The organism is Kingella sp. SNUBH-2017, assembly GCF_028680565.1.
Taxonomy (GTDB): Bacteria; Pseudomonadota; Gammaproteobacteria; order Burkholderiales; family Neisseriaceae; genus Kingella_D; species Kingella_D pumchi.
In genome coordinates, this window is sequence record NZ_JAPHVK010000001.1 from 1 (window position 1) to 226,781 (window position 226,781).

Sequence of the window (226,781 nt, forward strand, 5' to 3'; positions counted from 1 at the left end):
GGCAGTCCGTTGCCGGTTTGCAGGATGACGGGCTGCTGGGATTTGGGGGCGGATTTGTCGGCTTGGATGTCGGCAGCGGCGGCGGGCACAATCAGGGCCGAACCGAAACCGAGCAGCAGGCTGAAAGTCAGCGTGCCCAAATGCAAACGGCAGCCTGAATGGGTTTTTAGACTGCCGTCACCGCCACCGGTTTCTCTGCCTGAGCGCTCGCCGGGACTTTTGCCCTGCCCGATGGCGGTTTCGGCTACGGCCATCAGAATGCCGCGGCGACGGTTGAAAACGATTTTATGGCAGTGTTTGTTCATGGTAGGGGGTATCCGTAGTGTGTGCGGGGAAAGGCAGCCTGAAAACGGGAGATGGAAGTTCCAGGCTGCACAAGCGCGGGTTTAGAAGGAATAGTTCAGATTAAAGCCGAAGACGGTAGAGGCCGTCTGAAAGCCTTTGGGCTTTTTAATCGGTTTGCCGACAAACAGGTCGTAATTCAGGCTGCCGCCTGCTTTGAACTGGCCGCGCAGACCGGCGGCGGCGCCAATCAGGGTTTGCCCCAGCAGGTATTGCGCCGAGTCGCCGGATACGTGGCCGCCGTCTAGTGCCAGATAAAACTGGTGGGCGGGTTTGAATGACCAGGCGGCTTCGTTGCGCCAGTACCAGCCGCGCTCGGCCGACAGTGAGCTTTCGCCGTCGAAGCCGCGAACGGTGTAGCGGCCGCCGATGGCGATTTTGTCCAAAGGCGTCAGCGGGGTTTTATTCCATTGGGCGTGCAGGGCGGTGTCGTATACGAAGTGCTGCCGGCCGATTTGGAAGGGGTGGTTATAGCTGATGTCGGCAGTGATCACCTTCATTCTCGAAGTGCCTTCATCAAACACCTCTTCAGGGGCGGCAATGGCATCGGCCATGCCGGTGCCGCGCTTGTAGGCAAGACCAATATCCAAAGTGCTGCGGCCGATGTATTCCTTGTGTTTCAGGCTCAACTGCCAACCGGCGGTTTTACGGCGCTGTACTTCGACTTCGGCATCATCGATAAAACTTTGGTTTTCTTTCTGCCACAGTTTGAAGCCGATATGGCTCTTGCGCCGCGCATCACGGTACAGCAGGCGGGTAAATCCGATGTCGCTGCCGCGGCTTTTGCCGTTGTAGTCATATACTTCATTGATACCCGCTACAGCCTGGTGGTAGCGGTAGTAGTTGTGGTTCCAGCTCCACAGCCAGTTGCCGGCAGGAACGGAATAGTGAAAAGCGTAGCTTTGGGTGCCGCCGGCGGTTTTTTTGCCCTCGGAGTCGGTATGGGCGTCGGTATGGCCGAGATGGCGGCCGTAGGACAGATAAAACAGATCGCTCAAGCCGAAAGGGTTGTCGGCAGAGAAAGTCAGGCTGCCTTGGTATTTGCCGGTGGTTTTGCTGCCGGAGTCGTCCACACCGAGCGACAGGCGGTAGGGCAGCAGCCGCTGCCGCCAGGCAACAACGATGTCGCTTTCATCAGGCGCGTCTGCAGGAACGATTTGGATATCGGCTTCGGCGGTAGGTACGCGTTTGAGATTTTCCAGCCCCTGCTCGATACGGCGCAGATTCAGAATATCGCCGCCTTTCAACGGAATTTCGTTTTGAAAGGCGGCAATGCGCGCGGCACGGGTTTGGTCGTTGTGCGAAGTATCAGTGCGAACCGAGCGCACTTTGCCGGGCAAAACGGTTAATTCCAAAGTTCCGCTGTTTAAATCTTGCGGTGCAGCCAAAATACGGGTAGTGGTATAGCCGCGGCCGATAACGGCGTTTTGTGCCGCAACCATAATGCGGTTAACCCCTTGCGCACCCAAACATTGCCCCGATTGGAAGCCGGTTTCCTTCAAGGCTTTTTTAAGCGCAAATTGGAAACGACCGGCAGCATCGCCGGTCAGGGTAACGGTATGAATGGGGAAACAGGGGGATTCGGCCGATTCGGCCGCAGACGGAGTAAGCGTGTTTTGCCGCGTATCGTCCAAACGCACATCGACTTCGCGCTGCAGCTGCTGCTCCTGCTGCCGGCGTCGCATTTCCTGACGTCTGGATTCGCTTTCTTCAATGGTATCGGCAAGTGCAGCCTGAAAAGAAAAGGCTGCCAAAATAGCTAAACTCAGATGGGTGTGTATGGCGGGCATAATGTTAAACCAAGTATATTTTCTACTTGAAAATAAATTCACTAAATTTTACAAAATCATTGATAAAATGTCAATTTCTTAACTTTTATCCATGGACGTCTGGTGCTGTTTGCAGCAGCTGAAGATTTTCAAGAACAATACTGTGAAGCCTTATGGCAGCCTGAAAGGGATGCGGCGTTTGAGATATTGCCGGCTTATTTTTCTTAAGCTGTTGTGTAAAACACTGTTAGTTTTTGCAGAAGGCAGCCTGAAAACTTTTCAGGCTGCCTTTTGGAGTATCTGGCTGCCGTTTTCAGGCTGCCGGTAAAAAGTTTCAGCGCAGCATAATCCGCAGCTTGGGCGGCAGGCCGCGGTCGCTGAGTATCAGAGTTTCATCGGTGGATAAAGCGGCGGCCCAGCGTGACAGCAGGGCGGGATAGGTTGCGTTTGCGGTGGCAGACAAATCGGGCGTGCAGGGGGCGGCATCGGTGGCGATGCGTATGGTGGCGGCAGAGGGCGTATCGGGTGCTGTGGCGGATAATAGCAGGCTGACGGCGTGTTCCGCTTCATTGGCGGCCGGGTTTGGGGTTTCGTACAGCCAGCTGACGCAGCATTGTTTGGCGCTGCCGGCCAGCAGGTCGTTGATGCCGAGCCACAGCGGCTGCCAGAAATTGTGTTCGTCGGTAGCGAGAAAAATCATGCCGGCGCAGCTGTCCAGGGCTTGTGCCAATTGGAAGGCCGGAGCGTTGTGGAGACTGGCGGCAAACCCGAGCGGGCTGGGGGTGCCGTCTTGGGCGTGCTGGAGAAAAGTCGGCAAAAAGCGGCGGGGCGAGGAAAACGGGGCGGTCAGGATGATGCTGCAGTCGGCGCCGATTTGTCCGGCCAGCGGCATGGCGGCCAGCAGCGACATCAGGCTGAAACGGCTGAGGCGCTTGCCGTCTATGCCGTAGTCTTTCAGGCTGCCGCGCAGGGTTTTGTCGTCGCAGCCTGAAAAATTGCGGTGATGGCAGGCTTGGAGATACAGCGGGGGATGGTCGGGTTTCACGGTCGGCTCCAGCGCATCAGCCAGGCGGCGGCGCTGCCGCCGAAGCCGAGAAAATAGTTGAGATACAGCCCGTCGGCCAGCGGCGCGCCGTGCGCCAGCGGCAGGCTGCGGTAGGCCGCTGCGTGGGGGATTTCGGGCAGGGCGCCCTGCTGCAGCTGCTGCCACAGCCAGGCGCTTTCCATGGCGCCGCTGGCGCCCAGCGTGTGGCCGAAATAGGGCTTGGCCAGTATCCAGCGGCTTTCAGGCAGCTTTTCGCGTAACACTGCCTGCTCGCCGTTGTCGCCGGCACCGCCGACGGCATGGACTTTAACGGCGCGGATGCTGTCGGCCGCGACGCCGGCCTGCTGCAGGCAGCGGTCAATTAGCTCGGACAAAACGGCGGGATCGGTATTGGTCAGATCGCGGCTGTCGGCGGCGGTGGCGGTGGCAATAATGTGGCAGCCTTGTTCGTTTGGACTGCCGCGCTCCAGCGCCAAACAGGCCAGCCCTTCGCCCAGCACCATGCCGGGGCAGCCTGAAAACGGCAGGTAGTCGCCGGCGGCCAGCAGGTTCATGGTGGCGAAATGGTCGAAGGTGTAGCGGTTGAAACTTTCAAAGCCGACCACCAGCGCGCGTTCGATCCAGCCGTTTTCCAGCATCCGCACCGCGTGCACCAGCGCTTGCGCCGAGGAAGTGCAGGACGTGGCAAAGGTGTAAATCTGGCGGTTGCCGGTGGCAGCGCGCAGCAGGTCGGCCATGCCGGTAAGCGTGTAGTCGGAATAGGAGAGTGCGCCGCGCTCGGCGATTTCGGCTTCGCAGTCGGGCAGGGCGTAGCTGGTGGAGCCGAGCATCAGCGGCGTGTCGGCCAAAGCAGCCTGATCCCAGCCGGCCGCGGCGGCGGTGTCGGCCAGTAGCGTGTGTACCAGTCGGGCGGTTTCAGGCAGCGTCAGCCGCGCTTGCGGGAATTTTTGGAAATAGGGCAGGACGGCATCGGCGCCGAGTCCCGACCACGGCGAGGCGGGCAGCATCACCCGTTGCGAAGCGCCGCCGCCGATCCGTGCGGCGCGGACGGTAACGCTCATGCGCCCTGCCGTTCGGCGCGCACGAAAGCGGCCAGCGCGGCAACGTCGGTCATGTGGCGGCGCACCATGCGGTCGCCGTTGAGACGCACGCCGAAGTGGCTTTGCAGCGCCACGCAGATTTGCAGCGCATCGAGCGAATCGAGGGCGATGCGGCTGTGTTCGCCGAACAGCGCTTCGGTGTCGGACAAATCTTCGGGCGTCCAGTCGTCGCGTTCGGCTTCGCGGATAATCAGTTTTTTCAGCTCGTACTCCAGCGCCGGATGTTCGAGCGTGAATCGGTAGGCCATCAGAATCTCACTTGTTTTTTCAGTTGCCCGCGGTAAACGGCGGCGGCGGCGGTAAGCGTCAGCAGGCCGAAGGCGGCGAGCCGGCCGAGCACCGGCAGAATCTGCTCCAGCCCGGCCTGCCGCAGCAGCAGGGTTTGGAAGCCGGAGAGCGCCCAGCCCATCGGCGAAAATTGGGCGACGGTCTGCATGATGTCCGGCATCACATAAGTCGGCACCATAATGCCGCCGAGCGCCGCCATGATGATGATGCCGCCGCCGCCGAGCACCACCGCGTGTTCGGTGCTGCGCGCCACCACGCTGACCAGCAGGCCGTAGCCCAGCGCGGCGAGGCTGACGGCGGCGGCGAGCACCGCATACACGCCAAGGCAGCCTGAAAGCTGCAGGGCGGGCATGCCGAGCTTGGGCAGCACCCAGCGGCCGAGCGCGAGCATGCCGGCAAACTGCAGCTGGTTGATCAGAAAATACGGAATCAGCTTGGCGGCAATCAGTTTGCCCGCCGGCACCCGCGCCATGCGCAGGCGGGTGATGGTGTTGGTCTGGCGCTCCATCGCCATCACGTTGGAGAGCGGAATCATGATGAAAAACATGCCGAAAATCAGCCAGGCCGGCACGCTGTGCTGCACCGAATTGGGGCGCACCACTTCTTTGCCGCCGTGGTTGAGATAGGTTTCCTGCCACGCTTCGCGCTCGAGATAGGCGTTGATGCCGGCGAATTTGTCGTCGAGCTGGCGGTTGGCTTCTTTTTCCACTTCGCGCACCAGCGGCGATTTGCCTTTGAGCTTCACTTCGCTGCCGTCCAGATACAGGTTCAGCCGCTCGGCGGTGTAGTGTTTTTCCACCATGCCTTTGATGGCGAGCAGGCGGGCGCGGTCGGTGTCGGGGCTCAGCCACAGGCGCAGCGGCCGCTCTTTGTCCAGCGGCGTTTCTTCGCTGTTCGGATTAAAGAGCAGCAGGTCGGTTTCGCCCCGCTGCAAGGCAGCCTGAAAAGCGGAAAGGCGGTGGGTTTCGACAAAACGCACGTTCAGCCCTTCGCCTTCGAGCGCGGCGAACAGGTTTTCATCAAGCCGGCTGTCGGCGCTGCCCGCCAGCACGATTTTGGCGTCGCGCAGCGGGTTTTCCTGGCTGTCGCTGAGCGCGGCCGACATAATCAGCACAAACAGAATCGGCATCACAAACAGCACCGCCAGCCCGTGCAAATCGCGCAGCAGCAGCTTGAATTCTTTGATTACGGACGAAAACAGCATCAGCCTTCCCCTTCCGTAGTGTTCGTGCCGCCGGTTTTGCCGTCGAGAAAGTCGAGATAAAAATCTTCCAGCGAGCTGAAACCGAAACGGCAGGCGCTGATGCGGTAGTTTTTCGCCGCCAGCGCCGCCAAAACGTTTTCAGGCTGCCTGCTGTCGATAGCGACGCCGCCGCCGGCAGCGGGGCGGGCGGCAAAGGCTTCGGCATCAGCGGCCGAGAGCGGCGGTTCGGTGTGCAGCAGCAGCCGGCCGCCGTTTTGGCGCAGGATGTCGGAGAGCGCGCCCTGATAGACGCAGCGGCCGTTGTCCAGCAGCACCAGATCGCGGCACAGCAGCTCGATTTCCTGCAGATAGTGCGAGGTATAGACGATGGTAACGCCGCTGCGGTTGAGTTCGGCGACGCTCTCAAGAATAAAGCGGCGCGACTGCGGGTCGATGCCGACGGTGATTTCGTCGAGAAACACCACCCGCGGCCGGTTGACCAGCCCGATGGCGAAATTGAGCCGCCGCTTCAGGCCGCCGGAAAGGTGGCGCGCCTGCTTGGCGGCGTGCGGGGACAGCCCGCAGCGTTCGATCAGGCTGCTGAGATAGGCGCGGTCTTTGCGGCCGTAAAGCGAGGCGAAAAAAGACAGGTTGTCGTGCACGCTCAGCAGCGGATAGAAGGCAAAGTCCTGCGGCACCAGCGAGATTTGGTGGCGCGCTTTGCGGCTGAGACGGGAAAAGGGGGTGCCGTCGAAAGTGATTTCGCCCTGCCGGCATTCCTGCAGGCCGGTGAGCAGCGACATCAGCGTGGTTTTGCCGGCGCCGTTGGGGCCGAGCAGGCCGAGTGCCGCGCCTTCGGCGATGTCCAGCGAGATATCGCGCAGGGCGTAGCCGTCGGCCTGCGGATAGCGGTGGCTGAGCGCGCGCACCCGTATCATGCCGCCGCCTTTGCCAGCTCGCGCCACAGGGCTTCTTCGGCGTCGGCGATGGCGCGCAGTTCGGCAGCCAGTTTGGCGTAGCCCTGCGGGTCGGGTTTGCGGCACTGTTTGACGCAGCGGGCGGCAAAGGCGCGCCATTGGTCGCCGATGGCGGTCATGCGCTCGGAAGCAGCCTGAAAGGCGGAATCGGCACACACCTGCGCGGCCTGTTCGAGAAAATAGGCGTAGAGATAGCGAAAGCCCGCGCCGCCGGTGCCGATTTCTTCCTGCATGCGCACCAAGTGGCCGAGATAGAGTTTGGCATCGTGTTCGGACTGGCCGCCGAGCGCGGCGATGCGTTTGGCAACGGTGCGGATGCCGCGCACGCCGACGAAAAATACCGGTGCCAGCATATGTTTGGCGTTTTTGCGGATGGCGCGGCGCAGTAATTGAGGCAGCCTGAAAGCCAGGGTTTCGGCGTTTTCAGGCTGCTTGTCGAGGGTGAACATCAGCCCTTTGGCCGCCAGCGCGCCTTTGGCGAAACGGGCGCGCTGCAAGTCGGCGGCGGCGCAGCGCTGCACGGTTTCGAATACCGGATCGCTGATCAGGTAGTCGTCGCCTTCTTTGCCGTACACCAGCAGGTTGTGGGCGTTGAAATGAAAGCGCATTTCTTTCGGAAAGTAGGGCAGCCAGAACACCGAAGTCTGCAGGCCGACCAGCTGGCCGGCGGAGAGCGCCGCATCCAGCGCCCGCATGCCGGCGGCGGGGGAACGGAATTTCTGCACATTCAGGCCGATGCCGAGCGCTTTGCACACGTTTTTGATGATGCCGCGCGGCGGCATGCGGTAGGAAACCAGCGGCAGGCCGTTGATTTTGACCACCGGCAGATAAACGAAAGTCAGGGCGCCGGCCAGACCGAAAACCATCGCTTCGTTCAGGTCGGTGCCCTGCGATTTGAGCAGGGTGCTCATCACCCCGCTTTCGCAGTGGGCGGTATGCTGATGGACGAATGCACTCATGGTTCGGCGGAAAATAAAGGGGTTTCAGGCAGCCTGAAAAGTTCTTCGGCGGGGATTTGGAAGGCTTCGGCGTAGCGCGCCAGCGTTTTGGCGCTCAGCCGCGCGAAGACTTCGGGGCGGAAATGGCGGCGCAGCTGCCAGCGCCACACGCCGGCGGCCTGCGCGAGCGAGCGCTCGTCGTGGCGGTAGAAATACATATAAAAATACAGCGGCGAGCGGCGGCCGGCGGCCACTTCGCTGCGGGCGTGTTCGATCAGGCCATCCAACTCGGCCACCGCCTGCTCGGTGGCATAGGCTTCGTCCTGCCAGCCGGTGCTGGTGGCCGCTTCGTAGTGGCCGTTGCGGGTGCCGTAGATGACTTTGCGCTGGCCGTTGTAGGTTTTGCTGTCGTCCTGTGGAATGTCTTCAACCCGCATCAACCACCTCCAGCAGCATGAAGCAGGAAGAAAAACGCCCGCTCTCGGGGATGTAGCACAGGATGTTCTGGCCGTGGCACAGCGGGAAGCGGCGCATGAATTCTTCGAGAATGATGTAGATGGAGGCCGAGCCGGTGTTGCCTTTTTCGGCGAGATTGGTAAACCATTTTTCCTGCGGGATGGCAAAGCCGGCGTTTTGCAGGCCGGCGGCGAGTTTGTCGCGGAAATAGCCCGAAGAGTAGTGCGGCAGGAAGTAATCGACATCGGCAGCCTGAAGGCCGTGTTTGGCCAGGGCGCGTGCCAGCGCTTTTTCTACGGTGTAGGCGACGATGTTTTCGTTCAGCAGTTTCACATCCTGCTTGACCGCCATCATGCTGCAGCGCTCGCGTTCTTGGGCATCGACTTCTTTCCAGCCGACAAAGCGGCCGTCGCGCACTTCACCACCGGCATACATGCACACCGGCATTTCGTTGGCGTAGGACACCAGCTCGATCCAGCGGATTTTCAGGCTGATGCCGCGCGGGTTGGGCGCATCGCAAAGATAGGCGGCGCCGGCACCGTCGGAGAGCATCCAGCGCAGGAAGTCTTTTTCAAAAGCGATTTCGGGGCGGGCGTTTTCCCAGTCGCGGCTTTCGATTTCGGCGCGGAAGTTGTCGCCGCGCATCACCGCCGAGGCGCATTCGGAAGCAACGGCAACCGCATGGCGGTGCTCGCCGCTGCGGATGCTCTGGTAGGCGTATTTCATCGCCGCCATGCCTGCCACGCACACGCCGGAAAGGCTGGCGACTTCGCAGGGTGGGGCGTTTGCCACCAGGCCGTGCACCATCACGCCGTGGCCGGGCAGGATTTGGTCGGGATAGGACGTGCCGCAGCTTAGGCACTGCATGTCGGCGGCGGCAAAGCTCTCGTCAAACAGCGCCGACACTGCGGCGGCGGCCAGCTCGGTATTGGTGTGGGTGGCGCGGCCGGTTTGCGGATCGACGGCGTAATGGCGGCTGGTGATGGCGTTGGAGCGCAGAATGGTTCTGCGCACGCGCGAAGGCAGGCCGCCGACCATGCCCAGCACCGCTTCCATCTGGTCGTTGCCGACCGGCGCGTTGGGCAGCACGGCCGACAGTTTGCGGATATAGACTTCAGGCTGCATGGTTTGCATTATTCTCCCGAAGGCTGCGCGTAATAGCGGCGCAGCCTGGATAATTTTTGTTGGGTCAGCGGTTTGAGCAGGATTCTGAGCAGTGCGCTCAGCGGGACGACGGTTACAATCATCAGCAGCAGAAACACGATATACAGCCAGAGCACCGCGCGGCGCAGCAGCGGCGAGATGCGGCCGCAGCCGATCAGCAGCGCGCCCCACAGGCGGAAGCTGCGGCGGCCGACGGCTTCGCTCATCATCAGTTTTTCGTCGATTTTCACCGCGCCCATGCCGCGGAACAGGGTTTCGTCGGGCGTGCCGCCGGCATCCAGCACCTGCTTGAGCCTGCCGCCGAAGCGCGCCATATCGAGAATTTCACGCTCGGCGATGCCGGCACTGGGCAGCCAGCGGTAGGGGCGTTTATTGCCGGTCATCATCCACAGCGGGGTGGTGGCGAAACTCGACCAGGCGTCGCTCTGGTCGGTTTTGACGATATTGCCCACCAGCTTCGCGCCGGCCTGTGAGAGCAGTTTTTTCACTTCTTCCTGCGCCATCAGCCACATATTGCGGCAGCCGATTAAGGTGATTACCGGCGTGCCGGCCAGAATGCGCTGCGCCGCGGGGTGCTGCAAAAAGGCGCAGACCGGCTGCGAGGGCGACAAAAACCATACGGTGTAGGCCAGCACCACCAAATCGTAGCGCTCGTGCCGGAACTCGGGCGTTTCAATGGGTTGCGGCTGCAGGCGCACGGTTTCGGGGAAGGTGTCGAAAAAACGGCCGAAGCGCCAAGGAAAGGGAAAGGGCTGCTGCGGTTTGAGCGCAAGCTGTTCGATTTCGATGTTGTCCGCGCCTTCGCAAGGGGCAATGAAATGGCCGGCCAGGCGTGAAAGCTGGCCGGTTTGCGAATAGGAAACCAGTAAAATCCGGAAAGGCGGGGCGGGCATGTGTGTTTTCGGTTCGGTGGCGGGCAAGCGCGGCATTTTATTTTTAAAATCATGGGTGGTCAAATTCAGGCTGCCTGCCGCCGCCGTTGGATGGTTTGTGTGCAAATATTTGAGAAAACGTGCTTTTTATTTTTTCAGGCTGCCTTTTGAGGCAGCCTGAAAAGGCTTAAAGCAGCCTGAAACGGGTTTTCAGGCTGCCTGCTGCCGGTTTACTGCGAGTCGCGGGCGAGCGCCATGGCGTGCAGTTTGGCCATTTCGCGTTCACGGCGCACGGTGTGGCGCATGGTGAGGTAGTTGATCAGCATTACCAGCGTGCCGACGATGCCGATCATAATCGTTGCCAGCGCGTTCATCTGCGGGTCGAGGCCGAGTTTGATTTTGCCGAAAATCACCTGCGGCAGGGTCATCGAGCCGGGGCCGGACAGGAAGGAGGCGATGACGTAGTCGTCGAGCGACAGGGTGATGCCGAGCAAAAAGCCGGAGGCGATGGCGGGGGCAATCAACGGCAGGGTGATGGTGAAAAAGATTTTCAGCGGCCGCGCGCCTAGGTCCATCGCCGCTTCTTCGAGCGACTGGTCAAGCTCCATCAGCCGCGAGCGGATGACGACGGTAACGTAGGCCATGCACAGGGTGGCGTGGCCGAGAAAAATGGTGAAAAAGCCGCGCTGCCATTCGCCGGCGCCGCTGTAAACGCCCTGCAGCATGCTCTGCACCTGGGTAATCAACAGCAGCATGGAGATGCCGGTGATGATGTCGGGCATCACCATCGGCGCGGAAACCATGCCGGCGAAAACGGTGCGGCCGCGGAAGCGTTTGAAGCGCGCCAGCGCGTAGCCGGCGAGTACGCCGAGCACGACGGCGGCCAGCGAGGAGACGACGGCGATTTTCAGCGACAACAGGGCGGCGTTCCAGATTTCGCTGTTTTTCATCAGCTTGAGATACCAGCGGGTGGAGAAGCCGCCCCACACGGTTACCAGCTTGGATTTGTTGAACGAATAGAAAATCAGCAGTCCCAGCGGCATGTAGAGAAAGGCCATTCCCAGCAGCAGCATGGTTTTCAGAAACAGCGAGGATTTTTGTTTTTGCCGGCTCATCATTCCGCTCCTTTTTCCAGTTCGCGCTCTTCAAAGCGCTGGAACAGCATCATCGGCACCACCAGAATCAGCACCATCACCACCGCCAGTGCGGAGGCGAGCGGCCAGTTGTTGAGGCCGGAGAACACCTGCCACAGGGTTTTGCCGATCATCGAGTTGTCGGGGCCGCCCACCAGGTCGGGAATCACGTATTCGCCCACCGAAGGGATGAATACCAGCATCGAGCCGGCGATGATGCCGCTTTTGGAGAGCGGCAGGGTGATGCTGAAAAAGGCTTTGACCGGATGGGCGCCTAAATCGGCGGCCGCTTCGAGCAGGCGGTGGTCCATTTTCACCAGATGGCTGTAGAGCGGCAGGATCATAAACGGCAGATAGGCGTAAACCATCACCAGATTCAGCGAAAAGGTGTTGTAAAACATATTGAGCGGCTCGCTGATCAGGCCGGCCTTGATCAGCAGGTTGTTGATGATGCCGTTGCTGCTGAGCAGCCCCATCCAGGCATAAACGCGCAGTAGCAGCGAAGTCCAGAAGGGCAGCATAATCATCATCAAAAGCGTGTTGCGCCGCTCGGGGCGGACACGGGCGATGGCATAGGCCATCGGGTAGCCCAGCAGCAGGCAGATCAGAGTGGTGGTGAGCGCGGTTTTGATCGACAGCCAGTAGGTGTGGACGTAGATATTGGGTACTTCGCCGCCCAGCGGGTTGGCCAGCGCAGCTACGGACGCGCCGAAGTCACTGAAGATTTCGGCGTAGTTTTGGCTAACCAGATGCAGCTTGGCGGCACCGCCTGCGGGGTCGGCCATAAACAGCGGCGTGAAGGGCGGAATGGTGTCGGCCTGCTCGGCAAAGCTGATTTTCAGCACCGTCAGAAACGGCAGCAGGAACATCAGCACCAGCCACAGCGCGGGGATGCCGATCAGCGTTTTGCGTCCGAATTTCAGGCCGCCGCGCGGTTTTTTCGGGTTGTGGGTCATTTTCAGGCTGCCTTATGTCAGCGGGTCAGCGGGGTGGGCTGGTTTTCCGGCCAGTCCAGATAGACTTCTTCGCCCCAGGTGGGCGGGGTGATGTTGCGCACGTACCAGTAGGGCGCGGGCACCTGGCTTTTGATGATGCGGCCGTTGGGCATCTGCACGTGGTAGATGGCGAAGCTGCCCAAATAGGCGATGTCTTTCACTTTGCCGTGCGCCCAGTTGTGGGTGTCGCGGTGGGCGGGTTTTTCCTTGTGCAGGTCGATGTCTTCGGGGCGGATGGAAATCCAGATGCTCTGGCCGACTTCGGCGTCGCAGGCCTGGTCGGTATAGACTTTGGCCGGCAGCTCGGGGCAGTCCACCAGCGCGTGCGCGTCGTCTTTGTGGACGATTTTGCCTTCGAAGATATTGGTTTCGCCGATAAATTCGGCGGTAAAGCGGCTGTTGGGGTAGTCGTAGATATTGCTGGGGGTATCGACCTGTTTGAGTTCGCCGTCGGACATAATCGCCACGCGGGTGGCCATGGTCATCGCTTCTTCCTGGTCGTGGGTCACCATAATGCAGGTTACGCCGACTTTCTCCAGCGTATTGACCAGCTCGAGCTGGGTTTGCTGGCGCAGTTTTTTGTCGAGCGCGCCCAAGGGTTCGTCCAACAGCAAGAGCTTCGGCCGCTTGGCCAGCGAGCGTGCCAGGGCGACGCGCTGCTGCTGGCCGCCGGAGAGCTGGTGCGGCTTGCGCTTGGCGTACTGCGGCATCTGCACCAGCCGCAGCATTTCTTCTACGCGGGCGGCGATTTCGTCCTTGGGCATTTTGTCCTGCTTCAGGCCGTAGGCGATGTTCTGCTCCACCGTCATGTGTGGAAACAGCGCGTAGCTTTGGAACATCATATTGATGGGGCGCTCGTAGGGCGCCAGGGCGGTGATGTCCTGGCCGTCGAGAATAATGTGGCCGGAAGAAGGCGTTTCCATGCCGGCGAGCATGCGCAGCAGCGTCGATTTGCCGCTACCCGAGCTGCCGAGCAGGGCGAAGATTTCGTGTTGTTGGATATCCAGGTCGATGTGGTTGACGGCGGTGTTGTCGCCGAATTTTTTCACCAGACCTTTGATTTGCAGATAGGGTGCTTTAGCGGACATGGACCATGCTCCATAAGGACAAAGTGCGGCCGGCATGCGCCGAACCGCAGGTGTGTGGAAACACTGGCTGTTAGATTGCTTTGGACAGCAGATGATTGCTAAACCTTTGAAGGGCAAACGAATCCGAAAGGCTGTTTAGCGGCTTTCGCCCAGCTGATTTTCAAAAGCGCGGGATTGTAGTGCAGTAGGGGGTATAGGGCAAGCAAAACGGTTAATGTTGGTTAAATTTGCCGCAAAACCGTGTTTGCAATGAAACGGATAGCGGTGGTTTTTCATCCTTTTGCCGCTGTTCTCCGGCACCGTATAATGCGCGCTTTTTTCAGGCAGCCTGAAAGCCGTTTTCGCTATGCAGACCATCCTGTTTACCGATTTGGACGACACCCTTTTTGTTTCCAAGCGCAAAGCGCCGCCCGCTCCCGACTATCAAGCCGCCGCCTTTTTGGCCGACGGCAGCCCGATTTCCTACGCATCGCCCGTGCAGCAGCAATGGCTGGCACACTGGCGGCAGCACGCGCTGGTGGTGCCGGTAACCGCCCGCAACCACGACAGTTTCCGCCGCGTGGCGCTGCCCTTTGACAGCCATGCGGTTATCGACTACGGCGCCGTGATTCTGAACCCCGACGGCACGCCCGACGAAGCTTGGTTGGACAACAGCCGCCGCGCCGCTTCAGGCTGCCTGCCGCGCTGGGACGAATTGCAGCAAATGCTGTCCAGGCAGCCTGAAAGCGCGGATTGGAACATCCGCCTGATAGCGGACTACGGCATCGCCTGTTATCTGCTGGTCAAATCTAAAAGCGGCGAGGGCAGCCTGAAAACCGCCGCCGATGTTTTGCGCGGCGCGCTGGCGGCGGGGGAAAAACTGCATTGGAACGGCAACAACCTTGCCCTGCTGCCGCCCTGGCTCGACAAAGCCCACGCCGTGCGCCGCCTGCAGGAGCAATACCGCCGCCGCTACGGCACCATTCTCAGCATCGGCATGGGCGACAGCCTGATCGACACCGCCTTTATGCGCTGCTGCGATTATCTGATTGCCCCCGCCACCAGCCAGATTGCCGCCGCTTTGGGCGAAATGCCTTAACCAGGCCTTTCAGGCTACTTTGGCGTTTTCAGGCAGCCTGAAAACGCCAAAGCAGCCTGAAAAAACAAGCGGTCGCCGCAGATACTTTCTGCGGCGCCCGCTTGTTTTTCGGCGCGCGTTTATTTGGGGTTTTTCTCAATCAGCGCCACCAGCTGGTCGATATAGCCCTGAACGAAAGTGCGGGCGGATTCGATGAGTTTGCCGTTGTCGTCAAACAGGGTGGGCGAGTTGCCGAGGAAAACTTCGGGCTGGCCGGTAAGCGGCATATCGAAGTAGGAAAGCGCCAGGCGCAGGTTTTTCTGCGAGCTGTAGCCGCCCATTTTGCCTACCGAGTGGCTGATGATGCCGGCGGGCGTTTTTTTCCAGGCAACGTCGGCATTCGGTTTGGAGCCGATGTCCACCGCGTTTTTCAGGCAGGCGGGCACGGTGCGGTTGTTTTCGGCGGTAACGAACAGCACGCCGGCGGATGCTTTGATGGTTTCGCGGAACTCGGTATAGCTCTCGGGGGTGGGGAAATCGGTTTCGTTGGGGTCGTCGTAGTCGAAGTTATACAGCGGCAGGTGGCCGATTTCGACGATTTGGGCTTCGTAGCCGGCGGGGAACATGGGGATGACGTTTTGTGCGACTTTGCGGGCGAAGGAGCCTTTACGCAGGCTGCCGACGAGGATGCTGACTTTCTTTGCCATTTTTCTCTCCGTATGGGCGTGTGGTTGTCGAAAGAACTGAGAATTAGTCCCAGCGAAACTGACTATATGCGAAGGGTGTTTGCCCGTCAAGCGGCGGTTTTACGCTTTTCAGGCTGCCTGAACGCTGTGCGCCCAGGCAGCCTGAAAAAGCGGTGCGGCCGGTTTATTCTTTGGGCAGGCGCAGTACCGAAACCAGCAGTCCGCCCCAGATTACTATCAGGGATACGGCCATCATAATTATGGCGGAGGTACTCATTGTTTGTTCTCCTTATCGTCGTCGGTCAGGGTGGTGTCGCGCTTCCAGGGCAGCAGCGACAGCAGGACGGCCAGCAGCGGCAGCGCGGCGGCCATGCCCCAGCCGAACAGATTGAGAAATTCGCTGGGATAGCCGCTGTAGTTGTTTTTCAGCAGCTCGCGGGTGTCGCTGAACAGCATGTAGCCGAGCACGGCGACGGTGGCGGTAACGCAGACCATCCACAGGGTGCCGACTTTAAACGACGATACGCTGTTGATGTGCCGGCGCAGCACCGGCAGCATTTTGGCCAGCAGCAGGGCGAGCACATACAGCGCGCCGCCGGCAACAATGCCGTAGGTATTGACGAATTTGTCCAAGGTGTCGAGCACCGGCAGGCCGGTGGTGGTGCCGAACAGCAGGGTGGAAACCACCGCCATTGGCACGCCGACGGCAAAGGTGGCGCTGACGCGGCCGAGTTCCATTTTGTCCTGCACGGCGGCAATGACCACTTCCAGAATCGAAATCAGCGAAGTCAGGCCGGCAAACACCAGCGAGCCGAAAAACAGTACGCCGATCAGGGCGCCGAAGGGGGCTTTGCTGATAATGGTGGGAAAGGCGATAAAGGCCAGGCCGATGCCGTTGGATGCGACTTCGCTCACTTCCTTGCCGGCGGCCGTAGCCATAAAGCCCAGCGCCGCGAATACGCCCAGGCCGGCCAGCAGTTCAAAACTGCTGTTGGCAAAGCCCACCACCATGCCGGTGCCGGTCAGGTCGGATTTTTTCTTCAGATAGGAAGAGTAGGTAACCATAATGCCGAAGCAGATGGAAAGCGAGAAGAAAATCTGACCGTAGGCCGCCACCCATACTTTGGGCTCGGTCAGCTTGCTCCAATCGGGGGTGAACAGCGCGTCCAAGCCTTTGGCAGCGCCCGGTAGCGTCAGCGACACGCCCACCAGCACCACAAACATTACCAGCAGCAGCGGCATAAAGAAGCTGGACGAGCGGGCAACGCCGTTTTGCACGCCCAAGGCCAGAATCAGCAGGGTCGCCACCCATACGCCGATCAGCGGGCCGACCACGCCGCCGACAAATTCCAGCCCGATATCGGTATGGTCGGCCATTTTCAGAAAATCGCTGAAAAAGAAAGCGCTGGGATCGGCGCCCCAGGCGGCGCCGAGCGAGAAATAGGTATAGCTCGCCGCCCAGCCGATAATCACCGCGTAGTAAATGCTGATGATGACGTTGATCAGCACCTGCCACCAGCCGAAGGTTTCAAAGTAACGGCTGATGCGGCGGAATGCCAGCGGCGCCGAGCCGCGGTAGCGGTGGCCGATGGCGTAGTCGAGAAACAAAAGCGGGATGCCGGCGGTAAGCAGCGCCACCAGATAGGGCAGGATAAATGCCCCGCCGCCGTTTTCGTAGGCCACATAAGGAAAGCGCCAGATATTGCCCAGGCCGACGGCCGAGCCGATGGCGGCAAACATAAACGCGCGGCGGTTGGAAAAGGTTTCGCGCGCCGGCGCGTCGGGTGTGTGCGTAGTGTTGTCAGACACGGTAAAGATTCTCCTAAAATGGTGTGCCGCTACTGCGCCACGGTGTGTAAAAAGCGCACACAAGGCAGCAGATTCAGGTAATTAAATGTAAATATTTGCGATATTGGCGGCTTGAATCGTAAAGCAAAAGGCAGCTTGCGGCAAGCAGGCGTGCAGCAAAAGCCGGTGCGGGCAGCCTGAAAAAAGCGCATCGGCAGCATTTTGCCGCTCAAAAACTGCGGTAAGTTTACAGTTAATAATAATTGCTGCCGTTTGTTTGTAAGAAGCGGCAAACTGGTTTACATTGCCGACACGCCTGCCGCCCGAAGCGGTGGCGGGCGGAATTTTGATAACCGTCACAGGAGTCTGATGATGAAAAAACTGTTGTTTATCCTTTTTGCCGCCTTGAGCTTTTCCTTTGCCGCCGCCGTGGTCGATATCAATACCGCCACCGCACAAGAACTGACCACGATTAAAGGCATCGGCGCGAAAACCGCCGAAAAAATCGTTGCCTACCGCGAAGCCAACGGCCCCTTTAAATCGGTGGACGATCTGACCAAAGTCAGCGGCATCAAAGAAAAACGGCTGGACAAAATCCGCGCCGAGCTGACAGTCGGCGGTGCCGGCGCAGCGAAAGCAGCGGCAGCCAAGCCCGCCACCGGCAAAGCAGCCGGTAAAGCAGCCGCAGCCAAAGAAGCCGTTAAAGAAAAAGCCGCGCCGGCCAAACCCGCCGCCAAATAATTCCGTGCCATCCCGCCGCCCCGCACACTTTGCCGTGCGGGGTTTTTTCAGGCTGCCACGGCAAAGCAGCCTGAAAGCCCGTTTCGCATCTTTCAGGCTGCTTTTTCAGACAAGCAGGCAGCCTGAAAGCGCCGCTCCGTATTTTTCAGGCTGCCTTCGGACAATCAGGCAGCCTGAGAACCATGTGTCTGAGGCATTCGCTATAATCCGCCGTTTTCCACCACACCCGCAAAGGCAGCCTGAACATGTCTTCCCGCCCCACCCTTCTTCTTGTCGACGGCTCTTCCTATCTCTACCGCGCCTATCACGCGATGGCGCAGCTTACCGCGCCCGACGGCGCGCCCACGGGGGCGATGTACGGCGTGTTGAACATGCTGCGGCGGCTGCGCGCGGATTATGCGCATGACTATTGCGCGGTGGTGTTTGACGCAAAAGGCAAAAATTTCCGCCACGAAATGTTTGCCGACTACAAGGCCACGCGCCCGCCGATGCCCGACGATTTGCGTCCGCAGGCCGAAGCCTTGCCCGATTTGGTGCGGCTGATGGGCTGGCCGGTGCTGGTGGTGCCGCAGGTGGAAGCGGATGACGTCATCGGCACGCTGGCGGCGCAGGGCGGCGCGGCGGGCTGGGACGTGGTGATTTCCACCGGCGACAAAGACATGGCGCAGCTGGTGAACGAGCGCGTTACGCTGGTGAACACGATGAGCGGCGAAACGCTGGACATTGACGGCGTAAAGGCCAAATTCGGCGTGCGCCCCGACCAAATCCGCGACTATCTCGCGCTGATGGGCGACAAAGTGGACAACGTGCCGGGCGTGGAAAAATGTGGGCCGAAAACGGCGGTGAAATGGCTCGAAGCCTATGAAACGCTCTCGGGCGTAATGGAACACGCGGGCGACATCAAGGGCAAAGTGGGCGAAAACCTGCAAGCCGCGCTCTCGCAACTGCCCTTGTCCTACGATTTGGTTACGATTAAAACCGATGTGGATTTGCACGCCGAGCTTTCAGACGGCCTCGAAAGCCTGCGCCGCACGCCGCCCAAATGGGCGCAGCTGGCGGCCGATTTCAAACGCTGGGGCTTCAAAACTTGGCTCAAAGAAGCCGAAAACCGGATGCACGAAGCGGCCGGCGGCGATTTGTTCGGCAGCGCCGATGTGGGCGAGATCGCCGCTTTGGCGGAAGAGATGCCGTCTGAAAAGCAGCCTGAAAAAGCCGCCGCGCCGGAAAAGCTGGATTATCAGGCGGTTACCACCGAAACCCAGTTCGCCGCCTTGTTGGACAAATTATCCAAAGCTGAGCAAATCGGCATCGACACCGAAACCACCTCGCTTGATGCGATGAACGCGCAGCTTGTGGGTATCAGCATCGCATTCCAAGCAGGCGAAGCGGTGTACATCCCGCTCGGCCACAGCATGACCGCCGCGCCACAGCAGCTTGATTTGCAAAACACATTAGGCCGTCTGAAACCCTATTTGGAAAACGGCAGCCTGAAAAAAATCGGCCAGAATTTGAAATACGACCAACACGTTTTCGCCAACTACGGCATTGCGTTGCGCGGCATTGCGGGCGATGCGATGCTGGCTTCGTATATTGTCGAGAGCCATTTGGGGCACGGTTTGGACGAATTGTCCGAACGCTGGCTCGGCCTGCCGACGATTACTTACGAATCCTTGTGCGGCAAGGGCGCCAAGCAGATTTCCTTTGCCGATGTCGCCGTCGAGCAGGCCACCGAATACGCCGCGCAAGACGCCGATTTCGCCCTGCGCCTTGAAGCGCATTTGCGCGCACAGATGGACGAAAAACAGCTTGAAATGTATCTGAATCTGGAATTGCCCGTAGCCCAAGTGCTGTTTGAAATGGAGCGCAACGGCGTGCACATCGACCGCGCCGAGCTCGCCGCGCAAAGCAGCGAATTGGGCGCGGCCTTGCTGAAACTCGAAGAGCAGGCGTTTCAGACGGCCGGACAGCCGTTTAATCTCAATTCGCCCAAGCAGTTGCAGGAAATCCTGTTCGACAAAATGGGCATTCCCACCAAAGGCCTGAAAAAAACCGCATCCGGCGGCATTTCCACCAATGAAGCCGTGCTCGAACAGCTCGCGCCCGATTATCCACTGCCGAAAATCATCTTGGAAAACCGCAGCCTGGCCAAACTCAAATCCACCTACACCGACAAGCTGCCCGAAATGATCAACCCGCGCACCGGTCGCGTGCACACCACCTATTCCCAAGCCGTCGCTATCACCGGCCGGCTTGCCAGCAGCAACCCCAACCTGCAAAACATCCCCATCCGCACAGCCGAAGGCCGCCGCGTGCGCCGCGCCTTTACCGCGCCCGCAGGCAGCCTGATTGTGTCGGCCGACTACTCGCAAATCGAGCTGCGCATCATGGCGCATTTGTCGGGCGACAAAACCCTGATGGCCGCCTTCCAAAACGGCGAAGACGTACACCGCCGCACCGCCGCCGAAGTGTTCGGCATCGCGCCCGAAAACGTCAGCCCCGAGCAGCGCCGCTACGCCAAAACCATCAACTTCGGCCTGATTTACGGCATGGGCCAATACGGTCTCGCCAAATCGCTGGGCATCGACAACCTTTCCGCCAAAAACTTCATCGACCGCTACTTCGCCCACTATCCCGGCGTGGCCGAATACATGCAGCGCACCAAAGAGCAGGCCGCCCAACAAGGCTACGTTGAAACCCTGTTCGGCCGCCGCCTCTACCTGCCCGACATCCACGCCAAAAACGCCAACGCCCGCGCCGGCGCCGAACGCGCCGCCATCAACGCCCCCATGCAGGGCACCGCCTCCGACCTCATCAAACGCGCCATGATCGCCGTATCCCACCGCCTGCATTCAGACGGCCTACAAAGCAAACTGATTATGCAGGTGCACGACGAATTGGTGTTGGAAGTGCCTGAAAACGAATTGGAAAAAGTGAAAGAGATGCTGCCCGAAGTGATGGCGGCAGTGGACGGCGGGTTGCTGGCTGTGCCGCTGGTGGCGGAAGTGGGGAGCGGGAAGGATTGGGATAATGCGCATTAAATATTCAGATTTTTAAGGAGTGAAATATGTGGATTTGTTCGACTAAGTTAAAGAAAATTCAAAATGAAATTGAAAGAAATTTGGAAATAAAATTACTAAATAAAATTAAGCATGAACAAGAGATAGATATTCATGTTAAATCTATGCCCGATAAAGGAACTCCTAGTATTTGGGAATTGATCGAAAGATGCCCAAAAATTCTTGCGATTATTTCACCTATAGGATTAATTGTTGGTGGGTTTGTTATTTATTCTTACCTATCAAAACTAGAAGCAGTTAGTTTATTTGCCGGTATAATTAGTAGTCCTATTATTTTATTAACTGTGGTTTTAGTAACGTCTGTTGTTCTAGGGATGATTTTATATGGTTCATTTTATGCGCCATATTTTATTACTGGAGTGCTTTTTCAATGTAATCGCTCGAATAGAAAAAACTATTTTATTTCTATTTTTTCAGCAGTATTGATACCAATATTTTTTCTCTCTGAGTCTTATTGGTTTGGGATGTCTACTATATTATTTTATTTTTTATTTATAGTGGTTCCTTTTATATGGTCGATTTGGGTATGTAATAAAAAATCATCTAATTTTGATAAAATAGATCAAATTATAAATGGTTTTTTGTTTTATTTTTATTTTATTTTTTCGAATTTAGTATTTTATTTATTTGAATTAATTATTTGGGAGAGTGCTGGTGGTTCACGATGGTGGTTGGTTGTTCCTGTAATGGCATATATGTTAAATATAATAATTGTATCGCTAAAATTAGAAGTGAAAAATGGTGAATTATCTTCCGAATCGGATGTTGTTTGGGGTTTTTCTATTGCATTAATCTTTATTACTATATTAACTCATCTAATTATTCCTGAACTTCAAGTGGCAAGCACTGTTTTGAATAAATTGGGTTATATTGAGAAGAATAATCGGGTATCATGGTATTTGATTGATAAAAGATTCTTTAACTGGTATGTGCAGAACGATGGAAATATTAATAGATTAAGGTTAGAATTTGTTCCAAAAAGTAAATGGGTTGATGTAGTTCCCAGTGCTATGATTAAACCATATTATGAATATGAAAATAGCGTATATGGGTATTTAGCATGGAATCTTGGAGATACAAAAATTATCTGTCCTGAAAATGTTGATATTACTAAACCTGTTGATGTTTCCAATGATATTCATAAATGTCTAATGATTAAAGCTGATTATCTTCAACCATTGCCAAAAATAAAGTAAATTGTAGTTTGGTTTATCTTCGATCCAAAAGCAGCCTGAAACCCTATTTTCAGGCTGCCCCAACCCTAAGCACAGAGAACCATCCATGCGTTTCCCCATTTTTCTCCTTTGCGCCCTGCTGTCCGCCCCTGTGGCAGCTGCCGAAACCGCATCCGGCTCCGCCGCGCCCTACCAATGGGCAACGCCGGTCAAGCAGGATGCCAATCTCTACCGCATCGATGCCAAACTCTACCGCAGCGAACAGCTTACCCGTGCCGATGCGGCGGCGGTGCGGGATTTGGGCGTCAAAAGCGTGGTCAATCTGCGCCATTTCCGCCGCGGCGGCAACCGTAGCGCGCTGGCGGGTTTGGATATCGAGCTGTTGAACAAGCCGCTGCGGGCGTGGAAGATTACGCCCAAAGAGATTGCCGAGACGCTGTTTCTGATTGAAAAACAGCAGCAAAAAGGCGCGGTGCTGATCCACTGCTACCACGGCGCCGACCGCACCGGCCTGATTTCGGGCATGTACCGCATCGTTTATCAGGGCTGGCCGCCGGAAGAAGCGCGGCGCGAGATGCAGCAGGGGCCTTACGGCTATCACAGCGTCTGGCGCAATATCGGCCGGCTGTTTTCCGATGAAAACGTGCGCCAGGTACGCGCGGAACTGGAAGCGCTGCGGCAGTTGGACGAGTTGAGACGGCAAGACATCGAGCGATAAACGTTTTTATTCAAGGCAGCCTGAAAGCCGTTTACACGCTTTCAGGCTGCCTGCTTTTGCCGCTTGGTATAAAATGGGCGCCTTTTTCCGTTTCAGGCTGCCTGAAACCGCAAAAGGCAGCCTGAAAGCTGTTTCAACAAACACTTAACTAATCAAAATTGCGACAACAGGACACACAACCATGCCCGACTACCGCTCCAAAACTTCCACCCACGGCCGCAATATGGCCGGCGCGCGCGCGCTGTGGCGCGCCACCGGCATGATGGAAACCGACTTCGGCAAACCCATCATCGCCATTGCCAACTCGTTTACCCAGTTCGTGCCCGGCCATGTGCATCTGCACAATATGGGCCAGCTCGTTGCCCGCGAGATTGAAAAAGCGGGCGCGGTGGCCAAGGAATTCAACACCATCGCCGTGGACGACGGCATCGCCATGGGGCACAGCGGCATGCTCTATTCGCTGCCCAGCCGCGATCTGATTGCCGACTCCATCGAATACATGGTTAACGCACACTGCGCCGATGCGCTGGTGTGCATTTCCAACTGCGACAAAATCACTCCGGGGATGCTGATTGCTTCGATGCGCCTGAACATCCCCACCATTTTCGTTTCCGGCGGGCCGATGGAAGCGGGCAAAGTGCTGGGCGTGGCCAATATCCAGCCCGAGCGCCGTTTGGACTTGGTCGATGCCATGATTGACGCCGCCGACGACAACGTCTCCGACGCCGCCATCGACGAAATCGAGCAAAACGCCTGCCCCACCTGCGGCTCGTGTTCCGGCATGTTTACCGCCAACTCGATGAACTGCCTGACCGAAGCGCTCGGCCTGTCGCTGCCCGGCAACGGCTCCTATCTGGCCACCCATGCCGGCCGCAAAGAGCTGTTTCTCGAGGCCGGCCGCATGATTGTGGACATCACCAAACGCTACTACGAGCAAAACGACGAATCCGTGCTGCCGCGCAGCATCGTCACCAAAAAAGCCTTTGAAAACGCCATGACCATGGATATTGCCATGGGCGGCTCCACCAACACCATCCTGCACTTGCTTGCCGTTGCCCACGAAGCGGGCGTCGATTTCAAAATGGCCGACATCGACCGCCTCAGCCGCCAAGTGCCGTGCATCTGCAAAACCGCGCCCAACAACCACGACTACTATATGGAAGACGTGCACCGCGCCGGCGGCATTTTCGCCATTCTCAAAGAGCTCGACAAAGCAGGCAAACTGCACACCGACGTCTATACCATCCACGCGCCCACGCTCAAAGACGCGATTGAAAAATGGGACGTAACCAATCCCGAAAACACCCACGCCATCGAGCGCTTCAAAGCCGCGCCCGGCGGCGTGCGCACCACACAGGCCTTCTCGCAAAACCGCATGTGGAAAACGCTCGATCTCGACCGCGCCAACGGCTGTATCCGCGATGTCGAACACGCCTACTCGCAAGACGGCGGCCTGGCCGTACTCTTCGGCAACATCGCCGAGCGCGGCTGCGTGGTGAAAACCGCCGGCGTGGACGACAGCATTCTCAAATTCACCGGCCGCGCCCGCGTGTTTGAAAGCCAAGACTCCGCCGTCGAAGGCATTTTGGCCAACCAAATCGTTGCCGGCGACATCGTCATCATCCGCTACGAAGGCCCCAAAGGCGGCCCCGGCATGCAGGAAATGCTGTATCCCACCAGCTATCTCAAATCCAAAGGCCTGGGCGCCCAATGCGCCTTGCTTACAGACGGCCGCTTCTCCGGCGGCACATCGGGCTTGAGTATCGGCCACGTTTCCCCCGAAGCGGCCGAAGGCGGCGCCATCGGCTTGGTGCGCGAGTTCGACACCATCGAAATCGACATCCCCAACCGCAGCATCAACCTGAAAATCTCCGACGAAGAACTCGCCCAACGCCGCGCCGAAATGGAAGCCAAAGGCAGCCAAGCATGGAAGCCGGAAAACCGCGAACGCTACGTCTCCGCCGCCCTGCGCGCCTACGGCGCCATGGCCACTTCCGCCGACAAAGGCGCGGTGCGCGACGTATCGCAGATTGAGCGTTAAGCCCATTTTCTCTGCCGCCAAAGGCAGCCTGAAAAATTTTCAGGCTGCCTTTTTCACTAAGCAGGGATAATCAACACAGAATGGTGGAGATTTGTCGGTAAAGAAACTTTTAGGCGGCAGATGATTAATGTTGAAAAAATTGGAGACATGAAATGAGCTATTTGAATTTAGATGATGGCATGTATTTGGTTTATGATTTTAAGCAAGATATGAAAAATAGAAAAAAGAAGGAGCATATTGAAGATACAAGATTACTATCATTGAATGACGAAAGTATCTTTGGCATCAAAAAAGACAAAGGATTGTTTGCGTCGGATGAGTGGTGGGCTAATATCGATTCCGGACAGATTATCACCAGAAGCGTTTCCGGAGTAATATCGTCAATATATGAGGCGGGAATGGAAAGAAGAAACATACCGAATAGTTTTAGTTTTATAGATGGTGAAGGCATCGTAAGGAATGAAAGTATGTATATGATGAATAAATCCGACAGACATTTATTTTGTGAAGGGAAAAAAATTGCTATTTTTTACGCGTATGACGAATTAAAAATATCAAAACAAAGAAAAGGAGACGTGATTGATTTGGAAAACAACTATGTTGAACAAGTCATTGAGATGGCAATCTCAGAATAATCGGCATAAGTAACAAAACGGTGGTTAAAAACCGCTGCAAGGCTTTAAGCGGAGTCAAAGGCGCAATTTGTCCAATTGCCGCCATTCCCGATTTGTCCAACCGACGTCATTCCCGCGCAGGCGGGAATCTTGGTTGGCCTTCGACCATGTTTGAAGAAACACCCGATGCCTAAGCCGAAATAAGATTCCCGCCTGCGCGGGAATGACGCTGTTTAAAGGGTTTTGGGCTTTGCAAAGCTTTCAGGCTGCTTTTTCGGTTTCACCCCAAGCAGCCTGAAAGTAGTTTTTTGTTTTCAGGCTGCTTGCCGGATACGGCGCGGATCCCGATAATTGCGCCCGTTCCAAGCGCCGTTATGTTGAATGATGGGGATGATAATCCTCAAATTCCCAAGAAAAAAATCTTAATAAATTTGATAATGACAACTCCCATGTTTCTTTTGAGCAATGTGTCAATATTTTATTAATTTCATTAATAATATCTTTATGACTAAACTGTTCCATTACTAGCGCATTTGACCAAAAAATACCTTCTTTGCTGCAATTATGTGCAATCCATTTGGGTGAGCAAACGCAAAAGGAAAAAATGGATGTCCCTTGCTCACCTTCTACCCCAATCTCTATATCTATCCATTGATGAAAGTTATCAGGTATCTCAGGATAAAATTCTTCAAAATTAACATCATATAATTCTATACTTTTTAAATTCAGTTTAATCATTTTATATTTAAATGTCCGTTAGTTAAAGTTTTTCCATCGGTATTTCTAATGACGAAATTAGCCTGTGATCCTGTAGGATTGAAAGCTTTTGAAGTATTAGATTTGATAGTTGGAGGGTGATATAATTGTGTACCATCTGCACTTATTTAAGGAAAACCATGCGCCGATTTCTACCCGCCCTGCTGCTTGTACTGCCGCTGGCTGCTGCTGCCGAGCCGGTTCGCCAAATCAACAGCCACCGCGATCTATGCCAGCACACCCTGCAGGGCGCCGCGTTCAACCGTTTTCTCGAAACCACCTGCGGTTTCGATGAAAACGTTTCCGACCGGGTTTACCGCGTGCTGCGCAAGATACAATGCAACGCCTTTACGCTGGAAGAAAGCACCCGCCTGAGCCGGGAAGCGGTGGCCGACGGCCAGATGCGGCTTGAGCGTTTCGGCAAAACCGAGTTCTGCCAGGGCAACCGCCAAGGCTATCTCGACGCGGGGGCGATGATGGAAAAAATACTGGAAGACAAGGGGCAGGCGCAATAAAGCGCCCGCCGCAGCAAAAGGCAGCCTGAAAACCTTTCAGGCTGCCTTTTTACACGGCCGATTAGTGAGGGTGGTGGTGATGGTGGCCGTGCCTCTGCGCGCGCGCTTTGCCGATAGGCATTACCAGCGTGGCGTAGGCGGCGGACTCTTGGCACACTTTGGCATCGGCAAACGGCGTTTTGTGCACCACTTTCACTTTCCACAAACCTTCAATCAGCGGCAGCACATTGACCTTGCCCTGTTTGTCGGTTTGGCCGGAAAAAGCCTGCGGCTCGCGGTGGTCGTGGGCGGCGGCCAAATCGCGCTCGGCGAAAGTGTCGGAAGTGGCGGTAACGGTGGCGCCGGCCAGCGGTTCGCCCTGGTAGAGAATCTGCACGGGCAAGGCCTGGCCGGGCTGCAGGCTGTTGGGATTGGCCAGCGGCACGATTTCCAGAGTCTGGCCGACCGGGCGGCTGATGGCGGCTTCATCCGCGCCGCCGTCCACCACCACTACCGCTTTGCCGAACATCTGGCTTTGCTGGCAGGACACCGCTTCGGGGCGCTCGGCCAGATTTTTCTGCGCCCATTTGCCGGCGGCATCTTTCGACCAGAAAGTCGGCTTATAGGTGGCGCTGACGATGTAGCTGCCTTTTTTCAGGCTGCCGGAAACGTATTGGTAGTTTTCGCCCTGCTGCTTGAGCGCAGCGGTTTTGCCGTCGGGCGAAGTGATGTGCAGCGGCGCGAAAATATGCAGACGGTCGGCGGGGATGGCTTCGGCATGCGGAAAGTCGTGGCTGTAGGCCAGCTCGGCTTTCAGGCTGCTTTTGGCCGGCAGCTCGGCGGGGGCGTTCACCCAAACTTCGTGGGCGTGGGCAAAGGCGGCGGTGCAAATCAGGGCAAGGGGGAGCAGTTTTTTCATGTCTCTTTCCATAAAAGGTGGGAAAACAATGCCGGCCGGCGGCCGTGCGGGCGTTATGGTATTACACTCGCCGGCCGCTTTCAACGGCAATTTGGTTTGTTGCTCTAGGGTAGTTTTCAGGCTGCTTTCGGGCAAAGGCAGCCTGAAAGCCTTTGCTGCCGCCATTTTTGCCGTCGCGGGCATAAGTTGCCCGTAGCGCGCTGCTTCAGAGCCAAAGCAGCCTGAAAAGCCAAACGGCGGCGGAACCCTTCGTTCCGCCGCCGCGTTTTGGCTTTTCAGGCTGCCTGTTTGTATCGGGCATCCTTATTCGACTTCGGTGCGTTTGAAATGGCGTGGCCGCATGCCGCCGAGAGCCAGCGTGCCGAAATAAAGCAGCAGCGCCAGCAGCAGCAGGCCGGCCAGCTGCAGCGCGCGGTAGGCGCCGGACACGCCCGTCCATTGCAGCGGCAGCCAGATTTGCGCGGCGGCCAGGCCGCTGGTCATCACCGCCACCGCCACGCCGATGCGCAGCAAAAACGGCTTCCAGCCCGGCTGCGGGCGGTAGAGATCGCGGATGCGCAGCAGCAAAAACAGCAGCGAAGCGTTGATGCAGGCGCCCAGCGCAATCGCCAGCGCCAGCCCCGCATGCTTGAGCGGCCACACCAGAATCAGGTTAAAGAGCTGGGTGCCGATTAGCGACACCACCGCCACTCGCATCGGCGTGCGCACGTTTTGGCGGGCGTAAAAACCGGGCGCCAGTACCCGCACCAGTATCATCGCCGGCAGGCCGACGGTATAGGCCACCAGCGCGTACTGCGTCATCTGCGCGGCGTGCAAATCGAATTCGCGGTACATAAACAGCGTGGCCACCAGCGGGAAAGACAGCACCGCCAGCCCCGCCGCCGCCGGCAGCACCAGCAGCATGCACAGCCGCAGCCCCCAGTCCAGAAGCGCCGAGAAGGCCGCCGGATTGTCTTTGGCGGCGTGTTTGGAGAGGCCCGGCAGCAAAATGGTGCCGAGCGCCGCGCCGACCACGCCCGAAGGCAGCTCCATCAGGCGGTCGGCGTAATACATCCACGACACGCTGCCCACCGCCAGAAACGAAGCAAACACGGTATTGATCACCAGCGACACCTGCGCCACCGACGAGCCGAACATCGAAGGCAGCATCTGTTTCACCACCCGCCGCACCGCCGCGTCGTGCCAGTCGATTTTGGGGATTTTCAGAAAGCCGAGCTTAAACAGCCAGGGCAGCTGGAAAACCAGCTGCAAAATGCCGCCGACAAACACCGCCCAGCCCAGCGCCATCACCGGCGGGTCGAAATAGGGCACGAAAAATACCGCAAACACGATAAACGACACATTCAGCAGCACCGGCGTAAATGCTGGCACCGAAAAGCGCCCGTAGGTGTTGAGTATGCTGCCGACAAAAGACGACAGCGAAATCAGCAGGATATACGGAAACACCACCCGCAGAAGCCGCACCGCCAGCTCAAAGCGCGTGCCGTCGCGGGCAAAGCCGCCGGCCGTCGTCCAAATCACCGCCGGCGCCGCCAGAATGCCGACAGCGGTAACCAGCACCAGCGCCAGCAGCAGCATCCCCGCCACATGGCGGGCAAAAGCCTGCGTCGCTTCCGGGCTTTTGTTGTGGCGGTATTCGGCCAGTATCGGCACAAAGGCCTGCGAAAACGCCCCTTCGGCAAAAATCCGCCGCAAAAGATTGGGCAGCCTGAAAGCCACCACAAAAGCGTCCATCGCCGCGCCGGCACCGAAAATCCGCGCCACCACCGCATCGCGCACGAAGCCCAATACGCGGGAAAACATCGTCATACTGCTTAAGCGGGCTAAAACGGCAAGAAGGTTCATGGCGGCAAAACGGGCGGCAAAAAAAGGCGGCAAGTTTACCATACCCGACTGCAGGCAGCCTGAAAGCCGGTTTCAAGCGCTTTTCAGGCTGCCTGCCAAAGCAAAAAACAAGCAGAGACCTTTGCAAAATCCCCCCAAATCCCCTAAATGTCTTGGTGGTGATTTAGGGGATTTGGGGGGATTTTGCAAAGGTCTCAGCCTACTTCCCGCTCCTGCCAGTTGAAACATGCCGCCAAATCGGTATTGAAATGTGCGCCGATGTTTTGCCGCCTTGCGTATGCGGCTTGGGCGACGGCGAGGCTGCATTCGAGCAGGTTGCGGTTTTCGTATTCGGACACGGTGTGCGGCTCGGCTTGGTTTTGCTTCCAAAGCCGCAGTTGGGCGATGGCGCGGCGCAGGCCGGTATCGTTGCGGAGGATGCCGAGATGGCGTTGGTTGAACGCTTGCAGGACGGGGCGGCTGAATGTGTTTTGGAGGTCGTCTGAAAAGATGCCTGCTTCGGCGGAGGGGTTTTCAGACGACCTTTGGGGCGGTGCGGTTTGGAACGCTTGTCCGTCTGCGATGGTTTGGGCGGCAAGCCTGGCGGTAACGACGCATTCGAGCAGGGAATTGCTGGCGAGGCGGTTGGCTCCGTGCAGCCCTGTGCAGGCGGTTTCACCTAAGGCGTAGAGCTGCGGCAGGGAAGTTCTGCCGCAGGGGTCGGTTTGGATGCCGCCGCAGGTGTAGTGTTGCACGGGGCGGACGGGGATGGCTTGGCGCGTGATGTCCAAACCGCATTGGGACAGGCAGTGCCGATGGATGGACGGGAAATGCTGACGGACGAACTCTGCGGGTTTGCGGCTGATGTCGAGCGAGACGAAATCTTGCGTTTGTTTGGCGATTTCGGCGGCGATGGCGCGGGCAACGATGTCGCGCGGCGCGAGTTCGGCGCGGCGGTCGTAATGCGGCATAAACCGTTCGCCCGCTTGGTTGGTCAGAATGCCGCCTTCGCCGCGCACGGCTTCGGAAATCAGGAAGGTACGTCCGTTTTCAGACGGCCTTGCCAAGCCTGTGGGGTGGAATTGGATAAATTCGAGGTTTTCGACTGCACAGCCTGCGCGTATCGCCATGGCGATGGCGTCGCCCGTGCATTCGGGCGGCGTGGTGGTGGCGGCGTAAATTTGCCCGAGGCCGCCGCCTGCGAGTACGGTATGGCGGGCGCGGATGCGGTAGGTTTCTTGCGTTTGGCGGTCGAGGACGGTCAGTCCGCACGCCGCGCCTGATTCGGTTTGGATATCCAACGCCATCTGCTGCTCGTAAACGCGGATGTTCGGGCGGCGGCGTATTTGGGCAATCAGGCTCTGCATGACGGCTTCGCCCGTGTAGTCGGCGACGTGGGCGATTCGGCGGCAGGTATGCCCGCCTTCGCGCGTCAGGTGCAGGTCGTTATGATTCCGGTCGAACGCCACGCCCTGCGCCAGCAGCCATTCGATTGCCGGTTTGCCCTGCGACAGGATGGCGCGGACGGCGGCTTCGTCGCACAAACCCGCGCCCGCTTCTAAGGTATCGGCAACGTGTTTTTCGATGTCGTCCTCTCCCGACCATGCCGCCGCAATCCCGCCTTGCGCATGACGGCTGGCGGTGTCGTCCAGCCGGTTCTTGCACAAAATGACGATGCGGAACGATTCAGGCAGCGACAGGGCGAGCGTCAGTGCCGCCAGCCCGTTTCCGGCAATCAATACGTCGCAATCGGTTTGCATGGTGTTGTCCTTGTTTGTGAGGTCGTCTGAAACGGCAATATTGACGGCAAATCAGGCGGGTCCCATACCGTTGAACACATCCCCGCGTTTGAGTCCTGCCGCGAAGTCGAGCATACGCTGCAAAGGCAGTTTGGCGGCTTCGCCCAGCTTTCTGTCCAACAGGATTTCGTTGTGTCCGCTTGTCAGGGCGTATTTGATGCCGCCCAGCGAATTCATCGCCATCCACGGGCAGAACGCGCAGCTTTTGCAGCTTCCGCCGTTGCCCGCCGTCGGTGCGGCGATAAATTCTTTGTCGGGCGCCTGCTTTTGCATTTCGTGCAGGATGCCTAAATCGGTTGCCACGATGAATTTCTTTTCAGGGCGCGATACGGCGGCTTTCAGCAGTTTGCTGGTCGAGCCGACCACGTCGCCCAGTTCGATGACGCTTTGCGGCGATTCGGGATGAACCAGCACCACCGCGTCGGGATGTTCCACCTTCAACGCCGCCAGTTCTTGCCCTTTGAATTCGTTATGGACGATGCACGAACCCTGCCACAACAGCATATCCGCGCCCGTTTCGCGGCGGATGTAGTCGCCGAGGTGGCGGTCGGGCCCCCAAATCAACTTCTCACTGCGCGATTTCAGATACGACACGATTTCCAACGCCACCGAAGACGTTACCACCCAATCGGCACGCGCTTTCACGGCGGCGGAAGTGTTGGCGTACACTACCACCGTACGGTCGGGGTGTTGGTCGCAAAACGCCGAAAACGCTTCTTCCGGACAACCCAAATCCAAAGAACATTCCGCTTCCAAATCAGGCATCAGCACCGTTTTTTCAGGGCAGAGGATTTTCGCGCTCTCGCCCATGAAGCGCACGCCCGCTACCACCAATGTACCGGCTTCATGTTCCGCACCGAAGCGCGCCATTTCCAGCGAATCGCCCACACATCCGCCCGTTTCCAAAGCCAAATCCTGAATCAGCGGATCAACATAATAATGCGCCACCAAAACCGCGTTTTTCTCCTTCAGCAAAGCCTTGATTTCGTCTTTCAGACGACCTGCCGTCTCGCGGTCGGGCGTATCGGCAACCTTCGCCCACGCCTGACGGATTTGGCAGGCGGAAGTCGGCGTTTGGATGAGGGGCATATCGTAGTCGAACGAGCGGCGGGTGGCGGTTTGCATGATGTTTCCTTGTAGCTGGTTTTCAGACGACATGAAGGTTTGCCGTCTGTTTTTCAAACTGTTTTATATTATGCTCAATTTGAGTATAATATGCAAGGTCGTCTGAAAACAGGTTTGCGATACCGCAAAACCGACCCGCTTCGTTCCGACAAACCGCTTTGGTTTACAATAAAACCTTTCCCACCCGCAGAAAGCCGAGCATGGACGCCTACTCCGAAGCCGAAGCCCCGCCGCAAAGCATCGTCGAGCTGGTTCCTGTATTGATTGCCGTTACCGATGGCGGCCTGCGGGTATTGACCGTCGCCCAAGGCACGCTCCTGCCCAACGGCCCGCTCTCCCCTCTGCGCAATTCCCTGCAGGCAGGCGTAAAGCTGTGGGTCGCCAAGCAGACTTCGCAGCCTATGGGCTATGTGGAACAGCTTTACACCTTTGTCGATACCCACCGTCGCAACGAACACGGCATGCCCGTCTTGTACGTCAGCTACTTGGGGCTGGTGCACGAGGCAGCCGACAGCATCCTGCATCCCGACGCGAAATGGCAGGACTGCTACGACTATTTCCCGTGGGAAGACTTGCGCACCGACGGCGGGCAGCGAGACGCCATCGTCAGCCGCCTGCGCATTTGGGCAAACTCGGCGGACACGGAGGAAGTCCGCCAAAAGCGGCTCAAGCGCATTCATTTGTGTTGGGGGGTCGAACTGGAAAACTGGTCGGAAGAATACGTTTTGCAACGCTATGAAATGCTGTATGAAAGCGGCCTGATAGTGGAAGCCGCCGAGCCGCAGGCAAACTTCGACTTCGCGCTCACGGGGCAGCCCATGCGCCACGACCACCGCCGCGTGTTAGCAACCGCCCTGTCCCGCCTGCGTGCCAAAATCAAATACCGCCCCGTGATTTTCGAACTGATGCCGCCCGAATTCACGCTGCTGCAACTGCAAAACAGCGTCGAAGCCATCAGCGGCAGATTACTACACAAGCAAAACTTCCGCCGCCAAATTCAGCAGCAAAACCTCATCGAGCCGTCGGATACCGGCGTATCGGGCAGCAAAGGCCGTCCCGCGCAGCTTTACCGCTTCCGCGACGACGTCCTGCCCGACAGGCTGATTTCGGACATCGGACTGCCGCTGGGCAGCCGTTAGCCCGTTTTCAGACGACCTATAGTGGATTAACAAAAATCAGGACAAGGCGACGAAGCCGCAGACAGTACAGATAGTACGGAACCGATTCACTTGGTGCTTCAGCACCTTAGGGAATCGTTCTCTTTGAGCTAAGGCGAAGCAACGCCGTACTGGTTTTTGTTAATCCACTATAAAATGAAGTTTTGCCCCATCGGTGCAACATCAATCTTTTTCAACAAAGGAAACCCCATGTCGTCTGAAAACACCCTCTTCCCCCTGCCTGACAACCTGTTGCGTCCCATAGTCGAACAAGCCCTAAGCGAAGATTTGGGCAGGCGCGGCGACATTACGTCCGCCGCCGTCATCGCGCCCGACAAAACCGCCAAACTCTTCCTCGTCAGCCGCGAAGACGGCGTCATCGCCGGCATGGACTTGGCGCGCCTCGCCTTTCAGACGATGGATCCGTCCGTCCGCTTTCAAGCCGAAATCCAAGACGGGCAAGCCGTCCGCGCAGGTCAGACGCTTGCCGCCGTCGAAGGCAACGCCCGCGCACTGCTTGCCGCCGAACGCACCGCGCTCAACTACCTCACGCACTTAAGCGGCATCGCCACAGCCACCGCGCTTGCCGTTGCCGAAGTCGCCGAATACGGTACAGACATCGTGTGCAGCCGCAAAACCATCCCCCTGCTGCGCGTCCTGCAAAAATACGCCGTCAGGGCGGGCGGCGGCGTGAACCACCGCATGGGTTTGGACGACGCCGCACTCATCAAAGACAACCACCTCGCCTATTGCGACAGCATCGCCCAAGCAGTTCGGCAGGCAAAACAGGCGGTAGGACCGTTGACCTACGTGGAAATCGAAGTGGACACGTTGGCACAACTGGACGAAGCCATCGCGGCGGGCGCGGAACGGATTTTGCTGGACAACATGGACGATGAAACCCTGAAAGAAGCGGCAAACCGCTGCCACACGCAAACCACCCACCCACACACCATCTATTGCGAAGCATCGGGCGGCATCGGCTTCGACCGCCTGAGGCGCGTAGCGCAAACCGGCGTGGACGGCATCGCCCTCGGCTATCTGACTCACAGCAGCCGATCGCTGGACATAGGTTTGGATTTCGTGGCGTAAGTTCAATTACACATCGAGACCTTTGCAAAATCCCCCCCAAAATCCCCTAAATTACCACCAAGACATTTAGGGGATTTTCCATGAGCACCTTCTTCCAGCAAACCGCACAAGCCATGATTGCCAAACACATCGACCGTTTCCCACTATTGAAGTTGGACTAGGTGATTGATTGGCAACCGATCGAACAGTACCTGAACCGTCAAAGAACCCGTTACCTTCGAGACCACCGCGGCCGTCCGCTGACGGAAGCGCAAACCAAACGTAACCGATATTTGTCGAAAACCCGTTATGTGGTCGAACAAAGCTTCGGTACGCTGCACCGTAAATTCCGCTACGCCCGGGCAGCCTATTTTGGTCTGCTCAAAGTGAGTGCGCAAAGCCATCTGAAGGCGATGTGTTTAAACCTGTTGAAAGCGGCTAACAGGCTAAGTGTGCCTGCTGCCGCCTAAAAGGCGGCCCGGATGCCTGATAATCAGGTATCCAAGGGGGATTAAGGGGGGGTATTTGAGTAGAATCAGTGGATATTTGAAACAAAAACAGCCGAAAACCTGTGTTTGGGTTTCGGCTGTCAGCGAAAAGGTGAAGAGAGGTATTTTGCAAAGGTCTCAGGCAGCCTGAAAACGGCTTTGGCGCTTTCAGGCTGCTTTGGCTTGGAACAAAATATCGAGGCGGGAAAACAGGCGGCGGGCAGACGGCTACTGCGGCCAGACCGCAAACAGATGGCGCAGCAGGCCGAAGGCCAGCGTCCACATCAGCGCGCACACCGCCACTTCGAGCAACTGCCACGCACGGCGGCTGGCAAACAGCGGCCGCAGCAGGCGCGCGCCGTAGCCCACGCCGTAAAACCACAGCAGCGACACCAGCAGCGATCCGGCGAGAAACCACCGTTTCTCATCCGCCGCCAGCGGCGCGGCAATGCCGCCGACCAGCACCACGGTATCCAGATAAACGTGCGGATTGAGCAGGGTAATCGCCAGCGTGGCCAGGATAGTTTGTTTCAGGCTGCCGGCGGGCGTTTTATCGTCGTCGGCACTCATCGCCGACTGCCCGCTGAGCGCCGCGCGCAGCGAGCGGGCGCCGTAGGCCAGCAGAAACAGCGCGCCCAGCAGCGTGAGCAGCGCCGAAAGATGCGGGCTGCCGCCGATCAGCGCGCCCATGCCGAGCACGCCGCAGGAAAGCAACACGACGTCGCAGAGAAAACAGATGGTGGCAATCGAGAAAACGTGCCGTTTGAGCAGCCCTTGTTTGAGTAAAAAGGCATTCTGTCCGCCGATGGCGACAATCAGGCTGCCGGAAACCATTATGCCTTTGAGCAGCATTGAAATCATGGGGTGGTTGGTGTTGTCGTTGTGTTGTTGGGTATTGTTGGCACGGTGGCCGTTTGTTTGGTTCGGACAAGCGCGCCGCGTTTTCAGGCTGCTTGGGGCAAACCTAAGCGGCGGTAGGGTGCGCACGGCGCACCGTTTGTTTGGTTTGGGTATGTTCTGGTGTGCGGTGCGCACCCTACGGCCGGATGAATTAGGGTGGATGTTTTGCCGCCGCCCGTTGAGCTTTATAACTGAATAACTGACCGAAAATTTTTCAGGCTGCTTTGGCAAACCAAGCGGCGGTAGAGTGCGCACTGCGCACCATTTGTTCGGTTTGGGTGTGTTTGGTGCGCGGTGCGTACCCTAGGACCGGGGCAGGTTTGCGCGGCCGCCGCCTGTGTTCGGTTTTATGTGCCGTTTGCGTTTTTCAGGCTGCCTTGCGCGGATGCAGGCAGCCTTAAAGTTTAGGGGCGGTACTCGGGCAGCATGCCGTTGGGCAGCAGCATCCACACATAACCCTTGTCTTTCATCTTGCCGGCGCTCTGGCCGGCGTTGTCGCCGTAGCCCCAGAAAAAGTCCACGCGCACCGCGCCTTTGATCGCCGAGCCGGTGTCCTGCGCCACAATCAGGCGGTTGAGACCGCGGCGGGTTTCGGGGTGGACGGTGGCGACAAACAAAGGCGCGCCCAGCGTGATGTAGCGTTTGTCCACCGCACCGGAAAAGCCGCCCGACAGCGGCACGCCCAGCGCGCCCAAGGGGCCCGAATCGTCGCCCGGCAGTTGGCGGAAAAACACATAGCTGGGGTTTTGCGCCAGCACTTCGGAGAGTTTGCCCGGATTGGCGGCCATCCAGCGCTTGATGCCCTGCATCGACGTCTGCCCCAGCGGCAGATAGCCTTTGTCGGCCATATAGCGGCCGATGGAGCCGTAGCGGTGTTCGTTTTTGTCGGCAAAGCCCAGACGCACAAAGCGGCCGTCGGGCGTGCGCAGGCGGCCGGAACCCTGGATGTGCATGAAAAACAGCTCGATCGGGTCGTCGGCGTAGGCCAGCACCGGCGCGCGGCCGTTGATGGCGCCGCTGTTGATTTGGGCGCGGGTGTAATAAGGAACGAAGCGGCCGCCTTCAAACCGGCCTTTCAGGCTGCTGCTGCGCTCGGTAATCGGAAAATCGGCCAGATTGGCGGTGTGGCTGCCGCTCGGGCTGATCTGGCCGCTGCCGCTGCCGGTGGCACGCACGCGCACCACGGCTTTGGAACCGCGCAGCGACGCGGGCAGCGGCACGCTGACCAAATCGGCGGGCAGGCCGTAAATCGGATAGCGGGCGCGGCCGTTCATGCGGGTGTCGCCGTTGAGCACCGGCTCGTAGTAGCCGGTAACCGTGCCGTCGAGCCGGCCGTTGCCGCTCACCTGCCAGGCGGTGAAATAGCGCTCGAAAAACTGCCGCGCTTCGGCGTCGCTGGCGCCGGTGCGCTGCGCCTGGGTGCAGACGGCCGACCATTGCGGCCGCGCGGCGAGCTTGGTGCAGCTTTGGCGGAACGATTTCAGGCTGCCTGAAAAGGGCTGGCTGCTCCATTGCGGCAATTCGGCAAAGGATACCGCGCGGTAAGAAGCGCCGCTACCGGACGGCGCGTGCACGGTACCCGCCGCCTGCGGCCGGCCGGAGGGCACCGCCGCCCCGCCCGGCTGCGCGGGCGTCTGCGGCTGCTGCGGCACGCTACCCGGACGGTGGCGGCCGCCACCGCCGCCGAAACAGCCTGCCAGCAGCAGCGCCGCGGCCGCCGGCAGAAGCAAACGAGTGAATTTCATCGGCATCGCTCCGAAACAAAAGGCAGCGATTATAGCTTAAGAAGCTGTTTGGCAAAAAACCGCCGCCGCCGCAGTCGCGCGGCAAAAAAGCAGCCTGAAAGGTGCGGTTGCGCTTTCAGGCTGCCTTCGCCGCAGCGGCTGCCGCCGCCGCTTGCTATAATCCGCCGTTTTCCCCACCGCGAGCTGAAGATGAGCGCCAAATCCGCCGTTTCCCCGATGATGCAGCAGTATTTCGACATCAAATCGCAGCATCAGGACAAATTGCTGTTTTACCGCATGGGCGACTTTTACGAATTGTTTTTCGACGATGCCGTCGAAGCGGCAAAACTGCTGGACATCACCCTGACCACCCGCGGCCAGGTAAACGGCGAGCCGGTGAAGATGGCGGGCGTGCCGCACCATTCGGTCGAGCAGTATCTGGCGCGGCTGGTGAAGATGGGGCGCAGCGTCGCCATCTGCGAGCAGGTGGGCGAAGTCGGCGCGAGCAAGGGGCCGATGGCGCGCGAAGTGGTGCGCATCGTTACCCCCGGCACGCTCACCGATTCGGCGCTGCTCGAAGACAAGGAAACCAACCGCACCGCCGCGGTGTTCCGCCACAAAAAATACAAAAACCGCATCGCGCTGGCCTGGGTATCGCTGCAAAGCGGCGAGTTTAAGGTTAAAACCACCACCCCCACGCGGCTGGCCGACGAGCTGGCGCGGCTGCAGGCGGCCGAAGTGCTGCTGCCGGACGATGATGCCGACGCTTTCAGGCTGCCTGAAAACACCCCCGTTACCCGCCTGCACGCCTGGCAGTTTGCCGCCGACAGCGGTTTTGCCCTGCTCACCGGCTATTTTGCCAGCCAGGACTTGCGCGGCTTCGGGCTGGAAATGGGGCTGCACGACGATGCCATCGGCGCCGCCGGCGCGCTCTTGAACTACATCTGCCACACCCAAACCCGCCTGCCCAAGCATCTAGACAGCCTGACGCTGGAAACCGAAGCGCAATACATCGGCATGGACGCCGCCACCCGCCGCAATCTCGAAATCACCGCCACGCTCGGTGGCAAAAAAGAGCCGACGCTGTTTTCGGTGCTCGACCGCTGCGCCGGCAATATGGGCAGCCGCCTGCTCGCCCAATGGCTGCACCATCCGCTGCGCGACCGCGGCCGCATCCGCACCCGCCAGGAAGCTGTTGCCGCGCTGCAAAACGACTACGCCGCGCTGCAGGGCAGCCTGAAAAATATTGCCGACATCGAACGCATCGCCGCGCGCATTGCCGTCGGCACTGCCCGCCCGCGCGATTTGTCCGGCCTGCGCGACAGTTTGCTGGCGCTGGCCGAGTTAAGGCTGCCTGAAAGCAGTCTTTTAGACACTCTGGCCGATATTTTCCCGCAGGGCAAAACCGTTGCCCAGCGCCTTCAGGCTGCCATATTGCCCGAGCCGGCGGTGTGGCTGCGCGAAGGCGGCGTCATCAACCACGGCTTTCACACCGAGCTCGACGAATTGCGCCGCATCCAAAACCACGGCGACGAATTTCTGCTGGCGCTGGAAGCGCGGGAGCGCGAGCGCACCGGCCTGTCCACCCTGAAAGTGGAATTCAACCGCGTGCACGGCTTTTATATCGAGCTGTCCAAAGTTCAGGCTGCCGACGCCCCCGCCGACTACCAGCGCCGCCAAACCCTGAAAAACGCCGAACGCTTCATCACCCCCGAGCTTAAAGAATTTGAAGACAAAGTCCTAAACGCGCAGGAAAAGGCGCTGGCGCTGGAAAAACGGCTCTACGAAGCGCTGGTGCAGGAATTGCAGGAACAGCTGCCGCTGCTGCAGCAAAGCGCCAAGGCCGCCGCCACGCTCGATGTGCTGTGCTGCTTTGCCCGTTTTGCCGTCGAGCACGACTACCGCGCGCCGCAGTTTGTCGATTACCCCTGCATCGAAATCGACAACGGCCGCCATCCGGTGGTCGAAATGCAGGTCGCCCGCTTCACGCCCAACCACACGCGGCTGGACGAGCGCCGCCGCCTGATGCTGATTACCGGCCCCAATATGGGCGGAAAATCCACCTATATGCGCCAAGTCGCCCACATCGTGCTGCTGGCGCACACCGGCAGCTTCATCCCCGCCGACGCCGCCCGCATCGGTCCCGTCGATCAGATTTTCACCCGCATCGGCGCGTCCGACGATCTGGCCGCCAACCGCTCGACCTTTATGGTCGAAATGAGCGAAACCGCCTACATCCTGCGCCACGCCACGGCGCAGTCGCTGGTGCTGATGGACGAAGTCGGCCGCGGCACGTCCACCTTCGACGGACTGGCGCTGGCGCAGGCCGTTGCCGAACACCTGCTGCAGAAAAACCAGTCCTTCAGCCTGTTTGCCACCCATTATTTCGAGCTGACCCGCCTGCCCGAGCAGCACGCCGCCGCCGTCAATATGCACCTGAGCGCGCTGGAAGAAGGGCAGGACATCGTGTTTTTGCACCACATCGAAGCCGGCCCCGCCGAGAAAAGCTACGGCATTGCCGTCGCCAAACTCGCCGGCCTGCCTGCCGCCGCGCTCAAAGCCGCGCAAAAACATCTCGAAGCGCTCGAAGCCCAGTCCGGCGCCCACCGCCCGCAGCTTGATATGTTCGCCCCGCCGCCTGCCGCCGAGCAAAGCAGCCTGAAAACCGCTGGCGCCGACGACAACACCGCACATCCCCTGCTGCAGGAAATCGCCGCGCTCAAACCCGACGAACTCACCCCGCGCCAGGCGCTCGATTTGCTCTACCGCCTGCAGCAAAGCGCCGCCGCCGACTTCTGCTAACAGCATTCACACAACAAAAAAGCAGCCTGAAAACCGCAAAACCGGCTTTCAGGCTGCTTTTGGCTTGAGCCTTTTCAGGCTGCCTTGCCGTGGCGGGCAGGCAGCCTGAAAAGTTTGGCAGGCTCAGTATTTGGGCGGCAGTTTGATCACCACCGTGCCGGCCAGCATGTCTTGGATGGTGCGGCGGTTGCCGACGCACAGCTGCACCAGGCAGACCAGCATGACCAGATTGTTTAGCAAGTAGTCGTGCCAGCCGGTGAGGGCGCTGATAATGCCGCCGGCAATGGCGATGCCGACCCAAAACACAATTTCGCGCAGCAGTACCGCGCCAACAAAGCCGGCATCGCTGCCGTCGGTTTTCACCACTTTCAGGCGGCAGATCATTTTGCCCAGCGACTGGCCGCGGGCGGTCAACAGCGCGGCCTGGACAATGCCCAGCGCAATCAGCAGCACTGCGCCCAGCAGCAGCCAGCCGCTGTTTTGCTGGATGACCAGCTCCCAGAAAGCGGGGCTTTCTATATCCAAAACCTGTGATTGTCTGACGACGCTGGCGATGGCAATAATCAGCGGGATCATCGCCAGTATCTGAAACAGGGCATTCAGCAGATAGGCACCGATACGCCGCAGCGGCGGGGCGATATCGACTTCGACAAACGCTTCGGTTTCGAAGCTCTGCGGGGCGGCATAGGGATCGGGTTTTTCGATATTCACGATTTTCTCCTGATACAAGGGACGGCCGGCCTTGGCGGCAGCCTGAAAGGGGAGCGATTATAAACGGCAGACGGAAAATTGTCGCGCTCCGTTTGCCTCGGCGGCGGAAAAAGGCAGCCTGAAAACGGTTTCAGGCTGCCTTTGGCTCTTTCGGACTTTGGGCAGCATTCGGTAAATCAACCGCCGCCCACGTTTGACCAAGATTCCCGCCTACGCGGGGGGCGGTAGGGGTTGTTGTTCCGCATTCTGTCGGAATCCCAAAAAGCAGCCTGAAAAGCGCAAAACCGGCTTTCAGGCTGCTTTGGGTTTAACGCGCGGACGGCTTTCAGGCCGCTTCCAGCAGCGGCGGGATAAAGCGCAGCAGGGTGTCGCGCAGGGGAATCAGTTTGCCGTGGAAAAAGTGGCTGGCTTCGGGCAGCACGATTACCGGCAGGTTTTGCGGCGCCGCCCAGTTAAGCACGTTTTGCAGGGCGACGACTTCGTCGGCGGCGCCGTGCACCAGCAGGGTGTGCTCGGGCTTGGGCGCGCTCGGGGCGGGGGTGCGATCTTTGTAGTGGCCGAGGGCGGCGCCGATAAGCAGCAGCAAATCGGGCTGCACGCGCTCGGCGGCGAGGGTGGCAACATAGCCGCCGAAGGAAAAGCCGGCCAGCACCAGCAGCGGCGCTTCGGGGTGGCGCTGTTTCGCCCATTGGGCCAGCGCGGCCATGTCGTCGCTCTCGCCGGCGCCGTAGTCGTGCTCGCCTTCGCTGTTGCCGGTGCCGCGCGAATTGGGCAGGTAGCAGTGAAAGCCGAGCTGGGCGAGCGCCTTGGCGGCGGTTTGCGCGACTTTGTTGGTAAAGGTGCCGCCCTGCAGCGGGTTGGGATGGTGGACGATGGCGACGCCGCGCGGCGTGTCTTGGGCGGGGATGTAGAGGTTTTCAATGGCGCCGGCGGGGCAGGCGGCGTGCAGCAGGGTGTAGGGTTGCAGCATGGGAAACTTTCGGATGGGTGGGTTTGACGGGATGGGCCGCAGGCAGCCTGAAAGGGCAAACGGCGGGTTGCGCTTGTGTTTGGTGCCCAAGCGGTAGTTTGGCTTTCAGGCTGCTTTGGCCGCCGCGTAGGTCGGATACTCGTATCCGACATTTCCGCCATTTTCCTGCGCGGATGCCGTCCTTGAGGTCGGTCGTCGGATTCGAGAATCCGACCTACGATTGAAAGCCATGTAGGCCGGATACTTGTATCCGACATTTCTGCTACGGGAGCTGATGAAAGGTGCGGCGGGCGGCAAAACGGTTTTCAGGCTGCCTGAAAGCAGCTTGGGAATCCTTATTGGCTGCCGTAGCCTTCGGGGTTGTTGCGCTGCCAGTTCCAGCTGTCGCGCATCATGTCGTCTAGGCCGTATTGCGCCTGCCAGCCCAGTTCGGCGGCGGCGCGGGCGGGGTCGGCGTAGCATTGGGCGATGTCGCCGGCGCGGCGCGGTTTGAGCGCGTAGGGAATGCTGCGGCCGCTGGCGCGCTCGAAGGCGCGTACCACTTCCAGCACCGAATAGCCGCGGCCGGTGCCGAGGTTGTAGGTGTGAACGCCGCTGCGGCCGGCTTTGGCTTCCAGCGCCCGCAGGTGGCCGCGGGCGAGATCGACAACGTGGATGTAGTCGCGCACGCCGGTGCCGTCGGGCGTGGGGTAGTCGCTGCCGAACACCGACAATTCGGGCAGCGTGCCGGCAGCCACGCGGCAGATATAGGGCAGCAGGTTGTTGGGAATGCCTTTGGGGTCTTCGCCGATGCGCCCGCTGGGGTGGGCACCGATGGGGTTGAAATAGCGCAGCAGCACGGCGCTCCAGCGCGTATCGGCGGCGGCCAGGTCGCGCAGCACGGTTTCGATGATGTGTTTGGACGTGCCGTAGGGGTTGGTGGTGGCGCCGGTGGGCATGGTTTCGTCGATCGGTACCCGCGCCGGATTGCCGTACACGGTGGCCGACGAGCTGAACACTATCGAAAACACGCTGGCGGCGGCCATTTCTTCAAACAAAACCAGGCTGCCGCAGACGTTGTTGTCGTAATACTCGAGCGGTTTTTGTACGCTCTCGCCCACCGCTTTGAGCGCGGCGAAGTGGATCACGCTGTCGATTTGCTGCTCGGCAAACACGCGGCGCAGCAGGGCGCGGTCGCGGATGTCGCCCTGATAAAACGGCGCGCGGCGGCCGCTGATTTCGGCGATGCGCTCCAAAACGGCCGGTGAGGAATTGCTGAAGTTGTCGAGCAGGACGGTGTGGTGGCCGGCGGCCAGCAGTTCGACGGCGGTATGCGAGCCGATAAAGCCGGCGGCGCCGGTAATCAGAATATTCATGGTGTGCTCGTTTGTTGGGACGGGTTGGGGTTTTAGGCAGCCTGAAAGGGTAGAAAACCGCAAAAACAGCTTTCAGGCTGCCTGCAGCAGCACTACGGCTTGCGCTTCGATGGCTTCGCAGCGGCCGAGGTAGCCAAGGGTTTCGTTGGTTTTGCCCTTGATGTTGACGCAGTCTGCCGGCAGCGCCAGGTCGGCGGCGATATTGGCGCGCATGGCGGCGATGTGCGGCGCGAGTTTGGGGCGCTGGGCGATGACGGTGCAGTCGGCATTGACCGCCTGCCAGCCGGCTTGGCGCACGGCAGCGTAGGCGCGGCGCAAAAGTTCGCGGCTGTCGGCGCCGGCAAATTCGGAGGCGGTGTCGGGGAAGTGGCTGCCGATGTCGCCCAGGCCGGCGGCGCCGAGCAGGGCGTCGGTGAGCGCGTGTAAGAGGGCGTCGGCGTCGGAATGGCCGAGCAGGCCGGTTTCGTGGGGGATACGCACGCCGCCGAGTATCAGCGGGCGGCCGGCAGTCAGGCGGTGGACATCGTAGCCTTGTCCGATGCGGATGTTCATAAGGGCTTTCAAAACGGGTTAAAACGGGGAGACGCTCTGGCCGCGGCCGATCCAGATTTTGTTGGCTTCGGCGATGGCCTGCGGGTCGCGCAATACGCCGGTGCCGAACCACACCAGCGCCTGATTGTCGCGGTTGCAGATGCGCTGCTCGCCTTTGCCATCCTGCCATTGCGCGCACCACAGGGTGGCGCCGGCGGCGGTTTGGCCGGCGCCGCGCTGCCATTGGCCGCGGTGGGTGGCAAGCCAGTTTTGCCAGCCGGCGCGGCGCTTCTCGCCGGCGTTGAGCGGTTTGGGAATCTGCGGCCGGCCGGTGCCGTCACGGTACACCACCAGCTGCAGCGACTGTACGGCGAAGTTTTGCGGCAGCGGGCTTTGGCAGGCGGCCAGCGCCAGCAGCAGGGGCAGCGGCGGGATTTTCACGGCATTCCTTTCGGCTTCGTTCGGCAAAGGCGGCATTATAGCCGCAAGCGGCGGCGGGGCGTGCTATCGGCGGGATTGGCGGCAGTTGGGGCGGCGGCAACAAAAAGCAGCCTGAAAACGGAATTTGGTTTTCAGGCTGCCTTGGTGCCGTTTAAAACCCTTTTGCCCGCAGGAGTGGCAGCGCGGGCAGCAGGCTGCAGTCGGCAGGGTTGGCGAGAAACGGCGCGAGCAGGCGGCGCAATTCGGGCGGCGCGCCCTTACCGTGGCGCTCGGCAAGAAAATAGTCGGCCACCATATCGGCCTGCTGTTCCATATTGAACTGGCAGAAACGGCGGTTTTCGTCCAGCAGGTGGCGGTAGCGGTAGGCAGCGCGGCCGCGGTAGCCGCCGGAAAGCGCCAGCAGCAGGCCGGCCAGGCGCACCGGATAGCCCAGACGGTGCTGCCAAACGTGCACGCATTCGTGGACAAACAGCGCCTGCATGGCGGGGCTCTGCTGCGAAAAATCGGCGCAATACAGCCCGCCGCCGCGCTTGGGCTGGGGGAAATACAGCGCGCCGTTGGGCGCCATCGCGGTGGCGGCAGCCTGAAAGGGCAGATAGCGGCGGCGGTAAATCCGCAGGCGGTCGCAGTCGATTACGCCGCCGAACAGCGGCTCGATCAGCGCGCGCTCGCCGGCGGTGGGCAGGCGCGGGGCGGGAAAGGGGAACAAGGGCATGGCGGGGAGTGTGGCGAAAAGTGTTTAGATTATATGGATTTCCCGGCATCTGGTGGCGTGTCGTGCAAAAAAGCAGCCTGAAAACCGCAAAAGGGTTTTCAGGCTGCTTGGGCGCGGCGCTTATTTGAGCAGCCGCAGGGTAAAGGGATAGCGGTAGGCGACACCTTCGCGCGCTTTCAAGCCGGCGAGAATGCACAGCACAAAATTAACAACCAAAACCATCGGAAAAAGGAGAATACCGATAAAAATCGCCATCAGCACAACGGTAATACCAATGGCGAGGATAACGGTAATCTGAAAATTCAGCGCTTCTTTGGCCTGGTCGGCAACAAAGCCTTTTTGCGGCTGGTCTTTGCTGATCATCCAGATAATCAGCGGCGCGATAAAGCCGAAAACAATGCTCAGCAGATGCGCGAGCATCGCCAGATTGGCATCGTCGGCGGATACGGCGGCGGTGGCGGCGTTTTGCGCGGCGGCGCGCGCGGCATCTTCGGCGATAACCCGCTCGGCGGCTTCGCCGGCCGCTTGGGCTTGGGCGGCCAGGCTTTGCGAATCGGGCTGTTCGGGTTCTTTATTGAGATTCAAATCGCTCATGGTGTTTTCCTCGGTGCGGGATCAATGAAAAATGAAAGTGTGGCGGACTATAACTGCGCTGCGCCGCCGTTTCAACTGTTTTACCAGCTGGCGGGCAAATGTTTTCAGGCTGCCGGATAGGGGATGCGGCAAGCGGGTGCTTAAAAGCAGCCTGAAACGGCAAAAACCGTTTCAGGCTGCTTGGGCAAAACGTTTCAGACTGCCTGCAAGCGTCGCCAAACGGCAAGGGTGCGGCGCTTAGGCAAAATCGGCGGATGCCCAGCCGCCGGCGGAGCGGGGGGCTTCGGCGGGCGTTTCGGCGGCGGGCGGCGTGGTTTCGCGGATATCGCTAAACACCATGCGTTGGTCGCTAGTCTCTTCGGTGCTCGGGGCGGCGGCGCTTTCAGGCTGCCAGTTTGACGGCTGCGGCGCATCGGGGATGGCGGCGGCAAAGTCTTCGTCGTTATACAGGCCGGCGGCTTGGACGCTGTCGATATAGCCGCGGTCGTTCAGGCGGATGTGGCGGAACAGCCAGCCGTCGAGGCTGTTGAGCAGTTCGTCTTTGATGTCTTCGCCGGCGAGCAGGCGGCCTTGGTATTCCATCAGTTTGTTGGCGAAATTCTGGTGCACGCGGCGGTGCGGCTCGGTTAGCGCGTAGCCCGAGCGCTCCATCATGGTTTCTTCGTAGTCGAAATGGTTCATCGAGCAGCTGATAAGGTCAAAAAGCACTTTGCCGATGTCTTCGCTTTTGGCGCCGCTTTTTTCAAATGCGTCGTTCAATTCGTTGATGTATAAAACCATTTGCTGGTGTTGTTTGTCGATTTCGCCAAAGCCGGTGTTCAGGTCGGCGGTCCAGAAAATGTGAGCCATGTTGTTCCTTCGTTGCTGTGTTGGTGCGGGCATGATTGCGGACGCAGCATCTGCAGCATTTTCAGTTCCAATTTTCAGGCTGCCGGGCGCCGCGCCGGCTTGGTTTGACTTTTCTCAAACAATTTTTCGGCGGCGGCGGGGCTTCTTCACTATAATCGCTCCCTTTTTGCCATCTGCCCGCGCCTGCGCCATGAATATTTTTTACGAAGAAGGCGGCAAATTCAAAGCCGCCGCCGTTATCCAGAAGTCCGACGCCACCTATCAGGCGCAAACCCAGCACGGCAAGCGCGCCAAAATCAAAGCCGCCAACGTCTTTGCCGAGTTTGACGGCGATATGGCTGATTTTCTCGAGCGCGCCCAGGAAGAAGCGACGCAAATCGACACCGATCTCTTGTGGGAAAGCTGCGGCGGCGACGAATTTACCGCCGAGCACGCCGCCGCCGAATATTTCGGCGCGGGCTACGGCAAGGTGCAGCTGGCGGCAACGCTGATGGCGCTGTATGCCGCGCCTGCCTATTTCTACAAAAAAAGCAAAGGCGTGTTTAAAGCCGCGCCGGCCGACGTTTTGCAGCAGGCGCTGGCCGCCATCGAGCGCAAAAAGCAGCAGGAAGCGCAGATTGCCGCCTGGTCGCAAGAGTTGCAGGAAGGCAGCCTGCCCGAGGGCGTGGCCGCCGAGCTGAAACAGATTCTGTATGCGCCCGACAAGCAGTCGCCCGCCTACAAAGCCTTTACCCAGGCGGCCGATGCGCTGAAAACCGATGCCTACGGGCTGGCGCGGCACACCGGCGGCATCGCGTCGCTGCCGCAGTATCTGTACGAAGGTTTTGCTTTCGCCCATTTTCCAAACGGCACTGCCGCACCGCAGATTCCGCTGCCGCCGCTGCCCGAATTGCCGCTGGCCGAGGGCATCAGCGCCTTTTCGATTGACGACGACGACACCACCGAAGTGGACGACGCCCTGTCGCTGCAGGATTTGGGCGACGGCCGCCGCCGCGTCGGCATCCACATCGCCGCGCCCACACTGGCGCTGGCTGCAGGCAGCGACATCGAAAAACTGGTTGCCGCGCGCCAAAGCACGGTTTACTACCCGGGCGGCAAAATCACCATGCTGCCGGACAACTGGATTGCCGCCTTTAGCCTAGATGAAGGCCATATCCGCCCCGCTTTCAGCATTTATTTCGACATCTCCCCCGATTTTCAGGCTGCCTATGTCGGCAGCCGCATCGAGCGCGTCGCCATCGGCTGCAATCTGCGCATCCAGAGCATCGAGCCGCTGTTCAACAGCGAAACCGGCACTGGCGCCGCCGAAGCCGCGGCCGGCGCCTTTCCCCACCATGCCGATCTGGCCTACCTTTTCACGCTGGCTCAGGAATTGCAGAAACAGCGCGACCGTTTTGAAGAAAACACCGTCAAACGCTACGACTACAGCGTGCGGCTGCAGGAAGACGGCCGCGTAGCCGTGGCCAAGCGCGAGCGCGGTTCGCCCATCGACACGCTGGTCAGCGAAATGATGATACTGGCCAACAGCACTTGGGCGAAAATGCTCGACGAGCACGATCTGCCCGCCATTTTCCGCGTTCAGGCTGCCGGCGGGCGGGTGCGGATGTCCACCCGCAGCGAAGCGCACACCGGCATGAATCTGAGCCACTACGGCTGGTTCACTTCGCCGCTGCGCCGCGCCGCCGACTGCATCAACCAGCAGCAGCTCGCTTCCCTGCTGCTGCCCGACACCGCCCCGCGCTACAGCGATAACCGCGACGGCCTGTTTGCCGCCGTCGGCGCCTTTGAGAGCGCCCACGCCGCCTACCGCGAGTTTCAGGACACCATGGAAGCCTATTGGTCGCTGGTTTATCTCGAACAGCAGCAAATCCGCGAAGTGCGCGCCCAAGTGCTCCGGGAAGACTTGGTGCGCGTGGACGGCCTGCCGCTGGTGGCACGCGCCACCGGCATTCCGCTGGAAATTGCCCCGCGCAGCCTGATTCAGGCTGCCGTGACCGCGCTGGATGCGGAAAAACAGCATTTGGCGCTGCGTTATCTGAACGTTGTTCCCGCCGTTGATCAGGCAGCCTGAAAACCGCTTTCAGGCTGCCGGCGCCCGTGCCATAATGGCCGCCCGACCTAACCCTTGCGAAAGGAAAAACCATGCTTACCGTACTTGCCCGCTTCCAAGTCAAAGCCGGTCAGGCTGAGCGCTTTCAAGAGTTGTGCGCCGAGCTGATCGCCGCCACCCGTCAGGAACAAGGCTGCGTGTCCTACGAGCTGTTTCAAGACAAAGCCGACGGCAACAAATTCAGCTTTATCGAATTCTGGCAAACCCAAGCCGATTTGGACGCCCATTCCGCATCTGCACACTTCACCCGCATCGTGCCGCAGCTGGTCGATATCAGCGACGAGGTAATGGTGCAAACCTTTGAGAAAGTCGCCTAAAGTCAAAGGCAAAAGCAGCCTGAAAACGCCAATCGTGTTTTCAGGCTGCTTTTTAAATAACGGCCATGCGTAGGGTGCGCCCCGCGCACCGAAAACCGCCGGCTATTTCTTTCAGGCTGCTTTTTCAGGCAGCCTGAAACCTGGCGAAACCATACCGGCGGGCGCTTTGGCGCTTATTTTGCCGCGCCGAGTTTTCAGGCAGCCTGAAAGCGCTATAATCATTGCGTTGTAACACAGTGTAGTTTTCCCCCAACCCATTACAGGAGAAACCCTATGAGCACCCGTACCGAACACGACACCATGGGCAATGTAGAAGTGCCGTCTGAAGCCTACTGGGGCGCGCAAACGCAGCGCAGCCGCCAGAATTTCAAAATCGGCGGCGAAACCCTGCCGCAGCCGATGATTCACGCGATGGCGCTGGTGAAAAAAGCCGCCGCGCACACCAATGCCGCGCTCGGCCGCATCAAACAGGAGCAGGCGGATTTGATTGTTCAGGCTGCCGATGATGTGCTTGCGGGCAAGCTCGACGGCCAATTCCCGCTGGTGGTATGGCAAACCGGTTCGGGCACGCAGTCCAATATGAACATGAACGAAGTCTTGGCCAACCGCGCCAACGAAATCGCAGGCACTGGCTTGGCCGCCTACCAACCCGTGCATCCCAACGACCATGTGAACCACGCGCAATCGACCAACGACAGCTTCCCCACCGCCATCCACGTCGCCGCCGCGATTGAAATCAACCGCCTGCTGATTCCCGCCGTCAAAGCCCTGCGCGACACGCTGGACAAAAAAGCCCAAGCCTTCGCCCCCATCGTCAAAATCGGCCGCACCCACCTGCAAGACGCCACGCCGCTGACTTTGGGCCAGGAATTTTCCGGCTACGTTTCCCAGCTTGACCACGGTCTCGACCGCCTGCAAGACGCGCTCAAAGGCCTGTACGAACTGCCCTTGGGCGGTACCGCCGTCGGCACAGGTTTGAACAGCCACCCCGAATACGCCGCCAAAGCCGCCGCACGTTTGGCCGAACTTTCCGGTTTGCCGTTTGTAACCGCGCCGAACAAATTTGAAGCCCTTGCCGGACGCGACGCCGCCGTGTACGCCTCGGGCGCACTCAAAACCCTTGCCGCCAGCCTGAACAAAATCGCCAACGACATCCGCTGGCTCGCCTCCGGCCCGCGCTGCGGCCTGGGCGAAATCAAAATCCCCGAAAACGAGCCTGGCTCGTCCATCATGCCCGGCAAAGTCAACCCCACCCAATGCGAAGCCATGACCATGGTGTGCTGCCAAGTGTTCGGCAACGACGTCGCCATCGGCATGGCGGGCGCCTCGGGCAATTTTGAGCTCAACGTTTACATGCCCATGATTGCGTATAACCTCTTGCAATCCGTGCGCCTCTTGGGCGACGCCTGCAACAGCTTCAACGAAAACTGCGCCGTCGGCATCGAGCCCGTGCCCGAAAAAATCGACTACTTCCTGCACCACTCGCTGATGCTCGTTACCGCGCTCAACCGCAAAATCGGCTACGAAAACGCCGCCAAAGTCGCCAAAACCGCCTACAAAAACGACAAATCCCTGCGCGAAACTGCCATCGAGCTGGGTTTGCTGACTGGAGAAGAGTTTGACCAACTGGTCGTGCCTGCGGATATGGTGGCGCCGCGTTAAGCTGTTTTCGCTTTGATGCAGTAAAAGGCAGCCTGAAAACCTTGCAAACGGGGTTTCAGGCTGCTTTTCGTTTTTCAGGCTGCCTTGACGGCGTGCCGTGCCGTCAGTACATTTCAAGCCGTCTGCCGCTGCGGTTGCGGCCGTGTGCGGGCAGCCTGAAAAGTCCCAGAAAACATCCAGGAGAAAAACCATGTTGAAAGCCGCTGTTGCTTTGGCGCTGGCTGCCGTTGTGAGCGCCGCCGCTGCCGATAATCCGCCTGAGCGCAAGTCTGCCGCCGATGTGCTGAAGGAGGCGCCGGCGGATGCGTGGCGCAGTATCGACCAGCGCAATCTGGTGTATATCACGCTGAAAAACGGCAATCGGGTGGTGATCGAGCTGGCGGAAGATTTTGCGCCGCGCCATGCCGAGCAGATCCGGCTGCTGGCGGCCGGCCGCTTTTTCGACGGCTTGAGCGTGTACCGCGTGCAGGATAATTTTGTTGCCCAGTTTGGCGATGCCGATGGCGACAACCCGGCCAAGCGGCGCAAACTGCCGCGCCATGCCGCCGCCAAGCTGGCGCCGGAGTTTGCCCGCCCGCTGGCGGGGTTGAATTTCGTACCGTTGGAAGACAAAGAGCCGGCGGCGTTATCTGACCAAATCGGTTATGCCGGCAGCTTTCCGGTGGCGGTGAAAGACGGCGAGGCGTGGATTCCGCATTGCTACGGCATGGTCGGCGCGGCGCGCAACAACGAGCCGGACAGTTCGACCGCCAGCGAGCTGTATGTGGTAATCGGCCAGCCGGCGCGCAATCTCGACCGCCAGATTACCGTGGTCGGCCGCGTGGTGGCGGGCATCGAGCATCTGGCGGCGCTGCCGCGCGGCAATCCGAATAATCTGGGCTTTTACGACAAAGCCGCACAGCGGGTGCCGATTCTGAGCCTGCGGCTGGGCAGCGAGTTACCCAAGTCGCAGCAGACTGACTACCAAACCCTGCGCACCGACAGCCCAAGTTTCAAAGACTTGGAAGCGTCGCGCAAACGCATGGACGGCGAATGGTATGCCCGCGAAACGCCGGATTATCAGGGCGTGTGCGATTTGCGTGCATCGGTTCGGGTGAATCCGGCATCGTTAAAAACCGCTGCCGCGGCCAAAGCCAAAGCGCCGGCTAAAGCGGGTAAGGCGAAGAAATAGCTTGCCGGTTATTGGTTTTCAGGCTGCCTGCGGGCGGCCTGTTGTGCGTTTGGGCAGCCTGAAAAGCGTTGAACTGGGCTTTCAGGCTCCCTTTTGCGGTTTATGGTAAAATCGCGCGTTTTCAGCTTTTTCGGAACGCCGCAATATGAGCGCCAACGACCACCAGTTTGCCAAAGAGACCATCGCCGTCAGCCTAGAAGACGAAATGCGCCAGTCCTATCTCGATTACGCGATGAGCGTGATTGTGGGGCGCGCGCTGCCCGATGTGCGCGACGGTCTCAAACCCGTGCACCGCCGCGTGCTCTACGCTATGCACGAGTTGAAAAACAACTGGAACAGCGCCTATAAAAAGTCCGCCCGCGTGGTCGGCGATGTGATCGGTAAATACCACCCGCACGGCGATTCTGCGGTGTATATGACCATCGTGCGCATGGCGCAGCCCTTTTCCCTGCGCTATATGTTTGTCGACGGGCAGGGCAACTTCGGCTCGGTGGACGGCGACAATCCGGCGGCGATGCGTTACACCGAAATCCGCATGGCGAAAATCGCCCACGAAATGCTGGCGGACATCGAAGAAGAAACGGTTAATTTCGGCCCCAACTACGACGGCAGTGAAAGCGAGCCGCTGATTCTGCCGGCGCGCATCCCCGCGCTGCTGGTAAACGGCTCCGAAGGCATCGCGGTGGGCATGGCCACCAATATTCCGCCGCACAATCTGAATGATACGGTTGATGCCTGCCTGAAACTGCTGGCCGAACCGGATACCGATATTGATGAGTTGATCGACATCGTCAAAGCCCCCGACTTCCCCACCGGCGCCACCATCTACGGCTTGTCCGGCGTGCGCGAAGGCTACCGCAGCGGCCGCGGCCGCGTAGTGATGCGGGCGAAAACCCATATCGAGCCCATCGGCAAAAACGGCGAGCGCGAAGCGATTATCGTCGATGAAATCCCCTATCAGGTAAACAAAGCCAAGCTGGTGGAAAAAATCGGCGAGCTGGTGCGCGATAAAGTATTGGAAGGCATCAGCGAATTGCGCGACGAATCGGACAAATCCGGTATGCGCGTGGTGATCGAGCTGAAACGCAACGAAAACGCCGAAGTGGTATTGAACCAGCTCTACAAACTCACCCAGCTGCAAGACAGCTTCGGCATCAATATGGTGGCGCTGGTGGACGGCCAGCCGCGCCTGCTTAATCTGAAACAAATCCTGAGCGAATTTCTGCGCCACCGCCGCGAAGTCGTTACCCGCCGCACGCTCTACCGCCTGAAAAAAGCCCGCCACGAAGGCCATATTGCCGAAGGCAAGGCGGTGGCGCTGTCGAATATCGATGAAATGATCCAGCTGATCAAAGAATCCGCGGACGCGCCCGAAGCCAAAGCCAGGCTACTGGCGCGGCCGTGGCAGTCCGGCCTGGTGGGCGAAATGCTCTCGCGCACCGATTTGGACATGCAGATGGCGCGCCCCGAAGGGCTGCCTGAAAATCTCGGCCTGCGCGGCGACGGCTACCATCTGAGCGAATTGCAGGCCGACGCCATCCTGCGCATGAGCCTGCGCAACCTGACCGGTCTCGACCAAGACACCATCGTTGCCGACTACAAAACCATCATGGCGCAAATCATCGACTTTATCGACATTCTCGCCAAACCCGAACGCATCACCCAAATCATCCGCGAAGAGCTGGAAGAAACCAAAAACAATTTCGGCGACGAACGCCGCAGCGAAATCAACCCCTTCGGCGGCGACATTGCCGACGAGGACCTGATTCCGCCGCGCGAAATGGTGGTTACGCTCACCCACGGCGGCTACATCAAAACCCAGCCGACCACCGACTACCAAGCCCAGCGGCGCGGCGGGCGCGGCAAACAGGCCGCCGCCACCAAAGACGAAGACTTTATCGAAAGCCTGTTTGTCGCCAACACCCACGATTACCTGATGTGCTTCACCAGCTTCGGCCGCTGCCATTGGATTAAGGTGTACAAGCTGCCCGAAGGCGGCCGCAACAGCCGCGGGCGCCCGATTAACAACGTTATCCAGCTCGAAGAAAACGAAAAAGTCAGCGCCATTCTTGCCGTGCGCGATTTCCCCGAAGACCAGTACGTCTTCTTCGCCACCGCGCAGGGCATGGTGAAAAAAGTCCAGCTTTCCGCCTTTAAAAACGTGCGCAGCCAGGGCATCAAAGCCATCGCCATGAAAGAAGGCGACAGTCTGGTGGGCGTAGCCAAAACCGGCGGCGCCGACGACATCATGCTGTTTTCCAATCTCGGCAAGGCCATCCGCTTCAACGAATACTGGGAGCGCAGCAGCGAGCACGACGATGCCGAAAGCGACGAAACCGAGCTTTCAGGCAGCCTGAACGACGGCGACGAAGAAAGCGGCGACAGCGACGGCGCCCCCGTCAGCGGCAAACACGGCGTGCGCCCGAGCGGACGCGGCAGCGGCGGCATGCGCGGCATGCGGCTGCCTGAAAACGGCCGCATCGTCAGCCTGATTACCTTCGCCCCCGAAGCCGAAGAGAGCGAATTGCAGGTGCTCACCGCCACCGCCAACGGCTACGGCAAACGCACCCCGATTGCCGGCTACCCGCGCAAAAACAAAGGCGGCCAAGGCAATATCGCCATCAATACCGGCGAGCGCAACGGCGATCTGGTTGCCGCCACGCTGGTGCGCGATTCCGACGATCTGATGCTGATTACCAGCGGCGGCGTGCTGATCCGCACCAAAGTCGAACAAATCCGCGAAACCGGCCGCACCGCCGCCGGCGTCAAGCTGATCAATCTCGACGACGGTGAACAGCTGGTCAGCCTGGAGCCGGTGGCCGAAGAAGAAAACGTCGAAGACGATGCCACCGAAACTGCGGGCGAAAGCACCGCCGGCGAAGTCCCCGCCGCAGCGGACGACACCGCAGCGGAATAAAACCGCCGCACAAGAAAGGCAGCCTGAAAATGCCAAAGCGAGTTTTCAGGCTGCCTTTGTATCGTGGTTTTCAGGCAGCCTGAAAGCCCGAATGGTTGCAGTCTGTCGCGCTTACAGTCAAAACGCTTGACGGCCTGCGCCAAACCGCGTATATTCCGCCTTCTTCAGACGCGGGGTGGAGCAGCATGGTAGCTCGTCGGGCTCATAACCCGAAGGTCGTAGGTTCGAATCCTGCCCCCGCAACCAAATACCAAACCGTCTCAAATTGAGACGGTTTTTTCGTGCGCGCCGTTGCGGCAATGGCGGTTTGGCGGCGCTTACACTATAATTCCGCTTTTTTTCCGTCCGGCAAAAATATGTCCGCCCCACATCCCGACGCCGTCATCATCCACGGCACCACCAGCAACGGCAAAGTGTTCCGCCCCAGCGACTGGGCGGAGCGTTTGTGCGGCATCCTGTCGTCGTTCAACAAAGACCACCGCCTGTCCTACCATGAATGGGTGCATCCCGTGCTGCTGGACAAAATCCGCTGCGTGGTCATCGACGCCAAGCTGCAGGAAATCAATCCCAGCATGTTCCGCTTTCTGATGGATTTTGCCGCCGACAACGACTTGCGCGTGCTCGACGGCAAAACCCTGCAGGCCGAGCAGCAGGGCGGTGCGGCGCCGCTGCAACAGGCAGTACCGGACAGCAAAACCGCCTATGCCAGCGGCCAGCTGCGCGAAATCGCCGCCGACAACACCGCCGCCGCCTATGCCGCCCTGAGCGTGCTGCGGCCGATGATCGGCAGCGTCGAGCAGTTTGTCGCGCAGGTAAACGGGGTGCAGCGCGGCGAAGGCTACCGCCTGATCGGCATTTTTGAAGCCGGCAAAAACAGCGCGGTGGCAGTATGCGGTTTTCGCGAACGCACCAATCTGGTCAGCGGCCGCCACATCCATATCGACGATCTGGTTACCCTGCCTGAAAGCCGCAAACGTGGCTACGCCGGCCGCCTGCTCGACGAAGTGCAGCGCATTGCCGCCGAGCAGGGCATCGGCCAGATGCAGGTGGACAGCAGCGTCGGCGGCGAGCGCGCCAACGCCCACCGCGTTTACTTCCAGCACGGCTTTGAAATCGACGCCTACCATTTTGTCTGCCCGATTGTGCCGCAGAAGAAAGAGTCCTAAAGTCTGAACCATCCCAGCAAAAAGCAGCCTGAAAACCGCCAATCCGGTTTTCAGGCTGCTTTGGCTTTCAGTGCTGTAGGTTGGGTCGAGACCCAACAATACGGTCAGATTCCTTGTCAATGTTGGGTTTGGCAACCCAAGCTACCTGCTTTCAGGCTGCCTGAAAGCCAAAGGCAGCCTGAAAGGGGTTTAGTCGAAGCGGTGGATGTATTTCACTTCGCCGCCGGAGCTTTCGGTGCCGCCGCGGATGACTGCCTGGAAAGAGCGGCTGAACTGGTACACCAGTTTCACCGACTGGCTGGCGGTGCCCAGCCCGACTTCGTAGCCGAGATAAAGGTTTTGGGTGAGCTGTTTGCCGAAGGTCAGGATTTGCTGGGCGGGGTTCATTTCGCCGGTTTGGGCGTTGCGGGTTTGGCGGCTGGTCAGCCCGAAGTCGTCCACCAGGCCGATTTTGTCGTTGACGCGGCCGGCGAGCCAGGCGCTGGCGGCGGTGGCAAGCGCGGCTTCGTCGGCGCTGCTGCCGCTGCTGCCGCGGTTGAGAATCAGCCAGGAGAGCTTGTCTTTTTCGCTCATCGCTTCGTTGGCAACCAGGCTTACGCGCGGTTTGTCGAGACTGCCGAGCACTTCCACGCCGGCGCCCACCGGCGAATTGCGGCGTTCGGCGCGGATGTTGAGCGTGGGTTTGTCGAGCGGGCCGACGAAGGAAACCACGCCTTTTTTAATCACCAAGTCCTGGCCGTAGGCTTTGTAGCGGCCTTTGATTACGTTGACGCTGCCGACCGCCTGCATTTTGCTGCCGGGGCGGGCGCTGATGTTGAGTTTGCCGCCGAGGGTAACGTTCAGGCCGCTGCCGCTGAAGCGGAAGGCATCGTTGAGGTCGAAAACGAGGTTGAGGTTCATCGGGAAGGCGGTGGCGGGCGGTTTTTCCGCTTCGCCGAGAATAACGACGTCGTCATCCAGCTCGGGCATGCTGCTTTCTTGGAAGCCGAAGCGGCCTTCGTCGGTTTTCAGGCTGCCGTCGAGGGTGAACAGGCTACCGTCGTAGCCGGCATCGGCGCTGCCGCTGACGGTCAGGCGGCGCGAGGGTTTGTCGAGCAGGCGGTAGCGGTCGAAAACGACTTTGGCTTTTACGTCGGTTTTGCCTTCGTTCAGGCCGGCGCTGCCGGTGAGGGTTACGGTGCCGCCGTTGCGGAAGGTGAGCGAGTCGATAATCCAGCGCATGCCCTGCAGGCGGGATTGCAGTTTGCCGTCGGCCAGCACTACGCCGACGTCGCGGTTGCGGTAGAACAGGTCTTCGCCGGTAATGGTGCCGTCGAATTTGGGGTCGTTGAGCCGGCCGCTGATACGGGCTTCACCTTTCAGGCTGCCGCGGATGGTCTGGCCGGCAGGCAGCAGGTTGCGCAGGGTTTGCAGCTCTTGGGCGTCGAGCCGCACGGCGCCCTGTATCGGCGCTTCGACAAAGCGGCCGCCGCCGAATACCTGCAGGATGTCGAATTCGCCGGCGGCTTTGCCGTAGCGGGTGTCGCCGCTGAAGCGGCTGCGGATGCCACTGGCGGTAAGGTTGGTGTTGAGCACGAAATTGCTGAGATTAAGCGCCTGTTTGCGTTTGGTGGGCAGGGTAATGTCGCCACCCTGCTGTTTGATGTTGAGATAGCCGTTGGGGCTTTGGCTGTAGCTCAAATCCCAGTTGCCGGCGAGCACCAGATTGTGCTCGACCGGCGGGGTGTAGAAATTGTGCAGTTCGGCAAAATGAAGGTTGTCGGCGCTGCCTTTGGCGGAAAGGCCGCTTTTTTTGTCCCACACGAAGCGTTCCAGATTCAGGCTGCCGCCGAGTGCGCGCCAGCGGGCGCTGCTGAGGGAAACACGCTCTTTGCCGGCTTCGAGCGTGAGCGGGTTTTGCAGGCTCAGATTAAGGGCGCCGGAAGTGTTGAGGGTGCCGACGCTGCCGTGCCACTGGTTTTGCTCGTTCAGCCCGCCGTCGGCCGCCAGCTGGGCTTTGAGCGGTTTGCCGTCGATTTTCAGGCTGCCTGTGCCGCGGATGTTGTGGCGGCGCAGCGTACCTTTTAAGGTCAGTTCGACTTGGTCGATGTCGGTGCTGCCGGCCAGGATGTTTTGGCCTTTGAGATCGATGTCGAGCGGGCGCTGCGGGTCGGGCGAGCCGTGCAGCCTGAAATCGACGCGACCGATTTGCACGGCGCCCGGCACTTTCAGGCTGCGTGCCTGGCCGTCGAGCGCAGCGTCGATTTTCGTCCAGCCGTTGTCGGTGCTGGTGAGCGTACCTTTGGCGTTGAGCAGCCCTTCGAGACCGAAACCGAATTGGGCGAGATTGGGCGCGTCGATGTTCAGGCGCAGCACGCTGCCGCGGCGGCCGAAGCTGCCTTTGGTGTCGATCAGGTTGCTGCCCAGCCGTACCGACAAATCGGCGCGGCTCAGATAGCCTTGTTCGTAGGAGACTTTGCCGCCGCCGCTGAGATTGGCGCCGGAGAGCTGCGACGGGGCGAACTGCAGGTCGCTGTGGAAAACCTGGTCGGCGATTCTGCCGTCGAGTTTGATGCTGCCGTTGATGTTGCCGGCCGGCCAGGAAGCGTCGATTTTGGCGGGGTTGAAATGCTCGCTGCGCAGCTGCGCCTGCAGGGCGTGTTCTTTAAACAGCGCAAGGCTGCCTGAAAGCTGGAGGCTGCCGCCGTCTTTGGGCGCAATGCGGCCGTTTTCGATGATAACGGTGCGCTGGCGGTTTTGGGTGTCGGTGGCGAGCTTCACATTACCGGTGCTGTCGGTATTCCACGCGTTGAGCTGCCATTTGGCTTGCGGTTCGGCAAAACTGCCGCTAAAGGCGATGCTGCCGTTGAGCGTGCCGGCCAGCGGGGTGGCAAGCAGGTCGGCGGCGGTGAGGGTGCTGAGACGGGTATTGAGTTTGAGCCGCTCTTTTTCGGTATCGACGGTGCCGGCCAGCGAGATTTTGCCGTTTTTAATCAGGGCAAGATCGGCGGCGGCAACGTCGATCAGACCGTTTTGGTCGATGGTAAAGTTGGCGGTCAGTTCCTGCACCGGAATGCCGTTGTTGTCGATGGCGGCGGGTTTGCTGTTGAGCAGGCTGATGTCGCCGTCGAGCGCAATATTGCCGCCGCCGGTGCGCGGCAGCACCGATGCCTTGAAGGTGAGATTGGCCGCGGGCAGGCCGGCCATAAAGGCTTTGGGATTGATGTTGCTGCCTTCGAGTTTGATGTGGCCGATCATGTCGCCCAAGTCGTCGGCAAACGGCTTGACGCGGGTATCGGCATGCAGCGAGACGTCTTTGCCGATGATGTGGGTGTTCAGAACGGTGTTTTCGAGGGTGCCGGAGAGCAGCAGGTGGTTGTCGATGGCGATACCTTCGAGTTCGCCTTTGGAATCGAGCGTGCCCTGCAGGGCGAAAGGCGAGTCGGCGGTGAGCGAGAAGCGCCCCTGGTTGTCGGCCCACGGCGTTTTCAGGCTGGGAATGTCGAGCAGGTGTTCGAGATGGTTGTAGTGATAACCGGCCTGCAGGCCGCCGAGGATTTCGCTGTGCTTTTTGCCGATGGTGATTTTGCCGGCGCGGATGCTGTCGATGTCGATGCTCAGCGGCAGATTGAGGTTTTCAGGCAGCCTGAAAGGTTCTTTTGATTCGGGTTTGGGCGGCGTGGGTTTGGTTTGGATGTCGATGTCGCCCGCTTCGATGCGGCTGATGTGCAGATGGCGCTGCCAGAGTTCGTTTGGCTTCCACGCGAATACGGCGCGGCTGACGGCAACGTCCGCCCCTTCGGTCTGCACGGTCAGACCGTCGGCCTGAAAGCCGCCCCATACCGTGCCCTGCAGTTTTTCGGCACGGATGCCGACGCCGAACCACGACGGAATCTTGAACGCGGCAAACCGCAGGCCGGAATGGCTGCCGAGCAGCCAGACCAGGGCGGCGGCCAGCACCGCCACCAACAGCAGCAAAGTGAGCGCCAAGCGCCGCAGCCAGCGGCGTTTGCGCGGCGGCGCAGCGGTTTTGGCGGGCGGCGGATTGTTCGGAGTTTCGTCGGTCATAACGGGCAGTGCGGCTGGCGAAAAGGGCGGATTATATAGGTAAACGCCGCCGGCCGCGCGTTTGCACGGCAGCCTGAAAAGCATGAGGCAGCCTGAAAAATGTTTTCAGGCTGCCTTGGGCGTCGCACCTGCCAATAAGGCCGGCTGCTGCGGCAAGAAGCGGTATTGACGTTTCAGGCAGCCTGAAAAGACGGGCATGGGGTGGGCGCTTTGACTATAATGCCGCCCCGACCGTTTGATAGCGATTGCCGAAAGCAGCCTGAAATGACCCGCCAGAAAACCGAAAAACACCACGCCAAACACCGTAACCGCGTCCGCATTATCGGCGGCAGCTGCCGCGGCAGGCAGCTTGTTTTCGCCGATGCCGCCGGCCTGCGCCCGACTGCCGACAGCGTGCGCGAGCGGCTGTTTAACTGGCTGGGACAGGATTTGAGTGGCCTTGCGGTGCTGGATTTGTTTGCCGGCAGCGGGGCGCTGGGTTTTGAGGCGGCATCGCGAAACGCACAATCGGTCTGTCTATGCGAAATCCATGCGCAGACGGCTGCCGCATTGCAGCGTCAGGCGCAGGAGTTCGGCCTGCAGGATCGCTTGCGGGTAGTCAGGCAGGATGCGCTGCCGTTTCTGCAGCAAAGCAGCCTGAAATTTGATGTCGTGTTTCTTGACCCGCCTTTCGGCTGGGAAAAATGGCCGGAACTCTTTAAGGCTTTGGAAAACCGCCTGGCTGATCAGGCTGCGGTCTATATTGAAGCCGAGGCGCTGCCACCGCTGCCGCCGTATTTGGAAGTCCGCCGCGAGGGCAGGGCGGGCAAAAGCGTGTTTGTGCTGGCAAGGCAGCCTGAAATCGGAAATTGAATACATTTAATAAACATTCTCAAGCACTTAAGTGTAAAAAAATCTGAAATTTTCAAATTAAAGCGTGCTATAATGCCGCGCTTTTTAATTTGTTTGCGTGAGATTGTTGAAATGTCTCTATTTATTACCGATGAATGCATCAACTGCGACGTGTGCGAGCCGGAATGCCCGAACGATGCTATTTCGCAGGGGGAGGAAATTTACGAAATCGATCCCAATCTGTGCACGCAGTGCGTCGGCCATTACGACGAGCCGCAATGCCAGCAGGTCTGCCCCGTGGACTGCATTCTGATTGACGAAGAAAACCCCGAAACACACGAAGAATTGATGGCGAAATACGAAAGAATCATTACATTCCATCGCTAAATGTGTTAAATCGGCATGGTTTAAATTTTTATTAAAAATATTGTGTTGTCATTAACGGTGCTCGGTGGGGTTAAAATGCCCTTGACGGGCGCTGCTTGAAGCGGATATATTCCGCTTTCTCTTTGGTGGGATTCCCGAGCGGTCAAAGGGGGCAGACTGTAAATCTGTTGCGTGAGCTTCGAAGGTTCGAATCCTTCTCCCACCACCACTGGTTTCATTTTGGAGTGGTTAAATAAGCGGGTGTAGCTCAATGGTAGAGCAGAAGCCTTCCAAGCTTACGGTGAGGGTTCGATTCCCTTCACCCGCTCCAAATAATTTAGGCCCATGTAGCTCAGGGGTAGAGCACTCCCTTGGTAAGGGAGAGGTCGGCAGTTCAATTCTGCCTATGGGCACCATCTAATTTTTTCCCTTATTTTTAATTTTAGTGATACAGGAAATTTGCCATGGCTAAGGAAAAATTCGAACGTAGCAAACCGCACGTAAACGTTGGCACCATCGGTCACGTTGACCATGGTAAAACCACACTGACTGCAGCGCTGACCACCATTCTGGCTGAAAAATTTGGCGGTCAGGCCAAAGGCTACGACCAAATCGACAACGCCCCGGAAGAAAAAGCCCGCGGCATTACCATTAACACCTCCCACGTAGAATACGAAACCGAAGGCCGCCACTACGCCCACGTAGACTGCCCCGGACACGCCGACTACGTGAAAAACATGATTACCGGTGCCGCCCAGATGGACGGCGCGATTTTGGTATGTTCCGCTGCCGACGGCCCCATGCCGCAAACCCGCGAACACATCCTGCTGGCTCGTCAGGTAGGCGTACCCTACATCATCGTCTTCATGAACAAATGCGACATGGTTGACGACGCTGAGCTGCTCGAGCTGGTTGAAATGGAAATCCGCGACCTGCTCTCCAGCTACGAATTCCCCGGCGACGACATCCCGATCATCCAAGGTTCCGCACTGAAAGCCCTGGAAGGCGATGCCGCCTACAAAGAGAAAATCTTTGAATTGGCTGCAGCTCTGGACAGCTACATCCCCACTCCTGAGCGTGCCGTAGACAAACCCTTCCTGCTGCCGATCGAAGACGTATTCTCCATCTCCGGCCGCGGTACCGTAGTAACCGGCCGCGTAGAGCGCGGTATCATCCACGTTGGCGATGAAATCGAAATCGTCGGTTTGAAAGAAACCCAAAAAACCACCTGTACCGGTGTTGAAATGTTCCGCAAACTGCTGGACGAAGGCCAGGCAGGCGACAACGTCGGCGTACTGCTGCGCGGTACCAAACGCGAAGAAGTCGAGCGCGGTCAAGTATTGGCCAAACCCGGCAGCATCACCCCCCACACCAAATTCAAAGCCGAAGTATACGTACTGAGCAAAGAAGAAGGCGGTCGCCATACCCCGTTCTTCGCCAACTACCGTCCCCAGTTCTACTTCCGTACTACCGACGTAACCGGTGCCGTTACTTTGGAAGAAGGCGTGGAAATGGTAATGCCCGGTGAAAACGTAACCATTACCGTAGAACTGATCGCCCCGATTGCCATGGAAGAAGGTCTGCGTTTCGCCATCCGCGAAGGCGGCCGTACCGTTGGTGCCGGCGTGGTTTCTACTGTAATCGCTTAAAGCCCTAGGTCAGTAGCTCAATTGGTAGAGTATCGGTCTCCAAAACCGAGGGTTGGGGGTTCGAGACCCTCCTGGCCTGCCAAATAATAAACTAACCGGTTCTCGTAATCGGTTAGTTTTTCTTTATTTAAAATATCATTGTCCTAATAGTTTAATGAATCGAGAACATTATGAGTGAAAAAAGCAAGGGTTCTCCTTTAGAGATGTTGAAGTCAATAGTGGTTATTGCATTATTGGTTGGTGGTGCTTGGATCTATATGGGAGTGCCGGGTATTTCTCAGCAGCTTGGTATTTCTATTGCTTTTGCTGTTTGGCTGTTTGCTTTGCTTTTTTTCTTCTTTGTTTCGGCTAGAGGGAAGTGGACTAGGCAATACTTATCTGATTCATTTAAAGAAGTTAAGAAGGTAGTCTGGCCGTCAAGGCAAGAAACTATGAAGACAACTGTTTTTGTAATTATATTTTCAGTTGTTTTTACCGCCTTCCTTTATGGCATTGATAATTTGATTGCTTTTTTATTTAATATGTTGCTGGTTAAGGGGTAGTCATGTCAAAAAAATGGTATGTGGTTCAGGCTTATTCTGGTTTTGAGAAGAATGTACAAAAAGCATTAATCGAAAGAATCTCTCGAGAAGGTATGGGGGAGTATTTTGGGGAGATTCTGGTTCCTGTTGAAGATGTTGTTGATATTAAGAACGGGCAGAAGACGATTAGTGAGCGAAAAATCTTCCCAGGATATGTTCTGATTGAAATGGAAATGACTGATAGCTCATGGCATCTGGTCAAGAGTACTCCTCGAATTAATGGCTTCGTCGGGGGGACAAGTCATAAACCTTTGCCTATTTCCCAAAAAGAGGTGGATGCTATTTTGTCTCAGGTCTCAGGTTCTGAAACAGGTCAGAAGCCTAAGCCTAGGATTGAGTTTGAGATTGGTCAGCAGGTTCGCATTAATGACGGGCCTTTTATGGATTTTAATGGTTCTGTTAATTTTGTAGATTATGAACGTAGTAAATTGAGAGTAACGGTTCAGATTTTTGGTAGGGAAACCCCGGTGGAGTTAGATTTCTCTCAAGTTGAAAAAAGTGATGCATCAAGTTAAGTTACTCTTGCTTTCTTTTTGTTAGGTCTGGTAGAATCGCCGCCTTTGTGTAATTGGGGAGCGCTTTGCGCGATTACCCACGTTTGGAGTAAATACTGTGGCAAAAAAAATTGTAGGTTACATTAAGTTGCAAATACCTGCGGGAAAGGCTAATCCCTCTCCTCCTGTTGGTCCCGCTCTTGGTCAGCGTGGCTTGAATATTATGGAGTTTTGCAAAGCATTTAATGCGGCAACCCAAGGTGTGGAGCCTGGCTTGCCGATTCCTGTTGTGATTACCGCATTTGCAGATAAGTCGTTTACATTTATTCTGAAGACTCCGCCTGCTTCTATTCTCTTGAAAAAAGCTGCTGGATTGCAAAAGGGTAGTTCAAATCCGCTGACTAATAAGGTTGGCAAGATCAGCCGCGCCCAGTTGGAAGAAATTGCAAAAACTAAAGAACCTGACTTAACTGCCGCTGATTTGGATGCTGCGGTGCGTACTATTGCTGGTTCGGCGCGCTCAATGGGCTTAGATGTGGAGGGTGTGTAAAATGGCTAAAGTATCTAAACGTTTGCAGGGCTTGAGAAGTTCTATTGATTTTTCGAAAGTGTATCCTGTATCCGAGGCAATTACCTTGGTTAAGGGTGCTGCTACAGCCAAATTTGATGAGTCCATTGATGTCTCTTTTAACTTGGGTGTAGATCCTCGTAAGTCTGATCAGGTGATTCGTGGATCTGTTGTTATGCCTAAGGGTACTGGCAAGGTAACTCGTGTCGCAGTATTTGCGCAAGGCGCTAATGCTGAGGCTGCAAAGGAAGCTGGTGCTGACATCGTTGGGTTTGATGACTTGGCGGATGAAATTAAAAAAGGCAATTTGAATTTTGATGTGGTTATTGCCTCTCCTGATGCGATGAGAGTTGTAGGTCAGTTGGGTACAATTCTTGGTCCGCGTGGTTTGATGCCTAATCCGAAAGTTGGCACAGTAACGCCTAATGTTGCAGAAGCAGTAAAAAATGCAAAAGCGGGTCAGGTTCAGTATCGGACTGATAAGGCTGGTATCGTGCACGCAACAATTGGACGTGCATCTTTTTCTGAGGCCGATCTGCAGGAGAATTTTGCTGCCATTTTGGATGCGGTTGTGAAAGCTAAGCCTGCAACTGCAAAAGGGCTGTATCTTAAAAAGATTGCAATTTCCAGCACTATGGGTGTTGGCGTGCGTGTAGATACCGCGAGTGTTGCTTAATTTGTAAATTTGACCCATTGTTGGTCGATGGGTCAATTTTGGACTGCTTAAGCTTTATTTAAGCAGATGTCCGAGACCGTAGGGAACAATAGTTTTAATTTGAAATGCTTATCTAGGCATTGAAGCCCTACGCAGACGGTAGTCCTAGGTTTAAAGTATTCGGTTTTGCCAAATGTTTTTTATCAGGTTACCGCGCTGGGAGCATGCCTTATATTTAGGCATCGTTTAATGTAAACAGTAGGAGGTAGACCTTGAGTCTCAATATTGAAGCCAAGAAAGCGACAGTAGAAGAGATTGGTGCTGGTATCGCCAATGCTCAAACTATGGTTGTTGCTGAATATCGCGGTATCAGTGTTGCCAGTATGACTGAACTTCGTGCTAATGCTCGTAAAGAAGGTGTTTATTTGCGAGTATTGAAAAATACCTTGGCACGTCGCGCAGTTGAAGGAACTTCTTTTGCTGCATTGGCTGACCACATGGTTGGTCCTTTGGTCTATGCAGCGTCTGAAGATGCTGTAGCTGCAGCAAAAGTACTGCATCAGTTTGCGAAAAAAGATGACAAAATCGTTATTAAGGCTGGATCTTACAACGGAGAGTTGTTGGATGTAGCTAAGGTTTCCGAGTTGGCATCTATTCCGAACCGCGAAGAGCTGTTGTCTAAATTGTTGTTTGTTATGCAAGCGCCTGTTTCGAGCTTTGCTCGTGGTTTGGCTGCATTGGCAGAAAAGCAATCATCTGGTGAAGCTGCTTAATTATTTAATTTTATAGATTTTAATTTCAATATTTAGGAGTTTATAGCATGGCTATTACTAAAGAAGACATTTTGGAAGCCGTTGGCAATCTGACCGTAATGGAACTGAACGATTTGGTTAAAGCGTTCGAAGAAAAATTTGGTGTTTCCGCAGCTGCTGTTGCAGTGGCTGCTGGTCCGGCTGCTGGTGGCGCTGCTGCTGAAGCCAAAACTGAATTTGATGTGATCTTGGCTTCTGCCGGTGATCAGAAAGTTGGCGTAATCAAAGTAGTTCGTGCAATTACCGGCCTGGGCTTGAAAGAAGCCAAAGACTTGGTTGATGGCGCTCCCAAAACTCTTAAAGAAGGCGTATCTCAAGCAGAAGCTGACGATATCAAGAAACAGCTTGAAGAAGCTGGTGCCAAAGTTGAAATTAAATAAACTTTGGAAACAGCAACAGGCTGGCAGTAATTTACTGCCAGCCTTGTTGCGCTAACATAATAAGAAAATAGAATATTTAAATAGTTTTACAAATCAACAAAATATTTGGCTAAAATTTACCAAATATTTCAATCTTGATTTATGTGCTAACTTCCTGATGGCCGGCACAGCTCAAAGAATTTTCCTGAACCACAGGCAGCCTGAAAATTCACTCCCGATTTAAGAATCAGCCTTACAAATCTATTTGGAGTACCTGTAATGTCATATAGCTTCGCTGAAAAAAAACGTATCCGTAAGAGTTTTGCTAAACGCGAAACCGTTTTAGAAGTTCCCTATCTGTTAACTACGCAGCTTGAGTCCTATGGGAAGTTCTTGCAGCAAACCGCGGCACCGGAGCAACGCTCAAATGAAGGATTGCAGGCTGCTTTTAACTCCATTTTCCCTATTCTAAGCAATAACGGCTACGCAGAGCTGCAATTTGAGCAATATATGCTGGGCGAGCCGGTATTCGATATTGCCGAGTGCCAGCTGCGCGGTATTACTTATGCAGCTCCGCTACGGGCAAAAATTAAACTGGCCATTTTCAATAAAGAAGGCTCTAATAAACCCGAAGAGCGCGAGATAAAAGAAATCCGCGTCAATGAAGTGTATATGGGCGAAATCCCATTGATGACGCCGAGTGGTTCATTTGTTATCAACGGAACCGAGCGTGTGATTGTGTCCCAACTTCACCGCTCGCCCGGTGTGTTTTTTGAACACGATCGCGGCAAAACCCATTCATCCGGAAAATTGCTGTTTTCTGCACGTATTATTCCCTATCGCGGTTCATGGTTGGATTTTGAATTCGATCATAAAGATTTGTTGTATTTCCGTATCGACCGTCGCCGCAAAATGCCGGTAACCATTCTGTTGCGTGCTTTGGGCTACAACAACGAACAGATGTTGGAGATGTTCTACGACAAAGAAAACTATTACTTCTCCAAAGACGGTGTACAAACTGATTTGGTGCCCGAGCGTCTGAAAGGCGAAACGGCCAAGTTTGACCTGCTGGACAAAAACGGCAAGGTTCTGGTTCAGGCTGGCAAACGGATTACGGCCAAGCATGTGCGTGATATCCAAGCTACAGGCCTGACCCGCTTGAATGTCGAAGCAGACAGCCTGATCGGTAAAGTGCTGGCACGCGATGTGATCGTGCCTGATACCGGTGAAATTCTGGCGTCCGCCAACGACGAGCTGACTGAAGAATTACTGGCCCAATTCGATATTCACGGTGTGGCGCAGATTGAAACGCTGTTTATCAACGATATGGAAGCCGGCGGTTACATTTCCGCCACCATGCGCACCGATGAAACTACCGACAAAACCAGTGCCCGCATCGCCATTTACCGCATGATGCGCCCTGGCGAGCCGCCTACTGAAGAAGCGGTTGAAGCACTGTTTAACCGCATGTTCTTCCAAGAAGAGAGCTACGATCTCTCCCGTGTCGGCCGCATGAAGTTCAACACCCGCACTTACGAGCAGAAGCTGCTGCCGGTGCAAGAGGGCAGCTGGTACGGCCGTCTGCTGAACGAAACCTTTGTCGGTGCGGCCGAAAAAGGCGGTTTCGTGCTCAGCCAGGAAGACATCGTGGTAACCATCGCCACCTTGGTGGAGCTGCGTAACAGTCATGGCGAAGTGGACGATATCGACCACTTGGGCAACCGCCGCGTGCGTTCGGTGGGCGAGTTGGTGGAAAACCAGTTCCGTTCCGGTCTGGCGCGTGTCGAGCGGGCGGTAAAAGAGCGCCTGAACCAGGCCGAAGCCGACAATCTGATGCCGACCGATCTGATCAACGCCAAGCCCGTTTCCGCCGCGATTAAAGAATTCTTCGGTTCCAGCCAGCTGAGCCAGTTTATGGATCAGACCAACCCCTTGTCTGAAATCACCCATAAACGCCGTGTATCCGCGCTTGGCCCGGGCGGTTTGACCCGCGAGCGCGCTGGTTTTGAAGTGCGCGACGTGCATCCGACCCACTACGGCCGCGTCTGCCCGATTGAAACGCCCGAGGGCCCGAACATTGGTTTGATTAACTCGCTGTCGGTATTTGCCCGCACCAACGACTACGGTTTCTTGGAAACGCCCTACCGCCGCGTGGTCGATGGCAAAGTAACCAACGACATCGACTATCTGTCCGCCATCGAAGAAGGTCGCTATGTGATTGCCCAGGCCAATACCGATTTGGACAAAAACGGCAAGCTGCTCGGCGATTTGATTACCTGCCGCGAAAAAGGCGAAACCATTTTGGCGACTGCCGACCGCGTGCAGTATATGGACGTGGCCACCGGCCAGATTGTTTCCGTGGCTGCATCGCTGATTCCCTTCTTGGAGCATGACGACGCCAACCGCGCCCTGATGGGTGCCAACATGCAGCGTCAGGCCGTACCCTGTCTGCGTGCCGAAAAACCGCTGGTCGGTACCGGCATCGAGCGTTCCGTAGCGGTGGACAGCGCTACCGCCATCGTTGCCCGTCGCGGCGGCGTGGTCGAGTATGTCGATGCCAACCGTATCGTGGTGCGCGTGCACGACGACGAAACCAGCGCCGGCGAAGTGGGCGTGGACATCTACAATCTGGTGAAATTCACCCGTTCCAACCAGTCCACCAACATCAACCAGCGCCCCGCCGTCAAAGCCGGTGACGTGCTGCAACGCGGCGACCTGATTGCCGACGGCGCTTCCACCGACTTGGGCGAGCTGGCGCTCGGTCAGAACATGACCATCGCTTTTATGCCGTGGAACGGTTACAACTACGAAGACTCGATTCTGATTTCCGAAAAAGTGGCCGCCGACGACCGCTACACTTCCATCCACATCGAAGAGCTGAACGTTGTCGCCCGCGACACCAAACTCGGTGCCGAAGAAATCACCCGCGACATTCCCAACCTGTCCGAGCGCATGCAAAACCGCCTGGACGAGAGCGGCATCGTCTTTATCGGTTCCGAAGTCGAAGCCGGCGACGTACTGGTGGGCAAAGTCACCCCCAAAGGCGAAACCCAGCTTACGCCCGAAGAAAAACTGCTGCGCGCCATCTTCGGCGAAAAAGCCTCCGATGTGAAAGACACCTCGCTGCGCATGCCCACCGGCATGAGCGGCACCGTTATCGACGTACAGGTCTTCACCCGCGAAGGCATCCAGCGCGACAAACGCGCCCAGTCGATTATCGATGCCGAGCTCAAACGCTACCGCCAAGACCTCAGCGACCAGCTGCGCATTTTCGACAACGACGCCTTCGACCGTATTGAGCGCATGATTGTCGGCCAAAAAGCCAACGGCGGCCCGATGAAACTCGGCAAAGGCAAAGAAATCACCGCCGAATACCTGGCCGGCCTGCCCAGCAAACACGACTGGTTCGACATCCGCCTGGCCGACGAAGAACTGGCCAAGCAGCTCGAACTGATTAAAGGCAGCCTGCAAGACAAACGCGAAGAAGCCGACGCCCTTTACGAAGTCAAAAAGAAAAAAATGACCCAGGGCGACGAGCTGCCCCCCGGCGTGCAGAAAATGGTCAAAGTATTCATCGCCATCAAACGCCGCCTGCAGGCCGGCGACAAAATGGCCGGCCGCCACGGTAACAAAGGCGTGGTATCGCGTATTCTGCCGGTGGAAGACATGCCCTATATGGCCGACGGCCGCACCGTCGATATCGTCCTCAACCCGCTGGGCGTACCGAGCCGTATGAACATCGGCCAGATTCTCGAAGTGCACTTGGGCTGGGCCGCCAAAGGCATCGGCCGCCGTATCGAAAAAATGCTGGATGAGCAGAAGAAGGTAAAAGAAATCCGCGCCTTCCTCGAAAAACTCTACAACGGCAGCGGCAAAAAAGAAAACCTCAAATCGCTCAGCGACGACGAGATTCTCACGCTGGCCGAAAACCTCAAAGGCGGCGCCACCTTTGCCTCTCCGGTGTTTGACGGCGCCAAAGAGAAAGAGATCTACGAGATGCTCGAACTCGCCTACCCCAGCGACGATCCCGAAGTGCAGAAACTCGGCTTTAACGACACCAAAACCCAGATTACGCTCTACGACGGCCGCTCGGGCGAGCCTTTCGACCGCAAAGTAACCGTCGGCGTGATGCACTATCTGAAACTGCACCACCTGGTGGACGAGAAAATGCACGCCCGCTCCACCGGCCCCTACTCACTGGTTACCCAACAGCCCCTGGGCGGTAAAGCCCAGTTCGGCGGCCAACGTTTCGGTGAGATGGAAGTGTGGGCGCTCGAAGCCTACGGCGCCGCCTACACCCTGCAAGAGATGCTGACCGTGAAGTCCGACGACGTAACCGGCCGTACCAAAATGTACGAAAACATCGTCAAGGGCGAACACAAAATCGATGCCGGCATGCCCGAATCGTTTAATGTGATCGTCAAAGAGATCCGCTCGCTCGGTCTCGATATCGACCTGGAAAACAACTAGGCATCCGGGCAGCCTGAAAGGCGGAAAAACTTTTCAGGCTGCCTTCAAGGCCGTTTTCAGGCAGCCTGAAACGGCATGCCCAGATTTTCCGCTTCAAGTTTAAAGGCAGCCTGAAAACCGTTTCGAGAATCCCGCAATGACCGCAAACCGCCGCTTCATCTCCATCCTGACTTCCCTGCTGGCCACTGTCGCGCTGGCTGCTTGCACCGAGCAGGCACCGCAGCAGAACGATGCGCCCGCCGCGTCGGTTGCCGTTCAGGCTGCTTCGGCCGCCGACGGTTTTCAGGCTGCTTCCGCCGCGTCCGATAGCGCCGCATCTGATGCCGCGATGTTCGACGACGGCCACAATGCCGAAAACTCGCTCGACTGGGCGGGCATCTATCAGGGCGAACTGCCCTGCGCCGACTGCGCGAAAAACGTCGTTACCCTGCGCCTGAACGATGACAAAAGCTATGTGCTGACCACCGATTCGCAAGGCGGCAAACAACCGCTGAAAACCGAAGAAAAAGGCCGCTTCGAGTGGGAAAACGGCAGCATCGTCAAACTCGACGAAAAAGCCGCCCACGCCCGCTTTTTCGTTGCCGAAGGCCGCGTGCAGATGCTCGAAGCCGGTCAGAACGCCTTTCGCGAAGACAGCCGCTACAATCTGGAAAAGCAGCCCTAAGCCGCTGCCCGTCTTGCTTTCAGGCAGCCTGAAAGCCTGAAAAACCGTTTTCAGGCTGCCTCCTTAAAAATTTTTAGTTGAATCCAAACCGTCCCCCGGGCAAATCCCAAGGAGCAAAAATGAACCTAACCGATTTATTCGCCCCCCTGCAGCAGGCAGGTTCCGAAGAATTCGACGCCATCAAAATCGGCATCGCCTCGCCCGACACCATCCGTTCGTGGTCCTACGGCGAAGTGAAAAAACCGGAAACCATCAACTACCGCACCTTCAAGCCCGAGCGCGACGGTTTGTTCTGCGCCAAGATTTTCGGCCCGGTCAAAGACTACGAATGCTTGTGCGGCAAATACAAGCGCCTGAAATTCAAAGGCGTAACCTGCGAAAAATGCGGTGTGGAAGTAACGCTGACCAAAGTGCGCCGCGAGCGCATGGGCCATATCGAATTGGCCGCGCCGGTTGCCCACATCTGGTTTTTGAAATCGCTGCCCTCCCGTCTGGGTATGGTGCTGGACATGACCCTGCGCGACATCGAGCGCGTGCTGTACTTTGAAGCCTTTGTGGTTACCGACCCCGGCATGACCACGCTGCAACGCCGCCAGTTGCTGTCGGAAGAAGACTATTACGCCAAACTCGACGAATTCGGCGACGACTTTGAAGCCTATATGGGCGCCGAAGGCATCCGCGAGCTGCTGCGCGGCCTGGATGTGGAAAACGAAATCGGCATCCTGCGCCAAGAGCTGCAAAGCACCAATTCCGAAACCAAAATCAAAAAGCTGGCCAAACGCCTGAAAGTGCTGGAAGCCTTCCACCGCAGCGGCATGAAGCTCGAGTGGATGATTATGGACGTGCTGCCGGTGCTGCCGCCCGATCTGCGTCCGCTGGTACCGCTGGACGGCGGCCGTTTCGCCACTTCGGATCTGAACGATCTCTACCGCCGCGTGATCAACCGCAACAACCGCCTGAAACGCCTGCTCGAACTGAACGCGCCCGACATCATCGTGCGCAACGAAAAACGCATGCTGCAAGAAGCGGTGGACAGCCTGCTGGACAACGGCCGCCGCGGCAAAGCGATGACCGGCGCCAACAAACGCCCCCTGAAATCGCTGGCCGATATGATTAAAGGCAAGAGCGGCCGCTTCCGCCAAAACCTGCTGGGTAAACGTGTGGACTACTCCGGCCGTTCCGTGATTACCGTCGGCCCCTACCTGCGCCTGCACCAGTGCGGCCTGCCGAAAAAAATGGCTTTGGAATTGTTCAAACCGTTTATTTTCCACAAACTCGAACAGCGCGAGCTGGCCACCACCGTTAAAGCGGCAAAAAAACTGGTTGAGCAGGAAGTGCCGGAAGTTTGGGACATCTTGGAAGAAGTCATCCGCGAACACCCGATTCTGCTCAACCGTGCGCCGACCCTGCACCGCTTGGGTATCCAAGCCTTCGAGCCGATTCTGATTGAAGGCAAGGCGATCCAGCTGCATCCCTTGGTGTGCGCCGCGTTCAACGCCGACTTCGACGGCGACCAAATGGCCGTCCACGTGCCCCTGAGCCTGGAAGCGCAGATGGAAGCCCGCACCCTGATGCTGGCCTCCAACAACGTGCTGGCGCCGGCCAACGGCGAGCCGATTATTGTGCCCTCGCAAGACATCGTGTTGGGTCTGTATTACATGACCCGCGACAAAATCAACGGCAAAGGCGAAGGCAGCCTGTTTAGCGACGTGAAAGAAGTGCACCGTGCCTACCACACCAAACAGGTGGAACTGGGCACCAAAATCACCGTGCGCCTGCGCGAGTGGGAGAAAAACGAAGCGGGCGAATTCGAGCCGGTGGTTAAGCGTTACGAAACCACCGTCGGCCGTGCGCTGCTGTCTGAAATCCTGCCCAAAGGCCTGCCGTTTGAATACATCAACAAAGCGCTGAAGAAAAAAGAAATCTCCAAGCTGATTAACGCCTCCTTCCGCCTGTGCGGCCTGCGCGACACCGTGATTTTCGCCGACCACCTGATGTACACCGGCTTTGCCCTAGCGGCCAAAGGCGGCATCTCCATCTGCGTGGACGATATGGAAGTGCCCAAGCAAAAAGCCAAACTCTTGGCCGAAGCCAATGCCGAAGTGAAAGAAATCGAAAGCCAGTACCACGCCGGCTTGGTAACCAACGGCGAGCGTTACAACAAAGTGATCGATATTTGGGGCAAAGCGGGCGACAAAATCGCCAAAGCGATGATGGACAATCTGTCCACCCAGAAAGTAATCGACCGCGAAGGCAAGGAAGTCGATCAGGAATCGTTCAACTCCATCTACATGATGGCCGACTCTGGCGCCCGTGGTTCCGCTGCCCAGATCAAGCAGCTCTCCGGCATGCGCGGCCTGATGGCCAAACCGGACGGCTCGATTATCGAAACGCCGATTACCGCCAACTTCCGCGAAGGCCTGACCGTATTGCAGTACTTTATCTCCACCCACGGCGCGCGTAAGGGTCTGGCCGACACCGCGCTGAAAACCGCCAACTCCGGTTACCTGACCCGCCGTCTGGTGGACGTAACCCAAGATTTGGTGGTAGTGGAAGAAGACTGCGGCACCAGCGACGGCTTCGCCATGAAAGCCGTGGTGCAGGGCGGCGACGTAATCGAACCGCTGCGCGACCGCATTCTCGGCCGCGTTACCGCCGCCGACGTGGTTGATCCTTCCAGCCACGCCACCCTGATCGAAGCCGGCACCCTGCTTGACGAAAAACTGGTGGACATGATCGACAACTCTGGCGTGGACGAAGTCAAAGTCCGCACTCCGATTACCTGCCAAACCCGCTACGGCCTGTGCTCCAAATGCTACGGCCGCGACCTTGCCCGCGGCAAACTGGTGAACACCGGCGAAGCCGTCGGCGTGATTGCCGCCCAGTCCATCGGCGAACCCGGCACCCAGCTCACCATGCGTACCTTCCACATCGGCGGTGCCGCGTCCCGAGCCGCCGCCGCCAGCCAGGTGGAAGCCAAATCCAACGGCACCGCCCGCTTCAGCAGCCAGATGCGCTACATTGCCAACAACAAAGGCGAGCTGATCGTGATCGGCCGCTCCTGCGAAGTAGTGATTCACGATGCCGTCGGCCGCGAGCGCGAGCGCCACAAAGTGCCCTACGGCGCCACCCTGCTGATTAAAGACGGCGAAGAGCTCAAAGCCGGCCAAACCCTGGCCACCTGGGATCCGCACACCCACCCGATGATTACCGAATACGCCGGTACCGTGCGTTTCGAAAACGTCGAAGAAGGCGTAACCGTCAGCAAGCAGACCGACGACGTAACCGGCCTGTCCACTCTCGTCGTGATCGACGGCAAGCGCCGCACCAGCTCCAGCAAACTGCTGCGCCCCACCGTCCACCTGATCGGCGAAGACGGCGAACCGGTTACCATCCCCGGCACCGAAACCCCGGTTACCATGACCTTCCCCGTCGGTGCCGTGATTACCGTGCGCGAAGGCCAGGAAGTCGGCAAGGGCGACGTGATGGCGCGTACTCCCCAGGCCACTTCCAAAACCCGCGACATTACCGGCGGTCTGCCCCGCGTGGCCGAGCTGTTTGAAGCCCGCATCCCCAAAGACGCCGGCATGCTCGCCGAAGTTACCGGTACCGTCGGCTTCGGCAAAGAGACCAAAGGCAAACAGCGCCTGGTGATTACCGATTTGGACGGCGTCAGCCACGAAACCCTGATTTCCAAAGAGAAACAGCTGCTGGTGCACGACGGCCAAGTGGTCAATCGCGGCGAAACCATCGTCGACGGCGCCGTCGATCCGCACGACATCCTGCGCCTGCAGGGCATCGAAGCGCTCACCCGCTACATCGTGCAGGAAGTTCAGGAAGTGTATCGTCTGCAGGGCGTGAAGATTTCCGACAAACACATCGAAGTCATCATCCGCCAGATGCTGCGCCGCGTGAACATCACCGACCCCGGCGACACCGGCTTCATCACCGGCGAGCAGGTCGAACGCGCCGACGTGATGATCGCCAACGAAAAAGCCGAAGCCGAAGGCAAAGAGCCCGCCCGCTTCGACAACATCCTGCTCGGCATCACCAAAGCCTCGCTCTCGACCGACAGCTTTATTTCCGCCGCATCGTTCCAAGAAACCACCCGCGTGCTTACCGAAGCCGCGATTATGGGCAAGAAAGACGATTTGCGCGGTCTGAAAGAAAACGTCATCGTCGGCCGCCTGATCCCCGCCGGCACCGGCCTGAGCTACCACAAAACCCGCCGCGCCCAATGGGCGGCGCAGCACGGCCAGGCCGCTGCTGCGGCAGCGGAAGAAGCGGCAGAGTAAGTTTGAGCCGCAGCGGCAGCCCGAACAGGGCTTGCCGCAGAAAAAGCAGCCTGAAAACCGCGAATGCGGTTTTCAGGCTGCTTCGTCTTTCAGGCTGCTTCGTCTTTCAGGCTGCTTCGTCTTTCAGGCTGCTTCGTCTTTCAGGCTGCTTCGTCTTTCAGGCTGCTTCGTCTTTCAGGCTGCTTCGTCTTTCAGGCTGCTTCGGTGCGCGGTGCGCACCCTACGGCTGCTGCAGGTGTAACCCAACAAATAAAGTGAAATGTTGGGTTTGCCAACCCAACCTACACTCTGCAACGCACTCCCTACACGCCCCCAGGCAGCCGATAAATCGGATGAAGAAAGGCTACCTGAATTTCAGGCAGCCTTTGCGTTGCAGACAAGCGCGGCGGTTTAAAAGCGCAGGCCGGCGCGGATGCCGAAGCTGTGTGTGCGATCGCTGATCGAATCAAAATGCATGCCGGCATGGTCGCGGGCGCGGATTTTGAAATGCGCGTATCGGTAGTAGGGGCCGAAGGTCAGTGCCAGATTCGGGGTAAACTGCTTCTGCGCGTCCACGCCCAAGCCAATGCCGTAGCTGCTGCTCTTGTTGTGCGTTTCATCGGGTACGGCAAAAGCCTGCGACCATTTGGTTTCAGTTCTCTTACGCAGGCTGACCTGCGCTTCGCCCCACGGGGTGATGCTCCAGCCGCCGCCCAAGTCCTGCTCGTATTCCACCTGCGCCTTCAAATACAGAGTGCTGACTGTGCCGTCCACTTGATTCGGGTTGTGCACGGTGCGGTGTGCACGGGCTTTGTTGCTACCATAGCTATAGCCCAAGCCGCCGCCCACACGCAGGCCTCCCTGCTTGAAGCCGGACGGGGAATACAGGTAGCCGGCATATAGGTCGATTTCATCGACCTTGCCGCCGTCCACCTGGGTTAGGCCGTCCTCTTTAGAATCGTAGTTTCGGTAGGCATAGCCCATTTCGGCACGGATGGCGTGCTGTTGCGCCAGCGGGATATCAGCGCGGCCGCGCAGGGTAAAGCCATCACCACTGGCTTTGAAGCCACCGTTGCCTTTTTCGTTGTCATGCTCGTAGCCGGTGGTAACGGTATAGCGCCCGTCTTTAATCGGGTGCAGCGGGGTTTCTTGGGAATCGGGCGCGGCGGATGCGGCGGCGGCGAAGGAAAGGATGGCAAGGGCGAGTAGGGTTTTCTGCATAATTCGGTCTCCTTGGAATGGGGATTGAACGATGCTGCAAAAGCCCGAAAAAAAGGGCTGCACAGCGGGGCTGCACAGCGGGGCTGCACAGCGGGGCTGCACAGCGGGGCTGGGGCGGCAAACCTGCCTGCGGCGGTTTGCCGCCCCGGCCGAACGCATTATCAATCATCCGAGCCTAGACTTACAATTCTAGCGGCAGGTTTTGCCTTTATTAACAAAAGCCGCGTAGGTCGGATACTTGTATCCGACATTTTCCGTTTCTGTATGAATGCCACAATGCCGCCCTTACGGCCGGCCGTCGGATTCGAGAATCCGACCTACATGCTTAGGGCAAAGGTTTCAGGCAGCCTGAAAACGCCGGGGCTATCGCCCTTATTGTTGATAAGCATTCTTATTGGCAATAAGATGCAGGCTTTCCAGTTTCCCTAACGCCGCGCCATGACCGCCTATACTCTGTCCAATCTTACCGTTGCCTTTGCCATTGCCGCCGCTGCCGGACTGTTTACCGTGCTCGGTAGCGCGCTGGTGATTTTTTCCAAAACCCCCAACCCGCGCATTCTCTCTTTCGGCCTGGCTTTTGCCGGCGGCGCGATGGTGTATGTGTCGCTTACCGAAATTCTCGGCAAATCGTCCGAAGCCTTTACCCAGGCCTACGGCGCCAGCCGCGGGTTTGCCGCCGCCACGCTGGCCTTTCTCGCCGGCCTGGCTGCCATCGCCTTTATCGACCGCGTGATTCCCAACCCCCACGAAACGCTCGATCCCAATGATCCCGCCTTTCGCGAAAACAAACGCCGCCATATTGTCCGCGTCGGCATGATGGCCGCCGTTGCCATTACCGCGCATAACTTCCCAGAAGGGCTGGCTACCTTTTTTGCCACGCTGGAAAACCCTGCCGTCGGCATGCCGCTGGCGCTGGCCATTGCTATCCACAACATCCCTGAAGGCATCTCAATTGCCGCGCCGGTGTACTACGCCACCCGCAGCCGCCGCAAAACCGTGCTTGCCTGCCTGATTTCCGGCCTGGCCGAACCGCTGGGCGCGGTGCTGGGCTATGTCTTTCTCAAACCCTTTCTGTCGCCCGCCGTGTTTGGTGCCGTCTTCGGCATCATCGCCGGTGTGATGGTGTTTCTCGCGCTCGACGAGCTTCTGCCCGCCGCCAAACGCTATTCCGACGGCCACGAAACCGTGTACGGTCTCACTTCCGGCATGGGCGTGATTGCGCTCAGCCTGGTGCTGTTTCATTTTTAAACCGCACGGCGCGGTGGCGGCAAAACAAAAAGGCAGCCTGAAAACGGATTTTTCGTTTTCAGGCTGCCTTTTTGATGGATTACAGCCGTTTTGCGTTTTCAGGCTGCTTTGGGCCAGTTTAACCGCGCGTCCAGCTGGTGCCGTCGGCGCCGTCGCGCAGGGTGATGTTTTCGGCGGCGAGCAGGTCGCGGATGCGGTCGGATTCCGCCCAGTTTTTGTCGGCGCGGGCTTGGCGGCGCCGGGCGATCAGCTCTTCGATTTCTTCGTTGGACAGGCCGCCGGCGGGGGCGCCGCCGTGCAGGAACTCGGTCGGGTCGCGCTGCAGCAGCCCGATGGTGGCAGCCAGCGCTTTCAGGCAGCCTGAAAGTTCGGCGGACTGGGTTTTGTTGGCTTCGCCGGCCAGCTCGAACAATACCGCCATTGCTTCGACGGTGCCGAAATCGTCGTTCATCGCGTCGTAAAAACGGCGGGTGTAGCCGTTGGCATCGCAGGCAGCCTGAAAAGCGGCGGGCGGCACGTTGGCCAGGGTGTTATACAGGCGGGTGAGCGCGTTTTTGGCGTCGTCCAGATGCGCGTCGGAATAGTTCAGCGGGCTGCGGTAGTGGGCGCGCAGGATGAAAAAGCGCACGACTTCTGGGTCGTATTGTTTCAACACGTCGCGGATGGTGAAGAAGTTGCCCAGCGATTTGGACATTTTCTCGCCGTCCACTCGGATAAAGCCGTTGTGCAGCCAGTATTTCACATGGCTGGCCACGGGTTTGCCGTGGTGCGTTACTGCATGGCCGTGGCCGCAGGCATGGCCGCTGGCGCCGACGCTTTGGGCGATTTCGTTTTCATGGTGGGGAAACTGCAAATCCGCGCCGCCGCCGTGAATATCAAATGTGTCGCCGAACAGTTTTTCGCTCATCGCCGAACATTCGATGTGCCAACCCGGGCGGCCTTGCCCCCACGGGCTGTCCCACGCCGGTTCGCCCGCTTTGGCGGCTTTCCACAAAACAAAATCGAGCGGGTCGCGTTTGAAACCGTCCACTTCCACGCGCTCGCCCGCACGCAGATCATCGAGTGATTTGCCCGAAAGCTGGCCGTAGGCGGCAAACTCGCGCACGGCGTAATACACGTCGCCGTTGGCCGCCGGATAGGCTTTGCCGCGTGCAATCAGGCTTTCAATCATTGCAATCATCTCGGCGATGTTTTCGGTGGCTTTCGGTTCGAGATCGGGGCGCAGTACGCCCAGCGCGTCGGCATCTTCGTGCATCGCCGCGATAAAGCGGGCGGTCAAATCGCCGATGGTTTCGCCGTTTTCCGCCGCGCGGGCGATGATTTTGTCGTCGATGTCGGTGATGTTGCGCACATAAGTGAGCGGATAGCCGCACTCGCGCAGCCAGCGGGCAATCATGTCAAACACCACCATCACGCGGGCATGGCCGAGATGGCAGTAGTCGTAAACCGTCATGCCGCACACGTACATGCGCACGTTTTCGGGGTTGATGGGGGCGAAGGGTTCTTTTTGGCGGGTGAGGGTGTTGTAGAGGTTTAGCATAATGTGTTTTTCGTGTGAAAGGGCAGCCTGAAAAGGATTTGCGGTGTTTCAGGCTGCCTGAAAAGCGCGGATTGTAGCGGAAAAGCAGGGTTTTCCCTAGCGTTTTCCCTGCGGCAAGGCAGCCTGAAAACCGCCGGACCGTTTTTCAGGCTGCCTGTCGGGCGCGGCTTTAAAAAAGCGGGCGGGGCGCGTAAAATGCGCGCTTTTTCCCTGCCGAGAAGTCCCCATGACCGACCACCAGATTCCCGCCGAAGAGCCGCAAATCGACGAAAACCAAATCATCGCCATCCGCCGCGAAAAACTCAACGAAATCCGCAAGCAAGGCATCGCCTTTCCCAACGATTTCCGCCGCGACGCGTTTGCCGCCGATTTGCACGCGCGATATGGCGAAATGAGCAAAGAAGAGCTGGACCCGCAAGCCGTACCCGTGAAAATCGCCGGACGTATGATGCTCAAACGCCAAATGGGCAAAGCCAGCTTCGCCACCGTGCAGGATGCCACCGGACAAATCCAGCTTTATCTCAACAACAAAGGCGTGAGCCAAGAAACGCTGGACGCGTTCAACCATTGGGACATGGGCGACATCGTCGGCGCGGAAGGTACGCTCTTCAAAACCAACCACGGCGAGCTCACCGTGCGCGTGTCGCAAATCTGCCTGCTGAGCAAATCGCTGCGTCCGCTGCCCGACAAACACAAAGGTTTGAGCGATCAGGAAACCAAATACCGCCAGCGTTATGTGGACTTAATCGCCAACGCCGACAGCCGCGACGTGTTTATCAAGCGCAGCAAAATCATCCAAGCCGTGCGCAATTTTATGGTTTCCGAACAATATCTTGAAGTGGAAACGCCGATGATGCACCCCATCCCCGGCGGTGCAACGGCCAAGCCCTTCGTTACCCACCACAATGCGCTGGACATCCCGCTGTATCTGCGCATCGCCCCCGAGTTGTATTTGAAACGGCTGGTGGTCGGCGGCTTGGAGCGCGTGTTTGAAATCAACCGCAGCTTCCGCAACGAAGGCATGTCGGTGCGCCACAATCCCGAATTCACCATGATTGAGTTCTACGAAGCCTTTTGCGACTACAACCGCATGATGCAGATGGCGGAAGACACCATCCGCGCCGCCTGCCGCAGCGTTTCAGGCAGCCTGAAAATCCAATACAACGGCAAAGAAGTCGATCTGGAAAGCCCGTTTGAGCGCCTGACCATCCTGCAAGCGATCAAAAAATACAACCCGCACTACACCGACGAGCAGCTGAACGATGCCGAATGGCTGAAAAAAGAAATTGTGAAACACGGCGAAAGCCTGCCGCACGCCGCAGGGCTGGGCAGCCTGCAACTGGCGCTGTTTGAAGGCTGCGCCGAGAGCAAATTGTGGAACCCCACCTTTATCGTCGATTACCCCGTGGAAGTATCGCCCTTGGCGCGCGCATCCGACAGCAAGCAAGGCTTAACCGAGCGCTTTGAATTGTTCGTCGTCGGGCGCGAGCTGGCAAACGGCTATTCGGAATTGAACGACCCCGAAGACCAAGCCGCCCGCTTCAAAGCGCAAGTGGCGCAAAAAGACGCAGGCGACGACGAAGCCATGCACTACGACGCCGACTACATCCGCGCCATGGAATACGGCCTGCCCCCCACCGGCGGCTGCGGCATCGGCATCGACCGCTTGGTGATGCTGCTGACCGATACGCAAACCATCCGCGATGTGATTTTGTTTCCGCAGATGCGGCCGGAATAGGGCGTATCGAAGTGAAAAAGGCAGCCTGAAAACCAGTCAAACGGTTTTCAGGCTGCCTTTTGGTTTGGCTGCATGTTTTTAGCTTCGCAACTTCGCTGCGCTACGCAGGCTGCTTTTGCGACGCCCGAACAAAGGCAGCCTGAAAACGGTTTTCCCGCTTTCAGGCCGCTTTGTCTTGCATCGGCAGCAGCGTTTTCAGGCTGCTTTAAATCTGTTTGCCGACAGGCGTGTTACCAATAGCCCAGCGATTTCCACCACAGGGCGCCGACGATGCCGAAGACGAGAATATTGACCACGCTCATCACAAAGCCGGCTTTCCACCATTCGCCCAGCGTGGTGTAGCCGGAGCCGAAAATCACGGGCGAAGTGCCGGTGGCGTAGTGGGTGAGCGTCATCATAATGCTGGACGCGGCGGCCATCATCAGCGCCATCAGCATCGGCGGGGCGTGCAGGGTGATACCGGCGGTGAGGAAGGCGGCAAACATGGCGGTGATATGGGCGGTGGTGCTGGCAAAAATATAGTGGCTGTAAAGATAGGCCAGCGTCAGCAGCACGGCCACGGTGATGCCGCTCAAACCCATGTGGCCGATGCCGCTTTCCAGCACACCGGAGAACCATTTGATCAGACCGAGTTTGTTGAGATAACCGGCCATCATCACCAGCGCGGAGAACCAGATGACGGTGTCCCACGCGCCTTTTTCTTTGAGCACGTCGTCCCAAGTGAGCACACCCGAGAGCAGCAGCAGCGACAGGCCGATAAAGGCGGTGGCGGTGGCATTGACGGTAAAGGCCTTGCCCAGCAGCAGCGACGGCAGCCCCGCCCACAGCACCAGCAGCACGGCGAAGATGGCGAGCATGATTTTTTCGTCGCGCTTCATTTTGCCCATTTCCGCCAGCCGGTCTTTGGCAAACTGCGCCGAGTTGGGCGTTTCCTTGATTTCGGGCGGGCAGACGAAATACAGCACCAGCGGCATCAGCGCGAAGGCTACCAGCCCGGGCACCAGCATCGCCCACGCCCACGTGCCCCACGAGAGGCGGAACTCGCTGCCCACGGTTTCGGCAATCAGGTTGACCACCAGCGGGTTGGGCGCGGTGGCGGTGATGAACATCGCCGAAGAAATCGGGTTGGAATGGTAGTTCACCAGCGCCAGATATTTGCCCATGCGGTTTTGCGTGCCCTTTTCCGGATCGGAATCGTAGCTGGAGGCAATCGCCTTCATCACCGGATGGATGATGCCGCCGCCGCGCGCGGTGTTGCTCGGCGTAACCGGCGCCAGAATCAGCTCCGAGAGCGCCAGGCTGTAGCCGATGCCCAGCGTGCGCTTGCCGAACAGGGCAATGAAGTAATAGCCGATGCGCGCACCCAGCCCCGTTTTCAGCAGGCCGCGCGAAATCATAATCGACACCCCGATCAGCCAGATCAGCGGATCGGCCAGCGACGAGAGCGCGTCTTTCATCGCAGCGGCGGTGATTTTGTCGGGCGTGGTGAGTTTCGGGTCGGTCAGATCGACGGTAACGCCGGTAACCGACACCAGCATGATGGCGACAATGGAGAGCGCGCCGATCGGCATTGCCTTGCCGATAATCGCCGCGATGATGCCGACGAACATCGCCAAGAGCTGCCACGCCTGCGGTTTGACGCCCGCCGGCGCGGGAATCAGCAGGATGACCACCGCAATCGCCACCGCCACGGCGGCGGGGATGGGTTTGAAACCGAGCTTGGCGGCCGGTTTCGGATCGGGTTTTGGATCGGACTTGCTCATGATGTTTCCTTTCTATGTGCGGCAGCTTTCAGGCTGCCTGAAAAAACATGGCAGGATTTGTGCGGGTGGTATTGTAGCCCCGCAAGCGGGCGCGGGCAAAGGCAGCCTGAAAACGCCGGCATGCCAAAAAGCAGCCTGAAAACCGGTTTGGGCGGGCTTTCAGGCTGCCTGCGAAGCCTTGTAAATCCTGAAAAGCGGACGGCGTTTGCGCTATAATCCGCGCCGTTCGTTTTTTATTTTGGGAAGGGATACGGCCATGACCGTCAAATACAAACGCATTCTGTTGAAACTCTCCGGCGAAGCCCTGATGGGCGGCGACGCTTTCGGTATCAACCGCGAAACCATTATGAGCATGGTTCGCCAGGTGAAAGAAGTGGCCGATATGGGCGTGGAAGTCGGCATTGTTGTCGGCGGCGGCAACATCTTTCGCGGCGTGTCTTCGCAGGCCGAAAGCATGGACAGGGCCACCGCCGACTACATGGGCATGATGGCCACCGTGATGAACGCGCTGGCGCTCAAAGACGCCTTCGAGAGCATCGGCACCAAAGCCCGCGTACAGTCCGCCCTGTCCATGCAGCAGATTGCCGAAACCTACACCCGCCCCAAAGCCATCCAGTATCTGGAAGAAGGCAAAGTGGTGATTTTTGCCGCCGGTACCGGCAACCCCTTTTTCACCACCGACACCGCCGCCGCCCTGCGCGCCGCCGAAATGGGCTGCGACGTGATGCTCAAAGCCACCAATGTCGACGGCGTCTATACCGCCGACCCGAAAAAAGACCCCGCCGCCACCCGCTATCCCACCATCACCTTCGACGAAGCCATCAACAAAAAACTCAAAGTGATGGACACCGCCGCCTTCGCCCTGTGCCGCGAGCGCAGCATGAACATCGTCGTGTTCGCCATCGCCAAAAACGGCGCGCTCAAACGGGTGGTGCAGGGCGAAGACGAAGGCACGCTGGTGCACAGTTAAACCGCCAAAATTTCCAAACCGCTTTTCAGGCTGCTTTTGCGCTTCTTTCGCAGGCAGCCTGAAAAACACTGAGCAACCCGTCCCACAGGCAGCCTGAAACATGACCGAATCGCGTTTTGCCTTTCTCGAGCGTTATCCCCATTTCCCCGCCGCGCTGGCGAAAAAAGCGCGCGAAGCCGAAGCGGACTATCCCGAGCGCTACGGCGCTTCGCTGGCTGCCTGCCGCACCGCCGCCGAAAAAATCACCGAATTTCTGCTCGCCCAAACCGGCCTGCCGGCCAAAGGCAGCATCGCCAATCCCTTTTTCAGCCGCGACAACCCGCGCTCCAAGCCCGAGCTGGATTTGGCCAGGCAGACCGACCGTTTGTTTGTGCTGCTCAAAGAAGATTTGATCAGCTATCAGGACAAAAGCGAGCGCTTTGACTTTATCCGCGCCAAAGGCAACGCCGCCGCCCACGAAGATAGCGACAACCCCTACACCGAAGCCGATGCCGCCGCCGCACTCGAGCATCTGCTGGTTTTGTGCCGCCAGCTGGCCGAACGCTATCCGACGCCGCAGCCGCCGCGCGCGCCGCGCTGTTTCCGTGCGCCCGATGCCCGTTCCGCCGCGCCTGCCGCACGCCGTGGGGGCGGCGTGCGCATCGGCAATGTCGCCACAATACTCGCCATTTTTATCGGCGCCGCCATCATTATTCCGCTGCTGATTTACGCTTTCTTCGCCCTGCGCGACGGCAGGCAGCCTGAAACGCCGTCCGGCGCCTTTCAGGCTGCTTCCGCTCCCGCCGCCAACGTTCTGCGCTATGCCGACGGCAGCGTGTATCAGGGCGAAACCGTCAACGGCAAAGCCGAAGCGGCGCACGGCAAAATCACCTATGCCGACGGCAGCGTCTGCGAAGGCCGCTTTGCCAACGACCGGCTCAACGGCGACGCCCTGTGCCGCTATGCCGACGGCAGCAGCTATCAGGGCGGCTTTACCGACGGCATCCGCAGCGGCCAGGGCAGAATCGTCTATGCCGACGGCGGCAGCTACAGCGGCGGTTTTGCCAACGGCGAGCCGGCCGGCATCGGCGAATTATCATCCGGCACCAACAGCTACACCGGCCGCGTGTCCGGCCGCAGCCCCGCCGGCGAAGGCGTGCTGGCGGTATCCAACGGCGAACGCTGCACCGGCAGCTTTACCGCTGCCGCCGCCGACTGCCGCTTTGCCGACGGCAGCCGCTATCAGGGCGGTTTCGACGCCCAAAGCCTGAATTTCCACGGCCAGGGCAGCCTGAGCGATGCCGCCGGCAAACTCCGCTTCAAAGGCGAATGGCAGCAGGGGCAGCCGGTGCAGAGCGCGCTGTCCGAGTTTGAGCGCATCCGCAGCCAGGCCGAAGCGGGCGACGCCGAAGCGCAAAACGAGCTGGGGCATCTCTACTGGCAGGGCAAAGACGTCCCCAAAGACGACAAAATGGCGGCGCTGTGGTACCACAAAGCCGCCAGCCAGGGCTACGCCGCCGCCCAATACAATCTCGGCGTGCTCTACGAGCAGGGGCGCGGCGTCAGCCAGGACAGCGAACAGGCGCTGCTGTGGTACCGCCGCGCCGCCGAACGCGGCAACGAACGCGCCGCCGCCCGCCTTGCCGCACTCGAGCGCCAAAACGATACCCCGCCCGCCGACGCGCCCCGCCGCAAGCCGGAAGGCGATGCGATTGACGAATTGTTCTGAACATCGCCCCGCGCGCGGCAAAAAAGCAGCCTGAAAAGATTTTCAGGCTGCTTTTGGTTTGTGCTGCGCGGTCGGCGTTTAGATTTTGCAGGCGCCGCCGGGGCAGGAATCGTCGTCTTCGCCGTTGAAGCCACCTTCCACGGTGATGCCGTCAAAAGCGTCGAGCGCGTCGTCGAGATTGTCGAAAGCGTTGTCCAGATTGGTGTCGTCCATGGTTGCTCCTTCGGGGTCGGATAAAAAGGCCGGCATTCTAAGCCGGCCGGCCGGTTTTGGCAAAGGCAGCCTGAAAAAGCGTTTTGCGGCTTTCAGGCTGCCTTGTATCAGGTTTCAAACCGTCAAAGCTGTATCCGCATGATCCTCATATCCAGGTTTTCGCGTCCCCAGCGGGTTTTTAGCAGCAGGCGCAGGATAAAGGGATAGCGCGGCGCGCAGATGCTGCTCAGCCCGATTTCTTCAACCAGGCGGCTGCCGGGGGCGAGTTTGAGCACGTCATCGGCACTGCCCACGCCCCAGCGGAATTCGGGCGGCGTTTCGCCCATTTGCCGCAGCGCGTCGTGCTGCTGGGCGCGGCCGACCATTTTTTTAAACAGCGCATCCAGCACAATCTGCGTGCCGGGCAGTTTGCGCTGCACCATTTGGAAAAACGCCTGCACCTGCGCTTCTTCAAAATACATCAGCACGCCTTCAATCACCAGCAGCACGGGTTTGCCGTGCGCGGCTACGGTGTCCGTCCAGCTCTCGTCAAACATGGACACGCCCAGATAATGGTTGCTCGATTCGGGCAGCAGCATCCGCCGCACGTCGATTACTTCGGGCAGGTCAAGGTCGTACCACGCGGTAACGTTCGGGCGACCCATGCGCTCGTAGCGCGCGTCCAAGCCTGCGCCAAGCTGCACCACCACGGCATCAGGGTGTTCGTCGATAAACCGCTGCGCCATTTCGTCAAGCAGCCGCGCCCGCCCGCAGCAGCCCACTTGCGATGCTTTGGCTTTGGCAAACGGGGTAAAGTCGTAATCAATCATATCCAGCATCCGCGCGGCTTCTTTGTCGTGCAGGATGGCATCGGGGCGCTCGTATTCCACGGCTTTTGCCCACAGCGGAATCAACATGGTGCTGGACAAAACGGTGATGTCTTTGGGGGAAATTTTTTCAATCATGGCACTTCTCCTTAAGGTTGCCGGCAAAGGCAAATGCTTTGCGTTTACACGATTTACTATACGCCTGCGCGCAGGCGCTGCCAATAGCAAAGGCAGCCTGAAAGCCGGTTTTGGGCGTTTCAGGCTGCCTTGGGCAAACGGAAAAACGGTTAGGCGGTGCGGTGGCGGCGGCGCAGCAGGCGCACCAGTATGCCGCTTTGCGCGCCAAACAGCACCGATGCCAGATACCACAGCCCGCAAAACAAAATAATCGTGGGGCCGGACGGGATATTGGCTGGATGGTGGTAAGACAGCAGCAGCCCGGCATAGCCGCACACCAGCGCGCTGAGCGCCGCCACCGCCATCAGCGCGCCGATGCCGCGCACCCACAGCCGCGCGGCAATCGCCGGCAGCATCATCAGTCCCACCGACATCAGCGTGCCCAGCGCCTGAAAACCGGCCACCAGATTCATCACCACCAGCACCAGAAACACCACATGCCACACGCCGCCGCGGCCGCCGACCGAGCGTAGAAACAAAGGGTCGATGCTCTCGAGCACCAGCGGCCGGAAAATCACCGCCAGCGCCACAATGCTCACCGCCGCCACCGCGCCCATCAGCCGCAGTGACAGCAAGTCCATCGCCAGCACCGAGCCAAACAGCAGATGCAGCAGATCAACGCTGTTGTTGCCCAAACTCACCAGCGTTACCCCCAGCGCCAGGCTGCTCAGATAAAACGCGGCGAAATTGGCGTCTTCCTTCAATTCGGTAAACCGGCTGACCAAACCGGCCAGCAGCGCCATCAGAATGCCGGCGGCAAAACCGCCCAGCCCCATCGCCGGCAGGCTCAGCCCCGCCACCATATAGCCGACGGCCGCGCCCGGCAGCACCGCATGGCTTAAAGCGTCGCCGATCAGGCTCATGCGGCGCATCACCAGAAACACGCCCACCGGCGCGGCGGAAAAGGCTAAAAACACCACCGCTGCCAGCGCGTAGCGCATAAAGGAAAATTCGGTAAAGGGTTCGATAAGGATTTCGTACATAATCGCAATCGGAAAATAAGGATCAGGCCGTCGCCGGCGCGGCGCAACCGTTTTCAGGCTGCCGGCGCGGCTTGGAGCACGCGCCGGCGAAAAGTGCCGATTATACTGCCTTGCCCGCCGCTGTGCGCCGCCGATTCTGCCGTCGGAGTAGGGTGGGCAAACCCACGGCAACTGCGGCAAACTGCGGCGAAAACCGTTTTCAGGCTGCCTGATGCCAAAAAAGCACAAACAAAACTTGACGCTTTTAAAGAAATATCTAACAATCCACCCCTTGTTCAACCACCCGTAGTAAAAAGCGAGAAAAATATGAAATTATCTTCACTGTCCGCCCTTCTTCTGACTGCGTTTGCTCTGGCTGCCTGCGGCGGCAATTCCGGCGACACCGGTGCTGCTTCCGCTCCTGCCGACGCTTCTGCCGTAGCTGTCGACACCGCTGCCGGCGGTTCCGTATGCGAACAGTACGAAAAAGCTTTCAACGACATGCTGCAGACTGCTCCTGAAGCCAACCGCGAACAGTTGAAACAAGCGTTCGAACAAAGCAAGAGCGCCATGGCCAGCTTGTCTGACGACCAACGCAACGCCATGTGCGAAGAGTCTCTGAAAGCGCTCAAAGGCGAAGCCACTGCAGCCGACACTGCCGAAGACAAAGCTGAAGAAGCCAAAGAAGCTGCTGAAGAAGCTAAGGAAGCTGCCGAAGAAGCCAAACAGGACGCTAAAGAAGCAGCTGAAGAAGCTAAAGAAGAAGCCAAATAATTACGGCACTTCCGATATTGCAGCCGCCTGCAGCCGCAGGCGGCTTTTCCTATTTACCGTTTCCCGCTGCCAACTTTCAGGCAGCCTGAAATCCACCGCAACGGCAAAACATGAAAGCAGACATTATCGGCGCCACCGGCTCCACCGGCAGAGTCTTGCTGGCGCAGCTTTTGAACGACGAGCGCTTTGACGAAGTGCATATTTTCGTCCGCCGCGCGCCCGATTTTGCCCACGACAAACTGCATGTGCATCTGATCGACTTCTCCCGCCCCGACACCTGGACGGACAAACTGCGCGGCGACGTGCTGTTTTCCTGCCTGGGCACCACGCTCAAAGACGCCGGCAGCCAAGAAGCGCAGCGCAAAATCGACTATCAGGCGGTACTCGATGCCGCCCGCGCCGCCCGCAGCAACGGCACGCGCATGATGGTGCTGCTCTCGGCCGCCGGCGCCGATGCGCAGTCGCGCATCTTTTATTCCCGTCTCAAAGGCGAGCTCGAGCGCGACATCGGTGCGCTGGATTTCCCGCAGCTGCTGGTTTTCCGCCCGCCGCTGCTGCTGCGCCCCGGCAGCACCCGCGCCGGCGAAATCTGGAGCGCGCGCATTTTGTCCGCGCTCAACGCCGTCGGCATTTTGCGCAGCCAGCGCCCGCTGCCGGTTGCCGATCTCGCCCGCGCCATGATTGCCGCCGCCGTGCAGGCCGCAGGGCAGCCTGAAAACATCCGCCGCGTGCTGGCGCCGCAGGATATCCGCCAGCTGCTGGTGCAACAGCCTTAGGGTGTATTGACATTCGGCTTTTGAAGCGGATTTTTCGTCAGAAAATGGCAGATGCAAGGCAAAAATGCGAGCCTATGCCGCCCATAGGCGAGTATTTTTAACGCGGCAGATGCCGTTTTATGGCGGAAAAACCGCCAAAACGCTGATTGTCAACACACCCTAACGCCGCCGCAAAAAAAGCAGCCTGAAAACGGAAAACCCGCTTTCAGGCTGCTTGTTTTGCGTTTGCCGGTTTGATTTGCCGGTTTGAAACCTTTGCAAATACCCGGGTTTTGTCTAAACGGCGTCATTCCCGACTGAACGGGAATGACGGCATATATGGCGATTTCTTCGATTTGTACGCCGGTCGGCGCTTGCGCGGCGATGTATTCGGCGGCGCTGCGGTTGAGCGAAGGGCGGTTGAGGCTGCCGACAATCAGGGCGATGCGGGTCATGGCGTATCCTTTTGTGTGAAAAATAAAGGCGCGCAGTGTAGCCCAAACGGCAGCGGCGGGAAATGGGAAGATTTTTCGTTTGCTTTTTCAGGCTGCCCTGCGCGCCGTGCGCCATGCGCCAAAGAGAAACACCGCCACGCCCAGCCACACCCATGCGTAGCCCGCCAGGCGGCCGCCGTCGAGCGTTTCGCCGAACAGCGCCAGCCCCAGCAGCAGTTGGATGGTGGGCGAGAAATATTGCAGGATGCCCAGCAGCGACAGCGGGATGCGCTTGGCACCGGCGGCGAACATCAACAGCGGCAGCGTGGTCGCCGCGCCCGAGCCGAGCAGCACGGCGCTTTGCAGCGCGTTCAGGCTGCCAAAGCCGACCAGCGTGCCGTTTGCGCCGCACCACCACAGATAGGCAATGGCAAAGGGCAGCAGCAAAAAGGTTTCCAAAGCCAGCCCGGGCAGCGCGCCGATGGGGGCGAGTTTGCGGATCAGTGCGTAGCAGCTGAAACTGGCGGCCAGCAGCAGCGACACCCACGGCACCTGCCCCGCCGGCACCGCCAGCCACAGAATGCCCGCCAGCGCGAGCAAAATCGCCAGCCACTGCGTGCGGTTCAGCCGCTCTTTAAGCACGACAAAACCGAGAAACACATTGCACAGCGGGTTGATAAAGTAGCCCAGGCTGGCATCGAGCACATGGCGGTTGGTAATCGCCCACAGATACACCAGCCAGTTCGCGCCGATTAGCAGCGACGATGCGGCAAACACCGCCAGCAGGCGCGGACGGCGCAGCACCGCCAGCACTTCGCAGCCCTGCCGCCGCCCAAGCAGCACCGCCAGCGCAAACAGCGCCGACCAGGCCACGCGCTGCGCCATCAGCTGCATGGCGGGCATCGTACCTTCGAGCGGATACCAGTAAAGCGGAAACAGCCCCCACACCGCATAGCAGCCCAGCGCATAGCGCAGGCCGCGGCGGCGTTCGGCGGCGGAATCGGCAGTTTCGGTGGTCATGGCGGCATCTTTCAAAGTGGAAAAAAGCGCGGATGGTACGCCTGCGGCAGGCGGGCGGCAAGGCAGCCTGAAAGGGACGGACAAGGGCTTTCAGGCTGCCTTTGCCGTGAAACAGGCAGCCTGCGTAGCGAAGCTAAAAACCCTTATCCGGCTTTCAGGCTGCTTTTTAGCTGCGCCGCCATTGAATCGGCGGGCAAAGCGTGTTAAACCGCGTTTTTTCGGTTTTCCTACACAGGAGCCCGATATGCCCACCCGCCGCGAATTTATCCTATCCGCTGCCGGCACCGCCGTATTACTCAGCGTCGGCGGCTGCGCCGCATTGGGCGGTGTGTCTGACAATGCCGTCGAATTGGCCGCCGCCGTTACCCGCGTGTTTGGCGACGGCATGCGGCTGGTAGCCGTGCGCCTGACTTTCCGCCACTGGGTTGATGCCAAAACACTGTCTATCGGACAATTCAAAGTAGCGGGGCGCACCATTACAGGCTTAACTGTTTCCAACAGCGAAGATGGCCGTGAAACTGCGAGAGGGCATTACGTTACACTTGCGCTCAATCCCTATGACGAAGGCGCACTGCTGACCGTGAAAAAAGGCCGCCCCGCCAACAAGCCTGCCAACGCCGCCCCTGCCAAAAACGGCCCGGGCAAGGCGGGCGACAAGGGCGACAGCGCGCCCACGCTCAAAGCCGCCGCTGCCGAAGTAAACATTGGCGGGAAAACCGTTCAGACCAGCGCCGTGATCAACCAAGTGTTCGACGATTTCGTCCAGCGCGAATACGCCGACAAGCAAACGGGCAAAACCGTGCGCTACAACCTGTTTGCGCCGAAGAATATCGAAGATGGCAAACGCTATCCGCTGGTACTGTTTATGCACGATGCGGGCGTAACCGGCACGCTCGTCAAAGCGCCGCTCTATCAGGGTAACGGCGCGACTGCGTGGGCGTCGCCCGAATTTCAGGCTGCCCACCCGTGTTTTGTCATTGCGCCCGAGTTTGACGAAATCATTGTTGACGACACCAGCACCGCGTCGCCCTATCTGGATGCCACCATTAACCTAATCAATCACTTGCAAACCAAGCTGCCGATTGACGGCAATCGCCTGTACACCACCGGACAGTCGGGCGGCGGCATGATGTCCATCGCCATGAACATCAAATATCCCGACTTTTTCGCCGCGTCCTATCTTGTCGCCTGCCAATGGAATCCCGCGCTGCTCACGCCGCAGATGAAAAACGTGAAATGGTGGATTACCGTGTCGCAGGACGATGCCAAAGCCTATCCGGGCGAAATCGCCATCACCGAAAAACTCGCCGCCTTCGGTGCCAAAGTCGCCCGCGCCGACGATTGGAACGCGCAATGGCCGGCCGATAAGTTTCAGGCTGCCTTCGACAAAATCGCCGCGCAAAACGCCAATGTGAATTTCGTTGCCTTTGCCAAAGGCACGGTGTTTAAAACCGCAGCAGAAGCTAATGCCGGTGGCGCGTCGGGGCATACGTCCACTTGGAAATACGCCTACAACATCGCGCCGCTGTTGGATTGGATTTTTCGGCAGCGCAAAGGCTGATGCTGCCAAAACCAAAAAAGCAGCCTGAAAACCGGTTTTCCGCTTTTCAGGCTGCTTTTGCATGGGCGGCTCAATGCCGCAGGCGGGTGAAACCTAGCGCGCGCCGCCGATCAGATCAAGGCCCGGCACACCAGCCACAGCAGCAGCGCCAGCACCAGCATCACATGCACCGTGGCGCATACAAAAGCCCACAGCGCCGGTTTCCTTTTGCCGGCGCCGGACAGGCAGTAAACAATGACATAGATCGCCGACAAAGGCGCCACGCCCATTGCCGGCATCCAGCCGAACCATCCCCAGAACATCCCCAAATTACGCCCGGGCCAGGGGCTGGCGTTAAAAATAAAAAACGGAACGGAATACACCAGCACCGTCATGGCGCAGCCAAAAAACAGCGCGGCCAGCACAAGCGCAACGATAACGGGCGTTTCGCGCGCATCTCTGGTATCGGAAATAAATTTCACCATTTTTCACTCCTTGCTGATTGGCGGCAGCCTGAAACTTTCAGGCTGCTTTGGGCTGATGAATCGGCTGTTTTGCCGGTTATCCTTCGTCCAGCGCCTGCAGGCAGCCTGAAAGCGGCAGCAGCAGGTTTTCGGTCAGGTGTCGGAAGGCGTCGCTGCGGTAGGGCGGCTCGTCGCCGTCGCGGCCGTAGAGCAGGCGGCTTTCGGGGTAGTCGGCTTGGGCAAAGCCCTGATAGCCTTTGTGATAAACGGCGGCGGCCTCGGCGCGGGCGGCGTCCCAGTCGTTTTTTTTCAGTAGGCTGCGGGCGGCGGCGAGATTGAGACGGGGCAGGAAGGGCAGCGGTGCGTGCTGCCCCTGCCGGTAGGCGGCAATCCAGCCGGCAAGGTTGGCGCGGGCATCGTCCTGCGCCAGCGGCGGCAGCGCCAGCGGCTGCGGCAGCGTGAGAAAAACGGTGCTGCCGGCGTTGGGGGTGGCGGCGCTGTAAATCAGGTGGCGCAGCAGCAGTTCGATTTGGTCGGTGGCGGAGAGTTTGGCGCGGGCGTGGGGGAAGTCGGCCAGCGTGAATATCTGCCCCTGCGGATACAGGCTGCCCAGATGGTAGTTCAGGCTGCCGGCATCGGTGTCGATGCGCCCGCTTTGCGGGGGCAGGCGGCGGGCGGAAACCAGCGAGCTGTCGAGCATTTTGGCCTGGGCGGCGTAGTCCTGCCCCACCAAATTGCCGATGGCGCCGGCGGGCAGCTGGCTGCGGGCGCTCAGTTCGGCGGCGGTGTCGGCAAAATCCTGCTGCCGGCGGCGGGCGTCGATATAGGCGGCGGACAGGGTGCGGTGGTCGGCGGCAAAAGGCTCGGCAGACTCCCAGTCGCCGCCGATATGGGGCTGCTGCCAGTTGAGCTGCTGCTGCAGCCAGGCGCGCGGGGGATTGCGCCAGAAGCGCAAAAAACGGTGCTGCTGCAGCGCTTCGCCGTCTTTCAGGCTGCTTTCGCCTGCGGTGTCTTTCAGGCTGCCGATAAAGGGGGCAGGCGGCGGCTGCGGGTGGTTTAGGGCGTCGGCGTAGTCCCGGCGGGTGCCGGCCACGGGGGGGCGTTCGCCGAAATAGCGGCGCGAGAAGGGCTGCAGCGGATGGCTGATGATCCATTTTTGCGCCAGCTCGGTGCTGCCGATGCCGGCCAGGGCGGCGATGCAGTCGGTCAGGCCGTTGAGCAGGGTGGACGGCGCGCGTTCTTCGTCGCTGCGGATGTCGCGGCCGACGTAGGACAGATACAGCATTTCGCGGGCGCTGAGCAGGGCTTCGAGAAACAAATAGCGGTCGTCGTCGCGGCGGGTGCGGTCGCCGGCGCGCGGGCGGCGGGCGATTAGGTCGAACTCGGCGGCTTTGGTGTTGCGCGGAAATTCGCCGTCGTTCAGGCCGAGCAGGCACAGGACTTTAAAGGGCAGCGAGCGCATCGGCACCATACTGCAAAAAGTGATGCCGCCGCGCAGAAAGCCGGCTTCGCTCTGGCCGCCGAGAAAGCGGGAAAGGTGCAGCACGGCGGTTTGCAGCGACAGGCAGCCTGAAAAACCGGCTTCTTCGGTTTGCTCCTGCCATTGGGCGAGCGCCTGCTCGAGCTGCTGGGCGGCGGCCAAATCGTCGTCGGCCGGGGTGAACAGGCCGGCGCACAGGCTGCGCACGCGCCGGCACCATTCGGGCACGGCGGCGGGCGTTTCCCATTCACGGCGGGTGTCGGCCAGCAGGCGCAGCAGCGCGGCGAAACGGCCGAGCATTTCGAGATGGGCGTCATTGCCCGGCCACGGGCTGACGCCCTGCCACAGGCCGGCGCCATCGGGCATCAGCCAGCCCAGCGCCAGCCGCTCGATGCCCTGCTGCCAGGTAAACAGGCTGCCCGCGTCGCCGTAGCGGGCGCGCATTTCGCTGTCGCTGCCCCAGCGGATATTGAGACCGGCCACCGTGTCGTGCAGCAGCGGCAAATCTTCGCGGCTCAAACCGAAGCGCTCGAGCACGATGCTGCTTTCCAGCAGCGGCAGCAGTTTTTCCGCTTCAAAACGGCTCTCCAGCAGCGCCAGCGCGGATTCGAGCGCATACAGCAGCGGCTGGCGGCGCGACAGGCGCACGTCGGACACCGAATAAGGCAGCGGCCAGCCGTCGGCGCTGCCGCCGAACACCGCTTCGATAAAGGGCAGATAAGGCTCAATATGCGGCGTGAGCACGGCGATATCGTAAGGCTGCCAGTCGGGATGTTCCGCCAGCAGCGCCAGCAGGCGGTCTTTCAGAATCTGCAACTCGCGCAGCGGGCTGTGGGCGCTGTGGATTTCGATGCCGGCATCCGCGCGCAGATGCGCGATAACGGCGTTTGTGTCTTTGCCCGCCAGCCCGTTTTTGTCTAACCAGTCCGCGCGGCCGTCCTGCGGCAGAATCTGGCTTTGGATGTGAAACTGCAAAGTGTGCAGCAGGCCGGGCGACTCGGGCGCTTCGGCGTAGGAGTCGATGTCGGCGCCGATATCGGCTTCGGCCAGCGCGTCGAAAAAATCGCGCCCCTGCTTGCCCAGCGCCGCCAGCAGCGGATGACCCTGCTCCGACAAATCGGCATCCGGCCGCGACAGCAATTCGCCCGCCGACACCGTTTTGCCCCAATACAGCCGGCTGGGATTGAGCGCAAACAAATGCACTTCGCAATGGCGCGCCGCCAGCTGCAGCAGCTGCAGATACACCGGCGCCAGCGACGAAATGCCGAACACCAAGAGCCGCGGCGGCAGCGCGTGCGGCGGTTTTTCCGCCGCCAGTGCCGCCGCCAGCCGGTGCCACAAAGCCGCGCGGTGGCGCCCTTCGGCTGCGCCGCTGTCGAGACTGCGCCACAATTCGGCCTGCCACAACTGGCTCTCGGGCAGATCAGGCAGCGTTTTGCCCTGCTTCCAAGTCTCCAGCCAGTCGGCACGGTAAACCAGATACTGGTCGAACACATCGGCCAGCTGTCCGGCCAGCGCATAACGCGCGCTCTCGCCCCGCTGCAGATAAGCGCCCAGCGCCCCGCGGGCAGCCTGAAAGCGCTCATCCGCCGCAAACTGCGGCCGGTCAAACAAGGCCAGCAGCCGCCAGCGCATAACTTCCGGCGCAAACGGATCGTTTTCCGGCACCGCGCCGACCTGCTCGCGCAGCCAACGCCACATCAGCTGCGCCGGCAGCACAAAGCGCATATTGGCGGCAATGCCGGTTTCGCGGGCAAGATAATGGCTGAGAAAACGGCGCATCCCGTGGCTGGGCACTACCACTTCTTCGGCGGCAAAGGGATCGGGCAGCGGATTTTGACGGCGCACCGCCGCCAGCAGCGCGGCAAGGTCTTCCAGATGGTCGGATTGGTAAAGATGGAACATGGCGCGGCAGGAAAGGGGTAGGGAAAAGACGGATTATAGCCGCGCCAGGCAGCCTGAAAAGTTTTCAGGCTGCTTTGCTTGGGCTGGTTTGAAAGGCAGCCTGAAAGACGGCGGACAAGTACACGCCAAAGCGGGGCGGCGCTTGCGGCATCAGCAACAAAAAAGCAGCCTGAAAACCATTCCAAACGGTTTTCAGGCTGCCTTTTTGCCGGTTCGATCTGCTGCAGTACGTTCACTCCGCCACATCCGCCCATTCCAAACCGAAGCGGCGCAGGTATTTGCGCAGGCGGTCGCTGTCGTTGGGGGTGCTGCGTTTGCGGCGGGAGGCTTGGTAGAGGGCGCGGCCGGCGGCTGCAAGGGTTTTGTGGCGGCGGCATTCGGCGGCGACGGCGGCCAGTTGGAGTTGGTCGAAGCGGTCGATGTCGTCCCAGCTGCGGCCTTTGGCTTCGAGAATGCGGCGGATGCATGCGGCGGGGGTTTCAGGCTGCCCTTTATTGTCCGCAGGCAGCCTGAAAGCGAGATCGGACGGGTTTTCAGGCAGCCTGAAAACGCTGTCGCTCGAGCCGTCCTGCCACTGCCATTGCAGGCGGGCGATTTCGGCGGCGACGTGTCCGTTTTGGATGCGGCCGTGGCCGGCGAGAGTGGCCAGGCGCATGATGCTGGCGGCAAGGTCGCGGAAGTTGCCGCGCCAAGGGGCGTGCTCGGAGAGGGCGTAGGCAAGGTAGGCGGCGCGGGCTTCTTTGTTGAAGCGGGTGGCGCGGCCGAGTTCTTGCGAGACGACGGCAAGCTGGTGGTCGATATTGGGTTCGATGTCTTCGCGGCGCTCGGCGAGCGCGGGCAGGCGGTAGTGCCAGATGTTGATGCGGGCGAGCAGGTCTTCGCGGAAGCGGCCGGCGGCGGCTTCGCGGCGCAGGTCGCGGTTGGTGCCGGCGATGAGTTGGAAGCTGCTTTCGCTTTCGCGGTCGCTGCCGACGGGATAAAAGCGTTTTTCTTCGATGGCTTTGAGCAGCATGGCTTGTTCGTCGAGGCCGAGTTCGCCGATTTCGTCGAGAAAGAGCAGGCCGCGGTCGGCGGTTTTGAGATAGCCTTCGCGTTTTTCGGCGGCGCCGGTGAAGGCGCCTTTTTTGTGGCCAAAGAGAGCGGAAGCGGCGCCGTCGCCGCGCAGGGTGGCGCAGTTGACATCGACAAAGCTGCCTGAAAGCTGGCGGCGGGCTTTTTTCAGCTCGTAGATGCGGCGGGCGAGCATGGATTTGCCGGCGCCGGTGGGGCCGGAAAGCAGGATGGGGGCGGGGGAATTGAGGGCGACTTGTTCGATTTCGGCGATCATGCGGTTGAAGGCGGCGTTGCGGGTGGCGATGCCGCTTTTGAGATAGCGCACGGCGTCGTCGCTTTCGGCGGCAAGGCGGCGGGCGATGGCGTCGTAGCGGGCGAGATCGAGGTCGATGATTTCGATGGTGCCGAAGTCGCCCTGCTCCATGCTGTGCCGCTGGCGTTTGGGCGGGGCGGTTTGCAGGAGAAAGCTGGGAATGCGGCGGCTTTCAACCAGCAGAAACAGGCAGATTTGGGCGACGTGGGTGCCGGTGGTGATGTGGGTGAAATAGTCTTCGGCTTCGGTGTCGAAAGGGTAGGCGGCCGCCCAATCGTGCAGCTTGGTATAGACTTCGCCGAAGTCCCAGGGGTTGGCCAACTCCAGCGGCACGAGATTAACGGCAAGATGCGGTGCGGCCTGCGCCAAATCGCTGCGGACAAGTTCGGCCAGATTGCGGAATTTTTCGCTGTAAAAGAGCTCGAGCCGGTCGAAACGCTGCGCGGTTTGCTGGTGCAGGGCGATGTTCGGCCGCCACTTCTGCCAGCGCCCCGCACCGCGCGCATTGTCGAGCACGGTACCGAGAAAGCTGATAACGGTGCGGGTTTTGGGGGCGGGGGACGATGCGCTCATGGTGTTTTCGCTTGCGGATTGGACGGGCAGACGGATTGTAACCCGCGGCGCGGAATGTGGGGAAAGCAGCCTGAAAGCGGGCAGGGTAGGGTAAAGGCAGCCTGAAAACCGGCAGAACCGCTTTTCAGGCTGCCTCCAATGCCGCCAAATAGTCTTTTACCGCCGCCGCATCGTCCAGCAGGATTGTGCCCGCCGCCGCCATTTCGGCCCACGCGCGGGCGATGCTGTCCGCAGCGATGCCCCTGCACGCGGCACGGTTGACCAGCACCCGCCAGCCGCCCGCCTTTGCTAGTTGCAGCACTGACTCTTTCACGCAGAAATCAGTCGCCAGCCCGCCCACCACCAGCACCTGCGCCCGCACATCGCGCAGCCACTCGATCAGCCCCGTACTCAGCCGCCCTGCGTGGTCGTGGTAACACGCGCCGTAGGGGTGCATATCGGGTTCGATGCCTTTCCACACGCAAAAATCGTAACCGCGCACATCGGGCAGTCCGTCCAGCAGCTCAAACCCACGGCTGCCAATCATCGCGTGCGCCACCCAGCTTTCGGGCGCGTCGGGCAGCCCCGTGGGGCGCAGAATTTCGGCATGGCTGGCGCACAGCCATTGCGCGGCGGGGCTGTGCGCGTCTTTGCTGACGGCGCGGTAGTCCGCCAGCGCGGCTTGGGCGTTCAATTCCGCCACGATTTCATCGCCGAACGGCACGGGCAACTCGCCGGCGCACACGGGCGTAAAGGTTTTTTGCGGGTCGATATCAATGGCAACAACGGTCATTTTGTTTTCCAAAAAAAACAGCATTTTAGCAGCAGCCTGAAAACAAAAACAGCTTTGCCGCCGTTTCAGGCTGCCTGAAACTGCCAAACAGCCAATTTCACAAGAGTTGATTTCCGTCAAATCCGACAGGTTTATGATTTGCAAATGCAATAATATAATTAACAAAAATTAATAATGATTTTTAATAAAATGGAATTTCAAGCAATCCGCATCAAGTTGAAGCACGTTTCGCCGTATGGGTTTTCCGCCCGCGCGGCTTTTTTCAATCTGACGAAAATGAAATGAGAGGAAAAATATGTCAGCCGTTCCCTTATCGCAACTCAAAAAAGGCGCCACCGCCCACATCGCCGAAATCGTGCCCAACCCCGTTTTCGGCGAGCTGGATCCGCTGGTTGCGCGGCGTTTGGCGGATTTGGGCTTTTCGGACGGCATGCCGGTGCAGGTGATTGCGGTCGGTATTTTGGGCAGGGGGCCGTTTGCCGTGCGGCTGGGCAACCAGTCGCAGTTTTCGCTGCGCAAGGACGAGGCGCAGAAGGTGATGTGCCATGTGGTTCAGGCAGCCTGAAAACGAGGTCTGCCAAAAGAAAACCTGCCAACGGTGTTTTCAGGCTGCCTGAATAAGCGAAACGCTGCGGCAAAACCGATTTTCAGGCTGCCTGAAACGGTAAAAAACACTCAAAACATAAGGAGAAATATTGATGGAACTCAGCTATTTTGCGCTGGTCGGCGCGCCCAACTGCGGCAAAACCGTGCTGTTCAATGGGCTGACGGGCGCGCATGCCAAAGTCGCCAATTATCCGGGGGTTACGGTGGACAGGCGCGAGGGCGCGCTGTTGGACGACCCTGCGGTGCACATCATTGATTTGCCGGGCACATACAGCCTACGCACCACCAGCCCCGACGAAGCGGTCGCCCGCGATATGGCGGTGGGCAAGCTGGGCATTCCGCCCGATGCGATTATCGCGGTGGCGGATGCGACCAATCTGCGCATGACGCTGCGGATGATTTTGGAACTGAAAACGCTGAACCTGCCGATGGTGGTGTCGCTGAATATGAGTGATGTCGCCCGCAATCGGGGCTTGGCGATTGATGCGGAAAAACTGAGCGAGCTGTTGGGCGTGCCGGTTTTGGAAACGGTGGCGGTGAGCGCGTCGGGCATTCATGCGGTGCGCGAGGCGGTGAAAAAGCTGCCGCGCAAGCGCACTTTCCCCGCCAATCCCGCCGGTGCGGAGCGCAAGTTGGAAGAGCTGGACAGCAACGCGCTGTATCACGAAGTGGAAAATATTCTGAAACAAGTTGTCCGCACCGAAATGACACTGCCTGCGTGGCACAAAAAACTGGACGAAATCGCGCTGCACCCCGTGTGGGGCATGGTGATTCTGTTTGCCATTTTGTTTATGGTGTTCCAAGCCGTTTACACTTGGGCGGCGCCGGTGATGGAGCTGATTGAAGGCGCGTTCGGCTCGCTGGGCGAATGGGTGGGCGCGAATATGCCCGAGGGCGTGCTCAACAATTTGATTGTGAACGGCATTATTGCGGGTGTGGGCAGCGTGCTGGTGTTTCTGCCGCAGATTACCATTCTGTTTGCCTTTATCCTGCTGTTGGAAGACTCGGGCTATCTGCCGCGCGCGTCGTTTTTGCTGGACAACATGATGGCGAAAAGCGGGCTGTCCGGCCGCTCGTTTATCCCGCTGCTGTCGAGCTTCGCCTGCGCCGTGCCCGCCGTGATGTCCGCCCGCACCATCCACGACCCGCGCGAGCGGCTGGTAACCATCGCCATCGCGCCAATGCTCACCTGCTCCGCCCGCCTGCCCGTGTATGCGCTGATTATCGCCGCGATTATTCCCGACCGCACCGTCGGCGGCGTGTTCAATTTGCAGGGGCTGACGCTGTTTGCGCTGTATGTGCTGGGCATCGCTTCCGCCGCGCTGGTTGCCTACATCATGAAACTGCTGGCGCGGAGGCAGGGCAGCGTGCAGCAGTTTCCCCTGCTGATGGAACTGCCCACCTTCCGCACCCCCAATTTTAAACACATCCTTACCAGCCTGTGGGACCGCGTGAAAGCGTTTTTAAAACGCGCCGGCACGATTATTTTCGCCGTGTCCGTGGTGTTGTGGGCGCTCGTTAGCTGGCCTGCCGCCCCCGACGGCGCAACGGGCGCAGCAATTGATTACAGCTTGGCCGGCACCATCGGACGCTTTATCCAGCCCCTGTTTGCCCCGCTGGGTTTCACTTGGGAAATGTGCATCGCCATGATCCCCGGCATCGCCGCCCGCGAAGTGGTCGTTGCCGCGCTGGGCACCGTGTACGCCGTCGGCGGCTCGGAAGACGAAATCGCCAACGCGCTGATCCCCATCATGCACAACCGCTGGGGGCTGCCCACCGCCTTCGCCTTCCTCGCGTGGTACATCTACGCCCCGATGTGCGCCGCCACCCTTGCCGTGATCAAACGCGAAACCAAATCGCTCAAAACCACGCTGCTGATTACCGGCTATTTGTTCGCGCTCGCCTACCTCGCCGCGCTGGTCGTCTACCAAATCACTTCAAGGATTTTCTGATATGGCTCAATATATTATTGTCGGTCTGATTATTGCCGGCTCGGTGTTTTACCTGCTGAAAAAATACCTGTTCAAAGCCAAAGCGAAAAAGGCGGATGGCTGTGCGCCGTCGTCTAATTGCGGCAAATGCGGCGGGTGCGGGTGAGTAGGCTTTATTTCGCAGAAGTTTGCAAACGCACTTTCAGGCTGCCTTGGGCTGGTGTTGATGCAGCCTGAAAGATGGTTTGGAACAAGATTCCCGTCTGAAACGGCGAAGCAGTAAAAAGCAGCCTGAAAACCGGTTATCGGGGTTTCAGGCTGCTTTTTGATACTTGCGGGCGGGCGTTTATTCCCACTCAATCGTGGCGGGCGGTTTGCCGCTCACGTCGTACACCACGCGGTTGATGCCTTTGACTTCGTTGATGATGCGGTTGGACACTTTGCCCAAGAGCGAGTAGGGCAGCTCGGCCCAGTGGGCGGTCATGAAGTCGCTGGTAATCACGGCGCGCAGGGCGACGACGTAATCGTAGGTGCGGCCGTCGCCCATTACGCCGACGGATTTCACCGGCAGGAACACGGCAAAGGCCTGGCTGGTGAGGTCGTACCATGAAGTGCCGTTTTCGTCGGTGGTGTTGCGCAGCTCTTGGATAAAGATGTCGTCGGCCTGGCGCAGGAGGTCGGCGTATTCTTTTTTGACTTCGCCCAAAATACGCACGCCGAGGCCGGGGCCGGGGAAGGGGTGGCGGTAGACCATTTCGCGCGGCAGGCCGAGCGCCACGCCCAGTTCGCGCACTTCGTCTTTGAACAGGTCGCGCAGCGGCTCGAGCAGCTTGAGTTTCATGTTTTCGGGCAGACCGCCGACGTTGTGGTGCGACTTGATGGCGTGGGCTTTGTTGGTTTTCGCGCCCGCGCTTTCGATGACGTCGGGGTAAATTGTGCCTTGCGCCAGCCATTTGGCGTTGGTGAGTTTTTTCTCTTCGGCATCAAATACTTCGATGAATTCCGCGCCGATGATTTTGCGCTTGCGCTCGGGGTCGGTAACGCCGGCGAGTTTGTCGAGAAACTGTTTTTCCGCATCGACATGAATTACGCGCACGCCCAAGTTGCGGGTAAACATGTCCATCACCATTTGGCCTTCGTTTTGGCGCAGCAGGCCGTGATCGACGAACACGCAGGTGAGCTGGTCGCCGATGGCGCGGTGAATCAGCGCGGCGGCCACGGAGGAATCCACGCCGCCGGACAAGCCCAAAATCACTTCGTCGCTGCCGACCTGCTCGCGGATTTTGGCCACGGCTTCGTCGATGTAGTTGGGCATCGTCCAGCTTGGTTTGGCTTCGCAAATGTCCAAAACAAAGCGGTTGATGAGGGCGCGGCCTTGTTTGGTGTGGGTAACTTCGGGGTGGAACTGGATGCCGTAAAACTGCTTGGCGGCGTGTTCCATCATGGCGATGGGGCAGGAGGGGGTGTCGCCGATGATGCTGAAGCCTTCGGGCAGCTTGGAGACTTTGTCGCCGTGGCTCATCCATACGTCGAGCGTGTTGGGTTGGCCGTCTGAAATGCCGCGCGTCAGTTCGCTGTCGATGGTTTTCACTTGGGCGTAGCCGAATTCGCGCTGGTTGCCCGGCTCGACGTCGCCGCCCAGGTGGTAGGCCATAAACTGCATGCCGTAGCAGATGCCGAGCACGGGAATGCCCAAATCGAAAATGCCGGTGTCGGCCTGATAATCGGAGTTGTAAACGGAATTGGGGCCGCCGGAGAGAATGATGCCTTTCGGATTAAAGGCTTTGATGTCGTCAAGCGGCATATCGTAGGGGTGCAGCTCGCAGTAAACATGGGCTTCGCGCACGCGGCGGGCGATAAGCTGGGTAACTTGCGAACCAAAGTCGAGAATAAGGATTTTGTCTTGGGTCATGGCGGTTTTGGATATATAGGAGGGTGTGGGAAAGGTAAATTTTGTGGCGGCTGTTGTTAAAATGGCCACAGCGCAAGGCTTGTTGGCGGCGGATTTTAACATATTCCGCATGGCAGCCTGAAACGGGCATTATGCGTTCGCCGGCCGGCTGCTGGCCGGGTTTTGTTTATTTATCTTGTTGTATATAAAATAGTTAAACGGATTTTTGCTGCAAAGCGGCGCAGGCGTGTATCGGGGAGGGGAAGCGGCGAAGCAGGTGCTGCTTGTGTAAAAAATACGGACGGAGATTGTCGATAACTTTACTAAAGATTTTTGGGGTCATATAATTATCGGCACTATCGGGCGGCTAAGACAAACCTGAGAACAGTCATTTGCCCGTGCGACCCGGTAACATCGCGTGGCAGCATTTGCGCACGCAAATTTTGTTATTTAAGGAGCTTAAGAATGAATTACGATAAAACAGTAGCCGAAATGTTGAACGTTGACGGTGCTTTGGCTGCCGCCGTTGTGGACTACGGCAGCGGCATGCTGCTGGCCGGCGGCGGTTCTGCTGCCATCGATTTGGAAATCGCTGCTGCGGGCAACACCGAAGTGATGCGTGCCAAAATGAAAACCATGGGCATGCTCGGTCTGAAAGACAGCATCGAAGACATCCTGATCACTCTGGGCAAACAGTACCACCTGCTGCGTCCGCTGTCCAAACACGAAGGCCTGTTCCTGTACTCCGTACTGGATCGCTCCAAATCCAACCTGGCTCTGGCTCGCCGCTCTTTGGTTGATGCCGACCGCCATCTGGACTAATCCTGGGGGCAGCTGCCGCTAGGAATGTTTTAAAAAACCGGAAAGGTTCGCCCTTTCCGGTTTTGTTTTTCAGGCAGCCTGAAAAGAAAAAAACCGGAAAACATCAAAAGCAGCCTGAAAGCCGGACTGGCGGTTTTCAGGCTGCTTTTTTGTCGGCGGCATTGGGTGTTTGTTGCCAATATTTACGGTTGGTGCTCGGAAAAACGGTGGTGCCGTACAAAATCCTTGTCCGCCGCCGCGCTTTGGGCATATAATGCGCGCCTTTCGGAATGTAGCGCAGTCTGGTAGCGCACTTCGTTCGGGACGAAGGGGTCGGAGGTTCGAATCCTCTCATTCCGACCACATTTTTCAGGCAGCCTTGGGGCTGCCTGAATGCTTTTTCGCGGTGCCGTCGGCGTGGGTTCGTTTGCCCGAACCTGCATCCGACTGTTTGTCCGCACGTATTCTGGCGGGCGCGCTAAGGCAGCCTGAAAACGGTTTGTCGCCGCGCTGTCCGTCGAAACCTTATTGAAACAAGCCTATGTTTACTCCCAAATACCAACTGAACGACCGGCAGATGGCCGTGCTGCTGGCTTCGCTGGTGGCGGTGATGCCGTTTTCGGTCGATGCCTATCTGCCCTCCACGCTCGATATTGCCAGGGCGCTGGGCGCGCAGACCCACGATATCGAACGCAGCCTCAGCGCGTTTATGCTCGGTGTGGCCATCGGCCAGCTTTCCGGCGGCTCGCTGTCGGACATTAAAGGCCGGCGCAATATCGCCCTGAAGGGGCTGTTGGTTTATGTGGTCAGCAGTCTGGCGCTGGTGTTTGTGCAGACTGCCGACCAGCTTTTGCTGTTGCGGTTGGTGCAGGCTTTGGGGGCGGGCATGGCTTCGGTGGTGGTGGGCGCGGTGGTGCGCGATAACTACCGCGGCAACCAGGCGGCGCAGATGTTCGCGCTGATCGGCATCATTATGATGGCGGCGCCGATGCTGGCGCCGCAGCTGGGCGCGCTGTTGAACAAAATCGGCGGCTGGCGTTCGGTGTTCGCGTTTTTGTTTGTTTACGGCTCTGCCGTTGCCGCGGCGCTGTATGCCTTTTTGCCGCAGCACAAGCAGCCTGAAAAACTGAAGGCGGCGCATTTGCGCGAAGTGGGTGGGCGCTACCGCCATATCGTCGGCTGCGCGCCGGCGATGGGGGTGATGTTTTTTCAGGCTGCCTCGTTTGCCTCGATGCTGGTGTTTCTCAGCGAATCGCCGGCGGTGTATATGGAATTTTACGGCTTGAGTTCCACCCAGTATGCGCTGGTGTTCGCCTGCAATATTTTCACCATGATGTGCTTTAACCGCATCACCGCCTGGCGGCTCAAGCGCGGCAGCCATCCGCGCAACATTCTGAATTTCGGCATCGCCCTGCAGTTGGCGGCCAACGGCGGCATGCTGCTGGCGATACTTTTGTCCGGCGGTCATCCGCCGCTGGCGCTGCTGGTGCTGTTTGTGATGGTGTCGGTGGGCACCCAGGGTTTTGTTACCGCCAACACCCAGGCGCTGTTTATGGGTTATTTCAAACCCGAAATCGGCGGCGGCGCCAGCTCGCTGCTGTCGGCTTTCCAGTCGCTGATAGCCGCCTGCGCCGGCTTTGCCGCCAGCAAGCTGCACAACGGCACGCCCTATGTGATGGCCGGCATGATGCTGGCGATGACGGTTGGCGGCTTCGCCCTATTGAGCCTGCTGACGCCGAAGCAGCCTGAAAACAAGGCTGCCTGAAAAGTAAAAAACACCGCCCAAAAGGTAATTTAGCGTTAAGCCCGCCGCCTTTGCACGGCGTTTGGGCTATATTCCGCGCTTTCAGGCTGCCTTGTCGGGCTGCCTTTGAACAACCGTTTCAGTAAAGGAAATCCAAATGCGTGTATTCAAAAGCATGACCGTCGCCGCTACCATCGCCGCACTCGGCCTGAGCGGCTGCATTACCGATCCGAGTACCGGCCAGCAGCACATGAGCAAAACCGCCATGTACGGCCTGGGCGGCGCGGTAACCTGCGGCATCATCGGCGCCATCAGTCACGGCGGCAAAGGCGCGCGCAACTCCGCGTTGGCCTGCGGTGCTATCGGTGCCGGCGTCGGCGGTTATATGGACTACCAAGAGAAAAAACTGCGCGAGCAGCTGGCCAACACCGGCGTGGAAGTGGAACGCAAGGGCAACCAGATCAAGCTGACCATGCCCGAAAACGTAACCTTCGCCACCGGCAGCTACGCGCTGTCGCCGCGCGCCCAGTCTTCGCTGTCTGAAGCCGCCAAAACGCTGGCCACTTATGTCGATACCAACATTTCCATCATCGGCCACACCGACAGCACCGGCAACGACGCCATCAACAACCCGCTGTCGCGCAACCGCGCCCAGTCGGTTGCCGACTATCTGAACCGCCAGGGCGTTGCCGCCAACCGCATGAGCGTGTCCGGCCAGGGTTCGCGCCAGCCGATCGCCAGCAACAACACCGACGAAGGCCGTGCGCAAAACCGCCGCGTCGAAATCCTGATTACCCCCAACCAGCAGGCTGCCGCTGCCGCCCGCTAAACTTGCTTTCCCCCTTTGCCGCAGGCAGCCTGAAAACTCCGTTTGGACGTTTCAGGCTGCCTGCGGCACATTGGGTGCAGGCGAATTTATAACCATAAACGTTTACAACGGAGCACAAGCATGAACGCCCCCGCCGCCGAATCCCGGCCGTTTCCGCCGGCCGCCGCACCGCAGGACGACAGCGAACACGCCGCCGGCCTGCTGAAAATCCTTGCCCATCCCGAGCGCCTGCAGCTTTCGCGCCTGCTGCGCGAGAGCGAGCGCAGTCTCGACGAAATGACCGCGCTCACCGGCCTGAGCGTCGGCACGGTATCCAAACATCTGAGCCGGATGCGCCGCTTCGGCATGGTGGATTTTGTCCGCTACCACAGCGTGCTGCTCTACCGGCTGACTTCCGAACCCGCCCGCCGTGTGCTCGACGCCCTTTACCCGCCGCCCGCCGCCAAAACGCCTGCCGGCAGCCTGAAAGAGCAGGGCGCCGCCCCTATTGTCCGCAACCGGAAGCGCAAAACATGAAAATCGCCACTTGGAACGTCAATTCCCTCAATGTGCGCCTGCCGCAGGTCAGCGACTGGCTGGCCGCGCACCAGCCCGACATTCTCGCCCTGCAGGAGCTGAAGCTCGATCAGGACAAATACCCCGCCGCCGTGTTCCGCATGAGCGGCTGGCACACCGAATGGAGCGGCCAGAAAACCTATAACGGCGTCGCCCTGATCAGCCGCCATCCGCTCGAAGACCTTGCTATCGGCCTGCCCGCACTGCCCGACGACCCGCAGCGGCGCGTGATTGCCGCCACCGCCGCCGGCGTGCGCGTGATTAACGTTTACTGCGTCAACGGCGAAGCGCCCGACAGCGAAAAATTCGCCTACAAACGCCACTGGTTTGCCGCGCTCACTGAGTTTGTGCGCGCAGAGCTGGCGCGCTATCCCGAGCTGGTGCTGCTGGGCGACTTCAACATCGCCCCTGCCGACCAAGACGTGTACGCGCCGGAAAAATGGCGCGAAAAAATCCTGTGCAGCAGCGAAGAGCGGCAATGGTTCGCCGCGCTGCTCGAATTGGGATTAAGCGACGGCCTGCGCCACATCCACCCCGAAGGCGCCCACTACACCTGGTGGGACTACCGCGGCGCGATGTTCCAGCGCAATCAGGGGCTGCGCATCGACCATATTCTCGTGAGCGCGGCGCTGAAAGAAAAACTGCGCCAAGTGGCGGTGGATCAGGACGCCCGTGCCCAAGAGCGCCCCAGCGACCACGCCCCCGTTTACGCCGAATTCGCCTGATTCGGGTGCGCAAAAAGCAGCCTGAAACGGCAAAAAACGTTTTTCAGGCTGCCTGAAAACCGCCGCCCAAGCGATGCCGCGCTTATCAAAGGGCGTCGCTTTTTGTTATGATGCCCGCCGGATCACTTCAGGAATTGCAACCATGAAAAAATACACCCTGCTTGCTTTGGCCGCCGCGCTGTTTGCCGCCGGCTGCTCGGAAAAAGCCCCCGTTGACGAAACCGCCAAGCTCAACTGCACCCATCCCGCGCTGGCCGAAGACGTGCAGTCCGGCCTAATCAAAACCATCAAAGGCGAAGGCGAAAACTTCGTGCGCAACGACGTGCGCGAATTCGTTTCCGGCGAAAAACTCGATGCCGCCGTTTCCGGCCTGGTGGTTACGGTAAACGACCCCCGCCCCGACACCAGCGCCACCGGCTGTACCGCCCAAGTGAGCATCGCTATTCCCGAAGCCACTTTCCGCTTGGCGCAAACCAACGCGCCGCTGCTGCAAAGCGACGACCCCGCCGCCATCATCAACCGCCGCATCCAAGGCGGCACCGCCAGCTTCCAGGGCTTGGCGCTGTCTTTCCCCATCCGCTACAGCGTGTCGGTGGACGGCAGCCAGCAGGCCGCGTTTACCTATAACGACAGCAGCCTGAACGACGGCGCCCACCTGCTTGCCACTGTGCTGCTGCCCGCCGGCGTGAAAGACCTGCTCAAAATCGACGGCAAAACGGTCAAACGCGAAGACGCGCTGCGCCGTCTGGCCAACGCCGAGCCCGAAACCGCGTCCGAACCCGAAGCCAAGCCGGTAAAACCGCTGGAAAATCCGGATCCGATTGCCGACGTGCTGGAGAAAAAACAAGAGCAGGCCGCGGAAAAACCGGAAGACAAACCCGCCCCACCGCCGGCCAAAGCCGAAACCCCGTCCGCCAAAGAAGCCGAAGCGCTCAGCCCCGAAGAGCCGGAAAGCCGCATCAGCCAGGGCGAAATCGACCAAGCCCGCCGCGCCCACGCATCCGCCGGCCAGTCGCTCAAATCGGCATGGAAAAACATCGACCCCGCCGTGCAGCAGAGCCTGGTGGACGAACAGCGCGAATGGGAAAGCAAGAAAAACCGCAACTGCGCCAAAGCCGCCGCCAAAGGCGGTAGTACCGCCGAAAGCCAGTATCTGGGCATGCAGTGCGACACCCGCATGACCAAAGAGCGCATCGAATACCTGCGCGGCTACAGCATCCAGTAAAACGCTGTTTGACGGTAAAAAAGCAGCCTGAAAAGTTTTCAGGCTGCTTTTGTTTGGGAATTGCCTGCGGGATATTGGCGGATTGGCGGTGATGGGCGCGGCAGCCTGAAATTTTGCTTAAGTCCCAACCGGCCGTCTGCCGATGCCGTCAGCCGTCACCGAAAGCAGCCTGAAAATTCCGCGCCGGCCGCGCCGGAATGTTGCGCCGGATGCGCTGCCGCCGGCGATTTTAAGCGCGCCCCCTGCCGCCGCACGCCGCGGCTTGGTACAATGCCGCCCGTTTTGCTTCCCGTTTCCGTTTGCGGTTTTCAGGCAGCCTGAAAGCCGCGTTGCCGTTTGGGGTGTTTTTATGTCCGACATTCTGCAGAAAATCCTTGCCACCAAAGCCCAGGAAGTGGCCGCCGCCCGTGCCGCGCTGCCTTTGAACGAAATCAAAGCCCGCGCCGCCGATGCCGCTGCGCCGCGCGATTTTGTCGCCGCCATCCGTGCCAAGCATGCCGCCAATCTGCCTGCCGTCATTGCCGAAATCAAAAAAGCCAGCCCGTCCAAAGGGCTGATACGGCCGGACTTCCGCCCCGCCGACCATGCTCGCGATTATGAAGCCGCCGGCGCGGCCTGTTTGTCGGTGCTGACCGACGAGCAGTATTTCCAGGGTTCGCCCGACTATCTGCGCGCTGCACGCGCCGCGGTGTCGCTGCCGGTGCTGCGCAAGGATTTTATGATTGACGAGTACCAGATTTATCAGGCGCGCGCCTGGGGGGCGGATGCGGTGCTGCTGATTGCGGCGGCGCTGGACGAAGACACCCTGCGCCGTTTGGAAGACGCCGCCCATCAGGCGGGCATGGCGGTGCTGCTGGAGTTGCACGAAGAAGCCGAGCTGGAAAAATGCCGCCGGCTGAACACGCTGCTGCGCGGGGTGAACAACCGCAACCTGCGCACTTTTGAAGTGAGCCTTGAGCAGACGCTGCGCCTGCTGCCCGCGCTTTCCGGCCATATTGTCGTAACCGAAAGCGGCATCCGCAGCAAGGAAGATGTGGACTTTATGCGCGGCCACGGCGTTGAGACTTTTCTAATCGGCGAGAGCTTTATGCGCGCCGACGACATCGAAGCCGCCGTGCGCGCGCTGTTTTAAACCCGCAAGGCAGCCTGAAAGATGAAAACATTTGCGCCGCTTGTCTGTGTGCTGCTGCTGGCCGCCTGCGGCGGCAAGGAAAAAGCCGCCAAGCAGAACGCTGCTTCGGCAGCGGCAGCTTCCGCCGCATCGTCCACCGCCGCCGACGAGATTCTCAACAGCGCGCAGCACGAAGACATCCTGACTTTGGACAAACACGCCGAAGCCGATGTCGATGCCGGTTTCGCGCCGCCCGCCGAAGGGCAGCCTGAAAGCGCATCCGGTTTTCAGGCTGCTTCCGACGGCGCCGAGCCGCCGCTGCCGCCGGCCTGCGAAGCGCATTACCGCCGCGTGGAAAAATGTTTTGCCGCGCAGGGCGCCGATGCCGAAGCGCTGCTGGAAATGAACCGCGAAGCCCGCGCCGATGCCGCTTACGACCACACCGATGCCGCCGCCTGCCAGGCACTCGACCGCAGTTTCGATGCGGTGGCGCAGACTTTGGGCTGCTACTAGCTGCCAAACCGTTTTGCTTGTCCGCCGGCCTTTCAGGCTGCCTTTTCCCGTTTACCACCCGTTTCAGGCTGCTTTCGCCGGCCTGCCGCAATCAGGAGACCCCATGAAAATATCCGCCCATCTGGAAAAACGCTATGCCCGCGAGCAGCTTTCCGCCGGCGCCGCCCAAAGGCTGGCGCAGGAAATCGCCTTCGGCCCTATAGTGTTCCAAGTATCGCGGCTGATGGTGAAATTCGGCATACTCGAGCACCTGAACAACAGCGAAAACGGCATGACGCTTAACGAAACCGCCCAAGCCGCCGGCCTTAGCCGCTACGCCGCCCAAGTGCTGCTCGAAGCCTCGCTTTCCATCGGCACCGTGCTCTTGCGCGACGGCCGCTTTTACATCAGCAAAGCCGGTTATTTCCTGCTGCGCGACAAAATGGCGCGGGTGAATATGGATTTCGTCCACGAGATTTGCTATCAGGGCATGTTCGACTTGGAAGCCGCCCTGCTCGAAGGCCGCTCCGCCGGTCTGAAAGCGCTGGGCGAATGGCCGACCATCTACGAAGGTCTCTCGCAACTCGAACCCGAAGCCCGCCGCAGCTGGCTGGCCTTTGACCACTATTATTCCGACAACGCTTTCGACGAAGCGCTGAAAGTGGTGTTTTCCCGCCCGATCAAACGCCTGCTCGACGTGGGCGGCAACACCGGCCGCTGGGCGCTGCGCTGCGTGGCGCACCATCCCGAAGTCGAAATCACCATTATGGATCTGCCGCAGCAGCTCGCCCTGATGCGCGAAGCCGTGGCCGGCAAGCCCGGCGCCGAACGCATCCACGGCCATCCCGCCAATCTGCTCGACGACAACACCGTTTTCCCGCAGGGCTTTGACGCGGTGTGGATGAGCCAGTTTCTCGACTGCTTCTCCGAAGACGAAGTTACCGCCATTCTCCGCCGCGCCCGCGAAGCGCTCACGCCCGAAGGCACGCTCTACATCATGGAACCCTTTTGGGACCGCCAGCAGTACGAAACCGCCGCCTACACCCTGACCCAAACCAGCGTTTATTTCACCGCGATGGCCAACGGCAACAGCAAAATCTACCACTCCGCAGACATGCTGCGCTGCGCCGAAAACGCCGGTCTGACCATCGAGAAAATCGACGACGGCATCGGAGTCGGCCACAGCATCGTCCATTGCCGCAGGGTAGGGTGTTGAACTGTTTTGTTTTGTTTTTCAGGCTGCCTTGGGTTTCAGGCAGCCTGAAAACTATTGACGGCAGGATAGGTTGCCGTATGCGCTGCTTCACGCAGCCAAGCGCCGGCGCGGATAGCGGTAATAGGGCAACACAAGCCCAATGCCCGCCCAGCAAAAAAGCAGCCTGAAAACCGAAAAACCGGTTTTCAGGCTGCTTTTGCGTTTCGGACTTAATGCGCTTCAATAAACGCTTTCACTGCGTCTTCGGAAACCAGCGCGGTGCAGACGGCGGCTTTGTCGATGCGTTTGGCCAAGCCGGCCAGCACCTTGCCCGGGCCGCATTCGGCCGATTCGGTGATGCCTTCGCGCACCAGCGTTTCCACAGTTTCCGTCCAGCGCACGGGGCGGTAGAGCTGGCGCACAAGCGCGTCTTTGATTTGCGCGGGATCGGTGTAGGCGGCAACGTCCACATTGTTGATCACGTGGATTTCAGGCTGCCGCACTTCGACCGACTGCAGGGCTTGGGCGAGTTTGTCGGCGGCCGGTTTCATCAGGCTGCAATGCGAGGGCACGGACACCGGCAGCGGCAGGGCGCGTTTGGCGCCGGCGGCTTTGGCCGCTTCCATCGCGCGGCCGACGGCGGCGGTTTCGCCGGCAATCACCACCTGGCCGGGCGAGTTGAAGTTTACGGCTTCGACCACGCCGCCCTGTGCGGATTCGGCGCAGATGCGGCGCACGGTGTCGTCGTCCAAACCCAGCACGGCGGCCATCGCGCCTTCGCCCTGCGGCACGGCGGACTGCATCAGCTCGGCGCGCAGGCGCACCAGTTTGACGGCGTCGGCAAATTTCAGGCTGCCTGCGACCACCAGCGCGCTGTATTCGCCCAGGCTGTGTCCGGCCACGGCGGCGGGCGCTTTGCCGCCGGCTTCAAGGTAGGCGCGCCAGGTGGCGATGCCGGCGGCCAGCATCAGAGGCTGGGTGTTGACGGTTTGGCCGATGAGTTCGGCGTCGCTGCCGTTCATCATCGCCCACAGGTCTTGGCAGAGGGCGGCGGAGGCTTCGTCGAATGCGGCTCTGACGGCGGGGACGTTGTCGAATCCAGCCATCATGTTCAGGCTCTGCGAGCCCTGGCCGGGGAAGAAAAAGGCGAAAGACATGGGGTTTCCTTGTGATTGCGTCGGACAAAATAAGGCTGCCGGCAGCGGCAGTCGATGTGTTATTCTATATGAAAATTCCCGTTTCAGGCTGCCTGGGGCGGGTTTGCCGCTTTAACCGCCATTTGAGGAGAGTGTTATGGAGTTCCCTTTTCGCCAAGTGCCCGCCAGCCGCCTGCGCCGTATGCGCCGCGACGATTTTTCCCGCCGTCTGATGCGCGAAAACGTGCTGACGGCCGCCGATCTGATTTATCCGGTGTTTGTGCTGGAAGGCGAAGGGCGCGAGCAGGAAGTGCCGTCGATGCCGGGCGTGAAGCGGCAGAGTCTGGACAAACTGCTGAAAACCGCCGAAGAAGCGCTGAAACTGGGCATCCCGATGCTGGCGCTGTTTCCGGTGGTTACCCAAAACAAAACCGCCGACGCGGCCGAAGCCTACAATCCCGACGGTCTGGTGCAGACGGCGGTGCGCGCGCTGCGCCGCGAGTTGCCCGAATTGGGTGTGATGACCGACGTGGCACTCGATCCCTACACCCTGAGCGGCCAGGACGGCCTGACCGACGATAGCGGCTATGTGCTGAACGACGAAACGGTGGAAGTGCTGATCAAACAGGCTCTAAGCCACGCCGAAGCCGGCGCGCAAGTGGTGGCGCCGTCGGACATGATGGACGGGCGCATCGGCGCCATCCGCGAAGCGCTGGAAGAAGCCGGCCACATCCACACCCGCATCATGGCCTATTCGGCCAAATACGCATCGGCCTTTTACGGGCCGTTCCGCGACGCGGTGGGCAGCAGCGGCAACCTGGGCAAGTCGGGCAAGGAAAGCTACCAGATGGATCCGGCCAACAGCGACGAGGCGCTGCACGAAGTGGCGCTCGACATTCAGGAAGGCGCGGACATGGTGATGGTCAAACCCGGCCTGCCGTATCTGGACGTGGTGCGGCGCGTGAAAGACACCTTCGGCGTGCCGACCTACGCCTATCAGGTCTCCGGCGAATACGCGATGATTCAGGCTGCCGTGCAAAACGGCTGGCTGGACGCCGACAAAGTGGTTCTGGAAAGTCTGCTCGCCTTTAAACGCGCAGGGGCGGACGGCATTCTGACTTATTTCGCCATCGACGCCGCCCACCGCCTGCAGGCAGCCTGAAAACGGGCAGTTGTGCTAAAATCCGCCGCCGTTATTTCCATAATCCGCATCCCGCGAGAACAGCATGAACATAACCGTATTGGGCACCGGCGCATGGGGCAGCGCATTGGCCATCCATTTTGCCTTGCACGGCCACCGTGTCGCCATGTGGTCGCACAATGCCGAACACGCCCGCGCCATGCAGAAAATCCGCGAAAACCAGCGCTATCTGCCCGGTTTCAGGCTGCCTGAAAACCTGAGCGTGCACGCCGATATCGGCGAAGCGCTGGAGGGTAGCGAACTGGTGCTGGCGGTTACCCCCGTCGTCGGCCTGCGCGGCAGCATCGAGCTGCTCAAGCAGCACGGCGGCGGCCGCCTGCCGATACTCACCGCCTGCAAGGGTTTTGAATTGGACAGCGGTCGGCTGACCTTTGAAGTCGTCAAAGAAGTGTTGCCCGATAACGACAAAATCGGCGTGCTTTCCGGCCCCAGTTTCGCGCAGGAATTGGCCAAACAATTGCCCTGCGCCGTGTGTCTGGCTTCGGAAAACTTCGAGTGGGTCAAAACGCTGGCCGCCGAACTGAACACCAATGTGATGCGCCTGTATGCCAACGACGACGTAATCGGCGTGGCGGTGGGCGGCGCGGTGAAAAACGTGATGGCCATCGCCACCGGCCTGTGCGACGGTTTGGACTGCGGCCTGAACGCCCGTGCCGCGCTGGTTACCCGCGGGCTGGCGGAAATCACCCGCCTGGCCGTTGCCATGGGCGCGCAGCAAAAAACCATGATGGGGCTGGCCGGCATGGGCGACTTGATTCTGACCTGCACCGGCGCACTTTCGCGCAACCGCAAAGTCGGTCTCGGCCTGGCCGAAGGCAAAAGCCTGCACCAGGTGCTCAAGGAGATCGGCCACGTTGCCGAGGGTGTGCCGACCATCGAAGAAGTCCACAACGCCGCCTACCGCCATCAGATCGAAATGCCGATTACCGCCATGCTCTACCAGCTGGTGCGCAACGAATTGTCGGTAAGCGATGCCGTCAGCCGCCTGATGCAGCGCGAACCAACAAGCGAATAAAACCGTATTTCCCTTTTCAGGCAGCCTGAAAACCCTTTTCCCCCAACCTGCGGCGAGAACGATATGAATCCGTCCCTGACAAAACTAGAAGACAAACTGCACGAACTGGTACAACGGCTGCGGCATCTGAACGGCGAAAACCGCCGTTTGAATGAAGAGCTGGCGCTTTCGCGTGAAGAATACGTCCGCCAGAGCCGCTTGCTGGAAGAAGCCGAGCGCAGCAAAGAAGCCGAAAGCGCCCGCGTCAGCCTGTTGGTGCACGCCGAAAAAAGTCAGGAAGAACTCAGCAGCAAAATCCAGTATCAGGAGCAGCAGATCCAACTGCTGGAAAAAGAACGCCTGAATCTGCGCGACCAAATCGCCTTTCTGCAAACCACCGTGCAAAACAAAGAACGCGAGTGGAAAGAGCGGCTGACCGAAGCCGAAACCGAGCTGGAAGGCAAAGAGCGGCTGCTGGAGCAGTACCGCGAAGAGAGCAACGCCCAAGGGCGGGAAGCGCAAAACGTGCGCCAAGAGCTGCTGTCGGAGCAGGACAAAAGCGCCAAACTCGAGCAGCAGCTGGCCGAGCAGCAGGATCTGCTGAAAATTGCCCGCAGCGATTTGTCGCAAAGCAACAGCGAAATCGAAGCGCTCAAGCAGGAAATTCAAAGCGGCCAAAGCAGCCTGAACGAAAAAGAAAGCCACTTTGCCCGCCAGCTTTCCGAGCGCCAGCAGGAGTTTGACCGCCGCATGGCCGAAGAAGCCAAGCGTTTCAGTGAAGAATATGCACTGCTGGGCAAGCAGCACGAAAACAGTTTGGAAAGTCTGAAGCAGGCACAGCTTGAAGAAATCGCCGATTTGAAAGAATCGTGGCTGAACGAAAAAAGCCAGTTCCAAGAGCAGATTCTCAAACTGAACAGCCAAAACCAGCAATACCGCAGCCTGCTGCTGCAAAGCGCGCAGGAAATCCGCCGCCTGCTGTCGCGTCTGCCGCAGCCTGAAAACGATCCCGCCAGTGAGGAAACCGCATGAGCATCGAACAAATCAGCGTCGATATCCTGAACCGCCAGTTCACCATCGGCACCCCGGAAAGCGAACGCGGCACGCTCTTGGAAGCTGTCGAACTGCTGAACCAGAAAATCCACGCCATCCAAAGCAGCGGCCGCAATATGGAAACCGAGAAAATCGTGATCATGGCCGCACTCAACCTGACCCACGACCTGCTCAAACGTGCCGATGAAAACGGACGCCAGCAGCAATTGTCAGAACGCGAGTTCGAGCGTAGAATAAAAACCCTTGAAGACTTTTGCGATCAGGCGCTTTCCGAAAGCAAAGCAGCCTGAAACCAGTTTCCCTGCGGTGTTTGCAAAGGCATATATTCCTTTGAACCAATAAAGTTTGCTTAGGTTGCCGGGAGTCGTAGCAGGTGCGCGCGTTCCTATCGGAATGTACCCGAAGTTACCCGAGGCAGCCACCTTGTTGACAAGGTTCAAGCGGACTCAGCCCGAGCGGCATTCGCGGGGTTCCCCACAACCGGCTATCCGTATTTGAGGACGGCCGGTTTTTTGTGTCTGCACAGTGCCGAAAAACGCTTTCAGGCTGCCCGGGCGCATTGACAGGACGCCTGCAAACACCTACAATCCGCGGTTTCTATAAATAGATTTGGACTAATCCCCATGAAAACCTTTTCAGCGAAACCGCACGAAGTGCAACGCGAATGGTTTGTCGTTGACGCTACTGACAAAGTGCTCGGCCGCCTGGCTGCCGAAATTGCCAGCCGTCTGCGCGGCAAACACAAACCCGAATACACTCCCCACGTTGATACCGGCGACTACATCATCGTCGTAAACGCCGAAAAAATGCGCGTAACCGGCAACAAGGAAACCGACAAAGTTTACTACCGCCACACCGGCTTCCCCGGCGGCATCTACGAGCGCACTTTCCGCGAAATGCAAAACCAGTTTCCCGGTCGCGCTTTGGAAAAAGCCGTAAAAGGCATGCTGCCCAAAGGCCCGCTGGGTTACGCAATGATCAAAAAACTGAAAGTCTATGCCGGTGCCGAGCACCAGCATGCCGCCCAACAACCCAAAGTTTTGGAAATTTAAGGACACGACAATATGAACGGAAAATACTACTACGGCACCGGCCGACGCAAAAGTTCAGTTGCCCGCGTGTTCCTGCAAAAAGGCAGCGGTCAGATTATCGTTAATGGCCGTCCGGTAGACGAATTTTTCTCCCGTGAAACCAGCCGCATGGTGGTTCGCCAACCTTTGGTTCTGACCGAAAACGTTGAAGCGTTCGATATCAAAGTGAACGTTATCGGCGGCGGCGAAACCGGCCAGTCCGGCGCCATCCGCCACGGCATTACCCGTGCGCTGATCGATTACGATGCCGCGTTGAAACCTGCGCTGTCCCAAGCCGGCTTCGTTACCCGCGATGCCCGTGAAGTGGAACGTAAAAAGCCCGGTCTGCGCAAAGCACGCCGTGCCAAACAGTTCTCCAAACGTTAATCGGACGTTTTCAAAAAACCGGATTCATTGCGAATCCGGTTTTTTTTGTTTTCAGGCTGCTTTGCCCTGTATGGACGATATTGCGGAATGGCGGTTCCTTGGGTGTGAGAATATCCGCTGGTGATTAAAATGCTCACAAGGCGCCAACAAATCTGCTGTGCTTTCCCTTCCATTCGGATATTTCTCACCCAAGCACCGCTTCGCCAGCCGCATGTCGGCACCCAGAGCGCAAACAAAAAAAGCGCTGCAACCCGATGATGCCGGATCACAGCGCTCCCCCCAAGTAAGAATTTTTTCAGGCTGCCTGCCATTCAGGCAGCCTGAAACCGTTTAGCGGCGGGTGCGGACTTGGCTGCCGATAACGCCGCCGAGTGCGGCACCGCCAAGTGTGGAACCGGTGTCGCCGCCGATCACATTGCCGGCCACGCCGCCGAGTGCGGCGCCGACTGCGGTATTGCGTTGCTGTTGGGTCATACCGCCGGCACAGCCGCCGAGTGCGGCAAACAGGCTTACCATCAAAAGGGTTTTAGACATAGTTTTCATATCATGCTCCATTTCGGTTGCGGGAAAACGACTTCAGTATGGCATATAAGTGTGTGAATGTTGTATTTGTCGCGTGAAAATTGTTTAAAGTTTGGAAAAGCAAACGGGGCTTTATTCTTTTTCTTTATTTATTATTTGTTTGCGTGCATTTGGGTTAAAAAACGTTGTTTTTGCGAGCCGGTTTTGTTTGCGGCAGTTTGCTTGAAGGCCGCTTAAAGCGGCAGACGGCGGGCTTTCCCGTTTCCCATGTCGCTTTAATCCTTTCTGACCCGTAAAAACGTGGCAAAGCGCGGCGTGCCTTTCTGGGTAAAACCGCGGTAGCGGTAGGTGATAACGCTGCCGACGGGTGGCGGGTTGTCGCGGTCGGCATCTTTGAAACCGCTGCCGATGCGAAATTCGCCGTGCTGGTTTTTGCAGCTGACGGCGCCGAGTTTGCCCGCGTATTTGCCTTTGCCTTCGTGATGGCGAGTAACGGTGCATTCTGCGTCGTATTGGCTTTTCAGTTTCAACAGATTGCTGCTGCGCCCGCCGTGGTAAGGCGTATTTGGGTTGCGCAGCATTACGCCTTCGCCGCCTTTGGCTTCGATTTCTTTCAAAAACGCCTGCACCTGCGCCTGATTGCGTATCGGTGTTTGCGCGATTACGTTAATCGGTGCTTGGGGGTGCTGTTTCAACCAGCCTGAAAGCACAGCCAGCCGCTGGTAGAGATTGCCTTGCGCTTTGGGAACGTCGAAAACGTGCAGTCGGATGTTTTTCCAATCGCCGTTTTGCGTGCGCACGGCGGCAGAAATCTGCTCGAATTGACCGCGGCCGCTGTAGAGTTCGCCGTCCAGCGGGTAGGGCGGGAAATGGGCGGTATAACCGGGCGGCGGCTGGAAGGCATTGCCCTGGCGGCTGATCAGGCGTTTGCCGTCCCAATAGGCGCGCACGCCGTCGAGTTTTTCGCTCATTGCCCAGCCGTTTACGTCTTGCCCTTTGAATTCCTGTGCCAGCAGCAAATCGGGCGCAGCGCTGCAAACGGCGGCGGCACAGCTAAGGGGCAGTAAAAACAGAATTTTCATTGGAAACCCGCCTTTCGGTTTTTCAGGCTGCCTGCGTGTGGCGGCGGCCTGATGGTGGAAAATGCAATGGCGGGGTTTGTGTGGGGCAGCCTGAAAGCGTCCGGTTGCCGGTTGCGGCTGCTTATTATGGTGATGGCGGCTTGGTATGCCGTTTTTGAATGGATGCTTGGCTTTTCAGGCTGCCTTTGGGTTTTCAGGCAGCCTGAAAAGGTAGGGACAACGGTTTTACATGCTGGAGAAAGTGTTGCACTGCTCGATATCGCCGGTTTGCAGGCCGCGCTGCAGCCATTGTTTGCGCTGGGCGGATGTGCCGTGGGTGTAGGTGTGCGGCACGGTGTAGCCTTGCGCGCGCTCCTGCAGGTGGTCGTCGCCGACAGCGTGGGCGGCGTTGAAGGCTTCTTCGATGTCGCCGCTTTCAAACAGGCCGTCTTTCTCGGCATAGTGCGCCCACACGCCGGCATAGCAGTCGGCCTGCAGTTCGAGCCGCACGGAAAGCTGGTTGGCCTGCTTCTGATCCATGTTTTGCTGGGCGCGGTGAACCTTTTGGATGGTGCCGAGCAGGGTTTGCACGTGGTGGCCGACTTCATGCGCCAGCACATAGGCAAAAGCCGCATCGCCGCTGGCGCCCAGCTCGTTGGTCATGGTGTTGTAGAAGGAAAGGTCGATATAGAGTTTTTGGTCGCCCGGACAGTAAAACGGGCCGGCGCTGGATTGGCCGGTGCCGCAGGCGGTGGCGATGCGGTTGCGGTAGAGCGTGAGTTTGGGCGCCTGGTATTGGCGGCCGATTTTGCGGAAATAGGCTTCCCACACTTTTTCGGTGTCGCGCAGCACCACCGAGCTGAACTGCACCAGCTGTTTTTCTTGGGCGCTTTCTTGCAGCGGCGCGGCCTGTTGCTGTTGCGAGCCGAGCGAAAGGCCGCTGTCGTTGGCGACCAGCCCGCTTAGATCGACGCCGAAATAGGCGCCCACCAGCACCACGATGATGCCGGCCAGTCCGCCGAATCCCCTGCCGCCACCGCCGCCGGACGAACCGCGACGGTCTTCGATATTGCTGCTGCCTTCCCGGCCTTGCCAACGCATAGATTGTTCCTTTCGTGTTTGTGTGTGCGTACGGCCGCCGTCTGCAGGCAGCCTGAAAGCGGCGAATATAGCAAAGAAACGGCAGAAATCCTATGCTTTGCGGCAGATGGGCGGCGCAGACGGCGTGTTTTCCGCGCCAAATGGCGGGTTGGCGGTTTTAGCTTCGCAACTCCGCTTCGCTACGCAGGCTGCTTTGGTCTGGCGGCAGACGATGCGGGCAAACGGCAGCGCCGCCTTCCATGGCATATATATGAAAGGCGGCGCCGGTGTTTTTCAGGCTGCCTGAACGGGCAGGCAGCCTGAAAAGTGTTTTAGTAGAGTTCGCGGTACAGGTCGTTCAACCATTTTTCCGCTTCGGGGCCGGTGTAGGGCTTGCCGAATTGGTCGAGCAGGTGGATGCGCTGGCCGTTGCCCGCGTCTTCCAATGCCACAAACATCTGCGGCGCCTGTTCTGCCGGTTTTTCCTGCTGTTTGTTTTTGCCGAAACCGAACACGCGGCTGAGCAGGCCGGGTTTGGCTTGGACGGTTTGGCTTTCTGCCGGCGCGGGGCGGACGACGAACATGCCGCGCTCGCTGACAAACTGCTGCACGGTCAGACCGACGCGGTCGAGCGCGGAAGCGATGCGGTTCACATTGCGCTCGGCGCTGCCGTACACCAGCACGGTGTTGCCTTCGCGCTTGGCGAACTGGCTGCCCTGCTGGGTTTGTTTCTGCGCGCTCAGCTGCTGGGCAACGGTGGCTTCGTCCACGCCCAGATACTGCATGAAGCGGGCGAGCAGCGCGGCTTCAAGATTGGGATCGCTGGCGCGCGGCTGCCATACGGTCTGCTCTTTTTTGCGGTCGGTATAGACTTCTTCCAAGCCTTTGTGGGTGAAGAAAATGTCCAGGCCGCCGTTTTCGTTGTGTTCGATGCGGATCAGGAATTTGTCGCGCTCGCTGGTGGTGTAGCTGTTGCCCAGGCCGATTTTGTCGAACAGCTTGCGCAGGCCCTGGTTCGGCAGCTTGGCGCGGTTTTCCGCCCAGTCGGTTTCCATCAGGCCGGCTTTGGGCTCTTCGGAATAGATGGTGAAACCGCTTTCCTGCCAGAAGGCGCGCAGCAGCGGCCAGATTTGGGCGGCAGTTTTGCCTTTGACGGCCAGCCAGCGCTGGTTGCCGCGCCGTTCGATGCGGGCGTTTTCCACTTTGGTCAGCACGCGGCTGCCGGAGGGTGCTGCTTCGGACAGGGCATCGGGATTGGCGCGTACGCCGGCGGGCAGCGAGTAGAGATCGCCGTTGCGTGGATCGTTCAGATCGGGCGGAATCTCAAGGCTGACGATTTTTTTGTTGGTGCTTTGGTAATCGAGTTTGTCGTTCGCCTTTTTCGACGAACAGGCGCCCAAGGCCAGTACGGCCAGCGCCAATGCGGTGATTTTCGTGTAGTTCATAAGAACCTTCCGTTGGGTGTGAAACTGCTCAAATCAAACCAGCCGCGCTTAAGGCAGCCTGAACTTTTTGCTGACCGGCGGGGGTGAGCGGCAGCATCGGTAGGCGGATGTGGGCGGCGCAGATGCCCATTTTTTCCAGCGCCCATTTCGGGGCGGCGGGGCTGGGCTCGCAGAACATCGCGCCGTAAAGCGGCATCAGTTTGTCGTTCAGCGCGCGGGCGGCGGCAATGTCGCCGTTGATGGCGCTGCGGCACATCTGCGAGAAATCTTTGGGCGCGACGTTGGCGGCAACGGTAATCACGCCGTGGCCGCCGCACAGTAAAAAGGGCAGGGCGGTGCCGTCGTCGCCGGAATATACGGCGAAATCCTGCGGGACGGTTTTAAAGAGCTCGAGCGCGCGCTCGACATTGCCGCTGGCTTCTTTGACGCCGACGATATTGGGAATTTCGGCCAGGCGCAGGATGGTGTCGTTGTTCATATCGACCACGGTGCGGCCGGGAACGTTGTAAACAATCATCGGAATCGCGCTGGCTTCAGCGATGGTGCGGAAGTGGCGGTAGATGCCTTCCTGCGACGGGCGGTTGTAATAGGGAACGACCGACAGGGTGTAATCGGCGCCGATGCGTTCGGCTTCCTGCGACAGCGCAATGGCTTCGCGGGTGTTGTTGGCGCCGGTGCCGGCGATTACCGGAATGCGGCTGGCGGCGTGTTTGACGGTGGCTTCGACCACGGCCAGATGTTCGTCCACCGAAAGCGTGGCCGATTCGCCGGTGGTGCCGACGGCGACAATGGCGTCGGTGCCGTTGGCGATATGCCAGTCTATTAAGGCGCGCAGGCGGTCGAAATCGACGCTGCCGTCTTCGTGCATGGGCGTAATCAGGGCGACAAGGCTGCCTGTAAGCATGGTGTAACCTTTTACTTGAAGTAGTGGTGCAAAACGCTTGGCGTTTGCAGCCGCGCACGGCGGCGGCAAAACGGGCGCGATTGTAGCTTACTTTGCCATCTGTTGCACAACCGCACTTGCGCGCAAGCCTTTCAGGCTGCCTGCCAACGGGCTTTCAGGCAGCCTGAAAGGCAGATTTTGCCGCAAATTGCGTAAAATAATGTAAATAAAATTGCGCGCAAAAAGTCCGTTTAACAACAAGCAGCAATCACTATCAAAGCACTGATTTGATTTTTTTATGGAATCTGCCAAAGAAAAACGCATCCTATTTGTGCTTGCGGAGATGCTTATCTTTGATAATTGTTTGTATTTTAATGTGAATTTTGCGCTTTTTTTTCGCCATCGCTATAATCCGCCCCGTTTTCACAACACACTTTAAGTAAAGGAAAAATTATGCAAGGCGATAAAGCAGTCATCGACTATATGAACTTTTTGCTGGCCGGCGAACTGGCTGCCCGCGACCAATATTTCATCCACTCCCGCATGTATGCCGAATGGGGTTACACCAAACTGTTCGACCGCATCGGTCATGAAATGGAAGACGAAACCCTGCACGCGGAAAACTTCATCCGCCGCATCCTGATGCTGGGCGGCACCCCGCAGATGGTTCCCGCTGCCGTTAATGTCGGCAAAACCGTGCCCGAGATGCTGCAGCTTGACTTGAACACCGAGTACGAAGTTCAGGCCAACCTGAAAAAAGGCATCAAACTGTGCGAAGAAAAGCAGGATTACGTTACCCGCCAGATGCTGATCGACCAGCTCAAAGACACCGAAGAAGACCACGCCCACTGGCTCGAACAGCAGTTGCGCCTGATCAAACTGGTCGGCGAGCAAAACTACCTGCAAAGCCAGCTGTAAGCTGCACGGCCAAGAGAAGGAGACCTTTATGAAAGGCAACCGCGACGTTATCCGTCAGCTGAATAAAAATCTCGGCCTGCTGCTGGTAACCATCAACCAGTATTTTCTGCACGCACGCATCCTGAAAAACTGGGGTTTCGAAGATTTGGGCAAAAATTTCTACAAGCAGTCCATCGTAGAAATGAAAGCCGCCGACGAAATCATCGAACGCATCCTGCTGCTGGAAGGCCTGCCCAATCTGCAAGAGCTGGGCAAGCTGCTGATCGGTGAAAATACCGAAGAAATCATCAGCTGCGATTTGGCCAAAGAGCGCGAAAAACACGCCGCATTGGTAGAAGCCATTGCCGTGTGCGAAGAGCAGCAGGACTATGTCAGCCGCCAGCTTCTGGAAAAACAGAAAGACGAAAACGAAGAACGTATCGACTGGCTGACTACCCAGCAGGAGCAGATCGAGAGCATCGGCCTGCAAAACTACCTGCAAAGCGGGGCGCAAAAGGACTAACACAAACCACCACTAAAACACACTACCAAAAGTCCTAATAAAAACGGGGCGGACAAGGCGGCAGCAATGCAGCTTTGTACCGCCCCGAATAATTTTTGAAGGGTGCGCCTGCATAGGCGCTTTTCGGGTTTTCAGGCTGCCTTTCCCATTTTCAGGAAGGCAGCCTGAAAAATATGGGGCGGCATTGTTTGGCAAACGGCGCGGCGTTTCCTTATCCCTATTTAAAGAATGTCGGAGCGGGAAAAGCAGCCTGAAAACCTTTCAGGCTGCTTTGGTTTGGATGGGCGGTATTAGGGGTGGGCAGCCTGAAGCCGCAACGGGTGCATGGCACGCGGGGTATGTTCCGGCGATGGAAGCAGCCTGAAAGGTTTTCAGGCTGCCCAAACCAAACCCCGTTTCAGGCAGCCTGAAACGGGGTTTGGCGTGATGGACGGATTATTTGCCGCGCATCGACTCGAAAAAGTCGTCGTTGTTTTTGGTCATCTTTACTTTGTCCAACAGGAATTCCGCGGCTTCCAAATCGTCCATCGGGTGCAGCACTTTGCGCAGCAGCCACATCCGCTGCAGCTGTTCTTTGGAAACCAGCAGCTCTTCGCGGCGGGTGCCGGAGCGGTTAATGTTGATGGCGGGGAACACACGTTTTTCCGCCAGGCGGCGGTCGAGATGCAGTTCCATATTGCCGGTGCCTTTAAACTCTTCAAAAATCACGTCGTCCATGCGGCTGCCGGTATCGATCAGCGCGGTGGCGATAATGGTGAGCGAGCCGCCTTCTTCCACGTTGCGCGCGGCGCCGAAAAAGCGTTTCGGCCGGTGCAGCGCGTGTGCATCGACGCCGCCGGTGAGAATCTTGCCGGAAGTGGGGACAACGGTATTGTAGGCGCGGGCCAGGCGGGTAATCGAATCGAGCAGAATCACCACGTCTTTTTTGTGTTCGACCATGCGCTTGGCTTTTTCGATCACCATCTCGGCCACCTGCACATGGCGCTGGGCGGGCTCGTCAAACGTGGACGCCACCACTTCGCCGCGCACCGAGCGGGTCATCTCGGTTACTTCTTCCGGCCGCTCGTCGATTAGCAGCACAATCAGTTCGACATCGGGATAATTGGCGGTAATCGCGTGGGCAATGTTTTGCAGCATCACGGTTTTGCCCGATTTGGGCGGAGCGACCAGCAGCGCGCGCTGGCCGAGGCCGACGGGGGAAATCAAATCGATAATGCGGCCGGTGATGTTTTCTTCGGACTTGGTGTCGCGCTCCAGCTTGAGCTGGCGGTTGGGGAACAAGGGCGTGAGGTTTTCAAACATCACCTTGTGGCGGCAGGCTTCGGGGTGGTCGCCGTTGATGCTGTCCAGCCGGACCAGCGCGAAATAGCGCTCGTCGTTTTTCGGCACGCGCACCGTGCCTTCGATGGTGTCGCCGGTGTGCAGGTTGAAGCGGCGGATTTGGTTGGGCGAAACGTAGATATCGTCGGGGCAGGCCAGATAGGAAGTAACCGAGCTGCGCAGAAAGCCGTAGCCGTCGGGCAGGATTTCCAGCGTGCCGGAGCAGGAAAAGTCGGTGCCTTCCTGCATCATCTGGCGGACGATGGCAAACACCAAATCCTGTTTGCGCAGGCGGTTGCCGTTTTCGATGCCGTTTTGTTCGGCCAGTTCTAAAAGTTTGCTGATATGTTGGGTTTGTAGTTCGGAAACGTGCATGGTTTGATGATGGGCAATGGTTGCAGGCAGCCTGAAAAATTTCGGCTGCGGCTGGGAGTGGGAAATCGGATAATCGGGGATTGGAAAGGACGGATATAAAGAGAGTTTGACTTGCGCCGCAACGGGCGCGCGGTGAAACGAGACGGGCGCGGATTCTAGTTAGCGGCGCCGGCGCTGTCAAGAAGGGGCGCGGAAGGATTTTCAGGCTGCCTGTGTCAAATCAAACGGCAGGCAGCCTGAAAGGGGGAGGGCAGGTTTACAGGGCGGCGTTGATAAAGGCTTCGAGCTGGGCTTTAGCCATGGCGCCGACTTTGGTGGAAACGTTTTTGCCGTCTTTAAACATCATCAGCGTGGGGATGCCGCGCACGCCGAAACGGGCGGGGGTTTCCTGGTTTTCGTCGATATTGATTTTGACGATTTTCACTTTGCCTTCCATCTCGGCGGCCAGTTGGTCAAGCAGCGGGCCGACCATGCGGCAGGGGCCGCACCACGGCGCCCAGAAGTCGAGCAGCACGGGTAGGGGAGACTGGAGAACGTCGGCATCAAAAGCGGCGTCGGTGGTGTGGATGACTTGATTGCTCATTTTGGGTTCCTTCTATAAAGGTGGTAAAAAGTTTTCAGGCTGCTTTTAAAGGCAGCGGATACGGCTTCAGGCTGCCGTTGCGCGGCATTTGCGCCCTTGGCTATAATCGCGCTCGCCCTGCAGCCTGAAGATTCAGACGGCGGCAGGTCGTTTTTATTTCAACCCGTTTCAAAAATTAAGGAGTTTATCCGATGAAAAGTTTTGGCAGCACACTGGCAATTTTGGGCATTCTGGCAATCGTGCTGGATTTTGTGAATATGGTGCCGAAAGTTTTGGCTTGGATCTACTCTTGGGGCGACGGCGTGGCCTGGGGCATTAAGATCGGTCTGATTGTCGGCGGCGGCCTGCTGTGGCTGCTGGGTGGCAACGAGTCCGATGCTGCGGCTGAAGCCGACGACTAATATAAAGCGCCTCAATGTAGAATTCAAGCAAAGCGGCGGATTATAGTTTTTTGCTATGGGCAGCATCGTCCGCGCCGGACAAAAAGCCTTGTGATCGCGCCCGACTCTGCTTCAGGCAGCCTGAAAACCCACTTTCAGGCTGCCTGAATCTTGTGCGATAATCGCCGCCGCATTTCAACAGGGACAAGCATTCCCGCAACCGAAAGAACATTATGGCAGAAAAGAAACCCCTTACCAGAAGCGAAGCCCTGCAGGCGGCTTTGGAGCAGATTGAAAAGAATTTCGGCAAAGGCGCCATCATTAAAATGGACGGCAGCAACCAGCAGGAAAACCTGCAGGTGATTTCCACCGGTTCGCTGGGGCTGGACTTGGCGCTGGGCGTCGGCGGTCTGCCGCGTGGCCGTATTGTCGAAATTTTTGGCCCCGAGTCTTCCGGTAAAACCACCCTGTGTTTGGAAACCATCGCCCAATGCCAAAAAGACGGCGGCATCTGCGCCTTTATCGACGCCGAGCATGCTTTTGATCCGGTTTATGCCCGCGCTTTGGGTGTGAACGTCGAACAACTTTACCTGTCGCAGCCCGATACCGGCGAACAGGCGCTGGAAATCTGCGATACGCTGGTGCGCAGCGGCGGCGTCGATATGGTGGTTATCGACTCGGTGGCAGCGCTGGTGCCTAAAGCCGAAATCGAAGGCGATATGGGCGACAGCCACGTCGGCCTGCAGGCGCGTCTGATGAGCCAGGCGCTGCGCAAGCTCACCGGTCACATCAAAAAAACCAATACGCTGGTGATTTTCATCAACCAAATCCGCATGAAAATCGGCGTCATGTTCGGCAGCCCCGAGACTACCGCCGGCGGTAATGCCTTGAAATTCTATGCTTCCGTCCGCTTGGATATCCGCGGCAGCACGCAGATTAAAAAAGGCGACGACAGCCCCATCGGCAAAGAAACCAAAGTCAAAGTGATTAAAAACAAAGTCGCGCCGCCCTTCCGCCATGCCGAATTCGACATTCTCTACGGCGAAGGCATCAGCTGGGAAGGCGAGCTGATCGAGCTGGGTACTAATCTGAAAATCATCAACAAATCGGGCGCCTGGTACAGCTACAACGGCGAAAAAATCGGTCAGGGCAAAGACAATACCCGCGTCTGGCTGAAAGAAAACCCTGCCGTTGCCGCCGAAATCGAAGCCAAAATCCGCGAAGCCGCCGGCATTCAGGTGCAGATTACCGAAGGCCAGTTGGACGAAACCGACGGCGAGCAACCGGAAGAGTAATTCCAGCAAAAACCGATTATGTTAAAAATCCCTTGTTTTGGCAGGGGATTTTTTATTTTGGTAAGGTTTTATGCTTTCAGGCTGCCTGAAACGAGGCGATTGTGTGGATTATGGTCTTTATCGTTAATTCGTGTAAAAAGAAAAAAACGGCACGATTTATTTGGCTGAAAACACGGATTTAATAGCCCGATTTAAATTGGTAGTAAATTAAATAATGTTTAAAAACAAATAGTAAATTCAATGCTGGCGAAAAATGTCAGAAATCGACAAAAAACGTTTGCTTTTGGCGGTTAAGTTGTGTAACATCCGCTTCAAGTTTTCGAGTGCGTGAGCCAGTGCTCATGTATTCAATTGCTTCTTGTTTTCTTCTTATCTCCTTGCTTTAAGCGTTTCGGGCGTTGATTTCTATCCGCCGAAACGTTTTTTTTTGCCCGAATGCCGCGCGACCGCGCGATAAAGGCATTAAAATACGCGCGTCGATAAATGCAGCCTGAAAGCCCGAAAATGAACCCTTTGATGACCGATTACCCGCTGAAAACCGATCCCAAACCCGTGATTGTCGCTTTGGACTTCGCCGGCGAGCAGGATACGCAGGCTTTTGTCCGCCGTCTCGATCCTGCGCTATGCCGCCTGAAGGTGGGCAAAGAGCTGTTTACCGCCACCGGCCGCGCCCTGGTTGAAAAACTGGTCAATCAGGGCTTTGACGTTTTTCTCGATTTGAAATACCACGATATTCCCAATACCGTTGCCCAAGCGTGCAAAGTGGCGGCGCAGATGGGCGTGTGGCTGGTGGACATGCACGCCGGCGGCGGACGGCGGATGATGGAAGCCGCCGCAAATGCTGTGGCCAATTTCAGCCGGCGCCCGCAGCTGCTCGGCGTAACCGTGCTGACCAGCATGACTGAAGAAGACCTGCGCGAGCTCGGTTTTGATCTGAGTGCGCCGCAGCTGGTGGAAAAATGGGCATCGCTGGCGCAAAGCTCCGGCATGGACGGCGTGGTGTGTTCCGCCCAAGAGGCCGCCCTGCTGCGGCAGAAGCTGGGGCAGGATTTTCTGCTGGTTACGCCCGGCATCCGCTTGGACACCGCCGCCAACCAAGACGACCAGCGGCGGATTATGACACCCGAGCAGGCGCTGGCCGCCGGTTCGAGCTATTTGGTAATGGGGCGGCCGGTTACCCAGGCCGCCGATCCCGTTGCCGTGTTGCGCGCGGTCAATGAAAGCGCGCGTCGTTTGAACAGCGGCGAAGCGCAATAGATTCCGGGGCGGCAAACGGCTTTCAGGCAGCCTGAAAAGCGGGCAGGGCGGTTTGCCGTTTTGCCAAAACTCCATTCAAACCGCAGGCAGCCGGATTTTCAGGCTGCCTTTGCTATTGGCGCCGCGCACGGATTGCTGCATACTGGCGGCCGTTTGTCTTTGCCCTTTTCGCCGCATACTGCGGCGCTATCAATTACCACTAACCGATAAGGACTGTTTATGCTGAACCAAGATCTCTCCCAGCGCATCGCGCTGGTTACCGGCGCATCGCGCGGCATTGGCGCTGCGATTGCCGACACGCTCGCCCAAGCCGGTGCCACCGTTATCGGCACCGCCACTTCCGAAAAAGGCGCTGTCGCCATCGGCGGGCGTCTCGCCCAATGGGGCGGTCACGGCCGCGTGCTCGACATCAACGCCGAAAACAGCGTGGAAGAGCTGATTGCCGGCATCGAGCAGGAATTCGGCAAACTCGACATTCTGGTCAACAACGCCGGCATCACCCGCGACAACCTGCTGATGCGCATGAAAGAAGAAGAGTGGGACGACATCATGCAGACCAATTTGAAATCAGTTTTCCGCGCCAGCAAAGCCGTGTTGCGCGGCATGATGAAGCAGCGCAGCGGCCGCATCATCAGCATCACTTCCGTGGTCGGCGCGATGGGCAATGCCGGCCAGAGCAATTACGCCGCCGCCAAAGCCGGCCTGATCGGTTTTTCCAAATCGCTGGCGCGTGAGGTCGGCAGCCGAGGTATCACGGTAAACTGCGTTGCCCCCGGCTTTATCGATACCGATATGACCCGCGCCCTGAGCGAAGACACCCGCAAAACCTTTGCCGACCAGACATCGCTGGGCCGCTTCGGCGAGGCCGACGACATTGCTGCCGCCGTACTGTTTTTAGCTTCCGAGCAGGCGCGCTACATTACCGGCCAAACCCTGCACGTGAACGGCGGTATGCTGATGCCGTAAGCGGCTTGGCGTGTCATCCACTGCCATTTTCAGGCTGCCTGTACGCTGTCAGGCAGCCTGAAAACAATTGTTGCAGGAAAATCATTGTTTTTCGGCAAAATCCCGCCCAACGGCTTGCCATCTGCCGCCAGCCCGTGCATAATCCGCGCTTTCCCGCCGGTGTAGCTCAGTTGGTAGAGCACCTGACTTGTAATCAGGGGGTCGCGAGTTCGATTCCTGCCGCCGGCACCAATTTGAAAACGACCGTTGCTAACGGTCGTTTTCTTTTTGCCAAAAAGCAGCCTGCGTAGCGAAGCGGAGTTGCGAAGCTAAAACCCTTTCTACGGTTTAAGGCTGCTTTTGCTTTGTTTTCTGTTGGTTGAGTGGCTTTATATTGGATTTTTGACGAGTAAGGCAGCCTGAAAGCATGGCGCGTTTCCGGCTGCCTGAAAACGGATGACAACCGCGAGCACAAGGGTGCGGCCGGTTTGGGCAAAAAAATGCGCACACCCGAAAGGGTGTGCGCCAAGTCTACAAAGGAGAAATAGAGGAGAAATATCCAACCGCTCTCACGGCTGAACGGCGCGGATTATGCCGACTTCTTTGATGCCTGTCAAACTTTCCTAACATTAAGTTATGTAAAAAAATTAGAGCGGATAATCGGTGCAGGCGGCGAAGCTGGCACGGGTTTTATTTCAGCCCGAGCTTGTCGAGCAGGCCGAGGGTGTGGGCGAATACCAGCAGAATCGCCAGCGGGGCGATGTAGCGCAGCGCCCAATACCACAGGCGGATCAGTGCATCGGGCACGGTGGCGCCTTCGCGTATATGCGCCAGAACCTGCTCGCGCGGCTGCACCCAGGCGGTGAAAACGGCGGTGAGCAGGGCGCCGATGGGCATGATCCACGAAGTAATCAGATAATCCCACCAGTCAAACACGGTGCGGTCGAGCAGTTTGAAATCGCCCAGCAGGCCGAAGGACAGCGCGGAGGGAATGCCGATCAGCAAAATGGCCAGGCCGGTGATCCAAGTGGCGCGGCGGCGGCGCGGTTCGTTGTTGTGGATGGTGGCGGCAATCACGGTTTCCAGCATGGAGAAAGCCGAGGTGAGGGTGGCGAAAGTCACCAGCACCATAAACACGGCAAACAGCGCGGTGCCGAAAGGGATTTTCTGGAATACGGCGGGCAGCACCACGAAAATCAGCCCCGGCCCCTGATTGGGTTTGAAGCCGAGGGCGAACACGGCGGGGAAAATCACCAGGCCGGCCAACAGCGAAACCAGCATGTTCAGCCACATCACGCTGTTGGCCGAGCGCAGCATATCCTGCTTGCGGCTCAGGTAGGCGGCGTAGGTAATCATCGTCGACACGCCGAGGCTGAGGGCGAAAAAGGCCTGCCCCAGCGCGGTGAGCATGGTGCTGGGGGTAACGGCGGAGATGTCCGGTTTCAGCAGGAAAGAGACGCCGGCCATCGAGCCGGGCAGCAGCAGCGAGCGCACCGCCAGCACCAGAAACATCACAAGCAGCGCTGGCATCAGATAGCGGCTGGCTTTTTCGATGCCGGTAGAAATGCCGTTTTGCACCACCAGTATCGTCAGCAGCATAAACAGCGCCTGATAGCCGATGGCGGTGGCCGGGCTGGCGATGGTATCGACAAACAGCTTGTCGAAATCGGTTCCGGCGTGGATGGCGCCGCTGAAAGCGTGCACCACATAGGCCAGCACCCAGCCGCCGACCACGCTGTAAAACGACAGCAGCACAAAGCAGCCGGCCACCCCCATATAGCCGACCGCCGCCCACTGCCGCCGCTGCGGCGACAGCTCTTTAAAAGCATCGACGGCGTTGCGTCCGCTTTTGCGGCCGATATAAAACTCGGCCAACAGCACCGGCAGGCCGACCAAAACGGTAAACAGCAAAAACAGCAGGAAAAACACCGCCCCGCCGTTGGTGCCGGCGGTATAGGGGAATTTCCAGATGGCGCCCAGGCCGATGGCGGAGCCGGCGGCCGAGAGAATAAAGCCGATTTTCGACGACCAGTGTGTGGGTTGGGACATAAAAACCTGCCAATCAATCAGAAAACAGAAAAAACGGTGGTTCGGGCAGCCTGAAAATGCCGCCGCAGCCATGCCGTTTGGACGGGCGTGGCGGATAGCGGGCTGCTGTCGGATTAGAGTGGGAAAAACGCAAGCACAGAACCAAAACGGCCGCCACTATAGCCCAAAGCGCCGCCGTCGGCAGCTTAATTGTGGTGCGGTACGGCTGCCAAGCAGCCTGAAACGGTTTTCAGGCTGCTTTGGGTTGGTGCTCAGGGCGCACCCTACGGCGATGCTTTGGACTTTCAGGCTGCTTTGGGTTGGTGCTCAGGGCGCACCCTACGGCGATGCTTTGGACTTTCAGGCTGCTTTTGATGCCGGAGCAGATAGTGCGGCCGTCCAAACCGCTTTCAGGCTGCCTGACAAAAGGCAGCCTGAAAACAGAAACCCGCCCGCAGCGGCAAAGGCTGCGGGCGGACGGGCGGGGTGCTTATTTCACGCGCATATCGCCGGTTTCGACGAAACGCTGGTGCCACGACAGCGCTTCGTTCAACAGGTGCGGCGTATGCAGACCGCCACCGGATTTCTCGGCGCGATCGAAGTAATCGCGCAGCTGATCGCGGTAGTCGGGGTGGGCGCAGTTTTCAATGATGAGGCGGGCACGCTCGCGCGGGGATTTGCCGCGCAAGTCGGCCAGGCCCTGCTCGGTTACCAGCACCATCACGTCGTGCTCGGTGTGGTCGTGGTGGGAAACCATCGGCACGATGCAGGAGATTGCGCCGCCTTTGGCCACCGAGGGCGATACGAAGAAGGACAGGAAGGAATTGCGGGCGAAGTCGCCGGAACCGCCGATGCCGTTCATCATTTTGGTGCCCATGATGTGGGTGGAATTGACGTTGCCGTAGATGTCGGCTTCGATCATGGCGTTCATGCCGATGATGCCGAGACGGCGGATCAGCTCGGGGTTGTTGGTCACTTCCTGCGGGCGCAGGATGATTTTGCTGCGCAGCGCGTCGATATTGTCGTTGAAGCGTTGCAGCGCGTCGGGGCTGAACGACAGGGCGGTGGCGGATGCGGAGAGCATTTTGCCGCTCAGAATCAGGTCGAGCATACCGTCCTGCAATACTTCGGTGTAGCCGACCAAATCGTCAAACGGGCCGTCCTGCAAACCGGCCAATACGGCGTTGGCAACGTTGCCGACGCCCGACTGCAGCGGCAGCAGGTTTTTCGGCAGGCGCCCCATTTTGACTTCGTGCGAGAAGAAGTCGATGATTTTCGCGGCGATGCTCTTGGACATTTCGTCCGGCTCGGCGAATTTGCTGTTGCGGTCGGACGCGTCGGTCAGCACGATGCCGACGATTTTGTCCAAATCGCAGGCGAGATAGGGCGAACCGATGCGCTGGCCGGCTTCGGTAAGCATCAGCGGCTGGCGTTTGGGCGGCAGGCCGATGCTGTCGTAGATGTCGGCCATGCCTTCGAGTTTGGCGTTTTGCTGTGCGTTTACTTCCAGAATGATTTTTTTCGCGTATTGCAGCCAGGTTACGTTGGTGCCGACCGCCAGCGAGGGAATCAGTTTGCCGTCGGCGGTGATGCCTGCCACTTCAACAACGGCAACGTCCATCTCGCCGAAGAAGCCGGCGCGCACCTGCGGTTCGATATGCGACAGGTGCACATCCATATAGGCCGCGTCACCCGCGTTAATCTGGTTGCGCATGGTGGGGTCGGACTGGAAGGGGCTGCGGAAGGAAATCGCATTGGCACGGGCGAGTACGCCGTCGCATTCGTCGGCGGTGGAGGCACCGGTAATCATGCGGATTTTGTAGGATTTGCCGGCGGCATGTGCGGCTTGGGCTTTTTCGGCGATGGCGGTGGGAACCGCTTTCGGATAGCCGGCGCCGGTAAAACCGCTGATGCCGACGGTCATGCCGTCGGCGATAAATTCCGCGGCTTGGGCGGCCGACATAATCTTGCCGCGCAAACCTTCGTGTTGGACGCGTTCTGCTGCTGTGCTCATGGTGTATCTCCTTAACCGTTTTGGTAATGATGCCCGCCGGCGGCGGGGAAGCTGGCAGGCATCGGCCTGCCGTAGAAAATGGGACGGAATATATAGTAAAGAACCTGCTTTGTAAAACGGCGCAAATATCGGTTTACACGGCAGCAGGCGCGGTTTTCAGGCTGCCTGAAACGGGCGCGGTGTGAAGGATTGGCAGCGCGCGGCAGCAGCGTTTGGCGGCAAAGGCAGGCTGTCGGCGGCTTTAATGTTTTCAGGCTGCCTGCCGCCGCTGCCGCCATCGGCGCGGCAAATGGAGGGCATCACGGTTTCGGAAGGGCAGGGCGGATGTTTTTTTCAGGCTACCTGCTGCCGATAAGGCAGCCTGAAAACCTTTCTATCGGCACGGCGGTTGTCGCCAAAATGGCGATTGACAAAATGCCCAATCTTGCCCGCAGCGCAAATTGTGATTATTATCGCGCGCTTTCAAACGCCCGCCCGGGCGGCCGCAGGCAGTCTGCAAGAAATGCCCGGCTCTGCAAACACACTGCTAAGGATTTGATATGGCAAAACTTACCGAACAAGACATCCTGAATTGGAACGGCCCGGAAAGCGATTATATGAACGAAGACCAGCTTGCTTTTTTCCGCGAAACGCTGGTTAAGATGCAGGACGAACTGATCGCCAAAGCGTCGGTTACCACCGACCATCTGCAGGATCACGAAGCCGCCCCCGATCCGGCTGACCGTGCCTCGCAAGAAGAAGAATACGCGCTGGAATTGCGTACCCGCGACCGCGAACGCAAGTTGCTGGTAAAAATCCAGGCTTCCATCCGTGCCATCGACGAGGGCGAATACGGCTTCTGCCAGGATACCGGCGAGCCCATCGGCCTTAAGCGCCTGCTGGCGCGCCCCACCGCCACCTTATCGGTAGAAGCGCAGGAGCGGCGCGAGCGCATGAAAAAACAGTTTGCCGATTAAGCAAAGCCCCGACCCGATAAGCCGCTTATCGGGTTTTTCCGTTTTCAGGCAACACACAACATCTTTCAGGCAGGGGATGTTTTCAGGCTGCCTGCCGTTTCAGGCAGCCTGAAAGCCCCGCCGGCCAACCAAATGCAAATATGAGCGCAAGCACCGACCATTACGAAAACTTCCCCGTCGCCTCGCTGTTACTGCCGCGCCGCCTGCGCCGGCCGGTGAAAGCGGTTTATGCCTTTGCCCGCACCGCCGATGATATCGCCGACGAAGGCGATGCCGCCGATACCGAGCGCCTGGCGCAGCTGGGCAGCCTGAAAGCCGAACTCGACCGCATCGGCAACGGTCAGGCGCCGCAAACCGAGCTGGTGCAGCGCCTGCAGCGCGAAGCGCTTGCCCCTTTCAGGCTGCCTTTGCAGCCGTTTTACGACCTGCTCGACGCTTTTTGCCAAGACGTGCGCCAAACCCGTTACCAAAATTTCGGTGAGCTGGTGGACTACGCCCGCCGTTCGGCCAATCCCGTCGGCCGCATCATGCTGCACCTTTACGGCGAAAACGATGCCCGCAGCCTGGCGCAGAGCGACGGCATCTGCACCGCGCTGCAACTGATCAATTTCTGGCAGGACGTGGCGCTGGACTGGCAGAAAGGGCGGGTGTACCTGCCGCAGGACGATATGGCGCGTTTTAGCGTTACAGAAGCCGACATCGCCGCCGGCCGCAACACTTTCAATTTCCAGCGGCTGATGGCCTACCAGTGCGAGCGCGCGTTCAAAATGCTGCGCGCGGGCGCGCCGCTGGCCAAAACGCTTAAAGGCCGCATCGGCATCGAGTTGAAAATGATTGTGCTCGGCGGCCAGTTTATCGTGCAGAAGCTCGACAAAACCCATTACGACGTTTTCCGCCAGCGGCCGGTGCTCGATTGGAAAGACCGCATGATTATGCTCAAACGCGCGCTGTGGAAATAGGCGCCGCCGCCTTTTCAGGCTGCCTTCTGCCCCGTTTTCGCTTTCAGGCTGCCTGCCTTTTGCCGGCAGCCTGAAGGCGGCAGCGGCGGACAGACGGCGGCTTTTGCTATACAATCGCGCCGCGACAGCGCAAGCGCTGTATCAGAACAATTTATCCAGACAAACGACTGCAAAGAAAGACCGAATCATGGACGAACATTTAAAAGAAGCCGCCCTGCATTTTCACGAATATCCCAATCCCGGCAAAATCCAAGTCGCCCCCACCAAGCCTTTGGCCACCCAGTATGATTTGTCGCTGGCCTACTCGCCCGGCGTGGCCGCGCCGTGTATGGAAATCCATGCCGACCCGCTGGCTTCCTACAAATACACCGCCCGCGGCAATCTGGTGGCGGTGATTTCCAACGGCACCGCCGTTTTGGGCTTGGGCAATATCGGCGCGCTGGCCGGCAAGCCGGTGATGGAAGGCAAGGGCGTGCTGTTTAAAAAGTTCGCCAATATTGATGTGTTCGACATCGAAATCAACGAAACCGACCCCGACAAGCTGGTCGATATCATCGCGTCGCTGGAACCCACTTTCGGCGGCATCAATCTTGAAGACATCAAAGCGCCCGAGTGTTTCTACATCGAGAAAAAACTGCGCGAGCGCTGCAACATCCCCGTTTTCCACGACGACCAGCACGGCACCGCCATCATCACCGCCGCTGCGGTGCTCAACGGCCTGCGTGTGGTGAATAAAGACATCGCCGACGTCAAACTGGTGTGCTCCGGCGCCGGCGCCGCCGCCATCGCCATTCTCGATCTGCTGGTGGCGCTGGGCATGAAACGCGACAACATCACCGTGTGCGACTCCAAAGGCGTGATCTACCAAACCCGCGAAGACCGCGAGCGCATGGACGAGAGCAAAGTGCGCTACGCCATCGCCGACAACGGCCAGCGCGTACTCGGCGACGCCGTGGCCGGCAAAGACATCTTCCTGGGCGTGTCCGGCCCCAACGTGCTCAAGCCCGAAATGCTCAAAACCATGGCGGAAAAACCGATTGTGTTCGCCATGGCCAACCCGCAGCCTGAAATCTGGCCGCCGGAAGCCAAAGCCGCCCGCCCCGACGTGATTATCGGCACCGGCCGCTCCGACTTCCCCAACCAGGTCAATAACGTATTGTGCTTCCCCTTTATCTTCCGCGGCGCATTGGATGTGGGCGCCACCACGATTAACGAAGAAATGAAGCTCGCCTGCGTGCACGCCATCGCCGATCTGGCGCTGGCCGAAGCCAACGACGTGGTGGCCGGCGCCTACGGTTCCGAAGAACTCAAATTCGGCCCCGAATACCTGATTCCCAAGCCTTTCGATCCGCGCCTGATCGCCTGCGTTGCCCCGGCCGTGGCCAAAGCCGCGATGGATTCCGGCGTCGCCACCCGCCCGATTGCCGACATGGAAGCCTATGTCGAAAAACTGAACCAGCAGATTTACAAAACCAGCCTGATTATGCGGCCGGTGTTCGTGCAGGCGAAAAAAGACGTCAAACGCATCGCCTTTGCCGAAGGCGAAGAAGAGCGCGTGCTGCACGCCGCGCAGCATCTGGTCACGCACAAACTCGTGCAGCCGGTGCTGGTCGGCCGCAAAGAAGTCATCCTCGAGCGCATTCAGGCGCAGGGGCTGACCATCCAGCCGGGCAAAGATTTCGAGCTGGTGGATCTGGAAGAAAACCCGCACTACGAAGAGAGCTGGAAACTCTATTACAGCCTTACCCAGCGCCGCGGCGTAACTGCCGAAATGGCGCGCCGCCGCCTGATGGCCAACCCCACCCTGATTGCCGCCGCCATGGTGCATCTGGGCCATGCCGACGGCTTGGTGTGCGGCACCGTCGGCCGCTTCCGCGACCATTTCAAAGTGCTTGAAGACGTGATCGGCTACGACAACAGCGAGCGCAACGCCTTCGCCATGAACGCGCTGCTGTCGAACAAAGGCACCTTCTTCATTGCCGACACCTATGTCAACCACAACCCCGACGCCGAAAAAATCGCCCGCGGCACGCTGATGGCCGCCGAAGAAATCAAACGCTTCGGCATCCAGCCCAAAGTGGCGCTGGTCTCCAATTCCAACTTCGGCTCGGTGGTGAACGAAGACGCCGTCAAAATGCGCCATGCGCTGGAAATCGTCCGCCGCGAAGCGCCTGATTTGGAAATCGACGGCGAAATGCAGGCCGATTTGGCGCTCGATCCCGAGCTGCGCCGCCACATCTTCCCCGAAAGCACGCTCGAAGGCGCCGCCAATCTGCTGGTGATGCCCAATGTCGAAGCCGCCAACATCAGCTACAACCTGCTGCGCGTTAATGCCACCAACGGCGTAACCGTCGGCCCGATCCTGATGGGCATGAAGCGTCCCGTCCACATCGTTACCCCGCAGTCCACAGTGCGCCGCATCATCAATATGGCCGCGGTTGCCGCAGTCGATGCCCAAACCAAAAAAGAAGGCTACTAAGCGTCTGCTGCCCGTAGCCGCCAGCCCGCCGGAAACGGCGGGCTGTTTTTACAGCGGCGGGCAGGTGCTTTTGCCTGTTTTTCGCCGCCCGTCCGGCTTTCAGGCTGCCTTTGGCACCAATCAAGGCAGCCTGAAACCTTTTATCTGCCGCCTTATCCGCCGTTCGGCACAGGGCACCGGTTTAAGCGTGCGGGCAAACTTTCAGGCTGCCTGCGCTTTCAGGCAGCCTGAAAGCCGCCGGCATGGCAATTTGCAGGCAGTTTCACTATAATCCGCGCACGATTTTTATTCCCGAAAGGAAAACCGATGAACCGCTTTTACCCGCACCCCATTATCGCCACCGAAGGCTGGCCGTTTATCGCCGCCGGCCTGGCGCTGAGCATCATCTTCAGCTGCTGCTGCGGCTGGTGGTCGCTGCCGTTTTGGCTGTTCACCCTGTTTTCCGTCCAGTTTTTCCGCGACCCCGCGCGCGACATTCCCGCCGATGCCGATGCCGTGCTCTGCCCCGCCGACGGCCGCATCGTGGTGGTAGAAAAAGCCACCGACCCCTACCGCCAAACCGAAGCGCTGAAAATCAGCGTGTTTATGAACGTGTTTAACGTCCACTCCCAGCGCGCGCCGGTGGACGGCATCATCAGCCGCGTCGAATACAATGCCGGCAAATTCCTGAACGCCGCGCTCGATAAAGCCAGCACCGAAAACGAGCGCAACGCCGTGCTGCTCACCACCCGCAGCGGCCGCGACATCACCTTCGTGCAGGTGGCCGGACTCGTCGCCCGCCGCGTGCTCTGCTATGTGAACGCCGGCGAAAGCATGGTGCGCGGCGAGCGCTACGGCTTTATCCGCTTCGGCTCGCGCGTCGATGTCTATCTGCCGGTTGATGCCGTGGCCAACGTCGCCATCGGCGACAAAGTGCGCGCCAGCGAAACCATCCTTGCCCGCCTGCCGCTCACCGCCCCCGCCGCCACGCAGCCTGAAAGCGAAACCTCCGCCGCCGCGAAAGACCAACAGCCCCAGCTGCCCGCCGCCGCGGACAAGCAGCCTGAAAGCACCGCCCAAACGGAAAGCGCCCAAGCGGCAGAAAAGCAGCCTGAAACTGCTGAAACTCTGGTTCAAGTCGAAACCAAGCAGCCTGAAAACGACGCCGACGAAGACAAACCGGCCAAACCCAAACGCAGCCGCAGCAAAAAACAGCCGCCCGCTGAAAGCGAATAAACCCGTTAACGGACTGCCGGAGGTTGCTCCGGCAGTCCGGTTCTTTATCCGCCGCCTGAACCAAAGGCAGCCTTTGGTTGTAGGCTGGGTCGGAACCCGGCAATACGGCATAACACCTTGCTTATGTTGGTTTTGGCAACCCAAACCGCGTTCTGTAAACAGTTAAAAGCAGCCTGAGACCTTTGCAAAATACCTCTCTTCACCTTTTCGCTGACAGCAGAAACCCAAACACAGGTTTTCGGCTGTTTCTGCCCCCAATCACTCCTAATTCTACCCAAATACCCCCCCTTAATCCCCCTTGGATACCTGATTATCAGGCATCCAAGGGGGATTAAGGGGGGGTATTTGGGTAGAATCAGTGGATATTTGAAACAAAAACAGCCGAAAATCTTTATTTAGATTTCGGCTGTCGGAGAAAAAGGAATTTTGCAAAGGTCTCGGCCTTTTTTTCTCAAAAATCTTATCATATAAACAATAAAATGCTATATAATAACATAATAACAGTCTTTCGAAATATGATGAGAAACTAAAATGACACAAACCACACTCAAACCCATTGTTTTATCTATTCTTTTAATCAGCACCCCCATCCTCTCCCAAGCGCATGAAACCGAGCAGTCGGTTGACTTGGAAGAGGTTACCGTCGTCGGTAAAAGCCGTCCGCGCGCCACTTCGGGTCTGTTGCACACTTCGACCGCCTCCGACAAAATCATCTCCGGCGATACCTTGCGCCAAAAAGCCGTCAACTTGGGTGATGCTTTAGACGGCGTACCGGGCATTCATGCCTCGCAATACGGCGGCGGCGCATCCGCTCCCGTTATTCGCGGTCAAACAGGCAGACGGATTAAAGTATTGAACCATCACGGCGAAACGGGCGACATGGCGGACTTCTCGCCCGACCATGCCTTGATGGTGGACAGCGCCTTGTCGCAACAAGTCGAAATCCTGCGCGGTCCGGTTACACTCTTGTACAGCTCGGGCAATGTAGCCGGTTTGGTCGATGTTGCCGATGGAAAAATCCCCGAAAAAATGCCTGAAAACGGCGTATCGGGCGAAGCCGGATTACGTTTGAGCAGCGGCAATTTGGAAAAACTGACATCCGCAGGCATCAATATCGGCTTGGGCAACAACTTCGTGCTGCATACTGAAGGCTTGTACCGCAAATCAGGCGATTACGCCGTACCGCGCTATCAAAAAGAAGAAGGCCGTCTGAAACGACTGCCCGACAGCCATGCCGATTCAAAAACAGGCAGCATCGGCCTGTCTTGGGTTGGGGATAAAGGTTTCCTCGGCGTGGCGTACAGCGACCGTCGCGACCGCTACGGCCTGCCTGCCCACAGCCATCTCTACGACGACTGCCACGCCGACATCATCTGGCAGAAAAGTTTGATTAACAAACGCTATTTGCAGCTTTATCCGCACCTCTTGACCGAAGAAGACGTCGATTACGACAATCCGGGTTTGAGCTGCGGTTTCCACGACGATGATAATGCACACACCCATGTCCACAACGGCAGACCGTGGATAGACCTGCGCAACAAACGCTACGAAATCCGCGCCGAATGGAAGCAGCCGCTCCCCGGTTTCGAAGCCCTGCGCGTGCATCTGAACCGCAACGACTACCGCCACGACGAAAAAGCGGGCGATTCAGTGGAAAACTTCTTCAAAAACAAAACGCAAAACGCCCGCATCGAATTGCGCCACCTGCCCATAGGCCGTCTGAAAGGCAGCTGGGGCGTGCAATATTTGGGACAAAAATCCAGCGCGCTTTCCGCCATTCCCGAAACCGTCCAACAACCGATGTTGATTGACAACAATGTGCGCCATTACAGCTTTTTCGGTGTAGAACAGGCAAACTGGGACAACTTCACGCTTGAAGGCGGCGTACGCGTGGAAAAACAAAAAGCCTCTATCCGGTACGACAAAGCATTGATTGATCGGGAAAACTACTACAACCAACCCCTGCCCGACCTCGGTGCGCACCGCCAAACCGCCCGCTCGTTCGCATTTTCGGGCAACTGGTATTTCACGCCACACCACAAACTCAGCCTGACCGCCTCCCATCAGGAACGCCTGCCGTCAACGCAAGAACTGTACGCACACGGCAAACACGTTGCCACCAACACCTTTGAAGTCGGCAACAAACACCTCAACAAAGAGCGTTCCAACAATATCGAACTCGCGCTGGGCTACGAAGGTGACCGCTGGCAATACAATCTGGCACTCTACCGCAACCGTTTCGGCAACTACATTTACGCCCAAACCTTAAACGACGGACGTGGCCCCAAATCCATCGAAGACGACAGCGAAATGAAGCTCGTGCGCTACAACCAATCCGGCGCCGACTTCTACGGCGCGGAAGGCGAAATCTACTTCAAACCGACACCGCGCTACCGCATCGGCGTTTCCGGCGACTATGTACGAGGCCGTCTGAAAAACCTGCCTTCCCTACCCGGCAGGGAAGATGCTTACGGTAACCGTCCTTTCATCGCACAGGACGACCAAAACGCGCCTCGCGTTCCGGCTGCGCGCCTCGGCTTCCACCTGAAAGCCTCGCTGACCGACCGTATCGATGCCAATTTGGACTACTACCGCGTGTTCGCCCAAAACAAACTCGCCCGCTACGAAACACGCACGCCCGGACACCATATGCTCAACCTCGGCGCAAACTACCGCCGCAATACGCGCTATGGCGAGTGGAATTGGTATGTCAAAGCCGACAATCTGCTCAACCAATCCGTTTACGCCCATAGCAGCTTCCTCTCTGATACGCCGCAAATGGGCCGCAGCTTTACCGGCGGCGTGAACGTGAAGTTTTAAAATCGGACAGGCCGAGACCTTTGCAAAATTCCTTTTTCCCCGACAGCCAAAATCTAATTAAAGATTTTCGGCTGTTTTTGTTTCAAATATCCACTGATTCTACTCAAATACCCCCCTTAATCCCCCTTGGATACCTGATTATCAGGCATCCGGACCGCCTTTTAGGCGGTAGCAGGCACACTTAGCCTGTTAGCCGCTTTCAACAGGTTCAAACACATCGCCTTCAGATGGCTTTGCGCACTCACTTTAAGCAGACCGAAATAGGCTGCCCGGGCGTAGCGGAATTTACGGTGCAGCGTACCGAAGCTCTGTTCGACCACATAACGGGTTTTCGACAAATACCGGTTACGTTTGGTTTGCGCTTCCGTCAGCGGACGGTTGCGGTGGGCTTTGCGCATAATGCCGTCCTGTAACCGATGCTCTTTCAGATGTTGCCGGTTTTCCTTACTGTCGTAGCCTTTGTCGGCATAGACGGTCGTACCTTCGGCAATGCCTTCCAGCAAAGGCGACAGGTGGTTGCACTCATGGGTATTGGCGGGAGTGATGTGCAGTTTCCCGATATAGCCTTCCTCATCGGTGCGGGTATGTTGTTTGTAACCGAGTCTGTATAAACCGTTTTTCTTTGTCCAGCGGGCATCGCTGTCTTTGCTCGGTGTGGTTTGGCCGCTGACTTGTCCCTCCTCATCAACTTCTATGGCCTGACGCTGTTTGCTGCCGGCGGTCTGAATAATGGTGGCGTCAATGACGGCGGCGGATGCTTTCTCTATTTTTAGGTTTTTTTCGGTCAGTTGGCGGTTAATCAGTTCCGGCAATTCGGACAGGGTGTTGTCTTGCGCCGCCGGTTGCGGTAGCGGCATAAGGTGCTGTAATCGGGAATGCTCAGTTCGTCGAAACGGCAAAACAGGTTGAAATCGATGCGGGTGATGAGGCTGTGTTCGAGTTCGGGATCGGAGAGGCTGTGCCATTGTCCGAGCAGGACGGCTTTGAACATGGATAGCAGGGGATAGGCGGGACGGCCGCGGTGGTCTCGAAGGTAACGGGTTCTTTGACGGTTCAGGTACTGTTCGATCGGTTGCCAATCAATCACTTGATCCAACTTCAATAGTGGGAAGCGGTCGATGTGTTTGGCGATCATGGCTTGTGCGGTTTGCCGGAAGAAGGTGCTCATGAGAAATCCCCTAAATGTCTTGGTGGGAATTTAGGGGATTTTGGGGGGATTTTACAAAGGTCTCATGCTGTTAGCCTAGAGCCCGCCCTGCGCTATACGGCGCTGCTGAACGACAAAATCGACTTGGTTGAAGCCTTTTCTACCGATGCCGAATTGAAGCAATACCAGCTGCGCCTGCTAAAAGACGATATTGCCCTGTTCCCCGCCTATCAGGGCGCACCGCTGATAAAAGCCGAATTTGCCGAGAAAAATCCGCAAATTGTGACCGCACTTAACCGACTGGCGGGAAAAATCAGCGAAGAAGAAATGAGCGAGATGAACTACCGTGTGAAAGTGCAAGGTGAAAGCGCGGAAAACGTAGCTCGGGATTATTTAGAGAAAAATGGGTTGTTAGGAAAGTAAAATTGGCAGTAAGCCACCTGAAACCCAAAAAGCAGCCTGCACACCAAAACCCTTCATCAACCACCCTTAAAGGATATACCATGAAACAATACCTTCTCCCCATCATTGCCGCCCTGCTGTTGGGCGCGTGCACGACAGTAGACACCTACACGCCAACCCTGTTCCGCCAAGAAAACATACTGGGTTTTTACGGTGAGAAGGCGGGCACGGGCAACAGCACCAAACCGCAGATGTACATCATCACCGACAAAAACGAATACCGCATCACCCTGCCACCTGTTTTCCAAGCGGCGCAGCAGGCGGGCATTTTCAATGATGCCGTCCGCTACCGGCTCATTATGCGGAACATCTCCGGCAAACGTGTCCAACTGGATGCCTATTACCCGTACAGCGAGAGCCGTGAGAAAAACCTGGAAGCATTCGAGACGCAACTGAGAACCCGAAGGATTACTACCGAGCTTGGTCAAAAGTTTTATGTGTCTAAAACGGACGATGGCAAATCCATCCGCGCATGGATCGATGCGGACACCGACTGGCAGCAGGTGAAGCTGGAAAACCGCGAAGCGCTGCTGGCGCAATACCGGCGTGCCGAACCCATCAGATTGTGGATTTATGAAAATGGCCGCACGCAGCGTTCGGTCAAACCGCTGGATGGCAGCTCAATCGGCATGTTGCTGTTAAGCCCGATATTGGTTCCCGCCTTCCTCTTCACCGGTGGACTCAAGCCGTCGCGATAAGCGCCTAACCCGGCCGCAACCGGGTGCAGGCTGCTTTTTGAGCTGATGGGAATATCATTGCTTAAAGGGCATCGGCAACGCTGTACCAGCTTGAATTTAATTACAAAAAACAGCCTTCACCTGAAACAAAGAACCTTTTTCAGGTTGTCCGAACCATAACACAAAGAAAACCCACCATGAGCCTCACCATCACCGGAACGCGCCATACCGCTACCACAACGAAACCCTAGAAGAAGCCTTTGCCAGCCGCAAAACCGCGTACCCTGACACGTCCGATTGGCAGATTGGAGCGTGGGTTTCCACCTACACCGCCATTGCCAAAGGCGAACTCGCCACCGTTTCAGACGACCTGCAGAAATTGTTGGAACGTACACCGAGACCTTTGCAAAATTCCCCAAAATCCCCTAAATGTCTTGGTGGTAATTTAGGGGATTTTGGGGGGGATTTTGCAAAGGTCTCAGCCTGAAAACCGCCAATCCGGTTTTCAGGCTGCTTTTTTGCAGCGCTAACGGCGGTGCGGTCTAGTCGCTGCTGCCAAACACTTCGGCGGCAGCGAGAATATTGCGCGCCCAGTTGCGGTGGGTGGCGGGTTCCTGCATGGCGCCGTTGGCGGCGAAGACGGCCTGTTTGCTTTCCAGAATCTGCCGCGCCAGCGCGATATCGGCGGCGGGCACGCGGTAGTGCGCTTCGATTAGTGCGGTTTGGGCGGGGTGGATGGCGGTTTTGCCGGTTAGGCCGTGCCGTAGGTCTTCGCGCACTTCCTGCGCCAGAAGTTCGGGCTTGTCGAGCCACTCGAATACCGGTGCCGACAGATGAAATCCGTGCGGGCGGAACAGCCCGACCAGGCGGGCGATCAGGCTGCCGATGGGGGTTTGGTACAGGGTGGCGTCGGCCGGGCGGCGCAGGTGCAGGCAGTTCAAAAGGTCGTTGCCGCCGATGCGCAGGCAGAGAATGCGGCTGCGCCATTCGTCCTGCAGCAGCATTTGGCGCAGGTGCAGCATTTGGTGTTCTTCAAAAACTTCGGCGGTTTCCAGTGTCGGCATCAGCAGGTGGCGGCCGGCCAGAGCGGCGGCGTAGCTGGGTAGGGTGTCGGTGGTGGTTTTGGGCAGCACGAAACCGAGCAGGTTTTCCACGCCGTCAACCGCCAGCACCTGCGTCAGCACGGCGGGATTGCGCACGCGTACGAAATGGTTGCGCGTATCGCCGGCGGCAATCTGCGGCAGGGCGTGGCGCAGCGCGGCCAGCGCGGCGGGCAGCTCGTGTTCGGCCACGGCGTCTTCGGTGCAGTAAATCAGGCTGCGGACATCGGCAAGACGGCGGCCGGCGGTGATTTCGCCCAGCTGCGGATGGGTGGCGGGAACGTACAGGCAGGCGCCGAGTCGGTGGGGATGGTGCATGGTACTCCTTTGCGGCGGGGCGGATGTCGTGGCGGGTGGCAGGCAGCCTGAAAGGCGGGACAGGGCGGTTTTGCTTTTCAGGCTGCTTTGGGGGCGATAGGGCAGCCTGAAAATGCGGGCTTAACGGGTGCGTGCCGCAGCGTTGAAACAGGCAAGCAGGCGACCGCTGTTTGGTCTGATAACCGGCAGCCTGAAAACCGCCAATTCGGGCGGCGATATGTTTTCAGGCTGCTTTTAAAGTGGCAGGCAGCCTGAAACTCACAGCTGGCGGATTAGGGAAACGGCGCGGTAGGGCAAATCGGGCTGTTCTTCAACGGGTACGTTTTTTTCCGCCGCCAGCTGCAGCAGGTGGGTGGTGTCGGCGCAGGCGGCATCGCGCACAATCAGCAGGCCGGGGCGGCGGCGCAGCAGCACGCGGGTGGCTTCGCCGATGCCGGGTTTGATCAGGTTTTCGTCGGCAATGCCGTAGCGTGCTTTGGCTTCGGTCAGATAGCGGCGGCTGGTTTGCGCCGCAGCGGCGGTATCGGCGGGGCGGGCGGCGGGCAGGCCGTTTTCCTGCATCGGGTCGCTGTGGGCGGTGAGTTCGCGGATAAAGGACTGCGACAAATCGAAGGGCTCGAACTCGCGGTAATAAACGCAGCCGTGGAAGTCCTTTTCGCCGATGGCTTCGTTGAGCACCGAGCGGCTGACCAGCCCGCTGACGCAGGCGTTGAGTAGCGCCGACGGAATCAGGTAGTCGTCGCAGGCGGCAGCGGTGCCGGCGGTGCCGGCCAAATCGGAGAGTACGTACAGGCTGCTGTCGATGGCGGTGCCGTGGCGGCGGTTAAACTCAGCGACAAAACGGTGCAGCTCGCGGCTGATCACGCCTTTGCCCGTCCAGCCGTCGATAAACACCAGGCTGCGGCTATCGTGCCCCTGCGCGAGAATATGGCGCAGGGCGTTGGCGTCGATGCCGCGGTCGCGGATGATGGACAGCGAATAATGCGGCACGGCGCGGCGGTAGTGGCGGCTGAGTATGTGCTGCAGCATCACGCCGACAGGGGTGCCGGCGCGGGCGAGCGACACCAGCACCGGCACATCGCGGCGCGCGGCAACCAGCGCGGCCAGCTGCAGGCAGTCGGCGGCCATACGCCGGCCGTTGCGCGCCAAGGCAGCCTGAAACAGCGCGAGATACTGCGGCGAAGGCGGCGCTTCGGGGCTGAGCATTTCGCTGTAATGGCGGCGGCCGCTTTGGATCAGTGCTTCTTTGTGCACGGTGTCGGCCACGGTTTCTACACTGATCGGCTTGAGCAGAAACTGCACCTGTTGCGGCAGGTAGCTGCCGTGGAAAGGGGGCGTTTTGTCGGTCATCGTCGGGTGGATTCTGTTAGAATGCGGCCAGCCGCAAACGGGCGGCAGTATAACCAAACACCGCGCTTTTTCAATGCCGCGGGCGCCGTTTTTTCAGGCAGCCTGAAAAAGACGAAACCGGCGCGGCGGCGCCCTTTTCCCCATTCGTTTTCCGCCGCGCCGCAGGCAGCCTGAAAGCCGCCGCCGCGCGCTCTTGTTGCAGAAAGATTCCCCGCCATGAACCCCTTCTCTTCACTCGGCCTGGGCAGCGAAATCGTTGCCGCGCTCAGCGACCAGGGCTATGAAACCCCCACCCCGATTCAGGCTGCTGCCATTCCCAAAGCGCTGGCCGGCCACGACCTTCTGGCCGCCGCGCAAACCGGCACCGGCAAAACCGCCGCCTTTATGCTGCCGAGCTTAGAGCGGCTTAAACGCTACGCCAACGCCAGCACTTCGCCGGCCATGCACCCCGTGCGCATGCTGGTGCTCACGCCCACCCGCGAGCTGGCCGACCAGATCGACGTCAATACCCAGAGCTATATCAAAAACCTGCCGCTGCGCCACACCGTGCTCTTTGGCGGCATCGGCATGGACAAACAAACCGCCGACCTGCGCGCCGGCTGCGAAATCGTCGTCGCTACCGTCGGCCGCCTGCTCGATCACGTCAAACAGAAAAACATCAGTCTCAACAAAGTGGAAATCCTGGTGCTCGACGAAGCCGACCGCATGCTCGACATGGGCTTTATCGACGACATCCGCACCATCATGCAGATGCTGCCGCGCGAGCGCCAAACCCTGCTGTTTTCCGCCACCTTCGCCCCCGCCATCCGCAAGCTGGCGCAGGATTTTATGCACGCGCCGGAAACCGTCGAAGTGGCCGCGCAGAACACCACCAGCGCCAATGTCGAACAGCACGTTTTGGCCGTCGATACCGTGCGCAAACGCGACCTGCTCGAGCGGCTGATTGTCGATTTGAATATGCCGCAGGTGATTGTGTTCTGCAAAACCAAGCAGAGCGTCGATCAGGTCAGCCGCGATCTGGTGCGCCGCGGCCTGTCCGCCCAAGCCCTGCACGGCGACAAATCGCAGCAGACCCGCCTGGAAACCCTTGCCCAGTTCAAAGAAGGCAGCCTGCGCGTGCTGGTGGCCACCGACGTCGCCGCCCGCGGGCTCGACATTGCCGAGCTGCCCTTTGTGATCAACTACGAGCTGCCCGCCCAGCCCGAAGACTACGTCCACCGCATCGGCCGCACCGGCCGCGCCGGCGCCGACGGCGTCGCCATCTCGATGATGGACGAAAACGAGCAGAAAATGTACGAAGCCATCAAAGAGCTGACCGGCAACGAGCTGCCCGTGTCGCGCATCGAAGGCTTCGAGCCGCGCTGGGAACAGGCGCAGCAGGCCGCCGACAGGCAGCCTGAAAACCGCGACAGCCGCGAGCGCCCCGCCACCCGCCCCGGCGATCGCCGCCGCGACGCCGTTCCCGCCAACGCCGGCGCCCAAAACTCCGACCCCGCCGCTTCCTGCGGCCGCATCGCCGGACGCGAACAGCGCCGCCGCCGCGGCCGCGAGCGCCCGGTCTGCGCCCTGCTGCAGCCGAACTACGGCGCGAAATAAGGCTTGGACGGCTTTCAGGTTGCCTGTTCCCCAGATGGGGAAGGCAGCCTGAAATTTTTGCTAACCTCGAATCTCAAAAAAGCCGAATTTCATCTGAACGCCGTCATTCCCGCGCAGACGCACTACTGTCCGGAATAAAATCCCGCCACCCAAACAAAAAGGTTGCAGTCCAACGTTTTTACGGGTAAACCCCAGAGCGTCAACTCAAAAACATCGGAACTGCAACCATGTACAGCATAAGCCGCTTTCAGCAAATCATCAAGCCCGTTATGAACGGACGCTTCGCCCGCCATGTCCGCACACACCAGGCCGACAAACACAGCAAAGGCTTCGGCTGCCAAAACCTGCTGCTCTGCCTGCTCTACGCCCGGCTTGGCCGCTGCGCCAGCCTGCGCACACTCGAGCAATCCTTTACCGGCTACGAATTAAGCAGCAACTGGCAGATCGCCCCCGCCCACCTGCTCACCGGCGGTCTCGAATACCGCCGCGAAATCCGCGAAGCCACCGTGCTGGCGCCGGGCAACGAGTTCAACACCCGCAAAGCAGCCACCGCCGCCGTTTACCTGCAGGACGATTTCACCCTCGGCGACAGTTGGGCGTTTACCGTCGGCGGCCGCTACGACCGCTACAAAAAAGACGCCTACACCGACGCCAACAACCAAGCGCGCGACGCTAAGAGCCACAACAAAGCCACCTTCCGCGTCGGCGCGGTGAAAAAATTCAGCGACGCCTTCAGCCTGCGCACCAACATCGCCCAGGGCTACCGCGTGCCCGACGTGCGCGAACTGTTCGTCCACAAGCAAACCCCCGCCGGCATGCAGCTGGGCGCCGACACCATCGATGCCCGCTTCGGCAAAACCGCCTACGAGCTCAAGCCCGAATCGTCGATGAGCTACGAACTGGGCGCGTCGGGCAAGGCCGGCCGGCTGTCCTACGGCGTCAACCTGTTCCACAACCGGATGAAAGACCGCATCACCCAAGTCAGCCGCCCCTCCGCCAACCCCGCCACCGCCGGTTTGAGCTACTACACCTTTGAAAACGTCAGCAAGGCGCGCAGCCACGGCATAGAAGCGAACCTGAACTACCGCATCACGCCGCAGCTTAGCGCCAGCTTCGACTGGACGGAGCTGCGCACCCGCAACCAAGCCACCGGCCGCGAACTCGATTTCAGCCCGCGCCGCCTGATTGCCGCCGGCCTCAACTGGCAGGCCGAACGCCTGAGCGCGGGCGTGCAGCTCAAACACGTCGGCCGCCAGCAGTATCAGGAAGGGCAGGCGTTTTACCGCACCAAGTCCTACACCCTGACCAACCTCAACGCCGCCTACCTTCTGGGCGCGCAAAAACAAATCCGCCTCTACGGCGGCATCGACAATGTGTTCAACCGCAAAGTCGACAAAAAACTCGGCAGCGACGTCGGCACCTATTTCTACGGCGGTGTGAAATACGCTTTTTAAACGCCGCTCCGCCCGCCGCGTGTTTTTCAGGCTGCCTTGTCCCTGCAGGCAGCCTGAAAACATTGGCACGCTTGTAAAGGCCGCTTTACCAATCCTTGCACTTATGGGCAGAAATCGGCATTATCGCGCCGGCTGCGCGGCAGCTTGCGCCGCCCGAACCCAACGAAGGAAGAAATTTGATGGAAAAACAGCATATTCGTATTTTCAGGCTGGCGCTGCTGCCGCTGGCTTTAACTTTGGCGCTGCCGGCGTTTGCCGATAACAGCGAATTGGAAACGGTAAACGTGCAGGGTAAGAGCAGCGCCCGTGCGCCGGTAACCAGCAAAACCATTGCCCGCTCCACCGCCGTCAGCCTGCGCGATACGCTGCGCGACGAAACCGGCGTCCAGTTCGGCGGCGGGCAGGGCAGCACTTCGCAATGGGTCAGCATCCGCGGCGTAGCCGAAGACCAAATCGATATCGTAGTGGACAACGCCAATGCCGGCGACACACCGGTATTCCACCACCAAAGCCGTATGGCGCTTGATCCGGCGCTGGTAAAAATCATCGGTGTGGACAAAGGCACCGGCTCGGCCAGCGCCGGAATCGGTGCCACTTCCGGCCGCATCCGCGCCACCACGCTCGATGCCGCCGACCTGCTCAAGCCCGGCCGGAACGTCGGCGCGCGCATCAATGGCGGCGTTTATTCGAATACCGGTTTTACCGCCGGCATCACCGGCTATGCGCGCTTTGACGCGCTCGATCTGCTTGCCGGCGTTAATTTCACCCGCCAGGGCGACTATAAAGACGGTAAGGGCAACAAAATCAAAGGCACCGAAGCAGACAGCAAAGGCTATCTGGCGAAAATCGGCTACCACTTCGACGAAGCCAACAGGGTAGTGCTCAGCCACCGCCGCGAAGAAGTGGACGGCGACCGCGCCCTGCGCAATGAGTTTGCCAACCAGCCGCCGATGCGTACCGACTTCACGCAGGACACCACCAATCTCGAATACTTCGGCCGCCTGCCCTTTGTCCGCGAAATTGAAGCCAATATTTTCCGCAGCCGTATCACCGACGACAAACAGCCGCTGAACCCCAACGCCCCCGTACCGCCCGGCGTGCCGCCGATTATGAGCGGCAAAGTGCCGATGTACGGCGCCATCCGCACCACCGGCGCCAACTTCGGCCTGACCAGCGACATCGGCAGCCTGCTCACGCTCAAATACGGTATCAACTGGCGCAGCATCGCTGCGCACAACGCCGCCAGCAGCAGCCAGAAAAAAACCGACAGCGGCGTTTATCTCGAAGGCATCTGGCAGTTCAGCCCCGTTACCCTGACCACCGGCCTGCGCTACGACCGCTTCCGCTACACGCCGGAAAAAGGCGCCGCCCGCTCCGTCGGCCGCTTCAATCCCAGCATCGGCGCGGTATGGGATATCAGCCCCGACTTCTCACTCAACGCGTCCTACAACACCGCCAGCCGCAGTCCGCGCCTGCAGGAAGCTATGCTGGCCTTGGGTAACACCCGCCTGGCCGACGATATCAAAGCCGTCCACGCCCGCACCGCCGAAGCCGGATTCAAATTCCGCCATGCCGGATTTGCCGTTTCAGGCAGCCTGTATCGGCAGACCGTCAAAGACTACATCGCCCCCGTCAATTACGTGCTGACCAACAGCGGCAAATTCACCAACACCGGCTACGAAATCACCGCCGCCTACCGCTGGCAGGGGCTGCACGCCCGCGCCGGCATGTCCTACAGCACCCCGCGCCTGAACGGCAAAATCGCCGACAACGCCGCGCTGGCTTTTCCGATGGGACGCCAGTACCACGCCGGCCTGAGCTACAAATTCGCCCGCCCGCAGCTTGAAATCGGCTGGCGCGGCCGTTTCGCCCAAGCACGCGGCTGGTGCTGCACCACCAACCGCACCCGCCAAACCCTGTCGCCACACCGCGCGGGCTACGGCGTCCACGATCTGTACGCCAGCTGGCAGCCCTTGGCCGACGACAGCCTGAACGTCAATTTTTCGATAAACAACGTCGGCAACAAACAGTATTACAGCCACAGCGAACGCGATGCAGCCATCTCCGGCGGTAATGCCCTGCCTGAAAGCGGCCGCGATGTCCGGTTGGCGGTAAACTACCGTTTCTAACCGGCTTAAGGCAGCCTGAAAGCATCAAAACGGCTTTCAGGCTGCCTTTTAAAGCATGATTGAAAACACTTACACGCATGGGGAAACCACCATGAAATATCGCGACCTGCGCGAATTTATCCAAATGCTTGAAGCGCAAGGCAGCCTGAAAAGGATCGCCCATCCCGTTTCGCCGCATTTGGAAATGACCGAAATCGCCGACCGCGTGCTGCGCGCCGAAGGGCCGGCGTTGTTGTTTGAACATGCCGTCAAGCCCGACGGCAGCCGCTATGATTTTCCCGTGCTCGCCAACCTGTTCGGCACGCCCGAGCGCGTGGCGATGGGCATGGGCGCGGACAGCGTCGCCAAGCTGCGCGAAATCGGGCAGACGCTGGCGTATTTGAAAGAACCCGAACCGCCCAAAGGCATTAAAGACGCGTTCTCCAAACTGCCGCTGCTCAAAGACATTTGGAGTATGGCGCCCAAAGTCGTCAAAAACGCGCCCTGCCAAGAAATCGTGTGGGAAGGCGACGAAGTGGATTTGACCCGCCTGCCGATTCAGCATTGCTGGCCGGAAGACGTTGCGCCGCTGGTAACATGGGGCTTGACCGTCACGCGGGGCCCGCACAAAAAACGTCAGAACTTAGGCATTTACCGTCAACAGTTAATCGGCAAAAACAAGCTGATTATGCGCTGGCTGTCGCATCGCGGCGGCGCGCTGGATTATCAGGAATTCCGCAAACTCAATCCCGATACGCCGTATCCCGTCGCCGTCGTGCTCGGCTGCGACCCCGCCACCATTTTGGGTGCGGTAACGCCCGTTCCCGATACCTTGAGCGAATACCAGTTTGCCGGACTGCTGCGCGGTTCGCGGACGGAGCTGGTGAAATGTATCGGCAACGATTTGCAAGTGCCCGCCCGTGCCGAAATTGTGTTGGAAGGCGTCATCCATCCGAACGAAACCGCGTTGGAAGGCCCATACGGCGACCACACGGGCTATTACAACGAGCAGGACCATTTCCCCGTGTTCACGGTCGAGCGCATCACCATGCGTGAAAACCCGATTTACCACTCCACCTACACGGGCAAACCGCCCGATGAACCCGCCGTTTTGGGCGTGGCGTTGAACGAAGTGTTCGTACCGCTTTTGCAAAAGCAGTTCCCCGAAATCACCGATTTCTACCTGCCGCCCGAAGGCTGCTCCTACCGCATGGCGGTGGTCAGCATGAAAAAACAGTACGCCGGACACGCCAAGCGCGTGATGATGGGCTGCTGGTCGTTCCTGCGCCAGTTTATGTACACCAAATTCATCATCGTGGTTGATGACGATGTGAACGTGCGCGACTGGAAAGAAGTCATCTGGGCAGTAACCACGCGCATGGACCCCGTGCGCGACACCGTGTTGGTAGAAAACACGCCCATCGACTATCTCGACTTCGCCAGCCCCGTCAGCGGACTCGGCGGCAAAATGGGTTTGGACGCAACCAACAAATGGCCGGGCGAAACCGACCGCGAATGGGGACGGGTGATTGAGCGCGATGCCGATGTGGCGGCGAAGGTGGATGCGATGTGGGGGGAGTTGGGGTTGTGATGATGTAAGGCAGCCTGAAAGTCGGATTTGCGCTTTCAGGCTGCCTTAATCGTCAAATGAGCACATTGAGTTGAAACCCGGCAACTGCGCAATGTAAAAAATATCGGGTTTGCCACCCCATCCACCTGCTGAAACCCCAAAGCAGCCTGAAAAAAGGAAACTCCCATGCCCAGCAAAACCATCGTCCCCATCGCTCTGCTATTCGCCGCCGCGCTCTCCCAAGCCGAGCCGCTTTATTTCTACCCGCAAAAAGACAAAATCGGCGTGAAAACCGCATCAGGGCGCATAGTGATTGCGCCGGTAAAAGTCATCGCCCACCACTACACCGAAGACAAACGCCCCATCCGCGGACACACCATAGAAATCTGTTTTTCCGAACATTTCAACGAAAACCGCGACGATGCCATCGCTGCCGATGTGGGCGATGTATTCAGCCGCACGGGGCAATATTTATATTCGCCCATCGAGTATGACAACGGCTGCGACTACTGGCAGGAAGGCATGCGCCGCTATGTGGAAAAAGGGCGCGTCGGCTTTGTGCGCCGCGACGGCAGCCGCGCCACCCCCGCGCAGTGGGATTTCGCCACCCCGTTTGAACACGGCTATGCCACCGTCTATCGCGACGGCTGGAAAAAAGAATGGACGGACGACGAACATTGGACGCTCGCCCCCGCCGCGCCCGATGCCGTGAGCGAAGTCATCAACCAAAAAGGCGAAGTTACCGCAGGCAGCAGCCTGAAAACAGCGGCGGACGACATCAAACGAGACGGGCTGTATTACCCCAACCCCTACCGCTACACCCCGCACGAGCAGCGCATCGCCGACTATTTCAACCGCCTGACCGTGCTGCAACGGCTCGCGCTCTGCAACAAGATTTCGCCCGCCGATGCGGACGAGCTGAACGTGCGTTACCACATCGTCGAACGCCCCAACGCCGCCCAGCCGTATTACCGCTTGCAGAGTTTTTATACCAATGGCGAGCACGCAGGCGAGCGCGCAGCGGATACCGAGTTTCTGGTGAGCGCGGACGGCAAGCGGCGGTTTGTCGCGCCCAATTCGGTGTTTGCCGATGAATACGACGCACCCATCCCGCTTGCCCGCTGGATACGCGAACAGCTGCTGCAAGCGCGGGATTATCTGCGCAAAAATCCCAAAGCCCCGAACCGCTTTGATGTGAACAAAGAATTGCGCCGATGGTGATAGGGCGTATTAACAATCAACATTTTGGCGGCTTTTTCGCCATAAAACGGCATCTGCCGCGTTAAAAATACTCGCCTATGGGCGGCATAGGCTCGCATTTTTGCCTTACATCTGCCATTTTCTGACGAAAAATCCGCTGCAAAAGTTAAATGTCAACACGCCCTAGGCAGCCTGAAAGCGGAAAATTCTGTTTTCAGGCTGCAATTGGGCATATTTATTATCCCGTCGATGCCGATTCGCCGCAGTACATGGTGCCCGTATCCGCACAAACTGCCCGACTCACGGGGAAAATCACATTAAAATCCGATAGAAAAAAACAGTCTGGCATATCAGGGTGTGCTTGGCAAAAATATGCACGAATTTTGCTTGTAAATATTTATCCATTTAAATTCTGAGATGTTTCAGCAGGCAGCTATTGCGCAACTTGTTTTGCGCAAGATTTTTTGTAATAATTTACAAAATTTTAAGAAAGTAAACAGACGTCATATTTACACTATGCTATGCCGTCATTCGTATTACCCATCCGCAAAATAAATCCGCCCGCAATGCGTTAAGCTTGCTTGCGTAATTTTTGGATGGGCATCGATTTGTTTGCTTGCCATTTTGCCGGTCTGAAAACACGTTTCTATCGAACGAAAGGAAATCCATGAGTGAGAATGCCGCGCCCAAAACCGATTACACCGGTTTAAAACGGTACCAGGGGATGATTATCTCCATTGGTATCTTCGTTGTATTGCTGGCGGGGTTGTTGATTTATGCCAGCAACATTTCCAGCGAGATTGAAGAAGACTCCATTCAAAGTTACGTTGCCGCCGAAATGGGTAACGCGTATGGCGAACTGCTGGAAAACATCCAACTGCTCAAGCTCAATACCCATCAAGACCCGAAAAGCCCCCTAGTGCAAGGCGCATTAAAACGCGCCAAAGAATCGCAGGACGTTTTTTCGCGTTCGCTGCAAGCTACGGCTGCAGGCGGCAATTATGTTTCCATTGACGGCAAGCAGTATCTGGTAGATGCCTCTGATAAAGGTGAGAAAAAAGCCTTGCTGGCAGAGATGACGAAAAAATGGAAAGATTCCAAACTCATCGTAGATGCATATCTCAAAAAAGCCGAAGACCCCACTGCCGATGCTTCGCTGGTTGATACTGCGTTATTGAATTTGCAAAACAACAACGCCCGCTTTGCCGAAATCACTAATTTCTTGCTGGCAGACAAACGCGCCAAATTGGAACAACGTGCCACCCAATTAAAAAACGTAGAGATTTTTGGTATTGTGGGTGCGGTGTTGTACCTTGCTCTGTTCTTGAGCTACTTCATCCGTAAATTGCTCACCGCCGACAAATTGGCGGATGAAGCGAAAAAAGAAACCACCGAGATTATGGATACGGTAACCACCGGTCTGTTTCTGGTGGACAAAAACCTGACCATCGGTTCGCAATACTCCAAGCAGCTTGAAACGCTTATCGGCCAGAAAGGCGTGGGCGGTAAAAACTTGCTCGATGTGTTGGCCAGCTTCATCAATACTTCCGACCTGAATACCGCCAACGACTTTATCGGCCAGCTCTATAATGCGCGTACCAAAGAGCGCCTGATCGCCTCGCTCAATCCCCTGATCCGCCAAAAAGTGAATATCGACGAGAAAGAGCGCTTTTTGGACTTCAATTTCCGCCGCGTTTATCACGGTAAGGACATTGCCCGCGTGTTGGTAAACGTGGAAGACGTAACCGATGCCGTGCTTTTGGAACAGAAAATGGAGCAGGAGCGCGAGCAAAACGACGTGCAGCTGGAAATGCTCAGCACCATTTTGCAGGCCGACCGCGATTCTCTGAACGACTTTATCAGCAATACCAACCGCCACATCCAAAGCATCAATACCGTGCTCAAATCACAAGGCGAAGACAATGCCTCGCTGCATGGTAAGGTGGACGCCATTTACCGCGAAGTGCACAGCATGAAAGGCGAATCGTCCGCGCTGAAATTAAGCGGCTTTACCAATATGGCGGAAAACTTCGAGGCCAACCTGAACCGTCTGAAGCAGACACCCAAGCTGTCGGGTGAAAACTTCCTCGGCTTGGCGGTGCAGTTGGAAGAATTGATCCGCCTGAACCACACCATTGAAGATTTGCTGGCGAAAATCGGCAGCAATGCGCCTATCGTCTTAAATGGCAACGAAGCGGCTCCGGCTCCGCGCAGCAATAACAGCCGTTACGCTATGTTTGTTGCCGACATCGCCAAGCGCAACCACAAAGAAGCCGCCTTTACCTACAGCGGCTTGGAAAGCACCGGCAGCGATACGGTGGACGGCGTAATCGGCGAAATCGCCATCCAACTGCTGCGCAATGCGGTGGTGCACGGTATCGAAACGCCGGACGTTCGCAACAAGCGCGGCAAACTGCCCGTCGGCCACGTCCACATGAGCCTGCAGGAGCAGGGTGACAAATTCCTGCTGACTGTTGAAGACGACGGCAACGGCATCGATTACGATGCCATCGCGCAAAAAGCGGTGAATCTGGGCAAATACACTTTGGACGAAGTCGCCAAATTGGACAAACGGAAGCTGGTTTCCCTGTTGTTCAGCCCCGGTTTCTCCACTACCGACAAGAGCACCGAAGATGCCGGCAGGGGCGTCGGCCTGGACATTATCAAAGACCGCGTGGTTTCACTAAAAGGAACGGTAAACGTCACCAGCCGCCCACAGGGTTATACCCGCTTCAGCTTTACCCTGCCAAAGAATTGAGAGAAGGATTTAAACCATGGCAAAACGCATTATGATTGTTGATGACTCCAACGTTATCCGCAATCGCATTTCACGCGGCTCAAGCACGATGGATTTCGAAGTGGTAGCATCGGCATCCAACGGCGAAGAGGCCGTCGCGCTGTATCGCCAGCACCGCCCCGATGTGGTTACGATGGACTTGACCATGCCGAAAATGGACGGCTTGGAATGCATCTACCAGATTACCAGCATGGATGAAGACGCCAATATCCTGGTGATATCCGCCCTGTCGGACAAGGCGACCGGCATCAAAGCCCTGCAGCTTGGCGCGCGCGGTTTTCTTTACAAACCGTTTTCCGACGAAGATTTGTTCCATGCGCTAGAAGAAATGCTGGAAGAGTAATTTCAGGCTGCCTGCACGCGGTGCTTGTGCAGGCAGCCTGAAACATCCCGATTCGAAAAGTAAGGTTAGAAAATGAAAGAAGAAAAGTTACAGGTATTTATCGACGGCGTGCAAAAATACTTCGCCCAAATGATTATCGGCGAAGAATTGGTGGTCGGCACCCCTTATCTGATTGAAAACAAAATTCCTTCGGCTAAAGACTTTACCGGCGTGATTGCCATTTCCGGCAAAAACCAAGGCGTGGTCTATTTCACGGCGCCGCGGGAATTGCTCGAACGCCTGCTGGTGCTGATCGGCGAAAAAGACACCAGTGAAGCCCTGATGGTCGATCTGGTGGGCGAAGTGGCCAACACCATCGCCGGTAATGCCCGCAGCGAATTTGGCGAAGAGTTTGAGATTTCCGTGCCCATCGTCCTGCGCGGCGCGCCCGATGAAATCCTGCTGCCGCGCAAAGACCGTTCATTCGTTATCCCGATTACCTGGCGCAACCGCAGCGCCGCCATCGTCATCAGCCTGCGCAAATAGTTTCAGGCTGCCCTAACCGTTTTTTTAATTACACAGTAGAGAGAGAACCATAATGATTTCATTACGGCGTTTTATGTCCTTGGTGGTAATGTTTTCTTTGGCGGCCTGCGGCGGCTCCGGCAGCGGTGGCAGCAGCAAAGCGCAAAGCGCATCTGAAGCTGGAAATTTTGTGCAGGATACCCGCCCAGTGCAAAACGTATTTTTCGAGGCCGGCGGCTTTGCGCCCTTTGTGATGGCGGATGCCGACAACCGCCCATCCGGCTTCGGTATCGATATTGTTACCGCCATCGGTGACAAACAAGGCTTTCAAGTAAACTTCGTTCCCCACCCGTTTGTGGGTATGCTGGAAGATTTAGGTAATGGTGCAGACATCGCGGTTGCCGCAATTTCAATTACCGACGAGCGTAAAACTATCGTTGATTTTACCAACTCACACTTTGAAACATCACAGGGTCTGATTGTGCCTGAAAACAGCCCGATTACTTCATTGAACGACGTAAAAGGCAGAAAGATTGCTACAGTAGTCGGCACAGTGGGGGAGTCTACCTTGGCTAAACTGCAGGCCGGCAACGGTACTGTGGTTCAAAGCCCGTCTGTGTGGGAGGCAGTCCGCCAAGTGATGCTTAAAGAAGCTGATGGTGCATTCGCCGACTTGGGTCCTTTGTACTATTACTCCAATAACTACAAAGAACAAAAGCTGCGTGTAGTAAGCGACAACACCTTGCCTAAAGAACATTATGCTTTGGCAGTGAAAAAAGGTAATACCGAACTGCTCAACAAGCTCAACCGCGGTTTGGAGCAAATCAAGGCCGACGGCACCTACGATAAGATCTATCAGAAATGGTTCTCGACCGAAGCCCAAAGCGCTTCGGCACCGACACCGACATCGAACAGATAACCGGCCGCCAAAGTTTTCAGGCTGCTTCAAGAAATTGAAGCAGCCTGAAATTTATCCGTCCGGCCAAACGCTGCGGTGGCAGAGTGCCCGCTGCCCCGCTGCCCCGCTGCCGTATGGGGTTGATAACGAACGTGCCGTTTTTCAGGCTGCCTGTAAAGGCAAAGCAGCCTGAAAACCATCTGCAGTTTTATTTACCCGCTTCCTGCCGCGCTCCGTCGCGCAAATCGGTCAGTTCCGTTCCTGCCCAATAGTCGTAGAGAAACTGGCGGCGGCGGTTTAACAGGGCAAAGCCCCACGGCAGTATCCACCAGCACAACGCGGCGGCGGCGGCAGGTTTGGGCGGGATGCCGGCGCGGCGCAGGGCGGCGTAGGCGGCCAGCGGCAGCGCCACCAGCAGCGCGGCGGCGGCGGCGAAGCGGCGGCGATAATGGCCCGGCGTCGGCCGGCCGCCGGCGGTGTCGGCCAGGCCGATGCGCCACACCCGCATCGGCAGGGTCTGGCCTTCGCGCAGCCAGTTGAGTTTGAAGTAGTACCACCAGCCGGCCAGCAGCAGCAGGCCGGTCAGCGGTACGGTTAAGGCGGTGGCGGCGGGGAGCAGGCGCACAATCAGGGTGTTGGCGATGCCCGCAGCCAAGCCGGCAACGGCGCTGACGGCGCCGACCAGCAGGGCTTCGTAAAGCAGCGCAGCAAAGCGGCGCATCAGAGGGGCGGGGCGGTTCATGATACTGGGGTGGGAAAGGTTGGACAAAACCGCCTGCAGGCAGCCTGAAAAGGAGAAAACCGGTTTTCAGGCTGCCTGCAGGCTTTTTGCTTTAAGCGGCATCGTCTTTGACGCGGGTGGCCATCAGGGTGTGCAGCCGGCGTTTGTCGGCGCGGGCGACGGTAAACAGCAGGCTGCCGATTTGCGCTTTTTCGCCGCGGCCGGGCAGGTGGCCGAGTTCTTCGATCAGCAGACCGCCGATGGTGTCGGCTTCTTCGCTGCTCAAATCGGTGCCGAAAAAGGCGTTGATGTCGGCAATTTCGGTGGCGGCTTTGATGCGCCAGCGTTCGGCGGAAACGGGAAAAATATTGTCGGCGCTTTCGTCTTCGTCGAACTCGTCTTCGATTTTGCCGACGATTTGTTCGATCAGGTCTTCAAAGGTCAAAAGACCGCTGATGCCGCCGTATTCGTCCACCACGATCACCATATGGTTGCGCTGCTGCTGCAGCTCGGTGAGCAGGGCGTGCAGGCTTTTGCTCTCAGGTACGAACACGGCGGGGCGCAGGATGTTTTCCAGCCGGAAATGCTCGGGATTCAAAGTGTATTTGAGCAGGTCTTTGGCATGCAGGATGCCGAGCACGTGGTCTTTGTCATCGGCGATGACCGGAAAGCGCGAATGGGCGGTTTCAACGGCATAACCGATGATGCGCTCGATGCTGTCGGTGGTTTTGATGACGTCCATGCGCGCGCGGCTGACCATCGCGTCGCGCACGCTCATGCTGCTGAAGCGCAGCACGTTTTCCAGTTGCTGCAGGGTGTCGGCGCCGATGGTTTGCTCGCGGCGCGCCTGCTGCAGCATCTGCAGAATGTCTTCGGCGCGGGCTTCGCGGCGGTGGTGGCCGAAACGGCGGCGCAGGCGCTCGAACAGGCTTTCCGGTTTGCCGGCGGTATCCATCAGTCGCGCTCCTGTGCGTAAGGGTCGGGATAGCCCATTTGGGCGAGCAGACGGGTTTCCAGCGCTTCCATGTCTTCGGCTTCGGCGTCGTCGATATGGTCGTAACCCATCAGATGCAGGGTGCCGTGTACCGCCAGATGGGCGCAATGCTGGGTCAGGGTTTTGCCCTGCTCGGCGGCTTCGCGGGCGACGACTTGCGGGCAGATCAGTAAATCGCCGCGCAAGATGCCGTCGTCTTCCGGCGGCAGGATTTCACCTTCGTTCAGCGCAAAGCTGAGAACATTAGTGGCGTAGTCTTTGCCGCGGTAGTCGCGGTTATAGGCGCGGGCTTCGGCTTCGTCCAAGAGCAGCAGGCCGATTTCGGCGCGGGCGCCGTCGTGCTTGAGCGCCTGCCAGATCCAGCGGCGCCACTGCTGCGCGGCAGGCAGGCCGGGAAAGCCCGAGCGGTCTTCGCTGTGCAGCCGGAAACGCTGCTGCCAGATGCGGTAAAAGGGATATTGTTTGGCTTTTTTCATGGTTGGTTTGGGGCGCGGGGAACCGGGTTTCGCACCGTGGAAAAAACGGCTTTCAGGCTGCCTTCGGATGTTTTCAGGCAGCCGAAAAGATTAAAAAGCGGCTTCGCCGAGCAGCTGTTCGCGGGTCAGCAGAAAGACGAAACCGTCGCCGCCGCTGGTGTCGAGCCAGACAAAGGGCAGCTCGGGAAAGGCGGCTTCGAGCGCTTCACGGTTGTGGCCGATTTCCACCAGCAGCACGCCGCGCGGTTTGAGCAGGGCGGCGGCCTGGTCGAGAATGCGTCGCACCGCGTCCAGCCCGTCTTCGCCGCTGCCCAGCGCGATTTCCGGCTCGCACAGGTATTCTTCGGGCAAATCGGCCACCGATTCGGCATCGACATAGGGCGGGTTGGAGACAATCAGATCGTAAGCACCGTCCAGCCCCTCAAACAAATCGGTGTGAATCAGCTTGATGCGCTCTTCCAGCCCGTAGCGCTCGACATTGATTGCCGCCACTTCCAGCGCGTCCAGGCTGATATCGGCGGCGTCGATTTGCGCGGCAGGATAATGGTGCGCCATCTGCACCGCCAGACAGCCGCTGCCGGTGCACAAATCGAGCGCGCGGTGCACCAGCTCTTCGTGTTCCAGCCACGGCAGCAGCGGTTCGCCCAAGAGTTCGCTGATAAACGAGCGCGGCACCAGCACCCGTTCGTCCACATAAAAATCAAACTCGCCCTGCCACGCTTCATTGGTGATGTAGGCGGCGGGGATGCGCTCGAGCACGCGGCGCGCCAGCACCGCCAGCACCGCCTCGCGCTCCTGCGGCAAAAGTTCGGCATCCAGATAAGGCTCGAGCGTATCGGGCGGCAGGTGCAGCGTGTGCAGAATCAGATAGGCGGCCTCGTCGTAGGCATTGTCGCTGCCGTGGCCGAAAAACAGCCCGGCCTGATAAAAACGGCTGACGGCAAAGCGCAGCAGGTCGCGCACGGTTTTCAGGCTGCCTGCGGCGGCAAACAGTTCCTGCATTTGGGCGGTGGGGTCGGTGGTCATGGCCGGCGGCTCCGTGGAAAAACGGGCGATTATAGGGAATGTTCGCCGCATCCGCCACACGGCGGCAGCTGCAGCCTGAAACGCCCGCAGCAGCGCTTTCAGGCTGCCGGTATGACGGCGCCGGCCGGATTGTATATAATGCCGCGCATTCGGCCGCGTGCCGGACGGTTCATTCAACCCCATCAACCCGATGAAAAGGATATACGGATTATGAAACACAACCGCACTCTGCTTGCCGGCGCACTGGCCGCCGTTTTCGCCCTTGCCGCCTGCCAGCAGCAGGTTCAGAATAACGCTGCTTCCGGCGCTGCCGCTCCGGCTCCTGCCGCTTCTGGCGCTGCACCTGCCGCCTCTGGTGCCGCCGCCCCCGCCGGCTTGGATACCGAAGCCAAACAGGTCAGCTATCTGATCGGCTACGAGCTGGGCAAATCGCCGGTGGTGGCCGAGCTCAAAAGTAACGGCGTCGAAATCGACACCAAAGTCCTGGCCGAAGCCATCGCCGAGAGCCTGGACGGCAAACCTTCCAAAATCAGCGAACAGCAGGCGCAGCAGCTTTCCGAGTCTCTGAGCAAGAAAGCTGCCGAAGTAGCCGAGAAAAAAGCCGGTGAAGCCAAAGCCGCCGGCGAGAAATTCCTGGCTGAAAACAAAGGCAAAGAAGGCGTGCAGACCACCGCTTCCGGCCTGCAGTACAAAGTCAACAAAGAAGGCAGCGGCGCCCAGGCCGCCAAAGGCGACGTGGTATCCGTGGAATACGAAGGCCGCCTGACCAACGGCGAAGTGTTCGACACCAACAAAGGCCAGGACGCCTTTGCCGTGCCGCTGGTGGACAACACCGTAATCCAAGGCTGGATCGAAGGCCTGCAGCTGATGAAAGAAGGCGGCGAATACACCCTCTACATCCCCGCCAACCTGGCCTACGGCGAGCGCGCCCCCAGCCCGAAAATCCCCGCCAATTCCGTGTTGGTGTTCGACATCAAAGTCAACAAAGTGGAAAAAGGCGCGGCGAAAAAACTGCTGCAAGGCATGCAGCAACAGCAGTAAACCGCCCAAACCGGCAAGCAAAAACGCCCGCGAGTTTCGCGGGCGTTTTTGCGTTTTCAGGCCGCCTGTTCCGTATCAAAAAGCAGCCTGAAAGCCGCCGGTGGGCGGATTTTCCCTTGCCGGCCGTTTTCAGGCTGCCAAGCGGAAGCAAAAAAAGCAGCCTGAAAGCAGAAAACCGCTTTTCAGGCTGCCTGCGGGGCTTACCAGCCTTTGTGCCGGATCAGGCTGTCGATCTGCTGCTGGGCTTCGGAGCGCAGACCTTGGTTCAGAAGGGCGCTGAGGCTGTCGTCTTCGGGGGTGTAGTCCACCAGTTTGGGGGCTTTGACTACGTCGCGGGCGACGCTGTAAACGTTGCCGTAGCCGTCGATCAGGCCGGCTTTTTGGGCTTCGATGCCGGTGTAGATGCGACCGCTGAAGAGATCGGGGTTTTCGGCTTCTTTGAGGCGTTTGCTGCGGCCTTCGCGCACGGCTTTGATGAATTCGTTGTGGATCTGGTCGAGCATCTGCTGCCAGATGGCCTGCTGCTGCGGGGTTTCGGGCACGAAGGGGTCACCCATGTCTTTGTTGCTGCCGGCGATGTGGACGCGGCGCTTGATGCCGAGTTTGTCGATCAGGCCGGTCAGATCGAAGCTGCTGCCGATAACGCCGATGCTGCCGACCAAGCTGGACGGATCGGCATAGATTTTGTCGGCGGCGGCGGCGATGTAGTAGCAGCCTGAAGCGCAAACGTCTTCGGCAACGACGTAAACGGGAATATTCGGATGCTCGGCTTTCAGGCGGCGGATTTCGGCATAGGCGATATTGGAAACGACGGGCGAGCCGCCGGGGCTGTTGGCGCGGATGATGATGGCTTTGGCTTTATTGTTGGCATAGGCCGCTTCCATGCCTTTGCGCAGCATTTCCACCTGGTCTTTGTGCGGATTGCCGCCGATTTGGCCTTCAAGGCGGACAACGGCGGTGTGCTCGCTGCGGGCGGCGGCAAAGGCGGAGTCTTCGCGGTTTTGGCCTTTGCCGAATACCAGCGCCAGCACCAATAGGAAAACGCCGAGCTTGATAAAGCGCCAGATGTTGCGCCACAGGCGCTCGCGGCGCTGTTCGTGGTAGGCGGCGAGCAGTACGCGGTTTAGGGTGTTTTGTTCCCAGCTGCCGCTTGCTGCTTCTTCGGGGTTCATCGGCTTGCCGTCGGGGCGGTTGATGCGGTAGTTCATTGTCGTTTCTCGCTGCTTGGAAAAGGCGCATTGTATAGCGAAAACGCGCTTTTTGGGTTTTCAGGCTGCCTGTGCGCGGCAGGGTAAACGTGCAGGCAGCCTGAAAGGCGCGGCATAGCCCGCTGGCGGCTTTCGCTATACAATGCGCCGTTTTTCCCACAACGGAGCGCACCATGAGGTTTTTATCGGTGCTGGCCGCCTATCTGGTGCTGGCCGATTTGCTTTTCGGACTGGTCGGCAACGTGAAATCGGCACTGCTGCCGTCCGCCGCGCCGCTGCCCAAAGACGGGCTGCCGGTGTCGCCCGAATTTGCTTTCGGCTGGCTGCAGGTGCTGGCCAACGGCGGCATGGCGCTGGTGGTGGGTTTGGCTTTGCTGTCGGTGCTGGCGCAGTCGCGCTCGGCGGCACGCGGGCGGATGCTGGTGGTAAACGGCTGGCGGCAGACGGCATTGCTGATTGTGGCGGTGTTTGCCGCACCGGCGCTGTGGCAGTGGCTGTGGGCGTTTGCCGACTTCGCACAGGGGCGGCTGACAGTATCTTTTGCCGACCCGCGCTATCTGGCAGTCGCTATCTGCCAGCCGTGGCTGCTGCTGCTGGCTTATTCCGCCTGGCGCGGCCAGCGCCGTTTGCGCCGCGCTGCCGTCGAAATGCCGCCGGTGGTTGTGCCGCCTGTCGAGCCGCTGGAATAGGGCGTTTGCGGCGCAGATATTTTTCAGGCTGCCTGAAAGCAATCAGGCAGCCTGAAAACCGAAAAGGAAGCACAATGAACATTACCGTATTGGCCGTCGGCAGCAAAATGCCGCGCTGGGTGGACGAAGCGGTGGCCGAATACGCCAAGCGCTTCGGCCGCGACATCCGCTATACGCTCAAAGAAATCAAGCCGCAAAAGCGCGGCGGCGGCATCGGCGCCGAGCAGGGCATGGCGGCGGAAGAAAAGCGCATACTCGAAGCGCTGCCGGAAAACGCGCTGCTGGTGGCGCTGGACGAGCGCGGCGAAGCGCCGACTTCATTGCAGCTGGCGCAGCATCTGAAAAACTGGCAGCAAAACGGCGAACACGTCTGCTTTGTCATCGGCGGCGCCGACGGCATGAGCGACGCGCTCAAATCCCGCGCCCGCCTGCTGCTGCGCCTGTCCAGCCTGACCCTGCCGCACGGCATGGTGCGCGTGCTGCTTACCGAGCAGCTCTACCGCGCGGTGTCGATACTCAACAACCATCCCTACCACCGCGAATAGGCAGCATAAAAAGCAGCCTGAAAAGTTTTCAGGCTGCTTTTGCCGTTGTTTGAGCAACAAAAAACCCGCCGTATCGGGCGGGTTTTTGCAAACGGGGCAAACAATTAAGCCAGCGCTTTCACTTTGGCAGCCAAACGGCTTTTGTGGCGGGCGGCTTTGTTTTTGTGGAACACGCCTTTGTCGGCAATGCGGTCGATCACTTTAACAGACTGGCGGTAAACTTCTTCGGCAGCGGCTTTGTCGCCGGCTGCAACGGCTTTCAACACTTTTTTCACCGCGCTGCGGAAGGCGGTGCGCAGGCTGGCGTTGTGGGCACGGTGTTTCACGGACTGACGGGCGCGCTTGCGGGCTTGTGCGCTATTGGCCATAAGTTCTTACTCCTAAATACAGGGTTTAATGGTTTAATAAAAACGCGGCATTCTAAACATCCGCCTGCACATTGGCAAGCAGTTTGTCGTTTTTCCCGCGCGCTCGGCCGCTTGCGCGGGCAAAAGCGGCGTCAGGCGCAACACAAAAGCGCCCGCAGGCAGCCTGAAAACGCAAATCCGTTATTAAGAAAGTGCAAAATACTGCTAGAATCCGCCGTTTTATCTTAACGCCGCCGCGTGCCGAGTTGCCATGTCCTACCAGCAAGCCACCGTTCCCGTTCCCGAAAAGCTCGCCGAAGCCTTCTCCGATGCCCTGATGGAGCAGGGTGCGCTGTGCAGCACCATTGAAGACGCCTACGCCGGCACCGAGCAGGAACAGCCGATTTTCGGCGAGCCGGGCATGCCCGCGCAGCAGGTGTGGCAGCAAAGCCAGGTAACGGCGCTGTTTGATACCGCCGCCGATCCTGCCGCCGCGCTGGCCGCCGCCGCCGAACAAATCGGCATTGCCCTGCCCGAGTGGCGGCTCGAAGAGCTGGAAGAGCAAGACTGGGTGCGGCTCACCCAGTCGCAGTTCGACCCCATCCAAATTTCCCCGCGTCTGTGGATTACCCCCACCTGGCACGATTCGCCCGACCCGGAAGCGCTGAACCTGCGCCTGGATCCCGGCCTGGCTTTCGGCACCGGCAGCCATCCCACCACCCGCCTGTGCCTGCGCTGGCTCGACCAAAACCTGGCCGGCGGCGAGCGTGTGCTCGATTACGGCTGCGGCTCCGGCATTCTCGCCATTGCCGCGCTCAAGCTCGGCGCCGGCGAAGCAGCGGGTGTCGATATCGACCCGCAGGCCGTGAAAGCCGCCCGCGCCAATGCCGGGCAAAACGCCGTTCAGGCTGCCTTCGGCACGCCGGACGAGCTGCCCGAAGGCGAACAATACGACATCGTACTGGCCAACATCCTGGCCAATCCGCTGCGGATGCTCGGCAGCATGCTGGCGCAGCGCACCAAAAGCGGCGGCCGCATCGTCCTTTCCGGTATTTTGCAGGAGCAGGCCGAAGAATTGAACGCGGTTTACGCCGAATGGTTCGACATGCAGCCGGCCGTCTGCGACGAAGGCTGGGTGTGCCTCAGCGGCCGCAAGCGATAACAACAGGCTTTAAGCGCTATGAACGAAATCAAAATCAACTGTCCGGATTGCGGCAAGCCGCAAAGCTACAGCCGCGTAACCCTGGTCAAAACCCAGGGGCATGTGGTCTGTAAAGACTGCCATCATATGTTCCGCGTGCTCAAGCAAACCGGCAAAAGCAATAAAGCAGTAGAGACCGTGGCCGTGCCCTCTGAGGCCGCCCAAGCCGGCAAAGCCGCGCCCAAGCAGCCTGAAAAAGCGAATCCGGCCGCCCGAGGCAAGCCGGCCGCCGGCAAAAACGCAGCGGCCAGAGAATACCGCATCCCCAAAGCCCAGCCGGCCGCCAAAGCCGCGCCACAAGCCAAGCGCACCGAGTTTGCCGAAGTGGAAAGCGCGCCGTTTGCCTTCAATCTGCTCGAGCGCGAAGAGCAAACCGCCAACGTGCCGCAGCTGCTGCCGGCGGAAAACGGCACCCGCATGCAGGCGCGCACCCCGCAGGGCGAGAACATCACCATCCATACCGACAATCTGGTGTTCACGCTGGTAGGTGATCCCGCCGCCCCGCAGCCGCTCTCGCCCGCCGTGCCCAACCAGCCGCCATCCCCGCCCGCCCTGCCGCCGGCTGCCACCCACGAAATCAACTGGACCATTGCCACCATCGCCGCTTTGATTGTGCTGATTCTCCAGCTCTTCTATCTGATGATGATGTTCCCCTAAACATTAAAGCCAAAAGCAGCCTGAAAAGCCCCGAAACTCTTTTCAGGCTGCTTTTCCATTATGAAGATGCGCCAAAGCGCTGCCATTACCATTGGTGTAATGGCGTTCAGCCCAAAAATATTCCCCCGCTTTTATTCACAACTACCGGTCTTTTGCCATGAATCCTGTCCGCCGTTACTTTATCCTGCTTGTTTTCTTCACTCTGCTGTTTATCGCCTTGGTGGCTGCCGGCAGCTATCTGCTGGCCGCCGGCAGCCGCCAATTCGGCGTAGCCGCCTTTGTGTTTTCCTTTGCCGCCGCCTTCGCCCAAATCGCCTGTTTGGCACTTTATCTGCGCGCCCGAGCCATCGCACAGGCGCAAAACGCTCGCCCGCCGCAATCAAAATGACAAAAAACGGCAGACTGCTGCCGCAAACGCACCATGCCCGCCGCATTTTTTCGGCAGTCTAAAAATATTTTCAGAGTATTTTTTCATTTTTATTCATTCACTTATTTATTTTTTGGCAAAACTGGCACCGCAAAAGCTTAATACCTTGCAAGCAAAGATACTTGCCGAAACCAACCCGCAGCACCGCACGGCAAGATATTCATTCACATAGGTGCTGTATTTTTATCTGGAGATAAAACATGAAAGCAATCCAAAAAGGTTTCACCCTGATCGAACTGATGATCGTAATCGCCATTATCGGTATTTTGGCCGCCATCGCCCTGCCGGCTTACCAAGACTACATCGCTCGTTCGCAAGCTACTGAGGGCTTTAAAGCTACTTCTGGTATCCAGTCTGATATTGCCGCTATTTATGCTGATACCAATACGCTGCCTGATAGCACCGCTGAGCCGCTGAAAACTGCAGTAACAGAACTGGGTGGTAAATATTTTGCCAAGGGTAGTGCGACTGTGGCTGCTGGCGTAATCACCGTCCCCTTCAATGCTGGTGCTAACAGCGGTAAGACCTTGGTTATCACTCCTACTGCTAATGCCGCCAACGGTCAGATTACTAAGTGGACTTGTGCTGGTACTATTGAAAAATCCCGTCTGCCTTCTTCTTGCCAATAATTGGTTAGAAGGTGTGTGATTAAAGAAGCCCTGCCTAAGCAGGGCTTCTTTTCCAAATCAAGAATCTATTTATTAAAGAGAATAATGATGAAAAACATACACAGGATGAGCCGTGGTTTTACCCTGATTGAACTGATGATTGTAATTGCTATTGTTGGGATTTTGGCAGCGCTTGCTCTGCCTTCTTATCAGGATTATGTTGCCCGTGCTCAAGCGCTGGAAGCAATAAAATCTGTGGAGGGATTAAAAACCGATATCGGTGCCTATTATTGGCAAACGGGAGTGTTTCCTGTTGCGGGAAATCCTGTTATGAGTGCTGCAGGGGCGCTTAAAGGAAAGTATTTTTCTGCTGGCGGAGTGCAAGTACAGCCGAATAACGGTATTATCGTTGCAACCTTTGATAAAGGTGCCAATTCTGGTAAAACCGTAGTCATGGTTCCAACTCCAAATCCGAATAATCGACAGATCATTACTTGGCGGTGTGAAGGAACCGTAGGAAAGACTCGTTTGCCGAGTACTTGTCAGTGATATAGCAATACTTTTGTAATTAGGGAGTGTAATGAAATTCAGATTCAAGGTGGCTGGAATCCATTTATTGTGTTCTGGTTTGGTTGCCTTGTGCGGACTGTATTTAGTCTTCAATGTCTGGCATCCGGATCCACTGCAAAAAGCAGTGGGCGTTACCCGTATTTTCTTGATAATGCTGGGTATTGATGTGGTGTTGGGTCCTTTACTCACTCTGATTGTTGCCAGCAGTAAAGAGAAAAAAACGTTAAAATTTGACTTACTTGTAATTTTAATTATTCAGTTTTCTGCTTATCTTTACGGCATGTATAGCATTGCTATTAGTCGGCCAGTATATTTAGCATTTGATAAAGTAAGATTCGAAATAGTGCAGGCAGATACGGTTTCTCGCGATTCTGCTAAGGTCATACTTCCGGAGTACCAAAATAACCCATGGTTTTCTCCGCAGTGGCTTGCCGTTCGTCCTTATAAAGATGTAGCTGAGCAAAACGAGCGCACTTTTCTTGAACTCCAAGAAGGTATCAGTCCTGCTATGCAGGCTGATCTCTATCAGCCGATAGACGGTGGCACATGGCGTGAAATAAAAAAAACACAGCACACTTTGGATGAGCTGGAAAAATACAACGACACACAACAAGTCAAGCAAATTCTCGCCACTCACCCTGAGGCTGACAGCTACCAGCCGCTGAAAGCGCCGGCGGTGGATATGGCGGTTTTGCTGGATAGCAAGCAGGAGAAAATCATTGCCATCGTTGATTTGCGCCCATGGTAATGATGGTGGCACGGCATAACGGATATTTGGTACCGGAAGCGGTATGGCAAATATCCGTTTTTGCTGTTTGCGCGTTTCAGGCAGCCTGAAAGACGTTTCAACGTAAAAAACGCTATACTGCGCCCTTTTTTCAGTAGTGTTTTGTTTTCAGGCTGCCTGAAAAACTGTTTGGGAATATTTGAATGAACTTCCACGCCGATTGGTTTCCCGCTTCGCTCTTGTGGGCGGCGGCTGTGTTGTGGCTGGCGCTCTTGGCGGCAACGGCTAAGCCGGCGCTGCGTGCTGTTCGGTCGTCACCGCAATCGGCGGTGCTGGCCGCGGCTGCGGCAGGGTTTGCCTGGCTACTGCGGATCGATATCCAGGCCGGGCATATGGCGGGGATGGATTACCATTTCCTCGGCTTGAATCTGGTGTGCCTGATGGTGGGTGCGCCGGCGGCTTTTTGGATCGGCTCGGCCTGGGCGCTGCTGTATGCGCTGCTGCAACCCGAGCATGCGATGCTTGCGGCGCTGCCTTTGAATGTGTTGGCGGTGGTGCTGCCGGCCTGCGTGGTGAGCGTGGCCGTGCGCCGCTGGGGTGAGCGGGCTTTACCCAAGCATTTGTTTATCTATATTTTTATTTTTGGTTTTGTTGCCGCTGTGTTGGGCATGCTGCTGGCCGGCACGCTGGTTACGCTCTCTTTGCTGTGGGCGGGCGTGTTTCCCGCTGCGGTGTTGCGCGAATCGGTGTATCCAGTGTTTTTCCTGATTTCGTGGGGCGAAGGATTCTTAAACGGCATCTTTACCGCCGTATTCGTTTCGTTGCTGCCGCAGGTGCTGAAAACGTTTGACGACGCGCGCTATCTCGGCGGCGGACCGCAGATTTGGAAATAATGCCTTTTTCAGGCTGCCTTTGCGATAATAGGCAGCCTGAAAACCTGTTGAGGACTGTGTTTATGTATCTTCCCCATAAAAAGCGGCCGTGGCTGCCGTGGCTGGCCGGGTTCGCGCTGATTGCCGCGCTGGTGCTGTTTTTCCACCTGCTGCGCGATATCCTGATGCCTTTTATCATTGCCGCGGTGCTGGCCTATATTCTGAATCCATTGGTGAGCCGGATTGAAAAGCACGGCATCAAGCGGGGTAGGGCGGCGATGTGGGTGATGCTGTTTGGTTTTTTTGTGCTGACGGCGCTTTTGCTGGTGATTGTGCCGATGCTGGCGGGGCAGATTCAGAAGATTGTGTTGCTCATTCCACAGATGGCCGATTATGTGCAGCACACCGCGCTGCCGTGGTTAAACGGCCATCTGGGGCAGCATCTGACTTTGGATGCCGACACCATTTCTACTTGGGTGCGCAATAACGCGCAAAACATCAGCCGGCAACTGCAGCAGGCGATGCCCATGCTGCTGCAGCGCGGCTCGTCGCTGGCTGTCGGCCTAAGCAATCTGGTGCTGCTGCCGCTGCTGCTGTATTACTTTTTGCTCGATTGGGCGCGCTGGGAGGACGGTATCCGCAAAATGGTGCCGCGCCGCTATCTGGCCGCCTATAACCGCGTCGGCGGCAATATCGATAAAGTGCTGGGCGCCTTTTTGCGCGGGCAGCTGCTGGTAATGCTGATTATGGGGCTGCTTTACGGGCTGGGGCTGATGCTTACCGGTTTGGAATCCGGCTTTGCCATCGGTATGGTGGCGGGACTGCTGGTGTTTGTGCCGTATTTGGGCGCGTTCACCGGCCTGCTTCTGGCCACTTTGGCGGCGCTGCTGCAATTCGGTTCGTGGCACGGCTTGCTGACGGTGTGGAGCGTGTTTGCCGTCGGTCAGTTTTTGGAGAGTTTCTTTATCACGCCGAAAATCGTTGGCGACCGCATCGGTTTGTCGCCGTTTTGGGTAATTTTTTCTTTGATGGCTTTCGGCCAGATGATGGGCTTTGCCGGCCTGCTACTCGCGCTGCCGCTGGCCGCGGTGTCGATGGTGCTGCTGCAGGAAGCCAGCAGCCACTACTGGCGCAGCAGTTTCTACCGCAGTAGCCAGTAGGCAGCCTGAAAAGCCGGAACCGGCGCCCGCATGATTCGGCGGATGCCGGTTTTTGGTTTCAGGCTGCCTAAACGGGCAGAACGAATGCGATGCAGATTAAAGCCGAATCAAAACAGGCAGCCTGAAATTCAGGCTGCCTGTTTGCTTTACTAAGGGATTAGCGTTTGTCTTCGGCAACGAAGTCGCGGCGCGGGGAGCCAGTGTAGAGCTGGCGCGGGCGGCCGATTTTCTGGCCTTCGCTGATCATTTCGTGCCAGTGCGAAATCCAGCCGACAGTGCGGGCGAGGGCGAAGATAACGGTAAACATGGACACGGGGATGCCGAGCGCGGAAAGTACGATGCCGGAGTAGAAATCGACGTTCGGATACAGTTTTTTCTCGATGAAGTAGGGATCGCTCAGGGCGATGCGTTCCAGCTCCATCGCCAGTTTGAAGCGCGGATCATCGTGCAGGCCGAGTTCGTTCAGCACTTCGTCGCAGGTCTGCTTCATGATGGCGGCGCGCGGATCCATATTGCGGTACACGCGGTGGCCGAAGCCCATCAGGCGGTATTTCTTGGCTTTGACGCCTTCCATAAAGGAGGCTACGTTGGAAACGTCGCCGATTTCGGCCAGCATGTTGAGCACGGCTTCGTTGGCGCCGCCGTGGGACGGACCCCACAAGCTGGCGATGCCAGCGGCGATGCAGGCGAAGGGGTTGGCGCCGGAAGAGCCGGCCAGACGCACGGTGGAGGTGGAGGCGTTTTGCTCGTGGTCGGCGTGCAGGATGAAGATGCGGTCGAGCGCGCGTACCAGAACGGGGTTGGGTTCGTAGGCTTCGCAGGGGGTGGCAAACATCATGTGCATGAAGTTTGCGGTGTAGGAGAGGTCATTGCGCGGGAAATTGAAGGGCAAGCCGTTGGAATAACGGTAGCACATGGCAGCAATGGTGGGGATTTTGGAAATCAGGCGGTAGATGGCGACCTTGCGGTGTTCGGGATCGGCGATTTCCAGGCTGTCCTGATAGAAGGCGGACAGGGCGCCGACTACGCCGACCATCATAGCCATGGGGTGGGCGTCGCGGCGGAAACCGCGGAAGAACCAAGTAAGCTGTTCGTGCACCATGGTATGGCGGGTAACGGTGTTGACGAAGGCTTTTTTCTGTTCTTTGGTGGGGAGCTCGCCGTAAATCAGCAGATAGCAGACTTCGAGATAGTCGCTGTGTTCGGCAAGCTGCTCGATGGGGTAGCCGCGATAGTAGAGCAGGCCTTTGTCGCCGTCGATAAAGGTGATTTTGGATTCGCAGCTGGCGGTGGACACAAACCCGGGATCGAGGGTGAACATGTTGGTGCTTTGCTTCAGCGCACGGATGTCGATGACATCGTTGCCTAATGTGCCTTGCAGTACCGGCAGTTCGATGGTGTCAAAGCCTGCGCCTTGCAGTTTTACGGTGTTGGACATCTCTTGCTCCTTATAGGTTTTTTACTTGGAAGGGAACAGGCAGCCTGAAAGCGGAAAAGACTTTACGACTGCCTGATTTTTTCCAGCAGCGGCTCGAATTCGGGGCGCTCGGGTTTCTGGTGTTGGTTGACCAGGGCAAGGAACTCTTGGTCGGGCAAATCCAGAATTTCCACAAACACGGCGAGTTCGTCGTCGCTGAGGTGCTGGAATCGGGTAGCCATGAAGCGGCCGAGCAGGATATCGAGCTCGAGCAGCCCGCGGCGGGTGAGAAAGCGGATGCGCCGTTTAGCGGTGTCGTCAAATTGTGCCATAAATCTGTCCGTTTGGGGGCGGGATATCGGGTTTCTTTATTGCGGCAATCAGCTTTGCTGCGTATGTGTTTTTCAGGCTGCCCCGCGAACGAGCGCGGGGCAGCCTGAAAGTTTTACACTGCCCGTTTGAGCATGATTTCTTTGATTTTTCCGATGGCGCGGGTGGGGTTGAGGTGTTTCGGACAAACATCTACGCAGTTCATAATGGTGTGGCAGCGGAACAGGCGGTAGGGGTCGTTCAGGTTGTCCAGACGCTCATTGGTGATGGTGTCGCGGCTGTCGGCGATGAAGCGGTAGGCGTTCAAAAGGCCGGAGGGGCCGACGAATTTGTCGGGGTTCCACCAGAACGACGGGCAGGAAGTGGAGCAGCAGGCGCAGAGAATGCACTCGTAAAGACCATCGAGTTCGGCGCGCTCTTCCTGGGTTTGCAGGCGCTCTTTAAGCGGGTCGGCGGGGGTGTCGTTGACCACATAGGGCTTGATGGAGTGGTATTGCTTGAAGAACTGGGTCATGTCCACAATCAAATCGCGGATAACCGGCAGGCCGGGCAGCGGGCGCAGCACGATGGGCTGTTTCAGGCTGCGGATGTCGGTAAGGCAGGCCAAGCCGTTGCGGCCGTTGATGTTCATGCCGTCGGAGCCGCAGATACCTTCGCGGCAGGAGCGGCGGAAGGACAGGGTGTCATCTTGGGCTTTGAGCTTGACGATGGCGTCTAGCAGTTTGACATCGGTGGGTTCGATTTCCAGTTCGTAGTCTTTCATGTACGGCTTGGCGTCCACGTCGGGATTGTAGCGGTACACTTGCAGGCGGATTTTTTCCATTTGGCGGGTGTTCCTTGTCAGATCCGGATTTGCTGTTTCAGGCTGCCTGAAAGGTTTTCAGGCTGCCTGAATCTTTGCGGCCGGTTTTTTAATCAGTAAACGCGTTTGGCGGGCTTGATGTACTCGACCGTCAGCGGCTTGGTGTGAACCGGTTTGTAGGCCAGACGGTTGTCGGCGGAGTAGAACAGCGAGTGTTTCATCCAGTTTTCGTCGTCGCGATCGGGGTGGTCGTCGGAAGCGTGGGCACCGCGCGATTCTTTGCGCGCTTCGGCGGCAATCACGGTGGCTTTGGCCACTTCCATCAGGTTGTCCAATTCCAGCGCTTCGATGCGGGCGGTGTTCCACACCTGGCTCTTGTCGCCGATTTCGGTGTTTTTGGAACGCTCGACCAGCGCCAGCACTTTTTCCACGCCTTCCTGCAGCAGCTTGTCGGTGCGGAATACGCCGGCATGGGATTGGACGGTGCGCTGCAGCTCGCCGCGCAGGGCGGAAACGTCTTCGCCGCCGGTCTGGTTGTTCAGGCGCTCCAAGCGCTGGCGGGTCAGCTCGCCCGCATCGGCAGGCAGCGGCAGCCATTCTTCGTGTTCGCCGATGTATTTGATCATGCTGTCGCCGGCGGATTTGCCGAAGACCACCAAGTCCAGCAGCGAGTTGGTACCCAGGCGGTTGGCGCCGTGCACCGAAGCGCAGGCGCATTCGCCGGCGGCATACAGGCCGTTGACCACCACTTCGGGATTGTCGCCCTGCGGCACAATGACTTCGCCCAGATAGTTGGTGGGGATGCCGCCCATCATATAGTGGGTGGTCGGCACCACCGGAATCGGGTCTTTAATCGGGTCGATGCCGGCAAACTGGATGGAAATCTCGCGGATGCCGGGCAGCTTGGACATGATTTTCTCGGCGCCGATGTGGTCGATTTTCAGCAGCACGTGGTCTTTATTTTTACCGCAGCCGCGTCCTTCGAGAATTTCCATCGCCATGGCGCGGGAAACCACGTCGCGCGAAGCCAGGTCTTTTACAGTGGGGGCGTAGCGTTCCATAAAGCGCTCGCCGTTGGCGTTGAGCAAAATGCCGCCTTCGCCGCGCACACCTTCGGTAATCAGCACGCCGGCACCGGCCACGCCGGTGGGGTGGAACTGCCAGAATTCCATGTCTTCCAGCGGAATGCCGGCGCGGGCGCAGATGCCCAAGCCGTCGCCGGTGTTCATAAAGGCATTGGTGGACGAAGCGTAAATACGGCCGGCGCCGCCGGTGGCAAACAGCACGGCTTTGGCGTGGAAGATATAGACTTCGCCGGTTTCCATTTCCATTGCGGTTACGCCGACCACGTCGCCGTTTTCGTTGCGGATCAGGTCAAGCGCCGTCCATTCGACGAAAAACTGGGTGTTGGCGCGCACGTTTTGCTGGTACAGGGTGTGCAGCATGGCGTGGCCGGTACGGTCGGCCACCGCGCAGGCGCGCTCTACCGCGCGTTTGCCGAACTCGGCAGTGTGGCCGCCGAAGGGGCGCTGGTAGATTTTGCCGCTTTCCACGCGGTCAAAAGGCATGCCCATGTGTTCGAGCTCGATCACCGCGGCCGGTGCGGCGCGGGTCATAAACTCGATGGCGTCTTGGTCGCCGAGCCAGTCGGAACCCTTGACGGTGTCGTACATATGCCAGTCCCAGCGGTCTTCCTGCACGTTGCCCAGCGAGGCGGAAATGCCGCCCTGCGCCGCCACGGTGTGCGAGCGGGTGGGGAAAACTTTGGATAAAACGGCGGTGTTGATGCCGGCTTTGGATAGTTGCAGCGCGGCGCGCAGACCGGCGCCGCCGCCGCCTACGATGACGGCATCAAATTTGCGGATAGGATAAGTCATTTTTTCAGCCCCAGATTACATGAACGGAATACACGGTGCAGGCGATGAGCCAGATGATGGTCAGGCAGTGCAGCGCCAAGCGGATGCCGAAAGGCTTCACATAGTCCATCCACAAATCGCGGATACCCACCCAGGCGTGTAAAAACAGGGCGATAAAGCTGACTTGGGTAAACAGTTTTACCCAGGTTTTGCCGAAAAACGCCTGCCATTGCGAATAGTCTTGCGCACCGGCGAGACTGAACAGGAAAAACAGGAAAAACAGCGAATAAACCAGCATGACTACTGCGGTAATGCGCTGCATCGCCCAATCGCGCAGACCGTAATGGGCGCCGACCAGTTTGCGGTTTACCATAATGCCACCCCCAAAATCAGAGCCGAAACGAAACCGCATACCAATACGGCTTTAGCGCTTTTGCGCGCAGGCTGCAGCTGCACACCTTTGTCGGCATCGATCAGCAAAAAGCGGATGCCGGCGCACAGGTGGTGCATGAAGCCCCACAGCAGGCCCCACAGCATCAGTTTGATCAGGGGATTGCCGCCCCAAGCTTTATAGGTGGCAAAGGTATCGCCGCTGCTTAAAGAGCCGTGCAAAAGCGCCAGCAGGGCGGGCAGGGCGAAAAAGAGAAGCACGCCGCTGATGCGGTGCATGATCGAGACGATTCCCGGAATCGGCAGGTGCCGCGAGAGCACCCGCAAATCCAGAAATACAGGTCGGTTTTTGGTCTGCATTTCGATTCCTTTTGATCAAAGTCTTACTGATATTATTCTTTGAACTTATTGAACTTAAAACAAAGCGCTAAGGAAGATCCCAGCGCTTGGCATTAACCTACATTATGCATAATTTACATTGTTTATCGCTTATTGAATAGTCTTGATTGGGAAAAAAATTTTTGCTTGTGCCGTCGCTGCTTGGGGCTGTTGTGAAATGTAAAGACGGCGGCAAAAGGCGGCAAGCTGAAGTTTGGAGATTAAATAAATAATTTAAAAGAATAATTTATCTGATAATGATTGCCAAACTTGAACTTAATCGCATTAACTAGGCAAAAAGGATAGTTTTTGGCTAAACAGGATTTTATTTTTTGCAAATGTAAAAATTGCCGGCGGCGCTTTCGGGCAGCAAAATTGCCGCAAAAGTTTTCAGGCTGCCGGCCTGTTCTTTTGCGGCAAATCAAATTTTTGTCGGTTTGCTCAGAAGGCTTCGCCCACTTTCACGCCGCCGGCGGTGTCTTGCGGTGAAGATAAGGCGGCACAGACGGATTGGGCAGCCTGAAAGTCCGGGTCGGCAGCCAGTTTTTCCGCTTCGGCGCGGCTCAGGGTGCAGGCCATGTTTTGCCAGCGCGCGGCCAGTTTTGCGTTTTCAGGCTGCTTGAAATCTTGGCGCAGCTCGTCCACCAGATCAGGGCGGTTGCACACCAGCACGATGTCGCAGCCGGCGGCGAACGACAGCTGCGCGCGCTCTTTGATGCCGCCGGCGCCGCAGGCGCCTTCCATAGTAAGATCGTCGGAGAAAATCACGCCGGCAAAGCCCAAATCGCGGCGCAAAACCTGCTGCAGCCAGTAGGCGGAAAAGCCGGCGGGCCAGTTGTCGATTTGCGGATAGACCACATGGGCGGGCATTACCGCCGCCATGCCCTGAGCGGCCAGTTGGCGGAAGGGCAGGATGTCGGCGGCCAGTTCGGCGGACGTGCGCGGGTCTTCGGGCAGCACATGGTGGCTGTCGCCGCTGACAAAACCGTGGCCGGGGAAATGTTTGCCGCAGGACTTCATGCCGCCGCGGTTTAAGCCTTTTTGCAGCGCCAGCGCCAGCGCGGCAACGGTTTCAGGCTGCCGGTGGAAGCTGCGGTTGCCGATCACCGCGCATTGCTGCCAGTCCAAATCGAGCACCGGCGTGAACGACAAATCGACGCCGCAGGCGGCCAGCTCGCCGGCCAGCACCCAGCCGACCTGCTCGGCGGCTTTTTCGGCGGCTTCGCATCCCTGTTCGTCCCACATTTTGCCCAGCGCGGCCATGGCCGGCAGGCGGGTGAAGCCGTCAATAAAGCGCTGGACGCGGCCGCCTTCGTGATCGACGGCGATAATCAGCTCGGGCGTGCGCAGCGATTTGATGTCGGCGGTGAGCGCTTTGAGCTGCTCGACGTTTTGGAAGTTGCGGCGAAACAGAATCACGCCGCCGATGGCGGGATCGAGCAGGCGCTCGCGCTCTTGGCCGCTCAGGGTGTAGGCGGCAACGTCGGCCATTACCGGGCCGCGCGGAAGATGGGGTGCAGTCATGGGAGATGGATTTGGGCTAAGGTTGGGGGAAACGGTTTTCAGGCTGCTTTAAAGCGGGTTTCAGGCAGCCTGAAAAACGGTTTGCCTGTTCAGGCTGCCTGCAACGGCGGGACTTTGGCAAACAGGCGGTGGAAGTTTTCGGTGCTGGCGCGGGCGATGTTTTCCAGCGTGTCGCCGCGCAGGGTGGCGAGAAACTCGGCGGTGTGGCGCACATAGGCCGGCTCGTTGGGCTTGCCGCGGTAGGGCACCGGCGCCAGAAAGGGCGAATCGGTTTCTACCAGCAGCCGATCAAGCGGGCAGTAGCGCACGGCTTCCTGCACGTCGGCGGCGTTTTTAAAGGTAACGATGCCGGAGAAAGACAGGTAATAGCCCATATCCAGCGCGATTTTCGCCACGCGCAAATCTTCGGCGAAGCAGTGCATCACCGCTTGCGGTGCGGCGTGTTCGCGCAGCATCGCCATGGTGTCGTCGGCGGCTTTGCGGGTGTGGATAATCAGCGGCAGACCGCTTTGCTTGGCCGCTTCGATGTGGACGGCGAAGCGGCGGTGCTGCCAGGCCAGATCGCCGCTGCACCAATGGTAGTCCAGCCCGGTTTCGCCGATGCCGACAACTTTGGGATGGGCGGTGCGCTCGATCAGTTCGTCGAAACTGAATTCGGCGGCGGTTTCGCTGTCGGGATGGATGCCGACGGTGGCGTAAACGTGGTCGTACTGCTCGGCAATGGCCAGCACCTGCTCGAAGCTGTCGCGGCTGACGCTGATGGCCAGCGCCCGCACCACATTATTGGCGCGCATATTGGCGAACACTTCGGGCAGGCGCTCGCGCAGGCCGTCGAAATTCAGGTGGCAGTGGGAGTCGATAATCTGCATAAGCGGTTCGGGCGCGCGCCTTTCAGGCAGCCTGAAAAGCGGCGCGGAATAAAAAACGGCGCATTGTGCTTGATTCGCCGGCATCCTGCAAACCCCAATCCGCGCGCGGCAGGCAGCCTGAAAGCGCCGATCCGCTTTGCCCGCGCCGCTTTTCAGGCTGCCTGCCGTATGTGGCGGCGCGGCGTTTCAGGCTGCCTTTTATGCTAGAATCCGCCCCTTTGATTTTCTTCACGGAAGCCTTGAAATGAGTTTGAAATGCGGCATCGTCGGCCTGCCCAACGTCGGCAAATCCACCCTGTTTAACGCCCTGACCCAATCGGGCATCGAAGCGGCAAACTACCCCTTCTGCACCATCGAGCCCAATGTCGGCATCGTCGAAGTGCCCGACCCGCGCATGGCACAGCTGGCGAAAATCGTTAATCCGCAAAAAATGCAGCCGGCGATTGTGGAGTTTGTCGATATCGCCGGCCTGGTGGCGGGCGCGAGTAAAGGCGAAGGCCTGGGCAACCAGTTTCTCGCCAATATCCGCGAAACCGACGCCATTGTGAACGTGGTGCGCTGTTTTGACGACGACAATATCGTCCACGTTTCCGGCAAGATCGATCCGATTGCCGACATCGAAACCATCGGCACCGAGCTGGCGCTGGCGGATTTGGCGAGCGTGGAAAAAGCCATCCAGCGCGAAGGCAAACGCGCCAAATCCGGCGACAAAGACGCGCAAAAACTGGTCGCCCTGCTCGAGAGCCTGCTGCCGCATCTGAACGAGGGCAAACCGGTACGCTCTTTCGGCCTGGATGCCGAACAAACCGCGCTGTTGCGCCCGCTGTTTTTGCTCACCGTCAAACCCGCGATGTATGTGGCCAATGTGGCCGAAGACGGCTTTGACAACAATCCGCATCTCGACCGCCTGAAAGAGCTGGCCGCCAAAGAAAACGCGCCGGTGGTTGCCGTGTGCGCGGCGATGGAAAGCGAAATTGCCGAGCTGGAAGACGACGAAAAAGCCGAGTTTCTGGCCGAAATGGGCTTGGAAGAGCCGGGCTTGAACCGCCTGATCCGCGCGGGCTACGATTTGCTCGGCCTGCAAACCTACTTCACCGCCGGCGTGAAAGAAGTGCGTGCGTGGACGATTCACAAAGGCGACACCGCGCCGCAGGCCGCCGGCGTGATCCACACCGACTTCGAGCGCGGCTTTATCCGCGCCCAAGTCATCGCTTACGAAGACTTTGTGGCGCTGGGCGGCGAGGCCAAAGCCAAAGAAGCGGGCAAAATGCGCGTGGAGGGCAAGGAATATGTGGTGCAGGATGGCGATGTGATGCACTTTTTGTTTAACGTATAGCGCGACACCGCCGCTGTATCCTTTTCAGGCTGCTTGCAAAGGCAGCCTGAAAACTTTGGTGCGCTATGAAAAGCCCGCGACGGAATCGCATCCGGCGCGGGCTTTTGCTGTTGCTTGGGCGGGTTCAGGCTGCCTGAAAAACTACGCTTAGCGCTGCAGGGCTTTTTCCACCGCTTGGTGGTTGGCGCTGCGGATTTGCTTGAGCAGGCTGCTGCGAATGTTTTTAAGCGCCTGCACGGCTTTTTGCTGGTCTTTGTAGTCGGCGGTGCGCACACGCTGGGCAAGCTGCAGCGAGTAGAGTCCTTTTTTGTCGGCGCTCTGCCAGTATTTGAAGGCGTTGATTTCCATGGTGCCGTCGTTGGCAGCGCCGGTTTTCCAAGTGATAAAGTCGATCACGGCAATGTTTTGCTGGGGATCGTGGGTGATTTCGAATTTGGCCTGCGGGTTGTTTTGGCGCAGGGTAACTGCCAGCGCTTTGGCCATGGCGGCGGGGTCGTTGTTCAGCTGCGGCATTTCTTGGTAGCGGATACCGATGAGCCTGCTCCAGTTTTCGAAAGATTCGCCGTTGGCAACGTATTCTTTGAGCCGGTTGCCGTGTTCCATCACGCCGACAAATTCTTTGCCGAAGGTTTTGCCGTCGAATTTCACCGGCGCCGGTGCGGCATAGGCGGCCTGGCCGGCCAGCAGGGCGCTGAGTAATAGGGCAGAGAGACGTTTCATAAAAAGCTCCTGTATGGGGTTGCGGGATACCGCCGCCTGCTTTTATCCGGGGCGGCGGCGGCGCGTATCTTAGCGGGATTTTCCGGTGCCCGCAAACGGGTTTGGCCTGCCGCGTTTGGCGGCTGCCGGCAGCCTGAAAAGGGATTAGGGTAATAAAAAAGATGGACGGATTGAGATGTTTCTATTTAGACAAGGAAGGCACTGCGCCCCTGCGGGGCGCGGTGCTGCGATGGTGTTGGCAATCATGCGCGAGCCTCGACCATGCGGCTAAAATTTTCCGCTTCAATGAAGCGGATAAGCTCTTGTTCGCTACGAATGGTTACCAAATCGACCTGCGAAAGCTGGGCAAACTGTTTGAGTAGGGCGAAAAATTCAGGGATTTGTTCTTTCGTTTTTACGGTGGAGAGATGTTCACGGTTGAGTACGTCAACTCCCTCGTTAAGCTCAAGCGTGATGTAGATTTTTTGACGTTCGTTTTGCATGAAAATGCCCCTGTGGTTTTACAAAAACACACAAGGGCGAATCTCGCTTACGATACGATTCAGGCTGGTTTGTCAAGCAACCGCCTAAGATACTGTCCGATTTGACTTTTATTGCTTGCCCTCATGTGCGGGGCAAAATATAAGCAGCCTGAAAACTTTTCAGGCTGCTTTTAGTGTGTCTTCAGCGCTCAGACATTAGGCTTGGCTTTTGTCGCGGCTGAGAGACATTTTGATCACTTGGTAAGCGAAGAGCGAAGCGCCGCCGATGAAGATCAAGTCGGCAAAGGTACGAATCCAGCGGAACAGCTCCAAGAAGCCTTGTTGCATGAATTCTTCACTGCGGGCATACCACAGGCCGTGGGTGATGGAAGCTGCGGCTTGGAAGATACCTACCGGCAGCAGGCTGCTGACAATCATCAGGGACAGGCCGCCGTTGAGCATCCAGAAACCGGTGGTCATCAGTTTTTCATTGTAGGTGAAGTGCGGCTTGATGTAGCAGCCGACCATCAGCACGAAACCCAGAGCCAGGAAGCCGTACACACCGAAGAGGGCGGCGTGTGCGTGCACCGCGGTGGTGTTCAGACCTTGCAGGAAGTACAGGGTGATCGGCGGGTTGATCAGGAAGCCGAACACGCCGGCGCCGAGCATATTCCAGAAAGCTACGGCAACGAAGCACATCAGCGGCCAGCGCAGACGTTTCATCCACGGAGCGGCATGCTGGTGAGACCAGTGTTCGTAGGCTTCATGGCCCAGCAGGATCAGGGGAACTACTTCCAGTGCGGAGAAAGAAGCACCGGCTGCGGTTACCGGAGTGGTGGTACCGGTGAAGTATAGGTGGTGGAAAGTACCGGGTACACCGCCGACCAAGAACAGGCTGCCGGCAACCAGTGAAGCGGTAGTGGCGGAGCGGTAGCTGACCAGACCGAGGTTGTAGAACACGAATGCCAGGGCGGCGGTGGCGAATACTTCGAAGAAGCCTTCTACCCACAGGTGAACCACCCACCAGCGCCAGTATTCCATTACGGCCAGAGTGGTGTGCTCGCCGTAGAGCAGGCCGGGGCCGTAGAACATGCCCACGCCGACGATGGAGGCAACGAAGATGGTCAGCAGGTTTTTGTCGCCGTTGGCTTTGAAGGCGTTAACGGTACAACGCAGCATCAGGAACAGCCAGAACAGCAGGCCGACGTACAGCAGAAGCTGCCAGAAGCGGCCGAGGTCGAGGTACTCGTAACCTTGGTGGCCGAACCAGAAGTTCAGGTGCGGAGGCATGATGTGGGTAATGGCGAAGAAGTTGCCTGAGTAGGAACCGGCCACCACGATAAACAGGGCGATAAACAGCAGGTTTACACCCAAGCGTTGGCCTTTGGGGTCTTTGCCGCCGTTGACGATCGGGGCGATAAACAGACCCGCAGTCAAGAAGCCGGTGGCAATCCAGAATAGGGCGGACTGCAAGTGCCAGGTACGCGCCAGAGAGTAGGGCAGCAGATCAGACAGCGGAATGCCGTAGAAAGAGTGGCCTTCAATGGTGTAGTGGGCAACCAGACCGCCGAGAAGGATCTGTACGATAAACAGAACTACGGTCAGCGCAGCGTATTTCCACAGGGCTTTTTGCGACGGAGTCAGCGCGATTTTTGCCAAAGGGTCGGCAGCCGGAGCTTCCGGCTCTTTATCGTGCTTGCGCAGGAAGTGGTAACCCCATACCAGGAAACCGATACCCATCAGCAGGAACACGAAAGAAGCGAACGACCACATGTAGTTTTCAGTGGTGGGAACGTTGTTCAGCAGCGGTTCGTGCGGCCAGTTGTTGGTGTAGGTAAAGGTGTGGCCCGGGCGGTTGGTGGAGCTGGACCAAGCTGTCCAGAAGAAGAAGTTGGTCAGCTTGTTGCGGGCTTGTGCGTCGGGCAGCGTGTTGTTTTTCATAGCGAAGGATTCGCGGGTTTTTTCAAACGCCGGATCGTCGCCGTACACGCTCAGGTAGTAGGGGGTGATGGCCTTGATGGCTTTCAGACGGGTTTCAGACAGTACCACGGTACCGTCTTCGCGCGGCTGGCTCTGGTTGCGGTATTCTTCGCGCAGAGCGGCCAGCAGGGAGGCTTGTTCGGGTTTGCCCAAGTCGGCGTATTTTTTCTGGAATTTTTCTTCGGCAGAAATATTCAGCCAGGCTTCGGCTTCACGGTGCAGCCAGTCGGCCGTCCAGTCCGGCGCCTGGAATGCGCCGTGACCCATTACCGAACCGACTTCCATACCGCCGGTGCTCTGCCAGGCAGACTGGCCGGCAAGGATGTCTTCCTTGGTGATAACGGTTTCGCCCGATGCGGTAACGTACTTATCGGGGAAGGGGGGTGCCTGACGATACACTTCTGTGCCGAGATAGCCGAGTATCGAGAAGGTCACAATCAGTACGGCAATCAGCGCGTACCAGAGTTTCTTGTATTGACCCATTATGTGCTCCTAGTTTGACAAACAAATAAGAAATTTTATCATTCATAAATAATGAATGTTAAGGATTGTACACGAATTCAAAAGCGGAGTGAACCGGATTTATCATTTGCGAAAATATCTTTAAATACAACTCTACTTTATTACTCCTTTTGGCGGAGTGTGTGGTATCGCCGCATTGGCGGACAATAGCGTCATGTTTAAAGCGTATTTAAGCAAAATCATAAACTTCAGTACACGGCTTCACGATACTACCCTTTTGCTGATAAAAATTTGATTTGCGTCAATGTGCTTTAAATTGCCTTAACACATAATTTTCACAAACCGACACAAGCCGTTTTAATGATAAGATTGCGGCTCGAAGTTTTGTAGTATGTCAATAAAGGAACCTGGTGTAGTTTATTTTTCATCATCTTCTTTATAGAGAGGAACCACTATGAAGCAACAAACCCTTTTGGCAACTCTGATTGCCTCCTTGTTTGCATTGGGCGCGTGTAGCCCGCAGCCCTCTGCGGATGCCAAACCCGCAGCTTCCGGGCAGGCGGTCGCTTCGCCGGCGGAAACCGCTTCTGCCAATACTGCTGCTTCTGAAGCCGCTTCACAAGTAGCTGCAGCAGACGAGCCCGAAATTCCGGAAGATCAGCTGGAAGTGATCGATGCGGTGATGACCCATGCGCCCGAAGCGCCGCCTCCCATCGAGCGTAACCATGCCGCCAAAGTAATGGTGAAAATGGAAGTTCAGGAAAAAGTCATGAAAATGGCTGACGGTGTCGAGTACAAATACTGGACCTTCAACGGCAGCGTTCCCGGCCCGATGATCCGTGTACGCCACGGCGATACCGTAGAAGTGCAGTTTGCCAACCGCTCCGACTCTACTGTTCCGCACAATATAGACTTCCACGCGGCAACCGGTACCGGCGGTGGTGCCGAAGCCACCTTTACCGCGCCCGGCCACGTTACTTCTTTCCGCTTCAAAGCACTGCAACCCGGCCTGTATATCTACCACTGCGCCACCGCGCCTGTGGGCATGCACATTGCCAACGGTATGTACGGTTTGATTTTGGTTGAGCCCAAAGGCGGCCTGCCCAAAGTGGACAAAGAGTTCTACGTTGTCCAAGGCGACTTCTACACCAAAGGCAAATACGGCGAAGCCGGTCTGCAAGACTTCGACATGGAAAAAGCCATCAAAGAGCAGCCTGAATACGTTGTCTTCAACGGCCACGTAGGCTCGATTGCCGGCGACAACGCCCTGAAAGCCACTGCCGGCGACAAAGTGCGTATCTTCTTCGGTAACGGCGGCCCGAACCTGGTTTCTTCTTTCCACGTTATCGGCGAAATCTTCGACACCGTACACGTTGAGGGCGGCGACTTGATCAATAGAAACGTTCAAACCACTCTGGTTCCGGCCGGTGGTGCGGCAATCGTTGATTTCAAAGTCGATGTTCCCGGCAGCTACACTCTGGTTGACCACTCCCTCTTCCGTGCTTTCAACAAAGGCTCTCTGGGTCAGTTGAAAGTTGACGGCGAGAAAAACCCGTCTATCTACACCGGCCAACTGACTGAAGGCGTGTACCAAGAAGCCGGTAAGTCCGCTTCTGATGCCGCTACAGGCAGCCAGGCTGCTCCTGCTTCCAAAGCCGCAGGCAGCGAACCGGCTAAGAAAGAAGCCGCTTCCGAAAAAGCCGATGCCGGCAAAGCCGACAAATCCGCCCAAATCAAACTGGGCGAAGCGGTGTACAAAGCCAACTGCATCGCCTGCCACGGTCCGGAAGGCAAAGGTGTAGAAGGTGCGTTTCCTCCGCTGGCCGGTTCCGACTACCTGAATTCCGACCACAAACGCGGTATTCAAGCCGTAGTCAAAGGCCTTAGCGGCAAAATCACCGTAAACGGCAAAGAGTACAACAGCGTAATGCCCGCTGTGGCGCTGAAAGACGACGAAGTAGCCAACGTGCTCACTTTCGTACTCAACAGCTTCGGTAACAAAGGCGGCCAGGTAAGCGCTGCCGACGTTGCCAAAGCGCGCTAAGCGTCAGCCGTTAAAAAAAGGGGGAAGGCAGCCTGAAAGCAAGCAACGGCTTTCAGGCTGCTTTTTTCAACGCCATCCGATAAACTGCCTGCTGCTGCTGTTTGCGCCCTATGCCGGCGGCAGCTTTTACCAAACAGCGCCAAATGCCGCACCTGTGCCGCAAGGTTTTCAGGCAGCCTGAAAGGAAAAACCATGAAATACCCAACCCTTATCCCGCTTGTTGCCGCGCTGGCCGTGTCCGCCGCAGCCGGCGCCGCCGATACCGCCAATATGGCCAAAATCCCCGGCGACAGCTACCGGCCGCTGTATTTGAAAAAAGACACGCCGCTGATTCCGGTCAAAGCCTTTTTGCTCGACAAAACCGCCGTTACTAACCGCCAGTTTGCCGAGTTCGTCAAACGCCATCCCGAGTGGCAGCGCGGCAAAGTGCGCAAACGCCACGCCGAAACCGACAAATATCTGCGCCATTGGGTGAAAAACGGCAGCGGCTACGCGCCCAAAAGCAGCGATTTGAACAAACCCGTTACCCACGTTTCCTGGTTTGCCGCCAATGCTTACTGCACCGAACAGGGCAAACGGCTGCCGACCATCGACGAGTGGGAATATGCCGGCATGGCTTCGGCGCTGAAGAAAAACGGCACCGAAGATGCCGAATACAAACGCACGATTCTCGAATGGTATGCCGACGGCGGCAAACGGCCGTTGGGCGAAGTCGGCAAAGGCCGGCCGAACTACTGGGGCGTGCACGATATGCACGGCATGATTTGGGAATGGACGGAAGACTTCAACAGCAGCCTGCTTAACGGCGGCAGCGGCGATACCAAAGACATGTTCTGCGGCGGCGGGAGCGCCAACAGCACCGACCCCACCAATTATGCCGCTTTCCTGCGCTTCGGCATCCGCTTGAGCCTGAAGCCGAACTACGTTTTGCGCAATCTCGGTTTCCGCTGCGCGGCATCGCAGTAAAGCTGCCACAGCGTACGGTTGATGGTTTTCAGGCTGCCTTGTCCGCAAAGGCAGCCTGAAAACCATTCGGCGTCTGCCCAAACAAAAAAGCTGCCTGAACCGGCAAACGGTTTCAGGCAGCTTTGTATTTGGGTATGGCGCTTTTGCCTTAGGCGGCGAAGCGGCGGGCGACTTCGTCCCAATTAACGATTTCCCAGAAGCCTTTGAGATAGTTGGGGCGGCTGTTGCGGTAGTCGATGTAGTAGGCGTGTTCCCACACGTCGCAGGTTAAAAGCGGGATGTTGTCGCCGGTCAGCGGGGTAGCGGCGTTGGAAGTGGAAACCAAGTCCAGATCGCCGGCCGGCGTTTTCACCAGCCATGCCCAGCCCGAGCCGAAAGTGCCGGCGGCGCAGGCGTCGAAGGCTTCCTGGAAGGCTTCGAAGCTACCCCATTTGGCGTCGATGGCGGCGGCCAGCTCGCCGCTGGGGCGGCCTTGGCCGGCGGGCGTGAAACCCAGCCAGTAGAAAGTGTGGTTCCAGGTTTGCGCGGCGTTATTGAAAATGCCGCCGGACGATTTTTTAACGATCTCTTCCAAAGGCAGGCCTTCAAACTCGGTACCTTTAATCTGGCTGTTCAGATTGGTGATATAGGTTTGGTGGTGCTTGCCGTAGTGAAACTCCAAAGTTTCGCGGGTCAGATGCGGCGCAAGCGCGTCGAGGCCGTAGGGCAGCTGCGGCAGTTTGTGTTCCATATTGTGCTCCTAATGATGGATGTTTTATTTGCTTTTGGTAGTGTGCAGACTAGGCTGCGGGCGCCATTTTACCCGTTTTTCGCTGCGGCAGATAGGAAGCGGCGGCCGCTCGGCGCTGCTTTCAGGCAGCCTGAAAGCGCTTGGCCGCTGATTTTTTGCCGTTTTGGCGCAAATATAATCCGCCGTTCTATTATTCAGAAGCACAAAATCTTTCCCCCGCTGCAGCCGCATTTATAGAATTCCGCGCTCCCGATGCCGCCGCGTGCGGCATCCGATTCCAACACACCCCGAAAGGAACACATCATGGCACGCCTGACCGTCCATACCGTCGAAACCGCTCCCGAAGGCGCCAAAGCGCGCGTAGAAGCCGCGCTGAATGCCAACGGTTTTATCCCCAACCTGATCGGCGTGCTGGCCAATGCGCCCGAAGCGCTGGCGTTTTACCAGGAAGTCGGCAAGCTCAACGGCGCCAACAGCCTGACCGCGGGCGAAGTGGAAGTGGTGCAGATTATCGCCGCCCGCACCAACGAATGCGGCTTCTGCGTGGCCGGACACACCAAGCTGGCAACCTTAAAAAAACTGCTGTCCGAGCAAGCGATTAAAGCATCCCGCGCCGTCGATTCCGCCGCTTTCGACGATGCCAAACTGGCCGCGCTCTCCGATTTCACCCAGGCGGTGATGGCGAAAAAAGGTGCGGTTTCCGATGCCGAGCTGCAAGCCTTTCTGAATGCCGGTTACAACCAGCAGCAGGCGGTGGAAGTGGTGATGGGCGTGGCGCTGGCCACCCTGTGCAACTACACCAACAATCTGGCACAGACCGAAATCAATCCCGAATTGCAGGCCTACGCCTAACCGGTTTTCAGGCTGCCTTTCATGGAGAAAGGCAGCCTGAAAAACATTCCAATCCCCTTTCAGGCTGCCTTTTAATCCCAATAGGCAGCCTGAAAGCCGCACCGAAAAGGAAAACCCATGTCCCAATCCGCAGAAACCCTGTTGCACAATATTGCCGAATTGGTGAAAACCGATCTGAAACCGCTGGTGGAAGACATCGACCGCAAAGGGCTGTATCCCGAAGACTTCCTGCGCAAAGTCGGCGCGGCGGGCGGGTTTGCCGCCGTCGGCAGTTCCGAAGAAGGCGGCAGCGGACTGGGTCTGGCCGCGCAAATCGGCGTGCTGCGCGAAATCGGCAAAGAATGCGGCGCCACCGCCTTTTCCGCCTGGTGCCAGGCCGCCTGCGGCTGGTATCTGCACCAAAGCGCCAATGCGGCGGTGAAACAGCGCTATCTGGCCGACGTGCTGTCCGGCCGCGTGCTGGCGGGAACGGGAATGTCCAACACCGTCAAACACCTGGCCGGCATCGAAGAGCATTTTTTAAAGGCCGAAAAAACCGACGGCGGCTATCTGGTCAGCGGCGTGCTGCCGTGGGTGTCCAATCTCGGCGACAGCCACATTTGGGCGAACACCGCGCAAATCGGCGACGGCTACGTGATGTTTATCACCGGCGCCGGCCGCGAAGGGGTAACGCTCAATCCCTGCCCCGAATTCTGCGCGCTCGAAGGCACCCGTACGCTGGCGCTGCGTTTCGATAAAGTCTTCGTGCCGCATGAAGACGTGCTGGCCGAGCCCGCCGCTTTTGCCGACTACATCCGCAGCATCAAAGCCGGTTTCATCCTGCTGCAAATCGGCATCGGCGCCGGCATCATCGACGGCTGCCTGAAAGAAATCGAGCTGGCCAACGTCGGCAGCGGCGAAGTCAATTTCTATCTCGACAACGGCATCGACGAATTGCAAGAGCGCTACGACGCCCTGCTGGCCAAAACCATTCGCCTGGCCGATGAAGCCTGGGCAGGCAGTGCCGGCCTGCTCGAAACCCTGCAAACCCGCGCTGCCGCCGCCGAGCTGTGCCTGGACGCCGCCCAATCCGCCGCGCTGCACAGCGGCGCCAAAGGCTATCTGATGAAAAGCCCGGTACAGCGCCGCGTGCGCGAAGCGATGTTCGTCGCCATCGTTACCCCCGCGCTCAAACACCTGCGCAAAGAGATTTCGGATTTGGAGTTTGGCGGGGAGTATTCGATTTAGTCCGCCCCCAACTGGCAAACGAAAAAGCAGCCTGAAAACCGTGCGGTGCGGTTTTCAGGCTGCTTTTTGGGGTTTGGGACGGGACGGCTTTGGGTATGGCGCCATCGGCACAAAACCTATTCCGTCTATGGTACGGGCGGGACGGGTAAATGCTTTCAGGCTGCCTGTCGGACGGTGCAAGGCAGCCTGAAAGGTGTTTGACCGTTAGCCGGCGGGGTTTTCCGGTTGGGCGGATTCGGTTTTTTCGGATTCGACTTGCGCTGCCGGATTTTCCTGTGTGTCGGTTTGGGCGGTGGCAGTTTGGCTACCACCGTTTTCCGGCTGGCTGCCCGCGCTGTCGTCGTTTGCCGGCGTCTGCGTATCGGTTTCCTGCTCGGCGGCCGCGGTGTGCAGGCTTTGCCCGACCCAGTGCTGCAGGGCGGTTTCATCGGCCAGCGCGGCGGCGGCGACATTGACATAACCTTCGTACACCGTGCCGTTGCTCACCACCGGCCGGCAGGCGGGCTGGGATAAGGCTTCGCGGTAGCGGTCGGCATCCAGCCGGCACATCATGCCGGCACCGCCCACCGCCAGCAGCATTTTGCCGCGCATACGGAAGAGCAGGGCGCCGAACATATCCTGCTCTTCCACGCCGGTTTCGGCGGAGAGAAGATGGCGGACGCGGTCGGCAAGTTGGGAATCGTAGGCGGGCATAAGCGTCTTTCAGGCTGCCTGCGGGGCGGGCAGCCTATCGGTCAGAGGGTGTAGGTGGGGCGCTCGTTGTGCAGCAGACCGGTAAGGATGTTTTCAAACAGGATTTTGGCTTTGATGCTCTGTTCGTCGTCGGTAAACGCCAGGCCGATGCCGCGCGGGCGGCCGCCGGGGCTGGGGTGGGCGTTGATCCAGCAGACTTTGGTTTTGACGAATAATTTGTCGGTTTTGTTGCCGACCAGCTCCAAAACCAGCAGCACTTCTTCGTGCATCTCGAAAGTGTCGGTGGTGGGCAGGAAAACGCCGCCGTATTCGAGAAACGACATATAGCTGGCGTAGATAATCGGTTTGCTCTCCAGGCGCAGGTTGAGCATGCGGCCGGGGGCGGATTGGGCAGCGTTGGGGGCAACGGAACTCATGTTTGTCCTTAATCGGTTGGTAAAAGGCGGCGCGGCGGCCGCGGCAGGTAGGTTTCAGGCAGCCTGAAAAGCGAAATTCAGCGTTTTTTGCGCTGGAACAGCATCAAATATTCGCTGAGCAGGGCTTCGGTTTGCAGCCGCACGTTCAGGCTGTGGCGGCCGTAGGGCAGCAGGCGGTTGAGACGGTCGGCAAAGCCGAACAGCGCATCCGGCGCGGTTTTGCCGGCGGCCGCTGAGAGCGCGCCGGCGCAGGCGGGGTAGTATAGCGGCGGCAGACCGTGCTGGGCGAGCGCCATATCGGCCAGCCATTTGTGCAGCCATTCCAGCAGCAGGGCGAGCGGCTGTTTGTGGCGGTCGAATTCGGCGGCGTAATCGAGCGCGGCCAGCAGGCGCGGGGCGGCGAGAAAATCGAGCAGCTGCCGGCGCAGCGGCGCCCAGTCTTCCGGTTCGTCAAACAGCGGGGCGCCGCCGTGAAAGGCCAGTTCGGCTGCGGCCGCTTCTTCGCTGCCGCCGCGCCGTTCGCGCAGAAAAGCCAGCGCCTGTTCGTGTGCGGGCAATGGCAGCGGCAGCTGGCGGCAGCGGCTGCGGATGGTGGGCAGCAGGCGGTCGCGCTGATGGCTGACCAATAAGAAAACCACCGCTTCGGGCGGCTCTTCGAGCATTTTCAACAGCGCGTTGGCAGCCTGAAGATTCATGCTTTCGGCGGGGGCGATCATCACCACCCGCCGGTTGCCGCGCAGCGAGCTGTGGGTGAGCGGCTCCAAAATGGCGCGCACGGCGTCGATTTTAATCTGCTGCAGACGGCGGGCGCCGCTTTCGCCTTCGGTTTGGTCGGGCTCGAGCAGGTAGAAGTCGGGATGGCTGTCTTGCTCGAACAAATGGCAGGACGGGCAATGCCCGCAGGCGCTGTGGTCGGCCTGCGGCTTTTCACACAGCAAGGCTTGTGCCAGGCTGCGGGCAAATTCGGTCTTTCCGGTGTTTTCACGGCCGGCGAGCAGCCAGGCGTTGGGCTGCTGCTGCCAGTGTTCGGCAAGCTGCCGCCATGCGTTGCGGTGCCAGGGATAAATCATGTTTCAGGCTGCCTGAAAGGTTTAGTCGCGTGCGCTGATTTGGTCGGACGGCGCAACTTCGTGCGGATTGATGCGCCTCTCGTCTTCCTGTCCCAAACCGATCAGGCGGCGCAGGCGGGTCATATAGGCGTTGACGTCCAGCCCCTTGCCATAGCGCTGCGCTTCCCACAGGGTTTCGGCCAGCGCGTCCATCATCGCGTGTTCGGCGGCTACCCAGTCGCCGCCGTTTTTGCAGCACAGCTCTTCATGGATGGCGCGGATGCCGGGCGGCTGGTCGATGGCGGCCTGCTCCTGCAGCGACAGATGCAGCGACAGATGCAAAAAGGGATTGGTTTCGCCGTCTTCCGGCAGCCAGTTTTTGTCGAGATAGTCTTCGATATTGTCGAGATAGCGGCCGTATTCGGGATGGGCTTCCAGAATACGCAGCGCTTTGTGCTGCAGGCCGTCCAGCGCAAGCGGGTTCAGGCGCTGCTGCCAGACATGGGCGAAAAAGCGGCGCACGTCGTGGGTATTGACGTCGTACATGGTGGCAAAATCCGGTGGTTTGGGTGGCGCGATTATACGCGAAATCAAGATGCCGCCGCTTTTCAGGCTGCTTTGATGTGCGTATAATCCGTCTTTCCTATCTGGGGGCGATCTTGGTTTCGACGGGGGTTGCGAAGCAGATGCGGGCATACCGGGGTCTCAGAAGCCCGTTAAACACTGAACTCAAATAGTCGCAAACGACGAAACTTACGCACTGGCCGCCTAAGGCCTGCCGTTGCAGCAGCTGGTCAATGGGCTGTGTAGCGCAAGCTACCGCAACGTCATTTCACATTGACTGGTTTTCCGTCGGGTTACTTGGCGGAAAGCGAGATTTAAGGTAACTGGTTTCTTGAAAGCCTGTTGGTCGGCGCGATAGAAATAAGATTTCCAAATAGACACAACTAAGTATGTAGAACGCTTTGTAGAGGACTTTCGGACGCGGGTTCGATTCCCGCCGCCTCCACCAGAACCAGGCAAACCGGCCATTGCGGCCGGTTTTTTCCGTCTGCCGTTTCAGGCTGCCCGAAAATGCTGTCAGGCAGCCTGAAAACGGCGGCACCGGCGGTATTTCCGCAGCCGGATTGGGTTATACTTGCGCCGATTTTGCACCGACGAGGATAGACGATGTCCCAAACCAAACCCGCCGCCCCGGCGATGTACAAAACCAATGCCGCTTTTGCCGTGCTGTTGTGCGGCATGGTCGGCTATTTTGTTTTCTGGGGGCTGGGCTACACCAACCACAACCATGTGCCGCTGTTTCTGCTGGCCACCGCTTTCGGCGTGTTTATGGCCTTTAATATCGGCGGCAACGATGTGGCCAATTCCTTCGGCACGTCGGTGGGCGCCGGCACGCTGACCGTGCCGCAGGCGCTGATTATCGCCGCGGTGTTTGAAGTGAGCGGCGCGGTGATTGCCGGCGGCGAAGTTACCCATACCATCCGCAGCGGTATCGTCAATCTCGAATCGCTGCCGCTGCGCCCTTTGGATTTGGTGTTCATTATGATGTCGGCGCTGCTGGCGGCGGCGCTGTGGCTGCTGTTCGCCACCAAAAAAGGGCTGCCGGTTTCCACCACCCATGCGATAGTCGGCGGCATCGTCGGCAGCTCGCTGTGCCTGGGTTTTCTGCTGGCGGCGCCCGGCAGCAGCCCGTGGGCGATGGTGCAGTGGGACAAAATCGGCACCATTGCCGTCTCGTGGGTGCTCTCGCCGCTCTTGGGCGGGGCGGTGGCCTATCTGCTGTTTTCGCTGGTAAAAAAATACGTGCTCGACTACAACGCTTCCATCGAAGAGCAGCTCAAGGCGATTAAGGCCGAGAAAAAGGCTTATAAGGAAAGCCACAAGCACCGCTTTGAAGCGATGGACGAGCAGGAAAAAATCGAAATTACTTCCGCAATGGCGCGCGACGCGCAAATCTACGGCGAAAACGACTTCGACCCCGCCGAGCTCGAATCCGCCTACTACCGCGGTCTGTACGCCATCGACAGCCGCAAAAACAGTATCGACGCCTACAAGGCCATGTATTCGTGGGTGCCGGCCATTTCCGCCATCGGCGGCATGGTGATTTCGTCGATGCTGATTTTCAAAGGGCTGAGCAATCTCAAACTCGGCGTCAGCACGCTGACCAATACCCTGATTATTATGATGATCGGCGCCGCCATCTGGGTGGGCACCTTTATTTACGCCAAAACCCTCAAGCGCAAAGACATCAGCAAATCCACTTTCCTGATGTTTTCGTGGATGCAGGTGTTTACCGCCTCCGGTTTTGCGTTCAGCCACGGCGCCAACGACATCGCCAACGCAATCGGCCCCTTTGCCGCGATTATGGACGTGCTGCGCACCGGCAGCATCGGCAGCGCCGCCGCCGTGCCGCCCGAAGCCATGCTCACTTTCGGCGTCGCCCTGATTGTCGGCCTGTGGTTTATCGGCAAGGAAGTGATCCAAACTGTCGGCAAAGGGCTGGCCGAGCTGCACCCGTCTTCCGGTTTCGCCGCCGAGCTGGCCGCCGCCTCGGTGGTGATGGCCGCTTCCGTGTTCGGCCTGCCGGTATCCAGCACCCATATTCTGGTCGGTGCCGTGCTCGGCATCGGTTTGGTCAACCGCAATGCCAACTGGAAAATGATGAAACCCATCGCCCTGGCGTGGGTGGTTACCCTGCCGGCCGCCGCGCTGCTGGCAGTAATCAGCTTTTTCGCCCTGCGCAGCATATTTTAGGCACGGGCAAGCCGGTGCACCGACGGCTTTTCAGGCTGCTTAAAAAGCGTTTACAATCCGCCCCTTTCGTTTTTCAGGCTGCCTGAAATCAGGCAGCCTGAAAGTTTTTCCATCCGCGGTTCGCAAACCTCCCGCGTTAACAAAACTAGGATAATCCATGAGAAATCCCCAAGAGCTCGACGGCATCACGCTGCTCGGAAACCAGAAAACCGAGTACCGCGCCGACTACGCGCCCGAAGTGCTCGAAGCCTTCGACAACAAACATCCGGGCAACGATTATTTCGTCAAATTCGTCTGCCCCGAATTCACCAGTCTGTGCCCGATTACCGGCCAGCCCGACTTTGCCACCATCGTGATCCGCTACATTCCCGATGTGAAAATGGTGGAAAGCAAGTCGCTCAAACTCTATCTTTTCAGCTTCCGCAACCACGGCGATTTTCACGAAGACTGCGTCAATGTGATTATGAAAGACCTGATCGCGCTGATGCAGCCCAAATACATTGAAGTGTTCGGCGAATTTACCCCGCGCGGCGGCATCGCCATCCATCCGTTTGCCAACTACGGCCGCCCGGGCACGCCCTTTGCCGATTTGGCGCGCGAGCGGCTGTTTGCCCACGATATGCAGTAAATCCGTGCCGTTTCGTTTTTCAGGCTGCCTGAAAACCCTTTTGCGAAAGTTTCCCGTTTTATGAGCCATTATGTTTTTACCGCCATCCAGCAGCGCCGCGCGTTGGGGTGGCTGGTGCTGTTTCACATCATCGTGATTGCCGCCAGCAACTATCTGGTGCAGTTTCCGTTTGACTTCACGCTGCCCAACGGTTTTGTCGTGCACTCGACTTGGGGGGCGCTGAGTTTCCCGTTTATCTTTCTCGCCACCGATTTAACGGTGCGCATTTTCGGCCAGCGTCTGGCGCGGCGGATTATTTTTTGGGTGATGCTGCCGGCGCTGGTGCTTTCTTATGTGCTGTCGGTGCTGTTTGCCGACGGCGCGTGGGCGGGCTGGCAGGGGCTGGCGGTGTTTGACAGCGTAGTGTTCCGCATTGCGCTGGCCAGTTTTTCCGCCTATGCCGTCGGCCAGCTTTTGGATATTTTCGTCTTCAACCGCCTGCGCCGGCTCAAATCGTGGTGGGTGGCGCCCACCGTGTCCACTTTTGCCGGCAATGCGGTGGACACGCTGCTGTTTTTCGCCATCGCCTTTCACGGCGGCGCCAATGCCTTTATGGCGGAGCATTGGCCGCACATCGCTTTTGTCGATTATCTGTTCAAACTCAGCATCTGCACGCTGTTGTTTGTGCCGGCCTACGGCGTGCTGCTCAATATCCTGAGCCGCCGTCTGACTGCCTTCCGCCACGAAGAAGAACTGCCGGCGCCGGTATGCGCGGCCGGCGAATAGGCGCCATTGGTGGCAGATGCGGTTTCGCGCGCAGTTTGTGTTATCCTGTGCGCGGAACCGTTTTCATTCGCGGCTTTCAGGCTGCCTGCAACGGCTTTCCGCCTTTTCTACAACCGAGCTTAAGGAAAACACCATGAAAAAAACGATTTTGTGCGCGCTGCTTGCCGCCACCGCTGCGGCCGCCACCGCCGCCGATTACCAAATCGACCCGCACCACGCCAACGCCCGTTTTGCCATCGACCACTTCGGCACCAGCACCAATGTCGGCGGTTTTTACCAGCTTGAAGGCACGGTGAAATTCGATGCTGCCAAACGCAGCGGTTCCATCGACATCACCATTCCGCTGAACAAGCTGCAAACCGGCTCCGAGCATTTCACCAAACACCTGCTGTCGGCCGATATTTTCAACGCCGAAAAACATCCGAACATCCGCTTTGTTTCGGATAAATTCCATTTCGTTGGCAAAAAAGTCAGCGCCGTCTCCGGCCGCCTGACCATGAACGGCAAAACCCAGCCCGTTACCCTTAAAGCCAACAAATTCAACTGCTACCAAAACCCGATGAAAAAAGTCGAAACCTGCGGCGGCGATTTTTCCGCCACGCTCGATCGCAGCAAATGGGGCGTGAACTATCTGGTTGATGCCGGCATGACCAAAACCGTCGGCATCCAAATCCAAATCGAAGCCTTTAAGCAGTAAATCCGGCCTTTTCAGGCAGCCTGAAACGCGCTTTTTGCCTTTCAGGCTGCCTTTTGCATCCGCACGGCAAAAATAAACCTTGTCCATTCAAAGGCGTTTGATTTTCTTACCGCGCGCCGCTTGACGAAAAAGTTTCCCACGCTATAATGCCGTCTTCTTTCCCCGATAGCTCAGTCGGTAGAGCGACGGACTGTTAATCCGCAGGTCCCTGGTTCGAGCCCAGGTCGGGGAGCCAGATTCAAACCACCTGATACGTTCAGGTGGTTTTTTTCTTGCTCTGATGGCGTGCGTAAAACCCAAAAAAGCAGCCTGAAAACCGGATATGCGGTTTTCAGGCTGCTTTTGCGTGGCGGCTTATTTTGCTTTTTCAAACGCTTCCTGCGCCTGTTTGGCGCTGTTGATCAGCTGGCGGGCACCGCCGGCGGAAAGGTAGGCGGCAGGCTGGATGTAAACCACCTGGCCTTTTTTCCACGCGGTGGTTTCGGCCACCAGCGGGTTGTTAAGCACGTCTTTGGCGGCTTCGCCTTTCTCGCCGATGGCGGAAGTGCGGTCGAGCACAAACAGCCAGTCGGGATTTTTCTCTTTGATGTATTCAAACGAAACCGGCTGGCCGTGGCTGCCTTCTTTGATGGCGGTATCGACCGGCTCGACGCCGATGTCTTTATGCAGCCAGCCGCCCAGCCGCGAGTTGGCGCCGTAGGCCGAGAGTTTGCCGCCGCTCACTTGGATGACCAGCGCTTTGCCCTTGCCCTGCGCGGCGGCTTTGGCATCGGCGAAGGCCTTGTCGAGCTTCTCTTCCAGTGCTTTGGCTTCGGCTTCCTTGCCGAAAACCGTGCCCAGCGCGGCGATGCGCTGTTTGGCACTGGCAACGGCATCGGTGTTGTCCACCGTCATTTCGATGGTGGGCGCGATCTGGCTGAGCTGGTCGAAGGCTTTGGCGGTGCGGGCGCCGGTGATAATCAGCTGCGGCTGGTATTCGTTGAGCGCTTCGTAGTTCGGCTCAAACAACGTGCCGACGTGCTTGGCTTTGGCCACCGTGTCGCGCAGGTATTCGATGCTGGTTTCTTCGGTGCTGGCGCCGACTTCCACGCCCAATTCGCCCAGGGTGTCGAGCACGCCCCAGTCGTAAACCGCCACCCGCTCGGGTTTGAGCGGCACTTGGGCGGGGCCGCGGTTGGTGTCGATATTGACCATGCCGGCGGCCGCTGCCGGCAGCGATGCGGCGGTGGTAGTGCCGGAAGCGGCATTGTCGGCCGGCTGTTGTTGGCCGCAGGCGGCCAGGGCGGCGGCGCACAGCAGGGCGGTTAGGGATTTTTTCATGTGGCTTACTCCGAAAAACGGCCGGCGCGGCTTTCAGGCTGCCTGAAAGCGCCAAACGGGCTTGGCACGAAGCGGCAACGCGGCGGCACGGGTTTAAAAGGGCGTAACCATACCACGCCGTACTCGGAAATGAAAACCTTTCGCTGCCGGGCGCCCTTTGCCGGCAGCCTGAAACCGCACCTTTGCCCGGCGCTTTTCAGGCTGCCTGCGCCGCGTATGGAATAATCGAATCATCCGCTATAAAATGCACGCCTTTTGCGCCGACGCGCCTTTTATCCGGAGAAGAACAATGCGATTTACCGTTGCCAGCCACAGCCGCGCCGATGCGGCACAACTGTCCGTCTGCACCCCGGCACGCCCCGCCGCCGGTGAAGCCGCCGCGCTGCTGGCGGCGAAACTCGACGACAAAACCAGTTTTGCCGCTGCCCAAATCGCGCTTTCAGGCAGCCTGAAAGCCGCCGCGCTGCTGCGCTTGGCCGACGACAATATCGAAACCCTGCAAAAAGGCGCCAAAGAAGCCGCCGCCTGGGCGCAGAAGCAGGACGCGCTGAGCATCGACTTGGGCGCGCTGGATGCCGCCGCTGCCGCCCGCGCCGCCGCCGCGCTGCTGCTGGCGCTGGGCGAAGCGGTTTACCGTTTCGACCATTTCAAAGCCGAAAAACAGCCCGCCGCGCTTGCTGAAGCCGAGTTTGTCCACGCCGACACTGCCGCGCTTCAGGCTGCTTTGGACGAAGCCGACGCGCTGCTTTACGGTATCAACCTGTGCAAAGACCTCGGCAATATGCCGCCCAACGTCTGCACGCCCACTTATCTGGCCGAGCGCGGTAAGACCGAAGCCGAGCAGTTTGGCGCTTCGGCAAAAATTCTCGGTGGCGACTACATCCGCGAAAACATGCCGTCGTTTTGGTCGGTGGCCAAAGGCAGCGTGCAGGAGCCAAAACTCTTGGAACTGAGCTGGCAGGGCGCGGCAAATGCCGAAGAAGCACCGGTGGTGCTGGTGGGCAAAGGCTTAACCTTCGACAGCGGCGGCATCTCGCTCAAACCCGGCGAAGGCATGGACGAGATGAAATACGATATGTGCGGCGCCGCCAGCGTAATCGGCACTTTCGTTGCCGCCGCCAAAGCGCGGCTGCCGATTAACCTGCGCGCGGTGGTCGCCACCTGCGAAAACATGCCCGACGGCGGCTCGTGCAAGCCCGGCGACATCGTTGCCACTATGAACGGCACCACCGTCGAAAACCTCAATACCGATGCCGAAGGCCGCTTGGTGCTGTGCGACGCGCTCACTTACAGCGAGCAGTTCCAGCCCGCCGCTGTGATTGATGTTGCCACCCTCACCGGCGCCTGCATCATCGCGCTCGGCCACATCGCCAGCGGCTTGATGGCCAACCACCAGCCGCTGGCCGACAGCCTGGCCGCCGCCGCCAAAAACTGCAACGACAAAGTTTGGCAGCTGCCGCTGTTTGCCGAATACAAAGAACAGCTCAAATCCAATTTTGCCGACCTGCAAAACATCGGCGGCCGCCCCGCCGGCACCATTACCGCCGCCACCTTCCTGGCGCATTTCGCGCAAAATTACCACTGGGCGCATCTGGACATCGCCGGCACCGCGTGGAAATCCGGCAAGGAAAAAGGCGCCACCGGCCGCCCCGTTCCGCTGCTGATGCAGTTTCTGCGCGAGCGCGCGGCAGCCTGAAAACCGTTTTGACCCCGCAGGCAGTCTTTTCAGGCTGCCTGAACTTCGGAAAGCGACACCATGAAACTACACCAAACCGTTGCTGCAGAAGTCGAAGCCGCCTTTAAGCAGGCCGGCATCGGCGGCAGCCCGATTGTTTTGCAGCCGGCCAAAAGCCCCGAGTTCGGCGATTTCCAAATCAACGGCGTGATGGGCGCCGCCAAAGCGCTGAAGCAAAACCCGCGCGAGCTGGCGCAAAAGGTAGCCGACGCGCTTGCAGGCAGCCTGAAAATCGACAGCGCCGAAGTGGCCGGCCCCGGCTTTATCAATCTGCGCCTGAACGCCGGATTTCTTGCGCAGCAGGTCGAAGCCGCGCTCAACGGCGAGCGCTGCGGCGTCGATCAAACCGACGCGCCGCAAACCGTGGTGATTGATTATTCGTCGCCCAATCTGGCCAAAGAAATGCACGTCGGCCATCTGCGCTCGAGCATTATCGGCGACAGCATCGCCCGATTGCTCGGCTTTCTCGGCCACCGCGTGATCCGCCAAAACCACGTGGGCGACTGGGGCACCCAGTTCGGCATGCTGGTGGCCTATCTGGTCGAGCAGCAAAAAGACAATGCCGCGTTTGAACTTTCCGATTTGGAGCAGTTTTACCGCGCCGCCAAAGTGCGTTTCGATGAAGACCCGGCCTTTGCCGACGCCGCCCGCGACTATGTGGTGAAACTGCAGGGCGGCGATGAAAACGTGTTGGCGCTGTGGAAACAGTTTGTCGAGATTTCGCTCGGCCACGCGCAGGCGGTTTACCAAACGCTCGGCCTGCTGCTGCAGCCTGAAGACGTGCGCGGCGAATCGTTCTACAACCCCGATTTGCAGCCGGTGGTGGACGAATTGTCCGCGCAAAAACTGGCGGTGGACGACGACGGCGCCAAAGTCGTCTTTCTGGAAGAATTCAAAAACAAAGAAGGCGAGCCGGCCGCCTTTATCGTGCAAAAGCAGGGCGGCGGCTTTCTTTATTCCAGCACCGATTTGGCCTGCATCCGCTACCGCGTCGGCACGCTTAGCGCCGAGCGCCTGCTGTATGTGGTGGACAAACGCCAGAGCCTGCATTTCGAGCAGCTGTTTACCGTTGCCCGCCGCGCCGGCTGGCTGCCTGAAAACGTCCGCGCCGAGCACATCGCCTTCGGCACCATGATGGGCAAAGACGGCCGCCCCTTCAAAACCCGCTCCGGCGACACCGTGAAACTCGTCGATCTGCTCGATGAAGCCGTCGAACGCGCCGCCGCGCTGGTCAAACAGAAAAACCCCGAAGCCGATGCCGCTGCAGTCGGCCGCGCCGTCGGCATCGGCGCCGTCAAATACGCCGACTTGAGCAAAAACCGCAACAGCGACTACGTTTTCGACTGGGACGCCATGCTCTCGTTTGAAGGCAACACCGCCCCCTACCTGCAATACGCCTACACCCGCGTGCAAAGCCTGCTGCGCAAAGCCGGCGACTGGCCGCACGATGCCCGTATCGTGCTGGAAGAAGCCGCCGAAAAACAGCTTGCCTTCGAGCTGCTGCGCTTTGGCGACGTACTCGAAGCCGCCGCCGACAGCGCCCAGCCGCACCATCTGGCCGCCTATCTCTACCAAACCGCCACCCTGTTTTCCCGCTTCTACGAAGCATGCCCGATACTCAAAGCCGACGCCCCCCAGCGCAACAGCCGTCTGCGCCTGGCCGAGCTCGCCGGCCGGGTGCTGAAGCAGGGCTTGGAACTCTTGGGCATCGAAGTTTTGGACGTGATGTAAAGCAGCAGGCAGCTTGAAAACGGCGCCGCCGCATTTACAGGCCGCGGCGCCTTTTATCGGCCCGCCGGTATCGGACGCGCAAACGGTTTTGGCCAAACCCAAAGCAGCCTGAAAAACGGAATTCCCGTTTTTCAGGCTGCTTTGGGTGCGCGGTGTGGCACCCTACCGCGTAGGTTGGATACTTGTATCCGACATTTCTCGTTCCGCCTGAATGCCGCCCTTACGGCCGGCTGTCGGATTCGAGAATCCGACCTACGTGCTGCCTTTGTGCCGTTAAAACCGCTATGCAGCAGCCGGTGTGTTTATCCAAACGGCGGTTCCGCTTCGTAGCGGGAATCAGCCGCTAAAAAAGGCTCAACGTATTCATTCCAAGCGGATATGCAGTTTTTTTCCAAATCACTGGGATGTTCCAAGTTGGCAACCAGTGCCCTAACTTCCCAGACAACCACATTAAATTGCTCTTTATCCAGTTCGGTAAAGGAATAAAACCCCAGTAAGTAAGATTCTCCTTTAATCATTTCATGAAGTTTGGGATGTTTGGCCAGCAACGCCCAATCCAGCAGTTCCCCGATGCATTCCCAAGCGCTGCTGTTAATGTATTCTCCGAGAATGCCGTAATCCTGATTCGGATGTCCCACGCTGAAGAAAATGTTTTTGCCCATTTTTATCTCGCAACAGATATTTGTGCCAACGCTTTAAATACGGCCGCGTAGGTCGGATACTTGTATCCGACATTTCCCGTTCCCGCCCAAATGCCGCCCTTGCGGCCGGCTGTCGGATTCGAGAATCCGACCTATGCAACTTGCTTCAAGGAATGGGGCAAAGCCTTTCAGGCTGCCTGTTCAAGCAAACAGCCGCAGCGCCAGATACGATAGCGTGCCGCCGCCCAGCAGTAGCCACAGCGCCAGCATGCCTGCCAGCAGCAGCGGGCGCACGCCGGCCTGGCGGATGCTCTGCCAGTGCGTGCACAGGCCGAGCGCGAACATGGCGGCGGTCAGCAGAAAAGTATCGACGGTCAGCAGCGCGTGGCGGACGGTATCGGGCAGCGGCAGCAGGCTGTTGGCGGCCACCGCGCCGAGAAAGCCGAGCGCAAACCACGGCAGCGCCGGCGCCCCTTTTTGTGCCGCCGGCGCGCCGCCGCCGAAACGGCGCATCAGCCACGGCAGCGCCAGCAGAAACGGCGCCAGCAGCAGCACGCGGATCATTTTGGTAATCACTGCCACATCGGCCACCTGCGGGCTGACCGCCGCGCCCGCCGCCGCCACCTGCGCCACTTCGTGTACGCTGGCGCCGGTGTAGATGCCCCAGCCGAAGCAGGCGTCGGCGTCCGCCACCGACGGCAGCAGCAGCGCCGCCAGCAGCGGATAAACAAACATCGCCAGCGTGCCGAACACCACCACCGTCGCCACCGCCACGCCCACATCCGCTTCTTTCGCTTTAAGCACCGGCTGCGCGGCCAGCACCGCCGCCGCGCCGCAAATCGCGCTGCCCGCGCCCACCAGCGCCGCCGTATCGCGATCGATGCCCAGCCGCCGCCCCAGCCACAGCGCCAGCGCAAAAGTGCCGCACACCACGCCCACATCGGCAAACAGCGCCGGCCAGCCGGCAAAGGCCAGCTGCGCCCAAGTGATTTTGAAACCGTAAAGCACAATCCCCAGCCGCAGCAGCTGCCCCTTGCTAAACGCAATGCCTTCAGTAATGCGCGGCAGATAGGGCGCAGCTACGGTGTTGCCCAGCGCCATGCCCAGCACAATCGCCAGCGTCAGTGGGCTGATGCCGTTTTGCGCCAGCGGCGGCAGCGCGGCCAGATACATGCACAGCACCGCCGCCAGCGTCGGCGGAATCAGTTGCCACAAACGGGAAAGGGGCAGCATGGTGTTCTCTTGGGTGTTTTTGTTATGCCTTAATTATACGGCTAGCGGTAGGCGGCAGCACCGTGTATCGGCGCAAACAATCGGCCGGGGCACAAATGCTGATGGGCTTTCAGGCTGCCTGATAATCCACACGTTCAGGCAGCCTGAAAGCCTGTTTCTTGCGGGTAGATACCATTTCCCCCATCAGGCTCAAGTAACGCTTGCGGCCTGATGGGGGAGATGTTGGAAAAGGTCGCGTTGTTTACACTTTTTCAGGCTGCCCGGCTTTCGTTTTTCGGCTGCATGATGATTTGGCAGGTTTTGCCGCTTATCAAGAACCATGCGGCTTCGCCGTGTCTTGCGGCATTCTTGACAAGCGGCAAAACCTGCCAGTTGGGTCTACATCCGAAATCCGAAAAGTGTAAACAACGCTGTTGATTTCTACAAATAATAACCACGTTGGTTTTTTTCATTGTTTTTTCTCTTGTTGATTATCTGCTGTTTGGAAAAACCGATATTTTGAAAACGGCTCTGTCAAGCGTGATATTTTTTGCGGTGTTGATGTTTATGTTGAATTTGAGGCAGAAAAACAGCAATAAAAAAAGCGGGCTGCCGTAACAAACGGCAATTGGGCGGCCAGGACGGATTTTCGGATCAGACAACCGATAATCTTGTCATGCCGGAGTTCCCCGCCAAGCCAAGCGACCGCTGAAAGCAAAGGCAGCCTGAAAACCGTTATCCGGCTTTCAGGCTGCCTTTTTGCTGTTCGCAATTCAAATAGGCTTTTCAGGCTGCCTGCCACCCCGCCCATGCCGCGCAAAAGAGTCCGGCCGACAGGCCAAGCGTGGCCAGGGTGTGCAGGATAACGGCGGCAGAGAGTTCGCGGCCAGCGGCGGCGCAGTCGGGGGCGCGGCGGACGCGGGCGAGATGGCCGGCGGCCTGCGGCAGGCAGACGAGAAAGCCTAGGGCGGCGGGGGTGAGCAGGCCGTAGGCGGCGTAGCACAGCAGTCCGCCGCCGGCCAGCGCGGTGTGCAGCCGTTTGGCAGCGGCAAAACCCAGCAGGTTGGCCAGCGTGCGTTTGCCGGCGGCGCGATCGCTGCGGATGTCGCGGATATTGTTGGTGTGCAGCACGGCGGCGGCGAGCAGGCCGCTGCCGCAGGCGGGCAGCAGCACAGCGGCATTCCACACCTGCGCCTGCAGGTAAAAGTGGCCGCCGATGCCGAGCAAACCAAAGGTGAGCCAGACGGCGACTTCGCCCAAGGCGTGATAGCCGTAGGCGCGGTGGCCGAGGGTGTAGCCGAGTGCGGCGGCAAGCGCCAAAACGCCAAGGGCGGCGAAAACCAGCCGCGCAAAGCGGCCGGGCAGGGCGGCAAACAGCAGCGCCAGCCCGCAAACCACGGCGGCTGTGGCGGTGGCGGCCATCATGAGTTTTAGGCGCTGCGGGCTGATGCCGCCGCCGGCGGACAGGCGCGGCGGAGCATCGGGCGCGCGCAGGCGGTCGGTGCCGCGCAGGCCATCGCCGTAGTCGTTGGCGAGATTGGAGAGGATTTGCAGCAGCAGGGTGGTGGCCAGCGCCAGCACAAACACATCGGCACGCAGCGCGCCGTGGCGGGCGGCCAGCGCGGTACCGGCCAGCGTTACCGAGACCGCCAGCGGCAGGGTGCGGGGGCGTATCAGTTGGAAAAACGGTTTCATCAGCGGGAAAAGCAGCCTGAAAGCGGGAAAGGCGGATTATAGGTTTTTCAGGCTGCCTTTTGGTTTCCGGCAGTAGGTCGGGCATTGATGCCCGACGTTTTGTGAACGGAACTTGTCGGGCATAAATGCCCGACCTACAAACGGCGCTCCAGCGCGGGGCAGGGAATTACGCGGCAGCCGGTTGTGATTGGGAAGCAGGCGTTTGTACCTGCCGCCGTCCGCGTCTGCCGCGAAACGGCGGCTGTTTGGGCGGGACAAAACAAACGGGCAAATGCCAAAGCAGCCTGAAAAGAAGAAATGCCGTTGCAAAAGTACCGTTATTGGCTGCGCAGTCCGCTACGCTATCCCCGCGCAGGCGGTAATGGTTGAAAAAACAACCCGCTGCTGGGATGCCACCAAGATTCCCGCCTGCGCGAGGGTAGCGTAGCGGACTTGCGCAGCTAATGACGTTACCGGTGGGCTTGGCGGAGTTTTCAGGCTGCCTTCGGTTTTCAGGTTGCCGCCGTTTTCCAAATCCCATACGCCGCCACCGCCAAAACCGCTATACTGCGCGCTTTTCAAACCGGCGGCACGGGACATTGCGACCCGCGGCCGCCCGTCGGCGACATTGTGACGCCGCAAACCATAAGGAAACTACCGATGAGCAAACTCTCCCCCGTTGCGCTGCGGCGCAGTCTCGAAACCCGTCCCCATCCCACCGCGCAGTATTGGAAAAAGTGCGACGTCGAAGCGCTGTTCAACCTGCCCTTTCTCGAGCTGGTTTTTCAGGCTGCCCAAGTGCACCGCCGCCATTTCGACCCGCGCGAAATCCAGCTCTCCACGCTGGTGTCGGTGAAAACCGGCGGCTGCTCGGAAGACTGCGAATACTGCCCGCAGTCCGCCCACTACAACACCGGCCTGGAAAAATCGCAGATGCTGGATGTACAAACCGTGCTGGAAAAAGCCCGCATCGCCAAAGCGCGCGGCGCCAGCCGTTTCTGTATGGGCGCCGCCTGGCGCGGGCCCAAGCCTAAAGACGTGGAAACCGTGTCCGCCATTATCAAGGCCGTTAAAGGTATCGGCATGGAAACCTGCGGCACCTTCGGCCTGCTCGAAGAAGGCATGGCCGAAGACTTCAAAGACGCGGGGCTGGACTATTACAACCACAATCTCGACACCGACCCCGAACGCTACAACGACATCATCCACACCCGCCGCCACGAAGACCGCATGGACACGCTGGGCAAAGTGCGCAAAGCCGGTTTGAAAATCTGCTGCGGCGGCATCGTCGGCATGAACGAAAGCCGCCCCGAGCGCGCCGGACTCATCGCCAGCCTGGCCAATCTCGACCCGCAGCCCGAAAGCGTGCCGATCAACCAGTTGGTCAAAGTGGAAGGCACGCCGCTGGCCGACGCCGAAGATTTGGATTGGACGGAATTCGTGCGCACCATCGCCGTTGCCCGCATCACCATGCCGCAAAGCTATGTGCGCCTGTCGGCCGGGCGCAGCGACATGCCCGAAGCCATGCAGGCGATGTGTTTCCTTGCCGGCGCTAACTCGATTTTCTACGGCGACAAACTCCTGACCACCGACAACCCCGAAGCCGACAGCGACCGCCTGCTGATGGCCAAACTGGATTTGTACCCGCTGCAATACGGCGCATCGGGGCAGCCTGAAAGGCAGCCTGAAACCGACGGCAGCGACATCGCCGCCGCACTGGCGGCACGGGGCGGCTGTTGCGGCGGCGGGGCAGGTGGCAGCTGCGGCTGCGCGGCTTAAGGCGGTAAAAGCAGCCTGAAAACGGTAGGTGCCTAGCTCCCTCTCCCGCTTGCGGGGGAGGGCTGGGGTGGGGGCGCAGGCCGCTGTAGAAACTTTTGCGGGATATCGGCAAACGCAGTTCTGCGAACTGCCACCCCCACCCTGACCCTCCCCCGCGCAAGCGCAGGGGAGGGGACGAAACGGCGGCCGTTTGTCCACAGGCGGCGGCTATCTCCCTGCCCTTGGTAGGGCGCGAAAAAGCGGCTGCCGCGCCCTTGCGCGGCAGGGGCGGCGGGCGTATGATTCCAACCGTTTTAGGCTTGTTTTTACAGCGTTTCCCGCTGGCGGGCGCGCCGGTTTTGACCGATAAGGACGCGGATATGGAAAAACTGAAAATATGGCTGCCGCTGGCGGCAGCGCTGGTATTGGGAGCGTGCGCGGCCACGCCGGAGCAGGTGGCGGCGCGCAAGGCGGCGCAGAAGCGGCAGGAGCAGGCGCTGCAGGTGGAATTGGCCAGCCAGTGCGACGAGGAAACCGCCAAGCTGATGGCCGAGCAGTTTAATCCGCCGCCCTTTGCCAATGCCAAGCAGCGCGAGCAGTTCAGGCTGCGTTATGTGGACAAGGTGTCGAACCCGATGTTCCAAGCCTGCTACAAAATGGCCTGGCAAAACCACATTTCGCAAATCCGCCTGCAAAGGGCGCGCGATTTTTACGACGACTGGTACAGCCCGCTGCGCTATCCGTGGTGGTATTGGTAAAGTTTTCAGGCTGCCTGCGGGCAGCCTGAAGTTTGTATCCGCAGCTGCGACCGGCTGCGTTTTTTTTGCGCGGGCAGCTTTCAGGCCGTTTGCACCAGCTCGTCCAGCGGCCAGCGCGGGCGGACGTTAAAGGCGGCGGCCGGCTGCGCGGCTTGGACTTGGTGTTGCAGCCGCATGGCGCCGGCGAAGGCGATCATGGCGCCGTTGTCGGTGCACAGCGGCAGCGGCGGGAAAAAGGTGCGCACGGCTTCGGCCGGCGCTTTGGGCGCGGTTTTGACTTTCAGGCTGCCCAATTCGGCGCGCAGTTTCCAGTTGGCGCCGACGCCGCCGGCCACCACCAGCGTGCGGTAGCCGGTTTGCAGCAGCGCCCGGCGGGCTTTGTGCACCAGCACGTCGCACACGGCGTCTTGAAAGGCGCGGCAGATGTCGTTGCGCACGGAATTGGGCAGGCTGCCGCCGTGCGCGGCGCGGGCTTTTTCCACGGCGGTGAGCACGGCGGTTTTGAGTCCGGAAAAACTCATCTGCAAGTCGTGCGAATGCAGCATCGGGCGGGGAAAGGAAAAGGCGTCGGGCGTGCCGAGCCGCGCCAGCTCGGAGAGTTTGGCGCCGCCGGGGTAGGGCAGGCCGAGCAGTTTGGCGGTTTTGTCGAAAGCTTCGCCGGCGGCGTCGTCCACGCTTTCGCCCAGCAGGGTGTAGTCGCCGATGCCGCGCACCGCCATAAATTGGGTGTGGCCGCCGGAAACCAGCAGGGCGACGAAAGGGAACTCGGGGCGTTCGTCGGCCAGCAGCGGCGAGAGCAGGTGGCCTTCGAGATGGTGCACCGGCAGCACCGGTTTGCCGAGAGCAAAGGCCAGCGCGTTGGCGTAGGAGGCGCCGGCGAGCAGGGCGCCGCCCAGGCCGGGGCCTTGGGTGTAGGCAACGGCGTCGATGTCGCCGTAAGCTGCGCCGGCTTCGGCCAGGCAGGCTTGGGTAAGCGGCACCAGCCGGCGGATGTGGTCGCGGCTGGCCAATTCGGGCACCACGCCGCCGTATTCGGCGTGCATGGCCATCTGGGTGTGCAGCGCGTTGCCGATCAGGCCGCGTTTGCTGCAGTAAAGGGCGACGCCGGTTTCGTCGCAGGAGGATTCGATGCCGAGGACTAACATAAAGTAAAAACCGTAAAACAAGGCAGCCTGAAGGCTGCCTGCAAGTGGAAACAAGGGCGGGGTTTATTGGTTGGCGCGCACCCAGGCGAGCCATTTTTGAAACAGCTCTTCCTGGCCGGCGGCAACCACCGAGCGCTGGAAAACGTGGCGGCCGCTCCAGAAGTCGTCGCCTTCGAGCGTGGCGTAGATGCCGCCGGCTTCTTCGAAAATCAAGGCACCGGCGGCGTAGTCCCACAGGTTTTGGCCGCCGTGCATATAGATGTCGAAACGGCCGGCGGCCAGATAGCACCAATCAAGCGTGCTGCTGCCCAGGCAGCGCAGGGTGCCGAAAGGGGCGAAATTGTTCAGGCTGCTGACCAGCCGGCCGCTGCGCAGGCGTTTGACGTCGATGCCCGCCAGCGCTTCGTGCAGGCGTTTTTTCACGCGGCGCAGCGGCAGTTTGACGCCGTTGAGATGCGAGCCGCGGCCGCGGGCGGCGGAAAAACATTCGCCGGCGCAGGGGTCGAACACCACGCCCAATTCGGCGCGGCCGGCGCGGATCAGGGCGGCGGACAGGGCAAAATGGGGCAGGCCGTTGACGAAATTATTGGTGCCGTCGATCGGATCGACCACCCACAGCCCGCTTTGCGCATGCGCGCGCCACAGCGAGAGCTGCTGCTCGTAAGTCATCTCTTCGCCCAACACCGGCGCATCGACAATTTCAGGCAGCCGCTCGGAAAACGCCGCCTGCGAAACCAAGTCCGCTTCCGACAGCATGCTGCCGTCGGCCTTGCGCTCGCTCTGCCCGTTTAAAAAAAGCGGCATCACTTCGCTGAAGGCGATTTCGCGAACCAGCTCTTCTAATTTTGCGGTGGGTTCCATAGGCGCTCTTTGCTAAAATGCAGGCCGCGATATTATCACTTTCCACCCCCGATTTAAAATGCCCCGCTTCCATATCCCCAAGCTGCCGGCAGCCGGCAGCCAGGCCGAACTGCCCGAGCGCGTGGTGCGCCACATCCAAGTGCTGCGGCTCAATGCCGGCGACGCGCTGATCCTGTTTGACGGCAGCGGCCGCGAAGCGCCGGCGGTATTGCTGTCGCTCGGGCGGCGCAGCGCGCTCTGCCGCGTCGATGCTCCGGTTGAAACCGACCGCGAAAGCCCGCTGCACATCACCCTGATACAGGCCGTTTCTGCCGGCGAGCGCATGGATTTCACCCTGCAAAAAAGCGTTGAACTCGGCGTGGCTGCCATCCAGCCGGTGCTCGGCGGCCGCTCGGTGGTGCGCCTTTCCGGCGAGCGCGCCGACAAGCGCCAGGCGCGCTGGCAGGAAATTGCCGTCTCCGCCTGCGAGCAGTGCGGGCGCAACCGCGTGCCGCAGGTGCTGCCGCTGCTGGACTTGCCCGCCGCACTCGATGCGCTCTCCGACAGCACCGCGCTGCGCCTGCTGGCCAGCCCGCACCAGGCCGCGCCGCTGTCGTCTTTCAGGCAGCCTGAAAGCCGCCGCCTGCAGCTGATGGTCGGCCCCGAGGGCGGGTGGACGCCGCAGGAAGAAGCGCTGGCGCGGGAGCGCGGTTTTGCCGCCTTTACGCTCGGCCCGCGCGTTCTGCGCACCGAAACCGCCGCGCTGGCCGCCATATCCGCGCTGCAAACGCTGTGGGGCGACTTCGGCGCCTAGGCAGCCTGAAAAACCGGTCGGACTGCCGTTTTAAATCCGCATAAAAAGCAGCCTGAAAACCTTTATTACGGTTTTCAGGCTGCTTTTGGTTTTCAGGCTGCCTGCGTCGGGCGCAAAGCAGCCTGAAAGTGGAAAACGCGGCTTACCAGATTTCGGTAAAGGCGGTGCTGTCGGTGTTTTTGGCGCCGTTGTGGCAGGCGTTTTCGGCGGTGCCGACCATAATGAAGCCGAGGATTTTTTCTTTTTCGCCGCAGTTAAAGGCGGCGCGCACCTGCTCGGTGCCGACCCACAGGCCGGTGATCCAGATGCTGTCGAAGCCTTGCGCCTGAGCGGCAAGCTGCAGGGCGTAGGCGGAGCAGGCGGCGCTCATTTGCTGCTCCCATTCGGGTTTGCCGCTTTTGGGGCTGGCGATCACGGCGATAATCATCGGCGCGAGGTTGATGACTTTGTGGGTTTTGGCGCGGGTGTCTTCGCCGAGATTGAGCTCGTCCACCGCTTTGAGCAGGGCTTGGTGCAGGCGGGTTTTGCCTTTTTCGCTGTTGATCACGATAAAGCGCCACGGAGTAAGGTTGCCGTGGTCGGGTACCTGGCTGGCGGCCTGGAGCATGGTTTCGAGCTGCAGCTCGTCGGGGGCGGGGGCGGTGAGCGATTTGGTGGAACGGCGGGTGGTGAGCAGTTCGAGCGTATCCATGGTTCTTCCTTTGATGTGATGCAGTGGTGGGAAACGGGGCGGGTGTTTTTCAGGCTGCTTTGGTGCAAAAGCAGCCTGAAAGGATGTTAACCGATGCGGTAGTGCTCCCAGGCGGGATCGTATTCGCAGACGGCTTCGGCGCCGAGGGCGGCGTAGCGGCGGCACAGTTCTTCGGCGGCTTCGGCCAGCGCCAGCGGGTTGGCGGTGGCGGCATATACGGTGCGGCGGCCGGCGCCGAGATTGCTGACGCTGAGGGTGGCGATGCCTTCGTGGTTTTTCGCGGCGGCATCTTCAAAGGCATCCTGCAGGGCGTAGGCCTGTTCCAGCGTGTCGCCGCCTTCGAGCCGGCAGGACACGGAAACAAACCACGGCATATCGGCGCGGCCGACCAGCGGGGCGGCGGATTCGTTGCGGATCAGCAGGCTGCGGCCGCTTTCCTGGTCGCATTGGTAGGTGGTGTACTGCCATTCGGCTTCGGGATAGCGGCCGTCGCGGCCGAGCGTCTGCCACAGCTTGTCGAGCTGTTGGGGCAGCTCGGTAAGCGGGAAGGCGTCTTCAGGCTGCCCGTTGCAGAAATCGACGGCGCCGATTTTGACCGCTGCCGCCCATTCGCCGATGATGTGGTCGAGCAGAATCAGCGCGGCGCGTTGGGCGTTTTCCTGCTGCTCGGCGGGCAGCGCGGGCAGGCCGAGTATCAGCGCGGGGTGTTCGTGCCACAGGCCGATGGCGGCGGAAACTTGGGCGGGATCAAGGCGCAGGCCGTTCATTTCGATGGCGAAGCCGGCGGACGGCTGGCGGAAGGCGTGCACCGGCCAAGGCAGGCCGGCGGGGGCGTGGTCGGCCAAAAGCTGCACCAGCGGGAAGTTGGCGGTTGCGCCGTCGGCGGTGAAAATCAGGCAGCCTGAAGCGCCGCTGCCGTCAAATTCCAGATGGACGTCGGGGCAGTGCGTATCGAGCAGGCGGTTGCCGAAATCTGCGATGGTCTGCGGGTCGGCATCGGCGGCAGGCGGCTGGCGCTGCCAGTCGTCCCAAAAATTTTGCGCTTGGCGGCACAGGTTGCGGATGTATTGCAGGTGCGGCGTCATCGGGGTCTCCGTAGCGGGGTTTCAGGCTGCCTGAAAGGCGGAAAAGGCGGGTTTACAGGGCTTGGTCGAACAGCATAATGCCTTTGACGGCGGCATCGCGGGCGCTTTGCGCCAGATGTTCGAGACGGGTTTCGTCGCGGGCGTGCTGCAGGGTTTTGACCAGCATCGGGGCGTTGAGGCCGGTCAGGATGACGCTGCGGCCGGGTTCGACCAGCTTCATGGCGGCGTTGCAGGGGGTGGCGCCGAAAATATCGGTGAGAATCAGCACGCCGTGGCCGCTGTCGAGTTCGGCAAGCAGGGTGTGGGCGCGGCCTATGATGTCGGCGTGGTCTTCGCAGCTGTCCACGCCGATGATGCGCAGATGCTCGAAACCGGCGTCGGGGAAAAAATGGCGCGCCAGACTTTGGTGAGCGGCGCCAAGGGTTTCGTGGGTAATGATCAGTATGCCTATCATCGGCTGGGTTCCGTGGGCTGTGGTGTTTTCAGGCTACCTGCGGCGGCGTGTTGCGCTTTGTATGGGTGAAATGCGGAAATATCAATGGCGGCGGCGGATAAATGCCGCAGCGCCGGTTTAGCGCAAAAACGGGTTGTGCCGTTTTTCGTGGCCGACGGTGGTCATGCGGCCGTGGCCGGGGATGACGGTGGTGTCTTCAGGCAGCGTGAGCAGTTTTTCGCTGATGTTGCGGATTAAATCGCCGTGGTTGCTGCGCGGAAAATCGGTGCGGCCGACGGTTTCGTAAAACAGTACGTCGCCGGCCACCAGCAGGCCGGCTTCGGCGCAGTAAAACACAACGTGGCCGGGGGTGTGGCCGGGGATGTGCAGCACTTGGAAACGGTAGCGGCCGACGCTCAGGCAGTCGTTTTCCGCCAGCCATTGCTGCGGCTCGAAAGCGGGCGATACCGGAAAGCCGTATTCGCGGGTGATGACGGGCAGTTGTTCGAGCAAAAAGCGGTCGTCGGCATGCGGGCCGAGTACCGGCACCGGCCGCAGGCGCATCAGTTCGTCGGCGCCGGCGGCGTGGTCGAGATGGCCGTGGGTGAGCCACACGGCTTTGAGCGTCAGGTCGCGGCGGTCGATTTCTTCTAAAAGCTGCGGCACGTCGCCGCCGACGTCGGTGAGTACGGCTTCGCGGCTTTCGTCGTCCCACAGCAGGGTGCAGTTTTGGCGGAAGGGGGTAACGGCGGTAATATCAAAATGTAGGGACATGGTAGCGGGCGGGTTTGTGTGTGGTGAAACGGGTTTTCAGGCTGCTTCGGGCTTTCAGGCTGCCTGCAGCGGCATCGGCAGCCTGAAAGGCGGCGGATTCGTTTTTCAGGCTGCTTCGGCCAGCGCGAAGGCGGCTATATAGTCGGCTTCGTCGCTCAAACTCAGATGGACGCGGCTGATGCCTTGTGCGGCCAGCCATTCGCGCAGCGGCGCTTCGCAGAAAAATTCGGGCTTGCCCAAAGAGTTGTGGCCGATGCCGATCTGCTGCAGGCTCACCGGCGCGCGCAGGCCGGTGCCGACGGCTTTGGAAAAGGCTTCTTTGGCGGCAAAGCGTTTTGCCAAAAAGCGCACGGGATCGGCGGCAAGTTTGATGTCTTCCTTTTCCACCAGCGTGAGAATGCGCTCGGGCAGCGCGGCGCCGTATTTTTTATACAGCGCTTCCACCCGCTTGATGGCGAGAATGTCGGTGCCAATGCCGTAAATCATGGTTTCTCCTTGTCTTTTTTGTTTTCAGGCTGCCTGAAAGCCTTTAGCGCGCGATTTGGCTGCGGGCGCGGAAAATGGCTTCCTTCATTTGGGCGATGGCTGCGGGCAGGCCGATAAATACCGCCTGGCTGATCAGGGAATGGCCGATATTGAGTTCGACGATTTCCGGGATGCGGGCGATGGGGGCGACATTGTGGATGGTCAGCCCGTGGCCGGCATTAACCGTCATTCCCAGCGATGCGGCAAACTCGGCGGCACGGCGGATGCGCTCGAGCTCCTGCCCGCGCTCGCGGTGGCTCGGCGCATCGGCATAGGCGCCGGTGTGCAGCTCGATTACGCGGGCGCCGGCATCAAAAGCAGCCTGAATCTGCTCTTGGTCGGCACCGATAAACAGCGACACGCGGATGCCGGCGGCGTGCAATTCGCCGGTAAAACGGGCGACTTTCTCGAGCTGCGCCAATACGTCCAAACCGCCTTCGGTAGTAACTTCTTCGCGCTTCTCCGGTACGATGCACACGTCATCCGGCCGTACCGACAGTGCGTGGGCCAGCATTTCTTCGGTCATCGCCATTTCCAGATTGATGCGGGTTTTGACCGCGCGGCGGATGGCGGCGACGTCGTCGTCTTTAATGTGGCGGCGGTCTTCGCGCAGATGCAGGGTAATCAGGTCGGCGCCGTGGGTTTCGGCGGTCAGCGCGGCTTCCAGCGGGCTGGGATAGCTGGTGCCGCGCGCATTGCGCAGGGTGGCGACGTGGTCGATATTGACGCCCAAAAGCATGGTGGTTCCTTATGGTTTGTGTGACGGCGGACAGGTTGTCGGCCGCTTGCCGCAGGCCGAAAAGCAGCCTGAAAAAACGGCAAATGCCGCCTTTTGGCAGCGGCGGGAAGTGTAGCAGCTTTGCCTGCGCCAGTCATGCCGCAGTTTTTTTGAGTAGTGTCTCGATTTTGAACCTTTTTGAAACAATCGCTTATGATTGTTTTGCCGGGAAAATACCGAATCTGCGGCAAAGATTGACTTGTATCAAAGCTGTTTCCGCCCGCCCGCTTATAATGGCTATCAATTCAGATGCAGGCAGCATTTGATTGATAGATGTAATCCATCTGTTCAAGGTTTCCTCTTGATGTGTGTGTGTTTTGGTGTGGACGATAACTCCACACCTTTTTTTTGCGGGCGCGGTTTGCGCCGGGGCGGCTTTCAGGCTGCCTGAAAAACGTCTTTCGGCGCTGATGCTTCGGAAGGCGTTTTTTTATGTTTGGGATTCCGGGCCGTGCTCCTGCTGTTTCAAAAGCTGGCGCAGCAGGGGCAGGGTGATGGGGCGTTTGAGGATGATGGAGTAGTCGGCCAGATCATTGAACATGGCGACGAGGCTGTCCATGTCGCGGTGCCAGTGGTCGAGCAGGTAGTGGAAAATCTGCGGGTCGATTTTCAGGCTGCGGGCGGCGGCCATGTGGGTGAGGGCGGCGATTTTTTCGCCGCTGCCCAGCGGTTTGACTTCGTAAACCAGGCAGTAGCCCATGCGGGTGCGCAAGTCTTCGCGCAGGGGCAGGGCGGCGGGCGGGACGTCGGCGGCGAGCAGCAGGCGGCCGCGGCCGCTGTTGCGCATGTGGTTGAAAATGTCGAACAGGGCGGCTTGGGCGGCGGGGGTGAGGGTTTGGACGTTGTCCACCGCCAGCGCGTCGGCTTCGTCGTCGGGGCTGAGGTTGCCGTCGTCGCTGTAGCGGGCGGTGCTGCCGTCGGCGGCGGCTTGTCCGCTCCAGGCTTGGAGAATGTGGCTTTTGCCGCAGCCGGGCGGCCCCCAGATGTAAACGAAGGGTTCGTGCTTTTGGCGCAGGGTGTGGATCAGTTCGGCATTGGCGCGGCCGAGGAATTTGTCGAATTCGGGGTAGGCGGCGGGGATGCCGAAGTCCAGGGGAATTTGGTTCACGTTTGCTCTGCCTTTGCCGTTTGGTTTTCAGGCTGCCTTAAGTTGCGGGTGTTTCAGACAGCCTGAAAACGGTTCAGATAAGGACGATGTCGTATTGTTCCTGCGAATAGCTGCCTTCGACGGACAGGGATATCGGTTTGCCGATAAAGTCGATCAGCATGGCAAGCGACTGCGATTCTTCGTCTAAAAACAGGTCGATAACTTCGGAGGAGGCGATGATGCGGAATTCTTTCATGTCGAAGCGGCGGCTTTCGCGGACGATTTCGCGCTGGATTTCGTAACACACGGTCTGCGCGGTTTTTAAGTGGCCGCGTCCCTGGCAGACGGGGCAGGCTTCGCACAGCACATGGTTGAGGTTTTCGCGGGTGCGCTTGCGGGTGAGTTCGACCAGGCCGAGGCTGGTGAAGCCGTTGAGGGTAACGCGGGTGCGGTCGAAACTGAGTGCTTTGGCCAGCTCTTGCAGCACGGCTTCACGGTGCTCAGGCTGGTTCATGTCGATGAAGTCGATGATGATGATGCCGCCGAGATTGCGTAGACGCAGCTCGCGAGCGATGGAGTGGCAGGCTTCGAGATTGGTTTTGAACACGGTTTCGTCGAAATTGCGCGCGCCGACGAAGCCGCCGGTATTGACGTCTATGGTGGTCATCGCTTCGGTGGCTTCGATAATCAGATAGCTGCCGAAATTGAGATTGACGCGCGGCTGCAGCGAGCGGTTGATCTCGGCTTCGACGCCGTAGGTTTCAAACAGCGGCCGCTCGCCGGTAAATAATTGCAGTTTGGAGGTGGCGCCCTGGACGTATTGACGGCAGAAATCGGCCATGCAGTCGTAATTGCTGCGCGAATCGACGTAGATGGCGCGAGTGTTGTCGTTGAACATATCGCGCAGCACGCGCAGGCTGAGCGGCAGGTCGCGGTAGAGCAGGCTTTCGGGCGGATTGGTTTTCGATTTGCTGCGGATGTCGCTCCAGACTTTGGTCAGATAGTCGATGTCAGCCTGCAGTTCGGCATCGCTGGCGGTTTCGGCGCTGGTGCGGATGATGTAGCCGTGGCAGGAATCGGCTGGCAGCAGGCGGTCGAGCCGCTCGCGCAGGCTGTTGCGTTCGTTCTCGTTGTCGATACGCTGGGAAACGCCGATGTGCTCGTCTTGCGGCAGATGCACCAAAAAGCGCCCCGCCAGCGAAATCTGCGTGGACAGGCGCGCGCCTTTGCTGTTGATGGGATCTTTGATGACCTGCACCAGAATAGTCTGCCCTTCAAACAGCATCTGTTCGATGCGTTGGTCGGCGGCCGGATTCTGGCGCTGTTCGAGCAAATCCATAATGTGCAAAAAGGCCGCACGCTCCAGTCCGATGTCGATAAACGCGCTCTGCATCCCCGGCAGCACGCGGCGGACAACGCCTAAATAAATATTGCCGACCAGACCGTAACCGCTGTTGCGCTCGATGTGCAGCTCGCAGATGTCGTTTTCTTCCAAAAGCGCCACGCGCGTTTCCTGCGGCGTGATGTTTACCAGCACAGTTTCCGGCGGACGGACGATGTCTTTGGGCAGGGGTATGGTTTCGAAGGACATGGTAAAATTCCAAAAGATAAAAATACTTTGCACACGCCGCAGGGCTTTATGCGGCGTCTGCAAAATATTTTCAGGCTGCCTGAATAGCTAGGTTTTATGGCGAAAAACTGCTTGCTGCCTTAGCAAAAGGCAGGGCACGATTATATCGCCAAGCAGCGGTTTGTTGGGATGGGAATGCTCGGGGAATCCAAAGATAAATTGTGCCAAAAGAAAAGGCCGGACTGTTTGTCAGTCCGGCCTTTTATCAATCTAAATTAATAGATTTCACGCCAAGAAAGTCGACGGATTTTGTAAGTGCCCAGTTCTGAAGGAAGGAATACTTCATCCAGGCGGACATTACCGCCGGAGTCTTTGGACAGCAGCCAAATTTTCCCGTCAACGGTTCTAAGCAGTTGCGGTGAACCAATCGCGTTATATTGAGAACGTTTGGTTGTATTTTCGGTATTCTTATCGAAGAAACCGCGAACCACGGAACCTGTAGTAGTCTCAAACGGATAGGTATAACCGGTAACTTGTGTTTCGGTACAGGTCAAAATCGGGCTGCTACCGTTAATAAAGGTATTTACGATAAAGTATTTACCCTGATCCAAATAGGGATTGTAAATAACTTGCTCATACTGGATGTTGGGCTTGCCTTTGTCATCCAGGCCAAGATTAACGGTTTCCAAATCCATATACCAACCGTCGTAATTGGTCCAATTGACTTTGTCGTTGCTCAGCGTGCCTTTGGATCTATCGGTTACCCTATGTTGCTGCAATCTGGTACGGCCGTTAATTTGTGCAGCAGTAGTGCCGCCACCGTTCGGGAAAGCGGCTGCCTGTCTGTCGCGCAAGCCGTAGATGCTTTGCGTGCCTGTGGCATAGGTAGTTGCTTCATCGGTATAGCCAACTTTACGCAAACCGGTACCAAAGTTGAGCAGTACGTCACCACGATTGCCTTTTTCCGCACGGGAAACTACGATTTTGGTGGAAATCGGCTGGCCTGATTGCGTAGTGAAGATTTTCTGCGGTTGCTTCGTTGCCCAAGAAGAACCTTGGGTATCGGTCAGGTCGAAGCGCCACACATTGCCTTTCAGGTCGCCGGCATAGGCATAGTCGTAGATACGGTCGCCGTCCAAATCAACGGGGGTAACATGGGCAATGCCGTTGGGATCGTTGGGTGTGCCGCTCTCTCCGGTGCTGATGAAGCGGAACGAGGGTCTGCCGCTTGCCTGGTCGATCGACATCACATAAATACCGGCAGGCCCTCCGCTTGCGGTGCAGTTGCCGTTGGCAGCATCGGTAGTTGAACACCAGCCGTTACCGAATACGGCGCCCCAGTTACCGTCGTGGAAACGGCCGAATACGGGCGTGCCGTAGGTATTGCCCAGGTTTCTCCAAATAGGATCATTGGCGTCAAAAGACCATTCGCCAACAACGTTTTGTTCGCTAAAGGTATCCGGCTTGGTAACGTCCAAAGCATACACAGTATTGCCGCCAGCACCTAAGCCACCCATGATCCAAGTGTGCCATTGACCGTTATAGAATACGTCGCCGGTTCCTACCGCCGCATCATTGTAGAAGTTGTGGGCGTAGCGTTCGTTAAAGAAATCTAAGGCGGGTTTGCCGGGATTGTGCATACGGGACAATACGGCTCCGGGCATATAGGCAAAGACTTCCTTACCGGTGTTGTCAGTATTGTCAAACTGCTTGGGTGCGGAGTAAGAGCCGGCAGCAAAACCGTGCAGGAAGCCATCATTGGAACCGGCATACACAACGTTCAGGCGGCGGGCGTTGGCTGTTGCGTAGTCTTGGTAAGACTGGCCGGTGCGTTCGGGCATGGCCGCAGCAGGATTGCGGGCGTCTTTCCATTCTCCTTTCAGATAATTTTGGGTTGCAGGGTAGCCTACCCAAACCGGGCTGGAATTGATGATGTCGCCCAGTACGCTTTTACGCGGACGGAACAAGCCTACGCCAACGTTTACGGCCTCTTGGGAGCGGTCGCCTTTCAGATAGGCCAGACGTTGTTGTCCGAGCGTATCGTCTCCACTACCTTTCAGGCTGCTTTGCTGTTGGGCAGACAGGTTCTCCCATGTCAGGTTTACGCCGGAATTATTGCTGGAGGTAAAGAGTTTTCTGCCTTGTTGCGCGGTAAATGTTCTGTTTTCCCTGCGTTCGCATTTACCGCCAGTCAGGCCGCAACCGGCATCCCAGTTGACTTTGCTGTCCACATGATATTTACCATCCGGGGTTTTAACGATGTTTTGTGCAACTACGCTGCCGGTCCAGTTGAAAGAGTTATAGAAAGTTAGGTAAACTTGTGATTCGGATACGATTTTCGAATCCGGAGTGTTTACTTCGGCATTGCCGTCGGATAAGGTGGCTGGTGCCGCTTTAAAGCAGGTTACTTCATGGTTGTTGTAGGCACCACCGGTTGCACCCATAAAGCCGAAGCGGAATTGGGCGGGCAGTGTACCGTTGTTTTTCACTACATCGTAATCAAGCAAAACCGGCTGATAGGTTCCAGCATTGCGGCTGTACCAAACATTGGCCTTACCGTCCTTGGTAATGCGGATACGGTAGAGCATGGGTATCGCCTGATCCCTGCTGCGCACACCTTTGGTATCTAATGGGAATCTAAGGGTTTTATGGGTAATGTATTTGTAGTTGCTTAAGTGGTTGGGATCGGTTTCGGGAAGTGCAGACGAAAGCTTAACTGCCGTATTGTTGCCAGTCCATTCCCGCTTAAGTGTAAGCTCTCCGTTTTTGCAGACATTGCGCAGCATATCGTATCCGGCATCATTATCCTGCCAAGCTTGTTTCCAAGATCGTTCTGCAGAAGGTGATACACTTCCCCAACCTCTTTTTTTCCAGTATTCGGCCAAAAAGCGATTGGGGTTGGCAAAGTAATCAAAATTGAGACTGCCTTTGCCGCGGATGCCGATGGTATTGGGAATCCAACCCAAACCGCTATTGGTATTGTCACCCTTGTTAACAAAGTTGCCCCATTCGTCAATGCCGATGGCCATATAGCCACCATCCACACCGCTGAAAATCGGGTTGGTTTGCGAGCAGGAGTAACCGATGGAGCCACCACTAGCGCCCAGTGTCGGGGGGCGGTCAGCATCCGAGAGAAAGAAGGTCATACCGTCGGCACCATTACCGCCCCAAGTATAGGTGGTAAAGGTAATATCCACACCGTCGTTGGTGGGAAAGGAAAAATCAGATACGATGCCGCCAACTTTTTGTTGTCTTGCAGGAGTAAGGCGAAGCGCTCCTTTGCCAGGTGCGTCGCTGGTTCCAGAGCAATGCGGGAGAGAGTTTGATCCCGGTGAGCTACCAGTAGCCGTTAAGCAGGCTGTGTTGTCAGTGTTGGGGGTTCCGCCTGCGAGCGGGGCATGAACTGCCCAACGGCCGCCGCCCGGAGTTGGTCTCAGCCATTTCTGCGTGGTATTAGGCTGGGTAAAATCTTCAGAAATTACGATACCGTAAACTTGGGATACGCTGCCGACGGTCATTGCTGCCGCCAATACCGCCTGGCAGATGGGCTTGATTCGCAAGGAAGTTGCTCTGGGCTTCCGTCCGGTTTTCATTTTATACTCCTTGAAGTTTTAAACTTTGCTTTATTGGCTTGGGTTAAGTGGATGCTTGGATTAAGGATAAAATCAAGCAAAAACCATACCAAATTTAAGAAATTATTAAGGTTTTGTAGTATTTTGGTTTTGCGTGGATAATTCTACTACATTTGCTTACGGGCAAAAGGATTTTTTGTAAAATTTTATTTGTGAGAGTTTGTGAACGCTCCGGCTGTTTGAGGGATGTTTGCAAAATTGTCCGAATGCCGGTTATTTTTCGTATTGGTGCGGGTATTTTGTTGTAATTTAATTTCATTTAACCTTGTAACGTCAGAATTTAATTTTTAGGAAACAGATATGCTGAATCTCGGCACACAGAAAGCCGCCACGTGGGACGAACCCATCGACATGCTTTACGCCTGCCACGGCAAGGTCAAGCGTTTTTGCGGGCAGCTGCAGATGCTGCCCGACTATCTGGCCGAACACGGCTGCAACGATGCCGTGCGCCAGGCGGTTACGCAGATACGCACTTATTTCAACCAGGCCGCGCCGCTGCACCATGATGATGAGGAACAGGACTTTTTCCCCACGCTGCTGCGTTATGCGCCTGAGACGCGTGAGCAGGTGGAGGAGCTGGAGCGCCAGCACATTGTGCTGCACCGCAACTGGACAGCCTTACAGAACCAGCTGCTGGCGGTGGTCGAGGGCAGCCGCAGCGGGCTGGATGATGCGGTATTGACTGACTTTACCGGCGGTTACGACCGGCATATTGCGATTGAAGAGCCGTTGTTTGATCTCGGCCGCGAAGTGATACCGGAAGAGCAGCGCCGCGCCATCGGCAAGATTATGGCGGCACGGCGGCGCGGGTAGTTTGCTGTCGGCCGATGCCGTTTATTGTTTTCAGGCTGCCTGCGGATTTGACCGAGGCAGCCTGAAAATATCTGCGGGTTTGAAAGCAAAGGCAGCCTGAAAGCGGGAAAACCGTTTTTCAGGCTGCTTTTTCAGACAAAAAACGCCGCCCGAAATCATCGGACGGCGTTTGAGTGGTGCGGATTAGGACGATGGCGAAGACGGTGCCGATGCCTGCCTGCGGGTTTCGGCGATGTCGGCGGCGGCGGTAAACAGCACGTCGGTGGAGGAATTGAGCGCGGTTTCGCAGGAATCCTGAATCACGCCGATGATGTAGCCGACGGCCACCACCTGCATGGCGGTGTCGTTGGAAATATTAAACAGGCTGCAGGCCAGCGGCACCAGCAGCAGCGAGCCGCCGGCCACGCCGGAGGCGCCGCAGGCGCTGACGGTGGCGATCAGGCTCAGCAGCAGCGCGGTGGGAAAATCGACGACGATGCCTTTGGTATGCGCCGCCGCCAGCGCGAGCACGGTAATGGTAATCGCCGCACCGGCCATATTGATGGTGGCGCCCAGCGGAATCGATACCGAATAGGTGTCTTCGTGCAGATTGAGTTTTTTCGCCAGCGCCATATTGACCGGAATATTGGCGGCAGACGAGCGGGTAAAGAATGCGGGAATGCCGCTTTCGCGCAGGCACAGTAGCACCAGTGGGTAGGGGTTGCGGCGGATTTTCAGGAACACGATCAGCGGGTTCATTACCAGCGCCACAAACAGCATGCAGCCCACCAACACCAGCAGCAGCTGGCCGTATTCTTTAATCATGTCGCCAAAGCCGGTGGTGGCGGCGGTTACCGATACCAGGCCGAAAATGCCGATGGGGGCAAGGCGGATAATCCAGCGCACGATGGCGGAAACGGCGTGGGAAAGGTCGTCAAACACTTGCAATGTGGCGTCGGAAGCACGGCGCAGGGCAAAGCCAAGCAGCACCGCCCACAGCAGGATGCCGACGTAGTTGGCATCGGTCAGCGCGTGGAAAGGATTGTCCACCAGCTTCAGCAGCAGCGACTGCAGCACTTCGGCGATGCCCTTGGGCGGGGCGATGTCGATGGCGCTGCTGTCAGCCAGCGTCAATGTGCTGGGAAAGACAAAGGCCGCCGCCACCGCCACCAGCGCAGCGCCGAAAGTGCCCAGCAGGTAGAGAAACAGAATCGGCCGCATATTGGTTTTGGTGCCGCTGTTGTTTTTGGCGATGGCGGCGGTTACCAGAATAAACACCAAAAACGGTGCCACGCCTTTGAGCGCGCCGACAAACAGGCTGCCGAAAATGCCGGTAATGCCGATCAGCGTTTGTGCTTTTTGTTCGGCGCCACCGCCTTGGTCGAGCAGATGGTGGGCAAACTGGCCGATGATGCCGCCGGCCACCAGGCCGATAACAATCTGCCAAATCAGGCCGAGGCGGGGTTTGCGTTGCGTTGCGGGGGCGGTTTCCATGGGCTTGTCCTTAATTGCCAAAGCGCGCATTGTATAGCGGATGCGACAGATACTCCATATCGCCAAGGCTACCTACAATTTTCAGGCTGCCTGAAAGCCGCAGGCAGCCTGAGAAGTAAAAATACCCTGCCGTTTTTCGGCAGGGTATTTTCATGCAAAGGTGCAAAACACGGGGCTTATTTTTTCGCCAGCTCGTCCAGTTTCGGATAAACGGCTTTCCAGTCCAGCACGATGTCCAGCGCATAGACAATGGAGGGAATGAAGAAAATACAAGTACCCACCACCGCTACGATGGTGCGGAAAATCTGTTTGTCATTGCCTTCGCTGGCAAGGTAAACGGCCAACGGCGGGATGATGACGGACAGAATAATCAGCAGGGTTTTGTTGTCGTTCATAGTCTTTTCCTTTTGAGATGGGACGGGTGGGTAAATCGGTTAAAAACGGGCGGATTATGTTTGAAATTGCTAACGATTGTCAAACTTTTCCGCCAGTTTTGCCCGATATTGGCGGGTTTCGTGTCATTTTGCCGCCATGTGGCGCGCCGCCAAGGGCAAAGCAGCCTGAAAACGCCAAGGGGTTTTCAGGCTGCTTTTTCGGCTTGCTTATCCGGCGAAACGGGGTTTATTTCACCACCGTGCGTATCCATTGGTTGACCCAGTTTTTCTGATTTTGGGCGATGCGCTGACCTTTGGGGGCGAAATGCGACTTGGGCACGCCGGCGTGGACGAGCGCGGGATGGGCTGGCGTGCCTTTCACCGCCGGATACATCCACATGCTGGTCGGCACCGCCTGCTGCACTTCGGGGCTTTGCAGATACTGCACCAGTTTGGCAGCCAGCGCCGGCTGTTTGCTGTTTTTCAGCACCGCAGCACCTTCTACCTGCAGGTAAACGCCGCCGGGCAGGAACAGATTGCCCATATTCGGCGTTTTCAGCTTGCCTTTGCTGTAGTACACCTCGGCAGCGGGGCTGGTGGCATAGCCGACCATCAGCGGCCGCGAGCCGCCGTTGAGCGTGAACTCGGTGTAATACGCTTCCGACCAGCCTTTAGTGGCTTTCACGCCGTTTTGGCGCATTTTGCCCCACCACTCAAAGGCTTTTTTCTCGCCCAGCCCGCCGATATTGGCCAGCAGAAACGACAATCCGGGGCTGGAA

Annotated in this window: 206 protein-coding genes, 8 tRNA genes, 2 other RNA genes, 2 pseudogenes and 1 riboswitch (1 of these 219 running past the window's edge); of the genes and pseudogenes, 114 read left to right on the top strand and 104 right to left on the bottom strand. The window is 58.4% G+C overall.

Going from position 1 to position 226,781, the window contains the following annotated elements; genetic code table 11:
- The 14 genes from OP500_RS00005 to OP500_RS00070 form a co-directional block, all read right to left on the bottom strand.
- On the bottom strand, positions 1-305 hold a 305-nt coding region (locus OP500_RS00005; RefSeq protein ID WP_274069819.1), incomplete at its 3' end, for an ESPR domain-containing protein.
- An 81-nt stretch (positions 306-386) separates the two neighbouring features.
- Positions 387-2,132 (bottom strand): ShlB/FhaC/HecB family hemolysin secretion/activation protein, encoded by a 1,746-nt coding sequence (locus tag OP500_RS00010; protein WP_274069820.1) that lies wholly within the window; start codon positions 2,130-2,132, stop codon positions 387-389.
- A 313-nt stretch (positions 2,133-2,445) separates the two neighbouring features.
- Complete coding sequence (locus OP500_RS00015; RefSeq protein ID WP_274069821.1) at positions 2,446-3,156, bottom strand: hypothetical protein; 711 nt, start codon at positions 3,154-3,156, stop codon at positions 2,446-2,448.
- A complete protein-coding gene (locus OP500_RS00020; RefSeq protein WP_274069822.1) occupies positions 3,153-4,217 on the bottom strand; it encodes a beta-ketoacyl synthase N-terminal-like domain-containing protein in 1,065 nt (354 codons plus the stop codon). Before OP500_RS00020 ends, OP500_RS00015 begins: the two co-directional genes overlap by 4 nt.
- A complete protein-coding gene (locus OP500_RS00025; protein WP_274069823.1) occupies positions 4,214-4,504 on the bottom strand; it encodes a phosphopantetheine-binding protein in 291 nt (96 codons plus the stop codon). Before OP500_RS00025 ends, OP500_RS00020 begins: the two co-directional genes overlap by 4 nt.
- Positions 4,504-5,748, bottom strand: a complete 1,245-nt coding sequence (locus OP500_RS00030; protein WP_274069824.1) for an ABC transporter permease — start codon at positions 5,746-5,748, stop codon at positions 4,504-4,506. The genes OP500_RS00025 and OP500_RS00030 overlap by 1 nt, the downstream gene beginning before the upstream one ends.
- Positions 5,748-6,665 carry an ABC transporter ATP-binding protein gene (locus OP500_RS00035; RefSeq protein WP_274069825.1) on the bottom strand — a complete coding sequence of 306 codons (918 nt, stop codon included), beginning with the start codon at positions 6,663-6,665 and terminating at the stop codon, positions 5,748-5,750. Before OP500_RS00035 ends, OP500_RS00030 begins: the two co-directional genes overlap by 1 nt.
- Positions 6,662-7,663: a BtrH N-terminal domain-containing protein gene (locus tag OP500_RS00040; RefSeq protein WP_274069826.1), complete on the bottom strand. Its 1,002-nt coding sequence runs from the start codon at positions 7,661-7,663 to the stop codon at positions 6,662-6,664. Before OP500_RS00040 ends, OP500_RS00035 begins: the two co-directional genes overlap by 4 nt.
- Positions 7,660-8,079: a hypothetical protein gene (locus tag OP500_RS00045; RefSeq protein ID WP_274069827.1), complete on the bottom strand. Its 420-nt coding sequence runs from the start codon at positions 8,077-8,079 to the stop codon at positions 7,660-7,662. The genes OP500_RS00040 and OP500_RS00045 overlap by 4 nt, the downstream gene beginning before the upstream one ends.
- Entirely contained in the window at positions 8,069-9,223 is a 1,155-nt protein-coding gene (locus OP500_RS00050; RefSeq protein WP_337992790.1) for a beta-ketoacyl-ACP synthase III, read from the bottom strand. Before OP500_RS00050 ends, OP500_RS00045 begins: the two co-directional genes overlap by 11 nt.
- 8 nt (positions 9,224-9,231) lie before the next feature.
- On the bottom strand, positions 9,232-10,155 hold the full coding sequence (locus OP500_RS00055) for a dialkylrecorsinol condensing enzyme (protein ID WP_274069829.1): 924 nt from the start codon (positions 10,153-10,155) through the stop codon (positions 9,232-9,234).
- Positions 10,156-10,364: 209 nt separating this feature from the next.
- On the bottom strand, positions 10,365-11,249 hold the full coding sequence (locus tag OP500_RS00060) for an ABC transporter permease (protein ID WP_238748634.1): 885 nt from the start codon (positions 11,247-11,249) through the stop codon (positions 10,365-10,367).
- Positions 11,249-12,223 carry an ABC transporter permease subunit gene (locus OP500_RS00065; RefSeq protein WP_238748612.1) on the bottom strand — a complete coding sequence of 325 codons (975 nt, stop codon included), beginning with the start codon at positions 12,221-12,223 and terminating at the stop codon, positions 11,249-11,251. The genes OP500_RS00060 and OP500_RS00065 overlap by 1 nt, the downstream gene beginning before the upstream one ends.
- Positions 12,224-12,240: 17 nt before the next feature.
- Positions 12,241-13,350 (bottom strand): ABC transporter ATP-binding protein, encoded by a 1,110-nt coding sequence (locus OP500_RS00070; protein WP_274069830.1) that lies wholly within the window; start codon positions 13,348-13,350, stop codon positions 12,241-12,243.
- A 346-nt stretch (positions 13,351-13,696) separates the two neighbouring features.
- Here OP500_RS00070 and OP500_RS00075 point away from each other — a divergent pair, with 346 nt between their 5' ends.
- A complete protein-coding gene (locus tag OP500_RS00075; RefSeq protein ID WP_274069831.1) occupies positions 13,697-14,428 on the top strand; it encodes a hypothetical protein in 732 nt (243 codons plus the stop codon).
- A 119-nt stretch (positions 14,429-14,547) separates the two neighbouring features.
- On the opposite strand, the gene OP500_RS00080 is transcribed toward OP500_RS00075, so the two are convergent.
- The 4 genes from OP500_RS00080 to OP500_RS00095 all read right to left on the bottom strand — a co-directional run bounded on the left by OP500_RS00080 (position 14,548) and on the right by OP500_RS00095 (position 17,241).
- On the bottom strand, positions 14,548-15,114 hold the full coding sequence (locus OP500_RS00080; RefSeq protein ID WP_238748617.1) for an NADPH-dependent FMN reductase: 567 nt from the start codon (positions 15,112-15,114) through the stop codon (positions 14,548-14,550).
- A gap of 163 nt (positions 15,115-15,277) precedes the next feature.
- Complete coding sequence (locus OP500_RS00085; RefSeq protein ID WP_238748618.1) at positions 15,278-15,370, bottom strand: methionine/alanine import family NSS transporter small subunit; 93 nt, start codon at positions 15,368-15,370, stop codon at positions 15,278-15,280.
- Positions 15,367-16,902, bottom strand: a complete 1,536-nt coding sequence (locus tag OP500_RS00090; RefSeq protein ID WP_274069832.1) for a sodium-dependent transporter — start codon at positions 16,900-16,902, stop codon at positions 15,367-15,369. Before OP500_RS00090 ends, OP500_RS00085 begins: the two co-directional genes overlap by 4 nt.
- Positions 16,903-16,983: 81 nt before the next feature.
- Positions 16,984-17,241 (bottom strand): hypothetical protein, encoded by a 258-nt coding sequence (locus OP500_RS00095; RefSeq protein ID WP_274069833.1) that lies wholly within the window; start codon positions 17,239-17,241, stop codon positions 16,984-16,986.
- Positions 17,242-17,253: 12 nt separating this feature from the next.
- Between OP500_RS00095 and OP500_RS00100 the strand changes: the two genes are divergently transcribed.
- From OP500_RS00100 to OP500_RS00125, 6 genes are all read left to right on the top strand, one after another.
- Positions 17,254-17,622 carry a ComEA family DNA-binding protein gene (locus OP500_RS00100; protein ID WP_274069834.1) on the top strand — a complete coding sequence of 123 codons (369 nt, stop codon included), beginning with the start codon at positions 17,254-17,256 and terminating at the stop codon, positions 17,620-17,622.
- A 245-nt stretch (positions 17,623-17,867) separates the two neighbouring features.
- Entirely contained in the window at positions 17,868-20,660 is a 2,793-nt protein-coding gene (polA, locus tag OP500_RS00105; RefSeq protein WP_274069835.1) for a DNA polymerase I, read from the top strand.
- Positions 20,661-20,686: 26 nt separating this feature from the next.
- A complete protein-coding gene (locus tag OP500_RS00110) occupies positions 20,687-21,895 on the top strand; it encodes a hypothetical protein (RefSeq protein ID WP_274069836.1) in 1,209 nt (402 codons plus the stop codon).
- Positions 21,896-21,980: 85 nt separating this feature from the next.
- Positions 21,981-22,592, top strand: coding sequence for a tyrosine-protein phosphatase (locus tag OP500_RS00115; protein WP_274069837.1), 612 nt, complete (start codon positions 21,981-21,983; stop codon positions 22,590-22,592).
- A gap of 181 nt (positions 22,593-22,773) precedes the next feature.
- On the top strand, positions 22,774-24,633 hold the full coding sequence (gene ilvD / locus OP500_RS00120; protein WP_274069838.1) for a dihydroxy-acid dehydratase: 1,860 nt from the start codon (positions 22,774-22,776) through the stop codon (positions 24,631-24,633).
- 152 nt (positions 24,634-24,785) lie between these two features.
- Positions 24,786-25,268 (top strand): hypothetical protein, encoded by a 483-nt coding sequence (locus OP500_RS00125; protein WP_274069839.1) that lies wholly within the window; start codon positions 24,786-24,788, stop codon positions 25,266-25,268.
- A 351-nt stretch (positions 25,269-25,619) separates the two neighbouring features.
- Here the strand turns inward: OP500_RS00125 and OP500_RS00130 are convergent, their stop codons facing one another.
- The gene (locus tag OP500_RS00130) at positions 25,620-25,985 is read right to left on the bottom strand and encodes an immunity 8 family protein (RefSeq protein WP_238748625.1); all 366 of its coding nucleotides are present in this window, start codon (positions 25,983-25,985) and stop codon (positions 25,620-25,622) included.
- 158 nt (positions 25,986-26,143) lie between these two features.
- Between OP500_RS00130 and OP500_RS00135 the strand changes: the two genes are divergently transcribed.
- Entirely contained in the window at positions 26,144-26,518 is a 375-nt protein-coding gene (locus tag OP500_RS00135; RefSeq protein WP_274069840.1) for a hypothetical protein, read from the top strand.
- 61 nt (positions 26,519-26,579) lie between these two features.
- On the opposite strand, the gene OP500_RS00140 is transcribed toward OP500_RS00135, so the two are convergent.
- From OP500_RS00140 to nadA, 4 genes are all read right to left on the bottom strand, one after another.
- Positions 26,580-27,416: a DUF4198 domain-containing protein gene (locus tag OP500_RS00140; RefSeq protein WP_274069841.1), complete on the bottom strand. Its 837-nt coding sequence runs from the start codon at positions 27,414-27,416 to the stop codon at positions 26,580-26,582.
- Positions 27,417-27,719: 303 nt separating this feature from the next.
- Positions 27,720-29,261, bottom strand: a complete 1,542-nt coding sequence (murJ, locus tag OP500_RS00145) for a murein biosynthesis integral membrane protein MurJ (RefSeq protein WP_238748636.1) — start codon at positions 29,259-29,261, stop codon at positions 27,720-27,722.
- 194 nt (positions 29,262-29,455) lie between these two features.
- The gene (gene nadB, locus OP500_RS00150) at positions 29,456-31,000 is read right to left on the bottom strand and encodes an L-aspartate oxidase (RefSeq protein ID WP_238748628.1); all 1,545 of its coding nucleotides are present in this window, start codon (positions 30,998-31,000) and stop codon (positions 29,456-29,458) included.
- Positions 31,001-31,051: 51 nt separating this feature from the next.
- The gene (gene nadA / locus OP500_RS00155) at positions 31,052-32,164 is read right to left on the bottom strand and encodes a quinolinate synthase NadA (RefSeq protein WP_274069842.1); all 1,113 of its coding nucleotides are present in this window, start codon (positions 32,162-32,164) and stop codon (positions 31,052-31,054) included.
- A gap of 200 nt (positions 32,165-32,364) precedes the next feature.
- On the opposite strand from nadA, the gene OP500_RS00160 reads away from it, so the two are divergent.
- The 3 genes from OP500_RS00160 (at position 32,365) to OP500_RS00170 (ending at position 34,862) form a co-directional block, all read left to right on the top strand.
- Entirely contained in the window at positions 32,365-33,303 is a 939-nt protein-coding gene (locus OP500_RS00160; RefSeq protein WP_274069843.1) for an NUDIX hydrolase, read from the top strand.
- 228 nt (positions 33,304-33,531) lie between these two features.
- Positions 33,532-34,413 (top strand): carboxylating nicotinate-nucleotide diphosphorylase, encoded by an 882-nt coding sequence (gene nadC, locus OP500_RS00165; RefSeq protein WP_274069844.1) that lies wholly within the window; start codon positions 33,532-33,534, stop codon positions 34,411-34,413.
- Between the two features lie 161 nt (positions 34,414-34,574).
- Positions 34,575-34,862: a transposase gene (locus tag OP500_RS00170; RefSeq protein WP_443135134.1), complete on the top strand. Its 288-nt coding sequence runs from the start codon at positions 34,575-34,577 to the stop codon at positions 34,860-34,862.
- 246 nt (positions 34,863-35,108) lie between these two features.
- Here the strand turns inward: OP500_RS00170 and OP500_RS00175 are convergent, their stop codons facing one another.
- Complete coding sequence (locus OP500_RS00175) at positions 35,109-35,867, bottom strand: LysE/ArgO family amino acid transporter (RefSeq protein WP_274069845.1); 759 nt, start codon at positions 35,865-35,867, stop codon at positions 35,109-35,111.
- Positions 35,868-36,184: 317 nt separating this feature from the next.
- Positions 36,185-37,531, bottom strand: coding sequence for a murein transglycosylase A (gene mltA, locus OP500_RS00180; protein WP_274069846.1), 1,347 nt, complete (start codon positions 37,529-37,531; stop codon positions 36,185-36,187).
- Positions 37,532-37,714: 183 nt separating this feature from the next.
- Here mltA and mutS point away from each other — a divergent pair, with 183 nt between their 5' ends.
- Positions 37,715-40,306 (top strand): DNA mismatch repair protein MutS, encoded by a 2,592-nt coding sequence (mutS, locus tag OP500_RS00185; protein WP_274069847.1) that lies wholly within the window; start codon positions 37,715-37,717, stop codon positions 40,304-40,306.
- Between the two features lie 123 nt (positions 40,307-40,429).
- On the opposite strand, the gene OP500_RS00190 is transcribed toward mutS, so the two are convergent.
- The 8 genes from OP500_RS00190 to OP500_RS00225 form a co-directional block, all read right to left on the bottom strand.
- Positions 40,430-41,017, bottom strand: a complete 588-nt coding sequence (locus tag OP500_RS00190) for an RDD family protein (protein ID WP_274069848.1) — start codon at positions 41,015-41,017, stop codon at positions 40,430-40,432.
- 325 nt (positions 41,018-41,342) lie between these two features.
- Positions 41,343-41,987 (bottom strand): alpha/beta hydrolase, encoded by a 645-nt coding sequence (locus OP500_RS00195; protein WP_274069849.1) that lies wholly within the window; start codon positions 41,985-41,987, stop codon positions 41,343-41,345.
- Positions 41,988-42,322: 335 nt separating this feature from the next.
- Positions 42,323-43,342, bottom strand: a complete 1,020-nt coding sequence (gene galE / locus OP500_RS00200) for a UDP-glucose 4-epimerase GalE (RefSeq protein ID WP_274069850.1) — start codon at positions 43,340-43,342, stop codon at positions 42,323-42,325.
- Positions 43,343-43,414: 72 nt separating this feature from the next.
- Entirely contained in the window at positions 43,415-43,894 is a 480-nt protein-coding gene (ispF, locus tag OP500_RS00205) for a 2-C-methyl-D-erythritol 2,4-cyclodiphosphate synthase (protein WP_274069851.1), read from the bottom strand.
- 18 nt (positions 43,895-43,912) lie between these two features.
- Positions 43,913-44,314, bottom strand: coding sequence for a hypothetical protein (locus OP500_RS00210; RefSeq protein WP_274069852.1), 402 nt, complete (start codon positions 44,312-44,314; stop codon positions 43,913-43,915).
- Positions 44,315-44,465: 151 nt separating this feature from the next.
- The gene (locus tag OP500_RS00215) at positions 44,466-45,029 is read right to left on the bottom strand and encodes a type IV secretion protein Rhs (protein ID WP_274069853.1); all 564 of its coding nucleotides are present in this window, start codon (positions 45,027-45,029) and stop codon (positions 44,466-44,468) included.
- 120 nt (positions 45,030-45,149) lie between these two features.
- Entirely contained in the window at positions 45,150-45,623 is a 474-nt protein-coding gene (locus tag OP500_RS00220) for a DUF4870 domain-containing protein (RefSeq protein WP_274069854.1), read from the bottom strand.
- A 237-nt stretch (positions 45,624-45,860) separates the two neighbouring features.
- Complete coding sequence (locus OP500_RS00225) at positions 45,861-46,472, bottom strand: bacteriohemerythrin (protein ID WP_274069855.1); 612 nt, start codon at positions 46,470-46,472, stop codon at positions 45,861-45,863.
- A 190-nt stretch (positions 46,473-46,662) separates the two neighbouring features.
- On the opposite strand from OP500_RS00225, the gene OP500_RS00230 reads away from it, so the two are divergent.
- From OP500_RS00230 to OP500_RS00260, 7 genes are all read left to right on the top strand, one after another.
- Entirely contained in the window at positions 46,663-48,543 is a 1,881-nt protein-coding gene (locus tag OP500_RS00230; RefSeq protein ID WP_274069856.1) for a ribonuclease catalytic domain-containing protein, read from the top strand.
- Between the two features lie 71 nt (positions 48,544-48,614).
- Positions 48,615-48,899: a putative quinol monooxygenase gene (locus OP500_RS00235; RefSeq protein ID WP_274069857.1), complete on the top strand. Its 285-nt coding sequence runs from the start codon at positions 48,615-48,617 to the stop codon at positions 48,897-48,899.
- A gap of 273 nt (positions 48,900-49,172) precedes the next feature.
- A complete protein-coding gene (gene fumC / locus OP500_RS00240; protein ID WP_238745199.1) occupies positions 49,173-50,561 on the top strand; it encodes a class II fumarate hydratase in 1,389 nt (462 codons plus the stop codon).
- Between the two features lie 190 nt (positions 50,562-50,751).
- Positions 50,752-51,732, top strand: a complete 981-nt coding sequence (locus OP500_RS00245; protein WP_238745197.1) for a peptidylprolyl isomerase — start codon at positions 50,752-50,754, stop codon at positions 51,730-51,732.
- Positions 51,733-51,877: 145 nt separating this feature from the next.
- Positions 51,878-54,649 (top strand): DNA gyrase subunit A, encoded by a 2,772-nt coding sequence (gene gyrA / locus OP500_RS00250; RefSeq protein WP_274069858.1) that lies wholly within the window; start codon positions 51,878-51,880, stop codon positions 54,647-54,649.
- A gap of 169 nt (positions 54,650-54,818) precedes the next feature.
- Positions 54,819-54,895, top strand: a tRNA-Met gene (locus tag OP500_RS00255).
- A 110-nt stretch (positions 54,896-55,005) separates the two neighbouring features.
- Positions 55,006-55,815 carry a GNAT family N-acetyltransferase gene (locus OP500_RS00260; protein WP_238745193.1) on the top strand — a complete coding sequence of 270 codons (810 nt, stop codon included), beginning with the start codon at positions 55,006-55,008 and terminating at the stop codon, positions 55,813-55,815.
- A 189-nt stretch (positions 55,816-56,004) separates the two neighbouring features.
- On the opposite strand, the gene OP500_RS00265 is transcribed toward OP500_RS00260, so the two are convergent.
- Positions 56,005-59,862, bottom strand: a complete 3,858-nt coding sequence (locus OP500_RS00265; RefSeq protein ID WP_274069859.1) for a translocation/assembly module TamB domain-containing protein — start codon at positions 59,860-59,862, stop codon at positions 56,005-56,007.
- 264 nt (positions 59,863-60,126) lie between these two features.
- On the opposite strand from OP500_RS00265, the gene rsmD reads away from it, so the two are divergent.
- The 17 genes from rsmD to OP500_RS00350 all read left to right on the top strand — a co-directional run bounded on the left by rsmD (position 60,127) and on the right by OP500_RS00350 (position 75,847).
- Positions 60,127-60,714 carry a 16S rRNA (guanine(966)-N(2))-methyltransferase RsmD gene (gene rsmD / locus OP500_RS00270; RefSeq protein ID WP_238745189.1) on the top strand — a complete coding sequence of 196 codons (588 nt, stop codon included), beginning with the start codon at positions 60,127-60,129 and terminating at the stop codon, positions 60,712-60,714.
- A 111-nt stretch (positions 60,715-60,825) separates the two neighbouring features.
- Positions 60,826-61,080, top strand: coding sequence for a YfhL family 4Fe-4S dicluster ferredoxin (locus tag OP500_RS00275; protein ID WP_238745187.1), 255 nt, complete (start codon positions 60,826-60,828; stop codon positions 61,078-61,080).
- 124 nt (positions 61,081-61,204) lie between these two features.
- Positions 61,205-61,288: transfer RNA gene (locus tag OP500_RS00280), tRNA-Tyr, on the top strand.
- 28 nt (positions 61,289-61,316) lie between these two features.
- Positions 61,317-61,390: transfer RNA gene (locus tag OP500_RS00285), tRNA-Gly, on the top strand.
- 10 nt (positions 61,391-61,400) lie between these two features.
- Positions 61,401-61,475, top strand: a tRNA-Thr gene (locus tag OP500_RS00290).
- Between the two features lie 48 nt (positions 61,476-61,523).
- Positions 61,524-62,708: an elongation factor Tu gene (tuf, locus tag OP500_RS00295; RefSeq protein ID WP_274069860.1), complete on the top strand. Its 1,185-nt coding sequence runs from the start codon at positions 61,524-61,526 to the stop codon at positions 62,706-62,708.
- Positions 62,709-62,714: 6 nt separating this feature from the next.
- Positions 62,715-62,790 (top strand) — tRNA-Trp (locus tag OP500_RS00300).
- An 88-nt stretch (positions 62,791-62,878) separates the two neighbouring features.
- Positions 62,879-63,250: a preprotein translocase subunit SecE gene (secE, locus tag OP500_RS00305; RefSeq protein ID WP_238748359.1), complete on the top strand. Its 372-nt coding sequence runs from the start codon at positions 62,879-62,881 to the stop codon at positions 63,248-63,250.
- 2 nt (positions 63,251-63,252) lie between these two features.
- The gene (gene nusG / locus OP500_RS00310; RefSeq protein ID WP_238748358.1) at positions 63,253-63,804 is read left to right on the top strand and encodes a transcription termination/antitermination protein NusG; all 552 of its coding nucleotides are present in this window, start codon (positions 63,253-63,255) and stop codon (positions 63,802-63,804) included.
- A gap of 97 nt (positions 63,805-63,901) precedes the next feature.
- Positions 63,902-64,333 (top strand): 50S ribosomal protein L11, encoded by a 432-nt coding sequence (gene rplK / locus OP500_RS00315; RefSeq protein WP_238748357.1) that lies wholly within the window; start codon positions 63,902-63,904, stop codon positions 64,331-64,333.
- Between the two features lies 1 nt (position 64,334).
- Positions 64,335-65,027 (top strand): 50S ribosomal protein L1, encoded by a 693-nt coding sequence (rplA, locus tag OP500_RS00320; RefSeq protein WP_238748356.1) that lies wholly within the window; start codon positions 64,335-64,337, stop codon positions 65,025-65,027.
- A gap of 251 nt (positions 65,028-65,278) precedes the next feature.
- Positions 65,279-65,779: a 50S ribosomal protein L10 gene (gene rplJ, locus OP500_RS00325; RefSeq protein WP_238748355.1), complete on the top strand. Its 501-nt coding sequence runs from the start codon at positions 65,279-65,281 to the stop codon at positions 65,777-65,779.
- Between the two features lie 47 nt (positions 65,780-65,826).
- Positions 65,827-66,198 (top strand): 50S ribosomal protein L7/L12, encoded by a 372-nt coding sequence (gene rplL / locus OP500_RS00330; protein ID WP_238748354.1) that lies wholly within the window; start codon positions 65,827-65,829, stop codon positions 66,196-66,198.
- Between the two features lie 258 nt (positions 66,199-66,456).
- Positions 66,457-70,647, top strand: a complete 4,191-nt coding sequence (gene rpoB / locus OP500_RS00335; protein WP_238748353.1) for a DNA-directed RNA polymerase subunit beta — start codon at positions 66,457-66,459, stop codon at positions 70,645-70,647.
- A 136-nt stretch (positions 70,648-70,783) separates the two neighbouring features.
- On the top strand, positions 70,784-71,311 hold the full coding sequence (locus OP500_RS00340) for a copper resistance protein NlpE (RefSeq protein ID WP_238748352.1): 528 nt from the start codon (positions 70,784-70,786) through the stop codon (positions 71,309-71,311).
- 119 nt (positions 71,312-71,430) lie between these two features.
- On the top strand, positions 71,431-75,606 hold the full coding sequence (rpoC, locus tag OP500_RS00345; protein ID WP_238748351.1) for a DNA-directed RNA polymerase subunit beta': 4,176 nt from the start codon (positions 71,431-71,433) through the stop codon (positions 75,604-75,606).
- Between the two features lie 31 nt (positions 75,607-75,637).
- Entirely contained in the window at positions 75,638-75,847 is a 210-nt protein-coding gene (locus OP500_RS00350; protein WP_274069861.1) for a hypothetical protein, read from the top strand.
- 149 nt (positions 75,848-75,996) lie between these two features.
- Here the strand turns inward: OP500_RS00350 and OP500_RS00355 are convergent, their stop codons facing one another.
- The gene (locus tag OP500_RS00355) at positions 75,997-76,806 is read right to left on the bottom strand and encodes an autotransporter outer membrane beta-barrel domain-containing protein (RefSeq protein ID WP_274069862.1); all 810 of its coding nucleotides are present in this window, start codon (positions 76,804-76,806) and stop codon (positions 75,997-75,999) included.
- Between the two features lie 438 nt (positions 76,807-77,244).
- Here OP500_RS00355 and zupT point away from each other — a divergent pair, with 438 nt between their 5' ends.
- On the top strand, positions 77,245-78,054 hold the full coding sequence (gene zupT / locus OP500_RS00360) for a zinc transporter ZupT (RefSeq protein WP_274069863.1): 810 nt from the start codon (positions 77,245-77,247) through the stop codon (positions 78,052-78,054).
- Between the two features lie 118 nt (positions 78,055-78,172).
- Here the strand turns inward: zupT and cysS are convergent, their stop codons facing one another.
- Positions 78,173-79,594, bottom strand: coding sequence for a cysteine--tRNA ligase (cysS, locus tag OP500_RS00365; protein WP_274069864.1), 1,422 nt, complete (start codon positions 79,592-79,594; stop codon positions 78,173-78,175).
- Between the two features lie 226 nt (positions 79,595-79,820).
- Here cysS and lysS point away from each other — a divergent pair, with 226 nt between their 5' ends.
- Positions 79,821-81,332 carry a lysine--tRNA ligase gene (lysS, locus tag OP500_RS00370; RefSeq protein WP_274069865.1) on the top strand — a complete coding sequence of 504 codons (1,512 nt, stop codon included), beginning with the start codon at positions 79,821-79,823 and terminating at the stop codon, positions 81,330-81,332.
- Positions 81,333-81,562: 230 nt separating this feature from the next.
- Here the strand turns inward: lysS and OP500_RS00375 are convergent, their stop codons facing one another.
- Entirely contained in the window at positions 81,563-83,095 is a 1,533-nt protein-coding gene (locus OP500_RS00375) for a DASS family sodium-coupled anion symporter (protein ID WP_238748347.1), read from the bottom strand.
- Between the two features lie 256 nt (positions 83,096-83,351).
- Between OP500_RS00375 and pyrH the strand changes: the two genes are divergently transcribed.
- Together pyrH and OP500_RS00385 are read left to right on the top strand one after the other, a co-directional pair.
- Positions 83,352-84,065 carry a UMP kinase gene (pyrH, locus tag OP500_RS00380; RefSeq protein ID WP_238748346.1) on the top strand — a complete coding sequence of 238 codons (714 nt, stop codon included), beginning with the start codon at positions 83,352-83,354 and terminating at the stop codon, positions 84,063-84,065.
- 100 nt (positions 84,066-84,165) lie between these two features.
- Positions 84,166-85,773, top strand: coding sequence for a hypothetical protein (locus OP500_RS00385; protein ID WP_274069866.1), 1,608 nt, complete (start codon positions 84,166-84,168; stop codon positions 85,771-85,773).
- Positions 85,774-85,851: 78 nt separating this feature from the next.
- Here the strand turns inward: OP500_RS00385 and OP500_RS00390 are convergent, their stop codons facing one another.
- From OP500_RS00390 to OP500_RS00400, 3 genes are all read right to left on the bottom strand, one after another.
- Positions 85,852-85,986: a hypothetical protein gene (locus OP500_RS00390; protein ID WP_255778742.1), complete on the bottom strand. Its 135-nt coding sequence runs from the start codon at positions 85,984-85,986 to the stop codon at positions 85,852-85,854.
- 122 nt (positions 85,987-86,108) lie between these two features.
- Positions 86,109-86,930 carry a class I SAM-dependent methyltransferase gene (locus OP500_RS00395; protein WP_238748344.1) on the bottom strand — a complete coding sequence of 274 codons (822 nt, stop codon included), beginning with the start codon at positions 86,928-86,930 and terminating at the stop codon, positions 86,109-86,111.
- Between the two features lie 149 nt (positions 86,931-87,079).
- On the bottom strand, positions 87,080-87,952 hold the full coding sequence (locus tag OP500_RS00400; protein ID WP_274069867.1) for a metal ABC transporter permease: 873 nt from the start codon (positions 87,950-87,952) through the stop codon (positions 87,080-87,082).
- Positions 87,953-88,045: 93 nt separating this feature from the next.
- On the opposite strand from OP500_RS00400, the gene OP500_RS00405 reads away from it, so the two are divergent.
- Positions 88,046-88,705: a DUF5339 family protein gene (locus OP500_RS00405; RefSeq protein ID WP_274069868.1), complete on the top strand. Its 660-nt coding sequence runs from the start codon at positions 88,046-88,048 to the stop codon at positions 88,703-88,705.
- Between the two features lie 110 nt (positions 88,706-88,815).
- Positions 88,816-89,481, top strand: coding sequence for an NAD(P)H-binding protein (locus tag OP500_RS00410; RefSeq protein ID WP_274069869.1), 666 nt, complete (start codon positions 88,816-88,818; stop codon positions 89,479-89,481).
- Between the two features lie 149 nt (positions 89,482-89,630).
- On the opposite strand, the gene OP500_RS00415 is transcribed toward OP500_RS00410, so the two are convergent.
- Together OP500_RS00415 and rarD are read right to left on the bottom strand one after the other, a co-directional pair.
- Positions 89,631-89,915: an NAD(P)H-dependent oxidoreductase gene (locus OP500_RS00415; RefSeq protein ID WP_274069870.1), complete on the bottom strand. Its 285-nt coding sequence runs from the start codon at positions 89,913-89,915 to the stop codon at positions 89,631-89,633.
- Between the two features lie 87 nt (positions 89,916-90,002).
- Positions 90,003-90,914, bottom strand: a complete 912-nt coding sequence (rarD, locus tag OP500_RS00420) for an EamA family transporter RarD (RefSeq protein ID WP_274069871.1) — start codon at positions 90,912-90,914, stop codon at positions 90,003-90,005.
- Between the two features lie 244 nt (positions 90,915-91,158).
- Between rarD and OP500_RS00425 the strand changes: the two genes are divergently transcribed.
- Positions 91,159-92,475, top strand: coding sequence for a Tat pathway signal protein (locus OP500_RS00425; protein WP_274069872.1), 1,317 nt, complete (start codon positions 91,159-91,161; stop codon positions 92,473-92,475).
- 110 nt (positions 92,476-92,585) lie between these two features.
- On the opposite strand, the gene OP500_RS00430 is transcribed toward OP500_RS00425, so the two are convergent.
- The 4 genes from OP500_RS00430 to OP500_RS00445 form a co-directional block, all read right to left on the bottom strand.
- On the bottom strand, positions 92,586-92,939 hold the full coding sequence (locus tag OP500_RS00430) for a hypothetical protein (protein WP_238748336.1): 354 nt from the start codon (positions 92,937-92,939) through the stop codon (positions 92,586-92,588).
- A 76-nt stretch (positions 92,940-93,015) separates the two neighbouring features.
- Positions 93,016-96,303 (bottom strand): exodeoxyribonuclease V subunit gamma, encoded by a 3,288-nt coding sequence (recC, locus tag OP500_RS00435; protein WP_238748335.1) that lies wholly within the window; start codon positions 96,301-96,303, stop codon positions 93,016-93,018.
- Positions 96,304-96,535: 232 nt separating this feature from the next.
- The gene (gene rtcR / locus OP500_RS00440; protein WP_238748334.1) at positions 96,536-98,242 is read right to left on the bottom strand and encodes an RNA repair transcriptional activator RtcR; all 1,707 of its coding nucleotides are present in this window, start codon (positions 98,240-98,242) and stop codon (positions 96,536-96,538) included.
- 124 nt (positions 98,243-98,366) lie between these two features.
- Positions 98,367-99,014 carry an isochorismatase family protein gene (locus OP500_RS00445; RefSeq protein ID WP_238748333.1) on the bottom strand — a complete coding sequence of 216 codons (648 nt, stop codon included), beginning with the start codon at positions 99,012-99,014 and terminating at the stop codon, positions 98,367-98,369.
- A gap of 295 nt (positions 99,015-99,309) precedes the next feature.
- Between OP500_RS00445 and OP500_RS00450 the strand changes: the two genes are divergently transcribed.
- The 3 genes from OP500_RS00450 (at position 99,310) to OP500_RS00460 (ending at position 101,717) form a co-directional block, all read left to right on the top strand.
- Positions 99,310-99,579: a FeoA family protein gene (locus tag OP500_RS00450; protein WP_238748332.1), complete on the top strand. Its 270-nt coding sequence runs from the start codon at positions 99,310-99,312 to the stop codon at positions 99,577-99,579.
- 133 nt (positions 99,580-99,712) lie between these two features.
- Complete coding sequence (gene feoB / locus OP500_RS00455) at positions 99,713-101,572, top strand: ferrous iron transporter B (RefSeq protein WP_274069873.1); 1,860 nt, start codon at positions 99,713-99,715, stop codon at positions 101,570-101,572.
- 1 nt (position 101,573) lies between these two features.
- Complete coding sequence (locus tag OP500_RS00460) at positions 101,574-101,717, top strand: FeoB-associated Cys-rich membrane protein (protein WP_274069874.1); 144 nt, start codon at positions 101,574-101,576, stop codon at positions 101,715-101,717.
- A 180-nt stretch (positions 101,718-101,897) separates the two neighbouring features.
- Here OP500_RS00460 and guaA read toward each other — a convergent pair whose 3' ends face one another.
- Positions 101,898-103,463, bottom strand: a complete 1,566-nt coding sequence (guaA, locus tag OP500_RS00465; protein ID WP_274069875.1) for a glutamine-hydrolyzing GMP synthase — start codon at positions 103,461-103,463, stop codon at positions 101,898-101,900.
- Positions 103,464-103,907: 444 nt separating this feature from the next.
- On the opposite strand from guaA, the gene OP500_RS00470 reads away from it, so the two are divergent.
- The 10 genes from OP500_RS00470 to OP500_RS00515 all read left to right on the top strand — a co-directional run bounded on the left by OP500_RS00470 (position 103,908) and on the right by OP500_RS00515 (position 112,140).
- A complete protein-coding gene (locus OP500_RS00470) occupies positions 103,908-104,264 on the top strand; it encodes a hypothetical protein (protein WP_238748325.1) in 357 nt (118 codons plus the stop codon).
- A gap of 265 nt (positions 104,265-104,529) precedes the next feature.
- A tRNA-Pro gene (locus tag OP500_RS00475) sits at positions 104,530-104,606 on the top strand.
- A 178-nt stretch (positions 104,607-104,784) separates the two neighbouring features.
- Entirely contained in the window at positions 104,785-106,008 is a 1,224-nt protein-coding gene (locus tag OP500_RS00480) for a multidrug effflux MFS transporter (protein WP_238748324.1), read from the top strand.
- A gap of 136 nt (positions 106,009-106,144) precedes the next feature.
- Positions 106,145-106,816, top strand: coding sequence for an OmpA family protein (locus OP500_RS00485; RefSeq protein ID WP_274069876.1), 672 nt, complete (start codon positions 106,145-106,147; stop codon positions 106,814-106,816).
- 120 nt (positions 106,817-106,936) lie between these two features.
- Positions 106,937-107,332 carry an ArsR/SmtB family transcription factor gene (locus tag OP500_RS00490; protein WP_274069877.1) on the top strand — a complete coding sequence of 132 codons (396 nt, stop codon included), beginning with the start codon at positions 106,937-106,939 and terminating at the stop codon, positions 107,330-107,332.
- A complete protein-coding gene (gene xth / locus OP500_RS00495; protein ID WP_274069878.1) occupies positions 107,329-108,096 on the top strand; it encodes an exodeoxyribonuclease III in 768 nt (255 codons plus the stop codon). The genes OP500_RS00490 and xth overlap by 4 nt, the downstream gene beginning before the upstream one ends.
- A gap of 142 nt (positions 108,097-108,238) precedes the next feature.
- Positions 108,239-109,321, top strand: a complete 1,083-nt coding sequence (locus OP500_RS00500; protein ID WP_274069879.1) for a lysozyme inhibitor LprI family protein — start codon at positions 108,239-108,241, stop codon at positions 109,319-109,321.
- 349 nt (positions 109,322-109,670) lie between these two features.
- Positions 109,671-110,453, top strand: coding sequence for an indole-3-glycerol phosphate synthase TrpC (gene trpC, locus OP500_RS00505; RefSeq protein ID WP_274069880.1), 783 nt, complete (start codon positions 109,671-109,673; stop codon positions 110,451-110,453).
- Positions 110,454-110,474: 21 nt separating this feature from the next.
- Positions 110,475-110,945 (top strand): hypothetical protein, encoded by a 471-nt coding sequence (locus tag OP500_RS00510; RefSeq protein WP_274069881.1) that lies wholly within the window; start codon positions 110,475-110,477, stop codon positions 110,943-110,945.
- A 103-nt stretch (positions 110,946-111,048) separates the two neighbouring features.
- Positions 111,049-112,140: a class I SAM-dependent methyltransferase gene (locus OP500_RS00515; protein WP_274069882.1), complete on the top strand. Its 1,092-nt coding sequence runs from the start codon at positions 111,049-111,051 to the stop codon at positions 112,138-112,140.
- 209 nt (positions 112,141-112,349) lie between these two features.
- On the opposite strand, the gene fabD is transcribed toward OP500_RS00515, so the two are convergent.
- Positions 112,350-113,276 (bottom strand): ACP S-malonyltransferase, encoded by a 927-nt coding sequence (fabD, locus tag OP500_RS00520; RefSeq protein ID WP_238748314.1) that lies wholly within the window; start codon positions 113,274-113,276, stop codon positions 112,350-112,352.
- Positions 113,277-113,412: 136 nt separating this feature from the next.
- On the opposite strand from fabD, the gene hemB reads away from it, so the two are divergent.
- From hemB to rpsI, 7 genes are all read left to right on the top strand, one after another.
- A complete protein-coding gene (gene hemB, locus OP500_RS00525) occupies positions 113,413-114,417 on the top strand; it encodes a porphobilinogen synthase (protein WP_238748313.1) in 1,005 nt (334 codons plus the stop codon).
- 64 nt (positions 114,418-114,481) lie between these two features.
- On the top strand, positions 114,482-115,471 hold the full coding sequence (locus OP500_RS00530) for an NAD(P)H-dependent glycerol-3-phosphate dehydrogenase (RefSeq protein ID WP_238748312.1): 990 nt from the start codon (positions 114,482-114,484) through the stop codon (positions 115,469-115,471).
- Positions 115,472-115,534: 63 nt separating this feature from the next.
- Positions 115,535-116,482, top strand: coding sequence for a hypothetical protein (locus OP500_RS00535; RefSeq protein WP_238748311.1), 948 nt, complete (start codon positions 115,535-115,537; stop codon positions 116,480-116,482).
- Positions 116,479-116,793, top strand: a complete 315-nt coding sequence (locus OP500_RS00540; protein WP_238748309.1) for a cell division protein ZapA — start codon at positions 116,479-116,481, stop codon at positions 116,791-116,793. Before OP500_RS00535 ends, OP500_RS00540 begins: the two co-directional genes overlap by 4 nt.
- A gap of 5 nt (positions 116,794-116,798) precedes the next feature.
- Positions 116,799-116,978, top strand: a non-coding RNA gene (gene ssrS, locus OP500_RS00545) — 6S RNA.
- Positions 116,979-117,126: 148 nt separating this feature from the next.
- Positions 117,127-117,555: a 50S ribosomal protein L13 gene (gene rplM / locus OP500_RS00550; protein WP_238748307.1), complete on the top strand. Its 429-nt coding sequence runs from the start codon at positions 117,127-117,129 to the stop codon at positions 117,553-117,555.
- Between the two features lie 12 nt (positions 117,556-117,567).
- Positions 117,568-117,960, top strand: coding sequence for a 30S ribosomal protein S9 (gene rpsI / locus OP500_RS00555; RefSeq protein ID WP_238748305.1), 393 nt, complete (start codon positions 117,568-117,570; stop codon positions 117,958-117,960).
- Here rpsI and OP500_RS00560 read toward each other — a convergent pair.
- From OP500_RS00560 to dapA, 6 genes are all read right to left on the bottom strand, one after another.
- The gene (locus OP500_RS00560; protein WP_238748304.1) at positions 117,957-118,271 is read right to left on the bottom strand and encodes a hypothetical protein; all 315 of its coding nucleotides are present in this window, start codon (positions 118,269-118,271) and stop codon (positions 117,957-117,959) included. The genes rpsI and OP500_RS00560 overlap by 4 nt on opposite strands.
- Before the next feature lie 19 nt (positions 118,272-118,290).
- Entirely contained in the window at positions 118,291-118,494 is a 204-nt protein-coding gene (locus OP500_RS00565) for a glycine zipper 2TM domain-containing protein (RefSeq protein WP_407659232.1), read from the bottom strand.
- Between the two features lie 263 nt (positions 118,495-118,757).
- Positions 118,758-119,564 carry a DNA ligase gene (locus OP500_RS00570; RefSeq protein ID WP_238748302.1) on the bottom strand — a complete coding sequence of 269 codons (807 nt, stop codon included), beginning with the start codon at positions 119,562-119,564 and terminating at the stop codon, positions 118,758-118,760.
- A gap of 225 nt (positions 119,565-119,789) precedes the next feature.
- Positions 119,790-120,644, bottom strand: coding sequence for a KPN_02809 family neutral zinc metallopeptidase (gene ypfJ / locus OP500_RS00575; protein WP_238748301.1), 855 nt, complete (start codon positions 120,642-120,644; stop codon positions 119,790-119,792).
- Between the two features lie 311 nt (positions 120,645-120,955).
- Positions 120,956-122,068, bottom strand: coding sequence for an outer membrane protein assembly factor BamC (gene bamC / locus OP500_RS00580; protein WP_238748300.1), 1,113 nt, complete (start codon positions 122,066-122,068; stop codon positions 120,956-120,958).
- A gap of 28 nt (positions 122,069-122,096) precedes the next feature.
- Complete coding sequence (gene dapA / locus OP500_RS00585; RefSeq protein WP_238748299.1) at positions 122,097-122,972, bottom strand: 4-hydroxy-tetrahydrodipicolinate synthase; 876 nt, start codon at positions 122,970-122,972, stop codon at positions 122,097-122,099.
- A 432-nt stretch (positions 122,973-123,404) separates the two neighbouring features.
- On the opposite strand from dapA, the gene bfr (OP500_RS00590) reads away from it, so the two are divergent.
- Together bfr (OP500_RS00590) and bfr (OP500_RS00595) are read left to right on the top strand one after the other, a co-directional pair.
- Positions 123,405-123,869 carry a bacterioferritin gene (gene bfr / locus OP500_RS00590; protein ID WP_238748298.1) on the top strand — a complete coding sequence of 155 codons (465 nt, stop codon included), beginning with the start codon at positions 123,405-123,407 and terminating at the stop codon, positions 123,867-123,869.
- 28 nt (positions 123,870-123,897) lie between these two features.
- Complete coding sequence (gene bfr / locus OP500_RS00595; protein ID WP_238748296.1) at positions 123,898-124,371, top strand: bacterioferritin; 474 nt, start codon at positions 123,898-123,900, stop codon at positions 124,369-124,371.
- 435 nt (positions 124,372-124,806) lie between these two features.
- Here the strand turns inward: bfr (OP500_RS00595) and rho are convergent, their stop codons facing one another.
- Both rho and trxA read right to left on the bottom strand, forming a co-directional pair.
- Complete coding sequence (gene rho, locus OP500_RS00600; RefSeq protein ID WP_238748294.1) at positions 124,807-126,066, bottom strand: transcription termination factor Rho; 1,260 nt, start codon at positions 126,064-126,066, stop codon at positions 124,807-124,809.
- A 256-nt stretch (positions 126,067-126,322) separates the two neighbouring features.
- Positions 126,323-126,649: a thioredoxin gene (gene trxA / locus OP500_RS00605; protein WP_238748292.1), complete on the bottom strand. Its 327-nt coding sequence runs from the start codon at positions 126,647-126,649 to the stop codon at positions 126,323-126,325.
- Between the two features lie 191 nt (positions 126,650-126,840).
- Here trxA and OP500_RS00610 point away from each other — a divergent pair, with 191 nt between their 5' ends.
- From OP500_RS00610 to OP500_RS00630, 5 genes are all read left to right on the top strand, one after another.
- Positions 126,841-127,050, top strand: coding sequence for a hypothetical protein (locus OP500_RS00610; protein ID WP_274069883.1), 210 nt, complete (start codon positions 126,841-126,843; stop codon positions 127,048-127,050).
- A 212-nt stretch (positions 127,051-127,262) separates the two neighbouring features.
- Positions 127,263-128,324, top strand: a complete 1,062-nt coding sequence (gene recA, locus OP500_RS00615) for a recombinase RecA (protein WP_238748290.1) — start codon at positions 127,263-127,265, stop codon at positions 128,322-128,324.
- A gap of 504 nt (positions 128,325-128,828) precedes the next feature.
- Positions 128,829-129,581 (top strand): orotidine-5'-phosphate decarboxylase, encoded by a 753-nt coding sequence (pyrF, locus tag OP500_RS00620; protein WP_274069884.1) that lies wholly within the window; start codon positions 128,829-128,831, stop codon positions 129,579-129,581.
- A gap of 219 nt (positions 129,582-129,800) precedes the next feature.
- Positions 129,801-130,547, top strand: a complete 747-nt coding sequence (fabG, locus tag OP500_RS00625; protein WP_274069885.1) for a 3-oxoacyl-ACP reductase FabG — start codon at positions 129,801-129,803, stop codon at positions 130,545-130,547.
- A 155-nt stretch (positions 130,548-130,702) separates the two neighbouring features.
- Positions 130,703-130,778, top strand: a tRNA-Thr gene (locus OP500_RS00630).
- Between the two features lie 438 nt (positions 130,779-131,216).
- On the opposite strand, the gene OP500_RS00635 is transcribed toward OP500_RS00630, so the two are convergent.
- The 3 genes from OP500_RS00635 to OP500_RS00645 form a co-directional block, all read right to left on the bottom strand.
- Complete coding sequence (locus tag OP500_RS00635) at positions 131,217-132,575, bottom strand: sodium-dependent transporter (RefSeq protein WP_274069886.1); 1,359 nt, start codon at positions 132,573-132,575, stop codon at positions 131,217-131,219.
- A gap of 469 nt (positions 132,576-133,044) precedes the next feature.
- Positions 133,045-134,568, bottom strand: coding sequence for an acetyl-CoA hydrolase/transferase family protein (locus OP500_RS00640; protein ID WP_274069887.1), 1,524 nt, complete (start codon positions 134,566-134,568; stop codon positions 133,045-133,047).
- A gap of 156 nt (positions 134,569-134,724) precedes the next feature.
- A complete protein-coding gene (locus OP500_RS00645) occupies positions 134,725-134,868 on the bottom strand; it encodes a hypothetical protein (RefSeq protein WP_274069888.1) in 144 nt (47 codons plus the stop codon).
- A 239-nt stretch (positions 134,869-135,107) separates the two neighbouring features.
- Here OP500_RS00645 and dksA point away from each other — a divergent pair, with 239 nt between their 5' ends.
- The 5 genes from dksA to znuD all read left to right on the top strand — a co-directional run bounded on the left by dksA (position 135,108) and on the right by znuD (position 142,997).
- The gene (gene dksA / locus OP500_RS00650) at positions 135,108-135,524 is read left to right on the top strand and encodes an RNA polymerase-binding protein DksA (protein WP_238748283.1); all 417 of its coding nucleotides are present in this window, start codon (positions 135,108-135,110) and stop codon (positions 135,522-135,524) included.
- 140 nt (positions 135,525-135,664) lie between these two features.
- Positions 135,665-136,483: a squalene synthase HpnC gene (gene hpnC / locus OP500_RS00655; protein WP_274069889.1), complete on the top strand. Its 819-nt coding sequence runs from the start codon at positions 135,665-135,667 to the stop codon at positions 136,481-136,483.
- A gap of 187 nt (positions 136,484-136,670) precedes the next feature.
- Positions 136,671-138,962, top strand: coding sequence for an NADP-dependent malic enzyme (locus OP500_RS00660; RefSeq protein ID WP_238748281.1), 2,292 nt, complete (start codon positions 136,671-136,673; stop codon positions 138,960-138,962).
- 306 nt (positions 138,963-139,268) lie between these two features.
- Entirely contained in the window at positions 139,269-140,177 is a 909-nt protein-coding gene (locus tag OP500_RS00665; protein WP_238748280.1) for a phosphatidylserine decarboxylase, read from the top strand.
- 531 nt (positions 140,178-140,708) lie between these two features.
- Positions 140,709-142,997: a TonB-dependent zinc receptor ZnuD gene (gene znuD / locus OP500_RS00670; protein WP_238748279.1), complete on the top strand. Its 2,289-nt coding sequence runs from the start codon at positions 140,709-140,711 to the stop codon at positions 142,995-142,997.
- Positions 142,998-143,158: 161 nt separating this feature from the next.
- Here znuD and OP500_RS00675 read toward each other — a convergent pair.
- A pseudogene (locus OP500_RS00675) lies at positions 143,159-144,165 on the bottom strand (IS5 family transposase).
- Positions 144,166-144,228: 63 nt separating this feature from the next.
- On the opposite strand from OP500_RS00675, the pseudogene OP500_RS00680 reads away from it, so the two are divergent.
- Both OP500_RS00680 and OP500_RS00685 read left to right on the top strand, forming a co-directional pair.
- Positions 144,229-144,567, top strand: a pseudogene (locus OP500_RS00680) (glycine betaine ABC transporter substrate-binding protein); the annotation flags it as partial.
- 80 nt (positions 144,568-144,647) lie between these two features.
- Positions 144,648-145,304 carry a hypothetical protein gene (locus OP500_RS00685; protein ID WP_274069890.1) on the top strand — a complete coding sequence of 219 codons (657 nt, stop codon included), beginning with the start codon at positions 144,648-144,650 and terminating at the stop codon, positions 145,302-145,304.
- A gap of 521 nt (positions 145,305-145,825) precedes the next feature.
- On the opposite strand, the gene OP500_RS00690 is transcribed toward OP500_RS00685, so the two are convergent.
- Positions 145,826-146,701 (bottom strand): HpcH/HpaI aldolase/citrate lyase family protein, encoded by an 876-nt coding sequence (locus tag OP500_RS00690; protein ID WP_274069891.1) that lies wholly within the window; start codon positions 146,699-146,701, stop codon positions 145,826-145,828.
- A gap of 258 nt (positions 146,702-146,959) precedes the next feature.
- Positions 146,960-148,051 carry a cysteine protease StiP family protein gene (locus OP500_RS00695; protein ID WP_238748029.1) on the bottom strand — a complete coding sequence of 364 codons (1,092 nt, stop codon included), beginning with the start codon at positions 148,049-148,051 and terminating at the stop codon, positions 146,960-146,962.
- 216 nt (positions 148,052-148,267) lie between these two features.
- Between OP500_RS00695 and OP500_RS00700 the strand changes: the two genes are divergently transcribed.
- From OP500_RS00700 to OP500_RS00740, 9 genes are all read left to right on the top strand, one after another.
- Positions 148,268-149,647, top strand: coding sequence for a DEAD/DEAH box helicase (locus OP500_RS00700; RefSeq protein WP_238748030.1), 1,380 nt, complete (start codon positions 148,268-148,270; stop codon positions 149,645-149,647).
- A gap of 227 nt (positions 149,648-149,874) precedes the next feature.
- A complete protein-coding gene (locus OP500_RS00705; protein ID WP_274069892.1) occupies positions 149,875-151,101 on the top strand; it encodes a TonB-dependent receptor domain-containing protein in 1,227 nt (408 codons plus the stop codon).
- A 179-nt stretch (positions 151,102-151,280) separates the two neighbouring features.
- Positions 151,281-153,230 (top strand): TonB-dependent receptor domain-containing protein, encoded by a 1,950-nt coding sequence (locus OP500_RS00710; RefSeq protein ID WP_274069893.1) that lies wholly within the window; start codon positions 151,281-151,283, stop codon positions 153,228-153,230.
- Between the two features lie 91 nt (positions 153,231-153,321).
- Positions 153,322-154,800: a 4-hydroxy-3-polyprenylbenzoate decarboxylase gene (gene ubiD / locus OP500_RS00715; RefSeq protein WP_274070051.1), complete on the top strand. Its 1,479-nt coding sequence runs from the start codon at positions 153,322-153,324 to the stop codon at positions 154,798-154,800.
- Positions 154,801-154,965: 165 nt separating this feature from the next.
- Positions 154,966-156,000: a hypothetical protein gene (locus tag OP500_RS00720; protein WP_274069894.1), complete on the top strand. Its 1,035-nt coding sequence runs from the start codon at positions 154,966-154,968 to the stop codon at positions 155,998-156,000.
- 646 nt (positions 156,001-156,646) lie between these two features.
- Positions 156,647-158,737, top strand: a complete 2,091-nt coding sequence (locus OP500_RS00725; protein ID WP_274069895.1) for an ATP-binding protein — start codon at positions 156,647-156,649, stop codon at positions 158,735-158,737.
- A 16-nt stretch (positions 158,738-158,753) separates the two neighbouring features.
- Complete coding sequence (locus OP500_RS00730) at positions 158,754-159,119, top strand: response regulator (RefSeq protein ID WP_238745570.1); 366 nt, start codon at positions 158,754-158,756, stop codon at positions 159,117-159,119.
- Between the two features lie 72 nt (positions 159,120-159,191).
- Positions 159,192-159,644 carry a chemotaxis protein CheX gene (locus OP500_RS00735; protein WP_274069896.1) on the top strand — a complete coding sequence of 151 codons (453 nt, stop codon included), beginning with the start codon at positions 159,192-159,194 and terminating at the stop codon, positions 159,642-159,644.
- A gap of 73 nt (positions 159,645-159,717) precedes the next feature.
- Positions 159,718-160,542, top strand: coding sequence for a substrate-binding periplasmic protein (locus tag OP500_RS00740; RefSeq protein ID WP_274069897.1), 825 nt, complete (start codon positions 159,718-159,720; stop codon positions 160,540-160,542).
- A 187-nt stretch (positions 160,543-160,729) separates the two neighbouring features.
- Here the strand turns inward: OP500_RS00740 and OP500_RS00745 are convergent, their stop codons facing one another.
- From OP500_RS00745 to prmB, 4 genes are all read right to left on the bottom strand, one after another.
- Positions 160,730-161,263, bottom strand: coding sequence for an RDD family protein (locus OP500_RS00745; protein ID WP_274069898.1), 534 nt, complete (start codon positions 161,261-161,263; stop codon positions 160,730-160,732).
- 91 nt (positions 161,264-161,354) lie between these two features.
- Positions 161,355-162,197 (bottom strand): HlyC/CorC family transporter, encoded by an 843-nt coding sequence (locus OP500_RS00750; RefSeq protein ID WP_274069899.1) that lies wholly within the window; start codon positions 162,195-162,197, stop codon positions 161,355-161,357.
- A complete protein-coding gene (ybeY, locus tag OP500_RS00755) occupies positions 162,197-162,712 on the bottom strand; it encodes an rRNA maturation RNase YbeY (RefSeq protein WP_274069900.1) in 516 nt (171 codons plus the stop codon). The genes OP500_RS00750 and ybeY overlap by 1 nt, the downstream gene beginning before the upstream one ends.
- A gap of 90 nt (positions 162,713-162,802) precedes the next feature.
- On the bottom strand, positions 162,803-163,738 hold the full coding sequence (gene prmB, locus OP500_RS00760; protein ID WP_274069901.1) for a 50S ribosomal protein L3 N(5)-glutamine methyltransferase: 936 nt from the start codon (positions 163,736-163,738) through the stop codon (positions 162,803-162,805).
- A gap of 210 nt (positions 163,739-163,948) precedes the next feature.
- Between prmB and OP500_RS00765 the strand changes: the two genes are divergently transcribed.
- Positions 163,949-164,779, top strand: a complete 831-nt coding sequence (locus OP500_RS00765; RefSeq protein ID WP_274069902.1) for an FKBP-type peptidyl-prolyl cis-trans isomerase — start codon at positions 163,949-163,951, stop codon at positions 164,777-164,779.
- 200 nt (positions 164,780-164,979) lie between these two features.
- Here OP500_RS00765 and OP500_RS00770 read toward each other — a convergent pair whose 3' ends face one another.
- On the bottom strand, positions 164,980-165,987 hold the full coding sequence (locus OP500_RS00770) for a S49 family peptidase (protein ID WP_274069903.1): 1,008 nt from the start codon (positions 165,985-165,987) through the stop codon (positions 164,980-164,982).
- Positions 165,988-166,160: 173 nt separating this feature from the next.
- Between OP500_RS00770 and OP500_RS00775 the strand changes: the two genes are divergently transcribed.
- On the top strand, positions 166,161-166,676 hold the full coding sequence (locus OP500_RS00775) for a hypothetical protein (RefSeq protein WP_274069904.1): 516 nt from the start codon (positions 166,161-166,163) through the stop codon (positions 166,674-166,676).
- Positions 166,677-166,750: 74 nt separating this feature from the next.
- The gene (rlmH, locus tag OP500_RS00780; protein WP_238745547.1) at positions 166,751-167,221 is read left to right on the top strand and encodes a 23S rRNA (pseudouridine(1915)-N(3))-methyltransferase RlmH; all 471 of its coding nucleotides are present in this window, start codon (positions 166,751-166,753) and stop codon (positions 167,219-167,221) included.
- Between the two features lie 104 nt (positions 167,222-167,325).
- Here rlmH and rpsT read toward each other — a convergent pair whose 3' ends face one another.
- Complete coding sequence (gene rpsT, locus OP500_RS00785; RefSeq protein WP_238745544.1) at positions 167,326-167,589, bottom strand: 30S ribosomal protein S20; 264 nt, start codon at positions 167,587-167,589, stop codon at positions 167,326-167,328.
- A gap of 250 nt (positions 167,590-167,839) precedes the next feature.
- Here rpsT and prmA point away from each other — a divergent pair, with 250 nt between their 5' ends.
- The 8 genes from prmA (at position 167,840) to OP500_RS00825 (ending at position 173,790) form a co-directional block, all read left to right on the top strand.
- A complete protein-coding gene (prmA, locus tag OP500_RS00790) occupies positions 167,840-168,730 on the top strand; it encodes a 50S ribosomal protein L11 methyltransferase (protein WP_238745541.1) in 891 nt (296 codons plus the stop codon).
- 18 nt (positions 168,731-168,748) lie between these two features.
- The gene (locus OP500_RS00795; protein ID WP_274069905.1) at positions 168,749-169,426 is read left to right on the top strand and encodes a hypothetical protein; all 678 of its coding nucleotides are present in this window, start codon (positions 168,749-168,751) and stop codon (positions 169,424-169,426) included.
- A gap of 157 nt (positions 169,427-169,583) precedes the next feature.
- The gene (locus OP500_RS00800) at positions 169,584-169,814 is read left to right on the top strand and encodes an NGO_0222 family membrane protein (RefSeq protein WP_238745537.1); all 231 of its coding nucleotides are present in this window, start codon (positions 169,584-169,586) and stop codon (positions 169,812-169,814) included.
- 239 nt (positions 169,815-170,053) lie between these two features.
- Positions 170,054-170,482 (top strand): pilin, encoded by a 429-nt coding sequence (locus OP500_RS00805; protein ID WP_274069906.1) that lies wholly within the window; start codon positions 170,054-170,056, stop codon positions 170,480-170,482.
- Positions 170,483-170,497: 15 nt separating this feature from the next.
- Positions 170,498-171,010: a pilin gene (locus OP500_RS00810; RefSeq protein WP_274069907.1), complete on the top strand. Its 513-nt coding sequence runs from the start codon at positions 170,498-170,500 to the stop codon at positions 171,008-171,010.
- Positions 171,011-171,041: 31 nt separating this feature from the next.
- A complete protein-coding gene (gene tfpZ, locus OP500_RS00815; protein ID WP_274069908.1) occupies positions 171,042-171,779 on the top strand; it encodes a TfpX/TfpZ family type IV pilin accessory protein in 738 nt (245 codons plus the stop codon).
- 182 nt (positions 171,780-171,961) lie between these two features.
- A complete protein-coding gene (locus OP500_RS00820; RefSeq protein ID WP_274069909.1) occupies positions 171,962-172,651 on the top strand; it encodes an energy-coupling factor ABC transporter permease in 690 nt (229 codons plus the stop codon).
- A gap of 62 nt (positions 172,652-172,713) precedes the next feature.
- The gene (locus tag OP500_RS00825; RefSeq protein WP_274069910.1) at positions 172,714-173,790 is read left to right on the top strand and encodes an AI-2E family transporter; all 1,077 of its coding nucleotides are present in this window, start codon (positions 172,714-172,716) and stop codon (positions 173,788-173,790) included.
- Between the two features lie 157 nt (positions 173,791-173,947).
- Here OP500_RS00825 and gltA read toward each other — a convergent pair whose 3' ends face one another.
- From gltA to OP500_RS00865, 8 genes are all read right to left on the bottom strand, one after another.
- Positions 173,948-175,228 carry a citrate synthase gene (gltA, locus tag OP500_RS00830; protein ID WP_238745526.1) on the bottom strand — a complete coding sequence of 427 codons (1,281 nt, stop codon included), beginning with the start codon at positions 175,226-175,228 and terminating at the stop codon, positions 173,948-173,950.
- A gap of 62 nt (positions 175,229-175,290) precedes the next feature.
- The gene (locus OP500_RS00835; protein ID WP_238745524.1) at positions 175,291-175,539 is read right to left on the bottom strand and encodes an FAD assembly factor SdhE; all 249 of its coding nucleotides are present in this window, start codon (positions 175,537-175,539) and stop codon (positions 175,291-175,293) included.
- 113 nt (positions 175,540-175,652) lie between these two features.
- A complete protein-coding gene (locus tag OP500_RS00840; RefSeq protein WP_238745522.1) occupies positions 175,653-176,360 on the bottom strand; it encodes a succinate dehydrogenase iron-sulfur subunit in 708 nt (235 codons plus the stop codon).
- A gap of 92 nt (positions 176,361-176,452) precedes the next feature.
- Positions 176,453-178,216: a succinate dehydrogenase flavoprotein subunit gene (sdhA, locus tag OP500_RS00845; RefSeq protein WP_238745520.1), complete on the bottom strand. Its 1,764-nt coding sequence runs from the start codon at positions 178,214-178,216 to the stop codon at positions 176,453-176,455.
- Positions 178,217-178,220: 4 nt separating this feature from the next.
- A complete protein-coding gene (gene sdhD / locus OP500_RS00850; protein WP_238745518.1) occupies positions 178,221-178,568 on the bottom strand; it encodes a succinate dehydrogenase, hydrophobic membrane anchor protein in 348 nt (115 codons plus the stop codon).
- On the bottom strand, positions 178,562-178,945 hold the full coding sequence (sdhC, locus tag OP500_RS00855; protein WP_238745516.1) for a succinate dehydrogenase, cytochrome b556 subunit: 384 nt from the start codon (positions 178,943-178,945) through the stop codon (positions 178,562-178,564). Before sdhC ends, sdhD begins: the two co-directional genes overlap by 7 nt.
- Positions 178,946-179,404: 459 nt before the next feature.
- Positions 179,405-180,487, bottom strand: a complete 1,083-nt coding sequence (gene nagZ, locus OP500_RS00860) for a beta-N-acetylhexosaminidase (RefSeq protein WP_238745515.1) — start codon at positions 180,485-180,487, stop codon at positions 179,405-179,407.
- A gap of 89 nt (positions 180,488-180,576) precedes the next feature.
- A complete protein-coding gene (locus OP500_RS00865) occupies positions 180,577-181,356 on the bottom strand; it encodes a TatD family hydrolase (protein ID WP_238745512.1) in 780 nt (259 codons plus the stop codon).
- Between the two features lie 244 nt (positions 181,357-181,600).
- Here OP500_RS00865 and ychF point away from each other — a divergent pair, with 244 nt between their 5' ends.
- Positions 181,601-182,692: a redox-regulated ATPase YchF gene (gene ychF / locus OP500_RS00870; RefSeq protein WP_238745509.1), complete on the top strand. Its 1,092-nt coding sequence runs from the start codon at positions 181,601-181,603 to the stop codon at positions 182,690-182,692.
- A gap of 147 nt (positions 182,693-182,839) precedes the next feature.
- Here ychF and OP500_RS00875 read toward each other — a convergent pair whose 3' ends face one another.
- The 3 genes from OP500_RS00875 to OP500_RS00885 form a co-directional block, all read right to left on the bottom strand.
- Positions 182,840-183,412, bottom strand: coding sequence for a hypothetical protein (locus OP500_RS00875; RefSeq protein WP_238745507.1), 573 nt, complete (start codon positions 183,410-183,412; stop codon positions 182,840-182,842).
- A gap of 242 nt (positions 183,413-183,654) precedes the next feature.
- Positions 183,655-183,894 carry a hypothetical protein gene (locus OP500_RS00880; RefSeq protein WP_238745504.1) on the bottom strand — a complete coding sequence of 80 codons (240 nt, stop codon included), beginning with the start codon at positions 183,892-183,894 and terminating at the stop codon, positions 183,655-183,657.
- Between the two features lie 195 nt (positions 183,895-184,089).
- Complete coding sequence (locus OP500_RS00885; RefSeq protein ID WP_238745501.1) at positions 184,090-186,336, bottom strand: nitric-oxide reductase large subunit; 2,247 nt, start codon at positions 186,334-186,336, stop codon at positions 184,090-184,092.
- A gap of 433 nt (positions 186,337-186,769) precedes the next feature.
- Between OP500_RS00885 and nirK the strand changes: the two genes are divergently transcribed.
- Positions 186,770-188,359, top strand: coding sequence for a copper-containing nitrite reductase (nirK, locus tag OP500_RS00890; RefSeq protein WP_274069911.1), 1,590 nt, complete (start codon positions 186,770-186,772; stop codon positions 188,357-188,359).
- Positions 188,360-188,551: 192 nt separating this feature from the next.
- Positions 188,552-189,325 (top strand): formylglycine-generating enzyme family protein, encoded by a 774-nt coding sequence (locus OP500_RS00895; protein ID WP_274069912.1) that lies wholly within the window; start codon positions 188,552-188,554, stop codon positions 189,323-189,325.
- Positions 189,326-189,473: 148 nt separating this feature from the next.
- On the opposite strand, the gene OP500_RS00900 is transcribed toward OP500_RS00895, so the two are convergent.
- Complete coding sequence (locus OP500_RS00900; protein ID WP_274069913.1) at positions 189,474-190,055, bottom strand: superoxide dismutase; 582 nt, start codon at positions 190,053-190,055, stop codon at positions 189,474-189,476.
- Positions 190,056-190,358: 303 nt separating this feature from the next.
- On the opposite strand from OP500_RS00900, the gene OP500_RS00905 reads away from it, so the two are divergent.
- Together OP500_RS00905 and OP500_RS00910 are read left to right on the top strand one after the other, a co-directional pair.
- Positions 190,359-190,907 carry a carboxymuconolactone decarboxylase family protein gene (locus OP500_RS00905; protein ID WP_238745489.1) on the top strand — a complete coding sequence of 183 codons (549 nt, stop codon included), beginning with the start codon at positions 190,359-190,361 and terminating at the stop codon, positions 190,905-190,907.
- 117 nt (positions 190,908-191,024) lie between these two features.
- The gene (locus tag OP500_RS00910; protein WP_274069914.1) at positions 191,025-192,134 is read left to right on the top strand and encodes an acyl-CoA dehydrogenase family protein; all 1,110 of its coding nucleotides are present in this window, start codon (positions 191,025-191,027) and stop codon (positions 192,132-192,134) included.
- Between the two features lie 204 nt (positions 192,135-192,338).
- On the opposite strand, the gene OP500_RS00915 is transcribed toward OP500_RS00910, so the two are convergent.
- From OP500_RS00915 to OP500_RS00930, 4 genes are all read right to left on the bottom strand, one after another.
- Positions 192,339-192,827 carry a TfoX/Sxy family protein gene (locus OP500_RS00915; RefSeq protein ID WP_274069915.1) on the bottom strand — a complete coding sequence of 163 codons (489 nt, stop codon included), beginning with the start codon at positions 192,825-192,827 and terminating at the stop codon, positions 192,339-192,341.
- Positions 192,828-192,868: 41 nt separating this feature from the next.
- Entirely contained in the window at positions 192,869-193,243 is a 375-nt protein-coding gene (locus OP500_RS00920; protein ID WP_274069916.1) for a PilZ domain-containing protein, read from the bottom strand.
- A gap of 77 nt (positions 193,244-193,320) precedes the next feature.
- The gene (holB, locus tag OP500_RS00925) at positions 193,321-194,313 is read right to left on the bottom strand and encodes a DNA polymerase III subunit delta' (RefSeq protein ID WP_274069917.1); all 993 of its coding nucleotides are present in this window, start codon (positions 194,311-194,313) and stop codon (positions 193,321-193,323) included.
- A gap of 21 nt (positions 194,314-194,334) precedes the next feature.
- Positions 194,335-194,838, bottom strand: coding sequence for a DUF1841 family protein (locus OP500_RS00930; RefSeq protein WP_274070052.1), 504 nt, complete (start codon positions 194,836-194,838; stop codon positions 194,335-194,337).
- A 103-nt stretch (positions 194,839-194,941) separates the two neighbouring features.
- On the opposite strand from OP500_RS00930, the gene ssrA reads away from it, so the two are divergent.
- From ssrA to OP500_RS00960, 6 genes are all read left to right on the top strand, one after another.
- Positions 194,942-195,304, top strand: a transfer-messenger RNA (tmRNA) gene (gene ssrA, locus OP500_RS00935).
- Between the two features lie 158 nt (positions 195,305-195,462).
- Positions 195,463-197,049, top strand: coding sequence for an inorganic phosphate transporter (locus OP500_RS00940; protein ID WP_274069918.1), 1,587 nt, complete (start codon positions 195,463-195,465; stop codon positions 197,047-197,049).
- A gap of 109 nt (positions 197,050-197,158) precedes the next feature.
- A riboswitch (PreQ1 riboswitch) is annotated at positions 197,159-197,204 on the top strand.
- Between the two features lie 2 nt (positions 197,205-197,206).
- Positions 197,207-197,677 carry a preQ(1) synthase gene (queF, locus tag OP500_RS00945; protein ID WP_238745475.1) on the top strand — a complete coding sequence of 157 codons (471 nt, stop codon included), beginning with the start codon at positions 197,207-197,209 and terminating at the stop codon, positions 197,675-197,677.
- A gap of 60 nt (positions 197,678-197,737) precedes the next feature.
- Positions 197,738-198,442, top strand: coding sequence for a 7-cyano-7-deazaguanine/7-aminomethyl-7-deazaguanine transporter (locus tag OP500_RS00950; protein WP_238745472.1), 705 nt, complete (start codon positions 197,738-197,740; stop codon positions 198,440-198,442).
- Between the two features lie 133 nt (positions 198,443-198,575).
- Positions 198,576-199,139, top strand: a complete 564-nt coding sequence (locus tag OP500_RS00955) for a YceI family protein (protein WP_238745470.1) — start codon at positions 198,576-198,578, stop codon at positions 199,137-199,139.
- A gap of 159 nt (positions 199,140-199,298) precedes the next feature.
- A tRNA-Asn gene (locus OP500_RS00960) sits at positions 199,299-199,374 on the top strand.
- Between the two features lie 119 nt (positions 199,375-199,493).
- On the opposite strand, the gene OP500_RS00965 is transcribed toward OP500_RS00960, so the two are convergent.
- Positions 199,494-200,459 carry a siderophore ABC transporter substrate-binding protein gene (locus OP500_RS00965; protein ID WP_238745466.1) on the bottom strand — a complete coding sequence of 322 codons (966 nt, stop codon included), beginning with the start codon at positions 200,457-200,459 and terminating at the stop codon, positions 199,494-199,496.
- Positions 200,460-200,748: 289 nt separating this feature from the next.
- On the opposite strand from OP500_RS00965, the gene OP500_RS00970 reads away from it, so the two are divergent.
- Entirely contained in the window at positions 200,749-202,155 is a 1,407-nt protein-coding gene (locus OP500_RS00970; RefSeq protein WP_274069919.1) for a leucyl aminopeptidase, read from the top strand.
- Between the two features lie 60 nt (positions 202,156-202,215).
- Positions 202,216-203,925, top strand: coding sequence for an arginine--tRNA ligase (argS, locus tag OP500_RS00975; protein WP_274069920.1), 1,710 nt, complete (start codon positions 202,216-202,218; stop codon positions 203,923-203,925).
- Positions 203,926-204,227: 302 nt separating this feature from the next.
- Here argS and OP500_RS00980 read toward each other — a convergent pair whose 3' ends face one another.
- The 5 genes from OP500_RS00980 to OP500_RS01000 form a co-directional block, all read right to left on the bottom strand.
- Positions 204,228-204,587: a hypothetical protein gene (locus tag OP500_RS00980; protein ID WP_274069921.1), complete on the bottom strand. Its 360-nt coding sequence runs from the start codon at positions 204,585-204,587 to the stop codon at positions 204,228-204,230.
- Positions 204,588-204,767: 180 nt separating this feature from the next.
- Complete coding sequence (locus OP500_RS00985) at positions 204,768-205,799, bottom strand: YeiH family protein (protein ID WP_274069922.1); 1,032 nt, start codon at positions 205,797-205,799, stop codon at positions 204,768-204,770.
- A 251-nt stretch (positions 205,800-206,050) separates the two neighbouring features.
- A complete protein-coding gene (locus OP500_RS00990; RefSeq protein ID WP_274069923.1) occupies positions 206,051-206,251 on the bottom strand; it encodes a hypothetical protein in 201 nt (66 codons plus the stop codon).
- 313 nt (positions 206,252-206,564) lie between these two features.
- Positions 206,565-207,473, bottom strand: a complete 909-nt coding sequence (gene menA, locus OP500_RS00995) for a 1,4-dihydroxy-2-naphthoate octaprenyltransferase (RefSeq protein WP_274069924.1) — start codon at positions 207,471-207,473, stop codon at positions 206,565-206,567.
- Between the two features lie 336 nt (positions 207,474-207,809).
- Positions 207,810-208,052, bottom strand: a complete 243-nt coding sequence (locus tag OP500_RS01000) for a hypothetical protein (RefSeq protein ID WP_274069925.1) — start codon at positions 208,050-208,052, stop codon at positions 207,810-207,812.
- A 60-nt stretch (positions 208,053-208,112) separates the two neighbouring features.
- Between OP500_RS01000 and bioB the strand changes: the two genes are divergently transcribed.
- Positions 208,113-209,231: a biotin synthase BioB gene (gene bioB, locus OP500_RS01005; protein WP_238745442.1), complete on the top strand. Its 1,119-nt coding sequence runs from the start codon at positions 208,113-208,115 to the stop codon at positions 209,229-209,231.
- Between the two features lie 359 nt (positions 209,232-209,590).
- Positions 209,591-209,968, top strand: coding sequence for a hypothetical protein (locus OP500_RS01010; protein WP_238745439.1), 378 nt, complete (start codon positions 209,591-209,593; stop codon positions 209,966-209,968).
- Between the two features lie 80 nt (positions 209,969-210,048).
- Here OP500_RS01010 and tsaD read toward each other — a convergent pair whose 3' ends face one another.
- Positions 210,049-211,113, bottom strand: a complete 1,065-nt coding sequence (tsaD, locus tag OP500_RS01015; RefSeq protein ID WP_238745436.1) for a tRNA (adenosine(37)-N6)-threonylcarbamoyltransferase complex transferase subunit TsaD — start codon at positions 211,111-211,113, stop codon at positions 210,049-210,051.
- A gap of 63 nt (positions 211,114-211,176) precedes the next feature.
- Entirely contained in the window at positions 211,177-211,974 is a 798-nt protein-coding gene (locus OP500_RS01020) for an inositol monophosphatase family protein (RefSeq protein ID WP_274069926.1), read from the bottom strand.
- Between the two features lie 58 nt (positions 211,975-212,032).
- Here OP500_RS01020 and OP500_RS01025 point away from each other — a divergent pair, with 58 nt between their 5' ends.
- Positions 212,033-212,767, top strand: a complete 735-nt coding sequence (locus OP500_RS01025) for a 16S rRNA (uracil(1498)-N(3))-methyltransferase (protein ID WP_274069927.1) — start codon at positions 212,033-212,035, stop codon at positions 212,765-212,767.
- Positions 212,768-212,909: 142 nt separating this feature from the next.
- Here the strand turns inward: OP500_RS01025 and OP500_RS01030 are convergent, their stop codons facing one another.
- The 9 genes from OP500_RS01030 to OP500_RS01070 form a co-directional block, all read right to left on the bottom strand.
- Positions 212,910-213,458 (bottom strand): nitroreductase family protein, encoded by a 549-nt coding sequence (locus OP500_RS01030; RefSeq protein ID WP_274069928.1) that lies wholly within the window; start codon positions 213,456-213,458, stop codon positions 212,910-212,912.
- Positions 213,459-213,544: 86 nt separating this feature from the next.
- Complete coding sequence (locus OP500_RS01035; RefSeq protein ID WP_274069929.1) at positions 213,545-214,543, bottom strand: hypothetical protein; 999 nt, start codon at positions 214,541-214,543, stop codon at positions 213,545-213,547.
- A 52-nt stretch (positions 214,544-214,595) separates the two neighbouring features.
- The gene (locus OP500_RS01040) at positions 214,596-214,997 is read right to left on the bottom strand and encodes a PTS sugar transporter subunit IIA (RefSeq protein WP_238745422.1); all 402 of its coding nucleotides are present in this window, start codon (positions 214,995-214,997) and stop codon (positions 214,596-214,598) included.
- A 117-nt stretch (positions 214,998-215,114) separates the two neighbouring features.
- Complete coding sequence (locus OP500_RS01045; protein WP_238745419.1) at positions 215,115-215,750, bottom strand: MBL fold metallo-hydrolase; 636 nt, start codon at positions 215,748-215,750, stop codon at positions 215,115-215,117.
- 105 nt (positions 215,751-215,855) lie between these two features.
- Positions 215,856-216,236 carry a holo-ACP synthase gene (acpS, locus tag OP500_RS01050; RefSeq protein ID WP_274069930.1) on the bottom strand — a complete coding sequence of 127 codons (381 nt, stop codon included), beginning with the start codon at positions 216,234-216,236 and terminating at the stop codon, positions 215,856-215,858.
- A 43-nt stretch (positions 216,237-216,279) separates the two neighbouring features.
- Positions 216,280-217,014, bottom strand: coding sequence for a pyridoxine 5'-phosphate synthase (gene pdxJ / locus OP500_RS01055; protein WP_274069931.1), 735 nt, complete (start codon positions 217,012-217,014; stop codon positions 216,280-216,282).
- Positions 217,015-217,483: 469 nt separating this feature from the next.
- Positions 217,484-218,161: a DnaA regulatory inactivator Hda gene (gene hda, locus OP500_RS01060; RefSeq protein ID WP_443135135.1), complete on the bottom strand. Its 678-nt coding sequence runs from the start codon at positions 218,159-218,161 to the stop codon at positions 217,484-217,486.
- Positions 218,162-218,234: 73 nt separating this feature from the next.
- Positions 218,235-219,731, bottom strand: a complete 1,497-nt coding sequence (gene rng / locus OP500_RS01065) for a ribonuclease G (RefSeq protein ID WP_274069932.1) — start codon at positions 219,729-219,731, stop codon at positions 218,235-218,237.
- 254 nt (positions 219,732-219,985) lie between these two features.
- On the bottom strand, positions 219,986-223,303 hold the full coding sequence (locus tag OP500_RS01070) for a PilC/PilY family type IV pilus protein (RefSeq protein WP_274069933.1): 3,318 nt from the start codon (positions 223,301-223,303) through the stop codon (positions 219,986-219,988).
- A gap of 342 nt (positions 223,304-223,645) precedes the next feature.
- Between OP500_RS01070 and OP500_RS01075 the strand changes: the two genes are divergently transcribed.
- A complete protein-coding gene (locus tag OP500_RS01075) occupies positions 223,646-224,155 on the top strand; it encodes a hemerythrin domain-containing protein (RefSeq protein WP_443135136.1) in 510 nt (169 codons plus the stop codon).
- Between the two features lie 183 nt (positions 224,156-224,338).
- On the opposite strand, the gene sstT is transcribed toward OP500_RS01075, so the two are convergent.
- The 3 genes from sstT to OP500_RS01090 all read right to left on the bottom strand — a co-directional run.
- A complete protein-coding gene (gene sstT, locus OP500_RS01080; RefSeq protein WP_274069935.1) occupies positions 224,339-225,628 on the bottom strand; it encodes a serine/threonine transporter SstT in 1,290 nt (429 codons plus the stop codon).
- Between the two features lie 176 nt (positions 225,629-225,804).
- Positions 225,805-226,023 (bottom strand): YqaE/Pmp3 family membrane protein, encoded by a 219-nt coding sequence (locus OP500_RS01085; protein WP_274069936.1) that lies wholly within the window; start codon positions 226,021-226,023, stop codon positions 225,805-225,807.
- A 226-nt stretch (positions 226,024-226,249) separates the two neighbouring features.
- A protein-coding gene (locus tag OP500_RS01090; protein WP_274069937.1) for a thiamine ABC transporter substrate-binding protein crosses the window boundary here: on the bottom strand, positions 226,250-226,781 show its 3' portion. 482 nt of this gene lie beyond the right edge of the window; only the last 532 of its 1,014 coding nucleotides appear in the window; its start codon lies off the right edge, out of view; its stop codon occupies positions 226,250-226,252.

What these genes read in the sequence shown, in the direction of transcription:
- OP500_RS00010 (WP_274069820.1), bottom strand. Translation starts at nt 2,132, where the DNA reads ATGCCCGCCATACACACCCATCTGAGTTTAGCTATTTTGGCAGCCTTT.
- OP500_RS00020 (WP_274069822.1), bottom strand. Translation starts at nt 4,217, where the DNA reads ATGAGCGTTACCGTCCGCGCCGCACGGATCGGCGGCGGCGCTTCGCAA.
- OP500_RS00025 (WP_274069823.1), bottom strand. Translation starts at nt 4,504, where the DNA reads ATGGCCTACCGATTCACGCTCGAACATCCGGCGCTGGAGTACGAGCTG.
- OP500_RS00030 (WP_274069824.1), bottom strand. Translation starts at nt 5,748, where the DNA reads ATGCTGTTTTCGTCCGTAATCAAAGAATTCAAGCTGCTGCTGCGCGAT.
- OP500_RS00035 (WP_274069825.1), bottom strand. Translation starts at nt 6,665, where the DNA reads ATGATACGGGTGCGCGCGCTCAGCCACCGCTATCCGCAGGCCGACGGC.
- OP500_RS00040 (WP_274069826.1), bottom strand. Translation starts at nt 7,663, where the DNA reads ATGAGTGCATTCGTCCATCAGCATACCGCCCACTGCGAAAGCGGGGTG.
- OP500_RS00045 (WP_274069827.1), bottom strand. Translation starts at nt 8,079, where the DNA reads ATGCGGGTTGAAGACATTCCACAGGACGACAGCAAAACCTACAACGGC.
- OP500_RS00050 (WP_337992790.1), bottom strand. Translation starts at nt 9,223, where the DNA reads ATGCAGCCTGAAGTCTATATCCGCAAACTGTCGGCCGTGCTGCCCAAC.
- OP500_RS00055 (WP_274069829.1), bottom strand. Translation starts at nt 10,155, where the DNA reads ATGCCCGCCCCGCCTTTCCGGATTTTACTGGTTTCCTATTCGCAAACC.
- OP500_RS00060 (WP_238748634.1), bottom strand. Translation starts at nt 11,249, where the DNA reads ATGAGCCGGCAAAAACAAAAATCCTCGCTGTTTCTGAAAACCATGCTG.
- OP500_RS00065 (WP_238748612.1), bottom strand. Translation starts at nt 12,223, where the DNA reads ATGACCCACAACCCGAAAAAACCGCGCGGCGGCCTGAAATTCGGACGC.
- OP500_RS00070 (WP_274069830.1), bottom strand. Translation starts at nt 13,350, where the DNA reads ATGTCCGCTAAAGCACCCTATCTGCAAATCAAAGGTCTGGTGAAAAAA.
- OP500_RS00075 (WP_274069831.1), top strand. Translation starts at nt 13,697, where the DNA reads ATGCAGACCATCCTGTTTACCGATTTGGACGACACCCTTTTTGTTTCC.
- OP500_RS00080 (WP_238748617.1), bottom strand. Translation starts at nt 15,114, where the DNA reads ATGGCAAAGAAAGTCAGCATCCTCGTCGGCAGCCTGCGTAAAGGCTCC.
- OP500_RS00085 (WP_238748618.1), bottom strand. Translation starts at nt 15,370, where the DNA reads ATGAGTACCTCCGCCATAATTATGATGGCCGTATCCCTGATAGTAATC.
- OP500_RS00100 (WP_274069834.1), top strand. Translation starts at nt 17,254, where the DNA reads ATGAAAAAACTGTTGTTTATCCTTTTTGCCGCCTTGAGCTTTTCCTTT.
- polA (WP_274069835.1), top strand. Translation starts at nt 17,868, where the DNA reads ATGTCTTCCCGCCCCACCCTTCTTCTTGTCGACGGCTCTTCCTATCTC.
- OP500_RS00110 (WP_274069836.1), top strand. Translation starts at nt 20,687, where the DNA reads ATGTGGATTTGTTCGACTAAGTTAAAGAAAATTCAAAATGAAATTGAA.
- OP500_RS00115 (WP_274069837.1), top strand. Translation starts at nt 21,981, where the DNA reads ATGCGTTTCCCCATTTTTCTCCTTTGCGCCCTGCTGTCCGCCCCTGTG.
- ilvD (WP_274069838.1), top strand. Translation starts at nt 22,774, where the DNA reads ATGCCCGACTACCGCTCCAAAACTTCCACCCACGGCCGCAATATGGCC.
- OP500_RS00125 (WP_274069839.1), top strand. Translation starts at nt 24,786, where the DNA reads ATGAGCTATTTGAATTTAGATGATGGCATGTATTTGGTTTATGATTTT.
- OP500_RS00130 (WP_238748625.1), bottom strand. Translation starts at nt 25,985, where the DNA reads ATGATTAAACTGAATTTAAAAAGTATAGAATTATATGATGTTAATTTT.
- OP500_RS00135 (WP_274069840.1), top strand. Translation starts at nt 26,144, where the DNA reads ATGCGCCGATTTCTACCCGCCCTGCTGCTTGTACTGCCGCTGGCTGCT.
- OP500_RS00140 (WP_274069841.1), bottom strand. Translation starts at nt 27,416, where the DNA reads ATGAAAAAACTGCTCCCCCTTGCCCTGATTTGCACCGCCGCCTTTGCC.
- murJ (WP_238748636.1), bottom strand. Translation starts at nt 29,261, where the DNA reads ATGAACCTTCTTGCCGTTTTAGCCCGCTTAAGCAGTATGACGATGTTT.
- nadB (WP_238748628.1), bottom strand. Translation starts at nt 31,000, where the DNA reads ATGCAAACCGATTGCGACGTATTGATTGCCGGAAACGGGCTGGCGGCA.
- nadA (WP_274069842.1), bottom strand. Translation starts at nt 32,164, where the DNA reads ATGCAAACCGCCACCCGCCGCTCGTTCGACTACGATATGCCCCTCATC.
- OP500_RS00160 (WP_274069843.1), top strand. Translation starts at nt 32,365, where the DNA reads ATGGACGCCTACTCCGAAGCCGAAGCCCCGCCGCAAAGCATCGTCGAG.
- nadC (WP_274069844.1), top strand. Translation starts at nt 33,532, where the DNA reads ATGTCGTCTGAAAACACCCTCTTCCCCCTGCCTGACAACCTGTTGCGT.
- mltA (WP_274069846.1), bottom strand. Translation starts at nt 37,531, where the DNA reads ATGCCGATGAAATTCACTCGTTTGCTTCTGCCGGCGGCCGCGGCGCTG.
- mutS (WP_274069847.1), top strand. Translation starts at nt 37,715, where the DNA reads ATGAGCGCCAAATCCGCCGTTTCCCCGATGATGCAGCAGTATTTCGAC.
- OP500_RS00195 (WP_274069849.1), bottom strand. Translation starts at nt 41,987, where the DNA reads ATGCTGCAACCCTACACCCTGCTGCACGCCGCCTGCCCCGCCGGCGCC.
- galE (WP_274069850.1), bottom strand. Translation starts at nt 43,342, where the DNA reads ATGAATATTCTGATTACCGGCGCCGCCGGCTTTATCGGCTCGCATACC.
- ispF (WP_274069851.1), bottom strand. Translation starts at nt 43,894, where the DNA reads ATGAACATCCGCATCGGACAAGGCTACGATGTCCACCGCCTGACTGCC.
- OP500_RS00215 (WP_274069853.1), bottom strand. Translation starts at nt 45,029, where the DNA reads ATGCCCTTGTTCCCCTTTCCCGCCCCGCGCCTGCCCACCGCCGGCGAG.
- OP500_RS00220 (WP_274069854.1), bottom strand. Translation starts at nt 45,623, where the DNA reads ATGAGCGATTTGAATCTCAATAAAGAACCCGAACAGCCCGATTCGCAA.
- OP500_RS00225 (WP_274069855.1), bottom strand. Translation starts at nt 46,472, where the DNA reads ATGGCTCACATTTTCTGGACCGCCGACCTGAACACCGGCTTTGGCGAA.
- OP500_RS00230 (WP_274069856.1), top strand. Translation starts at nt 46,663, where the DNA reads ATGAATATTTTTTACGAAGAAGGCGGCAAATTCAAAGCCGCCGCCGTT.
- OP500_RS00235 (WP_274069857.1), top strand. Translation starts at nt 48,615, where the DNA reads ATGCTTACCGTACTTGCCCGCTTCCAAGTCAAAGCCGGTCAGGCTGAG.
- fumC (WP_238745199.1), top strand. Translation starts at nt 49,173, where the DNA reads ATGAGCACCCGTACCGAACACGACACCATGGGCAATGTAGAAGTGCCG.
- OP500_RS00245 (WP_238745197.1), top strand. Translation starts at nt 50,752, where the DNA reads ATGTTGAAAGCCGCTGTTGCTTTGGCGCTGGCTGCCGTTGTGAGCGCC.
- gyrA (WP_274069858.1), top strand. Translation starts at nt 51,878, where the DNA reads ATGAGCGCCAACGACCACCAGTTTGCCAAAGAGACCATCGCCGTCAGC.
- OP500_RS00260 (WP_238745193.1), top strand. Translation starts at nt 55,006, where the DNA reads ATGTCCGCCCCACATCCCGACGCCGTCATCATCCACGGCACCACCAGC.
- OP500_RS00265 (WP_274069859.1), bottom strand. Translation starts at nt 59,862, where the DNA reads ATGACCGACGAAACTCCGAACAATCCGCCGCCCGCCAAAACCGCTGCG.
- rsmD (WP_238745189.1), top strand. Translation starts at nt 60,127, where the DNA reads ATGACCCGCCAGAAAACCGAAAAACACCACGCCAAACACCGTAACCGC.
- OP500_RS00275 (WP_238745187.1), top strand. Translation starts at nt 60,826, where the DNA reads ATGTCTCTATTTATTACCGATGAATGCATCAACTGCGACGTGTGCGAG.
- tuf (WP_274069860.1), top strand. Translation starts at nt 61,524, where the DNA reads ATGGCTAAGGAAAAATTCGAACGTAGCAAACCGCACGTAAACGTTGGC.
- secE (WP_238748359.1), top strand. Translation starts at nt 62,879, where the DNA reads ATGAGTGAAAAAAGCAAGGGTTCTCCTTTAGAGATGTTGAAGTCAATA.
- nusG (WP_238748358.1), top strand. Translation starts at nt 63,253, where the DNA reads ATGTCAAAAAAATGGTATGTGGTTCAGGCTTATTCTGGTTTTGAGAAG.
- rplA (WP_238748356.1), top strand. Translation starts at nt 64,335, where the DNA reads ATGGCTAAAGTATCTAAACGTTTGCAGGGCTTGAGAAGTTCTATTGAT.
- rplL (WP_238748354.1), top strand. Translation starts at nt 65,827, where the DNA reads ATGGCTATTACTAAAGAAGACATTTTGGAAGCCGTTGGCAATCTGACC.
- rpoB (WP_238748353.1), top strand. Translation starts at nt 66,457, where the DNA reads ATGTCATATAGCTTCGCTGAAAAAAAACGTATCCGTAAGAGTTTTGCT.
- OP500_RS00340 (WP_238748352.1), top strand. Translation starts at nt 70,784, where the DNA reads ATGACCGCAAACCGCCGCTTCATCTCCATCCTGACTTCCCTGCTGGCC.
- rpoC (WP_238748351.1), top strand. Translation starts at nt 71,431, where the DNA reads ATGAACCTAACCGATTTATTCGCCCCCCTGCAGCAGGCAGGTTCCGAA.
- OP500_RS00355 (WP_274069862.1), bottom strand. Translation starts at nt 76,806, where the DNA reads ATGCAGAAAACCCTACTCGCCCTTGCCATCCTTTCCTTCGCCGCCGCC.
- zupT (WP_274069863.1), top strand. Translation starts at nt 77,245, where the DNA reads ATGACCGCCTATACTCTGTCCAATCTTACCGTTGCCTTTGCCATTGCC.
- cysS (WP_274069864.1), bottom strand. Translation starts at nt 79,594, where the DNA reads ATGCTAAACCTCTACAACACCCTCACCCGCCAAAAAGAACCCTTCGCC.
- lysS (WP_274069865.1), top strand. Translation starts at nt 79,821, where the DNA reads ATGACCGACCACCAGATTCCCGCCGAAGAGCCGCAAATCGACGAAAAC.
- OP500_RS00375 (WP_238748347.1), bottom strand. Translation starts at nt 83,095, where the DNA reads ATGAGCAAGTCCGATCCAAAACCCGATCCGAAACCGGCCGCCAAGCTC.
- pyrH (WP_238748346.1), top strand. Translation starts at nt 83,352, where the DNA reads ATGACCGTCAAATACAAACGCATTCTGTTGAAACTCTCCGGCGAAGCC.
- OP500_RS00385 (WP_274069866.1), top strand. Translation starts at nt 84,166, where the DNA reads ATGACCGAATCGCGTTTTGCCTTTCTCGAGCGTTATCCCCATTTCCCC.
- OP500_RS00390 (WP_255778742.1), bottom strand. Translation starts at nt 85,986, where the DNA reads ATGGACGACACCAATCTGGACAACGCTTTCGACAATCTCGACGACGCG.
- OP500_RS00395 (WP_238748344.1), bottom strand. Translation starts at nt 86,930, where the DNA reads ATGATTGAAAAAATTTCCCCCAAAGACATCACCGTTTTGTCCAGCACC.
- OP500_RS00400 (WP_274069867.1), bottom strand. Translation starts at nt 87,952, where the DNA reads ATGTACGAAATCCTTATCGAACCCTTTACCGAATTTTCCTTTATGCGC.
- OP500_RS00410 (WP_274069869.1), top strand. Translation starts at nt 88,816, where the DNA reads ATGAAAGCAGACATTATCGGCGCCACCGGCTCCACCGGCAGAGTCTTG.
- OP500_RS00415 (WP_274069870.1), bottom strand. Translation starts at nt 89,915, where the DNA reads ATGACCCGCATCGCCCTGATTGTCGGCAGCCTCAACCGCCCTTCGCTC.
- rarD (WP_274069871.1), bottom strand. Translation starts at nt 90,914, where the DNA reads ATGACCACCGAAACTGCCGATTCCGCCGCCGAACGCCGCCGCGGCCTG.
- OP500_RS00425 (WP_274069872.1), top strand. Translation starts at nt 91,159, where the DNA reads ATGCCCACCCGCCGCGAATTTATCCTATCCGCTGCCGGCACCGCCGTA.
- OP500_RS00430 (WP_238748336.1), bottom strand. Translation starts at nt 92,939, where the DNA reads ATGGTGAAATTTATTTCCGATACCAGAGATGCGCGCGAAACGCCCGTT.
- recC (WP_238748335.1), bottom strand. Translation starts at nt 96,303, where the DNA reads ATGTTCCATCTTTACCAATCCGACCATCTGGAAGACCTTGCCGCGCTG.
- rtcR (WP_238748334.1), bottom strand. Translation starts at nt 98,242, where the DNA reads ATGAGCGCATCGTCCCCCGCCCCCAAAACCCGCACCGTTATCAGCTTT.
- OP500_RS00445 (WP_238748333.1), bottom strand. Translation starts at nt 99,014, where the DNA reads ATGACCGTTGTTGCCATTGATATCGACCCGCAAAAAACCTTTACGCCC.
- OP500_RS00450 (WP_238748332.1), top strand. Translation starts at nt 99,310, where the DNA reads ATGTCAGCCGTTCCCTTATCGCAACTCAAAAAAGGCGCCACCGCCCAC.
- feoB (WP_274069873.1), top strand. Translation starts at nt 99,713, where the DNA reads ATGGAACTCAGCTATTTTGCGCTGGTCGGCGCGCCCAACTGCGGCAAA.
- OP500_RS00460 (WP_274069874.1), top strand. Translation starts at nt 101,574, where the DNA reads ATGGCTCAATATATTATTGTCGGTCTGATTATTGCCGGCTCGGTGTTT.
- guaA (WP_274069875.1), bottom strand. Translation starts at nt 103,463, where the DNA reads ATGACCCAAGACAAAATCCTTATTCTCGACTTTGGTTCGCAAGTTACC.
- OP500_RS00470 (WP_238748325.1), top strand. Translation starts at nt 103,908, where the DNA reads ATGAATTACGATAAAACAGTAGCCGAAATGTTGAACGTTGACGGTGCT.
- OP500_RS00480 (WP_238748324.1), top strand. Translation starts at nt 104,785, where the DNA reads ATGTTTACTCCCAAATACCAACTGAACGACCGGCAGATGGCCGTGCTG.
- OP500_RS00485 (WP_274069876.1), top strand. Translation starts at nt 106,145, where the DNA reads ATGCGTGTATTCAAAAGCATGACCGTCGCCGCTACCATCGCCGCACTC.
- OP500_RS00490 (WP_274069877.1), top strand. Translation starts at nt 106,937, where the DNA reads ATGAACGCCCCCGCCGCCGAATCCCGGCCGTTTCCGCCGGCCGCCGCA.
- xth (WP_274069878.1), top strand. Translation starts at nt 107,329, where the DNA reads ATGAAAATCGCCACTTGGAACGTCAATTCCCTCAATGTGCGCCTGCCG.
- OP500_RS00500 (WP_274069879.1), top strand. Translation starts at nt 108,239, where the DNA reads ATGAAAAAATACACCCTGCTTGCTTTGGCCGCCGCGCTGTTTGCCGCC.
- trpC (WP_274069880.1), top strand. Translation starts at nt 109,671, where the DNA reads ATGTCCGACATTCTGCAGAAAATCCTTGCCACCAAAGCCCAGGAAGTG.
- OP500_RS00510 (WP_274069881.1), top strand. Translation starts at nt 110,475, where the DNA reads ATGAAAACATTTGCGCCGCTTGTCTGTGTGCTGCTGCTGGCCGCCTGC.
- OP500_RS00515 (WP_274069882.1), top strand. Translation starts at nt 111,049, where the DNA reads ATGAAAATATCCGCCCATCTGGAAAAACGCTATGCCCGCGAGCAGCTT.
- fabD (WP_238748314.1), bottom strand. Translation starts at nt 113,276, where the DNA reads ATGTCTTTCGCCTTTTTCTTCCCCGGCCAGGGCTCGCAGAGCCTGAAC.
- hemB (WP_238748313.1), top strand. Translation starts at nt 113,413, where the DNA reads ATGGAGTTCCCTTTTCGCCAAGTGCCCGCCAGCCGCCTGCGCCGTATG.
- OP500_RS00530 (WP_238748312.1), top strand. Translation starts at nt 114,482, where the DNA reads ATGAACATAACCGTATTGGGCACCGGCGCATGGGGCAGCGCATTGGCC.
- OP500_RS00535 (WP_238748311.1), top strand. Translation starts at nt 115,535, where the DNA reads ATGAATCCGTCCCTGACAAAACTAGAAGACAAACTGCACGAACTGGTA.
- OP500_RS00540 (WP_238748309.1), top strand. Translation starts at nt 116,479, where the DNA reads ATGAGCATCGAACAAATCAGCGTCGATATCCTGAACCGCCAGTTCACC.
- rplM (WP_238748307.1), top strand. Translation starts at nt 117,127, where the DNA reads ATGAAAACCTTTTCAGCGAAACCGCACGAAGTGCAACGCGAATGGTTT.
- rpsI (WP_238748305.1), top strand. Translation starts at nt 117,568, where the DNA reads ATGAACGGAAAATACTACTACGGCACCGGCCGACGCAAAAGTTCAGTT.
- OP500_RS00560 (WP_238748304.1), bottom strand. Translation starts at nt 118,271, where the DNA reads ATGGCAGGCAGCCTGAAAAAATTCTTACTTGGGGGGAGCGCTGTGATC.
- OP500_RS00565 (WP_407659232.1), bottom strand. Translation starts at nt 118,494, where the DNA reads ATGTCTAAAACCCTTTTGATGGTAAGCCTGTTTGCCGCACTCGGCGGC.
- OP500_RS00570 (WP_238748302.1), bottom strand. Translation starts at nt 119,564, where the DNA reads ATGAAAATTCTGTTTTTACTGCCCCTTAGCTGTGCCGCCGCCGTTTGC.
- ypfJ (WP_238748301.1), bottom strand. Translation starts at nt 120,644, where the DNA reads ATGCGTTGGCAAGGCCGGGAAGGCAGCAGCAATATCGAAGACCGTCGC.
- bamC (WP_238748300.1), bottom strand. Translation starts at nt 122,068, where the DNA reads ATGAACTACACGAAAATCACCGCATTGGCGCTGGCCGTACTGGCCTTG.
- dapA (WP_238748299.1), bottom strand. Translation starts at nt 122,972, where the DNA reads ATGCTTACAGGCAGCCTTGTCGCCCTGATTACGCCCATGCACGAAGAC.
- bfr (WP_238748298.1), top strand. Translation starts at nt 123,405, where the DNA reads ATGCAAGGCGATAAAGCAGTCATCGACTATATGAACTTTTTGCTGGCC.
- bfr (WP_238748296.1), top strand. Translation starts at nt 123,898, where the DNA reads ATGAAAGGCAACCGCGACGTTATCCGTCAGCTGAATAAAAATCTCGGC.
- rho (WP_238748294.1), bottom strand. Translation starts at nt 126,066, where the DNA reads ATGCACGTTTCCGAACTACAAACCCAACATATCAGCAAACTTTTAGAA.
- trxA (WP_238748292.1), bottom strand. Translation starts at nt 126,649, where the DNA reads ATGAGCAATCAAGTCATCCACACCACCGACGCCGCTTTTGATGCCGAC.
- OP500_RS00610 (WP_274069883.1), top strand. Translation starts at nt 126,841, where the DNA reads ATGAAAAGTTTTGGCAGCACACTGGCAATTTTGGGCATTCTGGCAATC.
- recA (WP_238748290.1), top strand. Translation starts at nt 127,263, where the DNA reads ATGGCAGAAAAGAAACCCCTTACCAGAAGCGAAGCCCTGCAGGCGGCT.
- pyrF (WP_274069884.1), top strand. Translation starts at nt 128,829, where the DNA reads ATGAACCCTTTGATGACCGATTACCCGCTGAAAACCGATCCCAAACCC.
- fabG (WP_274069885.1), top strand. Translation starts at nt 129,801, where the DNA reads ATGCTGAACCAAGATCTCTCCCAGCGCATCGCGCTGGTTACCGGCGCA.
- OP500_RS00635 (WP_274069886.1), bottom strand. Translation starts at nt 132,575, where the DNA reads ATGTCCCAACCCACACACTGGTCGTCGAAAATCGGCTTTATTCTCTCG.
- OP500_RS00640 (WP_274069887.1), bottom strand. Translation starts at nt 134,568, where the DNA reads ATGAGCACAGCAGCAGAACGCGTCCAACACGAAGGTTTGCGCGGCAAG.
- OP500_RS00645 (WP_274069888.1), bottom strand. Translation starts at nt 134,868, where the DNA reads ATGCCCTCCATTTGCCGCGCCGATGGCGGCAGCGGCGGCAGGCAGCCT.
- dksA (WP_238748283.1), top strand. Translation starts at nt 135,108, where the DNA reads ATGGCAAAACTTACCGAACAAGACATCCTGAATTGGAACGGCCCGGAA.
- hpnC (WP_274069889.1), top strand. Translation starts at nt 135,665, where the DNA reads ATGAGCGCAAGCACCGACCATTACGAAAACTTCCCCGTCGCCTCGCTG.
- OP500_RS00660 (WP_238748281.1), top strand. Translation starts at nt 136,671, where the DNA reads ATGGACGAACATTTAAAAGAAGCCGCCCTGCATTTTCACGAATATCCC.
- OP500_RS00665 (WP_238748280.1), top strand. Translation starts at nt 139,269, where the DNA reads ATGAACCGCTTTTACCCGCACCCCATTATCGCCACCGAAGGCTGGCCG.
- znuD (WP_238748279.1), top strand. Translation starts at nt 140,709, where the DNA reads ATGACACAAACCACACTCAAACCCATTGTTTTATCTATTCTTTTAATC.
- OP500_RS00685 (WP_274069890.1), top strand. Translation starts at nt 144,648, where the DNA reads ATGAAACAATACCTTCTCCCCATCATTGCCGCCCTGCTGTTGGGCGCG.
- OP500_RS00690 (WP_274069891.1), bottom strand. Translation starts at nt 146,701, where the DNA reads ATGCACCATCCCCACCGACTCGGCGCCTGCCTGTACGTTCCCGCCACC.
- OP500_RS00695 (WP_238748029.1), bottom strand. Translation starts at nt 148,051, where the DNA reads ATGACCGACAAAACGCCCCCTTTCCACGGCAGCTACCTGCCGCAACAG.
- OP500_RS00700 (WP_238748030.1), top strand. Translation starts at nt 148,268, where the DNA reads ATGAACCCCTTCTCTTCACTCGGCCTGGGCAGCGAAATCGTTGCCGCG.
- OP500_RS00705 (WP_274069892.1), top strand. Translation starts at nt 149,875, where the DNA reads ATGTACAGCATAAGCCGCTTTCAGCAAATCATCAAGCCCGTTATGAAC.
- OP500_RS00710 (WP_274069893.1), top strand. Translation starts at nt 151,281, where the DNA reads ATGGAAAAACAGCATATTCGTATTTTCAGGCTGGCGCTGCTGCCGCTG.
- ubiD (WP_274070051.1), top strand. Translation starts at nt 153,322, where the DNA reads ATGAAATATCGCGACCTGCGCGAATTTATCCAAATGCTTGAAGCGCAA.
- OP500_RS00720 (WP_274069894.1), top strand. Translation starts at nt 154,966, where the DNA reads ATGCCCAGCAAAACCATCGTCCCCATCGCTCTGCTATTCGCCGCCGCG.
- OP500_RS00725 (WP_274069895.1), top strand. Translation starts at nt 156,647, where the DNA reads ATGAGTGAGAATGCCGCGCCCAAAACCGATTACACCGGTTTAAAACGG.
- OP500_RS00730 (WP_238745570.1), top strand. Translation starts at nt 158,754, where the DNA reads ATGGCAAAACGCATTATGATTGTTGATGACTCCAACGTTATCCGCAAT.
- OP500_RS00735 (WP_274069896.1), top strand. Translation starts at nt 159,192, where the DNA reads ATGAAAGAAGAAAAGTTACAGGTATTTATCGACGGCGTGCAAAAATAC.
- OP500_RS00740 (WP_274069897.1), top strand. Translation starts at nt 159,718, where the DNA reads ATGTCCTTGGTGGTAATGTTTTCTTTGGCGGCCTGCGGCGGCTCCGGC.
- OP500_RS00745 (WP_274069898.1), bottom strand. Translation starts at nt 161,263, where the DNA reads ATGAACCGCCCCGCCCCTCTGATGCGCCGCTTTGCTGCGCTGCTTTAC.
- OP500_RS00750 (WP_274069899.1), bottom strand. Translation starts at nt 162,197, where the DNA reads ATGGATACCGCCGGCAAACCGGAAAGCCTGTTCGAGCGCCTGCGCCGC.
- ybeY (WP_274069900.1), bottom strand. Translation starts at nt 162,712, where the DNA reads ATGAAAAAAGCCAAACAATATCCCTTTTACCGCATCTGGCAGCAGCGT.
- prmB (WP_274069901.1), bottom strand. Translation starts at nt 163,738, where the DNA reads ATGACCACCGACCCCACCGCCCAAATGCAGGAACTGTTTGCCGCCGCA.
- OP500_RS00765 (WP_274069902.1), top strand. Translation starts at nt 163,949, where the DNA reads ATGAAACACAACCGCACTCTGCTTGCCGGCGCACTGGCCGCCGTTTTC.
- OP500_RS00770 (WP_274069903.1), bottom strand. Translation starts at nt 165,987, where the DNA reads ATGAACTACCGCATCAACCGCCCCGACGGCAAGCCGATGAACCCCGAA.
- OP500_RS00775 (WP_274069904.1), top strand. Translation starts at nt 166,161, where the DNA reads ATGAGGTTTTTATCGGTGCTGGCCGCCTATCTGGTGCTGGCCGATTTG.
- rlmH (WP_238745547.1), top strand. Translation starts at nt 166,751, where the DNA reads ATGAACATTACCGTATTGGCCGTCGGCAGCAAAATGCCGCGCTGGGTG.
- rpsT (WP_238745544.1), bottom strand. Translation starts at nt 167,589, where the DNA reads ATGGCCAATAGCGCACAAGCCCGCAAGCGCGCCCGTCAGTCCGTGAAA.
- prmA (WP_238745541.1), top strand. Translation starts at nt 167,840, where the DNA reads ATGTCCTACCAGCAAGCCACCGTTCCCGTTCCCGAAAAGCTCGCCGAA.
- OP500_RS00795 (WP_274069905.1), top strand. Translation starts at nt 168,749, where the DNA reads ATGAACGAAATCAAAATCAACTGTCCGGATTGCGGCAAGCCGCAAAGC.
- OP500_RS00800 (WP_238745537.1), top strand. Translation starts at nt 169,584, where the DNA reads ATGAATCCTGTCCGCCGTTACTTTATCCTGCTTGTTTTCTTCACTCTG.
- OP500_RS00805 (WP_274069906.1), top strand. Translation starts at nt 170,054, where the DNA reads ATGAAAGCAATCCAAAAAGGTTTCACCCTGATCGAACTGATGATCGTA.
- tfpZ (WP_274069908.1), top strand. Translation starts at nt 171,042, where the DNA reads ATGAAATTCAGATTCAAGGTGGCTGGAATCCATTTATTGTGTTCTGGT.
- OP500_RS00820 (WP_274069909.1), top strand. Translation starts at nt 171,962, where the DNA reads ATGAACTTCCACGCCGATTGGTTTCCCGCTTCGCTCTTGTGGGCGGCG.
- OP500_RS00825 (WP_274069910.1), top strand. Translation starts at nt 172,714, where the DNA reads ATGTATCTTCCCCATAAAAAGCGGCCGTGGCTGCCGTGGCTGGCCGGG.
- gltA (WP_238745526.1), bottom strand. Translation starts at nt 175,228, where the DNA reads ATGTCCAACACCGTAAAACTGCAAGGCGCAGGCTTTGACACCATCGAA.
- OP500_RS00835 (WP_238745524.1), bottom strand. Translation starts at nt 175,539, where the DNA reads ATGGCACAATTTGACGACACCGCTAAACGGCGCATCCGCTTTCTCACC.
- OP500_RS00840 (WP_238745522.1), bottom strand. Translation starts at nt 176,360, where the DNA reads ATGGAAAAAATCCGCCTGCAAGTGTACCGCTACAATCCCGACGTGGAC.
- sdhA (WP_238745520.1), bottom strand. Translation starts at nt 178,216, where the DNA reads ATGACTTATCCTATCCGCAAATTTGATGCCGTCATCGTAGGCGGCGGC.
- sdhD (WP_238745518.1), bottom strand. Translation starts at nt 178,568, where the DNA reads ATGGTAAACCGCAAACTGGTCGGCGCCCATTACGGTCTGCGCGATTGG.
- sdhC (WP_238745516.1), bottom strand. Translation starts at nt 178,945, where the DNA reads ATGCAGACCAAAAACCGACCTGTATTTCTGGATTTGCGGGTGCTCTCG.
- nagZ (WP_238745515.1), bottom strand. Translation starts at nt 180,487, where the DNA reads ATGACTGCACCCCATCTTCCGCGCGGCCCGGTAATGGCCGACGTTGCC.
- OP500_RS00865 (WP_238745512.1), bottom strand. Translation starts at nt 181,356, where the DNA reads ATGCAGATTATCGACTCCCACTGCCACCTGAATTTCGACGGCCTGCGC.
- ychF (WP_238745509.1), top strand. Translation starts at nt 181,601, where the DNA reads ATGAGTTTGAAATGCGGCATCGTCGGCCTGCCCAACGTCGGCAAATCC.
- OP500_RS00875 (WP_238745507.1), bottom strand. Translation starts at nt 183,412, where the DNA reads ATGAAACGTCTCTCTGCCCTATTACTCAGCGCCCTGCTGGCCGGCCAG.
- OP500_RS00880 (WP_238745504.1), bottom strand. Translation starts at nt 183,894, where the DNA reads ATGCAAAACGAACGTCAAAAAATCTACATCACGCTTGAGCTTAACGAG.
- OP500_RS00885 (WP_238745501.1), bottom strand. Translation starts at nt 186,336, where the DNA reads ATGGGTCAATACAAGAAACTCTGGTACGCGCTGATTGCCGTACTGATT.
- nirK (WP_274069911.1), top strand. Translation starts at nt 186,770, where the DNA reads ATGAAGCAACAAACCCTTTTGGCAACTCTGATTGCCTCCTTGTTTGCA.
- OP500_RS00895 (WP_274069912.1), top strand. Translation starts at nt 188,552, where the DNA reads ATGAAATACCCAACCCTTATCCCGCTTGTTGCCGCGCTGGCCGTGTCC.
- OP500_RS00900 (WP_274069913.1), bottom strand. Translation starts at nt 190,055, where the DNA reads ATGGAACACAAACTGCCGCAGCTGCCCTACGGCCTCGACGCGCTTGCG.
- OP500_RS00905 (WP_238745489.1), top strand. Translation starts at nt 190,359, where the DNA reads ATGGCACGCCTGACCGTCCATACCGTCGAAACCGCTCCCGAAGGCGCC.
- OP500_RS00910 (WP_274069914.1), top strand. Translation starts at nt 191,025, where the DNA reads ATGTCCCAATCCGCAGAAACCCTGTTGCACAATATTGCCGAATTGGTG.
- OP500_RS00915 (WP_274069915.1), bottom strand. Translation starts at nt 192,827, where the DNA reads ATGCCCGCCTACGATTCCCAACTTGCCGACCGCGTCCGCCATCTTCTC.
- OP500_RS00920 (WP_274069916.1), bottom strand. Translation starts at nt 193,243, where the DNA reads ATGAGTTCCGTTGCCCCCAACGCTGCCCAATCCGCCCCCGGCCGCATG.
- holB (WP_274069917.1), bottom strand. Translation starts at nt 194,313, where the DNA reads ATGATTTATCCCTGGCACCGCAACGCATGGCGGCAGCTTGCCGAACAC.
- OP500_RS00930 (WP_274070052.1), bottom strand. Translation starts at nt 194,838, where the DNA reads ATGTACGACGTCAATACCCACGACGTGCGCCGCTTTTTCGCCCATGTC.
- OP500_RS00940 (WP_274069918.1), top strand. Translation starts at nt 195,463, where the DNA reads ATGTCCCAAACCAAACCCGCCGCCCCGGCGATGTACAAAACCAATGCC.
- queF (WP_238745475.1), top strand. Translation starts at nt 197,207, where the DNA reads ATGAGAAATCCCCAAGAGCTCGACGGCATCACGCTGCTCGGAAACCAG.
- OP500_RS00950 (WP_238745472.1), top strand. Translation starts at nt 197,738, where the DNA reads ATGAGCCATTATGTTTTTACCGCCATCCAGCAGCGCCGCGCGTTGGGG.
- OP500_RS00955 (WP_238745470.1), top strand. Translation starts at nt 198,576, where the DNA reads ATGAAAAAAACGATTTTGTGCGCGCTGCTTGCCGCCACCGCTGCGGCC.
- OP500_RS00965 (WP_238745466.1), bottom strand. Translation starts at nt 200,459, where the DNA reads ATGAAAAAATCCCTAACCGCCCTGCTGTGCGCCGCCGCCCTGGCCGCC.
- OP500_RS00970 (WP_274069919.1), top strand. Translation starts at nt 200,749, where the DNA reads ATGCGATTTACCGTTGCCAGCCACAGCCGCGCCGATGCGGCACAACTG.
- argS (WP_274069920.1), top strand. Translation starts at nt 202,216, where the DNA reads ATGAAACTACACCAAACCGTTGCTGCAGAAGTCGAAGCCGCCTTTAAG.
- OP500_RS00980 (WP_274069921.1), bottom strand. Translation starts at nt 204,587, where the DNA reads ATGGGCAAAAACATTTTCTTCAGCGTGGGACATCCGAATCAGGATTAC.
- OP500_RS00985 (WP_274069922.1), bottom strand. Translation starts at nt 205,799, where the DNA reads ATGCTGCCCCTTTCCCGTTTGTGGCAACTGATTCCGCCGACGCTGGCG.
- OP500_RS00990 (WP_274069923.1), bottom strand. Translation starts at nt 206,251, where the DNA reads ATGAAAAAAACCAACGTGGTTATTATTTGTAGAAATCAACAGCGTTGT.
- menA (WP_274069924.1), bottom strand. Translation starts at nt 207,473, where the DNA reads ATGAAACCGTTTTTCCAACTGATACGCCCCCGCACCCTGCCGCTGGCG.
- OP500_RS01000 (WP_274069925.1), bottom strand. Translation starts at nt 208,052, where the DNA reads ATGTCCCGTGCCGCCGGTTTGAAAAGCGCGCAGTATAGCGGTTTTGGC.
- bioB (WP_238745442.1), top strand. Translation starts at nt 208,113, where the DNA reads ATGAGCAAACTCTCCCCCGTTGCGCTGCGGCGCAGTCTCGAAACCCGT.
- OP500_RS01010 (WP_238745439.1), top strand. Translation starts at nt 209,591, where the DNA reads ATGGAAAAACTGAAAATATGGCTGCCGCTGGCGGCAGCGCTGGTATTG.
- tsaD (WP_238745436.1), bottom strand. Translation starts at nt 211,113, where the DNA reads ATGTTAGTCCTCGGCATCGAATCCTCCTGCGACGAAACCGGCGTCGCC.
- OP500_RS01020 (WP_274069926.1), bottom strand. Translation starts at nt 211,974, where the DNA reads ATGGAACCCACCGCAAAATTAGAAGAGCTGGTTCGCGAAATCGCCTTC.
- OP500_RS01025 (WP_274069927.1), top strand. Translation starts at nt 212,033, where the DNA reads ATGCCCCGCTTCCATATCCCCAAGCTGCCGGCAGCCGGCAGCCAGGCC.
- OP500_RS01030 (WP_274069928.1), bottom strand. Translation starts at nt 213,458, where the DNA reads ATGGATACGCTCGAACTGCTCACCACCCGCCGTTCCACCAAATCGCTC.
- OP500_RS01035 (WP_274069929.1), bottom strand. Translation starts at nt 214,543, where the DNA reads ATGACGCCGCACCTGCAATACATCCGCAACCTGTGCCGCCAAGCGCAA.
- OP500_RS01040 (WP_238745422.1), bottom strand. Translation starts at nt 214,997, where the DNA reads ATGATAGGCATACTGATCATTACCCACGAAACCCTTGGCGCCGCTCAC.
- OP500_RS01045 (WP_238745419.1), bottom strand. Translation starts at nt 215,750, where the DNA reads ATGTCCCTACATTTTGATATTACCGCCGTTACCCCCTTCCGCCAAAAC.
- acpS (WP_274069930.1), bottom strand. Translation starts at nt 216,236, where the DNA reads ATGATTTACGGCATTGGCACCGACATTCTCGCCATCAAGCGGGTGGAA.
- pdxJ (WP_274069931.1), bottom strand. Translation starts at nt 217,014, where the DNA reads ATGCTTTTGGGCGTCAATATCGACCACGTCGCCACCCTGCGCAATGCG.
- rng (WP_274069932.1), bottom strand. Translation starts at nt 219,731, where the DNA reads ATGTCCTTCGAAACCATACCCCTGCCCAAAGACATCGTCCGTCCGCCG.
- OP500_RS01070 (WP_274069933.1), bottom strand. Translation starts at nt 223,303, where the DNA reads ATGAAAACCGGACGGAAGCCCAGAGCAACTTCCTTGCGAATCAAGCCC.
- sstT (WP_274069935.1), bottom strand. Translation starts at nt 225,628, where the DNA reads ATGGAAACCGCCCCCGCAACGCAACGCAAACCCCGCCTCGGCCTGATT.
- OP500_RS01085 (WP_274069936.1), bottom strand. Translation starts at nt 226,023, where the DNA reads ATGAACGACAACAAAACCCTGCTGATTATTCTGTCCGTCATCATCCCG.